152 protein-coding genes, 1 tRNA gene and 3 pseudogenes (1 of these 156 only partly in view) are annotated in these 167546 nt (G+C 40.3%); 79 read left to right on the forward strand and 77 right to left on the reverse strand.

Annotation, left to right across the window (positions count from 1 at the left end; genetic code table 11):
• The 6 genes from dppA to glyQ all read right to left on the reverse strand — a co-directional run.
• Positions 1-860, reverse strand: partial view of a dipeptide ABC transporter periplasmic-binding protein DppA gene (gene dppA, locus PR725_RS13585; protein ID WP_109912888.1) — the 5' portion only. The gene continues 748 nt to the left of window position 1, outside the view; 860 of the gene's 1608 nt are visible here — the first part of the coding sequence; its start codon is at positions 858-860; the stop codon falls past the left edge of the window.
• A 620-nt stretch (positions 861-1480) separates the two neighbouring features.
• Entirely contained in the window at positions 1481-3004 is a 1524-nt protein-coding gene (locus tag PR725_RS13590; RefSeq protein ID WP_272517704.1) for a ShlB/FhaC/HecB family hemolysin secretion/activation protein, read from the reverse strand.
• Positions 2994-3161, reverse strand: a complete 168-nt coding sequence (locus PR725_RS13595) for a hypothetical protein (protein WP_196720010.1) — start codon at positions 3159-3161, stop codon at positions 2994-2996. Before PR725_RS13595 ends, PR725_RS13590 begins: the two co-directional genes overlap by 11 nt.
• Positions 3162-3295: 134 nt before the next feature.
• Positions 3296-3372, reverse strand: a tRNA-Pro gene (locus PR725_RS13600).
• 220 nt (positions 3373-3592) lie between these two features.
• Positions 3593-5662 (reverse strand): glycine--tRNA ligase subunit beta, encoded by a 2070-nt coding sequence (gene glyS / locus PR725_RS13605; protein WP_109912886.1) that lies wholly within the window; start codon positions 5660-5662, stop codon positions 3593-3595.
• A 9-nt stretch (positions 5663-5671) separates the two neighbouring features.
• Positions 5672-6580 (reverse strand): glycine--tRNA ligase subunit alpha, encoded by a 909-nt coding sequence (gene glyQ, locus PR725_RS13610; protein ID WP_109912885.1) that lies wholly within the window; start codon positions 6578-6580, stop codon positions 5672-5674.
• A gap of 202 nt (positions 6581-6782) precedes the next feature.
• On the opposite strand from glyQ, the gene PR725_RS13615 reads away from it, so the two are divergent.
• Together PR725_RS13615 and PR725_RS13620 are read left to right on the forward strand one after the other, a co-directional pair.
• Complete coding sequence (locus tag PR725_RS13615; protein ID WP_004266059.1) at positions 6783-7346, forward strand: DNA-3-methyladenine glycosylase I; 564 nt, start codon at positions 6783-6785, stop codon at positions 7344-7346.
• A 205-nt stretch (positions 7347-7551) separates the two neighbouring features.
• Positions 7552-8808 carry a valine--pyruvate transaminase gene (locus tag PR725_RS13620; RefSeq protein WP_117162944.1) on the forward strand — a complete coding sequence of 419 codons (1257 nt, stop codon included), beginning with the start codon at positions 7552-7554 and terminating at the stop codon, positions 8806-8808.
• 319 nt (positions 8809-9127) lie between these two features.
• On the opposite strand, the gene PR725_RS13625 is transcribed toward PR725_RS13620, so the two are convergent.
• Entirely contained in the window at positions 9128-10786 is a 1659-nt protein-coding gene (locus PR725_RS13625; RefSeq protein WP_109912882.1) for a putative transporter, read from the reverse strand.
• Positions 10787-11176: 390 nt separating this feature from the next.
• On the opposite strand from PR725_RS13625, the gene PR725_RS13630 reads away from it, so the two are divergent.
• Complete coding sequence (locus PR725_RS13630; protein WP_004266066.1) at positions 11177-11491, forward strand: YceK/YidQ family lipoprotein; 315 nt, start codon at positions 11177-11179, stop codon at positions 11489-11491.
• A gap of 302 nt (positions 11492-11793) precedes the next feature.
• Here PR725_RS13630 and PR725_RS13635 read toward each other — a convergent pair whose 3' ends face one another.
• Positions 11794-13122 carry a DUF3748 domain-containing protein gene (locus tag PR725_RS13635; RefSeq protein WP_110731463.1) on the reverse strand — a complete coding sequence of 443 codons (1329 nt, stop codon included), beginning with the start codon at positions 13120-13122 and terminating at the stop codon, positions 11794-11796.
• A 122-nt stretch (positions 13123-13244) separates the two neighbouring features.
• Here PR725_RS13635 and PR725_RS13640 point away from each other — a divergent pair, with 122 nt between their 5' ends.
• Positions 13245-13859, forward strand: a complete 615-nt coding sequence (locus PR725_RS13640; RefSeq protein ID WP_004266070.1) for a trimeric intracellular cation channel family protein — start codon at positions 13245-13247, stop codon at positions 13857-13859.
• Positions 13860-13876: 17 nt separating this feature from the next.
• Here the strand turns inward: PR725_RS13640 and PR725_RS13645 are convergent, their stop codons facing one another.
• Both PR725_RS13645 and PR725_RS13650 read right to left on the reverse strand, forming a co-directional pair.
• Complete coding sequence (locus PR725_RS13645; protein WP_196720008.1) at positions 13877-14140, reverse strand: hypothetical protein; 264 nt, start codon at positions 14138-14140, stop codon at positions 13877-13879.
• Between the two features lie 243 nt (positions 14141-14383).
• A complete protein-coding gene (locus tag PR725_RS13650; protein WP_272569406.1) occupies positions 14384-15601 on the reverse strand; it encodes an NAD-dependent DNA ligase LigB in 1218 nt (405 codons plus the stop codon).
• Between the two features lie 336 nt (positions 15602-15937).
• On the opposite strand from PR725_RS13650, the gene gmk reads away from it, so the two are divergent.
• The 5 genes from gmk to recG are packed head-to-tail and all read left to right on the forward strand — an operon-like array spanning position 15938 to position 21863.
• Positions 15938-16561, forward strand: coding sequence for a guanylate kinase (gene gmk, locus PR725_RS13655; protein WP_004266082.1), 624 nt, complete (start codon positions 15938-15940; stop codon positions 16559-16561).
• A 56-nt stretch (positions 16562-16617) separates the two neighbouring features.
• A complete protein-coding gene (rpoZ, locus tag PR725_RS13660) occupies positions 16618-16893 on the forward strand; it encodes a DNA-directed RNA polymerase subunit omega (protein ID WP_004262665.1) in 276 nt (91 codons plus the stop codon).
• A gap of 19 nt (positions 16894-16912) precedes the next feature.
• Positions 16913-19030, forward strand: coding sequence for a bifunctional GTP diphosphokinase/guanosine-3',5'-bis pyrophosphate 3'-pyrophosphohydrolase (spoT, locus tag PR725_RS13665; protein ID WP_004266083.1), 2118 nt, complete (start codon positions 16913-16915; stop codon positions 19028-19030).
• A gap of 22 nt (positions 19031-19052) precedes the next feature.
• Positions 19053-19766 (forward strand): tRNA (guanosine(18)-2'-O)-methyltransferase TrmH, encoded by a 714-nt coding sequence (gene trmH / locus PR725_RS13670; protein ID WP_109912877.1) that lies wholly within the window; start codon positions 19053-19055, stop codon positions 19764-19766.
• A 15-nt stretch (positions 19767-19781) separates the two neighbouring features.
• Positions 19782-21863, forward strand: a complete 2082-nt coding sequence (recG, locus tag PR725_RS13675; protein ID WP_004266086.1) for an ATP-dependent DNA helicase RecG — start codon at positions 19782-19784, stop codon at positions 21861-21863.
• 97 nt (positions 21864-21960) lie between these two features.
• Here recG and gltS read toward each other — a convergent pair whose 3' ends face one another.
• Positions 21961-23175, reverse strand: a complete 1215-nt coding sequence (gltS, locus tag PR725_RS13680; protein ID WP_004266088.1) for a sodium/glutamate symporter — start codon at positions 23173-23175, stop codon at positions 21961-21963.
• Between the two features lie 235 nt (positions 23176-23410).
• Here gltS and PR725_RS13685 point away from each other — a divergent pair, with 235 nt between their 5' ends.
• Positions 23411-24799 (forward strand): uracil-xanthine permease family protein, encoded by a 1389-nt coding sequence (locus PR725_RS13685; protein WP_004266089.1) that lies wholly within the window; start codon positions 23411-23413, stop codon positions 24797-24799.
• 126 nt (positions 24800-24925) lie between these two features.
• Entirely contained in the window at positions 24926-26680 is a 1755-nt protein-coding gene (locus PR725_RS13690) for an AsmA family protein (protein ID WP_123382634.1), read from the forward strand.
• 79 nt (positions 26681-26759) lie between these two features.
• Here the strand turns inward: PR725_RS13690 and fabY are convergent, their stop codons facing one another.
• The 3 genes from fabY to yihX all read right to left on the reverse strand — a co-directional run bounded on the left by fabY (position 26760) and on the right by yihX (position 28811).
• Positions 26760-27674 carry a fatty acid biosynthesis protein FabY gene (fabY, locus tag PR725_RS13695; protein WP_196718851.1) on the reverse strand — a complete coding sequence of 305 codons (915 nt, stop codon included), beginning with the start codon at positions 27672-27674 and terminating at the stop codon, positions 26760-26762.
• Positions 27675-27697: 23 nt separating this feature from the next.
• A complete protein-coding gene (dtd, locus tag PR725_RS13700) occupies positions 27698-28135 on the reverse strand; it encodes a D-aminoacyl-tRNA deacylase (protein WP_004266092.1) in 438 nt (145 codons plus the stop codon).
• A 61-nt stretch (positions 28136-28196) separates the two neighbouring features.
• A complete protein-coding gene (gene yihX, locus PR725_RS13705) occupies positions 28197-28811 on the reverse strand; it encodes a glucose-1-phosphatase (RefSeq protein WP_004266093.1) in 615 nt (204 codons plus the stop codon).
• A 350-nt stretch (positions 28812-29161) separates the two neighbouring features.
• Between yihX and PR725_RS13710 the strand changes: the two genes are divergently transcribed.
• Positions 29162-29764, forward strand: coding sequence for a hypothetical protein (locus PR725_RS13710; RefSeq protein ID WP_004266094.1), 603 nt, complete (start codon positions 29162-29164; stop codon positions 29762-29764).
• A 76-nt stretch (positions 29765-29840) separates the two neighbouring features.
• Here the strand turns inward: PR725_RS13710 and typA are convergent, their stop codons facing one another.
• Positions 29841-31664: a ribosome-dependent GTPase TypA gene (gene typA, locus PR725_RS13715; RefSeq protein ID WP_004262702.1), complete on the reverse strand. Its 1824-nt coding sequence runs from the start codon at positions 31662-31664 to the stop codon at positions 29841-29843.
• A 433-nt stretch (positions 31665-32097) separates the two neighbouring features.
• Between typA and PR725_RS13720 the strand changes: the two genes are divergently transcribed.
• The 14 genes from PR725_RS13720 (at position 32098) to PR725_RS13785 (ending at position 46302) form a co-directional block, all read left to right on the forward strand.
• On the forward strand, positions 32098-32994 hold the full coding sequence (locus PR725_RS13720) for a PadR family transcriptional regulator (protein ID WP_231136653.1): 897 nt from the start codon (positions 32098-32100) through the stop codon (positions 32992-32994).
• 359 nt (positions 32995-33353) lie between these two features.
• Complete coding sequence (glnA, locus tag PR725_RS13725; RefSeq protein ID WP_004266097.1) at positions 33354-34763, forward strand: glutamate--ammonia ligase; 1410 nt, start codon at positions 33354-33356, stop codon at positions 34761-34763.
• A gap of 156 nt (positions 34764-34919) precedes the next feature.
• A complete protein-coding gene (gene glnL / locus PR725_RS13730) occupies positions 34920-35969 on the forward strand; it encodes a nitrogen regulation protein NR(II) (protein ID WP_004266098.1) in 1050 nt (349 codons plus the stop codon).
• Between the two features lie 9 nt (positions 35970-35978).
• A complete protein-coding gene (glnG, locus tag PR725_RS13735; protein WP_109912873.1) occupies positions 35979-37451 on the forward strand; it encodes a nitrogen regulation protein NR(I) in 1473 nt (490 codons plus the stop codon).
• A 902-nt stretch (positions 37452-38353) separates the two neighbouring features.
• Complete coding sequence (locus PR725_RS13740; protein ID WP_109912401.1) at positions 38354-38878, forward strand: fimbrial protein; 525 nt, start codon at positions 38354-38356, stop codon at positions 38876-38878.
• Positions 38879-38937: 59 nt separating this feature from the next.
• Positions 38938-39606 carry a fimbrial biogenesis chaperone gene (locus PR725_RS13745; protein ID WP_272569418.1) on the forward strand — a complete coding sequence of 223 codons (669 nt, stop codon included), beginning with the start codon at positions 38938-38940 and terminating at the stop codon, positions 39604-39606.
• Between the two features lie 26 nt (positions 39607-39632).
• Complete coding sequence (locus PR725_RS13750; RefSeq protein ID WP_196718852.1) at positions 39633-42143, forward strand: fimbria/pilus outer membrane usher protein; 2511 nt, start codon at positions 39633-39635, stop codon at positions 42141-42143.
• A gap of 13 nt (positions 42144-42156) precedes the next feature.
• Positions 42157-43143 carry a fimbrial protein gene (locus tag PR725_RS13755; RefSeq protein WP_196718853.1) on the forward strand — a complete coding sequence of 329 codons (987 nt, stop codon included), beginning with the start codon at positions 42157-42159 and terminating at the stop codon, positions 43141-43143.
• 9 nt (positions 43144-43152) lie between these two features.
• Positions 43153-43668 carry a fimbrial protein gene (locus PR725_RS13760; protein ID WP_123382638.1) on the forward strand — a complete coding sequence of 172 codons (516 nt, stop codon included), beginning with the start codon at positions 43153-43155 and terminating at the stop codon, positions 43666-43668.
• A 13-nt stretch (positions 43669-43681) separates the two neighbouring features.
• The gene (locus PR725_RS13765; protein ID WP_227024232.1) at positions 43682-44179 is read left to right on the forward strand and encodes a fimbrial protein; all 498 of its coding nucleotides are present in this window, start codon (positions 43682-43684) and stop codon (positions 44177-44179) included.
• A gap of 44 nt (positions 44180-44223) precedes the next feature.
• A complete protein-coding gene (locus PR725_RS13770) occupies positions 44224-44508 on the forward strand; it encodes a helix-turn-helix domain-containing protein (protein ID WP_004266107.1) in 285 nt (94 codons plus the stop codon).
• Positions 44509-44517: 9 nt separating this feature from the next.
• Positions 44518-45504, forward strand: coding sequence for a fimbrial protein (locus tag PR725_RS13775; RefSeq protein WP_109912397.1), 987 nt, complete (start codon positions 44518-44520; stop codon positions 45502-45504).
• Between the two features lie 190 nt (positions 45505-45694).
• Positions 45695-45916, forward strand: coding sequence for a helix-turn-helix domain-containing protein (locus tag PR725_RS13780; RefSeq protein ID WP_004266109.1), 222 nt, complete (start codon positions 45695-45697; stop codon positions 45914-45916).
• Between the two features lie 98 nt (positions 45917-46014).
• The gene (locus tag PR725_RS13785; protein ID WP_042851462.1) at positions 46015-46302 is read left to right on the forward strand and encodes a helix-turn-helix domain-containing protein; all 288 of its coding nucleotides are present in this window, start codon (positions 46015-46017) and stop codon (positions 46300-46302) included.
• 75 nt (positions 46303-46377) lie between these two features.
• Here PR725_RS13785 and PR725_RS13790 read toward each other — a convergent pair whose 3' ends face one another.
• Complete coding sequence (locus tag PR725_RS13790; RefSeq protein ID WP_164528271.1) at positions 46378-47262, reverse strand: LysR family transcriptional regulator; 885 nt, start codon at positions 47260-47262, stop codon at positions 46378-46380.
• Positions 47263-47445: 183 nt separating this feature from the next.
• Between PR725_RS13790 and ampC the strand changes: the two genes are divergently transcribed.
• Positions 47446-48588 carry a class C beta-lactamase gene (gene ampC, locus PR725_RS13795; RefSeq protein ID WP_110731467.1) on the forward strand — a complete coding sequence of 381 codons (1143 nt, stop codon included), beginning with the start codon at positions 47446-47448 and terminating at the stop codon, positions 48586-48588.
• A gap of 145 nt (positions 48589-48733) precedes the next feature.
• Here ampC and hemN read toward each other — a convergent pair whose 3' ends face one another.
• From hemN to greB, 14 genes are all read right to left on the reverse strand, one after another.
• Positions 48734-50107, reverse strand: a complete 1374-nt coding sequence (gene hemN / locus PR725_RS13800) for an oxygen-independent coproporphyrinogen III oxidase (RefSeq protein ID WP_123382640.1) — start codon at positions 50105-50107, stop codon at positions 48734-48736.
• A 333-nt stretch (positions 50108-50440) separates the two neighbouring features.
• Positions 50441-50956: a Der GTPase-activating protein YihI gene (gene yihI, locus PR725_RS13805; RefSeq protein ID WP_109912393.1), complete on the reverse strand. Its 516-nt coding sequence runs from the start codon at positions 50954-50956 to the stop codon at positions 50441-50443.
• Positions 50957-51467: 511 nt separating this feature from the next.
• Positions 51468-52802: an NCS2 family permease gene (locus PR725_RS13810; protein WP_004266114.1), complete on the reverse strand. Its 1335-nt coding sequence runs from the start codon at positions 52800-52802 to the stop codon at positions 51468-51470.
• Positions 52803-52988: 186 nt separating this feature from the next.
• Complete coding sequence (locus tag PR725_RS13815; RefSeq protein WP_004266115.1) at positions 52989-53741, reverse strand: amino acid ABC transporter permease; 753 nt, start codon at positions 53739-53741, stop codon at positions 52989-52991.
• A 1-nt stretch (position 53742) separates the two neighbouring features.
• Positions 53743-54495 carry an amino acid ABC transporter permease gene (locus PR725_RS13820; protein ID WP_196719983.1) on the reverse strand — a complete coding sequence of 251 codons (753 nt, stop codon included), beginning with the start codon at positions 54493-54495 and terminating at the stop codon, positions 53743-53745.
• Between the two features lie 110 nt (positions 54496-54605).
• On the reverse strand, positions 54606-55445 hold the full coding sequence (locus PR725_RS13825; RefSeq protein WP_004266117.1) for an ABC transporter substrate-binding protein: 840 nt from the start codon (positions 55443-55445) through the stop codon (positions 54606-54608).
• A gap of 371 nt (positions 55446-55816) precedes the next feature.
• A complete protein-coding gene (phoU, locus tag PR725_RS13830) occupies positions 55817-56530 on the reverse strand; it encodes a phosphate signaling complex protein PhoU (RefSeq protein WP_036958602.1) in 714 nt (237 codons plus the stop codon).
• A gap of 13 nt (positions 56531-56543) precedes the next feature.
• Positions 56544-57320 (reverse strand): phosphate ABC transporter ATP-binding protein PstB, encoded by a 777-nt coding sequence (pstB, locus tag PR725_RS13835; protein ID WP_004262838.1) that lies wholly within the window; start codon positions 57318-57320, stop codon positions 56544-56546.
• A 38-nt stretch (positions 57321-57358) separates the two neighbouring features.
• Positions 57359-58240: a phosphate ABC transporter permease PstA gene (gene pstA, locus PR725_RS13840; protein WP_004266119.1), complete on the reverse strand. Its 882-nt coding sequence runs from the start codon at positions 58238-58240 to the stop codon at positions 57359-57361.
• Between the two features lies 1 nt (position 58241).
• Complete coding sequence (pstC, locus tag PR725_RS13845) at positions 58242-59198, reverse strand: phosphate ABC transporter permease PstC (protein ID WP_004262847.1); 957 nt, start codon at positions 59196-59198, stop codon at positions 58242-58244.
• Positions 59199-59328: 130 nt separating this feature from the next.
• Positions 59329-60372: a phosphate ABC transporter substrate-binding protein PstS gene (gene pstS, locus PR725_RS13850; RefSeq protein WP_004266120.1), complete on the reverse strand. Its 1044-nt coding sequence runs from the start codon at positions 60370-60372 to the stop codon at positions 59329-59331.
• 611 nt (positions 60373-60983) lie between these two features.
• Positions 60984-62315, reverse strand: a complete 1332-nt coding sequence (envZ, locus tag PR725_RS13855; protein WP_004266121.1) for a two-component system sensor histidine kinase EnvZ — start codon at positions 62313-62315, stop codon at positions 60984-60986.
• Entirely contained in the window at positions 62312-63031 is a 720-nt protein-coding gene (ompR, locus tag PR725_RS13860; RefSeq protein ID WP_004266122.1) for an osmolarity response regulator transcription factor OmpR, read from the reverse strand. Before ompR ends, envZ begins: the two co-directional genes overlap by 4 nt.
• Positions 63032-63147: 116 nt before the next feature.
• On the reverse strand, positions 63148-63633 hold the full coding sequence (greB, locus tag PR725_RS13865; RefSeq protein ID WP_109912392.1) for a transcription elongation factor GreB: 486 nt from the start codon (positions 63631-63633) through the stop codon (positions 63148-63150).
• Positions 63634-63801: 168 nt separating this feature from the next.
• Between greB and PR725_RS13870 the strand changes: the two genes are divergently transcribed.
• The 4 genes from PR725_RS13870 to PR725_RS13885 all read left to right on the forward strand — a co-directional run bounded on the left by PR725_RS13870 (position 63802) and on the right by PR725_RS13885 (position 69297).
• A complete protein-coding gene (locus PR725_RS13870; RefSeq protein WP_117162934.1) occupies positions 63802-66132 on the forward strand; it encodes a Tex family protein in 2331 nt (776 codons plus the stop codon).
• Positions 66133-66473: 341 nt separating this feature from the next.
• Entirely contained in the window at positions 66474-66704 is a 231-nt protein-coding gene (feoA, locus tag PR725_RS13875; protein WP_004266125.1) for a ferrous iron transporter A, read from the forward strand.
• A gap of 29 nt (positions 66705-66733) precedes the next feature.
• Positions 66734-69052 (forward strand): Fe(2+) transporter permease subunit FeoB, encoded by a 2319-nt coding sequence (feoB, locus tag PR725_RS13880; RefSeq protein ID WP_272569432.1) that lies wholly within the window; start codon positions 66734-66736, stop codon positions 69050-69052.
• A gap of 11 nt (positions 69053-69063) precedes the next feature.
• Positions 69064-69297: a FeoC-like transcriptional regulator gene (locus PR725_RS13885; protein ID WP_004266127.1), complete on the forward strand. Its 234-nt coding sequence runs from the start codon at positions 69064-69066 to the stop codon at positions 69295-69297.
• A 48-nt stretch (positions 69298-69345) separates the two neighbouring features.
• On the opposite strand, the gene bioH is transcribed toward PR725_RS13885, so the two are convergent.
• On the reverse strand, positions 69346-70125 hold the full coding sequence (bioH, locus tag PR725_RS13890; RefSeq protein WP_004266128.1) for a pimeloyl-ACP methyl ester esterase BioH: 780 nt from the start codon (positions 70123-70125) through the stop codon (positions 69346-69348).
• Positions 70126-70179: 54 nt separating this feature from the next.
• Here bioH and PR725_RS13895 point away from each other — a divergent pair, with 54 nt between their 5' ends.
• From PR725_RS13895 to PR725_RS13925, 7 genes are all read left to right on the forward strand, one after another.
• Complete coding sequence (locus tag PR725_RS13895) at positions 70180-70863, forward strand: DNA utilization protein GntX (RefSeq protein ID WP_272569435.1); 684 nt, start codon at positions 70180-70182, stop codon at positions 70861-70863.
• 63 nt (positions 70864-70926) lie between these two features.
• A complete protein-coding gene (nfuA, locus tag PR725_RS13900) occupies positions 70927-71505 on the forward strand; it encodes a Fe-S biogenesis protein NfuA (protein WP_004266130.1) in 579 nt (192 codons plus the stop codon).
• A gap of 89 nt (positions 71506-71594) precedes the next feature.
• On the forward strand, positions 71595-71918 hold the full coding sequence (glpE, locus tag PR725_RS13905; RefSeq protein WP_110731471.1) for a thiosulfate sulfurtransferase GlpE: 324 nt from the start codon (positions 71595-71597) through the stop codon (positions 71916-71918).
• 16 nt (positions 71919-71934) lie between these two features.
• Positions 71935-72780: a rhomboid family intramembrane serine protease GlpG gene (glpG, locus tag PR725_RS13910; RefSeq protein ID WP_004266132.1), complete on the forward strand. Its 846-nt coding sequence runs from the start codon at positions 71935-71937 to the stop codon at positions 72778-72780.
• 28 nt (positions 72781-72808) lie between these two features.
• Positions 72809-73567 (forward strand): DeoR/GlpR family transcriptional regulator, encoded by a 759-nt coding sequence (locus tag PR725_RS13915; protein WP_004262881.1) that lies wholly within the window; start codon positions 72809-72811, stop codon positions 73565-73567.
• Between the two features lie 295 nt (positions 73568-73862).
• Positions 73863-75353, forward strand: coding sequence for a glycerol-3-phosphate dehydrogenase (glpD, locus tag PR725_RS13920; RefSeq protein WP_117162932.1), 1491 nt, complete (start codon positions 73863-73865; stop codon positions 75351-75353).
• A 337-nt stretch (positions 75354-75690) separates the two neighbouring features.
• Positions 75691-77262 (forward strand): ATP-binding cassette domain-containing protein, encoded by a 1572-nt coding sequence (locus tag PR725_RS13925; protein WP_123382642.1) that lies wholly within the window; start codon positions 75691-75693, stop codon positions 77260-77262.
• 41 nt (positions 77263-77303) lie between these two features.
• Here the strand turns inward: PR725_RS13925 and PR725_RS13930 are convergent, their stop codons facing one another.
• From PR725_RS13930 to PR725_RS13940, 3 genes are read right to left on the reverse strand one after another with little or no spacing between them, the layout of a single operon-like run.
• On the reverse strand, positions 77304-77828 hold the full coding sequence (locus tag PR725_RS13930; RefSeq protein ID WP_004266135.1) for a DUF2569 family protein: 525 nt from the start codon (positions 77826-77828) through the stop codon (positions 77304-77306).
• Between the two features lie 11 nt (positions 77829-77839).
• Complete coding sequence (locus PR725_RS13935; protein ID WP_042851696.1) at positions 77840-78199, reverse strand: DUF488 domain-containing protein; 360 nt, start codon at positions 78197-78199, stop codon at positions 77840-77842.
• A gap of 39 nt (positions 78200-78238) precedes the next feature.
• Positions 78239-78751 carry a DUF2569 domain-containing protein gene (locus PR725_RS13940; protein ID WP_004266137.1) on the reverse strand — a complete coding sequence of 171 codons (513 nt, stop codon included), beginning with the start codon at positions 78749-78751 and terminating at the stop codon, positions 78239-78241.
• Positions 78752-78902: 151 nt separating this feature from the next.
• Between PR725_RS13940 and PR725_RS13945 the strand changes: the two genes are divergently transcribed.
• Complete coding sequence (locus PR725_RS13945) at positions 78903-79802, forward strand: DNA-3-methyladenine glycosylase family protein (RefSeq protein WP_272517697.1); 900 nt, start codon at positions 78903-78905, stop codon at positions 79800-79802.
• A gap of 57 nt (positions 79803-79859) precedes the next feature.
• On the opposite strand, the gene poxB is transcribed toward PR725_RS13945, so the two are convergent.
• Complete coding sequence (gene poxB, locus PR725_RS13950; RefSeq protein ID WP_109912383.1) at positions 79860-81584, reverse strand: ubiquinone-dependent pyruvate dehydrogenase; 1725 nt, start codon at positions 81582-81584, stop codon at positions 79860-79862.
• An 822-nt stretch (positions 81585-82406) separates the two neighbouring features.
• Between poxB and proP the strand changes: the two genes are divergently transcribed.
• From proP to PR725_RS13965, 3 genes are all read left to right on the forward strand, one after another.
• A complete protein-coding gene (gene proP, locus PR725_RS13955; RefSeq protein WP_004262894.1) occupies positions 82407-83909 on the forward strand; it encodes a glycine betaine/L-proline transporter ProP in 1503 nt (500 codons plus the stop codon).
• A gap of 169 nt (positions 83910-84078) precedes the next feature.
• Entirely contained in the window at positions 84079-85521 is a 1443-nt protein-coding gene (gene phrB, locus PR725_RS13960) for a deoxyribodipyrimidine photo-lyase (RefSeq protein ID WP_272569441.1), read from the forward strand.
• Between the two features lie 79 nt (positions 85522-85600).
• The gene (locus PR725_RS13965; RefSeq protein ID WP_272569443.1) at positions 85601-85927 is read left to right on the forward strand and encodes a monooxygenase; all 327 of its coding nucleotides are present in this window, start codon (positions 85601-85603) and stop codon (positions 85925-85927) included.
• A gap of 4 nt (positions 85928-85931) precedes the next feature.
• Here the strand turns inward: PR725_RS13965 and PR725_RS13970 are convergent.
• Both PR725_RS13970 and paaZ read right to left on the reverse strand, forming a co-directional pair.
• A pseudogene (locus tag PR725_RS13970) lies at positions 85932-86702 on the reverse strand (class I SAM-dependent methyltransferase); the annotation flags it as partial.
• A gap of 89 nt (positions 86703-86791) precedes the next feature.
• On the reverse strand, positions 86792-88855 hold the full coding sequence (gene paaZ / locus PR725_RS13975; RefSeq protein WP_110731477.1) for a phenylacetic acid degradation bifunctional protein PaaZ: 2064 nt from the start codon (positions 88853-88855) through the stop codon (positions 86792-86794).
• A 322-nt stretch (positions 88856-89177) separates the two neighbouring features.
• Here paaZ and paaA point away from each other — a divergent pair, with 322 nt between their 5' ends.
• The 13 genes from paaA (at position 89178) to paaY (ending at position 100688) form a co-directional block, all read left to right on the forward strand.
• Positions 89178-90116 (forward strand): 1,2-phenylacetyl-CoA epoxidase subunit PaaA, encoded by a 939-nt coding sequence (gene paaA, locus PR725_RS13980; protein ID WP_004266144.1) that lies wholly within the window; start codon positions 89178-89180, stop codon positions 90114-90116.
• A 31-nt stretch (positions 90117-90147) separates the two neighbouring features.
• Positions 90148-90435 (forward strand): 1,2-phenylacetyl-CoA epoxidase subunit PaaB, encoded by a 288-nt coding sequence (paaB, locus tag PR725_RS13985; RefSeq protein WP_004262911.1) that lies wholly within the window; start codon positions 90148-90150, stop codon positions 90433-90435.
• A 10-nt stretch (positions 90436-90445) separates the two neighbouring features.
• Positions 90446-91204 (forward strand): 1,2-phenylacetyl-CoA epoxidase subunit PaaC, encoded by a 759-nt coding sequence (gene paaC / locus PR725_RS13990; RefSeq protein WP_272569446.1) that lies wholly within the window; start codon positions 90446-90448, stop codon positions 91202-91204.
• Positions 91205-91208: 4 nt separating this feature from the next.
• Positions 91209-91718, forward strand: coding sequence for a 1,2-phenylacetyl-CoA epoxidase subunit PaaD (gene paaD, locus PR725_RS13995; protein WP_109912376.1), 510 nt, complete (start codon positions 91209-91211; stop codon positions 91716-91718).
• 10 nt (positions 91719-91728) lie between these two features.
• The gene (paaE, locus tag PR725_RS14000) at positions 91729-92787 is read left to right on the forward strand and encodes a 1,2-phenylacetyl-CoA epoxidase subunit PaaE (protein ID WP_109912375.1); all 1059 of its coding nucleotides are present in this window, start codon (positions 91729-91731) and stop codon (positions 92785-92787) included.
• Positions 92788-92795: 8 nt separating this feature from the next.
• Positions 92796-93569 carry a 2,3-dehydroadipyl-CoA hydratase PaaF gene (gene paaF / locus PR725_RS14005; protein ID WP_117162926.1) on the forward strand — a complete coding sequence of 258 codons (774 nt, stop codon included), beginning with the start codon at positions 92796-92798 and terminating at the stop codon, positions 93567-93569.
• 2 nt (positions 93570-93571) lie between these two features.
• Positions 93572-94366, forward strand: a complete 795-nt coding sequence (gene paaG, locus PR725_RS14010) for a 2-(1,2-epoxy-1,2-dihydrophenyl)acetyl-CoA isomerase PaaG (RefSeq protein WP_272569451.1) — start codon at positions 93572-93574, stop codon at positions 94364-94366.
• A 2-nt stretch (positions 94367-94368) separates the two neighbouring features.
• Entirely contained in the window at positions 94369-95919 is a 1551-nt protein-coding gene (locus tag PR725_RS14015) for a 3-hydroxyacyl-CoA dehydrogenase (RefSeq protein ID WP_109912370.1), read from the forward strand.
• A complete protein-coding gene (gene paaI, locus PR725_RS14020; protein WP_004266152.1) occupies positions 95916-96356 on the forward strand; it encodes a hydroxyphenylacetyl-CoA thioesterase PaaI in 441 nt (146 codons plus the stop codon). The genes PR725_RS14015 and paaI overlap by 4 nt, the downstream gene beginning before the upstream one ends.
• Complete coding sequence (pcaF, locus tag PR725_RS14025) at positions 96353-97555, forward strand: 3-oxoadipyl-CoA thiolase (protein WP_109912368.1); 1203 nt, start codon at positions 96353-96355, stop codon at positions 97553-97555. The genes paaI and pcaF overlap by 4 nt, the downstream gene beginning before the upstream one ends.
• Positions 97556-97673: 118 nt before the next feature.
• Positions 97674-98984, forward strand: coding sequence for a phenylacetate--CoA ligase PaaK (gene paaK / locus PR725_RS14030; protein ID WP_109912365.1), 1311 nt, complete (start codon positions 97674-97676; stop codon positions 98982-98984).
• Between the two features lie 150 nt (positions 98985-99134).
• On the forward strand, positions 99135-100073 hold the full coding sequence (gene paaX / locus PR725_RS14035) for a phenylacetic acid degradation operon negative regulatory protein PaaX (protein WP_109912363.1): 939 nt from the start codon (positions 99135-99137) through the stop codon (positions 100071-100073).
• Between the two features lie 21 nt (positions 100074-100094).
• On the forward strand, positions 100095-100688 hold the full coding sequence (paaY, locus tag PR725_RS14040; RefSeq protein WP_004266156.1) for a phenylacetic acid degradation protein PaaY: 594 nt from the start codon (positions 100095-100097) through the stop codon (positions 100686-100688).
• A gap of 33 nt (positions 100689-100721) precedes the next feature.
• Here paaY and PR725_RS14045 read toward each other — a convergent pair whose 3' ends face one another.
• Both PR725_RS14045 and emrA read right to left on the reverse strand, forming a co-directional pair.
• A complete protein-coding gene (locus PR725_RS14045) occupies positions 100722-102245 on the reverse strand; it encodes a DHA2 family efflux MFS transporter permease subunit (protein WP_272569456.1) in 1524 nt (507 codons plus the stop codon).
• Between the two features lie 16 nt (positions 102246-102261).
• Positions 102262-103434, reverse strand: coding sequence for a multidrug efflux MFS transporter periplasmic adaptor subunit EmrA (gene emrA / locus PR725_RS14050; protein ID WP_109912360.1), 1173 nt, complete (start codon positions 103432-103434; stop codon positions 102262-102264).
• A gap of 847 nt (positions 103435-104281) precedes the next feature.
• Here emrA and PR725_RS14055 point away from each other — a divergent pair.
• A complete protein-coding gene (locus tag PR725_RS14055; protein ID WP_004266158.1) occupies positions 104282-106336 on the forward strand; it encodes a TonB-dependent receptor domain-containing protein in 2055 nt (684 codons plus the stop codon).
• A gap of 61 nt (positions 106337-106397) precedes the next feature.
• Positions 106398-107255: an alpha/beta hydrolase gene (locus tag PR725_RS14060; RefSeq protein ID WP_042851465.1), complete on the forward strand. Its 858-nt coding sequence runs from the start codon at positions 106398-106400 to the stop codon at positions 107253-107255.
• A 2-nt stretch (positions 107256-107257) separates the two neighbouring features.
• Here the strand turns inward: PR725_RS14060 and PR725_RS14065 are convergent, their stop codons facing one another.
• Entirely contained in the window at positions 107258-108190 is a 933-nt protein-coding gene (locus PR725_RS14065) for a LysR substrate-binding domain-containing protein (protein WP_109912354.1), read from the reverse strand.
• 601 nt (positions 108191-108791) lie between these two features.
• Between PR725_RS14065 and PR725_RS14070 the strand changes: the two genes are divergently transcribed.
• From PR725_RS14070 to PR725_RS14100, 7 genes are all read left to right on the forward strand, one after another.
• Positions 108792-109397: an ankyrin repeat domain-containing protein gene (locus PR725_RS14070; RefSeq protein ID WP_004266162.1), complete on the forward strand. Its 606-nt coding sequence runs from the start codon at positions 108792-108794 to the stop codon at positions 109395-109397.
• 35 nt (positions 109398-109432) lie between these two features.
• Entirely contained in the window at positions 109433-110356 is a 924-nt protein-coding gene (locus PR725_RS14075; RefSeq protein ID WP_123382648.1) for a DUF2877 domain-containing protein, read from the forward strand.
• Positions 110346-111896, forward strand: a complete 1551-nt coding sequence (fdrA, locus tag PR725_RS14080; RefSeq protein WP_109912346.1) for an acyl-CoA synthetase FdrA — start codon at positions 110346-110348, stop codon at positions 111894-111896. Before PR725_RS14075 ends, fdrA begins: the two co-directional genes overlap by 11 nt.
• A complete protein-coding gene (locus PR725_RS14085; RefSeq protein ID WP_109912345.1) occupies positions 111896-113311 on the forward strand; it encodes a DUF1116 domain-containing protein in 1416 nt (471 codons plus the stop codon). Before fdrA ends, PR725_RS14085 begins: the two co-directional genes overlap by 1 nt.
• A gap of 251 nt (positions 113312-113562) precedes the next feature.
• Positions 113563-115125, forward strand: a complete 1563-nt coding sequence (locus tag PR725_RS14090) for a xanthine permease (protein ID WP_272569467.1) — start codon at positions 113563-113565, stop codon at positions 115123-115125.
• Between the two features lie 75 nt (positions 115126-115200).
• Positions 115201-116151, forward strand: a complete 951-nt coding sequence (locus tag PR725_RS14095; RefSeq protein ID WP_272569469.1) for a carbamate kinase family protein — start codon at positions 115201-115203, stop codon at positions 116149-116151.
• Positions 116152-116292: 141 nt separating this feature from the next.
• Positions 116293-117681, forward strand: coding sequence for an amidohydrolase family protein (locus tag PR725_RS14100; RefSeq protein ID WP_109912342.1), 1389 nt, complete (start codon positions 116293-116295; stop codon positions 117679-117681).
• 40 nt (positions 117682-117721) lie between these two features.
• Here PR725_RS14100 and PR725_RS14105 read toward each other — a convergent pair whose 3' ends face one another.
• The 22 genes from PR725_RS14105 to PR725_RS14210 all read right to left on the reverse strand — a co-directional run bounded on the left by PR725_RS14105 (position 117722) and on the right by PR725_RS14210 (position 141669).
• Positions 117722-118696, reverse strand: coding sequence for a nucleoside hydrolase (locus tag PR725_RS14105; RefSeq protein WP_110731487.1), 975 nt, complete (start codon positions 118694-118696; stop codon positions 117722-117724).
• A 24-nt stretch (positions 118697-118720) separates the two neighbouring features.
• The gene (locus tag PR725_RS14110; RefSeq protein WP_109912339.1) at positions 118721-119722 is read right to left on the reverse strand and encodes a LacI family DNA-binding transcriptional regulator; all 1002 of its coding nucleotides are present in this window, start codon (positions 119720-119722) and stop codon (positions 118721-118723) included.
• Between the two features lie 76 nt (positions 119723-119798).
• Positions 119799-121184, reverse strand: coding sequence for an MFS transporter (locus tag PR725_RS14115; RefSeq protein WP_272569473.1), 1386 nt, complete (start codon positions 121182-121184; stop codon positions 119799-119801).
• A 321-nt stretch (positions 121185-121505) separates the two neighbouring features.
• Positions 121506-121757, reverse strand: coding sequence for an acyl carrier protein (locus PR725_RS14120; RefSeq protein ID WP_004266172.1), 252 nt, complete (start codon positions 121755-121757; stop codon positions 121506-121508).
• Between the two features lie 10 nt (positions 121758-121767).
• Positions 121768-123357, reverse strand: coding sequence for a hypothetical protein (locus PR725_RS14125; protein ID WP_272569476.1), 1590 nt, complete (start codon positions 123355-123357; stop codon positions 121768-121770).
• Positions 123358-123401: 44 nt separating this feature from the next.
• Entirely contained in the window at positions 123402-124505 is a 1104-nt protein-coding gene (locus PR725_RS14130; RefSeq protein ID WP_272569479.1) for an IpaD/SipD/SspD family type III secretion system needle tip protein, read from the reverse strand.
• Between the two features lie 2 nt (positions 124506-124507).
• Positions 124508-125668, reverse strand: coding sequence for a hypothetical protein (locus PR725_RS14135; RefSeq protein ID WP_272569481.1), 1161 nt, complete (start codon positions 125666-125668; stop codon positions 124508-124510).
• 18 nt (positions 125669-125686) lie between these two features.
• Positions 125687-127642 carry a type III secretion system translocon subunit SctE gene (gene sctE / locus PR725_RS14140; protein WP_211889015.1) on the reverse strand — a complete coding sequence of 652 codons (1956 nt, stop codon included), beginning with the start codon at positions 127640-127642 and terminating at the stop codon, positions 125687-125689.
• 12 nt (positions 127643-127654) lie between these two features.
• The gene (gene sicA / locus PR725_RS14145; RefSeq protein ID WP_416143295.1) at positions 127655-128170 is read right to left on the reverse strand and encodes a type III secretion system translocator chaperone SicA; all 516 of its coding nucleotides are present in this window, start codon (positions 128168-128170) and stop codon (positions 127655-127657) included.
• A 115-nt stretch (positions 128171-128285) separates the two neighbouring features.
• On the reverse strand, positions 128286-129389 hold the full coding sequence (locus PR725_RS14150; protein ID WP_110731494.1) for an EscU/YscU/HrcU family type III secretion system export apparatus switch protein: 1104 nt from the start codon (positions 129387-129389) through the stop codon (positions 128286-128288).
• A gap of 21 nt (positions 129390-129410) precedes the next feature.
• The gene (sctT, locus tag PR725_RS14155) at positions 129411-130205 is read right to left on the reverse strand and encodes a type III secretion system export apparatus subunit SctT (RefSeq protein WP_042851467.1); all 795 of its coding nucleotides are present in this window, start codon (positions 130203-130205) and stop codon (positions 129411-129413) included.
• Complete coding sequence (gene sctS / locus PR725_RS14160) at positions 130202-130474, reverse strand: type III secretion system export apparatus subunit SctS (RefSeq protein ID WP_004266181.1); 273 nt, start codon at positions 130472-130474, stop codon at positions 130202-130204. Before sctS ends, sctT begins: the two co-directional genes overlap by 4 nt.
• A gap of 13 nt (positions 130475-130487) precedes the next feature.
• Complete coding sequence (locus PR725_RS14165) at positions 130488-131144, reverse strand: EscR/YscR/HrcR family type III secretion system export apparatus protein (protein WP_272513474.1); 657 nt, start codon at positions 131142-131144, stop codon at positions 130488-130490.
• A gap of 10 nt (positions 131145-131154) precedes the next feature.
• Positions 131155-132087: a FliM/FliN family flagellar motor switch protein gene (locus tag PR725_RS14170; RefSeq protein WP_110731495.1), complete on the reverse strand. Its 933-nt coding sequence runs from the start codon at positions 132085-132087 to the stop codon at positions 131155-131157.
• Between the two features lie 2 nt (positions 132088-132089).
• Positions 132090-133793: a SpaN/EivJ family type III secretion system needle length determinant gene (locus tag PR725_RS14175; RefSeq protein WP_211889017.1), complete on the reverse strand. Its 1704-nt coding sequence runs from the start codon at positions 133791-133793 to the stop codon at positions 132090-132092.
• Complete coding sequence (locus PR725_RS14180; RefSeq protein ID WP_004266186.1) at positions 133765-134220, reverse strand: hypothetical protein; 456 nt, start codon at positions 134218-134220, stop codon at positions 133765-133767. The genes PR725_RS14175 and PR725_RS14180 overlap by 29 nt, the downstream gene beginning before the upstream one ends.
• Positions 134220-135512, reverse strand: a complete 1293-nt coding sequence (sctN, locus tag PR725_RS14185) for a type III secretion system ATPase SctN (protein WP_109912323.1) — start codon at positions 135510-135512, stop codon at positions 134220-134222. The genes PR725_RS14180 and sctN overlap by 1 nt, the downstream gene beginning before the upstream one ends.
• A 6-nt stretch (positions 135513-135518) precedes the next feature.
• The gene (locus PR725_RS14190; protein WP_004266188.1) at positions 135519-135923 is read right to left on the reverse strand and encodes a type III secretion system protein; all 405 of its coding nucleotides are present in this window, start codon (positions 135921-135923) and stop codon (positions 135519-135521) included.
• Between the two features lie 95 nt (positions 135924-136018).
• Positions 136019-138085, reverse strand: a complete 2067-nt coding sequence (locus tag PR725_RS14195) for an EscV/YscV/HrcV family type III secretion system export apparatus protein (RefSeq protein WP_272569488.1) — start codon at positions 138083-138085, stop codon at positions 136019-136021.
• Positions 138086-138105: 20 nt separating this feature from the next.
• Positions 138106-139206 (reverse strand): type III secretion system gatekeeper subunit SctW, encoded by a 1101-nt coding sequence (gene sctW / locus PR725_RS14200; protein ID WP_117162908.1) that lies wholly within the window; start codon positions 139204-139206, stop codon positions 138106-138108.
• Positions 139197-140900, reverse strand: coding sequence for a type III secretion system outer membrane ring subunit SctC (gene sctC, locus PR725_RS14205; protein ID WP_004266191.1), 1704 nt, complete (start codon positions 140898-140900; stop codon positions 139197-139199). Before sctC ends, sctW begins: the two co-directional genes overlap by 10 nt.
• Entirely contained in the window at positions 140890-141669 is a 780-nt protein-coding gene (locus PR725_RS14210) for a helix-turn-helix domain-containing protein (RefSeq protein WP_109912320.1), read from the reverse strand. Before PR725_RS14210 ends, sctC begins: the two co-directional genes overlap by 11 nt.
• Positions 141670-141897: 228 nt before the next feature.
• Between PR725_RS14210 and PR725_RS14215 the strand changes: the two genes are divergently transcribed.
• The 9 genes from PR725_RS14215 (at position 141898) to PR725_RS14255 (ending at position 147402) form a co-directional block, all read left to right on the forward strand.
• Entirely contained in the window at positions 141898-143106 is a 1209-nt protein-coding gene (locus PR725_RS14215) for a PrgH/EprH family type III secretion apparatus protein (protein ID WP_004266193.1), read from the forward strand.
• Between the two features lie 51 nt (positions 143107-143157).
• Entirely contained in the window at positions 143158-143466 is a 309-nt protein-coding gene (locus tag PR725_RS14220; RefSeq protein WP_004266194.1) for an EscF/YscF/HrpA family type III secretion system needle major subunit, read from the forward strand.
• Positions 143467-143521: 55 nt separating this feature from the next.
• Positions 143522-143818, forward strand: a complete 297-nt coding sequence (gene sctI / locus PR725_RS14225) for a type III secretion system inner rod subunit SctI (protein ID WP_110731501.1) — start codon at positions 143522-143524, stop codon at positions 143816-143818.
• Between the two features lie 3 nt (positions 143819-143821).
• On the forward strand, positions 143822-144571 hold the full coding sequence (sctJ, locus tag PR725_RS14230) for a type III secretion system inner membrane ring lipoprotein SctJ (protein ID WP_110731502.1): 750 nt from the start codon (positions 143822-143824) through the stop codon (positions 144569-144571).
• Complete coding sequence (locus PR725_RS14235; protein WP_004266197.1) at positions 144555-145112, forward strand: hypothetical protein; 558 nt, start codon at positions 144555-144557, stop codon at positions 145110-145112. The genes sctJ and PR725_RS14235 overlap by 17 nt, the downstream gene beginning before the upstream one ends.
• Positions 145084-145746 (forward strand): hypothetical protein, encoded by a 663-nt coding sequence (locus PR725_RS14240; protein ID WP_004266198.1) that lies wholly within the window; start codon positions 145084-145086, stop codon positions 145744-145746. The genes PR725_RS14235 and PR725_RS14240 overlap by 29 nt, the downstream gene beginning before the upstream one ends.
• Entirely contained in the window at positions 145724-146182 is a 459-nt protein-coding gene (locus tag PR725_RS14245) for a hypothetical protein (protein WP_164528250.1), read from the forward strand. The genes PR725_RS14240 and PR725_RS14245 overlap by 23 nt, the downstream gene beginning before the upstream one ends.
• Before the next feature lie 318 nt (positions 146183-146500).
• Entirely contained in the window at positions 146501-146920 is a 420-nt protein-coding gene (locus PR725_RS14250; RefSeq protein ID WP_042851701.1) for a winged helix-turn-helix domain-containing protein, read from the forward strand.
• A gap of 131 nt (positions 146921-147051) precedes the next feature.
• A complete protein-coding gene (locus tag PR725_RS14255; protein WP_162617353.1) occupies positions 147052-147402 on the forward strand; it encodes a YbaY family lipoprotein in 351 nt (116 codons plus the stop codon).
• A 62-nt stretch (positions 147403-147464) separates the two neighbouring features.
• Here the strand turns inward: PR725_RS14255 and PR725_RS14260 are convergent, their stop codons facing one another.
• Positions 147465-147932: a MarR family winged helix-turn-helix transcriptional regulator gene (locus PR725_RS14260; protein ID WP_272569500.1), complete on the reverse strand. Its 468-nt coding sequence runs from the start codon at positions 147930-147932 to the stop codon at positions 147465-147467.
• Between the two features lie 65 nt (positions 147933-147997).
• On the opposite strand from PR725_RS14260, the gene PR725_RS14265 reads away from it, so the two are divergent.
• The 3 genes and pseudogenes from PR725_RS14265 to PR725_RS14275 all read left to right on the forward strand — a co-directional run.
• Complete coding sequence (locus tag PR725_RS14265) at positions 147998-148744, forward strand: FUSC family protein (RefSeq protein WP_272569501.1); 747 nt, start codon at positions 147998-148000, stop codon at positions 148742-148744.
• Positions 148714-149823, forward strand: coding sequence for an FUSC family protein (locus PR725_RS14270; protein WP_272569503.1), 1110 nt, complete (start codon positions 148714-148716; stop codon positions 149821-149823). Before PR725_RS14265 ends, PR725_RS14270 begins: the two co-directional genes overlap by 31 nt.
• 36 nt (positions 149824-149859) lie before the next feature.
• Positions 149860-149967: pseudogene (locus PR725_RS14275) on the forward strand (TetR/AcrR family transcriptional regulator C-terminal domain-containing protein); the annotation flags it as partial.
• Positions 149968-150002: 35 nt separating this feature from the next.
• On the opposite strand, the gene norR reads toward PR725_RS14275, so the two are convergent.
• The gene (gene norR, locus PR725_RS14280; protein ID WP_109912307.1) at positions 150003-151517 is read right to left on the reverse strand and encodes a nitric oxide reductase transcriptional regulator NorR; all 1515 of its coding nucleotides are present in this window, start codon (positions 151515-151517) and stop codon (positions 150003-150005) included.
• A gap of 181 nt (positions 151518-151698) precedes the next feature.
• Here norR and norV point away from each other — a divergent pair.
• Positions 151699-152892, forward strand: a pseudogene (norV, locus tag PR725_RS14285) (anaerobic nitric oxide reductase flavorubredoxin); the annotation flags it as partial.
• A 62-nt stretch (positions 152893-152954) separates the two neighbouring features.
• Positions 152955-153617, forward strand: a complete 663-nt coding sequence (ytfE, locus tag PR725_RS14290; RefSeq protein WP_004266206.1) for an iron-sulfur cluster repair protein YtfE — start codon at positions 152955-152957, stop codon at positions 153615-153617.
• Between the two features lie 72 nt (positions 153618-153689).
• Here the strand turns inward: ytfE and PR725_RS14295 are convergent, their stop codons facing one another.
• The 4 genes from PR725_RS14295 to PR725_RS14310 all read right to left on the reverse strand — a co-directional run bounded on the left by PR725_RS14295 (position 153690) and on the right by PR725_RS14310 (position 158413).
• The gene (locus PR725_RS14295) at positions 153690-155060 is read right to left on the reverse strand and encodes a class-II fumarase/aspartase family protein (protein WP_004266207.1); all 1371 of its coding nucleotides are present in this window, start codon (positions 155058-155060) and stop codon (positions 153690-153692) included.
• 14 nt (positions 155061-155074) lie between these two features.
• The gene (locus tag PR725_RS14300) at positions 155075-156631 is read right to left on the reverse strand and encodes a PTS transporter subunit EIIC (RefSeq protein ID WP_004266208.1); all 1557 of its coding nucleotides are present in this window, start codon (positions 156629-156631) and stop codon (positions 155075-155077) included.
• Between the two features lie 194 nt (positions 156632-156825).
• Positions 156826-157566 carry a MurR/RpiR family transcriptional regulator gene (locus PR725_RS14305; protein WP_109912305.1) on the reverse strand — a complete coding sequence of 247 codons (741 nt, stop codon included), beginning with the start codon at positions 157564-157566 and terminating at the stop codon, positions 156826-156828.
• 370 nt (positions 157567-157936) lie between these two features.
• Positions 157937-158413: a cold-shock protein gene (locus PR725_RS14310; protein ID WP_042851702.1), complete on the reverse strand. Its 477-nt coding sequence runs from the start codon at positions 158411-158413 to the stop codon at positions 157937-157939.
• Positions 158414-158602: 189 nt separating this feature from the next.
• Here PR725_RS14310 and PR725_RS14315 point away from each other — a divergent pair, with 189 nt between their 5' ends.
• Positions 158603-159292: an RluA family pseudouridine synthase gene (locus PR725_RS14315; protein ID WP_004266211.1), complete on the forward strand. Its 690-nt coding sequence runs from the start codon at positions 158603-158605 to the stop codon at positions 159290-159292.
• Positions 159293-159394: 102 nt separating this feature from the next.
• On the opposite strand, the gene PR725_RS14320 is transcribed toward PR725_RS14315, so the two are convergent.
• From PR725_RS14320 to PR725_RS14360, 9 genes are all read right to left on the reverse strand, one after another.
• Positions 159395-159934 carry a DUF2058 domain-containing protein gene (locus PR725_RS14320; protein ID WP_004266212.1) on the reverse strand — a complete coding sequence of 180 codons (540 nt, stop codon included), beginning with the start codon at positions 159932-159934 and terminating at the stop codon, positions 159395-159397.
• A gap of 294 nt (positions 159935-160228) precedes the next feature.
• Positions 160229-161230: a fimbrial protein gene (locus tag PR725_RS14325; protein ID WP_004266213.1), complete on the reverse strand. Its 1002-nt coding sequence runs from the start codon at positions 161228-161230 to the stop codon at positions 160229-160231.
• A gap of 13 nt (positions 161231-161243) precedes the next feature.
• Positions 161244-161810, reverse strand: a complete 567-nt coding sequence (locus PR725_RS14330) for a fimbrial protein (protein ID WP_123382670.1) — start codon at positions 161808-161810, stop codon at positions 161244-161246.
• Between the two features lie 39 nt (positions 161811-161849).
• On the reverse strand, positions 161850-162467 hold the full coding sequence (locus tag PR725_RS14335) for a fimbrial protein (protein WP_210845132.1): 618 nt from the start codon (positions 162465-162467) through the stop codon (positions 161850-161852).
• Positions 162468-162475: 8 nt separating this feature from the next.
• Complete coding sequence (locus tag PR725_RS14340) at positions 162476-163225, reverse strand: fimbria/pilus periplasmic chaperone (RefSeq protein ID WP_109912302.1); 750 nt, start codon at positions 163223-163225, stop codon at positions 162476-162478.
• Between the two features lie 13 nt (positions 163226-163238).
• Positions 163239-165770 carry an outer membrane usher protein gene (locus PR725_RS14345; RefSeq protein WP_042851471.1) on the reverse strand — a complete coding sequence of 844 codons (2532 nt, stop codon included), beginning with the start codon at positions 165768-165770 and terminating at the stop codon, positions 163239-163241.
• 29 nt (positions 165771-165799) lie between these two features.
• Positions 165800-166345, reverse strand: coding sequence for a fimbrial protein (locus PR725_RS14350; RefSeq protein ID WP_238562716.1), 546 nt, complete (start codon positions 166343-166345; stop codon positions 165800-165802).
• Between the two features lie 66 nt (positions 166346-166411).
• Positions 166412-166975 carry a fimbrial protein gene (locus PR725_RS14355; RefSeq protein WP_004266219.1) on the reverse strand — a complete coding sequence of 188 codons (564 nt, stop codon included), beginning with the start codon at positions 166973-166975 and terminating at the stop codon, positions 166412-166414.
• 82 nt (positions 166976-167057) lie between these two features.
• Positions 167058-167447, reverse strand: coding sequence for a helix-turn-helix domain-containing protein (locus PR725_RS14360; RefSeq protein WP_004263121.1), 390 nt, complete (start codon positions 167445-167447; stop codon positions 167058-167060).
• Positions 167448-167546 lie beyond the last annotated feature (99 nt).

Here is a 167546-nt window from a genome sequence, read left to right on the forward strand (position 1 = left end):
GGTTGCTCCATTAACGTAATGTCTTTATCTTGCTTCATGCGCTCTAAATCAGCCGGGTTTGGATATGGCATAACTTGGCATTCATTTTTTTGCAATTTTGCATAACGAACGGAAGCATCTGGTGTGATAGAGAAGACTAAGCGGTCAAGTTTAGGTTTCGTGCCCCAGTATTGATCATTGGCTTTATAAAGAATACGAGAGTCTTTTTGATACTGTTGCAGAACAAATGGGCCCGTTCCAATTGGGTTTAAGTCTACTTTTTCTGGCGTGCCCGCTTTCAGCATCTGGTCTGCATATTCAGCAGAAAGAATTGATGCGAAGTCCATTGCCATATCAGCTAAGAATGGAGATTCAGGGCGAGTTAAGGTAATTTTTACCGTATTATCATCAACTTTCTCTACTTTATCGATGATTTTATCCATATCCATTCCCATAAAGTATTCATAGCTACCACCTGAAACTTTATGATATGGGTGGTTAGCATCTTTTTGACGCATAAATGTATAGATTACATCGTCTGCGTTCAAATCACGGCTTGGTTTAAATTCTTTATTCGAGTGCCATTTGACACCTTTACGCAGATGGAAAGTGTACTCTTTACCATCATCGCTCACTTCCCAGCTTTCAGCCAAACCGGGTTCAATTTCAGTTGTTCCTAATTTGAACTCAACTAAACGGTTATACAGTGGGATAGAGCTTGCATCATAAGTCGTTCCTGATGTGAACAACTGTGGGTTAAAGCCCTCAGGGGAGCCCTCTGAACAATAAACTAATGTTTTTGCCTGTACTGATGCGGATACCGCTAATGCTGCCAATGTAAGCCCTACTGTCAGTAGGCCGGTCTTTTTAATAGAGCGCATCTGTATGCTCCTATGGTGTTCATGTTGTTTTGCTTGATGTCTAAATCCGTCATAAAAGCGACAGATGTAGTATCTGTATTTTTTGTTATTCATTGTGCAATTAATCAACTGTCACTCGCTTCGTCAATAGCCACATTTACGACCCACCTTCAATTCATGTAACATATTAGAAACAATTAACACTGCAATTTAGCTTAAAATTTCATAATAAAGAATGAGACGCAGGCGTTATAACCATATAATTAGTAATGAATAGGGTTTTATATCGAGGTTATTTATTTTTATATTTGTGATTAAGTGCTGAATTACTGAACGAATATAGTGCTTTTATTGGTGCGATACGAAATAAAACACTAAAGAGAATCGATGTGGAAATTATTTTAGTATGTAATTATTTAGTTTGTTTTTTATGCAAATAAAAAACATTCAACTGCCTATGCTAAACATAATTTTAACTATTTGATAACTTAAAGAATAAAATAATACTCGCCGTATTATTTCAGTCGATTTATTGGCGTACAGAAAATGCTCTAATACATACGATAAAAACTACAATTAGCTAATTTGTATAAAAAACACCACTTAGATGACGCGACAAACAATACAATCTACTGATTTTATTAATAATAATATGCAACATGAAGGCCCGAACTGACATCATGCATAACAGATTGGTTTCCTTGCCAAAAAGGCATTTCCGCAAATAAGTGATATGATAAACGCCCTAATTGGCCTTTTGCTCCTATCCTTCCACCTAGTAATACGTTTTCCTTCCAAAATGTTGCTTTATCATTTGCCGTTGCTCCCATACCCAATGAAGTATATAGAGCCACTTGCTGCCAAGGAGTATTCCATAACAGTTCATTTTCCAACCTTAAGCTATTATCCCCCATATCAGTATATTGCGGTCCGCCAGTAAAACCGCTAATACCACCAGCTCCAACTAATGATTCTTGGTCTAGTAACACATCTAACTTGTCACGGCTCAGCTGCACCTCAAATTGGCCTTGATATTGAAAAGGAAGCACTTCTCTATACGTTGAAAGTGATATTTTCAAAATTTGAGGCTTACGCAATCCCGTTATTTGCTGTGCATTAGCACCAAACCAGTCAGTTCCTTGCTTATATTTTAATTTTAGTAAGGTATTGCCTTGTGAAAAATTAGTTTGATGAGAAAATTCACCAATAATGTAATTAGCATAGCGCTGTTGTGTTTGTAAGTATAAATCAGACAAAAAAGTGTCACTTTTTTGGGTTTGAGACCCTATGCTTATTGAGGTAACCGAATGTTCAGTTCGCTTTAATAAGTATTCTGCATTTAGTAAGAGGAACCAGTGGTACTGTTGTAGTGGTAAAGCCATATCATAGCCGGTAAGAACGGATTTATTTTCCTGATACCCACCAGATACAGAAAAAAGCCAATAATGATATGGAAGGGAATAGAACAATGCTGCTGATGTTATTTCAGTGTCTTCCGAACCGCTTAGCTGACGACTGACTTCCGAATATAAAAAATCACTGCGTAGCAAAGGATTAGCGGCTATAAAAGTATGGCTGACTGTATTACCTACCTGCCGAGCAATTGAGCGTGACTCAAAAGATAGAATCCCTTGAAATTCACGTCGGTGTTGACCAATCACCAATATTTGCGTGCCGTTTTCATTGGTTTCATCTGGAATTAATTTAATTTGAAAGGGAAGCAAAGAAGTGTTTTGTAAATTGTATAAGCCTTGCTCAAGATGCCAAAGGTTAAGCGCTTCCCCTGGCTTAAAAGGAAATACATGTGGCAGTAAGTTGTCTTCCCTCGGTTCATTTTGATAAACCACCGAAGAAACGGTTCCTACTATTATTTTTGCTTGCAGGATACCAAACAGAAAAGTTTGCTCTGGATAATATAAATAAGAGGTCAGGTAGCCAGCTTTAATAAGCTCAGCCCTAATATAGTCTGCATAGTCGAGCAAACCTTGCTCGCTAATACACTTACCTTCTAGCTTTTTTCGCCATCCATCAATATGCCTAGATGAAACTTCAGTTAGCTGCTGAGCATCGATTAAATAAACTTGGTTAATTATGATACATGTAGGTAATGTTTGAGTAATGGCAGTAACAGGCGTTATAGCATGGCTATAAGCTTTATTGGGCATGAACGCCCAAAAAAAGAAATAAAGGTATATTGATAAAACGTTGTTGGCTTTCATTAACGAGTCCTTGTAATGAAAAAGCTTTTTTACTGGAAACAACATAAAAATGAATAATGATATTCATAAATAATGAGCTATCTGCGAACAATAAATAACTCATCAGTTCAACCATGAACTGGTTATATATCAACAGAAATAGGCTATGGAGAGCAAGGCAAGTTAGTCTGAAATTATAGATAGAAAAAGGAAGATAAAAACGAAAAAACCCACCTCAATGAGGTGGGTCTTAGAATTTGGTCGGCGAGAGAGGATTCGAACCTCCGACCCACTGGTCCCAAACCAGTTGCGCTACCAAGCTGCGCTACTCGCCGAAAACGGTGTGAATAATACTGCCAAGAACGGAGATCGTCAACCCATTTTTCGCCAATTCGGTTCGTTTGCTGATAAAACCACCAAAATGGTAAGGTTTATAAGCTAATCACCTTATTTAAAGTAAAAAATAAGCACTAGAGTATTTTAGTGCTTATTTATCAAACAGGTTAGCATTTATAAAAATAGCGTTAACAATAAGCTAAAAACCTAATTTAAAGCCTATTGCAGCAAAGAAATATCTGCTACTTTCAAGAACAACTCACGTAACTGGCTTAATAGCGTCAAACGGTTAATACGCACCGCTTGGTCTTCATCCATTACCATAACATTTGCAAAGAATTCATCCACGATATCGCGTAAAGAAGCTAATTCAACTAAAGCCTCTTGATAATTTCTTTCTGCAAACATTGGCGCAAGCTTATCTTGTAGCACCACAACATGAGTCGCTAACTTGACTTCTTCAGGCGTTTTTAAAACAGATGCTAAAACGTTGTCAGCCAGTTTTTCTTCTGATTTACTCAGAATATTGGAAACACGTTTATTTGCCGCTGCAAGTGCCTGTGCTTCTTCTAATGAACGGAAGTGAGTAACTGCTTTCACTCGTGCATCAAAGTCAGCAGGTTGTGTTGGACGACGAGCTAATACCGCTTGAATGGTATCAATGCTATAGCCTAATTCTTGATACCAAGAACGGAAACGACCAAGCATAAACTCTACAACGTCATTAACTACATTTTCATTGGTTAATTTATCGCCATATAAACGAGCCGCTTCTTCTGTCATTTCAACGAGATCAAGCTGGTAGCCTTTTTCAACGATAATGCGTAGGACGCCTAGTGCAGCACGGCGCAGAGCGAATGGATCTTTATCACCTTTAGGATGTTGGCCGATACCAAAAATACCAGCAAGCGTATCCATTTTTTCAGCCAATGCTAATGCAGCTGACACATCTGTCGATGGAAGTGCATCTCCTGAAAAACGTGGCTGATACTGCTCTTTTAAAGCTAATGCAACGTCTTCTGACTCACCGTCATGGCGTGCGTAGTGCATTCCCATAACACCTTGAGTGTCTGTAAACTCAAACACCATGTTAGTCATTAAGTCACATTTGGCTAATAAGCCAGCTCGTGTTGCATGATTGACATCTGCACCAATTTTACTCGCAATCCAGCCCGCTAGGGCTTCTAAACGATCTGTTTTATCACGCAGCGTACCTAATTGTTTTTGGAACAATACAGTTTCTAAACGTGGTAAGTTATCTTCCAAACGTTGTTTACGGTCAGTTTTAAAGAAAAATTCGGCATCAGCTAAACGCGGACGTACAACTTTTTCGTTACCTGAAATGATTTGTTGAGGATCAGAAGACTCAATATTTGCCACAAAGATAAAGTTAGGCATTAACTTGCCAGCCTTATCATAAACTGGGAAATATTTTTGGTCCCCTTTCATGGTGTAAACTAGCGCTTCGGAAGGAACATCTAAGAATTTCTCTTCAAATTTAGCCGTTAAAACGACCGGCCATTCAACCAATGAAGTCACTTCTTCAAGTAAGCTATCCGTTAAGTCAGCTTGGCCACCAAGAGCCTGAGCCGCTTTTTCCGCATCCGCTTTAATAACCGCTTTACGTTCTGCGTAATCCGCCATGACTTTACCGCGTTCACGTAAAATGGCTGGATATTGTTCAGCGTTATCAATAGTAAATTCAGCTTCACCCATAAAACGGTGACCACGAATTGTGCGCCCGCTCTTAATACCTAAAATTTCACCCTCGATAACATCACTACCTAACAGTAATGTGACTGTATGAACAGGGCGAACGAATTGAGTGTCTTTATCTGCCCAGCGCATTAATTTAGGGATTGGTAATTTTGCTAGCGCACGGCTAGTCATATCAACCAATAATTCGCTGACAGCCTGCCCTTTCATTTGGGCACGGTATAGTAACCATTCGCCTTTATCTGTGGTCAAACGCTCAGCTTGGTCAACGGTAATACCACAACCACGAGCCCAGCCTTCAGCAGCTTTAGTTGGTTGGCCATCCGGACCAAATGCCTGAGAGATAGCAGGACCGCGTTTTTCAACTTCACGGTCTGGCTGTGAAGCCGCTAAATCAGCTACTTTAAGTGCTAAACGACGAGGGGCAGCAAACCACGTTACTGCACCATGGGCAATATCAGCGCCATCAAGTTCAGCCGTAAAATTTGCAGCAAATGATTCAGCTAATGAACGAAGAGCCTTCGGCGGTAACTCTTCGGTGCCGATTTCCACAAGGAAAGTCTGTTGAGTCATGACAGCCTCTTAGTTCTTATGACACATAGGGAATCCAAGCGCTTCACGAGAAGCATAATACGCTTCTGCAACCCCTTTAGTTAGGGTACGAATACGTAAAATATAGCGTTGGCGTTCAGTAACAGAAATGGCTTTACGTGCATCTAGTAGGTTGAAAGTGTGAGCCGCTTTCAAGATACGTTCGTATGCAGGTAGTGGAAGTGGCGTTTCCAAAGCCAGCAAGTGTTGAGCTTCTTTTTCATACTCTTCAAAACATTTGAAAAGAAAATCAACATTTGCGTATTCGAAGTTATAGGTTGACTGCTCCACTTCGTTTTGATGATAAATATCACCATAAGTGGTTTTACCCAATGGGCCATCACACCAGACAAGGTCATATACGCTGTCCACGCCTTGAATATACATCGCTAAGCGTTCTAGGCCGTATGTAATTTCACCTGTTACGGGTTTACATTCAAGACCACCGACCTGCTGGAAGTAAGTAAACTGAGTCACTTCCATCCCGTTAAGCCACACTTCCCAGCCTAATCCCCAAGCACCCAATGTTGGGTTTTCCCAGTTATCTTCAACAAAACGAATGTCGTGAACTGTTGGGTCAATACCTAATTCTTTTAAAGAACCAAGATATAATTCTTGGATGTTGTCTGGTGATGGTTTGATGATCACCTGAAACTGATAATAATGTTGTAGACGGTTTGGGTTCTCACCATAGCGACCATCAGTTGGTCGGCGAGATGGTTGAACATAAGCCGCAGCAATAGGCTCAGGGCCTAATGCACGCAAACACGTCATTGGGTGAGAGGTTCCTGCGCCGACTTCCATGTCCAATGGTTGAACAATGGTACAGCCTTGACGCGCCCAGTAGTCCTGTAATGTCAGGATAAGACCTTGGAAGGTTTTGGTATCAAACTTTTGCATGTTAGATCCGCACGCGATACGTAAAATTTAATGAAAGTACGCCAGTATACCCTTTGACCGCAAGATATACAGCATTGAATATGCCTGTATTTATTCTAAAAATAAAAAAAAATACTTTCACCCCTTTAAAGCTGGTTATTTATACAGTATAAATGGTTTGTTTTTTGAAACAAGGTTATCGAAACTGTAAAAAGGATGAAAAATGGATACTCCCCTGACACGCTGCCATTGGGTCAATCAAGATCCTGAATATATCGCTTATCACGACCATGAATGGGGTAAACCCACTTATGACAACTTAGCATTATTTGAAATGATCTGTCTTGAAGGCCAACAAGCCGGGCTCTCTTGGTACACTATTTTAAAAAAACGCCAAGGATATCGTGATTTATTTCATCATTTCGATCCCGAAAAAATTGCATTAATGGATGAAGACGATATTGAGCGACTTATGCAAGATACTCGCATCATCCGTAACCGATTAAAAATTAATGGGATTATTGCGAATGCAAAAGCCTATTTAACCATGAAAGAAAATGGTGAAGATTTTTCCAGTTTTATTTGGCAATTTGTAAATGGTCAACCCATTGTCAATGGTTGGGAAAAACCATCGCAAGTCCCTGCGGAAACTGAAATTTCTAAGCTTCTTTCCAAGGCGCTCAAAAAACGTGGGTTTAAATTTGTCGGTTCGATCACTTGTTATGCCTTTATGCAGGCAACTGGCATGATAAATGACCATTTAGTGAATTGTTGCCAATTTAAATAAATTAGTTTTTATCGGTATAACTCATCGAGTAAAAAGAAAAATAAACTACCAAAGCATTAACATTACGATATTTTAGACCATTAAATAGATTTAATTTGATATTTTAACTTAAAAAAAGATAGAAATGAGTGGTTGAACTCTGAGATGCAGCGGAGTATGTTTTAAATTCCATTAACAATCTAATAAACATATGTGAATAAATGCGATGATATTTTCTAAATTTGGTAATAAATTTGCTCAAAATTCAGGTATTTCATTATTAATGAAAGACTTGAATGAAGGCATAAGAACCCCTGGCTCCATTATGTTAGGGGGAGGAAATCCTGCTCATATCCCTGAAATGGATAAGTATTTTCAAGATCTATTAGCTGAGATGTGTGCTAATGGCCAATTGACAGACACTTTATGTAATTATGATGGTCCTCAAGGTAAAGATGCCATGTTGAAAGCGCTTGCAGCAACGCTAAAAGCAAAACTAGGTTGGAATATTAGCGCGAAAAATATTGCCCTATCTAACGGCAGTCAGAGTGCTTTTTTCTATCTATTTAACTTGCTAGCCGGTCGCTTTGAAGATGGTATCACCCGTAAAGTGCTATTTCCTCTTGCCCCTGAATATGTTGGTTATGCAGACTCAGGTCTTGATGATGGCTTATTCGTTGCTAATAAGCCACAAATTGAATTTTTACCTAATGGTCAATTTAAATACCGAGTAGACTTCAACACATTAGAGGTTACTGATGATATTGGTGTGATTTGTGTGTCTCGCCCAACAAATCCGACTGGTAATGTCATTACTGATGAAGAAGTTGAGCATTTAGACCAACTAGCTAAACAACATAATATCCCACTATTAATAGATAATGCTTATGGTGTTCCTTTCCCTGGCATTATCTTCAGCGAAGCTACGCCATTTTGGAACGAAAATGTCATTCTTTGTATGAGTTTATCTAAACTTGGTTTACCTGGAACTCGATGCGGCATTATCATCGCTAACGAAGAAATCATTGAAGCTGTTAGTAACATGAATGGTATCATCAGCCTTGCCCCTGGTGGCATAGGCCCTGCACTTGCCTTAGAAATGCTTAAAAAAGATGACATTATCTCGTTATCTAAGAATGTAATTGGTCCTTTTTATAAGCAGCGTGTAGAAGAAGCCATCGAAATTATTCGCCGCTATATCCCAGAAGATAAGTGTTTAATTCATAAGCCAGAAGGTGCCATTTTCCTCTGGTTATGGTTTAAAGACCTACCAATTAATTGCTTAGAATTATACCAACGCTTAAAAAAACGTGGTGTATTGATGGTTCCCGGACATTACTTTTTCCCTGGTATTGAACAGGATTGGCCACATGCGCATCAATGTATGCGTATGAACTATGTCCCTGAGCCAGAAAAAATCGAACAGGGGATCAAAATATTAGCTGAAGAGCTTGAAAAAGCTTATCAAGAAGTAACCTGTTAGATTATGAAATAACAAGGGTTTTAACCCTGTTATTACAATAGTTAGGTAAAAAAAAAGCCCTTTCATGTAGAAAGGGCTAAAAATTAGCGAGAACTCCGTAATTGAAATCAAATTAACTTTTCAATACGAATATCATTCAAAACTATTAGAACATCTTTTCTATTTGGTCATTGCTTGAACAAAAGCACTTTTTGCCCCTATATATCGTGATACCTTTCATTACTCGCTTATACTCCAATTATCGAAACTCACTTATCACATTGAAAAAATTATAATTTTTAAAATTTCAATAAAATTTTGGTTGATCATCATATGGGTACTAAACAGCCCAAAATAAAATAGCCAGCAATTGAGGTGAAATAATTCTTAAAAACATCGCTAATGGATAAACCGTTGCATAAGATAATGCCGGAGCACCGCTGGTCGAATGTATATTATTTGCGAATGCTAATGCAGGAGGGTCTGTCATGGAACCCGCTAGCACTCCACAAAGGCTTAAATAGTTCATTTTGCCAAAAATTCGAGCTACTACACCTGTAATAAACAACGGTACAAACGTAATCAATAACCCATAGCCAATCCAAGTCAACCCATCACCTTTAATTAAAGTATCAATGAAGCCACCACCAGAATTGAGCCCTACCACTGCAAGGAACATGACAATCCCTAGCTCCCTTAACGCAAGGTTAGCACTCGGAGGCATAAACCAATATAAGCGCCCAATAGTCCCTATACGACCAAGAATTAATGCAACAACTAGTGGGCCTCCTGCTAGTCCAAGTTTCAACGCTGCTGGGAAACCAGGAACAAAAACGGGTATTGAGCCCAGCACAACCCCTAGCCCGATTCCAAGGAACACAGGTAACATTTGAACTTGCTGTAGTTTTTGTTTTGCATTACCTAATAAAGCGGTGACTGCTTCAATTGATTCAGGCCGACCAACAATATTTAAAATATCGCCAAATTGTAAAACTGAATTGTTATTAGCAACTAAATCAATACCCGTACGGTTTAATCGTGTCACAACAACGTCATATTTTTGTTTTAAATTTAAGTCCTTAAGCCTTTTACTTAGTACAGCATCATTCGTCACAACCACACGAACGGAATGTAAAATAGAGCTTGATGTAGACAGAGATGCATCAACTTCTTCGCCTAATATTAAGCGAACTTTATTTAAATCATCTTTTAAACCAACAACGTGCAATAAGTCACCTAAATGTATTTCTGTTGTGGGTTGAGGAACAACGAGCATATCTCCGCGTTTTAATCTTGAACAAACAATCGCTTCGCTACCAAGTAGTGGGATGTCTTGCATAATTAAGCCATCAAGATTGGCGTTACGAATGGCAATATTCATAGTCTGCAGAGAGTCGCGCTGTTGAAAAGAGGAATTATTAAATGCAGAAGCTTCTTTTTCTACTGAAATTCTAAAGATGATGCGTACTAACCACATCACCAGTAAGATGCCACAAATTCCCATAGGGTAAGCCATGGCGTAGCCCATTCCCATTTGGCCAATTAGATTAGGGTCAGAGCCTAAGTCAGTTAAAATTTGCTGACCAGCACCTAAAGATGGCGTATTCGTTACTGCCCCTGAAAAAATACCTAAGATAATCGGCAATGGAATATTTGCGACTTTATATATGATTGCTGTTACCACCGCACCTAAGACAACAACCATCAACGCGAAACCATTTAGTTTGAGACCAGAAACACGTAGAGAGGAGAAAAATCCAGGTCCAACCTGAATACCAATCGTGTATACAAACAGTATCAAGCCAAATTCTTGAATAAAATGCAGCATGTCTTTATTCAGTTGTAAGCCGTAACTTTGAGCAAAATGCCCAACGATGATCCCCCCAAATAGGACACCACCAATTCCCAGCCCAACACTACGGATCTTCCAATTACCAATCCATAGCCCTAAAGCAGCAGCTAACGCCAACAAACTTACAGTAAGAGCTAATTCACTCATAGACCGCATCCTTTTGACGACAAGTTACCCGTTAAACACACCCAAATAGGTGATAAAACATACTACTGAATCGATTATGCCAAATAGCATAAGGGTAATATGTGCCATAGAGCACAGTTCAGAATGAATAAATGATCTATTTTTTTAGAATTTTCAAACTGATAACAAATATAAAATAGTATGTCTTTATTTCTTAACGTTATTTATTATTCATCTAATAGATACTGAAGACAAACATTTTTAGTTAATAGATACAAGTAAACTATTAACTAAAAAAATACATACGGTTAAATAAAATAATAATATGATACTATTATTGTGAATTTCTTGTTTTTCGTTATTATAAGTCAATATTAGGAATAACAAGCTAAATACAGGTTAACAACGTCTATGCCGAGTTTAATTTCAATACGATTATGTTTCCTTATCGCACCGCTTATTTTGAGTGGTTGCTCGAGTATTATGACTCATGCAGGCCCATCAGAAGGTTATTACCCTGGTTCGAAAAATAGTATTAAAATGATTAAAGATGATGAAACTGGCTGGGTTGTTAAGCCTTTGCTTGCTATTGATTTACCTTTCTCTGTTGTTATGGATACTCTTTTAATTCCTTTAGATTACGCGAAATCGGGTAATGATGATAAAGCTGATTCACCAAAAAAACGCCTAGAAGAACTTGAAAAGAAAGATAAAACTAAAAAATAATTTAGGTTAAATCAAACGTTTGTAATTAAAATTTTACTGTGTAATAAATGTATTTACTAATACATTATTTTTAATCTAAGATCTGAGTAATCATTTATATAATACTTCTTTAATTATTATCTTATTTTGATAAGAACCATTTTTAACTAAATATTTTATTTATAAGTTTCTTTGTACTCAACATATGAATAATTAGCAATTAAGTGTTCTAAATACCAATTAGAGCCAAATCAAAACAATTACGAATAGAAAAGTTAACCAGAATTTTTGTACCCGTAATTGTAATAATCTAATTATTGCATTTACCGATTTAAACCGGTTTCTACTGTATAAATTTGCCTAAATCCATCAATATCACGCATAAATGCGATCAACTCATCATTAGGTGAAAATACAACTGCATCAACAACAGGGGCAAGCTCAGTCCGTTGCGTTAATTTTTGTATGGCTCCGGTCTCGACATGACAATACATGACACTATTGTCACGAATAAAGCAAATGTTCTGACCTTTACTATCCCAGCTAAAAGCAGACTGAATGGGTGAAGAAGCATGCGTTATTTGCCTTTGTATTCCAGTTAGCGTATCAACTAACCATAACTGAGCATTACCGCTATCATCATTCATTAAACAAGCGATCGATTTACCATCTGGCGAAGTTCTAAGCCAATGCCTAGGGGTTTTTGATAAACCAGGAAATTTTCTATTGTACGTATAGGTTAAGCGCCTTTGCTGTATACCTTTTGGTGGAGAAGGCATACTGGATTCTGTTCCTTGGATAGGTAATTCCCCCGCAACCATGTAATCCTCCGGCTGTGAAGGCAGATCGACAATGTAGATCTCAGGAATAATTTCTCCATCTGTAGAATGAGTATCGCCAATAAACACCAGCGCTCTTTCCTGCCACTTTCCATTCTCTTTTTGATAGCCTTTTTGGCCAACCCAACCCTCTTCATATGCACGGCTTATTTCATCGCTGCTTGGTTTAGGTTGTTGCGTTGTTCGCGTCACAACACAACAAAAGTAATCGCCATTATATTCTCGAAAATGTTTTTTAGGGCTCACATTAACGGGCCCAATAGGCACTGCAATTGCAACATTTCGTTGGTCTAATTGCACATCTAATTCATGCATTACGTGGTCGTTATAGGTAAAACTCAGCCACTTTCCGTCTGGACTATAAACATGGACATGAGTGCCTCCACGTAATGCACCCACTAAATAAGGAGGGGTAATACACATTGCATCAATTGGGTGAGCTACGTTTAATTGCTCTTCTTTGACATACACCCCTCTTCGATGGTGAAAGTCATATTGCCACTGTTCATCTGGATGCTCAGGACCATGGATAAAAGCATATTGAATTGGTGGTTGAGGACTTACCGTTACCACCCCAACGTGAGCCCCATGGCTTGCGTGATAAATTTCAACGGTCTGTAATGTTTTTACATGAATTTTTTCTATAGATAAACCAGTAAAAGAACTACCGTTTGGTCGTATATCATAAGCTAACCATTCGCTATCTGGAGTCCAAACATTAATGTTCGTTAGTTGATGGCTTCGCTCATCGTATGTTAAACGTGTTTCTTTATAGGGCAATTTATTATTCAATCTGTTATCCTTTGACATCATTTAATATCGCTATCGGATTATTTTAACTAATCTAGTTTAGTCAATACTAGAAAATCTCAGTCGAGAAATTTCACAAGTAATATTACCCTTTAGCAATAACCTTAGTCTTGAACAAAACTACCATGTTATTAAGTGTACTTTATATTATTGGTATCACCGCAGAAGCCATGACTGGAGCACTTGCAGCTGGCAGGCGAAAAATGGATGTCTTTGGCGTCATCATTATTGCATCTGCGACGGCAATCGGTGGTGGTTCCGTCCGTGATATCTTACTTGGCCATTACCCCTTAGGTTGGGTGGAACACCCTGAGTATATCCTGACTGTTGCAGGCGCCGCTATTGTGACAATTTGGATAGCGCCTATGATGAAACATTTACGCCGATTATTCCTCATATTAGATGCTATCGGGCTCATTGTATTTTCTATACTCGGTGCCCAAATAGCCCTCGATATGAACTATAGCCCGATCATCGCTGCCATCGCAGCAGTGATTACAGGTGTTTTTGGTGGCGTGCTAAGAGACATGCTGTGCAACACAATCCCTTTAGTTTTCCAAAAAGAGGTCTATGCTGGTGTCTCTTTCGCCGCCGCTTGGATCTATATCGGACTATTACAAACCCCTCTACCTAAAGATATTGTGGTAATTATCACACTCGTTGTTGGCTTAAGTGCAAGGCTAATAGCCATTCGTTATCGTCTTGGTTTACCTATCTTTAATTACGAAAATCAAGATTAGCCTCACTGTTTCAGCCATTAATCGTTTGCTATTGATGGCTGAGTAGCTTGCATATCTGACAAAATTCGCAAAATAGATTGAATTTCCGGTTCCGCTAACCATTTAGCTAATTTTTTCTTTTGCAGCTCAGTCAAATTTATACTGTTAACCCATGAAGAGTCATACAGCATACCTATATCATTCACCCTTTCTATTTGTAATTTAGGTAGTGGAATCGCTAGGCCTTTTAACCACAGCGAAATAGGTTGAGCCTTTGCCATTTTCAGTTGCTTTACTAACATTTGGTGCTTTTTACCTTTAGGTAAATCGTTTTGCCATTGTTCTGACAACCAAGTTGTTAGTTGAGTAAGATTATGCCTCTCTGCCCACTGGCGCCATGTAGCTTCATTTATGCCTCGAATACTGAGTTGTTTACCTAGCCATGTTAACCTTGCGACAAATTGCTGTGAGCAAGACTCCGTATAAGCCAGGCAACTGAGTGCATGAAATTGCTTGAATGTTGATACATTTGGATATTCGCGCTTCTATCGCCGCCAAACAACTTCTTCAATCTTTGGACTTCCAAGCCCTGAAAGAGAGACAAGTATTTTATCTCCAACAATTAAATCTCGTTTTTCCCATGATAATAACGAGCCAGCATTTACCTTTGAAATAGTTTTTGAGTCAATATTGATGGGGGTTATCTCGGTAACGACACTAACCCTTCCTGTTCTACCTATATTAAATTTGAGTTTAGTGACCTCTGATAACACACTACGTAATGGATATTTCCAGGCAATTGCCCAACTATTTTGTTTTGATTGCCAAGCTGATGCCGCTGGCGCTGGAAAATTTTTAAGTACTACACCATCAGTAGCAAATGGTAGTTGACCTTGATAATAGTATTCCCTCAGTTGCTTAGCTTGGGTTTTATTTTCAACTTTATGGCTATATTGCTCAGCTAACGGAAAACCTATCTCAGAAAGTAGTGTTAACTGTGTTTTTGGATTAGCATCTCCCGCAGGCCATGCCCAAATAAAAATACCAATATTTTCTTCGGGAACGGTTGGGGTATTTTTTCGCATTAACCACCCCGCAATTTTATTACGAGCGTTTACTCCCCCACTTTTAGCTTGAATATGCCCATTCATACGCCAAAATAGTTCACCTTGAAGGACTAACATCCCTGAATATTTAATTTGTTTAGGTATCGCAGGAATAAAGTCTGCTTTTGCTCGCCACTCTATTCCTTCAATGCTATTTCCTCGGCTAATCATAGAAACAAGCTTCCCATTCTTATAAACCAACGTTACCGCTACACCATCAACTTTAGGTTGCAACCAAATATTTTTACGTGTTTTTATCCAGTTATAAACCTCTAATTCATTGAGTTTCTTCAACCCTGTATGAGGAATAGGGTGTGTAGCTAACTTTGATTTTTCAGGTAGTTGTACGTCTGGTAACACTTCAGGGAGTTGCTGGCATCGCTGTAAAGAACGCCACAAATTAAAGAGCTGATCATAAGCTTCGTCACTAATGGAACTGCTACCAGCCAAACGGTAAGTTTGGTTCCACTGCTGTAATTGTTTACCTAGCCGATAACTCTCCTGCCTTATTATTTTACTATTTTGTTCTGCACACTGTTCATTAATAGCACCTTGCAGCGATGCTTGGGCAATATTAATACATACCATTACCCCAACGATTAACCCACCTAACCTATAAGCTGACGCTAACCAATAACCATACAAAATATAAATCATAACTATTCCTTGTTATAACTATTCCCAGTTATTACTAATCCATTGGGATGCCATTCCTTTAAAGTATTTTGCCCTCATTCGCTAAGCATGAAACAACTTCCCTTACTCTGCCTCCGTAAAATGAATTATTTGTAAAAAGCTTCGCAAAACGAATGTTGCTTTCATGAGTAATAAGTTAATTTCTCGAGTCTGTTCACAATTTAGTTACTAATCAAATTCATTTAATTAAAATTCATGATTTATTGATATCGCTGCATGTTGATGCAAGTCCGTGTATACTATGTCGGGTTTATCGCCATCTTTTATGTTTAATCCTCGACTATTCAAGAAATCATCATGATACAAGGCACGTTATATATTGTTTCTGCCCCTAGTGGTGCAGGGAAATCAAGTCTGATTCAGGCTTTATTAAAAACACAACCACTGTATGACACTCAGGTTTCCGTTTCTCATACAACTCGAGCTGCACGACCAGGAGAAGTTCACGGCGAGCACTATTTTTTTGTATCTGAAACTGATTTTTTACAAATGGTCGACAAAGGTGAATTCCTAGAACATGCATGCGTTTTTGGGAATTATTATGGGACGTCAAAACCCATCATTGAAGATGTATTAAACAGCGGTGTTGATGTTTTTCTTGATATCGATTGGCAGGGAGCGCAGCAAATTAGGGCTACAATGCCTGAAGCACGCAGCATTTTTATTCTCCCACCATCAAAAGATGAACTTTATCGTCGCCTAAGAGGGCGCGGACAAGACAGCGATGACGTTATTGAAAAACGTATGTCACAAGCAGTAGGTGAAATTGAACATTTCAACGAGTATGATTACCTTATTGTTAATGATGATTTCAATACCGCGCTGAGCGATTTACAATCTATCATCCGTACTGAGCGTTTAAAGTTAGAGCGTCAAGTTCAGCGACATGATGCTTTAATCAGCAAATTACTAGCAGACTGAGCATAGTTTCAGTATCATATCAGGTCATTTTTTTATTTCTTTGGAGTAGCACACTTATGGCACGCGTAACTGTTCAAGACGCAGTAGAGAAAATTGGTAACCGTTTTGACCTCGTATTGGTTGCGGCACGTAGAGCTCGTCAGTTACAAACGGGTGGAAAAGACCCTTTAGTTCCTGAAGAAAATGATAAATATACTGTTATCGCATTACGTGAAGTAGAAGAAGGTTTAATCAACGGTCACATTTTAGATGTGCGTGAACGCCAAGAACAGCAAGAGCAAGAAGCGGCTGAAATGCAAGCAGTTTCTGCAATCGCTGAAGGTCGTCGCTAATCACTAAGGTGGGTCTGCCTTGTATCTGTTTGAAAGCCTTAATTTAGTCATTCAAAAGTATCTTCCTAAAGAACAAGTTGAATTACTAAGAAAAGCCTATGTTGTTGCACGGGATGCCCATGAAGGACAGACCCGTTCGAGTGGTGAGCCCTATATTACTCACCCAGTTGCTGTTGCTTGTATTCTTGCTGAGATGCGTTTGGACCATGAAACACTTATGGCAGCGCTACTTCATGATGTGATTGAAGATACTCCAGCGACATTTCAAGATATAGAAGAATTGTTTGGTACCACCGTCGCCGGTCTCGTTGAAGGTGTATCCAAACTAGACAAGCTCAACTTTCGCGACAAAAAAGAAGCTCAAGCAGAAAACTTCCGCAAAATGATCATGGCAATGGTAAAAGATATCCGTGTCATTTTGATAAAACTGGCAGACCGCACTCACAACATGCGCACGTTAGGGTCACTTAGGCCCGATAAGCGTCGACGCATTGCACGTGAAACCCTTGAAATATATAGCCCGTTAGCCCATAGGCTAGGCATACACCACATTAAAACAGAGCTTGAAGAGCTTGGTTTTGAAGCGTTATATCCCAACCGTTATCGTGTTATTAAGGAAGTCGTCAAGGCTGCTCGCGGTAACCGAAAAGAGATGATCCAAAAAATTCTTTCGGAAATTGACGGTAGGCTAACCGAGGCAGGTGTTCCTTGTCGCGTAAGTGGCAGAGAAAAACATCTTTATTCCATCTATCGCAAAATGCACCAAAAAGAGCAACGCTTCCATTCCATTATGGATATCTATGCTTTTAGGGTAATTGTGAAAGATGTGGATACTTGCTACCGCGTTTTGGGTCAAATGCATAGCTTATACAAACCGCGCCCGGGGCGTATCAAAGACTATATTGCCATCCCTAAAGCCAACGGCTATCAATCGCTACATACATCTCTCATTGGGCCACATGGTGTGCCTGTCGAAGTGCAAATTCGCACAGAAGACATGGACCAAATGGCTGAGATGGGCGTTGCTGCGCATTGGGCCTATAAAGAGCAGGGAGAACAAGGTACTACTGCACAAGTTAGAGCTCAACGTTGGATGCAAAGCCTACTTGAGTTACAACAAAGTGCAGGTAGCTCATTTGAATTTATTGAAAGCGTTAAATCGGATCTATTTCCAGATGAAATCTACGTTTTCACCCCTGAAGGCCGCATTGTGGAGTTACCTACTGGTGCCACACCTGTTGACTTTGCCTACGCGGTGCACACAGATATTGGTCATGCTTGCGTGGGCGCACGCGTTGATCGCCAGCCTTACCCGCTTTCGCAATCCCTGACTAGCGGCCAAACTGTCGAAATTATTACCGCACCTGGCGCACGTCCAAATGCGGCATGGCTCAATTTTGTTGTCAGCTCAAAAGCACGAGCTAAAATTCGCCAGTTATTGAAAAACTTAAAACGTGAAGACTCTATTAATTTAGGTCGTCGTTTACTCAACCATGCCCTAGGGGCAGGAAATAAACTCACTGATATCCCTCAAGCCAATATTGATGCAGAATTAGCCCGTATGAAGTTGCATTCTATCGATGATTTGCTTGCTGAAATTGGGTTGGGTAATGCCATGAGTGTGGTTGTTGCACGTAATTTACAAAACAACCCACAAAATACACCGGAAGAACAGGCCGTTGTCGAAAGCCGCAATAAACTATCCATTAAAGGAGCTGATGGCGTTCTTATTACTTTCGCAAAATGTTGCCGTCCAATTCCCGGTGACCCAATTGTTGCGCATATTAGCCCTGGAAAAGGTCTGGTTATCCATCATGAGTCTTGCCGTAACATCCGTGGTTACCAAAAAGAACCCGATAAATTTATGGCCGTAGAGTGGGATAACGACACAGATACTGATTTCATTGCTGAAATTAAAGTCGATATGATTAACCATCAAGGTGCTTTAGCGAATTTAACTGCCGCTATTAATGATGCCAATTCAAGTATTCAGAGTATGAATACAGAAGAAAAAGATGGCCGTGTATATTGTGCCTTTATTCGCCTTACGACTAAAAACCGTGTTCAATTGGCAAACGTAATGCGGAAAATCCGTATTATGCCTGACGTTCTACGTGTTAGCCGAAACCGTAATTAACGACCATACCTAATTAATAACTATGAATGAACGCCGCTATCGCCGCATTTGCCAAATGATGGCGATGCGGCAGCCCGACCTAACTCTCTGCCTCGAAGAAATTCATAAACCGCATAATGTTTCTGCCATTGTACGCAGTGCCGATGCCGTAGGGATCCATCAAATTCATGCTATTTGGCCTGACCAACAAGTCAAACTGTCCGTTTCTTCTGCTGCAGGGAGTAATAGCTGGGTTAAAATTATTTCACACACATCCACCGAAGAAGCAATTTCCCAAATAAAATCACAAAACATGCAGGTTTTGGCAACTAACTTGTCGGAACATGCCGTTGATTTTCGTGAAATTGATTATACTTTGCCAACTTGTATTATGATGGGACAAGAGAAAACCGGGATTTCACAACAAGCCCTCGCATTGGCTGATAAACACATTATCATTCCAATGGCTGGCATGGTGCAATCTTTGAATGTTTCCGTCGCTTCTGCGTTGATTTTATATGAAGCCCAAAGGCAACGGCAGCAAGCGGGTATGTACGAGCGTGAACATTGTCTACTCTCACCTGATGAGCAACAAACCTGGTTATTTGAAGGCGGTTATCCTGTACTGGCTGAAGTTGCTAAACGTAAGGGACTTCCTCGCCCATTTATCAATAACCAAGGGCAAATTGAAGCTGATGACACGTGGTGGGCGCAAATGCAATTAACCGAAAAAATGAAAAGACAGCAGTTTGGTTAAATAAAAGGAAATAATATGAATAATGGGCTACTTGATACCATTTCACTGACTTCATTGCACGGAATTGGAGCAAGCCAGTCAGAAAAAATGCGTAAAATCGGTTTGAACACCGTTCAAGACCTTCTTCTCCATTTTCCTTTGCGCTATGAAGACCACACCCGTCTATATCAAATAAAAGATCTCCTACCCGGCACGACTGCAACGATTACTGGTGAAATACTGCAAACTAAAGTCGTATTTGGCCGCAAAAGAATGATGACCTGCTTAATTTCCGATGGCACAGGCAACCTCACTTTACGTTTTTTTAATTTTTCAGCGGCAATGAAAAATAACTTAGCGGAAGGAAAACAGGTCACTGCCTATGGGGAGGTTCGCAGAGGAAATACAGGGCCAGAAATCATTCACCCTGAATATAAAGTTTCGCAAGATACTAGCAATATCAGCTTGCAAGAGAACTTAACACCCGTTTATCCAACCACTGAAGGTGTTCGCCAAGTGACTTTACGTAAAGTCATGGAGCAAGCGCTAGGATTACTCGATAGTGGGAACATAAAGGAGTTATTACCGGAAGAACTTAGCCGGGGCATGATAAGCTTACCAGATGCCATTCGCTTATTACACAACCCTCCCCCGAATGTTGCTTTGAGTGAACTTGAAAAAGGACACCACCCAGCTCAAAAACGGTTAATCCTCGAAGAGCTACTCGCTCACCATCTCAGCATGCTAGCCATCCGTGCAGGCAACGAACGCCTATATGCTGAACCTTTAGTGACAAGTGGTCAGTTAAAATCTCAGTTACTCGCGCAATTACCGTTTTCACCAACAAATGCACAAAACCGTGTTGTTGGCGAAATTGAAGCAGACCTCGCTAAAGACGCCCCTATGATGCGCTTGATTCAAGGGGATGTGGGATCAGGGAAAACTCTCGTTGCAGCCTTAGCGGCCGTTTGTGCCATCGAGAATGGCAAACAAGTGGCTTTGATGGCTCCTACCGAAATTCTTGCAGAGCAACATGCCAATACGTTCAAACAATGGTTAGAACCTTTAGACATTAAAGTCGGTTGGCTCGCAGGTAAACAAAAGGGTAAGGCACGTCAGGCACAGCAAGATGCTATCGCAAATGGAGAAGTTGCGATGATAGTGGGAACACACGCTATTTTCCAAGAGCAAGTGAGCTTTAAAGCTCTGGGGCTTGTTATAATTGATGAGCAACATCGCTTTGGCGTTCATCAGAGGCTCGCTCTGCGTGAAAAAGGTGAACAACAAGGGTATCACCCTCATCAATTGATCATGACCGCTACGCCAATCCCACGTACATTGGCGATGACAGCTTATGCAGACCTAGATACCTCCGTTATCGATGAACTTCCTCCAGGTCGAACGCCTGTCACCACTGTCGCCATACCAGACACTCGCCGTAACGATATTATTGAACGCGTTCGTCAAGCCTGTATTGAAGAAGGCCGCCAAGCCTATTGGGTCTGTACGCTCATTGAAGACTCGGAATTATTAGAAGCACAAGCGGCTCAAGTGACCTGCGAAGAGCTCACACTGGCATTACCTGAATTGAAAGTAGGGTTAGTTCATGGTCGGATGAAACCTGCTGAAAAACAAAGTATTATGGCAGCCTTTAAAAGAAATGAAATTCAGCTGCTTGTCGCTACAACGGTCATTGAAGTCGGCGTTGATGTCCCTAATGCAAGTTTAATGATTATAGATAACCCTGAGCGCCTTGGCTTAGCTCAGTTGCACCAACTAAGAGGGCGAGTCGGCCGAGGAGCTATCGCATCTCACTGCGTATTACTGTACAAAACCCCGCTAACCCATACCGCGAAACAAAGACTACAAGTGTTGCGAGACAGCAATGACGGCTTTGTTATCGCACAAAAAGATCTCGAAATTCGTGGGCCTGGGGAATTATTGGGTACTAGGCAAACAGGAAATGCAGAATTTAAAGTTGCTGATTTATTACGTGACCAATATATGTTGCCAGAAGTGCAACGCCTTGCACGCCATATTCAACAAAATTACCCCGAGAATGCGCAACAGCTTATTGAGCGTTGGTTACCTGAGCGAGAACAATACAGTCACGCTTAAATCTTATATCTTCTTTTTATCCGTTCCTTAAAATGAAAATTGCCGTGAATATTTTCACGGCAATACCTGCTTTACTTGATTTATTATTAAATAAAAACTACCCAGCAATCGTTGGGAATATTGGCAACATTAAATACAATTTAATGACTATCGCATTAACAATATCAATAAAGAAAGCCCCAACCATTGGTACCACAAGGAACGCAAGATGGGATGGACCCAACCTATCCGTTACTGCTTGCATATTCGCAATTGCTGTTGGTGTAGCCCCAAGACCAAAGCCACAGTGACCTGCGGCTAAAATAGCAGCATCATAGTTCTTGCCCATCACACGGAAAGTGACAAAAATAGCGTATCCCGCCATCACACAGGCTTGTACTGCAAGAATGACAATCATTGGAATTGCTAATGACGCCAATTCCCATAACTTCAAGCTCATCAAAGCCATCGCTAAGAATAACGATAGGCTGACGTTCCCCATAACAGAAACTGCGCGGTCAAACACGCGATAGAAGCCAAGGATAGAAAGGCTGTTACTTAAAATCACCCCAACAAATAATACACACACAAATTTAGGTAACGCGAACACCGTGTCAGCGAGCTGACCTGCAATAAAGCTCCCCACCAATAGGCAAATAGCGATCAATGCAATAGTTTCAATTAAAACCATTGAAGTGATCATGCGGCCGGATTGTGGCTTTTCAAATGCAGTTGGAACGTCTTTATCATCTTCAGCCGTTCCAGGCGTTGGGATATTACGCGTTAGAAAACGTGCAACAGGTCCACCGATTAAACCACCAAGAACTAACCCAAATGTAGCACAAGCCATTGCAACTTCTGTTGCACTTTGGAAACCATAATTTTCAGTGAAAATTTTCCCCCATGCCGCACCAGTTCCATGACCACCGGATAAGGTAATTGAGCCAGCTAACAGCCCCATGAGAGGGTCTAATCCCAATAATTCAGCAAGAGCAATCCCTACTGTATTTTGGACAAGTAATAAACCGACAACTACAAAAATGAAGATAAACAATGCCTTACCGCCAGCCTTCAAGCTTGCAAGGTTGGCATTAAGACCAATTGTGGCAAAAAATGCCAGCATCATAGGTTCTTGCAGTGATAAGTCAAAAGAAAGGCTCCAGTCAAATAATTGTTTAAGCAATAAAAGACTAAAAGCAACTAACAACCCACCCGCAACGGGTTCAGGGATTGTATATTTTTCAAGAAAAGGGACTGATTTGACCAGTTTACGCCCAAGCAATAATACTAAGGTAGCTGCTACCAGTGTACCGTAGACATCGAGATGATACATTCACGTACCTCGTCTGTTGTTAAAATTATCAAAAACTAGTAAGACGTTAATTTCTTCCTTAAAACGCCAAAAGCAGGTTATAGGATTAGAAAAAAAAACTGTTATAAATACAAGTTAAAAGATATAAAAATGTGACAGCCTTATTTAACATTGATCAATATTTTTTACGCGCAAACGATTGCTTTTTAAATTCCTCGCATTACAATGCGTTTTTTGTTGGCGAGAAATGAAGGCAATGAATACTGCGACGTCTGAAAAACAAACTACTGAAGCGACCACACAAACGCAAAGCGAACTCATCTACAAATTAGAAGACCGCCCACCGCTGCCGCAAGCCTTGTTTGCTGCCGGGCAACACCTTCTTGCGATGTTTGTCGCAGTTATTACCCCTGCAATGCTGATTTGCCAAGCTTTGGGGCTACCAGCCCACGACACTCAGCGCATCATCAGTATGTCTTTATTTGCCTCCGGTATTGCCTCTTTAATTCAAATTCGCGCGTGGGGCCCTATTGGCTCAGGCCTGCTTTCGATTCAAGGAACCAGTTTTAACTTTGTTGCACCTTTAATTATGGGAGGTGTTGCACTCAAGCAAGGTGGTGCTGATATCCCATCCATGATGGCAGCTTTGTTTGGTACTTTACTCGTCGCCGCACTCACTGAAGTCATTCTTTCACGCTTCTTACATTTAGCACGTCGCGTTATCACACCATTGGTCTCTGGCGTGGTCGTGATGATTATTGGATTGTCCTTAATTCAAGTGGGATTAACGTCCATTGGTGGTGGCTATGGTGCTATTAGTGACAATACTTTTGGTTCCCCTGATTACTTGATTTTAGCGGGGATTGTATTAGCCGTTATTATCCTCTTGAATCGCCAGAAAAACCCTTACTTGCGCGTTGCTTCTCTCGTCATCGCGATGGCGGTTGGCTACCTTGCCGCTTGGTGGATGGATATGTTGCCAAATGCGCAACCCGTGGAAGCCAATCAGCCAATTATTACTGTCCCTGAGCCTTTTTATTATGGCTTATCATTCGACTGGAACCTGTTGATCCCATTAATTCTTATTTTTATGGTGACTTCCTTAGAAACGATAGGTGATATTACCGCCACTTCTGACGTATCAGAACAACCGGTTCGTGGCCCTTTATACATGAAACGAATTAAAGGTGGCGTACTCGCCAATGGTTTGAATTCAATGGTTTCTGCGGTATTTAATACTTTCCCTAACTCTTGCTTTGGGCAGAACAACGGTGTTATCCAATTAACTGGGGTGGCAAGCCGCTATGTCGGCTACATTGTCGCTTTAATGTTGGTGTTATTAGGGTTGTTCCCTGCCGTTGCAGGCTTCGTGCAACAAATTCCCGAACCTGTGCTGGGCGGAGCAACCATTGTGATGTTTGGTACCATCGCCGCTTCAGGTGTAAGGATAGTCTCTCGCGAGCCACTCAATCGCCGTGCAATTATGATTATCGCCCTTTCTCTCGCAGTGGGTATGGGCGTTTCACAACAACCTTTGATTTTACAATTCGCACCTGACTGGCTAAAAACATTATTTTCTTCGGGGATTGCTGCGGGTGGTTTAACTGCAATTGTTCTGAATTTAGTCTTCCCTCTCGAAAAATAATCTTTCATTCTAGCCGCCAGTGTTGAACATTCTGGCGGTTTTTCTGTATGCTATCCTTAAATTGTCGCTATATTAGACGGTTTCTTTTTGTGTCTATTCGTCCACAAACCAAAGGAGCAGTAAACTGTGAAATGGTTAATCAAATTTACTACCTATGCACTTTTGTTACTGCTGCTATTGTTTATTTTTACTTATATCGGGCTACAAACCCGTTGGGGTGCATCCTACTCCAGTCAATTTTTAAGTAAATTTACTGACTACGATATTGATGTAGGAATTATGGGACATGAGTTTTCTAACCCCGGTGAATTCATTTTCCAAGATGTTAAATTAACGTCTAAAAACAGCGATCTCTCTTTAGATTCACGACAAGTCGTAATTGATATTAATTGGCGAAACCTATTTAGCGGTACGGCTATCAAACGTTTAGTTATCACTCAAGGAACATTATCGACAACCGTCTTACCAAATACGGTGCTGTTCCCTATTTCTGCAAATATTTTGCAATTTGAAAATAGCCAAATTACGCTTAAAAAAGACAACGATACTGTGCAATTCACTGGCTTCACGGGAGGAATTACCCCTTGGAAACCAGCCGAAAAATCCCCTTTTGGTTACGGTGATTTTCGATTTACCTCTAACCAATTAAAATTCAATGGCCTTTCCTTCAAGAATGTTGCCATTACTGGTAAATTGCAGCAGCAAGGAACAGAAATAAGCCAAGCAAGTGCCTACTTAAATAATGGCTATATTGCGGGTGCTGGGAAGGTACTTAGCGATGGCTCTATCATGGTTGACTCCCTCACCATGAATAAAGTCGGCTGGGAAAATAATGTTGATTTCGATTCACTATTTGATGCAATAACGAGTGAAAAATCGCTGCAGGTCAAACAGGTAGAATTAACCAACGTTGATATCCAAGGAAGGGATTGGGCACTTTCTGGCTTAAATACCGAAATTGACCAACTCAGCTTCTTAAGAGGAAGCTGGACTAATCCCAAAGGCAATATTAGCTTTAATGTCGACCAATTCGTCGTAAAAGACCAGCAACTGAGTACCTTAATTGGTGAGCTAAGTATCAATGGCGACAGCCTTAATATCAATAAGTTATCGGGTTACTATAATAAAGGTGTCTTTAATCTCAGTGGGTCTTGGCAACGTAATGATCAAATACTAACCATTGACGAAGGTAAACTCGCGGGTATCTTATATACCTTACCTGAAAATTGGTTGTCCTTCTTCGCAGAACCAACCCCAACGTGGTTATCTGGTTTAAACATCAAAAAGTTCACCCTTTCTCAATCACTTTTGATGAATATCCAGGCACAATTTCCTTTCGAATTGACCGCTCTAAGCGGCAATATCGAAAATGTCGATTTGATTAAACAAAAACAGTGGGGAATTTGGAGCGGTAAAGCGACATTTACTGCAGATAGCGGCACAATCAACCAAGTTCTCGTACGCCGGCCATTTATTGAAGTACGTCAAAGTGGTAAATCCTCAGCGGCGGTGAGCTTAACGGTCAGTACCGATAAAGGCATCAGTAAAATTGGCTTGCTGGTAAAGCAAGAACCGAAAAAAGTTCCCTTTTTACTGAGAGCATCAGGTTCTAATATTGACCTCGTTGATTTAAATCAATGGGGTTGGGCAGGCTTCCCCGCTCAAGTCATCGGTGACTTTGATGCAACATTACAAGGTGATTTGCTCGCCCCATCAGTGGAAAAAAGTTTGAATGGGGAATTGATGGCCATACCATTGCAAGGTAAACGTCTATTCCGTACTGTTGTGAACGGGGTTGTCACCTCTTCAGTAGAGTCCGAAACCGATTTGCAGCCTACTGAGCCTTCTTTGGCAGAACCGCTCCCCGCACTTAGCAATTAATAAAAACTGTCAATTCATAGAAATACAAAAGGCAGGTCAATCGAACCTGCCTTTCTTTTTTAATATTCAATGGGTAACTTTACTTGACTGTTTCTACAGGTAACACCATATAAACACCGCTGAATACAGCGCCTACTTTACCATCAGGGTTACTAACCTCAACGTTCAGTTTTACTCGCGCCTTGCTACCTCGCGCTAAGCGGTCAAGGTCACCGCTCATATTGGCTAAGTCCGCAGTTGCTGTCGGCCTACCGCTTACTGGCTTACCATAACGAATACTGGCATCGACCAACACAATATCACCACCAAGCTGGTGTTCTTGCATTAATAGCCAAATCAGCCCCCACCCTGTTAGGGTAGCTAATGAAAATTGGCTCCCTGCAAATATGGTTTCATGAGGGTTTTGGTTGCCCGCTTCTGGCATAGTGGTAATAAAACGAGTTCCTGTGTATTGGTCGATTCGGACACCCATTTTTTCACTCAATGGAATATACTTATACCAGGCTTGTTGTAACTCGCCACACCAGTCTGGGCGATGCAGAATTTGGTCTAATGTCTCAATGGGTTTGATCATCAAGTAATGGCGCACTGGCGTTTTTAGCTGCCCTGCTACTTGCCCTCGATTTTCAAACCCCATTTTATTGAAAAATGGAACTGCTTCTTCACGAACGCTTGATACAATGCGTTTTACCCCTTCTTGCCGAGCAACAGATTCCAGCGCCATGATAATCAACTTACCAAGCCCTTTTCCCTGCATTGCCGGATTAACGGCTAAGAAACGAATAGCGCCTTCGTTGTCAGCATTAATATACAAACGACCAATGGCAAGAATACGGTTTTTATCATCGACGACCATTTGATGGTGTGCCGTTAAGTCATAGCCATCTTTTTCAGAACCTAGGGGTTGATTAAACGGTTTTCGCAACATTTCCCAGCGAAAATGGTAATAAGTTGCAAATTCAATATCGTCTTTCGGTGTACGTAAATGGTACATCGCTTCCCCCTTTAAAAATGGACTCACACTTGTAGCCAGAAAGTGACAGGGCCATCATTGGTTAAATTCACTTGCATGTCAGCGGCAAATTCACCCGTTTGTGTTTCAACCCCTTGTTGGCGACTTTGTTCAACAAAGTATTGATACAAAGTATCTGCCCTTTCAGGTTCTGCCCCCCCTGAAAAACTAGGCCGCATACCTTTTTTGGTATCAGCTGCTAAAGTAAATTGAGAAACCACCAGCAAGCTACCACCTGCTTGTTGAACATTGAGATTCATTTTCCCTTGTTCATCACTAAAAATACGGTAGCCTAATACTTTTTCACACAAACGTTTGGCTTTCTGTTCATCATCATCTTTTTCAACACCAAGCAAAACCAGCAGCCCAGCATTTATTTGTCCTACTATTTTCTGATCAACAACTACACTCGCATGAGTGACTCTCTGGATTAATGCAATCATGATGACTCTTTACAAAAAGATGGAGCAACGTTAGCCGTTGCCCCACTATAAAATCAGGATATTATTCAACTTCTGCACTAAAATCGTAAGTGCGGAAATATTCAGGAATGGTGTCTTTATTCACAACATGAATACTGCGAATACCAAGGGCTTCTGCGGCTTTTATATTTTCTTCGACATCATCAAAGAAAATAGCATCTGCAGCATCAAACTCTTCGGATTGCAGTACATATTTGTAAATTTCAGGATCAGGCTTACGCATGCCTAAATCTTGGGATAAATATAAGAAATCGGAGGAAGCTGCAATTTCTGGGTAGTGTGCTGGCCAGTAGTCGAGATGTAGGCGATTAGTATTCGATAAAACGACCACTCGGTGCCCTTGTTCACGCAGGCGTTCCATAATATCAATAACTTCAGGTCGTAACGAAATAAAAATAGCGTGCCAGCCTTCAGCAAAGTCTTCAAAGCTTAGTGTAATGTCCATTTCTTCACAAAGCAGCTCAGCAAACTCGATGTCTGAAATTTTTCCACACTCATGTAATTGAAAGATATTACCAAAAGTAAAACGTGATTTGATTTCTTCACTTGGTGTGCCGCTGAGTTCAGACCATTTATCAAATACACGATTAAAGTCGATATCAATAATCACATTACCCATATCGAAGATATACAGCATAAATTTTCCTCATTGTTATTCACTAAATTTACTTTAATCATTATTCGGGCAACTGAACAGCCCTAATTAGTGATAATTCAAGTTATTTTGTCAATTTATCGATTAAGCAATCCACACTTAGCGCAATTAATGAGCAGAAAACCAGCCGATTTATTCTGTTACCGAGAAAACGTTTTTTATCCCAAAGGTGCTATTTCACACCACACTCTCGGTTTTTGATACTAAATGTTAAGTCCCACTATCGGCTTTTTGCATAATGGCTTGTATGTAGCAAGTTACACATAAGCAATGTGAGCTGATATCAATGCATTATCAGTAATAAATAAATCTTAAAATATAAAAGCCAGACTATGAAAATAGATAAAACAATCTCTTGGCCGATTGCTATTCTATGGGGAAGTTTATTTTTAATTCCATTATTTAATTATTTCCCTCTGAATTTCAATATCGACCTTACAACAAAAGTTATTGAACATTTTCAATCCGCCACTCTAATTTTTTGTGTCTTTTTCACTTGGTTTTATATGAGACCATTACAGCAAAAAAGTCAGGGAATGAAATTATTTTGGTTATGGGCAACTATCTGGTGGGTAACATTATTTGGCAGAGGAACAAATTGGGGGCGAGAATTTTTCCCTAATCTGGATCACACTTATTTCAGGCTAATTTCTATTACCTTGATTAGCAGTTTAGTTTTGATGCTATGTGCTTCACCATTAAGAAAAAGTATTGTTTTTCACCTAAAAAACACAGCTATTCCACTTTGGAGCCTACTACTAACCCTGTGTGCTTTTTTAATTTCAGACAGTGTTGAACACCATAGGTTTCTCAGTTCAGTTTTTCTATATCATTCTGAACTTCAAAGCCTTATCGAAGAATTGTACGAAATCCCTTTAATTTTCGGACTATTTATTTCATCACTGTATTTTATGAAAAAAGATAAGCCTTTATAAATAAGTAAGGCGCCGAAAGGCGCCTTACTACACTCATAACTACAATAAAGTAATAAACAACATTACATCATGGTAATTAGTCTTCTTTAGAACGGTTTGCACGGCGGCGATCGTTCTCAGTCAAATGACGTTTACGCAGACGAATAGACTGCGGAGTCACTTCAACTAATTCGTCATCATCAATGAACTCAAGAGCTTGTTCCAGAGTCATTTTAATTGGTGGTGACAGAGTTGTCGCTTCATCAGTACCTGACGCACGCATGTTAGTCAGTTTTTTACCAGTTAAGCAGTTAACAGTTAAGTCGTTAGAACGTGAGTGAATACCAATGATTTGGCCTTCATACACTTCAGCACCGTGACCCAAGAACAGCTTACCACGGTCTTGCAGGCTGTACAGTGCATAAGCAACCGCTTTACCTTGTCCGTTAGAGATCAGAACACCGTTTTGACGGCCACCGATTTCGCCTGGGCGAACATCATCGTAATGGCTGAACGTTGAGTACAGTAAACCAGTACCTGATGTCATTGTCATGAACTCAGTACGGAAGCCAATCAGACCACGGCTTGGAATGACGTAATCAAGACGTACACGGCCTTTACCGTCTGGCATCATGTCACGCAGGTCGCCTTTACGCTCACCTAATGCTTTCATGATGTCGCCTTGATGCTGTTCTTCAACGTCTAACGTCACTTGTTCGAACGGCTCTTGTTTACGACCATCGATTTCACGAATGATAACTTTTGGACGAGATACGGCTAATTCGAAACCTTCACGACGCATGTTTTCAATCAGAACAGATAAGTGAAGCTCACCACGACCAGAAACGCGGAATGCATCTGGGTCTTGAGTTTCTTCAACGCGTAGTGCAACGTTGTGAACCAATTCTTTATTCAAACGGTCAAGGATCTGACGTGAAGTCACGAATTTACCTTCTTTACCACAGAATGGTGAGGTGTTAACACAGTAGAACATGCTAACTGTTGGCTCATCAACCGCTAATGCAGGCAGTGCTTCAACGCTACCGACTTGGCAAATGGTGTCAGAGATATTCAGTTCACCCAAACCGGTCAGAGCAACAATGTCACCCGCTTCCGCTTGTTGTGAGTCAATACGCTCTAAACCTAAGTGAGTCAGAACTTTACCAATTTTACCGTTACGAGTTTTACCTTCGCTATCGATAACCGTTACTTGTTGGTTAGGCTTAACAACACCGCGTTTGATACGACCAATACCGATAACACCTAAATAGCTGTTGTAATCCAATTGCGAAACTTGCATTTGGAATGGACCATCGATATCTACCGCTGGTGGCGCAACGTGTTCCACGATAGCTTCGTACAGTGGAGTCATGTCTTCAGCCATGTTTTCGTGGTCAAGACCAGCAATACCGTTTAATGCAGATGCATAAACGATAGGGAAATCGAGTTGCTCATCCGTTGCACCTAAGTTCACGAATAAGTCGAATACTTGGTCAACAACCCAATCAGGACGTGCGCCTGGGCGGTCAACTTTATTGATAACAACAATAGGACGTAAACCGTGGTCGAACGCTTTTTGCGTTACGAAGCGAGTTTGTGGCATTGGGCCATCCATCGCATCAACAACCAGCAGTACACAGTCAACCATAGACATAACGCGCTCAACCTCACCACCGAAATCGGCGTGACCTGGGGTGTCTACGATATTGATATGATAACCATTCCATTGGATAGCGGTATTTTTAGCAAGGATAGTAATACCACGCTCTTTCTCCAAGTCATTGGAGTCCATAACACGCTCATCAACAGTTTCACGTTCACCGAACGTGCCTGATTGCTGCAATAATTTACCAACCAGTGTGGTCTTGCCATGGTCAACGTGAGCGATGATGGCGATGTTTCTTAAATTTTGAATTGACAAGGATTTTTACCGTTTAATTGACAGGAAAGGAATATGCTTACTGAGCCGTTATTCACACCCAAAACATACTTTCTACGTTAATTTGCTGTTATTTTACACGTTTTTCCGCACAAGTGGAATAAATGTGAAACCCATCACTGTATAAAAAGTTTTTAGCGAAAAAACATTCAGTTGCGTAACAGTGCCAGATTCCCTCACAAAATAATGAGCATCATCTCTGCGAAACCACGAAGTGACAGAATAATACGCTAAAAACTTAATATTAGCAGCCCAAAAAAAGAACAAAAAATAGACTTTCTTTCTTAACTACCAGTTTAAATATCTTTTTGCGTTATTTAGATATATCTAAATTGACTAATTAGATATATCTAAATATAGTAAAACCAGAAAACAAATTCGATATATCTAAAGTTACAAACTAAGGAGTAACTATATGCTAATTAAATCTTGTCGTCATGTATATTATGCACGCCATGATGAAAATCAACATGGCCATCGCGGTGGATGTTGCCACAATGAAGGCCGTCATAGTCACGAACATTGCAACCACGGAGATGACTATTATGGTGATGACCGCCATGGGCACGGTGAACACTGCCACGGTGAAGGCCGTCATGGTCGTGGACACGGTGAACGCTGCCACGGTGAAGGCCGTCATGGTCGTGGACACGGTGAACGCTGCCACGGCGAAGGCCGTCATGGACATGGACATGGTGAACGCTGCCACGGCGAAGACCGTCATGGTCGTGGACATGGTGAACGCTGCCACGGCGAAGGCCGTCATGGTCGTGGACATGGTGATGACCGCCAAAGAGGTCGTGGAAGAGGTAAAGGCCTACGTCGTTTATTCGACCATGGCGACCTTCATATTATGGTACTTTCGTTAGTCGCTAAAAAACCAAGCTATGGCTACGAAATTATCAAGGATATTCAAGAAGCCTCAAATGGCTTGTATGTGCCAAGCCCGGGTGTTATTTATCCCACTCTAACCCTGTTAGAAGAACAAGGCTTCTTGGAGTCTCAGATTGTTGAACGTAATCGAAAAAGTTTTACGATTACGCCGGAAGGCTCTGATCATTTAGCTCAAAATAAAGAAATTGAAGCGGTTATTGCTCGCAAACTGGCTAAAGCACGTGATATGCAACAAGGCAGTAATTTAGCAGAAGACATTGAAATGGCAGTCAGTCGTTTTAAAGCTTTATTACGTCACAAAATGGTTTTAAAACAACTAAACGAAGAGCAGACGCGCCAAATTGCCTCCATCATCAATGATGCAGTAAAACAAATTGAAGAAGTGAATACATTATTAACTAATAGCGATGAAGATTAATGTAGCTGTCTGGCATTAAACCACCTCATTTCTTTTTTATCCGGCCAACCTTATGCTTTAACAGAGCGCAATGTTGGCTTTTTTATTTGAGCTCCACTCGCAAACGCACTAGAACAGTGCAAAATAGTCATTTCATGCACTAATATAGTGCAATACGACCAATGCAGCATGATGAAAATCCCTCGTCCTCACGTAACAATCAGTATTTGCTATAATTAAAAAGTTGGCACGCTTTTCGCTTATCTATTTATAGAGCGCGTACTAACCACTTTTATATGACTAGCACGCCAGACAAACAACAAACACACCCTCAAAAATAGCTTGTGATTTGTTGATTAGACCCGACCAGGAGAGCCGAGATGTCCGCTGAACATGTTTTATCGTTAATTAAAGAGCACAATGTTAGATTTATTGATCTGCGTTTTACCGACACTAAAGGTAAAGAGCAACACATCACTATCCCTGCTCACCAAGTTGACGAAGACTTCTTTGAAGAAGGCCAGATGTTTGATGGTTCATCTATTGGTGGCTGGAAAGGCATCAATGAGTCAGACATGGTATTAATGCCTGACGCGTCTACCGCGATGTTAGACCCGTTCTTTGCCGATATCACATTGATTATACGCTGCGATATTTTAGAGCCGGGCACAATGCAAGGTTATGACAGAGACCCACGTTCAATTTCAAAACGCGCAGAAGATTTCCTGCGCTCCAGCGGGATTGCTGATATCGTTCTCTTTGGACCAGAGCCTGAATTTTTCGTTTTTGATGACATTCGTTTTGGCAACAACATGCACGGTAGCTACTACCATATCGATGATATCGAAGCTGCATGGAATACAGGAACCAAATACGAAGGTGGCAATAAAGGCCATCGCCCTGCAGTAAAAGGCGGTTACTTCCCCGTTCCACCGGTTGATTCATCACAAGACTTGCGTTCAGCCATGTGTACCACAATGGAAGAGATGGGCTTAGTTGTTGAAGCTCACCACCATGAAGTAGCGACCGCAGGCCAAAACGAAGTGGCTACCCGCTTTAATACCATGACCAAAAAAGCGGATGAAACTCAGATTTATAAATATGTCGTTCACAATGTTGCCCATGCATACGGCAAAACAGCGACCTTTATGCCAAAACCTTTAGTGGGTGATAATGGTTCTGGTATGCACTGCCATATGTCTTTATCTAAAGGTGGTGTGAACCTGTTCGCAGGTGACAAATACGGCGGTTTATCAGAAATGGCGCTGTACTACATCGGCGGTATTATTAAGCATGCACGTGCGCTGAACGCATTTACTAACCCAACCACTAACTCATACAAACGTTTAGTTCCGGGCTTTGAAGCGCCAGTCATGTTGGCATACTCTGCACGTAACCGCTCTGCTTCGATTCGTATTCCAGTGGTTGCGAGTACAAAAGCACGCCGTATTGAAGTTCGCTTCCCAGACCCTGCAGCTAACCCATATTTAGCGTTTGCAGCCCAGCTAATGGCGGGTCTTGATGGCATCATCAATAAAATCCACCCTGGCGATGCGATGGACAAAAACTTATACGACTTACCACCGGAAGAAGCCAAAGAAATCCCAACAGTTTCAGGTTCTTTAGATGAAGCGTTAGCCGAATTAGATAAAGACCGTGAATTCTTAACCCGTGGTGGTGTATTCACTAATGATGCTATCGATGCGTATATCGAATTAACCCGTGCCGACATACAACGTGTTCGTATGGCACCACACCCTCTCGAATTTGAAATGTACTACAGTGTGTAACACGCCGTTCCACTGTTAGTCTTTGTTGCCGTGAAGCACTTGCCCCATCTTTCGATGGGGCCTTTTATCTCTAAGGTACTTACGCAACAAAAATCAAATATCGGTTGTTTGGTCTATCAGGTATAATGCACCAAAATAGTGCAGGAGCAACATTACATGAAAACCGAACACTTGCCAGCACCGGAACATATTCTCGACTCTCTCATTAATAGCGTGCTAATTTTGGATTACGACTTGGTTATCCATTACGCCAACCATGCTGCACTCCAGATCTTAACCCAAAGCCAGCGCAAGCTATATGGTACGCCTCTCCCCCTGTTATTCAGCTATTGTTCACTCAATGATGAACTGATGCTCAATAGCTTAAAAGAAGGCCATAGCTTTACCGAAAATGAAGTCACTTTAGTGTTTAACAACCATTCTCATGTGATGTCGTGCAGCGCCCAGCCTTTTTCAGAACAATTTATTTTAGTTGAGCTTTCACAATTAGATAGCCAGCGACGTTTGAGCCAAGAACTCGCACAAAATGCCCAGCAGCTCGCTGCCCGTGAACTGATCCGTGGGCTTGCTCACGAGATTAAAAACCCACTCGGGGGTTTGCGAGGCGCTGCGCAACTGCTCTCTAAAGCGCTGCCTGACCCACAATTAAATGAATATACTCAAGTGATTATCGAACAGGCCGACCGCCTGCGAGCACTGGTTGATAGGCTACTTGGGCCACAATACCCGGGGCCGAAAACGCAACAAAGTATTCATCATATTATGGAAAACGTAACGCGGTTAGTGTCATTAGAAAAACCCGATAATGTAACACTAACTCGTGATTATGACCCAAGTTTGCCTGAATTAGAGTATTACCCGGACCAAATCGAGCAAGTGCTTCTAAATATCACCCGAAACGCCTTACAAGCCCTCGCCGAAACGGGAGGTTATATCACTTTGCGTACACGAACAGCTTTTCAAGTCACATTGCAAGGTGAACGTTATAGATTAGCTGCACGTATTGATATTGAAGATAACGGTCCCGGTATTCCATTGGCAATTCAGGATACGTTGTTCTATCCCATGGTCAGCGGACGACCTGATGGCACAGGGCTTGGCCTGTCGATTGCTCGCAGTTTAGTTGACCAACACGCAGGAAAAATCGAATTTACCAGTTGGCCGGGCCACACTGAGTTTTCCATTTATCTACCAATTAAGAAATAGGAGATAACCATGACGCAGGGAAAAATTTGGGTGGTTGATGATGATAGCTCCATCCGTTGGGTACTTGAACGCGCATTAAATAATGCTAATTTTGCTTGTACCTGCTTTGATAGTGCGAATGCAGTGCTCAGCGCATTAGAAAACTCACTCCCTGATGTGTTGTTATCAGATATCCGTATGCCAGGTAAAAATGGTATTGAGCTACTAAATACAATTAAACAATCGCACCCCCTTTTACCGATTATTATCATGACCGCACACTCTGACCTTGATGCTGCCGTGAATGCCTACCAATCAGGTGCTTTTGATTACTTGCCAAAACCTTTCGATATTGATGAAACCGTTGCCTTGGTCGAACGCGCTTTAAATCATAGTCGTGAACAAAACCATGCAGGCCGTGAAGCTAAACCAGCCACCCCCGTTGTTTCTTCGACGATGATCGGTGAAGCACCAGCAATGCAAGAGGTCTATCGCATTATTGGCCGTTTATCACGTTCATCAATTAGTGTGCTTATTAATGGTGAATCAGGCACTGGGAAAGAGCTGGTTGCCCACGCGTTACATCAGCACAGCCCTCGCGCCGATGCCCCTTTTATTGCATTAAATATGGCCGCCATCCCCAAAGACTTAATTGAATCTGAGCTATTTGGTCACGAAAAAGGCGCTTTCACCGGCGCGAGCCAAGTACGTCAAGGCCGATTCGAACAAGCTAACCATGGCTCTTTATTTTTAGATGAAATAGGCGATATGCCCCTTGATGTCCAAACTCGCTTGTTACGTGTTCTGGCGGAAGGCCAATTCTACCGTATTGGCGGTTATACCCCAGTCAATGTGGATGTGCGGATTATTGCAGCAACCCACCAAGACCTCGAAAAGCGGGTTAAAGAAGGTTTATTTCGCGAAGACTTATTTCATCGGTTAAATGTCATTCGAGTGCAATTACCGCCATTACGTGAACGCATTGAGGATATCCCGCGTCTCGCCGATTATTTTTTACAAAATACGGCAAAAGAACTCGGTGTCGAGGCTAAGGTTCTCCACCCCGACAGCGAAAAAATTCTTCAGCGCTATTATTGGTCAGGTAATGTTCGCCAATTGGAGAATGTCTGCCGTTGGCTAACCGTGATGGCGGCAAGCCAAGAAATTTTACCGCAAGATTTGCCCGATGATTTGCTTGAAGAACATCCACAACAAAATGCCGTGATAAAATCATCGCAAACCGATGCCGTGCCAACACAATCATTGTCATCGCACAATCCGAGTTCTGCCGCTCAGTGGTTTGAATTACTTGAAGAGTGGACCGATAACGCATTAATAGAGGGCAAAGAAGATCTCTTTGCACAGACCATTCCCTTACTCGAACGTACAATGTTAAAGTGCGCGTTGAAATACACCAATGGACACAAACAAGAAGCCGCCCGTTTATTAGGCTGGGGGAGAAATACCCTAACCCGTAAATTAAAAGAGCTAGGAATTGAATAACTTCAAATGTTCACTATCATATTAAGATAATGTACGAAGTAATTTATTACTTCATACTTATCTTAATATTAAATAATTAGACCTTGATATTCAGGAATTAATTATTGATTTTACTATTCCAACACCAATTAACACAATGAATAATAAACAAAATAAAAAAAAGATATTGCAAGCAGAAAGCTTATTATCACCTGAACAGAATTTCAATTTATACAAGTAGCATTAATACAAAAATAACGTCGTTTATAGGAAATTTATAACAATGAACACTGTAGCTTAAACGTATCTATAAATAAGAAACTTCTTATGTAGCCTTAGCATAATTAATTAAAATTAAGGCTACTCAATTGAATTTAATCGAAGATATTCAAAGGGTAATTTAATGTTTTCTGAAAACCGAGATTAATCACCCTGCAATTTTCATTCATATCCTGAATGGTAATACCCTTTATTTATTCAAAAAATGAAATAAGTAGCACTTTTAGACCTACGAAATTCGATAGTTATACTATTATTTCGTTTTACGATAGTACAAATAAAACATTCTTCAAATGTGGTCTGATGTGCCAGGGCCTTATAAACCCAAATAATCACCATATGAGAGACAAATTAAATTTATCTCCCACGTTATAATTATTCTTAGTTTTATATCGTTATTTCACTTTAGTAAAAAACTCATCTAAAAATATATTTACCTTAAGATAAAATAGAACTTCAATTGCTCTCCCATAAGGTGTTAACTTAATTAAAAAAATTAAATACTTTAAAATTTAATTATATTTTACCAAATTTTACAAAACTTGTTTATTTTAAAAAATAGTTTCAAAATACTCTCCAATTGAGTAATTGGTAATTCCACCTACTCAATGAAAAATAAATAATTATCTTTTGGAGAAAAACAAATGAAAAAAAACTTACTTGCATCATTAATTGCTGCAACCTCAATCTTTGCTGTTAATAATGCATTAGCTGCAGATGGTACTATCGACTTTACCGGTGAAATCATTGACCAAGCATGTGAATTAGCTGCGGGCTCTGACGCATTAAAAGTAAACTTAGGCCAAGTATCTAAAAAGGCATTACCAACTGCAGGAAGTACTGCTGCTGCAACTAAATTTACTATTAAATTAATTAACTGCCCAGCTACAGTGACAACGGCTTCAGTTAAATTCGATGCTGACTCTTATATTGGTGACGATGAAGTTATTAAATTAAAAGAAGAAACCGGAGTTGCAACAGGTGTAGGCATTCAAATTACTGACGATACTAATAAAGTCGTTCCACTATTTACCGCATCTAAAGCATACCCATTGAAAGAAAATGTAGAAAATAATTTAGATTTCAGAGCGCGTTATATTGCCAAAACTGACTCTGTAACACCGGGTCCAGCGAACGGTACGGCAACTTTCACAATCAATTATAACTAAGTAACAAATAAGGTTTAAATGGAATTGAACCTTATCTAATAACATTCAATGGTGGTATTATGAGATCTATTATCTATATTTTTATTTCTTTATTTCTGCTAATAAATACTGCAAATGCAGGCGTTATTATTGGTGGAACTCGTGTTATTTATAATGAGGGAAACAAAGATGTTAGTATCAGTGTAGAAAACCCAGATAAGATCCCTTATTTAATTCAATCCTGGATAGATAATATAGATGAAAAAAAACAGTCAGATTTCACTATAACACCACCATTATTTAGGCTTAATGCTGAAAAAATAAATGCACTTAGAATATTTTTAACCGAAAATAAACTACCGAATGATAGAGAATCATTATTCTGGCTAAATATAAAAACGATCCCAGCAACAGAAAGAACAGAAAATTCATTACAAATTGCCTTTAAAACACAGATGAAACTCATTTATCGTCCTAAAGCTTTAAAGGATGTCAATTTTATTGAAGAGCAAAAAAAATTAGTATGGTCTAAATCTGGGAATAAAATTACAGTTAATAACCCAACACCTTATTTTATGAATTTTCAGAGCATCAGCTTTAACGGAACAAAAGCTAATGATGTTTCTTATGCTGCACCTTTCTCAAACGCAACTTTCGAGATTAATAACTCAAATACCAATGGAACAATTAAATGGGAAGTTATTAATGATTATGGCGCCGCGCCAGAAGCACTCGAAACGAAAATATAAAACTATAAAATAAGTTGGGCTTTATCATGAAAATAAATAAAATATCTCTAGGCCTACTATTATATTTAGGCTATACCGCATCGTTATATGCTGAAGAAAAAACAGAAAACAATGTCTACTTTGATCCCGATTTCTTAGAATTGCCGAATAAAGACTCAGTTGATTTATCACAATTTGAGAATAACGAACAATTAGCTGGTGACTACTATGTTGATATTTATGTCAATACTAATTTAATTGGTGCTAAAAATCTTAAATTCGAAAAAAATAGCCAGAACCAATTAATTCCGTGTTTATCACTTGCTGACATTAAAGAATTTGGTATTAAAACAGCGGAATACCCTGAATTGCAAACAGCAGGAAGTCACTGTGTCAATCTCGCCGCGATCCCTGATGCCACCAGTAACTTTGAGTTTGATTCTCAACGTTTATATTTAAGTATTCCTCAAATCGCATTAGACAGAAACCCAAGGGGTTACGTTGACCTAGCTAATATTGATAATGGGATCAATGCACTGTTATTAAATTATAGCTATAACGGGTCGAAAAATTATGATCGTAAAAAAAATGGCTCAGATAATACATCCCATTATGTGAATTTAAGACCCGGTTTAAATATTGGAGCTTGGCGGTTACGGAATTACACCACATGGTCAAGCAATACTGACCAATCTGGTAAATGGGACACCATTTATACCTATGCATCACGTGGCATAAATAGTATCAAAAGTCAGTTAACCTTGGGGGATAGTGTCTCACCTTCAATGGTTTTTGATAGCGTGCCATTTCGCGGAGCTCAGCTTGCGACAGATGATGATATGTCCCCTGAAAGTTTGCGCGGCTATGCACCCGTTGTACGCGGGATAGCGCGTAGCAATGCACAAGTAACGATCCGCCAAAATGGCTACATTATCTACCAAACTGAAGTGGCAGCGGGCCCTTTTGAAATCACAGACTTATACCCAACAGGGGGAAGTGGAGATTTACATGTCACCATCAAAGAATCCAATGGGAGCGAGCAATATCAAATCGTTCCTTTTGCTTCATTACCCGTATTACAGCGTGAGGGGTATTTTTCTTATAGCGTAACAGGCGGGGAATACCGCGCTTATGACAGTAGCATTGATAAAACTAAATTTGGTCAGTTTACCTTAATCTATGGTTTACCTTATGGTATTACCGCTTATGGTGGTAGCCAAGTCAGTGAGCACTACCAATCTTATTCTATTGGTACGGGTCAAAACCTTGGACGGTTTGGTGCATTATCTATTGATGTTACTCATGCAAATTCAACGCTAAGTAATGATGTTACGGAAAAAGGTCAGTCATACCGTTTTCGCTATAACAAAAATATCAACGACATTGGTACTAATATTGCTTTGGCAGGTTACCGTTATTCCACTAAAGGGTTCTACAGTTTAGCGGAAGTCTTTGATGGTTATAGAAATACAAACTATGCACCAGAAATTGAACGCCGCCGTAATCGCGGTGAGATCACTCTCAGTCAAAATTTAGGAGATAGCTTTGGTTCAATTTCAGTCGGTTATATCAATGAGGACTACTGGAATAGTGACCGCAAAACACAATCTGCCACCGTGGGTTACAACAATAGTTGGCAAGGCATCAGTTATAGCTTGAATTATACCTATAACAAAAATACCAATAGTTACTCCTATAGCTCCGGAAGCCGCACGAAAAGTGAAGATGATCATCAACTTGCTTTCTCTGTCAGTGTACCGTTTAGCGTGTTTGATAATACTTTCTACTACAACTTTAACAGTAACAGCAGCAGTAATGGTCCAAGCACAGGCAGTATCGGGCTTTCCGCCTCTCAGCTCAATAACCGCTTAAATTGGAGTATGCAACAAGGCTTTACCACTCGAGAACAAGGCACTAGCGGTAATATGAATGCCTCTTATAAAGGGCAATATGGTGAAGTTTCAGGTGGAACTGGCTATAGCAAAGACAACTATAACCTCTATTACGGGGTTAATGGTAGCTTAGTGGCTCACTCTGGCGGACTAGTTCTTGGCCAGCAATTAGGCGAAACCGCGGCTATTGTAGAAATCCCTGACGCGGGTGATGTTCCTATTTTAAACCAAGCTGGGGTTGTCACCAATAACCAAGGTTATGCGCTAGTACCTTATGTCACGGCTTATCGCAAAAATGTGATTGATATCGATACCTCGGGGTTGCCTGAAAATACCGAAATGGAATTAACCAGCCAAAGTGTTGCTCCAAGTCGTGGTGCACTGGTGAAAGCCAATTTTGCAGCGAATGTCGGGTACCGTGCCATCATGATATTAAGTTTTGCTGATGGTAAACCCGTGCCTTTCGGTGCTCAGGCCATATTTAAAGATAATCCACAGCTAAATAATATAGTAGGCAATGATGGTGAAATTTATTTATCTGGCTTAGCTGAAAACGGCAGTTTTATTATTCAATACAACGATAAACAGCAATGCCAAGTAAATTATAACTTAGCGGGTATATCGAATTATATGGGGTTATATAAAACAGCAGCGGTTTGCCGATAATTGGGAGTCTATCATGAAAATAACACTATATAAATTACCCTTATTATTTGGATGCTTATTTTTTTATTCATATGCATCTTATGCTGAATGTCTTAAAGGCACCTACACTGCTCATCATAATATTCCTGATAGAACAATTTATGTACAATATGATAATTTGCATGCCAACAATTATGTATTAGCAAGTCATAGTATTAGAGCATTCACCGCTGATTATATTTTTGCCATGCCATATGAAAATGATTGTGGTGGATATTTAGATACCTACTATGTAAATGGTTGGTCAGCCAATTCAAGTAAAATTGCACCAACCAATATTCCTGGCGTGGGTGTCAGAATCAAATTTACCAACAATGTCTTACCTGGTTATATCCCAACAAGATCAGTGACAATAGATAAGTCATATACGCTTACAAGTACTAATGGGTATAATAACTGGGAAGTTGAAATATTAAAAACAGGAACAATTACCACTTCGGGTGTGATTAGAAGTGGGCATATTGCAAATCTTACACAATATAACACTAAGGTTGGTACGCGATTTTTAGGCGCTACACTTGGTTTTGGAAGTAATTATCGTATTTCTGTTGTGAGTTGCTCATTAAAGAATAATCAGTCTACATATAATATTAATATGAAAGATTGGTATGATACGCAATTTCCCAATATAGGCTCAACCAGCACACCGGTTGACATTCCAATTACATTAACTTGTGCAGCTGGCACCAATATTAAAGCGACAGTGACAAGTTCTAAATATGAAGATACCGCAACCGGAAAATTAGGGCTAATAGGAGCTAATAGTGCTACTGGTGTCGCAATACAATTATTGGATAAAAATAATAATCCAATCAAGCTGAATACCAAGAACAGCCTGCAAAATAATGTCCCAGCTGGTGATTACATGTTTAATTGGAAGGCACGCTATATAAAAACAGCAGATAATATTACGTCAGGTACAGCAAATGCGTCTGCAACTGTCAATATCCGCTATGAGTAGGAATAAAAAATGAAAATAATATCTAAAAATTTACTTTTACTTAGTAGCTTAATATTCAGTGGGAATTCATTCGCTGCTAGCACTGTCACGTTGAATTTCACCGGTAATATTAGAGCGGCAACTTGCAATATTACCGGTGGTAATAATATTGATATTGACCTGAAAAATATTTCTGCTGATGTATTTCGCAATGCGAGCTCGGGTTCTAACTGGAACACATTTAATATCAGCCTAAATAATTGTTCATCTTTTATTAACCAAGTAAAACTGACGTTTACAGGGACGGCAGATACCGCGGATGTAGCAAGTTTATACAAAAATCAAGGCACAGCTAAAAACCTAGCCGTACAACTACAAAATGGTAATGGAACAACTGCATTAGGTAACCAAAAAGTATTACAAGTTCCGACAAATGGGCAAGCGAATATTAATATTCCATTACGTACACGTGCCTTTAGCTCATTAGGTAATGCCACACCAGGAACCATTTCCGCCAATATTACGGCAACAATTACCTATTTATAAAAGAGAAAATAATATGAGACATTTTATCCTATTACTATCACTAATGAGCTGTTCTTTAACTGCATTTGGGCTAACTGCAAATATTAAAGTACATGGTGTCGTTATTGCTGCTCCTTGTGAAGTCGAAAAAAATAATTATTTAATTGATTTGAAAAAAATTAATATTTGGAATATCAAAGATACGCAGAAATCTCCGTGGGTTAATTTTTCCGTGAAGCTAAAAAATTGCCCTGTCGGTACCACTATAGCTGTAATGAAAATATCTGGCACTCCGGATGCAACAGTCACGGAACATTTTATTAATAATGGTACGGCGAAAAATGTGGCATTAAATTTAGCCAATACTACCAATAAAACAACAATAAAAAATGGTGATACGATTACTGCGAATGTTAATACACAAACACGAAATGTTGAAATTCCATTATCGGCAAGAGTATCCGGTTATGGCAATGGAATGATTGCAGGTTCTTTTAAAAGCCACTTAGAATTCACATTTACATATCAATAGTTAAATTTATTTCTATTATATTAGTTTTAATAGGAGAAAGCAGTATGCCTAATTACTATCCTATATCAAGAATAATTGGCAATAAAATTACCTATTACCGAAAAATGAAAGGCATGACATTAGAGAGTTTATCTAAAATAATAGGCGTTAGTGAACAACAACAATCACGCTATGAGCGTGGTATTAATCGAATTAATATTGATAGGCTTTATCATTACTCTAAGATATTTGAAATTGATATTATAGCTTTTTTTATTTTCAATTCTAGGGAGATCAATGAGATTGAGCATGCAAAAGAAAAATATTTAAATAAAAAAAGTAAATTTTAAGGATGTTTTATGACTAAAAAGAAAATATTATTGATAATAATAGGTTCAGTTTTTGCTTATTCTGCGTATACACAAGCGGCCTGTATTCAAAACCCGAACTTACGAAATGTTGTGGTTAATGTACCTACGAAAACCTATTCATTACAATATGACGATACAGGAGCACGAGACCTCGATACTATTCGAGTCAATTTTAAAGGCTCACAAGTCAATACATTTTCAGGCCCAAAAAGTAATGGCCAATGCGGTGATGCCTATTTACATGCTGATTATGTGAATGGTTGGGTACCAAACGGTAATAAAATTGCAGCCAGTAATATACCGGGCATCAGCATTCAAGTAAAAGCAACGGAAATTGGTTTCTTGAACACACGTTATGGACCACCAACATTAGCTAACCCAGCTGCTTGGGGTATTCCTAACCCATATTGGACTATTACTATCAAAAAAACAGGACAAGTCACACAGGGCGGAAATTTAAAGGCAGGGCATGTGGGAAGACTAACACAGCGTAACCCTGCACCACATAACAGTACGTGGAATTTAACATCGTTGAATATTCCAGCAGGTGCAATCAAAATTAATGTATTAAAGTGTTCGACAAAAGCGAATAGTTATACGGTTAATTTGGGAACTTGGTACGATACTCAATTTAAAGCAATTGGTACGACTAGCAATAGTGTCAATATACCCATTACATTAAGCTGTGCTGCAGGCACTAATCTAAAAGTGACAGTGACAAGTAGTGCTGGGTATGTTGATACTAATACAGGGAAAATTAAACTGTCAGGACAAGGGCAAGCGACCGGAATCGCCATTCAATTATTAGATAGAAACAGCAACCCAATAAAGCTTAATTCAAAGTTTACTTTGCAAAATAATGTTGCAGGTGGCGACTATATTTTTAATTGGAAAGCTCGATATATTAAAACTGCTAATAATATAACCGCAGGAGCCGCAAATTCAACAGCGTCAGTTAATATAAGATATGAATAAATAACACTCAACATCAATCATAAAAAGAGGTTAATTTACCTACAATTTGATTTTTATTGCTAACATCGAAAAATATCATCGAACAATTGATAAATAGCAAATTTACTATTTAATAAAAATGGTTAATATAGATATATAATCTTTACATAGTGTCTAGTTAGCAATAAAAAATATAATTTTAGGAGTCTATATGTCTTATTCAACATCTCACCTAATTGGTAAAAAAATACTTTTTTATCGAAAAACGAATGGGCTTTCAATTAATGAACTATCAGAGGTTATTGGCATCAGCCCACAACAGCAATCACGATATGAAAGAGGTATAAATAGAATAACGTTAGATAGACTGTTCCAGTATGCAACATATTTTGAGATTGATATTCAATCATTTTTTCAATCTATTGATATTTAATAAATTAAGTAATAATACATAACACTAGAAAAACAAATTACATTAATAATATTTAATTATATTCACATTACAATATTAAATAAGTTAGAGAGAACATTATGAAACGAAAAATATCTAAATCTGTCGGTTTAAAAATAAGGTCATTAAGAGAAAGTCACGGAATGAGTGGTAAAGAATTAAGCATGTTATTAGGTATTAGCCAACAACATCAATCACGCTATGAAAATGGTGAGGTTAATATTCATGTCGATACCATTTACCAATTGGCACAAATATTTAATGTTTCACCAACCTATTTCTTTACTACAGCCGTCACAGAGATTAATAGTACAGAGCTCCCTATTAGCAAAAAGAATTATTTCTCGGCTGAAGCTCTGGTATTTTAACTTCTAAATATGAGCATTATATTATGCTAGTAAATTAAATCTCGGTGCTATTTCTATTTATAGTATAGCACCGACTTATTGTTCTTTTTTAGATTCATCCACCAACCAATTATGAAATATCGCCATCGCCGGTGTCATAGCTCTCGATTTTAAACGACTTAGCCAATATCCCCCCAGAGTTACGGATATATCAAAAGGTTGAACTAACACCCCTGCACTTAATTCATGGTTGAACATGCAACTTGGCACCAACGCTACACCGTCGGTTAATAGCGCAGCTTCAATCATCAAACGCGATGAATCAAATACAGGCCCTTTGACACGCCAAGGTTCCACTTCTGCGGCTAAAAACCATTTCTCCCATTCGTCTTTACGATATGAACGCATTAACTGGTGAGATTTTAAATCTAATGGATGTTTCAGCTGATTTGCAACTTTCTCTGAACAAAGCACAGTATGCGCAGTTGAAAACAGTGGTGTATTCTCTACTAGTGGCCATAATCCTTCACCAAAACGAATAGCAAAATCAACGCCTTCAGCAGCTAAATTTACTACATTGTTATGGGTCATAATGCGTAAATCAATATAAGGATATCGTTCAGAGAATTGCGTTAGCCTTGGTAATAACCAACCCACCGCAAATGTACCGACCACTGAAATACTTAAAGCTTCCCGATAATGACCATCCTCAAATTGCAGTAATAGTGACTCGATTTGGTCAAAAGAGCGGCTCAATACGGGCAGCAAGGCAAAGCCTTCTTCGGTTAATGCCAACCCTCTAGGTAAGCGAATGAACAGTTCAAGTCCCAGTTGCTCCTCTAACAGCCTAACTTGTTGACTGACAGCGGCCTGAGTGACATTCAATTCTATTCCGGCTCGCGTAAAGCTTAAATGCCGTGCGGAAGCTTCAAATGCCCTAAGTGCATTGAGGGGTAGCCGATGACGATAATTTTCTGCCATAAGATTTTCTTTTACCTCATCGAATTTTATATCGTTTTAAATAATGCTTGAAAGCATGCATACTATTTTTCAACCACGGGCTACCCGCTGAAAACCGTATATTAAAGCACTTTACACTTGCTATGAAGTGCTTTCCTGTTCCTGTCAGGAATAACTTAAACTTGTACTTATTGGAATAACTCTATGAAAAATCTTTTTCGTCAGGGGCGAATTTTTGTCGCTCTCAGTGTGGCATTAACGACACTATCCACCCATGCATTCACACAAAAAGATGTCGATAATATAATTAAACCTCTAATGGAACAAAAGCAGATCCCCGGAATGTCTGTAGCCATTTCTGTTGATGGAAAACACTATATTTATCACTATGGTGTGCAGTCTAAGCAAAGTTCAGTCCCTGTCAGTGATGAGACTTTATTTGAGATTGGCTCTTTATCTAAAACCTTTACTGCTACACTCGCAGCCTATGCACAAAACCAAGGAAAACTCGATTTTTCGCAAAAGGTAAGCCACTATCTTCCTGAATTAAAAGGGTCTGCTTTCGACCAAGTGACAGTAATGAACTTGGCTACACACACTTCGGGTTTATCGTTATTTGTGCCTGATAGTATTACGAATTCAGCGGAATTAATCCGTTATTACCAGCAGTGGAAACCGACCAAAGCCATTGGGCAATATCGCTCTTATTCAAATCTTGGTGTGGGATTACTCGGTATCGTTACAGCAAAACAACTCAAAATGCCATTTGAACAAGCGATGGAAAAATTGATGTTGCCTGCACTTGGATTAAAACATACTTATATTCATGTGCCTAAAAACCAACAGAAAAATTATGCCCAAGGTTATAATAAGAACGATCAACCCGTTCGTGTGACACCACAAATTTTAGATGCTGAATCTTATGGTTTAAAATCTAATGCTAAAGATCTAATTCGCTTCTTAGATATTAATATGCAAACGAAGAAAGTAGCAAAACCGTGGCAGGAAGCCGTAGAGAACACACATACGGGGTTCTACATGACCGATTCATTTATGCAAGATATGATGTGGGAAAGCTATTCATGGCCAGTATCTCTTGCTCAATTACAGCAAGGTAATCGAGATGAAATGGCGCTCACACCGCAAAAAGTTGAAGCTATCCATCCTGTAATGCCACCTGAAACTCAGGCTTTTTACAATAAAACAGGTTCAACCAATGGTTTTGCAGCCTATGCGGCATTTATTCCTGAAGACCGAATCGCGGTGGTGATTTTGTCCAACAAATGGTATCCAATCCCTGACCGCATTACCGCGACTTATCAATTAATTGAAAAAATTAATGAATAGATTTCTGACTAAGATAAGATGCTCTAAATAGTTCGTTCTGTCGCTAGGCGTCGAAATGAAGACAGCGCGGGGAGCATACACTAAGTATGTGACCCGTGTGGCTGAATGAAGACAACAACGCGACAGGACGAAATATGAAGAGCATTTAGATGACGCGGGAAAACTGCCGCTGCCTCATCTGATTACGCAAATACACATCAAAACACATGCAAATATTACGAATAAGTAAACGTCCTTGTGGTGTCACTTTAATACCTTTATCTGTTATTTCAACCAGCCCATCTTCAGCCATTGGTTTCAGCAGTTCTAAATCTTCCTTAAAGTAAGATTTAAAATCTATCGGATATAACTCTTCGATTTGCGCGAAACTCAATTGGAAGTTACAGATTAAGGTTTTGATGACATCGCGGCGTAGACAATCATCATCAGTTAAGGCGAGTCCACGCCACAGCGCGTGACCTTGCTCTTCAACTTGCGCATAATAGGTTTTCAAATCTTTCTGATTTTGTGCGTAGTTATCACCTAACATACTGATCGCAGAAACCCCTAACCCCAGTAAATCACAATCTCCTTGGGTGGTGTAACCTTGAAAATTACGGTGCAGAATGCCTTCCCGTTGTGCCACGGCAAGTTCATCCTCAGGGCGTGCAAAGTGATCCATACCAATAAATTGATAACCATCTCTGGTGAGAGTCGCAATTGTGTCTTGCAGAATATCGAGTTTTTGCTCCGCACTTGGTAAATCAGCGTCTTTAATTTTACGCTGCGCCGCAAATAAATTAGGTAAGTGCGCATAATTGAACACACTTAAACGATCTGGTGATAATTCAGCCACTTTCTTTAGGGTAAATGCAAAGCTTTCAGGTGTTTGTTTAGGTAAACCATAAATCAAATCAATACTTGTCGAGGTAAAGCCCATCTCTTTGGCCCGTTTAATTAGGGCAAAAATAAAATCTTCGTCCTGTTCTCGGTTAACCAGTACCTGAACTTCTTTATTAAAATCTTGCACGCCCATGCTTAGGCGATTAAACCCTTCATGGCGTAAGTGGTCTATCATATCCAGTTCAATTTCACGCGGGTCGACTTCAATCGACATTTCCACATCATCCGCAAAATTAAAGTGTTTTTTCAATAAACCAACCAAATGGCTGACTTGAGCTTTATCGAGATAAGTTGGAGTACCACCGCCCCAATGCATTTGTGTCACGATGCGGTTTTTTAATAACGCTGCGCGCTGAATAATTTCTTTTTCAATTACTTGAAGATATTCATCGGCTTTATGTTTTTGGCGTGTCACTAATTTATTACAGCCACAGAAATAACAAAGTTTATGGCAAAAAGGAATATGAACATAGAGCGATAAGGGGCGATCAGGATAACGCTGCGTTGCTTGAACAAACGCATTCTCATCGTACTCTTGATTAAATTCCAAGGCGGTGGGGTACGAAGTATAACGTGGCCCTGAATAATTGTATTTTTGAATGAGAGAAAGATCCCAAACAATATTTTGCTCTGACATAACATTCCTCAATTGACCAAAAGCTCAAACTATAACGATGACTTCACTCTATTTAATTTGTTATTCGATGAGAGTGAAAATTTTATAACCTGCATAAGCATTATAGACTCTAAATATTTCGAGTTGCAGCTAGGCGACAAGTGAATGAGTCGCTAGGAGTATACATAAGTATATGACTAGTGCGAATGAACATAGTCAACAACGCTGCAGCTTTAAAATATGACGAGTATAAATATGTTAGAGAAAAGAGACTTGATGCAACATCAAAGAAAAGTGAGTTAGCAGAAAAAATAGCCAAATCCCCCGCTAGCGCGAGGGATCTTTTAAACGAAATTATTTACTTTTTAAGATGCGCATAATGTCATCAAGTTTTTCTTCGTCTTCTTCCTCTTCTTCTTCGCTATATTCAATACCGAGAATATTCATCAGCTCATCGATACGGTCTAAACAAGTATCAACATATTCTTGTTCTTGCGCCGTGATGGTTTCGCCATCTTCTAGGCGTGCCAAAATGCTATCTAAACGGTCATCGCTTTCCAGCATTTCCAGCTCTTTTTCTGGTGTCAGTTTTTCTTTAACAGCTGGCTGTTTTTTCTCAACCGCAGGTTTCGTGACCTGTTTTTCATCCACAATTAAAGGCACTGGCTTTTTGCTACCTAAACGTGGGTCGGTTGAAGTATTTTGCCCACCATTTTGCTTATTAGAAGCCTGTTCTACATAACGGCTGCCAGACTTATGACCGCGATGTTTTTTCTCACGCTTACGCTCACGGCCTTCCGCATTTATCTCTTCTTTAGTTTTACGGTATTTTTTCTTTGGCTTCGCAGCCGCTTTTTTTGGTGCATTCATGGTCTGATACCTTGATAAAGTCAGTTTCTGCTGCGAAATCTAGCAGGATCCCATAAAGGGGGAAAGCACTAGTTTGCAATTTCAGCGGATTTTTTACTCCACCCTGCCTTCGCAATAGTACTTTAATGATTATACCTTAAATAATTTGTGTTGCATGTACACTCATGCAACACAAATTATTTAGAGCATGGAGGTTCAAATAACAAAAAGAGAAATGATTAACTCATTAAATAATTCTAAATAATTCAAGTTGTGGCTAGGCGTCAATCGAGGTTATCTCGGGGAGCATACATAAGTATGTGACCCGAGTAGCCGAGAGAAGACAACAACATCACAGCTTGAAGTATAACGAATATTAATGCGCTATCTTGAGCAATATTCTAAATAATTCAAGTTGTAGTTAGGCGCCAAACGAGGTTATCTCGGGGAGCATACACAAGTATGTGACCCGAGTAACCAAGTGTAGGCAACAACGTCACAGCTTGAAGTATGACGAATTATGAAGCGCATTTTAGGCGTCGACTAGGATCATTTTTAACAAAAACATCGCCGCGACTAAAATCACACACAAACCCAGATCACGCCAGCGACCAGTACCAATTTTCATTGCACAGTAAGCAATAAAGCCCAACGCAATACCTTCAGTAATCGAGAAACTAAATGGCATCATCACTGCAGTAATAAATGCGGGTACAGACTCAGTTAAGTCATCCCATTTCACGCGAGTTAGGCTTGATGTCATCAGCACGCCCACGTAAATCAAGGCTCCCGCAGTTGCATAAGCTGGAACCATACCTGCAAGAGGTGAGATAAACATAGTCAATAGGAATAAAACACCAACGACGATCGCGGTTAAACCTGTACGCCCACCAACAGAAACACCTGAAGAACTTTCAATATATGCAGTGACTGAAGATGTTCCCATCGCTGAACCTGCGACAGAACTCAAGCTGTCTACATATAAAGCTTGTTTCATTCGAGGGAAAGTCCCGCGTTCATTGGTGATACCCGCTTTGTCAGTCACCCCAATCATGGTACCTGATGAGTCAAACAAATTGACTAGCATAAAGGCAAAAATCACACCGGATAACGCTAAATCTAAAGAACCAGAGAAATCAACCTGCCCCACGACACTCGTGATACTTGGCGGCATTGAGAATATCCCAGAATATTTTACATCTCCCAGAGCCAGACCAATCAAAGTGGTCACCGCAATAGAAACTAATACCGCGGCATGAATATTACGTGCCGCTAAGATGGCAATAATAAAGAACCCGAGAGCTCCCAGCCAAACATTATGGTGAGTCAAGTTACCGATAGAAACTAACGTATCCGGGTTAGCCACAATAATGCCGGAGTTTTTCAGCCCCATCATCGCAATAAATAGGCCGATACCACTGGTGATCCCGACGCGAAGACTCAAAGGAATGTTAGCGATAATCCAATAACGTATGCGGAATAGTGTCAGAATAAATAAGCCGACAGCCCCCCAAAATACGGCGCCCATAGCAACTTCCCATGAATACCCCATCGCCCCTACAACAACAAAAGCAAAAAAGGCATTCAAGCCCATCGCGGGTGCAACAGCAATCGGTAAATTTGCCAGTAGCCCCATTAAAATGCTACCAATTGCCGCAATTAAACAGGTGGTCACAAACACGGCTTTGATGTCCATGCCTGCAACTGAGAGTATTTGAGGGTTAACAAAGACGATATATACCATCGTCAGGAAGGTGGTGAAGCCTGCAACAACTTCTGTCCGTGCTGTCGTGCCGTGCTCTTGCAATTTAAAAACACGCTGAAACAAGCCCTGCGGTTGTGCCGAGCTAGAAGATTGATTACTCATTAGATATTGCGCCCAAAAAAAGTTTTTTTCGCCCTATACTACAATTAAAAACCACAAAAAAAAACGATTGCGTAAACTGCAAGGAGCCAAAATGTCCTAACTAACTGATACGCCAAGATGAAATAATAAAAATAACCCAAAATAGTGGAGTGAAAAAATGGTGGGTATTTCACCACCACTTTTGATTTAGGAAAGTGCTAACAATTTTTGTCGACGCCAAAACAATAAACGATGTTTCGCAGCCAGTTTTTGGGGTTGATGCTGTGCACTGAGCTTTTTCGCCACTCTATTCGCAATAATTTCTACCGCAAAGCACATCACAAAATAAATAAATGCAACGAATAAGAAAACTTCGAGAGGATAAACCATTTCACGGTTGTTCACTTGGGTTGCTAAGAAAGAAAGCTCCGCAACACCAACAACATAGGCTAATGAGGTGTCTTTAATTAATGCTACCCACTGGTTAATAAATGACGGTACCATCATGCGTAAGGCTTGTGGTAACACGATATTCCATAATACCTGCCAGCGGCTAAACCCCAAGGATAAACCTGCCTGCCACTGCCCTGCCCCTATTGCTAAAATGCCCGCTTTCACAGCATGAGCCAAATATGCGGAGGTAATCAATGCCAATGCGCATACTACCGTTGCAATACCCGGAATTTCCATACCCAATAAGATTGGCAACAGGAAATAGGTCCAAAAAATCAACATAATGACGGGAATTGCACGAAAAAAGCCTAAAACTGCGGCGAACAGGTTAACCCAGAAGCCTCGTAGCATGGCTAAGGCTATTCCGCCCAATGTCCCTAATACAATGGAGGCCGCACCGGCAAGTAAGCTAATGACTAGCGTCAGCGCTGCGCCTTCAAGTGGTCCATCAGGGAAAGTACCGAATAATAAATATTGCCAGTTCTGCTCAATAACTGAAAAATCCATTTTATACCCCCTGAGCCAAATTACGCTGCTGGCGCCACTGGCCCCACCCCTCCATTACTGCAATAATAGCAATGTACAATACTGTCGCTACCCCAAAGGCAGTAAAGGTTTGCAGTGTCTGGCTATCAACCTGACGAGAGACATAAGACAGTTCTGCGACACCGATGGCCATCGTTAACGATGAGTTTTTCACCACATTCATATATTGGCCCAGTAGCGGAGGCATGGCGATTTTAACGGCTTGCGGTAATACCACTAATTTCATGGCCTGCCATGACGTTAATCCTAAAGCAAACGCGGCATATTTTTGCCCTTGGCGAACACCACGGATCCCAGCGCGAATTTCTTCGGCAATAAAAGGGACGGTATACAAGGTCAAACCAATAAAACCCGCTAAGAATTCAAATGACGGCCAACCCACGGTTATTCCAAATAAATGGATTTCATGGGGAGTATTTAGCCATTCCATTGCGGCAGAGGATAAAATTTCACCGGAAGCAAAGTACCAAAAGAATAACTGCACCAACAAAGGCGTATTTCTAAAAATAGAGATGTAGATACTCACGGCCCAACGCACAGGAGCAATTTGACTATCCTTTGCTGATGCAACTATAAAACCCAATGCAGTGGCTGCAACAATGGTACAAATCGAGATCCAAACGGTGATCAAAAAACCGTAGCCAAACCATTCTAGATACTCGGGGGCCAATAAATGGGCAGACCAAAAATCACCACTCAAAAATTTTTCAAACATTGTTCACGACCTATTGCCTTCACAGCCTGTGATTAAAAACGCATCCCTTATAACCAAGAACCCCGCACAGAGTGCAGGGCTTCATATCACTGAATATTTACCGCTACCCGTTAAGACTGAGGTTGTTGCTCACTCAGTGGCGCAAATTTAAAGTCCCCACGTGGCTGTGCAGCTTTAGTATCTGGCCCAAACCAACGGTTATAAATTACCTCGGCTTTACCGTCTTTCTCCAGTTTCAACAATGTTTCGTTGACGTTTTCAACCAAACGGGTTTCACCTTTGCTTGCTGCCAATGCTTGGTATTCTTTCGTCAGGCTAAATGGGGAAATTTCAAAATCTGCTTTCACTTTTTCAGGTAAATTACCTAATAAACCAACCAGTTTCGCATCATCTTGTGTGATAGCTTGGACGTTGCCATTACGCAGTGCAGCGAATGCTTGCGGCGTATCATCGTACGAAATTACCTTTGTATCAGGGAAACGTTCACGTAAAGTCACTTCCTGCACAGTGCCTTTATCTGCACCAATACGTAGTGGTTTGATATCGTCAGGGGTTTTTAATACGCCTTTACGGGCAATAAATTTTTGGCCTGTCGCAAAATCAGGAATAGAAAAATCAACTTGCTTTGCGCGCTCATCAGTAATGGTGAAATTAGCGCCAATCAGATCAACTTTGCCCGAAGTCAGAAGTGGGATACGGTTTGCTGGGTTAGTGGGACGAAGCTCAAGTTTTACCCCTAAGCTATCTGCAATTTCTTGTGCGATATCCACATCATAGCCCGCTAATTTTTTAGTTTGTGGGTCAATAAAGCCAAATGGTGGATTGCTATCAAACACAGAAATGCGGATCACACCCGCTTGTTTGATATCATCTAATTTATCTGCGCTAGCGACATTCGCTGTCAGCGCTAAACCTGTAAGTAAAACAGTCGTTAGAATACGAGCTTTCATTGAACACCCCTGACGGTAAATTTTTGTAAATCGACCATCACACGCTATCAACTATTACTTAGCACTTGAAATAATATTAAATAATATATTTATAACCAAATGGAATATTAATGGAGACAAAAAAAAGCCACCTTAATAACAAGGTGCCCCAGACATGGTTAAACCATCAATAGACTCTTATCGAGCAAGAAGAAAGTCGGTAGAAGAGATTGAGACAAATGATTGGAGTTGTAGCTTAATACTCTAAATAGTTCGTGTTGTGGCTAGGCGGCAAGCAAGGATATATCGGGGAGCATACATCAGTATGTGACCCGAGTAGCCGAGCGAAGCCAACACCGCCACAGCACGAAATATGACGAGTATTCGAGTAATTATTTATTCGTTAACATCTTCTCAAGACTATCCCCACCCACATGACGGAAATCCTGCCCCTTCACATAGTAGAAAATAAACTCACAGATATTTTGGCAACGGTCACCGATGCGCTCAATTGAACGAGCACAGAATAGTGCTGTTAATACACTTGGGATCGTTCGTGGGTCTTCCATCATGTAGGTCATCAATTGACGTACGATGCCCTCATACTCTTGGTCAACTTTCTCATCTTCACGGTAGATACGAATCGCTTCTTCAAGATCCATTCGAGCGAACGCATCTAATACATCATGTAGCATTTGTACTGTATGACGGCCTAATGATTCCAAACTCACTAACAAGGGCTGGTGTTGATGAGAAAATTTTTCCAATGCGGTTTGACAGATTTTGTCCGCAACATCACCGATTCTTTCCAGCTCAGCAATCGTTTTTGAAATCGCCATAATCAGGCGCAAATCACTCGCCGTTGGTTGGCGTTTCGCGATGATTTTAACGCATTCTTCATCAATGGCCACTTCCATCATATTGACTTTATGGTCATTTTCGATAACTTCACGTGCTAGGGCTTCATCCTGATTATGCATGGCCGTAATGGCTTTGGTAAGCTGCTCTTCGACCAGTCCTCCCATCGTCATTAATTCAGTATGGATATGTTCCAGTTCAGCATTGAACTGCCCCGATATATGTTTGTTGTGATTCAGCGTATCCATCGTCGGCTCCATATCAACCGTAGCGGCCAGTAATATAATCTTCAGTTTGCTTCATTTCTGGGGTAGTAAACATTTTGTCAGTATGGTTAAACTCGACTAACTCCCCTAAATACATGAAAGCCGTATAGTCAGAACAGCGTGCTGCTTGTTGCATATTGTGGGTAACAATCACCACGGTGTATTCTGATTTTAATTCACTAATCAGTTCTTCAATTCGACCAGTTGAAATAGGGTCTAGAGCGGAACAGGGTTCATCTAGCAATAAAACCTCAGGGCGAATAGCAATACCACGAGCAATACAGAGACGCTGTTGCTGGCCACCCGACAAGCTATAACCACTTTGGTGTAACTTATCTTTGGTTTCATTCCATAATGCCGCCTTTGTTAACGCCCACTGCACGCGCTCATCCATTTCCACACGGGATAACTTCTCAAATAAACGCACACCAAATGCAATGTTGTCATAAATAGACATCGGGAATGGTGTTGGTTTTTGGAAAACCATTCCGACTTTTGCGCGCAATAACGCAATATCTTGTTTATCAGTCAGGATGTTTTGGCCATCCAGTAAAATTTCACCTTCTGCTCGCTGCTCGCCATACAATTCATACATTTTATTGAAGGTGCGTAATAACGTCGATTTACCACAGCCTGATGGGCCGATAAATGCAGTCACTTTATTTTTTTCAATGTCTAAAGAGATATTTTTCAGTGCGTGAAACTTGCCATAATAGAAGTTGAGGTCACGTACTTTAATTTTACTATTTGCAATATCGTTTGCATTAATCATGGTTTGCTTTTCTCTCTAAATCTTTATTTATCTGGCGCTTAGTGTTTTTTCTGTGCGAAAACAACACGTGCAATGATGTTAATCAGCAGGACACATAAGGTAATTAACAGAACCCCAGCCCATGCAAGCTCTTGCCATTCAGAGAATGGGCTCATTGCAAATTTGAAGATTGTCACTGGTAAGTTGGCAATTGGCTCGCTCATATCTGTACTCCAGAACTGATTTGACAGTGAAGTAAACAGAAGCGGTGCGGTTTCCCCAGCAATACGTGCAATTGCAAGCAAGATCCCAGTGATAATCCCTGACACAGACGCTTTTAGCGTAATAGATAAAATCATTTTCCATTTTGGTGTGCCAAGTGCATAAGCGGCTTCACGCAAGCTATCCGGAACTAATTTCAACATATTTTCAGTAGTTCGAATAACAATTGGAATTTGCAGCAATGCAAGCGCCACGACCCCAGCCCAACCCGAGAAGTGCTGCATTTGAGCAACCACAATGGTGTACACAAACAACCCTACAACGATAGATGGAGCTGATAATAAAATGTCATTAATAAAGCGGGTGACTGAAGCTAACCATGACTTACGCCCATATTCAGCTAAATAAATTCCCGCTAAAATCCCTAAAGGCGTACCGATAACTGTCGCCCATAAGATTAATAAGCCACTACCTACGATGGCATTTGCCAACCCGCCACCTTCCGTATTAGGTGGTGGAGTCATTTCAGTAAACAGATTGAGGGACATGCCATCAATCCCTTTAGTGACTGTAGAAAATAAAATCCACACTAACCAGAACAAGCCGAAAGCCATAGTTAACATCGAGACAAGTAGTGCCATTCTGTTAACTTGGCGACGCCACGCTTGACGACGAGCTCGTTCTTTTTCATTCACTGCGATAGGTTGAGATATCGACATTTTAACGGCCCTCATTTTTCGCAAGACGCATGACCATTAACTTGGAAATCGCTAACACAATAAAAGTGATAACAAACAGGATCAGTCCAAGTTCCATCAAGGCCGAGGTATGTAAGCCGCTCTCAGCTTCCGCAAATTCATTTGCCAGTGCTGAGGTAATACTGTTTCCAGGCATAAACAGTGATGCGCTATCAAGTTGGTAAGTATTACCAATCACGAAAGTAACCGCCATGGTTTCACCCAGTGCACGGCCAAGACCTAACATCACTCCACCGATTACCCCATTGCGGGTATACGGCAGCACGATATTCCAAATCACTTCCCATGTTGTACAGCCAATCCCGTAGGCTGACTCTTTCATCATCACAGGAGTTTGTTCAAATACATCGCGCATCACTGACGCAATATACGGAATAATCATAATCGCGAGGATAATCCCCGCTGCTAAAATACCGATTCCGAATGCAGGCCCTGAAAATAGTTCACCGACAATCGGCACACTCGACATCACATTACCAACTGGTTCTTGGAAATACTCTGCAAACAAAGGTGCAAAGACAAATAACCCCCACATCCCATAAACGATACTTGGGATAGCAGCAAGGAGTTCAATCGCGATACCAAGCGGACGTTTTAGCCAATTGGGAGCCAGCTCGGTTAGGAATAGTGCTATACCAAAACTAACGGGTACTGCGATAATCAGAGCAATTAACGATGTAACGATAGTGCCATAAATAGGCACAAGAGCACCGAATTCTTCCGCCGGAGCATCCCACTCTTTGGTCCACAAAAACGAAAACCCAAACTTCTGCATACTTGGCCAAGATGCAAAAATAAGGGAAATAATAATGCCTCCGAGCATTAACAAAGTGATGAGCGCGGCAATCTTTACCAGTGCACTAAAAATCACATCACCTGATTTGCTGGGAGCTCTAAATGCCGTTGTTTTCTCGGCCATGCGCTTTGTTCTCATTTCATTCCTGCTCTTTTCTACAGGATTGCGTTACAACGATGAGCGGGTAAGCTCTGTTCCTCAGCACTTACCCGCCATTTCCAACCCTAAGTGCACTTAGAAAACCTAAGTTCACCTAGAATAATGCTTTACCTTGGCTATCTTTAACTTCTGTTTTCCATGCTGCACGTACTGCGGTCACGACTTCTTGAGGTAAAATTGCGTAATCTAGTGCTTCCGCTTGTTTACCACCTTTATCATAAGCCCAGTTGAAGAAATCAAGAACCGCTTTGCCTTTTTCCGCATTCTCTTGCTGCTTGTGAACTAAGATGAATGTGGTTGAGGTTATCGGCCATGCATTCGCACCATCACGGTTTGTTAAATCTTGAGCAAAAGATTTAGACCAGTCCACTTTCTTCGCTGCTGCGCTGAAGCTTTCACCCGTTGGTGAAACCGCTTCGCCATCAGCGGAGATTAATTTAGTATACGCAAGGTTGTTCTGTTTTGCGTATGCATATTCAACATAACCGATAGAACCTGGTAGACGCTGTACGAAAGCTGCAACGCCATCATTCCCTTTACCACCTACGCTATTTTTCGGCCAGTTAACGGTAGAGCCCGCACCAACGTCTGATTTCCAGCTTGCGCTTACTTTAGCAAGGTAGCTCGTGAATACGAACGTAGTACCCGAACCGTCAGAACGTCTAACGACTGCGATAGCTTGGTCTGGTAAACTCACATTTGGATTCAATTTAGCGATTGCTGGGTCATTCCATTTAGTGATTTTACCTAAATAGATATCACCTAATGTGTTGCCATCTAAAGTCAATTGTCCAGACTCAATGCCTTTTACATTTACAGCCAGTACCACACCACCGATAACCGTAGGGAACTGGAATAAGCCATCTTCTTTGAGTTTTTCATCAGTTAATGGGGCGTCAGAAGCTCCGAAATCAACTGTTTTTGCATTAATTTGTTTGACACCACCAGAAGAACCAATCCCCTGATAGTTTACTTTATTACCTGTTTCTTTCTGATAAGAATCTGCCCACTTCGCATAAACAGGAGCAGGAAAGGTCGCGCCAGCTCCGGTCAGGCTGGTAGCAGCAAAAGAAGACATTGCAGTCAGAGATAAAGTTGCTGCCATTACGCTTGCTAAGGTGGTACGCGTCATTTTCATAATCCCTCCGGGGATGTATAGAAACAATCAAGTATAAAATTGTTGGGTGTATGTCACGGTAGGAAAAATAGGACAATTTAGTTACGACAACATGTCGTTTTTATGACAGTTTTATGACAATTGCTGATTTTTTCACTGGCGAGAAAACAAAAACGAAGAAAAATACAATTTTACAACTTAAAATTCAATTAGTTATAAAAACAAAATTTCAAAACTAATATCAAAAAGAAAAATGACAGACTGTCATAAAAGCGAAAAATATTTTTATCCTGCAACTATAAAGTAATACTCAAAACAATTTGTGTTGCAGCTAGGCGGCAAGCGAGGATATCTCGGGGGAGCATACACAAGTATGTGACCCGAGTAGCCGAACGCAGCCAACAACGCTGCGGCGTAAAGTGTGAAGAGTAGAAGGATAGCTCTAAATAGTTCAAGCTGTAGGTAGGCGCCAAAACAGATAGCCTCTTTTCCTACTTGATACAAATAATACTCAAAACAATTTGTGTTGCAGCTAGGCGGCAAGCGAGGATATCTCGGGGAGCATACACAAGTATGTGACCCGAGTAGCCGAACGCAGCCAACAACGCTGCGGCGTAAAGTGTGAAGAGTATTTAGTCTTCTTTCTCTTTAAGAGGAAGCAAAGCCCTAATAGCAAACCCGCCACGCTCACTTTTATGAATCTCAATGCTCCCTTCGTGAGCATCAACAATTCGACGAATAATCGCTAGACCTAACCCTGTTCCTTTGTTGCTACGGGCTTTTTCACCTTGCACAAATGGCTGGAACAGGCGGTGAATATCTTCTTCTTTGATACCTGCGCCATCGTCTTCAACTTGGAACCAAACTGAGTCTTCCGTTTTACCACTACTGACCTTGATCCAGCCATTACCATAGCGGTATGCATTAACTATCATGTTCGTAATAGCGCGTTTGATCGCTAATGGGTTACCATTAACAATCATTGAGCCGGGCTCAAGTGCGGTTTCAATTTCACCGATGACATTGCTTTCTGAGTTCACCGCGTCCATTAAAATAGCGTTAAGGTCACAGAATTCCATATCCATTTCTTGACCTGTTTTCAGGTAGGACATGAATTGACCGATAATCGCATCACACTCTTCAATATCTTTATTAATTGATTCCGCCAGATAGCTATCTTCTGGGCTCATCATCTCTGTTGCTAAACGAATACGGGTTAAAGGTGTTCTTAGGTCATGGCTTACCCCTGCCATTAAGACAGTTCGATCATTTTCTAAGGTTTTAATCCCTGCTGCCATGTGGTTAAAAGAACGGATGGCGGCCCTAACCTCGGTGGCGCCTTTTTCTTGCATTGGGGGCAAAATTACCCCTTTACCAACTTCACCTGCATGATACTCCAATTCAAGCAACGGCTTGTTTTGGTAGCGTATATACAACCATACCCCGGCAAAAATGGTGAGAAAAATCGTTAAGGTATAGCGAAAAACCAGGGAAAACTGATTTTGACCAATTTCAGTCAGAGGAACTCGCACCCAGATATCAGGTGCGAGATAAGACGTTAGCCATAGAATGGGATACTCTCGGCCTAGTTCGAGATGAACACTCGCCTTGCCACCAATATATTCGGACATATGTTCGCTTAGAAAATCATACTCTTTTGCCCAGTTCAGCCCTTCTTCCATTGCCGCTGAATGTGCATAAAAGGTAATCCCTAATTCATTGTAGATTTTCTTACGCAACGCGGGAGATACCCGCACTGAGGTTCCATCTTGTAGAACCATTTTCTCTGTCATTAATGTTCTTACTTCGTATGCCAATACCTTATTGAATTGTTGTAAGCTAGGCATCACAACAAAATTCAACACGACCATATAACTGGTTACGAGGCTCGCAAACAGTAAGGCTACAAATAAAAATAACGAGCGAGAAAATGTACTACGCCTTGAAAACCTCAGTCGCTTCATGCTTTACTTCCATCCGGAACAAACACATAGCCCAAGCCCCAAACCGTCTGAATATAACGAGGATGTGCTGGGTCTTCTTCAACCATACGACGCAAACGTGAGATTTGAACATCAATAGAACGTTCCATCGCACTGTATTCACGGCCTCGCGCTAAGCTCATTAACTTATCACGAGACAACGGTTCCCTTGGATAAGAAACCAACACTTTTAACACCGCGAATTCGCCGCTGGTTAATGGCATATTTTCATCACCTTGGAACATTTCTCGTGTTCCAAGATTTAATTTAAATTTACCGAAAGTAATTATTGCATCATCTTGAGATGGCGCACCCGGTAATTCGTTAGCTTGACGACGTAATACCGCACGGATACGAGCTAGCAATTCCCGTGGATTAAAAGGTTTTGGAATATAGTCATCTGCACCGATTTCTAAGCCAACGATACGATCAACTTCTTCACCTTTCGCTGTCACCATAATAATAGGAATTGGGTTATTTTGACTACGTAAGCGGCGGCAAATCGATAGGCCATCTTCACCCGGTAGCATTAAATCTAAGACGATCAAATGAATAGATTCCCTTGTCAGGATTCTGTCCATCTGTTCAGCGTTTGCAGCACTCCTTACCTGAAAACCCTGCTCAGTGAGGTAACGTTCCAGCAGTGCACGTAAACGCATATCATCATCGACGACAAGAACCTTATAACTTTCCTGCATTTTGTAGCCCTCAAGATGTGCATCTTTCAAATTATTTTTTTAATGAATGTAAGTAAAACAATATTAATGCTCACTAATTTACCACTAACGTAGGATTTAATGAATCATTTTACTCTTCAGGTAGTTAGTGGGTGGTAGCTTATTTCTAACACAAAATAAGTCACCTGCCCTCCTGGCGTATTTACTGTTATTTCATCATCAACCTGTTTGCCTATCAAGGCTCGTGCTACCGGAGAGTCTATTGAAATCCATTGTTTTGTAGGGTTGAACTCATCAGCACCGACGATACGGAATATTCTGATATTTTCATTTTCATCTTCTAGTTTAACCCATGCGCCAAAAAAGACACGGCCTTCTTGGCGGGGATCAGGCTCGATAATCCTTAATTGATCCAATCTTTTGGATAAAAAACGGATGCGCCTATCAATCTCACGCAACCTTTTTTTACCATAAATATATTCTGCATTTTCTGAGCGATCCCCTTGAGCAGCGGCCTCTGAAACAGATTGAGTAACCCGAGGGCGTTCTTCCTTCCACAGGTACTTCAGCTCTTTATCTAATGCATCCCAACCTTCACGTGTAATTAAAAGACTTTTAGTCATAACCTTCAGATTTTAGCCAGTGGAGCCATAATTATAATATTTTATAGAACATAATCTGAGACTTTCCTACCAATAGGCTCAAATTCAGTCTGGAAATTCTCTTTCTCACCAAGTATAACAGTGCAGTAAATTTTTTAACTGTTCTTTCAGTAGGTATTTAAATTCGACATGAATGAAACTCTAAGCCAAATTATTGCAGCGGAACTGCAAGCCCAGCCGAAACAGGTTTTTTCTGCCATCACGCTGTTAGATGAAGGAAATACTGTCCCGTTTATTGCGCGTTATCGTAAAGAAGTTACCGGTGGGTTGGACGATACTCAGCTTCGCCAGCTAGAAAGCCGTTTAGGGTACTTGCGCGAATTAAATGACCGTAAACAGACCATTCTTAAATCGATAGAAGAGCAAGGTAAATTGACACCTGAGCTTGCCTCCGCTATTGACACTACGCTCAATAAAACCGAACTTGAAGACCTGTATCTTCCGTATAAACCGAAACGTCGCACCCGTGGGCAAATTGCCATCGAAGCAGGACTTGAGCCTTTAGCTGACACCCTGTGGAATGACCCTAACCAGTCACCTGATGAACTCGCAAAAACCTATATCGATGCAGACAAAGGTGTTGCTGATGTCAAAGCCGCTTTAGATGGCGCTCGCTATATCCTTATGGAACGCTTCGCCGAAGATGCGGCTCTTTTAGCGAAAGTTCGCGACTATATTTGGAAAAATGCCCATCTTGTTTCTGTTGTTGCAGAAGGTAAGCAAGAAGAAGGGGTAAAATTTAGCGACTATTTTGAACATCACGAACCTGTTGCTCAGGTTCCTTCTCATCGAGCTCTTGCGATGTTCCGTGGTCGTAACGAAGGAATTCTACAGCTTTCATTAAACTGTGATCCTCAGTTCGATGAACCACCAAAAGAAAGTTACTGCGAAGAAATTATCACCCGCCACTTAGATATTCGTTTAAACAATGCTCCGGCTGACCAATGGCGTAAAGCGGTGATCAGTTGGACATGGCGTGTCAAAGTATTACTGCACTTGGAAACAGAAGTGATGAGCTCACTGCGTGAAAAGGCCGAAGAAGAAGCCATTAACGTATTTGCTCGTAACCTCAGTGATTTACTGATGGCAGCACCTGCAGGAATGCGTGCCACCATGGGCTTAGACCCAGGCCTGCGGACTGGCGTGAAAGTCGCTGTCGTGGATGCGACAGGAAAATTAATTGCGACCGATACGATTTATCCGCATACCGGGCAAGCTGCCAAAGCGGCAACCATCGTCGCAGCACTTTGCCAAAAACACAATGTCGAATTAGTAGCGATAGGTAACGGGACCGCTTCTCGCGAAACGGAACGTTTCTTTGCTGAAGTACAAAAACAGTACCCAGAAGTAAAGGCACAGAAAGTGATTGTTAGCGAAGCTGGCGCTTCTGTTTATTCCGCTTCTGAACTTGCAGCGCTGGAATTTCCAAGCTTAGATGTGTCTTTACGTGGTGCCGTATCAATTGCCCGCCGCCTACAAGACCCGTTGGCTGAATTGGTGAAAATTGACCCTAAATCCATTGGGGTTGGCCAATATCAGCATGATGTCAGCCAGACGCAATTAGCGCGTAAGCTCGATGCGGTCGTCGAAGACTGTGTAAACTCCGTTGGTGTTGACTTAAATACCGCTTCTGTTGCCTTACTGACTCGGGTTGCCGGTTTAAGCAAAATGATTGCGCAAAACGTGGTGGACTGGCGCGACCAAAATGGCCAGTTTAGCGATAGAAAACAGTTACTCAAAGTTGCGCGTCTTGGGCCAAAAGCTTTTGAACAATGTGCAGGCTTCTTACGTATCACCAATGGTGAAAACCCATTAGATGCCTCTACTGTTCACCCTGAAGCTTATCCAATTGTCGAAAAAATTCTTGAGTCTGTCCGCCAGCCGCTCAAAGAAATTATGGGTAATTCACAGGTACTTAATGCCTTGAGCCCACGCGACTTCACCACGGAACAATTTGGGGTTCCAACCGTCACTGACATCATTAAAGAGCTGGAAAAACCGGGCCGTGACCCACGTCCTGAGTTTAAAACAGCGACCTTCGCGGAAGGCGTAGAAACCATGAAGGACCTGACTCCTGGCATGATTTTAGAAGGTGCGGTTACCAATGTGACTAACTTCGGTGCCTTTGTAGATATTGGTGTTCACCAAGACGGTTTAGTTCATATTTCTTCACTTTCAAATAGTTATGTCGAAGACCCACACAAAGTGGTAAAAGCCGGTGACATTGTAAAAGTCAAAGTGTTAGATGTGGATATTGCGCGCAAACGTATTGCGTTAACGATGCGTTTAGATGAACAAGCCGGTGATGCGAACAGTGCACCTCGCCGTGCAGCCCCTGAGCAGGACAAAAATACACGTAAGGCTCCTCAATCAAGAGGTAATTCACGCCAAAACAACGCATCTTCTGGTAATAGTGCCATGAGTGATGCCCTTGCTGCTGCATTTGGCAAAAAGCGCTAACTTTTTAATAGGCATCGCAATGTACTTATTGTGATGCCTATATCAAAAAATAATCGCTGTAATTAATTATCCCAACCAATATATTGAACATTATTCCACCCTCTCCCCCGCGTTTACTCCGCCATTACTTTTGCTAACGAAACACCGCAAACTCAATGCTTCGTTGATCCACATCAAGTCAAACTGACGAAAAAAGAGGCTAAATATAACAAAAGGTGGATGATTATGATTCTCATTGTTAATTAGATTTATTTTTGTTTGGCAGTCTTATTACCTGAGCAATTGTAATCTTTAACAATTGTCATCGATATCATTATGAATTAAATGATTAGGAAGACACTATGGCAATACTTCCTCAATGCAGTTACAAAATACTTGGTTTCTCTCCAGAAATCAGTCCTGCATACCGACAAAAACTACTCTCACTCGGTTTACTTCCGGGTTCTGTCTTTAAAGTGGTGCGCTTGGCGCCTTTTGGTGATCCTGTACAAATAGAAACTCACCGTGTCAGCTTAGTGCTGCGTAAAAAGGATCTTGCCCTACTCAATCTAGATGAAGCGACCACCGTTTAAGTATTTCTTTTTTATTATTGGCAAACACTATGAAACGATTAACTATCGGCTTAATTGGTAACCCCAATGCAGGCAAAACGACCCTATTTAACCAACTTACAGGGTCAAGGCAGCGGGTCGGTAACTGGGCAGGGGTCACTGTTGAACGAAAAGTGGGTCGCTTCCATACCGATGACCATAAAATCGAGCTTGTTGACCTACCCGGCACTTACTCTTTGACCACCATTTCTGAACAAACCTCTCTCGACGAACAAATCGCCTGCTACTTTATTTTAAGTGGTGAGGCCGACATGCTCATTAATGTTGTCGATGCATCCAATTTAGAGCGTAACCTCTATCTGACATTACAATTAGTTGAGTTAGGCGTTCCATGTATTGTTGCCTTGAATATGTTGGATATCGCTCAAAGCCAACATATTGATATTAATATTACTGAATTAGAAAAACAGCTCGGTTGCCCTGTGATCCCAATGGTTTCAACTCGAGCAACTGGTATCGATAAACTGAAAAAAGCCATTGATACACATCCACAAAATAGCCAACAAGCCCTTGTGGAATATCCACCCCAGTTATTGCAGGCAGTGGATTCGTTATCTGAACAAATTTCAACACAACAATTTAGCCATCAGCAACGCCGCTGGTTAGCATTACAAATTCTCGAAGGAGATATTTATAGCCGCCAACGCGCAGAAATATCTGAAGGGCAATTACTGGCGATACGCCAAACACTGAAAGAAGGCTTAAACGAAGAGCCTGAACTACTCATCGCTAACGCACGTTATCAATCTATTGCCACAATTTGTCATGCCGCGATTAACAATAGCGCCGCTGAACCAAATCGACTAACACAATCACTGGATAGATTTATTCTGAGCCGTTGGCTCGGTGTCCCTATTTTCTTATTTGTGATGTACCTGATGTTTGTCTTAGCCATTAACATTGGAGGGGCATTGCAGCCTTTCTTTGAAGGTGCTTCTGAGGCGGTATTTATTCATGGTATTCAATGGGTTGGTGCCTATTTCAGCTTCCCTGATTGGCTCACTATTTTCCTTGCCCAAGGTGTCGGCGGTGGTATTAATACAGTATTACCGTTAGTACCACAAATCGGGATGATGTACCTGTTTCTTTCAATACTGGAAGACTCGGGTTATATGGCACGAGCCGCTTTCGTGATGGACCGCCTCATGCAGGCGCTAGGTTTACCAGGTAAATCCTTCGTACCGTTGATTGTCGGCTTTGGCTGTAACGTACCATCAATTATGGGTGCACGCACGCTAGATGCACCACGTGAAAGGCTCATTACTGTACTAATGGCACCGTTTATGTCTTGTGGTGCAAGGCTGGCCATTTTCGCTGTTTTTGCTGCCGCTTTCTTTGGCAAAAATGGGGCTAGTGTGGTCTTTTCTCTCTATATTTTAGGGATTGTTGTCGCCATTTTGACAGGGTTATTACTAAAACATACCCTTATGCGTGGCGAGGCCTCTCCGTTTATTATGGAGCTTCCGGTTTACCATGTACCGCACATCAAAACATTGCTGATTCAAACATGGCAACGCCTAAAAGGCTTTGTGGTACGAGCGGGTAAAGTTATCGTCGTTGCCAGTATCTTTATTGGTGCATTAAATAGTTTCTCTTTCTCTGGTAAGCCTGTTGATAATATTAATGACTCTGCACTCGCTTCTGTCAGTAAAGTCATTACCCCTGCGTTACAGCCGATTGGTGTGCATGCAGATAATTGGCAAGCGACCGTGGGGTTAATTACCGGGGCGATGGCTAAAGAAGTCGTCGTGGGGACTTTAAATACTCTGTATACCGCTGAAGCCATTACTTCTGAGCCATTCGATGCAGAATCATTCAATTTATGGGAAGAACTGGGAGATGCGGTTTCTGAAACTTGGGACAGCTTAAAAGAAACTTTTACCTTAAGTGCGCTATCAAACCCTATCGAAGCCAGTAAAGGTGATGGAGAGATGGAGTCCGGTTCAATGGGCACTATGGCAGCGAAATTTGGTTCAGGCATTGCTGCCTATAGCTACCTAATCTTCGTCTTACTGTATGTGCCTTGCGTCTCGGTGATGGGTGCTATCGCACGTGAAACCAATAAAAGTTGGATGAGTTTCTCCATTCTGTGGGGCTTGAATGTGGCTTATAGCCTCGCGGCTCTGTTTTACCAAGTTGCCACATTCAGCGAGCACCCACAAAGCAGTTTGATTACCATTGCTGCGGTTGTCCTGTTCAACCTTGCCTTGTTCATATTCTTACGCCGCATGCGTAGCCGCGTAACCCTGAACATCAAAAGCAAAACTGCAGAGCAATGTTCTGGCTGTTCAAGTGATGCTTGCCACTAAGGAATAAAACGATGACTAGCTTGCTGCAAATAAGAGATTTAATCGCCTTATATGGGCAAGCTGACATCTCGCTACTCAGTGAGCAGCTAAATACACCGGTTCCATTAATTCAAGCGATGGTTGAGAAACTCATCAGCTTAGAAAAAATTGAACAAGTCGATATCAACGCTTGTTTAACGGGCAGTAGTTGTAAAGGCTGCCCAGAAAGCACTGATTGCGCTCATTTTGTGTATAAAATCAAATAATAGGCACACCATAAAAAAATCAGCCATGAGTTAGGCTGATTTTTTTATTTATTCCTCGATACGACTTTGAAAATCCAACAGGTATTCGCAAAACTCATCAGGATGGGAAATAAAGGGTGCATGGGCACTATTGCGCATAATGACAGATGGGGAATTAGGGTAAAGCTCATCTAAAATGGGCACTATTTTGCGCGGTACCAAGCCATCGAGATAACCATAAATGCGCAAGAAAGGAATGGGTAACTGTTTTAATTCATCGCGCAAATCTTCGGTACGCAATGATTCAAGCCCGGCATTTAACGTTTCAACCGTTGGGATAGGTTGTTCAAGTACCACGGACTTCAAGGTTCTAGCATCATTTCTTGCGCTTTCTGTCCCTAATGTCTGCAATGCTAAAAAACGCTCAACGGTACGATGAAAATCAGCCGAAAGTTGCTGTTCGAAACCTAATAAAACTTCCGGTCGGATCCCCGCCCAACCGTTTTCTTCTGCTTTAAAGCATGGAGAAGAAGCAACGGTAATTAACCCTTTGACTTCATAAGGATGGTCAAGCGCAACACGACTTGCAACTAGCCCACCAAGTGACCAACCGAGCCAAATCGCGTTTTTAGGCGCTTGTTCCCACAAAATATTTGCCATTGATTGAATATTCATAGGAAGGAAACCTTGGCTACGCCCATAACCTGGCAGGTCAACTAAATGAACCCGAAAGTGCGAAGCGATTCGCGGAATAATTGTTTGCCAGACTTGTGCGTTCAGTCCCCATCCGTGCAGCAACACAAGATCTTGTTTACCTTCACCAACGGTCTGCCAATATAACTTTGCCATCGTTACACTCTCTTCATTCATTTATTTGTCAATTCGTTTTAACGGGACGCTACTATGCTAACAATGGAGGGGGGCTGCTGGCTATGTCACCAATCACTAAAATTAACTCATCAGGGTATTTGTCATTTTTGCCTCAAAGGACTACCTAAAATGCCAACCTGCTGTTTACGCTGCGCTTTACCCTGTGAGCAGCCTACCATGGAGTGCGGACGTTGCCTAAAAAACCCTCCCGCATGGCAGAGAATTATCACAGTAACCCCGTACCAAGGCGCTTTACGCTTGTTAATCCATCGTTTTAAATTTCAAAAACAATCTCAACTTGCTTTTACTCTAGCACGAATTTTTGCGTTATTTTGGCTCACGGGTTACCGCCAACAAAAATGGCAAAAACCGGACTTAATCATCACCATTCCACTGCATCGCCGCCGTCTGTGGTGGAGAGGATTTGACCATATGGCATTAATAGGCGAAAATTTATCCAGATGGTTAAATATCCCCTATTCGCAAAATTCATTATCACGTAGTCGTGCTACACTGGCACAGATTACACTAAAACGTGAGTATCGCCGAAATAACCTAAAGGGAGCATTTACCTTAAACAACTCGGTTTCAAACCTACATGTTGCTGTTCTTGATGATGTTATTACAACAGGTTCCACCATGAATACCGCAGCACAATTGTTGATTTGTGCGGGTGTACATACTGTTGATGCATGGTCACTGTGTCGCACCTTGTAGGAAAGGGGTAAATGGGCGTATTATAACCAACTAAAGCAGTCAACTATTATTGAGCAAATGATTATGATTAATATTACTGAAGCAGCACAGGCTCATTTTGCCAAATTGTTGGAAAATCAAGAGCCAGGAACTCAAATCCGTGTTTTTGTTATCAACCCAGGCACACCAACCGCAGAGTGCGGTGTGTCATACTGCCCTCCGGGTGCCGTTGAAGCAACAGATAAAGAACTAAAGTTCGAGAAATTATCTGCTTATGTTGATGAAATTAGCGCGCCATTCTTAGATGATGCCGAGATTGACTTCGTTACCGACCAACTGGGCTCACAACTGACGTTAAAAGCACCAAACGCCAAAATGCGTAAGGTCTCTGATGACGCACCATTAATTGAACGTGTTGAGTATGTTTTACAGTCACAAATTAACCCACAACTTGCCAGCCACGGTGGCCGTGTTTCCCTGATGGAAATCACCGATGAAGGCTTTGCAATTCTGCAATTTGGTGGCGGCTGTAACGGTTGTTCAATGGTTGATGTCACTCTTAAAGAAGGTATCGAAAAAGAACTTCTCAAAATGTTTGAAGGTGAGCTAAAAGGCGTTAAAGACCTAACTGAACACCAACGTGGCGAGCACTCTTTCTACTAATCAATACCACGAGTATTTGGCACTTGGTTTTTTACGGGTGCCTCTCATTTAACCTTTTATCGGTTGTTACCTACTGTATTTGGTATTTTATGGACCATTTTGAAACACTAACACCAGAGCAAGCTTACCAACATTGGGTGGACGGTACTGCCATACTGGTAGATGTACGAGACCCACAAAGTTTCCGCGCAGGCCATGCTAATGGGGCCTATCACCTCACCAATGAGTCACTAAGCCAATTTCTAGAACAAACGGATTACGAACAACCAGTTATGGTGATGTGTTACCATGGGCACAGTAGCCAAGGCGCTGCACAATATCTGATCAACATTGGCTTTGAATCTGTATACAGCATCAATGGTGGATTTGAAGCATGGTTAAGGGAATATCCACAAGCCGTTACGGCTCTCTAGATGAGAAAACGCATTCATGATCCACATCACCTCTTTTGCTAATCCTAGAATGGCACAAGCCTTTGTTGACTATATGGCTAGCAAAAATATCCACTTAATAATAAAGCCATCACAGGAACAAGCCGTCTTTGAGCTTTGGCTAGAAGATGAGCAATTTCAATCTCAAACCCAGAAAGAATTAGATATTTTTTTACAAGATCCAAATCACCCCCGCTACCTAGAAGCCAGTTGGCACACGGGAAGCGCAGATACCCAGTTTCAATATCGTAACTACCTGACCTGGGGCTACCTTAAAGAACAATCTGGCCCTTTAACTATCGCTGTTATTTTATTGTCGATTGTTGTATATCTTTGGGTAGAAATGACCGATGCCCGAGAAGTTCTACGCTATTTAGCATGGCCTATTGGCGACCAACAAACGGAACTTTGGCGTTGGTTTAGCCCTGCATTGGTGCACTTTTCGCTATCACATATTGGTTTCAACCTTGCGCTATGGTGGTTTCTGGCTGGGCAAGTTGAGCGAAAGCTCGGAACGGGTAAATTATTCACTATCTTACTAGTCTCTGCACTGTTTAGTAACTGGGGGCAGTCGCTGTTTAGTGAAAACAACTTTGGCGGCTTATCTGGTGTCGTCTATGCCCTTGTCAGCTATGTGTGGTTAACGGGTGAACGTCGGCCTGAAAGTGGCATCAGCGTCCCTCGTGGGTTAATGATATTCTCTATTATCTGGCTTTTTTTCGGTTACTTCGATGTTTTAGGTATGCATATTGCGAATGCCGCACATACTTCAGGGTTAATTATCGGCTTATTGATGGGAGTATGGGATAATAGGCACAGTTTTAAACACCAGAGCTCCAGATAAAACATTTTAATAATTAGAGGCTAACGCTGTGAAACAAACCCAGAGACATGATGCAATAGTTGAGCTTGTGCGTCTTCAGGGATATGTCAGTACTGAAGAACTCGTCGAACACTTTGAGGTAAGCCCTCAAACAATCCGTCGGGACCTCAATGACCTCGCTGAACAAAATAAAATTCAGCGGCACCACGGTGGTGCAGCACTGCCTTCAAGTTCCGTGAATGCGGCTTATAATGACCGTAAAATCATGTGGTCAGATGAAAAAGCGCGTATCGCACAACATGTTGCGAGCCAAATTCCTGACGGTGCAACATTGTTTATAGATATTGGTACCACTCCCGAAGCCGTTGCTCACGCATTGGTTAATCACAAAAACCTACGCGTGGTGACCAATAACCTTAATGTCGCCACATTACTGATGCCAAAAGAAGACTTCCGCCTAATTTTAGCGGGGGGTGAAGTTCGCTCAAGAGATGGCGGTATTGTCGGTGAAGCGACCCTCGATTTTATTTCTCAATTTAGGTTAGATTACGGTATTTTGGGTATCAGTGGTATTGATATGGATGGCTCATTACTTGAGTTCGATTACCATGAAGTTCGTACCAAACGCGCGATTATTGAAAACTCACGCTGTGTCATGCTCGTCACCGACCATTCTAAATTTGGTCGTAACGCGATGGTTAATTTGGGCAATATGAACCTGATTGACTACTTATTTACGGATAAACAGCCACCTGACAGCATTCTCAAAGTCATTGAGCAACATAATGTTCAATTAGAGCTTTGTTAATCAAATAATTATCTTAATGATGGTAGCGCCCGCTGCCATCATACTTCTTAGTCTCCTTTCCTATTTTAGTCTCCCCCGCCTTGCCATTGTTTTTTTCTTTTTCGCGCGAAACTCTCTTTTTTTCATTGTAAATAACAATATTTTATGTGTGGGTATTGAAAAAAAATTGTTACCAATATCACGCAGTTGTTATTTTTTTCATTAATAATAGTTGGCATCACTATCTATTTTGACTACAATCAAATGAGCGAAAACGAACATTATTGAAAGTGTTTCGAACATCTCAGGGGGATGCATGGAAACTAAAGACTTGATTGTCATCGGCGGCGGGATCAACGGCGCTGGTATTGCAGCAGATGCTGCAGGTCGTGGATTATCGGTATTACTGCTCGAAGCTCAAGACTTGGCAAGTGCGACTTCATCTGCGAGTTCTAAACTCATTCACGGTGGCTTACGTTATTTAGAGCATTATGAATTTAGATTAGTGAGCGAAGCATTGGCTGAACGTGAAGTGCTATTACGATTAGCACCACATATAGCCTTCCCAATGCGCTTCCGCTTACCTCATCAGCCTCATTTACGTCCAGCTTGGATGATCCGTATTGGCTTATTTTTATATGACCATTTAGGCAAACGTGTCAGCTTACCAAGCAGTAAAGGTCTGAAATTCAACCAAAACTCTGTACTCAAACCTGAATTAACGAAAGGTTTTGAATATTCCGATTGTTGGGTTGATGATGCGCGTTTAGTTGTGTTAAACGCTCAAGAAGTGGTACGTAAGAATGGTGAGGTTCGTACTCGCACAAAAGTGACTCGCGCCTACCGTGAAAACGGCTTATGGGTTGTTGAAGCTCAAGACTTACGTACGGGGGAAACTCATACATGGAAAGCGAAAGGGCTGGTTAATGCCACAGGGCCTTGGGTAAAAGAGTTCTTTGATGATGGCCTGAAATTAAAATCACCTTATGGTATTCGCCTAATCAAAGGTAGCCACATTGTCGTTCCACGCGCACATGATGAACCACAAGCGTACATCTTACAAAATGAAGATAACCGTATTGTATTTGTTATCCCGTGGATGGATGAGTTTTCTATCATCGGTACGACTGACGTAGAATATAAAGGCGACCCGAAAGACGTCAAAATTGATGAAAACGAAGTTAACTATTTACTGAAAGTGTATAACGACCACTTCAAAAAGCAGTTAACCGTGAGTGATATTGTTTGGGATTATTCAGGTGTTCGCCCACTGTGCGACGATGAATCAGACTCACCACAAGCCATTACTCGTGATTACACATTGGATATTCACGATGAACAAGGCCAAGCGCCATTGTTGTCTGTATTTGGTGGTAAATTAACGACTTATCGTAAGTTAGCGGAAGCCGCTGTGAATAAATTAGCGACTTACTATCCAAATGCAGGTAGCCCATGGACCAAAAATGGCCAATTACCGGGTGGTGATATCGAAGGTTGTGACCGTGATGGTTATGCACGCGTGTTGCGTCAACATTATCAATGGCTTCCTGAAGGCTTAGCGCTACGTTTTGCCAGAACCTACGGTAGCAACAGTAAATTAATCCTTGAAGGCGCGAATTCACTCAGCGACCTTGGTGAAGCATTCTCTGCGAATGTCTATGAAGCGGAATTACGTTACTTAGTCAAACATGAATGGGTAACAGAGTTGGATGATGCTATTTGGCGTCGCACTAAATTGGGTATGTGGCTGAATGAAGAAGAAAAGCAGCGCATTGCTCAATGGTTGTCAGAGAATACCTCTGCATAATCGTAAAAATCTCGTTGTTATAAAATCTCGTTGTTAATGGAAAAAGCCAGTCGCTATTATTGACTGGTTTTTTCTATTATTAAATCGTTAGCACGACTTTCAGAAAAAACCCAATCACGATAAGTTGCGTAAATCAATTTAACCTGTTTATAATGTGTGCGAATTTATCGCTCACCCAACTTCGCAGGTACGCCTCACGATGAACTAAGCACTGCCAGAAAATATTTTCCAATACCCTTTTGGTATTCATTTTTCTGTTCCTGGCAGGCAACCGCTTTCATCGACGCTTCTTGATAAGTCAACGACGTTGTCTGTCCTCATTATTTTGGAGGTGCATATGACGATTGCTTGTCACTTTTCACAGCTCAATATTGAATTTAACCAAACCGCCCTTTTTCCTCCGTTAAGCGGGACGCTGTCATGCCAAAAAAATGCCCTAATTGGTCATAATGGCAAAGGAAAATCTGTCTTGATGCGTATTCTTGCTGACCAATTATCCCCTACGCAAGGGAATGTACATTGGAACCTTCCCTTTATCTATGTCGAGCAATTAACGCGACTAACGGGCGAAACACTCGTCGATGCCTTAGGCATGAATGAACTTTATCACGCATTTTCACGCATTGAGGCAGGGAATGGTTCTTTGGCAGATTTTGAACTAACGGAAGATAAATGGCATTTACCTTCCCAATGGCAAAGTTTATTGGATTCAGCAGGACTCGCTATCTCAATGGAAGCCCCCATTGCCCATTTAAGTGGGGGGGAACGTACTCGCCTAGCCCTTTGTCGTGCATTTCTTCATCAAAACCACTTTTTGCTACTTGATGAACCAGATAACCATTTAGATACACAAAGTCGGCAATGGCTCAATCAAAAGCTTACTGAGCATCGAGCTGGTTGTCTCATTATTTCTCACAACAGAACCCTATTAGAAGAAATGGATACCATTTTTGAGTTAACGGAAAAAGGCTTACATGAATATGGGGGAAATTATACGTTATACGATACCCAAAAAAACTTGGAAATCGCTGCAATTGACGCACAAGGTGAACGCTTAGAAAAACGCATTCACCAAGAGAAAAAACAACAGCAAGCCACATTACAAAAAGCCGCTCAACGCAAAAAACAAGGTGAAAAAATTCGCTATGGTGGGTCGCAATCCTTACTGCTGCTTGATATGCAGAAAAATCGTGCGGAGAAAAAGCAATCAAATGTCGCAGAGCGGCACCAACGAGTGATGGATAATCTACAAAACCAGCAACAGGAAAACCAAGAAAGAGCTCGCCATATCAAGCCGCAAAAAATGACGATTAACTATCAAAATGAAGGAAATAAAGTCACAATTTTCGCTTCTGACTTGCGTTTGCTTTACGGTTATTCGTCACCACTCTCATTCACTGTATACAGTGGAGAGCACTGGCATATTCAAGGAGTTAATGGTTGCGGTAAATCAACGCTACTTAAAGTGCTTGCAGGCCTGTTGCCATCATCTTCAGGAGAGTACCGCCTAAGCGGTGAGTTTTGCTATTTAGATCAACACCTCAATTTACTCGATAAAACATTGCCTGTCGCTGAAGCGCTTTATCAATACCAACCTGTATTTACTGTAGAACAGTGGCGCACGCAATTAGGCATGTTGCGGATACGAGGAGATAAGTCATTGTTACCACTACAGCAGCTCAGTGGTGGTGAGCAGCTAAAAGCAACGCTATTGGCACTCACACATAGCCCGAGTCCACCCGCTATTTTATTACTCGACGAGCCCGATAATCATTTAGACTTAGATTCAAAACAACTACTTGAAGCGCTATTGCAGGACTACCAAGGAACACTATTACTGGTTTCCCACGATGACGCGTTTATTGCAAACTGCAATATAACCCACACTCTAAATCTTTCTGATAAATAACCGTATGTTAGGCCACTACTAATATGGAGTGGCCAGATACTTTAATGGATAAACGTATTTTTGACGCGATGTGAAACTAAAAAGTAGGGGATCCATAACACACAATAGAAGCTGCCATTTATGGCTGTAATAATATTTGAGTGATTAATTTCCAATCCAAATATATATGGGAATACAAAACGGGCAACCAATACCATTAAAGTAAATAACACCATGGTGATGATAAATAGCCACTTCGCTTGTTTTTTCCATTTAACTGCGGCGATAAATGTCCAAAGAAACAGTGCAATCAAAACACCATAACCTAGTTGCAAGAGATAGAAACCTGTCGCAAAACCTGGAATATAAAAATCAGAATCCGCTTGAGTTGCCAATGGCCATGCGGTTTGAACTTGTGAAATTTCTTGCAATAACATCATGACTGTTTTGTACAGCATATAAAACAGTCCGATAATTGGTAAAATTAACCAGCCACTAATCCCGTGTAACGGCTTTTTAACCGCTGGTTGAGCCACCGATGATATTATTGCTGGCTCTGTTTGTGTGGTTGATTGCTGAATATCCATTCCGATAACCTTTATTTACTTTTACTTTGCATTTTATCTTCAAGAAATGCTTTGAGTACAATTGCTTGATTATGTTCTGTATTTTTAGCACTGTATAACAGTGTTAAATCACCTTGTTTTGCCTGAGAAACCAACGCCTGCCAAGCCGTTGTGTTATTAAGTTCCTGCTGATATCGTTCGATAAACTGTGCAAACTGATCTGTGTTCTGATGAAACCATTTACGTAGTTCATTAGAAGGTGCAACGTCTTTATTCCAAGAGTCGTGTTGTAAATCTGTTTTTTTTATTCCTCTTGGCCACAGTCTATCAATAAGCACACGGTAGCCATCGTTATCGTCAACAGGGTCATAAACTCGTTTGCATTTAATCATCATTTACCTACCCAATAAAAAATCACAAAATTTCATTTGTTAATTTACAAAGGTATTTTTAACTCGCCTTGAAACTAAAAAATACGGTATCCAAATTGCACAAGCAATTAGTGCCCGAAAAATATCTTTGATATCCGAGGATTCAACTTCTAAATCCAATAAAATACTTGCGAGTATGATATCCGTAACCGTCAAAACTAACGAAAAGATCTGGAAAAAAATATAAATTTTAATTGTGAGTTTTTTCTTTGTAAAAAAGACATAACTTAGAAAAAGCAAGGTCGCGTATAAAATAACGTTACCTAAAACCTCAAAGTAGATGAGCTCTTTAAATAATGGAATAAATGAGCTTGATTGTGGGTCTGTTAATTCAATCCAATATTCAATCACTTGAACATTTTGCTCATAAATAGAAAAAGGCAAAATAATCAAAGACAAAACTATCCCTAACATGGGTAAAATAAGCCATCCACCAATGCCTGTTAATTCTTGCCTTGGTTGTGATGATGGTACCGAAGTGCCATGAGATGAACTGTGACCCTCAGTTTTCATTTACACTTCCTTATTAAATGGATAAATAATATCAGTACAAAATAAATAGCTCTGTACAAGATAACATATCTGCTCTGTAAAAAATGAGTAACTAAATGCGCTAATTCACAATAATATTGTGAATAAAGAAAAATCTGACAAGGCCATCATTATGCAAATATTTACCGCACAGCTAACTCTCCCTACCAATTACCTTTATGGTGATTTTTTTGCCTTTCATCTGAGAGATCAACACAATGTCGCGGAAATAGTGGAAGAAAACACATTACACAAGGGCATAATATGGCAACAACATGCAACAAAAATGACATTGGAGCTTCAAAAGCAACACGCAACGATTTCATTAGCAATTGACTCCCCATCTATCATTATCAATGAACCAGACCTATTAACGCTGGCACAGCATGTACTCGGCTTAAAACAGAATATTGATGAGTTCGAAAAACACCACCTTGAAACTCCAGTACTTGGTCAGCTCATTGGAAAGCAAAGAGGATTAAGGATTTATCAATCTGCCAGCGCATTTGAAGCGTTAGTTTGGGCTATTATAGGCCAACAAATTAGTGTTCATGCGGCTATCGCCATTCGTCGGCGCTTTATTCAAGCTGTGGGAATTCAGCACACTTCAGGTATTTGGTGTTTCCCCAACACTCCACAAATCAAGTTAGTTGATGACGAAACCCTGCGACAAACGGGCTTTTCAAACGGTAAAATTATCGCCCTCAGAGCCCTTTGTGAAGCCATCGAAAATCAACAAATTGATTTATCACAGCAGGTTACTCACTCCAATGCGAATCAAATAACTGAGCAATTATTACAAATCAAAGGTATTGGCCCTTGGACTGTAAGCTATGCTTTACTACGAGGATTCAATTACTTAGATGGCTCATTACATGGGGATGTAGCGGTAAGACGTAATCTACAAACATTGCTCGCGAAATCAGAACAGCCTACCGCCAAAGAAACGGAAAAATGGTTGGAGCAATTCTCCCCATGGCGCGCACTGGTTGCCGCCCATTTGTGGCGTAGTCAGTCAGCCGCAGGATATTGATAAATAAAAAAGCCCAATCCATCTGAATTGGGCTTTCCCGCTATTCACAATAATGACTTAACGTAGCCAGTTTGTTTTCACTAATTGAACGACTTCATCACCGCGACCACTCATAATCGCTTTTAACATATATAGGCTAAAGCCTTTTGCTTCTTGTGCTGCGATTTCTGGCGGCATAGACAGCTCTTGTTTGGCAGTCAAGACATCAACCACCACTGGCCCATCATGGGCAAAAGCTTCTTTTAATGCACCGTCTAGATCTTCACTTTTTTCAACACGAATGCCTTTGATACCCGCGGCATTCGCAATCGCTGCAAAGTTAGGGTTCTGTAAATCCGTTCCCGCTGTCAAGAAACCTGCCACTTTCATTTCCATGGCCACAAAACCAAGTACGCCATTGTTATGAATGATGATTTTTACTGGTAATTGCATTTGGGAAAGAGAGATAAAATCTCCCATTAACATACTGAAACCACCATCGCCACACATTGCAACCACTTGGCGTTTTTTATCAACGGCTTGTGCACCAATAGCCTGTGGCATCGCATTCGCCATTGACCCATGGTTAAAGGAGCCGATTAAGCGGCGCTTACCGTTCATTTTCAAGTAACGGGCTGCCCATACTGTCGGGGTTCCCACGTCACAAGTGAAAATCGCGTCATCGGCGGCTAATTCACTAATTTTTGTTGCAAGATACTGTGGATGTATTAATCCCTCATGACCCGGTTTAGCGAGGTCATCTAACCCTTTTCTAGCCTCTGCATAATGTTTTAAAGCGCCATCAAGGTGTTTTGTATCCTGTTTAGCCTCTAAATGTGGCTGTAATGCATCTAATGTTGCTTTGATATCACCAATCAGGCCCATATCTATATGGCAATGAGAACCCAAACTACCTGCATTAATATCAACCTGAATAATTTTAGCTTCGCTTGGATAGAAAGGACGGTATGGAAATTGTGTTCCTAACAAAACAACTGTATCTGCGTTCATCATCGCGTGGTAACCCGATGAAAATCCTATCAAGCCTGTCATTCCAACACTGTATGGGTTATTCCATTCAATATGTTCTTTACCACGTAACGCATGTACTACCGGTGCTTTTAGTGTTTCTGCTAGCTTAACCACTTCATCGTGAGCGCCTGCGCAGCCATTTCCACAGAATAACGTGATATTCTTAGATTGATTCAGCAGTTCGGCGAGTTTTTCAATTTCACTCCGCTGAGGCATAATAAGTGGCGCTTGTGGCTGATACCATGTTTCTTTCGCTGATTCTGGTGCATCTTTTAGCGCAATATCCCCCGGTATTACGACCACTGATACCCCTTTATTCAAAATTGCTTTACGCATAGCGATGCCAAGGACCTGTGGAATTTGCTCTGGGTTAGAGACCATTTCACAGTAATGGCTGCATTCACGGAATAATTCAGTTGGGTGAGTTTCTTGGAAATAATTACTACCAATTTCGCTGGATGGGATATGAGCAGCAATCGCCAATACGGGTACGCGATTACGGTGGCAATCATACAACCCATTAATAAGATGCATATTTCCTGGCCCGCAAGAGCCTGCACATACGGCTAAATTACCGGTTAGCTGAGCTTCTGAACCCGCAGCAAAGGCAGCCACTTCCTCATGACGAGTTCCTAGCCACTCAATAGCGCCTTGACGACGCAAGCTGTCGGTTAAGCCATTTAACGAGTCTCCTGTAACGCCCCAAATACGTTTAACACCTGCATTATCAAGTACTTTTGCAATATAGGATGCAACACTCTGTTTTTTCATAATGGCACTCTTTTAAGTCGGATGTGATACCCTTGATATCTTGCAGTACAAAATATGAAGGGTATTTTTAGATGCATAACAACATTCAAAATAGAATTTTGTCATACTCGCTTATATCAAACCCAATATCGACAATAGATTGATTGTAACTAAGTAAATTCCTCATTCCTACTCATCAAATTAAATATAAAATAGAACAGCATAATCCACCGTTATTATCAAAAGAAGAGGATAGCAACAAGATAAATAAATAGACGAGTTATTAATAGCTTAAGCAAAACAAGAGCATCGTAAAAGGATGGGGTTATCTTCATATATTCTTCATCGCAACAATACCATTATTTCGACCATATTAAATTGCTAACCTTATATATTTATGACAGGCTAAAACTCACCTATCAAAATGTATTAAATTGATTTTAAACAATTTATTTTTACCCACTCCTTTACTGAGTATCTATTTTTTCAATTATTCAGTTCAATCGTTATATTACTAACACAAAATCCTATCAAAGCATATGTATTAGTATAAAACACCTATATTTTACATTTGTTCGATATTAATGTAGTATTAGTACTGTATTTTTTAACTCAAGGTGGCTTTTTTGCTGTATTTACAACACAAACACTCTCATTATTCTACCCACGACGTACCTATTTTAGCCTGGTATTTCAGCGCGACATAAAAACACTAAAAACTTATCTATTACGTAAACAACGTCTATTCTAAATAATAAGGTTTGATATTTTACCGATGTATGAAAACCCACATCTTAAATGCTGTTGTTTCGGTTATTGAAATTAAAATAAGAGGATGGTTTCATGAGATTCAAGAAGAAAAAAGAAAAACCGTTAAATATTAGTGATATTACTATTATTGATGACGGTAAACTCAAAAAAGCAATTACCGCGGCTTCGCTGGGTAATGCGATGGAATGGTTTGATTTTGGGGTATATGGTTTCTTAGCCTATGTTCTCGGTCAGGTTTTCTTTCCGGACGCATCACCGAGCGTACAGATGATTGCCGCATTAGCCACTTTCTCCGTGCCTTTCTTAGTTAGGCCATTAGGGGGGGTCGTTTTTGGTATCTTAGGTGACAAATACGGCCGTCAAAAAGTCCTTTCGATGACGATTATCATCATGGCAGTCAGTACCTTCTGTATTGGTTTGATTCCATCCTATGAGAGCATCGGTATCTGGGCCCCCATTCTGTTATTAATTGCTAAGTTAGCTCAAGGTTTCTCGGTAGGTGGTGAATATTCTGGTGCAGCAATCTTTGTTGCTGAATACTCACCAGACCGTAAACGTGGCTTTATGGGAAGTTGGTTAGACTTTGGCTCTATCGCCGGTTTTGTCTTAGGTGCGGGTGTCGTAGTACTAATTTCCAGTATCGTTGGGGAAGCTAACTTCCATGATTGGGGCTGGAGAATTCCGTTCTTCTTAGCGTTACCGTTAGGGATCATCGGGTTATATCTACGTCATTCACTGGAAGAAACTCCTGCGTTCCAACAACATGTTGAATCGTTAGAAAAACAAGATAAAGCCAATATTCAAAATCCACCAAAAATCTCAGTACGTGAAGTGGCGACTAAGTATTGGAAAAGCTTGATGATTTGTGTTGGCTTGGTTATCGCAACCAACGTGACTTACTATATGTTGCTGACCTACATGCCAAGTTACTTATCACACAACCTGAATTACTCTACTGACCATGGTGTGCTAATTATTATTGCAATTATGATTGGTATGTTATTTGTTCAACCGATTATCGGTTTAACCAGTGATAAAATTGGTCGTCGCCCATTTGTCATTACCGGTAGCGTAGGGCTGATTTTATTGGCATACCCTGCGTTTATGTTAATCAACAGTGGTTCTGTTGGCTTAATTTTCCTGGGTTTATTGATTTTAGCGGTGCTGTTGAACTGTTTTACAGGGGTTATGGCATCTATTTTACCCGCGATTTTCCCAACTCATATTCGTTACAGTGCGTTAGCTATTGCCTTTAATATTTCAGTATTAATTGCCGGTGCGACACCGACTGTTGCGGCATGGTTGGTCGAATCAACTACTGACTTATACATGCCAGCGTATTACTTAATCGTGATTGCTTTAATTGGTTTATATACGGGTATCAGAATGCCAGAAACGGCGAATAAACCATTACGCGGGGCAACACCTGCTGCATCAGATAAAGCCGAGGCAAAAGAAATTCTTAGCGAGCACTTTGACAATATTGAGCAGAAAGTTGAAGATATTGACCAACAAATTGCTGAGCTTGAGAAAAAACGCCAATCCTTAATCAATCAGCATCCTAAATTAGATTAAATATGAAAGGGCCGTTTACCGGCCCTTTCAGGTTGTTGACAAAGCGGGATAAAAGCGTGGTTTTTCCCGCTTTGTGTTATCAGCCGAAATTCAATAAATTGATTTTCCTAGTTTATTTTCAAAACCTATTGTTTTGATTCCAACAAAACATCAACCAAGGAGGGAGGTAATGGCAGCCAAACACGTTTGTCATCTTATCTGGTTTCGCAATGATCTGCGGGTCACCGATAACAAAGCGCTTTCCTCCGCCTGTGCAGACCCAGATGCGAAAGTCATTGCCCTTTTTACTGCAACCCCTAAGCAGTGGCAACAACATGATATGGCTGAGCGACAAATCTCATTCATTCACCAAAACCTTGCTGAACTGCAAAATTCACTCGCTGAGCTTGGTATTCCACTGGTTTGTCAAACTGTGGCTAATTTTGCCGACGCAGCACAATGGGTACTCGATTACGCAAAGACACAGCAAGCGGATGCCTTGTTTTTTAATCGGCAATATGAGTGGAACGAAAAACAACGAGACGAGTGGTTAATCAATCAACCTCATGGGTTGCATATCCATGCTTTCGATGACTATTTATTACTACCACCCGGCTCCGTGGCGACTCAAAAAGGGGAGATGTATCAAGTTTATACTCCCTTTCGCCGAGCCTTCCTCACCCAACTTACCGTGACAGATTGCCGTTCACTACGAGCCCCAGAAAAACGAGCTGCCCCTATCAACATTGATAGGGCTTCACCGTTATTTCCGCATCAGCCAATTGAAGACTTCCAGCAATTTCCTGCCGGTGAAAAATCGGCTTTAACGCGACTCAGGCAGTTTTGTTCCCAGAAAGTCGGCGATTATCAAAATGATAGAGATATTCCCTCTATTGATGGTACCAGCCAATTATCACCTTACCTCGCGGTGGGGGTCCTATCCCCTCGCCAATGCTTCAACCGATTACAAGCAGAGAACCCCCAAGTGTTAGATCACCCTGATAGTGGGGCGTTCACGTGGTTAAATGAGTTAGTCTGGCGTGAATTTTATTCACATCTTTTAGTCGCATTTCCACGCCTAAGCCGCCACCAACCATTTATTGAATGGACACAACATATTCACTGGAATGATTCTTCGACCGATTTTGCAGCATGGAAAACAGGACAAACGGGTTATCCTATTGTGGACGCGGCTATGCGCCAACTGAATACAACGGGCTGGATGCATAACCGTCTACGAATGATTGTGGCCAGTTTTTTAGTCAAAGACTTACTGATTGATTGGCGCAAAGGTGAAAAATACTTTATGAGCCAACTGCTTGATGGCAGCTTAGCCGCGAACAACGGCGGTTGGCAGTGGTCAGCCTCAACAGGCGTTGATGCCTCTCCTTGGTTTCGTATCTTTAACCCAACCACTCAAGGGAAGAAGTTTGACGCACAAGGGACTTTTATTCGCCATTGGCTGCCCGAATTGCAGCAAGTGCCCGACAAATATATTCATACGCCATATGAATGGGCTGTAATCAGCAATACAGCGCTTAATTACCCAGAACCCATTGTTGACCATAAACAAGCTCGGTTAGCGACTTTAGCTGCATTTGAGACGGGTAAACGTAATAGTTTGAAGCAATAAGTCGTTTGAAATACGATGAATAGCAAAGTTATTATTTGCTTTAAGGGTTACTATAACGCCTCAATCATAAGGAGCAGATATGAGCGTTATTTTACAAGTTGATTTTCCGTATCAGGGGCCATGGGGTGATGAAATGATATCCGCAATGAATGATTTGGCGGAATCAATTAACCAAGAGCCGGGCTTTATTTGGAAGATTTGGACTGAAAACCCACAAACGCAAATGGCAGGTGGTGTGTATCTGTTTGCTTCAGAAACTGATGCACAAACTTATCTCACCAAGCACAGTGCACGATTAAAATCCTTTGGTATTCCTGATGTTCGCGGTGCGATTTTTGCAGTAAATAACGCGCTTAGCCAATTGAACCAAGCGCAGTTTTTAGCACAACAATTTTTAGCACAATAAATAGTTATTGGCACTGAAATTCAAACAACATCACATCTGAGGTAAATGAGCCATCGGCTTGTACTGCAAAGTGGCTTTTTACCTCATCACTTAATGTTCCTTGGTAGTGGCGGATAGCCTCGACGAATGGCTGTGGTGTCCGCATCCGTTCAACCCAACTGGTAAATTCCAATGCTAAACGGAAACTTTGCACCCGACGAACAAATAGCCCCGCACTATTAAACATACCAGACCATTCTCCAGCAGAATAATCACGAATGTGTGAGGTATCCCGGAGCACTTCGACCGTTTGTAAGTAAATATCCAATAATGGATGTCCCGGTGATACCACATCAATAAAGATGCCTTTTCCACCCGGTTTGAGCACTCGGCGCACCTCACGTAGCGCTTGTTCCACATCGTGCCAATGGTGTGCTGAGTAACGGCTAATCACTCGGTCAAAACAATGATCACCAAACGGTAGAGACTCCGCAGTACCTTTGCAGGTAGTGATATTATTTAATTCACGTTCTTGTGCATTGTTAGCCACAACATTGAGCATTGAGTCGGACAAATCATAAGCCGTCACTGACTTCACTAACGGTGCTGCATGAAAGCTGACATGCCCTGCACCACAGCCAAGGTCAAGCACGTCTTCATCCTGACAACCTTGTAGCAATTGTTGCAAAACAAGTAGGTCTTCACCTTGTGCATGAACTTGGCTGGTTAAATACGAATTGGCTTGCTGGTCAAATTGTTGATAAACCGCTTGGTGGTGCGTTTTCATCTTTGTTTCCCTACATTCTGTTGCTGGTCACTCATCACAACAGAAAATGATTGAAAAAGCACCTATTAGCTCAATAATTAATTCACTCCGTATAATGATTAATGAAAATCACCAACACGACGCTCCACCAGCGTTAAAATACTGTACAACGCCACAACGGTGTCATCCTGATTAAACACTTGCACGTCCCATTCAACAACGCCATTTGGCTTATCTTCAGCGAGTTTTTGCGTTTTTTTGATCTTTTTCTTGCACGTTAGGCGAACTTGTATGGTGTCACCGATTTTCACAGGTTCAATAAAACGCAAACTTTCCATACCATAATTGGCGATCACGGGCCCAACCCCTGCATCAACAAATAGCCCCGCTGCGGCTGAAACGACAAAATAGCCGTGCGCAATTCGTTCACCAAATAACGACTGTGCCGCACCAATTTTATCAACGTGAACATAAAAATTATCGCCGCTGAGACAGGCAAAATTAGCAATATCTGCTTCTGTAACGGTACGCCTTGCGGTCAGTAACGTGTCGCCAATTGCTAAGTCTTCAAAATGTTTGCGGAATGGATGAACCACATCAGCGATGGTATCTGCACCGCGGATCCATTGCTTAGTAATTGCCGTTAGCATAGAAGGGCTACCTTGAATAGCCGTACGCTGCATATAGTGTTTGACTGCTCTCAACCCGCCGAGCTCTTCGCCACCACCTGCTCGGCCTGGACCGCCGTGTACCAGTAACGGAAGCGGTGAACCATGGCCTGTGGACTCCGCGGCTGATGCTTCATTTAAAATCAACATTCGCCCATGTGCCCGCGCACTGGCACGAATGACCGCTTGTGCGACTTGTGCGTCAGCAGTGACTAACGTCCCCGCAAGGCTTCCTCCACCTAAAATCGCTAACTGCACCGCTTGTTCGATATCGTCATAGCTCATTAATGTGGCGACGGGACCAAAAGCTTCAATTTCGTGTACCGCTGTAGATTTAAAAGGCTCTGCACAATACAACAGCGTTGGCGGATAGAACGCCCCGTGTTGGCTATCTCCCCCAATAACATCCAGCTTTTCAAATTGCCCACCACATAGGACATCACAGCCATGATCACATAAATAATTCACTTTCTCTTGTACATCTTGGCGCTGCTCTAAGTTAATCAATGCCCCCATTCTGACCCCTTCAATTGCAGGGTCACCCACTGTTGTAGCGGATAAGCGTTTCAATAATGCCTGCTTTACATTTTCGAGCTGTTTCTTCGGCACGATAATACGACGGATCGCTGTACATTTTTGGCCCGCTTTCGCGGTCATTTCTCGAGTGACTTCTTTAATAAATAAAGCAAATTCAGGCTGATCTGGCTGGACGTCATCACCTAAAATGGCACAGTTTAATGAGTCCGCTTCCATCGTGAAAGGGACTGATTTAGCCGTGATACGTGGATGCGATTTCAGCTTTTGCCCTGTACTCGCCGACCCCGTAAAAGTCACAACATCTTCAAAATCAAGGTGTTCAAACATATCGCCAACACCACCGCAAACCAGTTGTATTGCGCCATCAGGCACTAAACCGCTATCAACCATTAGCTTCACCATCGCCTGTGTTAACTGTGCTGAGGCGGTTGCGGGTTTGATAATAGCAGGCATGCCAGCAAGCCATGTGGGTGCCAATTTTTCTAACATTCCCCAACAAGGGAAGTTAAATGCATTAATGTGCAGGGCAACGCCACGGCGAGATGTTAAAATATGATGGCCAATAAATTGCCCTTGCTTTGATAACGGGATCATTTCATCTTCTGGCCAAATAGTGTCATCCGGTAGCTCACGGTTAGCGAGCCCCGAATAAGAAAATAGTGTGGCAATTCCCCCTTCGATATCCACCCAGCTATCCGCTTTAGTTGCACCAGTTTGTGCCGAAATCGCATATAACTGGGCTTTATGTTCCAGTAGGTATTTTGCGAGTGCCTTGAGCATCTGCCCACGTTGCTGGAATGTCATCGCCGACAATATTTCGCCTCCTACTTGGCGACCATACTGCAAGCTTTCTGCTAGCGGCAACCCTTCTGTCGTCACTGTATATAAAGTTTCATTCGTTAGCGCATGGTGAATTTTTCGCCCTTCGCCCTCACCTTGTACCCATTTGCCCATAATGTAACTTGTTAAATGCTGCATATTCCTCTCCAGAAATAAAAACACCAATTCAAATTAGATAACAAATATGTATCATAAAAATAAGCATAGAAGCTAATTTAAATTTAACAAATTAAGAACAATTTTATATGAAATGCCTATTTCCATTAAAACCACACAAAAAACAATAATTTTAATTAATTGTTTTTATTGTAATTTACTTTATTGATTGTGAAGCCACTCGCAAAAAAAGGTTAATAAACATTGATCTTTTTGTTAACACTTCCTAGCATTAATGTTAAATATATATGATTCATTATTTTCATATAAATAAACATTAGCGAATCATTTAATGGAAAAATCAATGAGCGAGCAAAATCAGGCTAACTTCGAAGCCAAAATCGAAGCCGATATTTCCATCGAGCCCAAGGATTGGATGCCCGATGCGTATCGGCAAAACCTTATCCGCCAAATTGGTCAACATGCCCATTCAGAAGTCGTCGGCATGCTACCAGAAGCGAATTGGCTTACACGAGCACCGACATTGCGTCGTAAAGCAATTTTACTGGCCAAAATTCAAGATGAAGCAGGCCATGGTTTATACCTGTATAGCGCAGCCGAAACTCTCGGTTGCTCTCGTCAAGATATCTACCAAAAGTTACTTGATGAAAAAATGAAATATTCCTCCATTTTTAACTACCCGACATTAAGTTGGGCAGATGTAGGCGTGGTTGGATGGCTTGTCGATGGTGCGGCAATTGTGAACCAAGTAGCACTGTGCCGTGCCTCATATGGTCCCTATGCCAGAGCGATGGTGAAAATCTGTAAAGAAGAAAGTTTTCACCAACGCCAGGGTTATGAAGCTGTGATGGCGCTTGCACAAGGCTCCGATGAGCAAAAAGCCATGCTGCAAGATGCGATAAACCGCTTTTGGTGGCCCGTTCTCACGATGTTCGGTCCAAATGATTCGGACTCCCCGCACAGCGCTCAAAGCATGGCTTGGAAAATTAAGCGCTTCAGTAATGATGAGCTGCGGCAAAAATTTGTTGATAACACCGTTCCGCAAGTGGAAGCGTTAGGTATGACGATCCCTGACCCTGATCTGGTTTGGGATGAAGACCTTGGCCATTACCGTTTTGGCGAAATCGACTGGGAAGAGTTTTATCAGGTGATTAAAGGCAATGGCATTTGTAATCACGAACGCCTTAGTGCAAAGCGCAAAGGGTGGGAAGACGGCGCATGGGTACGTGAAGGTGCAATGGCACATAGTCGCAAGCAAAAATCCGTTAAAACAGCGGCTTAATCACTGACCATTTTACAAAAAGGAAAACACCATGAGCAATCAAGATTGGCCTTTATATGAAGTTTTTGTCCGTAGTAAGCAAGGGCTTGCGCATCGCCATGTTGGCAGTTTACATGCTGCTGATGACCAAATGGCGCTGGAAAATGCCCGCGATGCGTATACAAGGCGCAGTGAAGGCTGCTCAATTTGGGTGGTGAAGGCCGCACATTTAATTGCCTCACAGCCTGAAGATAAAAGTACGTTCTTCGACCCTGCGGATACCAAGGTCTATCGTCACCCAACCTTCTATACCATCCCTGATGGTATCAAGAATATGTAAGGAGCTTGCCATGAACCAACAACAACAGCTCCACGATTACACATTACGACTTGGCGATACCCCCTTAATTTTAGCGCAGCGCCTGTGCGAATGGTGCGGCCATGCCCCTGAGCTCGAAATTGACCTTGCGTTATCCAATATCGGCTTAGATTTGCTAGGGCAAGCGCGTAACTTTTTAAACTATGCCGCGCAATTAAAAGGGCCTGAATGCGATGAAGACACCCTAGCCTTCTTGCGCGATGAACGAGAGTTCAGCAATTTATTATTGGTTGAACAACCCAACAATGGCTTTGATGACACTTTAGTGCGCCAATTTTTTATGGATGCATATCATGTTCCATTATATGAAGCGCTAATTCATAGCCGTGATGAACAACTGTCTGCCATTGCTGAGAAGTCCCTCAAAGAAGCCGTTTATCACTTGCGTTTTAGCCGTGGCTGGATGGTCCGTTTAGGGGATGGCAGTGAAGAAAGCCATCAACGAATCCAACGTTCAGTCAATGAGTTATGGCGTTTTACTGGCGAACTTTTCCATGCTGATGACGTTGAAATCGCACTTAGCGAATTAGGCATCGCTGTTGACCCACGTTCTTTACAAGCCGCATGGTTAAACACCATTAACGAAACATTCACTGAAGCGACCCTCACTGTGCCAGAGAAAAAAGCGTATCGCTTAGGCGGCAAGCAAGGCAGCCATACTCAGCACTTGGGCTTGTTATTAACGCAATTGCAGTTTGTGCAACGTGCTTATCCGAACTGCCAGTGGTGATGTTATGGAACAGAGACTGCAACATCGCGAGCTTCAATCGCCCCAGGTTCACCAGATCTGGCAGCAGCTCCACCAAATACCCGATCCTGAACTACCCGCACTCTCTATTACTGATCTTGGCATGATCCGCAACGTGCTGCCGGCAGCTCAGGGCTGGAAAGTTATTTTTACACCTACCTATTCAGGTTGCCCAGCAACTGAATTTTTAATCAATGAAATCAAAACTGTTCTCGGTAATGCCGGTTTTCCAAATATCGACATCGAAATTCTGTTAACACCCGCTTGGACAACGGATTGGATGAACCAAGATGCGAAAAGACGCTTGCGTGAATTTGGTATCGCACCTCCGCAAGGTACGTCCTGCGAGCACCCAGAACACAAAGGCGCGGTTCGTTGCCCACGTTGTGACAGCGAACAGACCGAAAAAATTAGTGAATTTGGTTCCACTGCATGTAAGGCATTGTATCGATGCACTGAATGCTTAGAACCGTTTGATTACTTTAAATGTATTTAGGGGCACCCATATGACTGTATTTCATCGTTTAAGTATCGCTGCCATTGAACGTGACACCCCTGATGCTGTCGCCATTACTTTTAATGTACCCGATACATTACGAGAGCAATATCATTACCGCCCAGGGCAACACCTGACATTAAAAGCCTCTATCAATGGCGAAAACCTACGCCGCTGTTATTCCATTTGCAGCTCACCGGATGAAAACACGCTAAAAATTGGAGTAAAAGCGATTTACGAAGGGCGTTTCTCTAATTTCGTTAACCAAGAGTTACGAGTTGGCGATAGCCTTGATGTGATGGTTCCACAGGGGCAATTTGGTTACCAACCCGTAGCAGATACCCATGCACATTACCTTGCCGTCGCTGCTGGCTCTGGGATCACGCCATTGCTCTCCATCATTAAAGCCACATTACAAACTGAGCCAAAAAGCAGTTTTGTACTGATTTATGGTAATCGAAATAGCCGCTCAGTGATGTTTAAAGAGAGCATTTCAGACCTAAAAAATCGTTTTGCAACACGCTTCCAAGTTCTCTACCTGTTCAGCCAAGAACAGCAAGATAGCGAGCTACTCAGCGGTAGAATTAACCAACAACAACTCAGAGCCTTAAATAACACCTTATTGAATTTTAAGCAATTTGACCGAGCATTTATTTGTGGGCCCGACAGCATGATGAATGAGGTTCACGACACTTTAGTCGGTTATGGCATGCCTAAAGAATATGTTCACACCGAGCGCTTCAATACTTCAGGCACTAAATTCAAGCCCGTAACCGCCATGACTAGCGAAACACGCAAAGTCAGTATTCACCTCGATGGTAGAACCATGGACATCGCCATGGATAGCCAAGACGACAGTATTTTGGATGCCGCACTGCGCCAAGGCGCGGATTTACCCTATGCCTGTAAAGGCGGCGTTTGCGCAACCTGCAAATGTAAATTGCGCTCTGGTGAAGTGGAAATGGGGGTTAATTACAGCCTTGAGCCCGACCAAATCGCGGCTGGGTACATTCTTAGTTGCCAAGCGTGGCCAAAAGGCGATGGTGTTGTTTTAGACTTTGACGTGTAGGAACTGTAATGGAAAACCATTGGATTTTATCACAACAACATAACCGGGTTTTGACTCTGACGTTAAACCGCCCAGAAGTACGTAATGCCCTGAGCACCGCCTGTTTAGAATTGCTGGTTCAGCACCTCGAGCAAGCACAAATCAATGATGAGATTGGTGCGATCGTGATCACCGGAAATCCGCGTTTTTTCGCTGCAGGAGCCGATCTTAAAGAACTACAGCAACAAACTGTTGCTAATACGATCACCGATAAACGCCCCCAAGTTTGGCGCAGGTTATCCGCGATATCAAAACCCATTATTAGTGCTGCGAATGGTTATGCACTGGGTGCAGGTTTTGAATTATTACTCGCCAGCGACATCATTATTGCTGGTGAATCAGCTCGTTTCGGTTTACCCGAAATTACTCTGGGTTTAATGCCCGGAGCCGGGGGGACACAGCGTTTAATTCGTGCCGTGGGCAAATCCCTCGCCATGCAAATGGTACTAACAGGTGAACCAATCAGTGCTAAACATGCGTTGCAAGCAGGGTTAATCAGTGAAATTTGTGTGGATGAATTGGTGCTAGAACGCGCCCAAAAGCTGGCAGAGCACATCGCAATGCATGCGCCTTTAGCCGTACAAGCCGCAAAAGCATCACTGGTGCATTCTCAAGAAAACCATCTTACCGAGGGGTTACAACTTGAGCGCCAATATTTTGTGACTTTAGCGGGTACCAACGATCGACGTGAAGGGATCGAGGCATTCTTCGAAAAACGAAAACCTCAATTTACAGGACAATAATCATGAATAATGAAGCAATGATCCTCACTACGTTAGAAAATGGGGTTCTCACCATCACTCTCAACCGCCCTGATAGGCTGAATAGCTTTAATGATGAGATGCATCGCCAACTCAGTGAGGCTATCAAAATAGCGGAACGCGATGAAACCGTACGCTGTTTAGTGATCACCGGTGCAGGCCGTGGATTTTGTGCCGGACAAGATCTAAATGATCGCAATGTGAGCGTGGGCAGTGACGCTCCTGATCTCGGATTCTCCGTTGAAACTTACTATAACCCCTTGATCCGCCGCCTAACCGCATTACCGAAACCGATTATTTGCGCGGTCAATGGTGTGGCCGCAGGTGCAGGCGCCGCCATTGCACTCGCAGGCGATATTGTCATTGCCGCAAAAAATGCCAGTTTTATTCAATCTTTTTGCCGCCTTGGCTTGGTTCCTGACTCAGGAGGAAGCTGGTTTTTACCTCAATTAGCAGGCCATGCACGGGCAATGGGGATGGCATTATTAGGCGATAAAATAAGTGCGGAGCAAGCATTACAGTGGGGAATGATTTGGCAGGTCACTGAAAATGAAGAACTCATTAATACCACTCAACAGCTCGCACAACACCTTGCAACCCAACCGACTTATGGTTTAGGGCTTATCAAAAAGGCCATTTATGCCGCGGCAACCAATACTCTCGATGAGCAACTCAACCTTGAGCGTGACTTACAACGCCTTGGCGGTCGAAGTGAGGATTATCGCGAAGCGGTCAATGCTTTTTTAAATAAACGTGAACCCCAGTTCAAAGGATGCTAACCATGACATTACCTTTGAATCATACTATCAACACCATCGCGGTAATTGGCGCTGGAACCATGGGGATTGGCATTGCACAAGTGGCAGCAACAGCGGGGTTATCCGTCTTACTGTTTGATGTGAACCAAGATGTGTTAAGCCGTAGTTTATCAACGATGACCCAACGTTTACGCAAACGTGTTGAGCAAGGGAAAGCAAAACTAGAGGTCACGGAGGCGATTATCGCAAAAATCGCAGTGGTAAAAAGCCTCTCGGCACTGTCGGATGCACAATTAGTCATTGAAGCCGTTGCTGAAAATCTGGAAATAAAACAGGCAATTTTTAGTGAATTAGAAGCGATTTGCAGCAAAAATACGCTATTTGCCAGTAATACATCTTCATTATCGATTACCGCCATTGGGCGGCAGCTAACACACCCCGAGCGTCTTGCAGGCCTGCACTTTTTTAACCCCGCCCCCGTGATGAAATTAGTTGAAATCGTTCGAGGGCTAGAAACATCTAACACCGTCATTGAACAGTTAAAAGCCCTAACTTTATCATTTGGAAAAATCCCCGTAATTTGCCGTTCCACCCCCGGTTTTATTGTCAACCGAGTGGCTCGGCCTTTCTACGCCGAAACAATGCGTGCCCTTGAAGAACAAATTGCGTCTCCTGCCACATTAGACAGCGCAATACGTGACGCTGGGGGTTTTGCCATGGGCCCACTACAACTAACTGATTTAATTGGCCATGATGTAAACTATGCGGTGACTGAATCAGTATTTCAGGCCTTCGGTTATGACCCACGCTTTCAAACCTCATTAATGCAATTGGAATTAGTCCAAGCAGGCCATTTAGGCCGTAAATCGAAGCAAGGGTTTTATCATTATGATGATAATAAACCTCAACCTTTACCTTCAATTGCAGAAAAAATTCACCTTGAGCAGCCCCAAAATATAAAAGCGCATGGCAACTGGCAGATATTTCCTGAGTTCGCGCGGCTTTTAACTGAAAATGGGATCTCTCTCGAAGGATTAACACAACATTCTGATCAATCCCCGACACTTATTGTTAATGGCGTTATTATTATGTTAACAAATGGTGAATTGGCATCGTCACATGCGCAAACACAAAAACAAGCCGTCGTGCATTTTGACTTATCGGTAAATTACCTTACCGCAACAACCATCACGTTAAGCTGTGCATCGCAAAATAATGCGCAACAAAACCAGCAAGCTATCGCGTTTTTTCAATCATTAGGTAAACACGTAATTGTATTACCAGACTACCCAGCGCTGTTAACCATGAGGACAGTCGCGATGCTATGCAATGAAGCGTTAGATATCGTCAATAAAGGAATTGCAACGGCATTAGATACCGATAATGCCATGTGTTTTGGCGTGAATTACCCTAAAGGCCCACTCGCTTGGGGTAGGCAGCTAGGCTGGCAACGTGTGCTGTCAGTACTTGAAAATTTGACTCAGTTTTATGGAGACAGTCGTTATCGGCCAAACCCACTTTTAAGGCAATTAGCCGCAGGTTATCAATCTTTAACTTTCAAGGAGCTACCATGATTTCATTGCCAAACATTACGCTGGCTCAGCAATCAGCTCACATTATGTACCGTGATGATGCATGCGCAAAAGCGATGGGTATGTCCATTGAAAAAGTCGAGGAAGGTTTTGCGCAATTGAAAATGCCGATCACAGCACAGATGCTTAATGGCCATAAAACCTGCCACGGAGGGCAATTATTTAGCCTTGCCGACACCGCGTTTGCCTACGCCTGTAATAGCCAAGGGCATGCTGCCGTTGCTTCCATGTGCTCCATTGATTTTATTCGTCCCGGTTTTGAAGGTGACCTGCTTACCGCGACCGCCACGATGAAACACCAAGGTAAACGTAACGGTTTATATGAAGTCGAGATAACTAACCAAGATGGTAAAACGCTTGCGCTGTTCCACGGTCGTTCTCATCGGTTAGGCCATCGTTTAACAGGAGAACAATCATGATAGATGCGTTTATTTGTGATGGTGTCCGCACTCCCATTGGCCGCTACGGTGGTGCTTTATCATCATTACGCCCTGATGACCTTGCCACTGTTCCATTAAAAGCCTTAATGGAAAGGCACCCGCAACTTGATTGGTCATTAACTGACGACATCATTTTAGGTTGCGCAAATCAAGCAGGGGAAGACAACCGTAATGTAGCACGTATGGCGGGGCTGTTATCTGGGCTACCTGTTTCTGTTTCTGGTACCACCATTAACCGCCTATGTGGTTCTGGGCTAGACGCTATAGCATTAGCGGCAAGAAGTATCAAAGCTGGTGAGTCTGGGCTCATGATTGCCGGAGGCGTCGAATCCATGAGCCGAGCGCCGTTTGTGATGGGTAAACCAGAATCTGCATTCTCTCGTCAAGCGCAAGTATTTGATACCACTATTGGCTGGCGCTTTATCAACCCGTTGATGGAACAACAGTTTTCCACAGATTCGATGCCAGAAACTGCGGAAAATGTGGCAGAAACTTACCAAATTAGCCGTGAAGACCAAGATGCTTTTGCATTACGTAGCCAACAACGCACTGAAACTGCCAAAGTTAACGGTATTTTTGCGAAAGAAATCATCCCTGTAACGGTTAAACAACGTAAAAATGAATACGTCGTCAGTGAAGACGAGCATCCAAGAGCAGAAACGACATTTGAACAATTACAAAAACTAAAAACCCCATTTCGCGATAACGGGACTGTAACGGCTGGTAATGCTTCCGGTGTTAATGACGGAGCCGCCGCACTGATTATCGCATCCGACACTATCGCCAAACAACAAGGGTTAACACCGCGGGCTCGTATCATCGCTACAGCCACTTGCGGCGTTGAGCCAAGATTGATGGGGATCGGTCCACTCCCTGCCTCGCAAAAAGTATTAAAAATGGCAGGGCTCACCATCGAACAAATGGATGTTATTGAACTAAACGAAGCCTTTGCCGCGCAAGCACTCGCCGTTTTAAGGGGGCTTGGTTTACCTGATGATGCCTCACACGTTAACCCAAACGGAGGGGCAATTTCACTAGGCCATCCACTTGGAATGAGTGGAGCAAGGCTTGTTATTGCCGCTATCAATGAACTACACCGCAGACAAGGTCGTTATGCATTATGCACCATGTGTATCGGGGTTGGCCAAGGGATCGCAATGATTATTGAACGAGTCTGAACAACGTCTTAATACAAATAAAAACAGCCTGAAAACCCGACACCTGCTCAGGCAAATACCAGAAACGTCATGCATTAGCGTGAACTGGTAACCATAATAATTATGAGGACAGGCAATTATGAGCAATATACAAGATAGCATCGACCCAATTGAATTTGCATCGCGAGATGAGATCGAGTCTTTACAGTACTCTCGAATGAAGTGGACACTCACTCACGCCTATGAAAATGTCCCGATGTATCGCAAGAAATTCGATGATGCAGGGGTTCACCCTGACGATTTCAAACAACTCAGCGATATCGAAAAATTTCCTTACACGACCAAACAGGATTTACGTGAAAACTACCCATTTAGCACCTTTGCTGTGCCAATGGACCAAATCATCCGTATTCATGCCTCTTCAGGAACGACTGGGCGCCCAACTGTGGTCGGTTACACCCAGCGAGATATCGATAACTGGGCTGACCTGATTGCGCGTAGTTTACGTTCTGCTGGCACTGTCCGAGGCGATAAAGTCCACGTTGCTTACGGCTATGGTTTATTCACCGGAGGGCTAGGCGCTCACTATGGTGCAGAACGCCTAGGAGCCGCAGTCATTCCTATGTCAGGTGGGCAAACTGAAAAACAAGCACAACTGATCGCTGATTTCAAACCCGATGTGATAATGGTAACGCCCTCTTACTGCTTGAGTATTATTGATGAGCTTGAAAAAATCATGGGTGGAGATGCTAGTAAGTGCTCACTTAGATTAGGTGTCTTTGGTGCTGAACCTTGGACTGAATCCCTCAGAACAGAAATTGAAACCCGTCTTGGTATCAAAGCATTAGACATTTACGGTTTATCTGAAGTGATGGGGCCTGGCGTTGCTATGGAGTGCGCAGACTCAGGAGAGAGTGGCCCCACTATCTGGGAAGACCATTTTTATCCAGAAATTATTTCCCCCAATACCTTAAAACCATTAGGGGCGGGTGAGCATGGTGAGTTAGTGTTTACTACCCTGACAAAAGAAGCCATGCCTGTTATTCGTTACCGAACACGTGACCTTACCCACCTGATGCAGGGGGTCAATCGTAACATGCGTCGAATTGGTAAAATTACCGGACGTTCCGATGACATGATGATTATTCGTGGCGTGAATGTATTCCCTTCTCAAATTGAAGAACAAATCATGCAATTTAAGGAGCTTTCCCCTCATTACCAATTAGAAATTGGTCGCCAAGGCAATATGGACAACTTATCTGTTCGTGTTGAGCTCAAACACCCTGAACAGCTCACTTATGATGAACGCTGTAATATCTGCCACCATTTAAAGCATCGAATCAAATCGATGGTAGGTATTAGCACCCGTATTAGTATTGTAAATTGCGGTGATATTCCACGCTCTCAAGGCAAAGCTGAACGGGTAATTGATACTAGAATTGCGATTTAATTCAAATTATTAAGGCATATTGGAATGAACTACTCTGATATGCCTTAATCTCTGAGAAAGTGTTAAAACAGGTAATGGAAGACAACCTTTAAATTTATGTCTACTATTTAGTAAGCCTTCTGATACATAAATTTTATAGATAAAATATAAATGGAAAATAAACTTAACCAATTCATACAACATGCAATAGCAAGCCAACCCATTAGTGGGACGTCTCTAATTAGCTCACTCTATGGTGATGCTTTGCATCATCGTGGTGGTGAAGTGTGGTTAGGAAGCTTGACTAAGCTGTTAGAACCCATGGGCTTTACTGACCGCTTTGTCCGAACTTCCGTTTTTCGCTTACAAAAAGAAGGTTGGCTTGATGTCGAAAAAATTGGCCGTCGCAGCTATTACCGTATTTCTGAGCGCGGGCAAAGTCGCTTTCGCCGTGCAGAAAATAAAATTTATCTAGCCGGGCAGCCTGATTGGGATGGAAAATGGGATTTACTCCTCCTTGAAACGGCGGATAAAGACGAAAAGATCAGATTAAAAAAGGAACTGAGTTGGCTCGGTTTCGGGCAATTTAATACATCACTCATGGCAGCACCCAGTTGTGCCCAAAGTGATGTACCGACACTACTCAATGAACTCAATGCCACTGAAAATGCCATCTATTTTCACGCGGATTACCCCTATAGCCGCTCAGAAAAAAATCTCAAAGAACTGGTTTCTCATGCTTGGTCTTTGCAAGATATTTCAGAACATTATCATCAGTTTATTTCCTTATTTAGGCCACTTGCATTACTCCTTAAAGAAAATACTGACACACAGATTTCCCCTGAACACTGCTTTCAGCTACGTTTACTGCTGATCCATTTCTACCGCCGTGTCACGCTTAAAGACCCGTTATTACCAGATGAACTCCTTCCTGCACAATGGGAAGGCCATATTGCACGCCATCTTTGTACCAACATTTATCAACGCATTGATCAAGCGGCAACCCAATATGTTTCTGAACAGTGCGAAACCACTGTCGGGGAGCTTCCTCAACCATCCAGCGCTTATTATCGCCGCTTTGGTGGAGTGCTCAGAGATATAGCCGCCTAAATACACATTACAGGAGCCTGTATGCCCTTTTATCAAATCGATGGTATTACGCCCGTCGTCAGTCCTGAAAGTTTTGTGCACCCTACTGCTGTGGTGATTGGTGATGTTATTATTGGCAAAAATGTTTACATTGGCCCAAACGCCAGCTTACGTGGGGACTTTGGTCGCTTAATCATTAAAGATGGCGCCAATGTGCAAGATAACTGTGTGATGCATGGTTTTCCTCAGTATGAAACCATCGTGGAAGAAGATGGGCACATCGGCCATGGGGCGATTTTGCATGGTTGCCATATCAAGCGTAATGCCTTAGTCGGAATGAACAGTGTGATTATGGACGGGGCCGTTATTGGCGAGAACTCTATCGTCGGTGCTTGTGCCTTCATCAAAGCCGAGGCAATTTTCGCCGATAATAGTCTTATCGTGGGTACACCTGCAAAAGTCCTTCGCACCTTATCAGAAAAGGAAATTGCATGGAAAACCAGCGGAACCAAAGATTATCAAGACTTAGTCACGCGCTGCTTAAACACCTTTAAAGAAGTCGAGCCCCTCAAAGAAGTCGAAACGAACCGGCCTGTCTTGAGTTTTGAGAATGTTATTCCTAAATCCCAGCTATAAGCTAGATGGGGCTAAAATACTTAGCCCCATCCATTATTTCGCTTTGCTACCAAATGGCGGTTTAGCAAACCAAACAGTAATAATCAGCGCAATAAATACCCAACCGTATAACCAGAAAATTTCATTTGCAGCAATAATTAATCCTTGGCTCGTAATTTGCTGAGCAATAAAACCAGAAGTCTGTTCGGTACTCAATCCATGGGCTGCCATTTCTTTATACATCCCTAAGGATTCAGGGTTATAATCGGTAATAAATTCCGTTAATTGACTATGGTGAACGGCTTCTCTATCACTCCACAGCGTTGTGGTAATAGAAGTCCCTATTGAACCCGCTAAGGTACGGAAAAAGTTAGCCAAACTCGATGCCGAAGCGAGTTTTTCAGGCGGTAAATCTGAAAGGGTTAATGTGGTCAGTGGCATAAAGAAGCAAGCTACCGCCATTCCTTGCACCAATTGCGGCCAAACAACAGCAGAAAAGCCCATGCTCGGTTCAAAAGTATATGCACGCCAGAAGAAACAAATCGCATAAAATACAAAGCTAAAGGTCACTATCCAGCGGATATCAAGAAAATCGGATAATTTTGCTACTGGAGCCGAAAACAACACAGGCAATAAGCCTATAGGCGCCAATGCGAGCCCAGCCCATGTTGCCGTATAGCCATAAACTTCCTGTAAAAGTTGCGGCAACAAGACAATAGCGCCGAAATAGGCCATATACGCTAAACTGACAGAAATCGTTCCGATGGTAAAATTGCGCGATTTAAATAACGATAATTCGACAATTGGGTTTTTATCTGTGAGTTCCCAAATAACGAGGAATACCAACGCAATAGCTGAAACAACGGCTAAGATGACAATTTCATTAGATGCCAACCATCCCAGTTCCTTACCTTTGTCGAGCAAAACTTGTAAGCAACCCACTCCCACAGAAAGCAGCGCCAAGCCAATCACATTGAATGGCACTTTCACGACCTTCGACTCCATCCCTTTGAAGATAATAGAGCCAACTATAATGACAAAAATTCCCAAAGGCACATTCATAAAGAATATCCAGCCCCAATGGAAATTATCACTAATATAACCACCAAAAATAGGACCGAATACAGGGGCTAAAATAATGGTCATAGACCAAAATGCTAACGCCATATTTTGCATTTTTGGAGGATAGCAGCGCATGATAAGGCTTTGAGAAAGTGGGATCACCGGCCCTGCAACGGCACCTTGCAATACGCGGTATAAAATTAGCATACCAAGGCTATCGGAAAAGCCACAAAGTAATGAAAATAAGGTGAAAAGCGCCGTTGCCCATAAGAAAACACGAATTTCACCAAAGCGCTTCGCCAAGTAACCTGAAATAGCGATAGAAATTGCATTCGATACGCCAAACGAGGTAATTACCCATGTCCCTTGAGACATAGAAACCCCAAGGTCACCTGCAATCGTCGGGATAGCCACGTTAGCAATCGTGGAATCAAGCACCTGCATGAAGGTCGCAAGGGACAACGCAATGGTTGCCCATACCAGTTTTGCACCCTTAAGTGGTTGAATATCTGCCACAACGGCTCCTTTCAAGCTAGTCTGCGTTATCGCTGATAATAGTGTCGATGATGTGGTCGACATCACTTAAGTTTAAGACCAACACATCACTTTCAAATGCAGGTACTGTACGCTGTACTTCCGCTAAAACAGGGCCATTTTGATCTTTAATATCGATGGTGACATTCATAGATAACCCAATGCGTAACGGGTGTTTTGCCACCTGCTCTGGGTCTAATTCAACACGTACAGGCAAACGCTGTACGACTTTAATCCAGTTCCCTGTCGCATTTTGGGCAGGCAATAATGAGAAAGCACTACCAGTTCCCATATCAAGCCCAACCACGGTACCGTTATAAACAATATCTGCCCCGTAAAAATCACTGTTGATGGTCACGGGTTGCCCAATACGGACTTTTTCTAATTGGGTTTCTTTGAAGTTCGCATCAACCCAAACAGGCTGAACAGGCACGATCGCCATTAAAGAACTTTGCGGACTGACTTGAGAGCCGACTTGAACATTACGCCGTGAAACATATCCCGTCATTGGGCTTTTAATTTCAGTACGTTGTAAGTTTATCCACGCACTGCGTACGCTATCAGCTGCTTGCTGAATTGCAGGTTGTTTTTTGAGCTCCGTATTACGCAACAATGCGCGGTTGGCATTATATTGTTGAATAGAAATATCCAGAGCCGCCTGCGCAAGTTGTACAGCTTCTTGGGCGTGCTGCAGGTCTTCCTTCGAAATGGTACCACTGCGGCCTAAAGCTACACGACGTTGATAATCTTTTTGCGCTTGCGCAAGTGTCACACGATTTTTTTGAATTTGCGCTTGATACTCATCACCATTGATATACAGTTCTTTGGTTTTGCGTACGGTGGTCGCTAAATCATGTTTGGCTTGTTCAAATGCCAATTGCGCATTCGTTTTATCCAATACAACCAGTACATCCCCCGCCTTTACCAAGTCAGTATTTTCAAAGTTAACTTGAGTGACATTACCTGTTGTTTGCGCAATTATCGGGATCTGTAAGCCAGATACATAAGCATCATCGGTATATTCTTGAAAGCGTAAAACTAAAAACCAATAAACACCGTAGGCGACAAATAATAGAATGATAATTATTGTGGCTATCACTATCCATATTGTTCTACGTTTTTCATTAGTCGTTTTTTGATTATGTGTTTCTGAATGGGTTTCTTGACTCATAATAACTCTCAAGGTCTGAAATCAATATTAATTCTCCCTCTATATTTACGAAGTATATGTAATAAAGCAATAGTTAATAATTTACAATTAAATTAATTCCAACAAAAAAATTAATTCATTGATATAAAACAAATAATTAAAGGGAATCAGAGTTCAACATTAGATTAATGTTTATTATCAAAACAATGAAATTCATTCTTAATTAGATTAACGATAAAAATTAATGAAATAGTTCAAATGATATTTATTATGATAAAAATTCCGTCACTCAATTATTGATATTCTTTTTTTGATTGAATATTTCTATTTATTAGACCATATTTATGATTTTTTAACTTGGAGTTTTCATTTTTTATCGCGGGCTGCCGCTTGCTTTTTAATACCACTGATTGTCTCGATTTTCATTTTTGTCCTCATCAATACAACATTAATAAACTCAATACGGTGCTTAATAGAGTAACGAAGTACGTTGGTAATTGCTGGCCTTTCGGGCAGCTTTTATCTCTTTACCAGTACTTAATATTATTCATTAGGTTAACGAGGTTATCCCCAAGGATACAGGCTAATTTTGAATGTATGTTTCATATAACTCAAATTTCCCTAGTAGATGCTAGCGCTAGAGTAAATTCACGCACAACCAAACACCATAAACCAGAGTTAAACCTTAATTTTTCGTTAAGCTTGACAAAAATCGTAAAAGGGGAAAACACCGTAGGTGAAAATTCTTAGCTGAGATCAAATATTGCTCATAAATTAGCTAGCTCATTATTTATTTTTGATATGTTTTAGTGATAATATTCGCAAACAATATAATTATCATTCTCATTTATATTTACTAGGGATAACTATGACTTCGCAATATCACTACACCCTGATTGCCGCCGGTGTTTGTGCGGCTTTATCTTCATTTAGCGCTACAGCAGCAGACAATAAAACAGATACCATGGTCGTCAGTGCATCAGGCTTCTCGCAACAACTGCGTGATGCTCCTGCTAGCGTGACCGTGATCAGTGCAGACCAATTACAAAATAAACCTGTCCGTGACCTCGCCGACGCCGTTAAAGACGTGGAAGGGGTAAGTGTCGTTGGTGCTGCAAACAAACAAGATATTAATATCCGTGGCTTACCCGGCGAATACACGCTGATATTGGTCGATGGGCGCCGTCAAAACAGCCGTGAATCACGTCCTAATGGGAGCGGTGGCTTTGAAGCAGGCTTTATGCCACCTGTCGAAGCGATTGAACGCATCGAAGTGATCCGTGGACCTATGTCCTCCCTGTATGGTTCCGATGCAATGGGTGGTGTTATCAATATCATCACTAAAAAAGTGACTAATGAATGGCATGGCAGCGTCACCACTGGGGCTATTATCCAAGAAAACAGTGATAGCGGTAACTCGACTGACGGTAACTTCTATCTGTCTGGCCCATTAATTCAAGATAAACTTGGTCTGCAATTGTATGGTGGTGGTAACTACCGTCAGGAAGATAAAATCTTAGAAGGTCATCATCAGCGTGATAACCGCAGCTTAACAGCTAAATTAACCTTTACACCACAAGAGAACCAAACCTTCTTACTAGAAGCAGGTCGTAGTACTCAAGAGAAAACATCGACACCAGGTAAATCTGGTGCTGAATATGAAATTCGTGGTGGAGACAAGCAATATAACTCTAAAGAAGAGTGGCATAACGACCGTAACCATGCAGCTCTGACTTATAAAGGTGAGTGGGATTCTTTTAATACTGAGCTAAGTGTTTACCAAGAAAAAACCAAACGTAAAATAAAATCCCAAGACCGTAATCAAACTACAGGCCATTGGGAAGGCGGCTATGAGGCTCGCGTACCAGAAATCACCAACACCGTTGTTGATGGAAAAGTGGTGGCTTTCCTGCCGGACAATATCCTAACCGTTGGTGGGCAATACCAGTACTCTAAATTGAAAGACAGCTCTTTGGTTTCAAAAGGCGTAATGGAAAAAACCAGTATGTCAGTCGATCAATCAGCACTGTTTGTGGAAAATGAGTTTACCGCAACAGATGATCTGATCTTAACGGGTGGCCTACGTTTAGATCACCACGAAACCTATGGTAACCATTGGAACCCAAGGGGTTATGCTGTTTACTACCTAACCGATGAAATCACCATTAAAGGGGGCGTTTCTTCAGCTTTCCGCGCACCTACATTACGTGAAATCAGTAAAGGCTATGGCACCTCTACCCAAGGTGGTAACGGGATTATCTACGGTAATCCAGACCTCAAACCGGAAAAAAGTGTTAGTGAAGAAATCAGTATTGCCTATAACCATGAATCTGGCTTTAATGCGAGCTTAACCTTCTTTAATACCGACTTCAAAAACAAGCTAACTAGCTACTCACTTAATCAAGCCGATCCTAACCACCCTAATCTCACGTTATATACCTACGACAATGTGGGTAAAGCGAACATCAAAGGTGTTGAAGTTGCAACGGGCATTCCTATCGCACAGGATTGGAACCTCAACCTAAATTACACATACACCGATTCAGAACGTAAAAGTGATGATGAGAAATTAGGCAATGGTCTTTCCTTAAAAGGCTATCCATTGGATAAAACACCAAAACATATCGCTAATGCGAAATTGGATTGGAACTTCAATGAAGACCTAACCTTATACACACGTGCGCATTATGAAGGAAAACAGGTGTGGGCAGCACAACGTAATGGCTCAAAAGTACCTCGCTATCGTAGTGGCTATACCACCATGGATGTGGGTGCAACCTACCAATTATTTAAAAACACCAAACTGAACTTTGCAGTGCTAAATATTGGTAATGAAAAAGGACCTAAAATTGATAAAGTTGATGGAAACTGGGATGTTGAAGACGGACGCCGTTATTGGGCGAACGTTAACGTTAGCTTCTAATTAACTCTGAGGGTGTGCCTGTTTCAGGTATACCCTCAAAACCCTTAAATAGACTCAATAAATGAATAAAATCATATTAAGTGGCATATTGCTGTGTATGACCAGTTCCGCATTTTCCCGCCCAAGCCAGACTATCCCGAGTATGGACGAGCAAGTCAGCCAATTTTATGATATCCAACAAACGGATATGACTTACGGTGACCGTGCGCTGCGCATTTACAGTGCAGTGCCCTATAATGTCACCGCACAACGCCCTATCCTGTATATGCTTGATGGTAATGGTTTATACCCCAAAGCGGTTAATCGCGCAGTTGAAAAGCTGCCAGCGGATAAACTACCGATTATTATTGGGATTGGTTACCCCATTGACGAAGCCTTTCCAAAAGCATGGCGAACCTACGACTATACTCCCCCTGTTGCAGGTGACGAATTTAAACAAGGGGGCGGTTCCCCTGCGCTATACCAATTTTTAACTGACACTATTCGCCCATGGGCAGAAAAACAGTTTCCTATTGATAAAAGCAAACAAACCCTATTTGGCCATTCATTTGGTGGATTATTTACCTTGATGGCGTACCAACAACAACCGGATGATTTTCAGTTTTATGTTTCTGCCAGCCCGTCATTATGGTGGGGTAAAGGAAGTATGGTAGATTTAGCGAAACTGACAGCGAAACAAGCGGCTTCCCCCCTATTTGTGACTTTAGGCGGTTTAGAAGAGAGCCCTGATTTATCCAAACTGAGCGCTGAACAAGTGCAAAATTACCAAGCGCGCAAAAGTTGGATTAGCACACGCCAAGTTTGCACTGAGATTGCAAACCACCAAAGGCACTGTGAATTTAGGTTATTCGACGGCAAAAACCACGGTTCAGTGATCCCCGATGCTATCGATAAAGCCCTTGATGTCGCTAGCCAATAAGACTAATTGATGGGTTTTAGGAGATCGCTGTAGAGCTCTGCTAGAACCCCCTTTTCGCCAAATTCTTTACGGATCCACTGCGTCACAAGCCCAGTAGCTGAATGTTGTGTGGCTAATAGCATATGGGAATCTTGTCGTGGGTTCTGAATTTGTTTTGTTACCAACAAACCATGTTTAACATGGTCTTTGATCATATAATCGGGTAAAAACCCAATCCCTTCACCTAATATCTGACACTGGCATTTAGTATTAAAATCAGGCACTTGAATTGCTTCTTGCCCATGTAACAACCAACCCACCCGCTTATTAATGGTATGCGCGGTATCTTCCACCATAATATTGGGATAAAGGCGTAGCTGGCTCTCAGCGATGGGCTCTGGCATCAGTGCCAATGGGTGAGTTGCTGCGATAGCAAATTGCCAGTGAATCGCACCGATTTCAGTGTAGTCAATTCCACCGCCATCCATCAACGTACCCGGAGCACCAATCGCAATATCTGCATGGTTATTAATAATGGCATCCCAAACCCCATTATACACCTCGGTTGTCACAGTGATGTGGCAGGTAGCAAACTGTTTTTTTAATATTTGTAATAACTTAGCGGTATGATACGGCGTATATAATAACTGATTAATACAAATACGTACCCGCGCTTCAATCCCCTGCTCAATAGAATAAATACTTTTTTGAATGGAATGGAAATTATTGAGCAAGTCGGTTGCTTTACGATAAAAATAATACCCTGCTTCTGTGAGTTCAATATTACGGGTATTACGAATAAATAACGCGACATCTAAATAGGTTTCAATACGTTTGATGGTATAACTCACCGCAGAGGTGGTCACGCCTAACTCTTCCGCTGCTTTACTAAAACTCGCAAACTTCGCTGCTGTTGTGTAAGTCAGTAAGTTTTCTTCCGTAAAAATTGAGTTCATACCCACCGCCAAAAATGTTTAAAATTTAGACAAATCATGTTTTTATGTGAATAAAATTCAATAACGTAAAAATCAGATTATTTTTCGAGCATATTTTTATAGCTTAACAGAATTATTAACAACTGGAATAGATTAAATTTGATATGCATTTTCCCCAAGTAAAAACCCTACCTTTAAAGTCACTATTAATATTCGAAATACCTAATATTATTGAATTAAATAGGCAAACCAAGTATTAACATTCTATACAGACACGATCAATAAAATTACAAATTTAACAAATTAAAAACTTCCAATTTGATGTCTATCACAGAACTGAGTAAATCATGATTTTCGATTTTAATTAACAAAAAAAATCACACAATTTGGACCACAAAATAGCCATAAATCATCAAAAAACGCTAAAAAAGAATGCTCGCACGCACAAAAAAGCCAGATTATTGAATTAAATTCAATAATTAAATGCCCCATTGATGAATTAAATTTAAATGGATTCTTTTTATTAATGACAATTGCTATGCTCTAACCATCATATATTCGATGTAATCTTTAAATTGTCTTTATCTATGTTGGTAATAAAAACCAACCTAAGGGGAAAATGATGACCGCTAGTACTCTCGCTCACGATTTTTTAACCGCAGCTGAACAAGGACAATTAGAAATATTAAAAAGTTGCCTTGAAAAAGGTGTGGATATTAATACCACCAACCGTCAAGGTCGCACTGCTATCGTCAATGCTAGCCTGAATAAACATTATGAATGTGTTTCTTTTCTGATTAATGCTGGGGCAGATATTAATAAACAAGACCAAACCTGTTTTAACCCTTTTTTATTAAGCTGTCTTAATAACGACCTAACCTTATTACGTATTGTCTTACCTGCAAAACCCAATTTAGACTTATTAACCCGTTTTGGTGGTGTGGGAATTACACCGGCCAGTGAAAAAGGCCACGTGGAAATTGTTCGCGAACTACTTGAAAAAACCGATATTAATGTCAATCACACCAACTTTGTTGGTTGGACCCCTCTATTAGAAGCTATCGTACTCAACGATGGGGGCGAAAAACAGCAGCAAATCGTTAAATTACTATTAGACCACGGTGCGAACCCTCATATGACGGATAAATATGGTAAAAAACCATTAGAGTTAGCACATGAAAAAGGCTACAGCGAGATTGCTGAGTTACTGATTGCAGCAGGAGCATAGCGAAATCATAGACTCTAAATAAGATAAGGAGGCATGTGAACGCATCCATATCTCATCGGCAAAGGTTATACGGGCTAACGGCTGATACACAATTTCTCAATCTGTTGCATCAGCCCTCACCCCAAGGAACGATAGAACAAGTATTTAATAAAGCCATTAACTTTTCTATTGATAATGCACTTTATACATTGCTTTGTTCTCAATTAGATAATGCTCCAAATAGTTGCCGATTAATAAATAAAAATTTTTCTCTTTTCAATATTAAAAAAGGAGAGTCCATTAATTTATTAAATAAAGAAATATTGATTGGTGATAATTATTTATTATCATTTTCTTTATGTAAAGAATGGCGGCAACCTGTTATCAACTTTAGCGATAACAAACTGAAAAATTCAAATTATTTATTATATATCGAAAAGCAAATAAATCGTTTGGATTTAATCTTAACTGAAAATAAAAGCTCTCTATTTAAATATCAGGGGGATAACTTTTTTTATCTCTCTATGACGAAGCAATTGGTTCAATTACGCTCTGAATTGATTGAATCAATAATTAAGAAAAATAAAGAAAATATTGTTTATGTGATCCGCCAGTTTGTTGGATTGGGTATCGGGCTAACTCCTTCAGGAGATGATTACTTAGTTGGGTTAATGGCATTTTTATTATTAATCGGTCATCCGGTTGCCACTTTTTACCCTGAATTTTTTAAGGGAATAACCCAAAGCTTAGGCCAGACGACACCAATCAGTGCCATCACATTAGAAAAAGCGTTAAACCGAGAATATCGCGAAAATATGCAGCAATTAATTCAATCATTAGTTGATGCGAAAGAAACCAATATTTATCCGCAATTTTTAGAGATTTTAAATATCGGGTCGAGTTCTGGCAGCGACATGCTATTTGGCTTGCGAGATGCCCTGTATATCACCCATTATTTCGGAGAAAACTATGTCGACTAAAGTTGTCATAAAAAAGAATACCTATTTTGATTCCGTATCACTGATGTCTATTTCGACAAAAGCCAATCAACTCGACAATGTCGAACAAGCGTTTGTCGCGATGGCAACAGAGATGAACAAAGGCGTTTTACGTAATTTAGGGTTACTAACACCTGAATTAGAAGAAGCCAAAAATGGCGATTTAATGATTGTCATTAAAGGCCCAAGCGATGATGCCAACGAAGCCACATTAATTGCTATCGAAGAGTTATTTAATAAGAAAAACCAAGGTGGCGGGCAGCATGAAGCTAAATACGCCACTATTAATTCAGCGAAAACACATATCCCAGATGCCAACCTTGCCGTCATTTCAGTAAACGGTCAATTTGCTGCCCGTGAAGCGCGCATTGCCTTAGAAAATGACCTCAACGTTATGTTGTTTTCCGATAACGTCTCCATTGAAGATGAACTCGCGCTCAAACAGCTGGCTAGCAAGAAAGGCTTGCTGATGATGGGCCCAGACTGCGGAACTGCCATTATCAACGGAACTGCGCTGTGCTTTGGTAACGATGTACGCCGTGGCAGCATTGGTATCATCGGTGCATCCGGTACGGGTAGCCAAGAGCTCAGCGTCCGTATTCACGAATTTGGCGCAGGCGTTTCTCAATTAATTGGTACTGGTGGTCGCGATTTAAGCGAAAAAATTGGCGGTATCATGATGATTGATGCCCTAAAAATGCTCGATGCCGATGATGAAACCCAAGTTATCGCTCTGATTTCTAAGCCACCAGCCCCTAGCGTAGCCAAAAAAGTGCTAGAGCAAGCGGAAAAATGCCATAAACCTGTTGTTGTGTGTTTCTTAGGTAGCCAACCACTACCAGAAGACAAACCGGGTTTAACCTTCGCCCAAAGCACCAAAGAAGCAGCACTGAAAGCTGTTCTATTAACCGGTATTCGCAAAGAAGATTTAGATTTACACCCGCTCAATTTACCGCTAATTGATGAAGTCAGAGCAAAACTGAAGCCTGAGCAGAAATACATTCGAGGCTTATTCTGTGGTGGAACGCTATGTGACGAAGCCATGTTTGCCGCGCTGGAAAAATACGATGATGTTTACAGCAATATTCAGCCAAACTCTGACTATCGCTTAAAAGACCTCAATAAAAGTATTGCACACACCTTCCTCGATTTTGGTGATGACGACTTTACCAACGGTAAACCACACCCAATGATCGACCCAACTAACCGTATTGAACGTTTACTGCAAGAAGCTCGCGACCCTGAAGTGGGCGTCATTATGATGGACTTCGTTTTAGGCTTTGGTTCTCATGAAGACCCTGTGGGCGTGATGATTGACGCGATTAAAGAAGCGAAGAACATCGCCAAACAAGATGGTCGTGAATTAGAAATTTTAGGCTATGTGCTGGGCACTGACCAAGACACCCCATCGATGGATGCGCAAGTCAAAATGCTAACAGATGCCGGAGTCATCTGGGCAAGTAGCAGCACCAATACCGGTTTATTAGGGCGTGAGTTTGTATGGAAAGGGGAGAAAGCATAATGACTTCATTATTTAAGCAGCCATTAAATGTCATCAACGTTGGCATCGAAATGTTCAGTGATGACCTGAAAAAACAACATGTTCCGGTCACGCATTTAAACTGGACACCTCCAGGACAAGGCAACGTTGCGGTTATTCGCGCCCTTGACCAAATTGAAGGTAATGCCGCATTACAAGAAAAAATTGCGGCGGCTAACGCCCAAGCCCTTGAGCGTATTATTCAATCTCAACCTGTGTTAATCGGTTACGACCAAGCGATTAATGTGGTTCCAGGTATGACCAAAAACACCATCTTACATGCGGGCCCACCTGTAGCATGGAAAGACATGTGTGGTGCCATGAAAGGTGCGGTCACCGGTGCGCTGGTTTTTGAAGGTTTAGCAAAAGATTTAGCGGATGCCGAACGTGTTGCGGCCTCCGGTGAAATCATCTTCTCACCTTGCCATGAACATGATTGCGTCGGTTCGATGGCAGGTGTGACTTCAGCTTCAATGTTTATGCACATTGTTGAGAACAAAACCTATGGTAACCGTGCGTTCACTAACCTCAGCGAACAAATGGCGAAAATCTTACGCATGGGTGCCAATGACCAAAGCGTCATCGACCGTTTAAATTGGATGCGTGATGTTTTAGGCCCAATGCTACGCGACGCAATGAAAATCGTTGGTGAAATCGACCTACGTTTGATGCTTGCGCAAGCACTGCATATGGGCGATGAGTGTCATAACCGTAACAATGCAGGAACAACCTTACTTATCCAAGCGCTTACAACAGGGATCATTCAAACTGATTTCTCTGTTGCACAACAAAAGGAAGTGTTTGATTTTGTTGCAAGCAGCGATTACTTCTCCGGCCCAACGTGGATGGCGATGTGTAAAGCATCAATGGATGCGGCTCACGGCATCGAATACAGCACCGTTGTTACGACCATGGCGCGTAATGGCTATGAATTTGGTTTACGCATCAGTGGGTTACCAGGTCAATGGTTCACAGGTCCTTCTCAGCAAGTTATTGGCCCAATGTTTGCGGGCTACAAACCAGAAGACTCTGGTTTAGATATCGGTGACTCCGCTATCACAGAAACCTACGGTATTGGCGGATTTGCGATGGCAACCGCACCGGCTATCGTAGCGCTGGTTGGCGGTACAGTTGAAGAAGCGGTCGATTTCTCTCGCCAAATGCGTGAAATCACCTTAGGTGAAAACCCGAATGTCACTATTCCATTATTGGGCTTTATGGGTATCCCTACCGCCATTGATATTACTAAAGTTTCTGCCAGCGGCATTCTACCGGTTATCAACACCGCGATTGCCCATAAAGATGCAGGTATCGGTATGATTGGCGCAGGTATTGTTCACCCGCCGTTTGATTGCTTTGAAAAGGCCATGCTGTCTTACGCACAGAAATATGCTTAGTTTTCAGCCATAAAAAAAGACGCCCAACTCCGGTTGGGCAATAAAAATAAAACGAATACCCTGATTGATTTTATTTGAAAAACAGTGCTGTAACTCAAAATATAGGAACATACCCTAAATAATTTGAATTGCAGCTAGGCGGCAAGTAAACGAGACCCTAGGAGCATACATAAGTATGTGACTAGGGCGAGTGAATGCAGCCAACAACGCTGCGGTTCAAAGTATGACGGGTATACAGGGGAATACTTAAAATGAGTATATTCAAAATCAAGTGGAAACGTGGGGATTTGGCCGCCTACTTCGGCTTAATGACCAACAACCTAACCAACCTACTCACCATGATGGGCCTGTTAATTTTCGTTGTCGGCATCCCATCTGAAATTGTTTACGGTCGTATCGCTCCCGCCTTTGGTTTCGCTGTTTTACTTGCCAGTGTGAGCTATGCTTACTTTGGTCAGCAAATGATCAAGCAAACCGGGCGCAATGACGTCACCGCTTTACCATCAGGGCCGAGTGCGCCTTCTATCTTTACAGTGACGTTCTTAGTTATCATGCCGGTCTACCAAACTACACAGAATGCGGAATTTGCGATCCAAATCGCGCTGGTTTGGTGTTTTGTTGAGTCGATGATCCTCGTGGGTGGTTCTTTCTTAGGTGAAACCATCCGTAAGATGATCCCACGCACCGTACTGTTATCCTGTTTGTCCGGTTTAGGGTTACTGTTACTGGCGATGAACCCAATGCTGCAAGCGTTTGAAGCCCCAACGGTTTCATTCATTGTGCTGTTATTAATTTTCATTAACTGGTTTGGTAAAAAACCGATTTTTGCTCGCATCCCAACTGGCTTATTGCTGCTAATTGCCGGTACAGTATTGGCATGGGTTTCTGGCTTGCAAAGTGCGGAAGCAATCAAAGACTCAATGGCATCATTTGGTTTCAACCCACCGGGTATTCATATTGATAGTTTCTTCCAAGGCCTGCCACACGCTCTGCCTTACTTAGCATCAGCGGTACCACTTGGTTTAGCAAACTATATCTTCGACCTGGAAAATATCGAAAGTGCGCATACTGCAGGTGATGAATACAATACGCGTAAAGTCATGTTAGCTAACGGTTTATCATCGACAGTTGGCTGTTTTATGGGTAACCCATTCCCTGTCACTGTTTACGTAGGTCACGCAGGTTGGAAAGCCATGGGAGCAAGCGTGGGTTATACATTAGCATCCGGTATCACCATGTTTATCGTACCACTATTCGGTATCGGTGCCTTCATGTTAGCTATCATTCCAATGACCGCTATCGTACCGATATTGGTATTCATCGGGGTCGTCACCGCCAACCAAGTTGTGCGAGAAACACCAAAAATTGAAGTTCCCGTTATCTTTATCTGTCTATTCCCATGGATTGCTAACTGGGCATTGACGATGGTTAATAGTGTTATGGGCGCAGCAGGCACCTCTGCGAGTGCGATTGGGGTTGAAACCTTGCTACACAAAGGGGTTTATTACCAAGGTCTGGTTCATTTAGGTAACGGAGCACCTTTAGCCAGTATGCTGTGGGGCTGTATTGCTATCTTTGCTATCCTCAATCAACCACTGCGTGGAGCCATTGCTGCTGCCGCGGGAGCAATATTAGTATTCTTCGGAATTATTCACTCCCCAGCGGTCGGAATTGCTACTGGTTCAACCTTGATGTTTGTTTACGCATACCTCATGATGGCAGCTTTATTTGTACTCAAACACTTTTTAGACAGCCGGAAATCGGTGGAAGAACAACAAGCTGAAAAATCTGAGAAACTCAGTAAGTCAGTGTAACCAAGCCAACCTTTATAGTAGGTGTGCGCTGTACACCTACTATCAGCTAAATCTCTGTCTCAGGAAACATTAACAATGAAAGAACTCGTGGTTGTTGCCATCGGGGGCAACAGTATTATCAAAGATAACAACAGCCAGTCTATCGAAGCTCAAGAAAAAGCCGTTCAAGAAGTTGCACACCACATTAGTGACATGCTTGAAGGTAATTACAACATTGTTTTGACCCATGGAAATGGACCTCAAGTTGGATTAGATTTGCGCCGAGCTGAGATTGCTCATGAAACCGAAGGTTTACCTTTAACACCGCTGGCTAACTGTGTGGCAGATACTCAAGGTGGAATTGGCTATTTAGTTCAACAAGCTTTGACTAACGTCCTAGCAAAACGCCATAACCGCCAAGCCATTACCGTAGTGACTCAAGTTGAAGTGGATAAAAATGACCCAAACTTTAGCGCGCCAACCAAGCCGATTGGGGCATTTTTTACTGGGCAACAGACTCAGCAATTACAGCAAGAAAACCCAAACTGGCATTTTGTTGAAGACTCAGGCCGCGGCTATCGCCGTGTGGTGGCTTCCCCCGAACCAAAACGTGTCGTTGAATCACAAGCGATCCGCACCTTAACAGAACACAATTATGTGGTGGTTGCCGCAGGTGGCGGCGGTATTCCAGTCATTGATAACGGCAATGGTGGCTACAAAAGTGTTGATGCGGTGATTGATAAAGACCTATCAACAACCTTGTTGGCGAAAGAGCTCAATGCCGATATTTTAATTATCACCACAGGTGTCGAAAAAGTATGCATTCACTTCGGCAAACCTGAACAAAAAGCACTTGGCGAAACTACCACCAGCGACATGCAACGCTACATGGAAGAAGGCCATTTCCCAGCAGGTAGCATGTTACCGAAGATTGAAGCCAGCCTATCGTTTATTGCCAACGGTGGTAAACGAGTGATCATCACCACCCCTGAAAAACTACCAGAAGCTTTACGCGGTGAAACCGGAACCCATATTGTTCAAGGGTAAGTTTCTATAATCTGGATCATGCGAATTTTTTGTTCGTCGCAAACTGCAGTATCCCTCAGATCGTTTGATGACGATCTGGGTGGATAAGTATCGCTTAAAAACAGGAAATTCGGCAGTAAATGGATATCACTAGGAGTTTCTATGAAAGCAGAAAAATCATCCGGCAGAAGAGAGTTCCTTTCCACCAGTGCTAAAGTGGCAGCCGCTTGCACTTTATTTGGTGCGGTATCGGGCTTTGCCTCCGCCCAGAGCCAAGCTAGCCAAACAGCAGGCCAATCCAGTATCACGGATAAACATTATTACCTTGATGACGTGTTACTCGAAACGGGTTTTAATTACCATGATTCGACGGTCGTCGGCACCCAAACCGCCTTACATACCGTAGAAATTCGTGACGGTATAATTGCAGCCGTTTTACCCAATAAACAACATGCAGATGGCACATTGAATGCCTATAGTGCGCAAGGCAAACTCATGCTACCGGCCTTTCGCGACATGCATATCCACCTCGATAAAACCTTCTATGGTGGGCCATGGCAGGCGCCACAGTCACGTGAAGGTAAAACGATTATGGATATGATCGCGTTAGAGCAAAAATTGCTACCTGAATTACAGCCTTTCACGGAAGAAAGAGCAAATGCATTGATCGCGCTGATCCAATCCCAAGGATCAACGATTGCTCGTAGCCATTGTAATATCGAACCCGTTTCCGGTTTGAAAAATTTAGAAGCCTTACAAAAAGTGCTTGGAGAACACCAACAAGACCTAACTTGCGAAATCGTCGCCTTTCCACAACATGGTTTACTACATTCCAAGTCAGAAGGTTTAATGCGTGAAGCCATGCAAGCAGGCGCTCATTACGTTGGTGGTTTAGACCCAACCAATGTGGATAGCGCGATGGAAAAGTCTCTCGATTCGATGTTCCAAATTGCGTTGGACTACAACAAAGGCGTGGATATTCATCTACATGAAACAAGTCCCGCAGGCGTTGCCGCTATCGATTATATGATTAAAACGGTAGATGAAAACCGCAGTTTGCGCGGTAAAGTGACCATCAGCCACGCCTTTGCATTGGCAACATTAAACCCTGAACAAGCAGAGAAAACAGCGAAACAATTGGCTGAGCAGCAAATCACCATTGCTTCAACTGTTCCGATTGGCACACTGCATATGCCACTGAAAACCCTAAATAAAAATGGGGTATTTGTGATGACCGGAACGGATAGCGTGATTGACCATTGGTCGCCCTTTGGCCTAGGTGACATGCTAGAAAAAGCTAATTTGTACGCGCAGCTCTACACTCGCCCTGATGAGTTATCGCTGTCCCGTTCACTGGCCATCGCAACAGGCAATATTTTGCCACTAGATGAAAAAGGCCAACAAGTGTGGCCAGCTAAAGGGGATGACGCCAGCTTTGTGCTACTTGATGCATCTTGTTCTGCTGAGGCAGTCGCACGGATTTCCCCAAGGTTCGCGACTTTTCATAAAGGCCATTTAGCCCACGGAATGATGCCGAAGTCTGCTTCATAGTGATAAAAGAATAGCGCCTATAGGCGCTATTCTTGCCACGTTATTTTTTCAGTTTGAGCGTATTAAAGATTAAATCTAATAAACCTGAGTTATCTACGGATTGCAGTACAGTAATTGGCTTTGTTTTTGGTTCAGGAACTCCGACCCGTAGACGCAGTGCGTCATAGCAGAAGCTTTTGCCGCGCAGCGCTCCCTGTAGCTCAATACCTACATGCTTTTTATCATAAGTCACCAAACTCTTATCCAATAGCCATGCAACGGTTAACACATCATGTATCCAACACCCTGCTAAATGACGTGTCGCACGTGAATAGTCCATCCACGGTCGCATTGTTGCCACAAGAAAATGGCTCAGTGGCGTATCAATTTGTGCAAGCTTATCGAGATCCTCATGCACCATTTGCGTTTGTACCGTAACATCCATCGGTACTAAAGTCAGGTTTGCCCCACTATTAAGCACCGCATAGGCTGCTTCAGGGTCGACACCAAAATTAGTGTCTTTCAAATACCCCGGTACGTTAAAAACCGCCCCCATAACCACTATCTCCGCCACGTTTTGAGCCATGTCAGGAAACAGCTGAATTGCTATTGCGATATTAGTTAATGGGCCAATGGCAATAATCGTGATTTGTTTCGGGTTTTGGCAAACTAATTCACCAATACGTAACGCGGCTTCTGGGATAGACTTCGGTAAACTGGGTATGGGTGGAAGACCGTCCCATAGGTGCGTAAGTTGCGCTCGTTCAGCGCCGTTATCGAGTAGTTCACGCCATGGCGCGCTAGTTTCAACCAAGGCTGACGATGCACCACGATAAACAGGAATATTTTCACCCAGTGAATGAACTAAATGGCTGGCAACGTCAAAGCCAATTTCGCTAGGTGTATTACCCGAAACAGTGGTGATCATTTCCAATTTGATTTCAGGTGCAGCGATAGCCAGCGCAAGTGCCAGACCATCATCAACATTCGCACCAACGACCCCATTACCGGGGTCGCAATCTATAATCACTCGCATAAATTTCCCTGAAACAATAAATAATCAGCACCCGCATGAGTGCCCGATTTGTAATTCAAATTCCACTTCACAGATGGCTTCTTTAGATGGCCAATTTTGTAAAATTTGTATCGCTCTTTGCGCTATTTTATCAACAGGCTGGCGAACAGTTGTGAGAGTTGGAACGGTATATTCTGATTGCACTGTACCGTTAAAACACACCAGTGCAATGTCTTCCGGTACGCGTAATTTTAATTCTGCTAAGGCTTTTAAACAGCCAAAAGCTTGCAATTCATTCGTGGCAAAAATAGCTTCAGGGAACCCCTCTTCCCGCATCTGATAGATAGCCTGGTAGCCCCAAACGCGGGTATATTCCCCTGATAAAATCCATTTTTGTTGTATCGTTAAGTCAGCTTCTGTGAGTGCAGCTTTCCAACCATTTAAGCGGTCTTGGGTATTGAGCATCTCATTTGGGCCGCAAATAATGCCAATATTTTGATAGCCATGCTTAATGAGATGACGAGTAATTTTATAGGCTGCGAGCTTCTCATTCACTTGAATGGTACTGATCCCTTCTGTGGCTTCAATCCTATCAAGCATCACACAAGGCGTGCCTGATGACTGAATTAAATCAACATAGGGATGCCGGTCAACACTGGTATAAATGAGGCCTTCAACTTGCCTTAACAACAGGTTATTAATCAGCTCTTTTTCACGAACTCGTGAATCTCCCGCATCACCCAGCAACAAAACATGCCCATATTTAAACGCTTCTCGCTGCAAGGCATGCGCAATAGAGGCTAAAAACGGGTTAGAGATATCGGGGATCACTAGCCCATAGGTTTGAGTGCTACCCGACGCTAGCGCTTTTGCAATACCATTTGGCCGATACCCCGTTTTTTTGATTGCTGCTAACACCTTTTGCCGTGTTGCCTCTGCAACAGGACGAGGGCCATTGTTAATTACATAACTGACTACCGCAACCGAGGTTCCGGCTTCGCGGGCAACATCTACCCGCGTCACTTTACGGTCATTCGTATCAGACACTCAGCAGTTCCTTTTTCCAACATGACGTTGCCAAAGAATAGCAGCCACTCTGATTTTTATATACAACCATGCTCACTTATATCGCATCTTCAGGCAGGTTTAAGTCACGACCTCGGGTTTCTGGTGCAAAGAATGTGGTCACCAAACCAATGCCAGCCATTCCAATAAAATAGACGGCAATTGGCCACCACTGACCTGTCCAAGACAACAGTGCAGATGCCACTAATGGAGCTGTACCTCCGGATAAAATAGAGCCGAGTTCTTTAGCAAAGGCCATTTTAGTATAGCGATTACGCACGCCAAATAATTCTACGCCCCAAGCCGCTTGTACCCCGAAAATGCCCAGTGATGCTAACCCCATTCCAACCACTATCGTCGGGATAACGATCATCGGTTCGCGAGAGTCTAATAACATAAACGCGGGTACGGCATACAGCATCAATAGGAAACAGAACCAACGATAAACAATACGGCGCCCAAATTTATCTGATAACCACCCTGCAAATGGAATGATGGCAAAACCAAGGATTGAAGCAATTAAAACCGCCGTTGTTGGCACAGATTTATCCACCAACAATATTTTGGTGACATAACCGATGATAAAGCCTTGGGCGAGATAAGATGGGCCGTTTTCGCCGATACGTAACCCGACCATGGTCCAAAACGCACGCGTTTTTTGCCAAAATGAACGGTTATCAACAGGATGAGCCACGGTATCAGATTCCAATGCAAGGCGACGTTCTTCAGCAAGCTGCTCTTTTTGCCTTTCAAAAACAGGTGTTTCTCGCATATGCTGACGAATAAATAACGCGGCTAAAGCAATTAAAATACTGCCAAGGAAGGGAATACGCCATCCCCACGACATCAGGCTTTCTTTGTCCATTTGTAACACTATCAGCCAAATCATTGAGGCCAGTAATGTTCCACTGTTGGAGCCTAATGCAATGATTGATGAAACTAAACCGCGACGTTTTACGGGGGCGTATTCGCCTAGCATCACAGTTCCACCGGATAGCTCAGCTCCCGCACCTAAGCCTTGGGCAAACCGTAGGATCACCAAACAAACGGGCGCCCAAACACCAATCTGTGCGTGGCTGGGTATCGCACCAATAAGGGTGGTCGATAACCCCATCAATGCAATCGTGATCACCATGACCATTTTTCGGCCATGTTTATCACCTAACCAACCAAAAAATAATGCACCAATTGGACGGGCGATAAACCCAACGGAATAGGCGGTAAAACTGGATAACAGCGCCATAATAGGCGTTGCATCAGGGAAGAAAACATCACCGAAAATAATACCTGCCGCTAAACCATAGAGAGCAAAATCCGCATATTCCATGGTTGTACCTAACCAACAAGAGAAAATCGCCCGCCGGAAATCTTTTTTTCCTTCCGGCGTACTTAACCGCTCTTGCGCGGCTTGTTGATTCGCCTCGATATTTAATTGTGTAGCCATAGTTATAAACCCTTGGTGTTGGCGCAAAGCCTATTAATCAAAAAATCTAACTGGCGTTTTTTATTTACTTAAAGGATAGTCTACGCGCGTAGAATTAAGCAAACGAGGGTATGCTATTTTGTGAGCGTTATCACTTGATGACAAAAATATGAATTTTATGTGACTGAAATAACACGATAAAAAATAAATAAAAAAGAATAGAAAGTAGCGATTAGAGATCTGCTGCTCTAAAAAAATAATCTCGCTTAACTGAAATAATCATTTTAAATGATGCCCTAAAAATAAAAGCCACGTTCGAATAAATACCGTGGCTTTATCTGTTTATTTGACACTCAATAGATACTCGACAATATCACTCAACTTATACCATTTCATCCAAACTTCATCGTTAATTGGTTGCCCTGTATACTGTTCGATAGCCGCTATCAATTCCAACATTTCTAAAGAATCAATATGTACATCTGCGATTAATGTCGAATCAAGCGTAAAATCATTTGTAATACCAGAATAGGTTCGAATCTGCTGAATTTGCTCAAATAACCACTGCCAATGAATTTCTGTCGATGAGTTCATTTTATTCACCTTAAGACTGCTTAGCATAATCTAATTTTTCATTTAAATTACGTGTCATTAACCCTTCTGCAGACAATACAACTTTAGCATTGCCATCAATATAAGATGTTCTATAGTGAGAGGCATTTTTAATGGCCAAAAACGATTCTGTCTCTGCCGGTTTGGTTGATTTCTCCTGCACAAGTTCTCTGTTATTAGTCAGTTTCACACCCTCAGGGACTTTTTTATCTATTAAGTAACTGCCGTAATGGCTACCAAACTTAGGTTTAATATCCATTGGTTGGTTACTTTTACTGGCTAATTTAACCGAGGATTTAAACCGCTCTTCAATCGATTTCATGGCGTCTTCTTCCTCAACAGATAAAGGCTCCCCGTTAAGACTTTCTAGATGAACATTCGATTTAATTATTTCAACCTTTTGGTCATTCTGAGTGTCGCTATTAGAGGAATCGTAATCTGGCACAGGCTCTGTTTCTCTTGTATTCAATCCCCTTTGTGGTGATGTTACGTTTCTATGTAATAAAGGTTCATTAACATCAAATGGCTTATCATTTTCATGTGTATTTGATGAAGGGAGCTCTTGTTCTGTACTAACATCAGCTCCTTGATAAGAAACCTGCTCAGCATTCTTACTCAATGGTGAGCTAGCGTAATTATTTATTATAGTTGTTGTATTATAACTATTTGCAACCGTTCTAGACGGGTTCGCTACTAATTGACGAGTTAAACCATCAACCTCATCACTTGGTAATTTATTGTCAGAGCTTTCCTGTTTCACAGATTCCGTTAAATTCATTTTGACTTTTAACGGCATAATGATGCCTATTTTTTTCTCTATGCTACGAAATATATTATTTAATTGCTGATACTTATCGCCATACTGATTAGCAGGAACTTTATTATATTCCATTATTAATTTAGAAATATCACTGTCTAGCTGTTCATTTGCTTCTGTGACTAAAAACTTATCTACTGAGTAGCTTTGAACTTCATTATCAGGGAAATATGCAGTTAATTGCTGTTTAATTGCCGGGGAAACATACTTCTCTTGGTAACGTGTTACCAAGTCATTATTCCCTTTAGTTAATAAAAAATTAGCAAGTTGCGTATCTACCTTTTCCTGTTGACTATTTAAAATATCTTTAACATTTTTATCTTTACTTAAATTTTTTGTACTTATACTTTTAACTAACTCTGTCGCTGCAGAAAGTAATGCTCGTGGTATTTCTTGAGGCTCAAATAACGTCAATACTACCAATGCACTTTCAGGTCTATGGTTTATCTCCTGCTGTAAAGTACAGCCATGCCCCCCAGCATTTAATGCCTTCTCGACCATCTCATAAGTAATATAACGATCAGAAGAACTAAGTAGTTGTGTAATTTCTTCTATTTGTTGTTGATGGTTACTTGCATGTAATTCATTAACATCGCCAGAGATATTAATTTCATTTTTAATATTATTCTTAGGTAATAAACTTTCTGTTCCCGATGGGATAATTTTATTTAGTTGATTAGAAAACCCACTGCTAATTTTTTGATTATGGTTAATATTATTAATGCTAGTCTTACATGGGCTGTGAATGGATGATATTGACATCATAAGTTATCCTTATAATAAACGATTATTAATTTCTTTTATACATGTTAAATATTAACTAAACCGCTATTATATTGGTTTAGTTCTTGAATTAATTTTATCAATAACTGAGTTAATGTATCAAAGTGACTATTATCTTGGCGAAAAGTCTCTAATAATCGAGAAACAGAACTATTAACTGCATTTTTTTGAGCATCAATTGCTGTTTGCAGGCTTTGCACAGTCTGAGCCATTAATTCCACGCCTGCAGTTTTCCAGCCGTTTGTCGTATCCTCAACATCATAAATCGCCGTCATAATTTCCTTGAGTGGCGTAATGTCTGGGTAAATACGAATAACTCTCTGACCGTATTCTCCTCTTATGCCTACACGAAAACCTTGGCCATCAAGCTTTTTTTTCCAAAAATTAAATGCTGAATCACTATAATCCATTTCATATATTTTTTCAGCACTACTGTCAGATTCAGACCAATTCTTGTAGTAATCTCTATTATCATCATCAGCATCTGTCGTCAGAGGTTTATCTTTTTTTAGCTCATTTAGTCTTACTTCTTTATGATCTGTATATTTGTTAAAAAGTTCATCGAGTCTATCTAATAACTTGACGCGCTGAAATTTTATTTTTCCATCATCCCCTGCTTTAATATATTCGGATATTTTACCGAGAGCGGTATTAACATCCTGCATATATTTTGTGGATGATTTTATTATGTTTCCAAAATCTTTTTGATAGCCACTATTAATATTTTTTATTATTTTTTCAACCTGACCAATATGGCTTCGTCCATCTTCAATCGACCGCGACCGTGATGAATAAGCTGCCGCACCATCGGGTAATGTCGCGAACTCGTCAGATAACTTTATTAATACTCTAGAGGTGTTGTCCCCTGATATTTTCAATTCTCGGATTAAAGCATTTGCCTGTTCAGAAATATCGTTTAGCTGCTCAAAAACAATATTAGTTCGTTCTATAGGCTTGGCTATTTCATCACATAATTGCTCATAATAACTGACAACTTGTTGATAGATATCCAAATTAGGATCAATCGCAACACCTTCCCCTATAGGGGAAGGATTATTATCAATTAAACCGACATTATTTACGCGCGAAAGCTGAATATTTGCCAACAGGTTCAATGATGTTGTACTCATTATTACCCTCGTATTGCAGATTGGAATGTACGCGTTTTAGAATCACGAATATCCCTTAAAGCTTCATCCATTTTCTTCAACAATTCCGTACTTTCACTCATTGTTTTCTCTGCATTTTCAGAGACTTTACGTGCTGCTGATGAAGTTTCCTGTTCTATCATCGCGCTAGCACTTTCCGCTTTAGCTCCAGCTTGTGATGCCGATCCTGCCATATTTCCTGCACTATCGGATAAACGAGCCCCTTGCTCTGCTACACCACGTTTCACACTCTCTTTAGTGACAATATTGTTATGATCATTAAGCTGATTTTGGCCATGAGCTTTCGTGCTATCTGCTGCATTTTGCATATTTTTCGCAACTAACGTTTTCTGCCCTGCTGTTGCTTGGTCAACCATCTCAATAGTACTACCGTCCTTACCTCTAAGTACGGTACTTCCGTTATTTTTTCCAGTTAGTTCAGTAACTTGACCGTGAAGCTTATTACCCGAATTAGTATTATTCACACCCGCTTTTAAGTTAGCGTTTATCGATTTATTTTGCGTATGCAACGATTTCGCTTGGAATGCAGCACCTAAACCACTGATACCTAAGGAGACGCCAAAATTAATCATGGCGCTCTCCATCATCTTTTTTCCTTCTTTAATGGTGGATGCGGCGGCTGCCTCCACCATTTTGCCACTTAAGATGTTAAATGCGGCATTCAATTGGCGGTCTGAGATTTTAATTTCGGATGCAACTTTGCGGATAAGTTTTGATATTTCAACAATGATCTCACTGCTCATAATACCAATATATTCACTTGTCTTTGCAGAGCCAATGCTCTCAATCACTTTTTGTTCTGCATTTTCAAAAATATGATGTAACTCATTAGTGAGTTTAGGAGGACATGCACTTAACAGTATTGCCGCCTTTTCTATTTCGTCTGAATCAAGTTTTGATAGGGCACCCATTAATTGTTCTGGCATTATTTCACCACTCGATGGTGACTTTAATACCGGCTTATCTGAAAATTCTGCGAATGTTAATTGTGGCAAACTTGCTAAATTAATTTCTTGTCGAGCTGCTGGATGAGTTGAAACAAATATCTCTTTTTTATTTCCTAGTGCTTCAGCACTAAAAATAGCTTTATTGGCTATTACGGGTTGTGTCGTAATGGCTGTCATTTAAAATTACTCCTTAGTTTACGCAAAGCGTGCGGTATTCATCATATCGACTTTACTTTGGCTCGATTTTTGAAGACCATTAAGCATTGATACGAACATTTCATCAAACTGCTCATAGTTTTTCGACATAGCTTGAATTAATTGGTTAAGTAACTCGGTAATCGCTTCGATAGCAGCGTTATTTAGCATCATACCGGCGAGCATCTCTTTCATTTTTTCTCCCATTGATGCTGCATACACATTTAATCCCCCTGTTGTTGCTGCACTTGCAACTGTAAGCCCTGCATTCATACCTCTTGCAGAAACTTCTAATTTGGCCATAGCGACACTTGGATTTTTGGTGTTTTTTGCCGTTTCACCAACTTGCTTAATGGCTTTAGTGCCATCAGCTACCGAATCACTTGCTTTTGTCGTTTTGGTTGCAACGTTACCCAATGCATTCATTAAGCTTTTTGGCATTGATTTGACGGTGTTTTTCAGTATGCTTCCAGCATTTTTCAGCAAGAGTTGGGCCGCACTTTTAACGGTATTAGCAATATTTTTAACCATTGACCCCATAGAAAGTAACGAGAAAGCTAAGAATGCTATCGCAGCAACAATCATTCCCACAATGCTACCAATCTGCTTCGCTTTATCTTCATCGACACCAAAGCTGATCAACACATCCGTTACTGCTGAAGAAATTTCATTGGCAAGCATCTGCATTAAGCTCCCGTGCCCTGTTTCTTCCAATACAATATCTGCAACCGCCATCGAAATACCAATAGCAGCTATTGCGAGTGTTAACGGTGCTGCCGTTCCAAAAGAAGCGACGGTGGCGATCACTGAAACAGCTAAAAGTACATAACTAAAAACTTTACTGGCACAAGATGCCGCTTTATTGGCTTCAGCCGCTTTGCGCTCAGATTCCGCAGCCTCTTTTGCTTTTTTATCCGAATTTTTCCGAGAAGCTTCATTGATTTCCGTCATCACTGCTTCTTGCTCCTTCATATTACGAATAGAGTCTTCATTCATGACTTTTTTAAGCTGAGCCGTCAGCATCGTTAAAAGCGATAATGTGTTCTCCCATTTATCACCATCAACCTCAACAGGCCTGGGGGCTGTTTCGATAAATGCATCCAGTTTTTGGCTCGCATTACTAGAAATTTTTAAAAACTCATACTCTTTATCTATTAGAGCTTCATAATTATTTTGAAGTTTATCGACATTTTCAGTTAGTGTTTTAACCTTAGCCTTCAATAAACCTGTTGTACCTTCTAAACCATCTCGTTTATTTTTTAACTCATCGAGCTTGTTGGTAAGTACTTCCACTTGCTTTTTAATATTACCTTCTTCGTTATAAATTTCTTCCGTAATAGACTTATCAAACGTATTTATTAGCTCTAGTCGTTGTTCACACTCACTTAATTTTTTCTGTGTATTCGTAATTTCTTTTATGTTACGTTCTACAGGAGATTGATGTTCCTTTAGTGAATCTAGGGCATTTGCCAATTTAGTTTTACCTAAATCTAATTGGTCTTTAGCTTCGCCCCGTTGATTTTTAATATTGGCTGCTTCTTCTGTAGAATTTGCAAAAGAATCAAGTAACGCCTGCCCTTGTTTTCGTAAAGCGGTTGACTCAAGGTTTAAAAGCTGTAATCGATTATTTAATTCACCAATATTGCCTTCATGTAACAACCGACGTATTGTCGCAAATGTTTCAACCAATAAAGCCGTTGCATTAAATGTTTGGCCTTGTGGAGATGACTGAGTACTTAACCTAGCCTTTGCCATCACAGGTTTACCCAAGCGAGGTGAGCCTTCTATCTGAATTCGTTTTGCTTGTTCACCCGACACTAACTCTCTACTCACATCCTCTAACGCTAAAACTGATTTTGTAATATCTTCACTTAGCTTTAATGGGTTATTACCTTGTAAAAAGGTATGAATATTCTTTATTCGCTCACTATTGCCAAGATTTGTAATATCAACCATACGATAACCTCGTTATATATTAGAGTCTGTTAAATCAGGACTTATTTCAGAGTCCTTCTTTAATGCACTTAAATAGATTTGCGATTTGTTTTGCAAGTCCACATCAGAACTACTTTCTAAAACACTTTCAAAACAGTGAATCGCTGCACTACTTTTTTTCATCATTAAATTACATTGCCCTGCATGAAAAAGTGGGCGGTAATCATTTTTAGCCAATACAAATGCTAAGGCATATAATTCTGTTGCTTTCGCATATCGCTTCGTTAATTGATAGACGGCAGCAAGGCCCATGACATAATCTGTATTATAGAAATCATAAATACTTAAAAATCGAAAAAAAGTTTCTGCTTCTTTTAATTTACCTTGTTGATAGAATTCGTATGCATAAGAATAAATGCCATCCATCGTACTCTGTGGAATACCGTGTATATCTTTATAAGTGGCACCATCCATTAATGCAGTAGTAATATTGTCAAGTAATTCTTCCATATCCATTTGTTGAAAATTGTTTGTTTCCGCATTATTCATATATTTACCTTATTGTTGATATGCAATGCATAACACATACTTTATGTTTGCATCATAATTAACCGGCTTGGTTCTTTCTTTAAAAAAACGATTCAAGTAACAAATAAATCATTAATTAATGATTGTTATTTTTTTGTGAATGTGATTCATTCCCCCCTATTTTTTCCAATGCGCTATCAATATCAACTCCCATTTTTACTAATTCGATACGGAATAACCAAGATATTATTTGCATAACATCCTCTAATCCTCTTTCATCGATAAAACTGTCATTTTTATATGAACGCCATATTTGCCTTGCTAGGACTATGTCTCTAATAACAGGAATACCTTGTTGTTCCGCGTATTTAACAATTGCTTTTGCTTGCGAACCTTTACTTTTAGAGAATAAAAAGGGTAATGGTGCAATATCCGAATCATAATAAATAAGTAATGCAATATGCGTTGGGTTTGCCATTACGAATGTTGAATTACGAACGTTTGACTTAACCTCTTCCGACAGTAATTCCTGATGCATCCCTCGGCGTGCACTTTTGATATGAGGGTCACCCTCATTATCTTTATATTCCTTTTTGACCTCTTGCTTTTCCATTTTTAAGTTTTTAATATACAAAAAGAATTCAGCTATTGCGTCAACCAATATAATTATTAGAGCGACAGCAAGAAAAACAACAATAAATGTTATACACAGACTAACCCATTGACTAATCATTCCATTTATCATCGTTCTGTAGAGCATAAAAATATCTTTGCGCCAAACAATAAAAAAGACTAATGTTGATACAATAAAGACAATTAAATACAAGACAGCCTTAATTAATTCCTTCAATGAATTCAATGAAAATATTTTTTTAAACCCTGCAATTGGATTTAATTTTGCAAAGTCGAGTTTAATAGCTTCGCTAGCTAATCTAAAACGACTTTGTAATAAAGAAATTATCGCACCAGATAAAAAACAAGCAAATAACACCGGTAAAACAACGCTTAAAAAGATAGTGAAAAATTGCCAAAGTAATGCATCAATTTTTATCTCCGTTGGATGTAAAAATATTTTACGCATTAACCCACCGAGCTCATATAAACTAGAGAGCCCTTCTATCACAAATGCACTAACTACTAGCACAATTGCAGCAACACTATCTTTACTTTTAAAACTTTGTCCTTTCTTTGCTGAGTCTTTGATTTTTTTATCGGTAGGCTTCTCTGTTTTTTCAGCCATAACTATTTATACTCATAGCAATTAAGAGGAAATAAATACATCTCGTAGTGGTGAAATTGAAATCATATTCACTAATATGTCAGGAACTTCATTATGGAAATAAAGCAGAAATACACAAAATGCGATGATTGATTTTATTGCCAAAGATAACGAAAATGCATTTAGTTGAGGGCAAAAACGGGAATATAACCCTAGAGCGACCTCTGTAATAAATAATGTCACTAATATTGGAGCTGTCAAAACAACACCATTAACAACCATTTTATTTAACCACTCCCCTAAGGGGAGGCTATTAAATGAAGTAAATCCATGAGCAAAGGGTAATAATTGATAACTTTGTGCAAATATATTAGCGAGTTGATACATGCCTCCCTGAGCTAAAAACACCATACAAGTAATATGACTCAATAAAACTGCCAGCTCTGATGCTTCTGAACCACTCGCCGGGTCGACAATACTGCTAATCGTTTCACCACGCTGTGCATCGATTAACTCACCAATAACATTAGCTATCATAAAAGGTAAAGCTAATATCAATGCTAATACGAGCCCAATCGAAATTTCATAAATAAAGACATCAACGAAGTTAATTTCATCCCATTGTATGGCATGAGAAGAAAAAAAAGGCCATAAACCTAACGCAATATACGCCACCACACAGTTTTTAATAATTCCACCATTGAGCAGTTTATTACTTAAAAAAGGAAGTAAAAACATCACTGGTGCAATTCTCAGCCAAGCTAACGCTATTTTTATCAACCCCTCTTGAAAGACAAAATAGAGTGAGGACATCAGCGATAGCATTTCCTGGTTCATCCGAATAGCCCAATAGCAGGGATCGCTGCACTTAAAGTTTCTAATGCAAAATTCATCACTTTATCGGCTAACCAACCTGAGATCATAAAGAGCGAACCAAAAACCGCTAATAGTTTTATGCCAAAAGGTAATGTTTGTTCTTGAAGCTGCGTGACGGTTTGCAGTAACCCTACCAATAACCCCACAGTAGTAGCTACTATCACGGGTATTGCTGATAATAAAACGATTAATAGCATCGTTTTATTACTTAAATAAACGATTTGATCCATAGTATTATTCGCTTTAATGCTGTGCTAATTCAATGTATTGCATTACCAATCCTTTAGAAATCAGCGACCACCCATCGATTGCAACAAATAGAATTAATTTAACTGGGATCGAAATTGTCACTGGGCTCATCATCATCATACCCAGCGCCAATAAAATGCTGGAAATAACCAAATCAACCACAACAAACGGCAAGTAAATATAAAAACCAATTTCAAAAGCCGATTTAATTTCGCTTAATGCATATGCGGGTAACAAAGAAAATAATGTAGCTTCACCCTCATCAGCCGCCACTTCCTCTTCGCTTCGGCCTTGTTGTATTGATTCAAAGAAAGTGACTAACTGCGGGTCTGAATATTTTTTCAAATAAGCTCTGTATCCCCCTAGTCCATTCTCAACAAAATTATCGATTGATTGAGCATTACTAAAATCAACCGGCTCTTGCCGCATATGATTATTCACATCCTGTAATACTGGCATCATCACGAAAATAGAAAGTAGCAACGCGATACCATTTAATACCATAGTAGAAGGAACTTGTTGAACCCCCATCGCATTACGTACCATAATTAATACAATCGAGATTTTTAAATAACAAGTGCCCGCAGCAATAATAAATGGCAATAATGTTGAAAAGGCGATAATTACTAATAATGGAATTCCTTCTGGTATTGTTGGCATATTAAACTCTTTTATCACCTAAACTCACAATATGTGTGATTTCTAACCCTAGCTCATCACTATTGCCAATATAAATAAGTTCCCCTTCGGCTATAAGTTGTTTGTTGGCATAAACTTTAACTTCACGTTCTTTATTTTCACCAATAGAATAAATATAACCAGGCTCCATCTTTGAAAGCTCATCAACAGTAATATCGGTATGGCCTAAAACAAAGGTTAATTTAATATTCATATCTTTTACATTAAAGGGACGTACAGCTTCTTGCACTTCATCTTCTTCAGGAAGTACACATTCACTTTCATCTTTTGGCGCCACTAATTCTTCAATCATAAATAGTCCTTCTTCTTGCTTTTGATATCGTGCTAATGTCTGTCCTGTAACAGACATATTTAACTGTAATTGTTGGATACTCAGCACATCTCGTAATTCTATGGTTTGCAAAAGTTTGGCGCTAATATAGCTATATCCCAATATCCAATCAGCTTGCAATTTTAAATGGCCAACTATCTGATTCGTTTGTTGTTTTTTTTCTAAACCTTCAATTGGCTCTGCTAATAATACTTCCCCAAGGTGAGTCTCCTTGACGATTAACCAAGGCTGGTAGTTAATACGCATATCATCAACTATCTCGACAGATTCACAACGGAAATCCTGGGAGAAAAATGTAATTCCGATATATTCAGAGGCAAATAATTCGCATAACTGATTGGTTGATAATAAATTCCATGCATAATGAACGAGTTTAGGCCAACGATAATGACACCAACTTTCAACTGCAACTAATGCGTTTATTTTCTGTGTTTCACTCACAAGCGATAATTTGAAATAAGGAATACTGCGGTTAGCTTGCTTTATTTGTGCATTAACTAGGTAACATTGCTGCCAAATTTTAAGTTGTTTTTCTTGAGAACTGATCCGTCGAATCTTCAACATAATTAATCTTCTTCTTGCTGTTGGTCATGCTGCTGTCTGTTTCGCTGCTGCTGGCGTTCATCTTCACGTCGGATCTGCACGCTGCTTTCATGGTTCAATAAATGTTTATTTTCATTCAATGCCAACTGGACGTCTCGGCTCGCTGTCGAAGCAATGAACTCCCCTTTAGATGCCAATTCAAATGTCACTGAGGGGCTACTTTGCCACTGATTAAAGGTATAAGTGAGACTACGCCCCATCGATTTTGGCTGTTTGTCTTCACCTAAAAGTGGATTATTTTCCATGAGTTCTGGCGCTTTATGCACCTCTTGCTTCTGTTGCACAACCTGTAGTGGTACAGACGGTCGCATTGCCTCATTTAATGTTGTTGCCATGATATTGGTAGAAGGATCTATTTCTTCTACAGATGAAATTTGTGAAGATGTCGCCGCCGCTTGCGCTTCATTAGAGAAATGGTGTGTAGGTTTTTCAGATAATGAAATCTGCTTATTATTATCTAAAGCGGTGATCCTCTGTGATGCTGCCGGCAGCATAAAGGGCTCCTTTTCTGCAATAACGAACTCAAGCTGTGCGTCAACATGATGAGCGCTATTATCTTTAATACCTTGCTTAATACCCTGTTGATCATCCACCTGATGGAATACTAACTGCTGCCCCAGAAGGGAAGAATTATTTTTTAATGCCCCATCTTTCAATCGGTTATTTGTTCGAGGGAACATATTTAATGAAGTGGTATCAGATGAACTAATTGGTCGATGATGAATTGGCTTTAATAGCTCTTGACCAATTTCCTGTGGATTTACGGATTTAATTACGGTTTTTTCTGCATGTTCAATATGTGGTTGTTCAGTTTTTATCTGTGGTTTTAACTGTTTTAATGTCGGCCTTAAAGTATTCTTAGACGCTAACTCCGCCAACGAACTTTCTACATTGAGCTGAGTCTTTTCACTTAATTGAAATTTATTTTTTTCGTATTGAACTGAATTATCGCTAACTTTTCCCTTTGCTCGCTGCGGGATATTCTGTAATGGAAAACCAACCATCATAGTGTTATATAATGGAGTCTCATCTTCGTCAGTAATATTCTGTTCAGCTGAAATGTTCGGCGTCATCGGCAAGTTATTATCAACGGTAGGTGTGCTAGTAATGAGATTAGTATCAAAGTTATTATCAGCTACTAGGTTATAAGAAATTTCAACTTGGTCCTCAGTAAGTGAATTACTCTGTAATTTAATATTCGCATTATTATCTACGATTAATGCACCTACATTTTCGGCTTGGTCCATAGTCGTCAAATGAGGCAATGGGTTAATATCTAAATTATTGTGCTCCGTAAATAGATAGTGATTTATTAACGGCTCGGTCTCTTTAATATTTAATTCTTTGTTTTGTTCTACCGTTTGGTTGCCTTCACCAATATATGCGCTTTCTTTCCAGGTAATCAGTTCTTTCGCTAAGTCGCTAAATTGCGATATTTGTTGCATAGAAGAAAGAGCTACCGGTAGAAAAATAGATATATCCTTTTGTTGATTTTGACTTTTATGATTGAACAACTTCATCATATTTTTGTCACTCACTAGCTTCGCCATTTTTTTTGTTATATTTTGATGGCTAAATTCAGTGGTATTATATGTTGATGACATTGCTTTTCCCTCGATAACTACATGAGGTACTTTGTCATTTGAGCTCGCTTTTATTACTGACATGTACGAATAACTCCTCAATTTCATTTTGTTGCTGAAGTTCTGATTTTAACCTTCTTGCTATACGTTGCTGCTTGAGATAATTTCGGAATTTCTCGCACTTATTGCGTAAAATAAATGCTCGTTTAGCAATTTCAGACTGCAGTATTTTATTTTTTGATATTTCAACGGCTAAGGTTTCTATTTGAAATTCAAATTGAGCAATTTCGGATAGAACCACAGCCTTCAATCGCTGCCGTTCCCAAAAAGCGATTCGGCTTAATTCTTCTGATTTTTCATAAGATGTGGTCTGTGTCGCCAGAACTAAAATACGCTGGCGAATATCCATACATTGTTGTTGCTGTTGCTTTATTATTGAATTTAATTGCGATTGTTCTTGTAATGTCCGGTCAAAACGTCGCTCAGTTAAAGCCAATAAATTAGAAATCATTAAGACGCCAATTCATTGAGAATGTTTAACATATTGTCGAAATTCATTGGCTCATCCATGGCTTGTTTTAAGAAACCTTCAATTTGCTCTTTTTTATCTAAAGCGCGGTCATTTTCATGGCTTTCTCCACGTTGATATTCACCTAACTCAAGGTAAAGCTGAATTTGCTCAAGCCTTGAGATCATGTCACGCAAATCAATTGCACACCGACGATGTTCCGGTGTAGTCACTTTTTGGAATACGCGGCTGATACTGTGTAAGATATCAATCGCTGGATAATGTCCACGTCCGGCCAATTTGTGACTCAAGTAAATATGGCCGTCCAGAATTGAGCGAATTTCATCACCAATCGGGTCAGCTTCTTCTTCACTTTCTAATAACACCGTATAAAAAGCGGTAATCGAGCCATGTTTTAGTTGCCCTGGGCGTTCCAACAACATAGGAAGCTGTTCAAAAACAGAAGCAGGATAACCACGCCTAGCAGGTAGTTCTCCGGTAGCCAAAGCTACGTCTCGCAACGCACGCGCATATCGAGTCATAGAATCAACGTACAGCAATACATTACGACCACAGTCACGAAAATATTCAGCAATCGTAGTCGCAAGTAACGCGGCATTACATCGCTCAATTGGTGGGCTATCTGAAGTCGCATAAATTAAAATGGTCTGTGCTGCATGAGGTGACTCTTTTAATTCTTCAATAAATTCAATAACCTCTCGACCTCGCTCACCAATTAAAGCAACGACATGAATATCCGCATGAGCATGGTTGATGATCATGTTCATTAATGAAGTTTTACCGCTACCTGCAGCGGCGAAAATACCAATTCGCTGACCTAAGCCACATGTCAGTAAGCTATCAATGGCACGCACCCCTGTTACCATCGGTTCAGCAACAGGCCGCCTTTGTGTAACACTCACTGGAGGGCTATCAATGCGCAGTAATTTCGTATTGAGTAACATTGGCTCAGAAAAGTTTTCACTCAACGTACCAACTTGTTCACCTGCCGCATTAAAAATTTTACCTGCTAAATGTTCACCCACTTCAAATACAAACGGATAACCGCTCGGGCGAATAACCACTTCTCGTGTTAAACCTTGAGCACGACCGATTAGACTCAGTACCGTGAGCCCTTCTTTAAAACCAACAACCTGTGCTTTGGCAATAACATTTGGCTGCGCAAGAGAATGCTCAATAAAACAAATCTCACCAATAAATACGCCTTGTAGTGGGGCTTCAATTAGGCACCCATGAATGCGCGCAGGATGCGCGCAGAGATCAAATAACTTCATAATAGATTAAGAAATTAGGCTGTTAAGTTCATTTGCACGCTCAAAGAATTCTTCAAAACTATCTGCAAATAATTGAATATTATTTAAAGCTGATTCTTTTAAAACGGCAGAAAGGACATATGCATCATCCACAATATTCAATGCCGGTTGGCCTGGATAAAAATTATTTGGCGGGTATTCTAATAATGATTTTAATAAGGAAGCACTAACCGCATCTAAATGGCTATAGTTACAATTATCTAAACTACACCAAATGATAATGTCGTCTGTAGATAGGTCAATATTAATTTCAGCAAAACCATGCATTTCAAACTGAATATTAGAATGACAATCTAATTGAGAGTTAACTAGATCACTACGTCCCATAGAATTTAAATATTCATTTAGCATTTCTATAAATCTATATTTCATTGGTATTCCTTATATTTTAGGATATTTTAATTATTCAATACTGATAGTTATATTGAATTCGGTTGCTTTATTTGTTAATAAAGCCGATTTTTTGATTATATGGTTTTGACCACATTGACTTTGACCATTTCAGAAACTTCATTAAAAGAAAGTACTTCTAACTCAGGAAAACGGCCTTCTAAGATTTTTTTGACAAAACGACGAATATCAACAGGCACTAAAATGTTCACATCCCTAACTGATAAATAACTATTTTCTAAAGCAAACTCTGCTGCCTGTATCAACTCATTAGTTTTTTCTGGCTCAAGATGTAAGTATACTCCACCGGAAGCCTGCCTAATCCCTTGACGTATAGTGTCTTCTAGCTCTGAGTTAATCATGAGAACATTCAAACGCCCATCTACAGAAAAACGAGATGAAATGTAGCGTGCCATTGCACTTCTTACGTGCTCGACTAACATTAAGCTATCTTTTTCTTTTGGCACCCACTGCACTAAGGTTTCTATAATCAATTTCATATTACGAACTGATATTTTTTCTATTAATAAGCGTTGAAAAACTTCGGTTACTTTTTGTACTGTGGCATGGCGATAGCACTCTTTCAGTAATTCTGGGTATTTTCTTTCAAGATCATCAAGTAAGTTTTTCGTTTCTTGAATACCGAAAAATTCATTAATAAATCTCAACAACAAACTACTTACACAATCAATGGCTTCTGTCACATCGTCTCGAGCCATTAGACCCAGCTGCTCAATGTTGGGTAGGTCTTTTTGTTCAAACCAAGTACTCACCGAACCATATTCATCCGTAAACTTAGTCAATGACATACCAAGGTATTCAGGTTCGTCATTGATAGTCAGTAAACGATACCCATGGAAATAGATATCATATTCTCCTGCTTTAATTTCATTAATGAGTATCACCATTTTATTTTCAGGTAGAATAGGTGAATAGTTAACGGCAATATCAGGAATCCTATACCCATAACGAATAAAAATATCCTTTTTCATTCTGGATAAAAATTTATTATCTTCTAAATGTTTTTTATATTTTTGATTAACAGAAATGATAATCGGTAATGTTTCCGGGATATATTCATCTTCAACATCACTATTTTCTCTTTGAGTTTCACCTTCCGTCACATCTGAATTAATAATTTCAGCTTCACTATTCGCTGTTTTTTGCTTATTTTTTTGTTTTTTTAAATACCTGAAAGTAAATAACCCAATAAGAACCCCGGATAATAGTAAAAATATCATAGTTGGAAAACCAGGCAAAAAACCCATAGAGAGTACAATAAATGCCGTAATTAATATCGTAAAGTCATTTGCAAATAACTCTGAAACAATATTTTCACCTAAGTTCTTATCATTACCACCTACTCGAGTCACAATAAAACCAGCACTGATAGAAATGAGTAGTGCAGGGATTTGAGCGACTAAACCATCACCGATAGTTAATAAGGAAAAAGTATTTAGTGCAGTTGAAACATCCATGCCCTGCTGAGCTGTACCAACAGATATCCCTCCAATTAAGTTAACAAAAATGATGATAATGCCCGCGATCGCATCCCCTTTAATGAATTTCATCGCACCATCGAAAGAACCAAACAATTGGCTCTCTTTTTCAAGGTCGCCACGCTTCTCTTTAACTGTCGCCTCATCAATCACACCAGCCCGTAAATCCGCATCAATACTCATTTGTTTACCTGGCATTGCATCGAGAGAGAAACGGGCTGCCACTTCAGCAATACGTTCAGAACCTTTCGTAATAACAATGAACTGTACAATGGTGACAATGGCAAATACCACCATTCCAACCACTAAATTGTCTTGAATAACAAATTCACCAAAAGTAGCAATAATATCCCCAGCATCTGCTTCTAGTAAAATTAAGCGGCTGGTACTAATTGATAAAGCTAATCGAAATAATGTACTTATTAATAAAATAGAAGGAAATGATTGAAAGTTTAATACCCGAGTTATATAAAAAGAGCTCATAAAAATGAGTACAGATATCATAATGTTTAAGCCAATTAATAAATCGACTAATATAGTTGGCAATGGAATGATCAACATCGCAATAACCATTACCATGATAACTAATACCATCAATTCTGGACGATTACGGATTTGTAATAAAAATCCGGTGATACTTTTCATGGGATAATTTTCCTATCGCACTATGGCTTTCGGTGTAATATTCTCTCTTGCACCATAATTTGGTCCATGAGTTCTTTTAATTTTTCAATAAGTTGGTCTCTTGCTTCCGTTGACTGAAAGACAGTGATAGGAATAACTGCAAAAGCCAGTAATAATAGTTGTAAAAACCTGCCACACATATCCGAAGTCATGGCTTTCAGTTTTTCAGAAATAAAATCGATAACCACTGTTTCAAAATCAATCTGACTACGAATGCCACGGGTAAATAATTGACTGAGCTCTTTTTCAATTTTTGATTTGTTTGATTTTTCATTGAGCCGAAAAAAACCAGATTGAAAGAATTGCTGGCAGAATACATAATCTAAAGATTGCAGTTCTCGTAACCGACCAACACGATTAAAAAAACTTCCAAACTCACTAATATTTAAGTCACCTAATGGTAACGCTTGCAAATCACAAGCTAGTGCTCGCCCAAGATAACGCATCATATTTTCGCGCTCTTGAATTTCCATTTCCTCAACCCATTGTTCATATAAATAAACAACAGGCCCGTCATAAGTGATAAACTCACGGTACACCGAACGTAAATTCCCAGCACTAAAATGTAATTTTTCAGCAAATGCTTTTGCGATTAATGCAACGTTAATTCCTGCTTGTGTATGACGCTTAGTATCTTCTGCTTGCAATAATTGTTCTAAAGCTTCAATATTTTCAATTTGTTCTTTTTTTAATTTTTTACGATTAATTAATGCAGCAAGTACCATTAGTAAATCACTAGGATCAGTAAAAAACTGCAATAAAAATGCCCGTAATTGCTTTGGTGTCATCAGTTGCTTATTAAGCAGGCCTTCTATATGCAATACTTTGTCATCTGCATCTTTATCCAAAATGCGTTCGGCAAATTGCATCCATTCTTCTTCGCTGCCCTTCTTAGAACTTCCTCGGCGTACATGGCTTGCCGCTAACATCGACATCGATGCATATTCACTAGAGCTATCAATGACACCAGCACCACGTGCTACTTCATCGGAGTCATCACTACTGCTACTCACAGGTGCACGACTTTTGTTTTGAGTATTAACTGAAAAACGGTTATTAAAACTCAGTGGTGTTATTGCCATGACTCACTCATGTATTGTTGAAGAAATTGGACCGTACCGTGCAACTGGCTATCATGGGTGGTGATCCGCGTCTTTTCAGAAAATTGTCGCCCATCCCATCCTTCATTTTCATCCAATAAACGCGGCTGGATTAAAAATAAACGAACCATCTTCTGTTGATTAGTCGATGAATGACTAAATAACCCTCCCACATAAGGAAGATCGCCTAAAAAAGGAATTTTGCTTTCATTTTCAACATATTGCTCACGTGTATAGCCACCGATAAGCAAACTACTGTCTTTTGCAATACGCGCAACTGTGTTAATACTGGTTCTGTTAACGGCAGGTAACCCTTCTACACTGGAGGTTTTCCCTGTGCTATCGCGGTTTTCAGCACCATCTTCAATATTGACTTCCATTTCTACGTTATTACCCACGGAAATACGCGGCATTACACTCACCATGGTCCCATATGTGACCTGCTCAAGAGTCGCAATACGCTCCCCTTGTAATTTGGCGTAAAAACTGGTGTTGTTATCAAATAAAGCAGGAATGTTTTCTTGGGTTAATAACACGGGGCGAGAAACAATGTGCCCGTTACCCGTTTTACTTAATGCATCAATCTGCAATAAAAATTGTTGGCTGTTTGATAGCGTGCTTCGGTTAAATGAGATCGATCCAGTACCTGTACTAAAAGTACCAATTTCCCAGTTCACGCCAAGATTATCGAGCTCTGAGCGAGTAATATCTATAATCCACAAAGATAACTCTACCTGCCGGCGGCGCATATCTAATGTATTAACTAATTGGCGAACATAACGAATTTGCTCTTGGCTACCTTTAACGATCAAGCTATTGCTATCAGGGTGTGCTACCAAAGAAAAAGCGCTGTTAGACGGTTTTTTTGTTACCATCATCGGCTTATTCCCTGAAGATGGTGAGTCACCAATTGGTGTATCCATTAATTCGTCTATCGAATCTCCTGTTGGATTAATCGGTGTTGGTGGTGGTTGAATATGTAATATTTCATCTGGTGAAGCTCCCTGTTTAAACAAAGAATTAATGACTGTTAATAAACCAGGGATCGTAATATTTTGGCCACGTAATGAATAACTTCTATCCGTTACCGATGCGTGTTTTAATGGAATAATAGCCACTTCACCGCTAGATAACTCCTCTTTCCTAATCTGTTCTGCAAGATATAAAGATGCGGCTTTAATTAGTTCAATATACAGTGGCGGACCCGAAACAAATAATAACCGTTCACCTTCTTGTGAACGTACAGGAAACCGCGAGTCATAAATTCCATTTCGTTGAATATAATTAAGCAACTGGTTACTACTGACATTATTTGTTGGAATAATTGCGCTACGCATTTCACTATTATCATAAATATAAATACTCGCACCATCGTCATACCACACTAATGCAATTCGCCGAGTTAGTGCTTTGAACATTTCATCTGCATTAGCTAAATTAAAATTACCAGTCACTTTTTTTTGAGCTGCTAATTTGCTGAGAATAATTGGCTTATTTAAACGTTCAGCAACGGCATCGAATACCTTACCTACTGCAATATTATTTGCGACAAAGGTATCGTGGTTTTTTGACTGTGTAACTGGTTCTGCCACAATAATTTCAGCTTGGGCCGAATAGAAACTCATACTCAGTAAAAACAGTGTTAAGCCTAACACTCGATTTTTTTTACTGCTCATATAATGTTGCTCCAATATGCCTAATTTCTGATGGTGTTAGGCCTAACTCTTTTTTAATATCATTAGTAAAATGAGATGCTGAACAATAACCCGCTTCAAGCCCTACATCTAATATTGAATCATCACTTTCAATTAGCTGTAGAATTGCATTAGCCATACGAACACTCATAATTTTCCGCTTTGCCGTTTTATTAAAGTTTTCTCGATAAAGCTGTCTAAAATAAGAAGCTGATATACCATAACGTGCACATAACTGATTAATATTGGCGTTTTTATTCTCTTGAGCTGAAGAGAGAATAAATCGCATCATTCCATAGGCTTCGTACCGCCTGAGTATTTCACACCAGCTATCAAATACAGGATGATTTCTAATAATTAAATCAATCACTACATTTTTTATTGATACCATTAATGAAAAGTCTTCAATTAATTCGATATATTCATTATTGTTATTTTCATCAGCTTCCAGCTTTTTCTTTTTCGCAAGAAATGCTTGCCCCATTGCGGTATCAATAACTGCTAAAATTTCGACTAATTCTGATAAATCCATTGAGTATAACTTCCAATTTGACTTATCTAGTGCATTCCATTCATTTTCTTGGCAAATAAATATAGCCTGACGTTCTATCAAAATATTTAAATTTGAATATATAGATTTATAAATAAAAGGCGTTGTGACTCTTTTCGGTATAGCCAAGACCAATTTGTCTTGTAATGAAAAATCACAGCCTCTACTTTCTAATAATGTTGCAATATCTTTATTTGACATTATATATAGGCCTTATCCACGTAATGTTGTGTACACAGAGTGAGCGATAAGAAAAAAAGCCTCAAGGGAATACTCAGGAATCATTCATACTTTCTATTACAAGCTAAAGGTGTGAATGAATAAGATCAATTCAACTGACAATAAAAACATTTATTGATTTACTTGCCACCAATAACGAGAACCAGCCAATCCATAATAAAATGAATTTAATTCCATGAGATTATCTTTATGAGTGATACAAATAGCCGCACATGTATAGTAAAAATTGCTAGCGGCCCAATGACCGGCCAAGAATTAATGGTTAATACAGATAGCAATCTGATTATCATTGATAACGGCTTAGATTATAAAACTGACATCAATGATGATGGTTTCACAACCTACTCCATTCCAAGCGATGGCACTGCCTGCGAATTTTCAATTATTACTGCAAGTCAACACTCTGAAAGTGGTCTAGCCATTCAACTAAATGATAATGGATTAAGTACCGAGATCCCTATTGTTTTTCAGCAGCTGCTTTTAGCGGATATTTTTCCTATTGTGATCAAAATGCAGGATACCGAGTGGCAAAGCCCTCAAATACCTGAAACCTTACAGACTTCAGAGGCTGAAAATCCATTACCTATCGTTAAAACTAAAGTAAAAAAACCAGCTAAGCAAAAATCAAGCCTTTTTAATAAACAAACTATGTTGGTCTTTTTCTTGACTCTATTTTCAATATTTGTTGTTTACACTATATTTCAATATATTCCAGCACAAAGCACCGAGAAAAAAGTAAAAGCATTAGAACAAATACTTCAAGGTAGTCAGTCTCCCATTATCGTAACCCAAGGTACTAGTAATGAAAGCCTTATCCTAGTAAAAACACAGCGAGATTCTGATTGGAGCATGCAGCGCCTGGTTAAAGCTAAATACAATGAAAAATTCTCAATTAAAATAGTAAATAAGCTTGAGCAAGAAATTGAAAATAAACTTATTGAAATAGTACCAGACACATTAAAAGTAGAGCTTACAAATCCATGCAACCCAATAATCGTGACTATAGATAACAACAATTTAATTAATAAAGAAAAAAATATTGATAAGTTACTTTCTAGCTATTTTAGTTGCTATATAAAAAGTGAAATAAAAAAAATCAGCTTTGGTGAATTATTACAAAAAGCAGAGTTGGGATTAACAGAAAGTAATGTTCAATGGCGTAAAATAACTAAAGAAAATAAAGTTATCTTTATCATAAAAGACAGTTTAAATGACAATCAAACTGCTTCTTTAATTAACTTCACAAATTCATTTTATAAGCAATGGGGAGATAATCATATTCAATTCTCAATCTCCCTTGCCAATAATGAGCTTGTAGGTAAATCATTTGTCACCAATGCTAACGGCTATATTTTATTAGGCAATAACCATTGGTTTTTTAATTCAATCAGTTTTTAACTTAACAAATCATTATTTAATATAACTTCAAAAATAAAGAGGAAGCAAAAAATGGCAGATATGATCCCAGGTTTAAATCCCGAAGGAAAATGGGAGACATCCGATCTAGAAATTTCAGGAACTGGCAAAAATAATATGGGTATGATCTATCGTACATCGGCCAGTATTAGTAGCAAAGCGAAACAATTCGGAGATGAGTTAAATACAATTCTTGCTGATAAAACATTAGAAGTCGATAACCCACTAGTGCTGGCGAAAATCACCGCCATGAGTGGTAATTATAATATGGCGCGTCAATTACAAAGTAACTTTATGAAATCCATTAAAGATACTGACCAAGCTCTTATTCGTAACGTTTAATATTCAATAGAGCATCATTCACGATGATGCTCTACCTTCACTTAGGAAATACATTATGTCGCCTATTACTTCAAATTTATCGATGATAAATTCCACAGAGATAGCCTCAGAGATACCGTCATCAATCCCCATTGCCGATAAAGTTAAAGAGTTTTTTGCTGAATACAGCGCATCGACGAACCAAGAAAGAACTGCATTAATGAATAGTGTCAATACCATTGACCCAAGTAACCCAGTTCAATTACTGCAATTTCAAAATCGTGTCGGTAAATACAGCCTTGCTATGAATATGATTAGCACACTAACACATAAAAGTGTTTCTGCGATTGATACCGTTTTAAAAGCTCAATAAGCCATGAATATTTTAAAAAAATTTATCTTAATTAGTTTTATTGGCTTATTAATGGGGTGTGATAACCAATTATTACTCAGTCATTTAAGCCAAAGACAAAGTAACGAAGTATTAGCCATACTCCAAGAGCATGGTGTTGAGGCTACGCGTAAACAAGATAATAAAAACGGAGATTCCATTCGTGTTCAACCAAGTGACTTTGTTATTGCGGTAGATTTACTGCGCCAATATAACCTGCCCTCAAAAGAACCAGTGGAAATTATCCAAGCATTTCCTGGTGACTCTTTAGTGGCCTCACCACAGGCAGAACGTACCCGCTTGCTTTCTTTAATTGAACAGCGCCTTGAGCAATCGCTACTTACCATCCCTGATATTATTAACGCACGTGTGCATGTTAGTTATCCATTAAATGGCAATAATCCGACTAAGCAAATGCAAAATGTTTCCAGCTTGGTGACCTATTCTGGGAGTGAAGATTCTCAAATGATGATGCATAAGATCAAACTGTTTCTAACGAACAGTTTTGCTGAAGCAAATTACGATAATGTCTCAGTCGTGGTCGTCAATCGCCCGCCGTTGCAATATCAAGTTAAGTCTGAGCCTGAACATACATTTAACCCAGTCATAATCGGCTCAATTATTGCTGCAATGATCATTCTTTTGACTATTTTACTGTTACTGTGGCGCCAGCTAAGTAACAAAAAATCAGTAACTAATCTGATAGGGAAACCTGTTGATGACAGTGCTGAATAATCTACTCATTACACAAGGAAATATTTTCCTCGCTCCGGGATGTTATTTTCATAGTGAATTTAATGGGGTTGGATATAAAGACTTTCCTCCTATACTGCAACGTAAACATAACCAGCAATTGATTCAGCAATACGCATTGCCTTTACCTAACGAGAAAACGCCCTTGTTACCCAAAGTATTATCTGAACATTGGGCTTTATTACCAGAGGTAGCGTTAGGTTTAGGGATTTTATTACATGCTGAACCGCTTCCTTGGTGGGTTGAACTTTCCAAATATCGTGTCTTACATACACGCTTGAGCCGCCCACTTTGGCAATCAGAAAATCAACCTACAACTTCACCACAGGTATTAACTGCCCTTGGGGCACAACAATTATTGATGTGTTTAGCCCCCTTTGGCACCGCTTACACCCTTCGAGCTAAATATATGTTTAGTCTTGAAACTCAGCAACTTATACCGTCATCAGTAAAAACGATGCTACCTTGGAATACTATTGAAGAGACATGCCGTTATGTCAGAGAAAATACCCCAGAATGTTAAACAGACAATGTCTGAAAAAGTCTTGATCAAATATCAAGCATTAAGTGCCGATAGATACCACAAAACTATGACTCAACAAGCTCAAAAAAAGGCAAGTGAGTATTACCAACAAGCGAAACAACAGCAAGAAACTATCTATCAAAGTGCTTATCAGCAAGGTTATTACGACGGCATTAAACAACTATTAACTGACTTTATTCACGTATTAGAAACCAGTGAAATTCAGTACCAAGAAAATACCAGTCAAAGCAAAGAACAGCTGATGAAAATATTGAATGACATTTTTGGTAATAATGAGCTACAAGAGGTGGTTGCTGTTTATTTTGAAAAGCAATATGCAAAAGTGACAAATACCACATTACATCTACCAGCAAAAATGCAAACTCGTATTGCCCAAAGCGGCTCTGATATGAAATTTTCAACCGCTGCTGATAATACAATCGCCTTAGAGGTTGATAATAAAATTACCTATTTTTCCCCTATTACCGCCTCTAAAAATATTTTTCCTCATGTATTTTCTGTTCCAACACAATGCCAAATTTTAAAAATGCATAAAAAGACCTATCAAAACTTAATAACCACAATAAATTCAATACAGGAAGAACACAAAGATGCTGGTCAATTTACAAGCTAAGGCTATCAGTCCTCAACATAGCAGATCTCAAATTCACACTGAAAACATTCAAAATAAAATGACTTCATTATGGCAGAAGAAAAATATGGATAGTAAAAAAATAGATTTTTCCCCTAAAGAAAAAAATAAAATTAACAAGTTTATTGATGAACTTAAGTCAAAAGAAGATAGAAAAGTATTTTTTTCTCACGTATTTAAGACGATGATTACATTAGGTAGAGATGAAAAACAAAACTTTATTACCGGTGTTAGTCAAATATTACAATCATCAAGTGACCCTGAGCTAGTTTCATTAAATAAAAAATTTAATCGCTCGCTCAGCCATTATATGGCTATCAGTTTGATGAGTGCTCCTCTTAGCAACCAACTTCGTCATAATATGACTAACATTAATTTAGAGGGTAACGATAATGAGGAAGACGAACTACTAATCTAACATTAAATTTCTCTCCCCCCTTATCATTTACTTATTTCCCATCGACTAATATTTATAGGTTTGGTATGTTTTTTTAATATGCTAAGCCTATTTATTTGACAAAAACAAATAAATATAAAAAATATAAATAAAAATTGATATATACAACCCATGAATATAGTTTAAATTCTCCCCATCAAAACACATGAACCCAATATCAAAAAACGATTTTATTTTCTAAATATTCTGACTAGCCTCGTTTTTTTATATTGGAATACATTTCATCAACAGTTAGTATAGGTATAGATTATGACCGATTTATCAACAATAGATAATTTTATGGATAACATTGACTATAGTGAAAAAGAATCAATGATTCTCTTGTCTGGGCATGTAGTATATGACCCACTCAAGCGAACACTTTCGCGTGAAAAAAAAGTCGTTAACCTTTCTGAAAATGAATCATGCCTTCTTAAATTATTACTAATAAAAACAAATAGTAAAAGAGAAGTTATGTACGAGATTTGGGAAAAAAGAGGCACTATCGTGACTGAAAGTAGCTATTACAAGCTAGTCAGGCAATTGCGACAATCCTTTAAAAAAATTGATCTAGATGAAAATTTAATTATGACTTTACCTCGCATTGGTATTTTATACACAGGGGAAAAATCAGAAATGCCGATGCTTTCTAAATACGATGCCAAGAAAAGTATTTACACCTATATGCGATATTTTTTTCAGAAGATTTTTATTCGTTAATCACTATAATTAGATTTCGCCAAAGAGAACATTTAATGTTAAATATTAACCCCAACTTTTCAAAAAAACACATTTTTTCAATATTCATATTTTTTATAACTTTCATGCTATCCGCTTGTAGTAATAATTTAATGAGTTATTTTACTCAAACTCCCACTTATCATATCAATGGTAATATTTATTCACATTCTTACGATATTCCTGAAAATGCCACAATCACACTGTCGTTGACGTCAATACTACAGAATGAAAACAATGCAAAGTCTAATCTTGATTACAGTTTCAAATCACAAAGTGCAGGACGTAGTATCGCATTTACCGTCGCTCTTCCTGAAGAATTTCAATCCAAACGATATACCTTAGGAATGAGTGCAAGAATTGAAAAAGATGGTGAATTAATCATGATGAGTAATAAATTGAGCCCAATACCTGAGAACTTATCTGAAATAGTACTACTTCCGGTGGCTGCCATTCAGCAATAGTAACACTCATTTCATCAAGACCAATTAAAAATATTCTATCCCCTCTTAATGGGGAATTATATTTACCGGCACTCATTGAGTTCTTCTAATAAACGCGGAAAATCTGCCACCGAGCTTTCAATGGCTCGTTTTGCCAAACTTTCTAGTGCGCTAAATAGCTGTTCAGCCTCTTGTTCTGGCAAGTCCGCTGCTAAATAATCATTCCACTTATTTAGTTTGTAATTTAACTCATTCACAATCGTTTTGCCGCGTGATGTCAACGAAACATGATAAACCCGTTTATCAACTAAACTATTCGTTTTAGCAACCCACCCCTTAGCTAAAAATTTGCTCACTCCTCGAGTCGTTAATGATTTATCCACAACCATGGCTTTTGTAATCTGCTCTAGGGTTGACTCATCATACTGATCAATATGCAAAATCATCAAACACTCAATGGCATTGATACCATAAGGCTCCCCCATCCACTTCATATAATGATGAGCAGCTCGGCTTATCACCCCAAACACTCTGGCTTGCTCTGTACGCATAATGCCTCTTTAGTTGATATTATCAACTAATAAACCATTTAACACGCCAAATTTACTCATACTCAATGCTACAAAACATCACTTTTTTGCACCGTTTAGGGTTTAATCCTATACGCTTTCGTTTTGCGGTGATTACGGCTTGTGCCTCAATTGCTGCTCTATTTATTGCTCAATATTTGCAGCTTGTTCACCCACAGTGGGCAGCCATGACCGTCTGGGCCTCTGCACAACCTTGGCGCGAAAACTTACTGGAAAAAAGTTGGTGGCGTTTCGCGGGAACAGTCATTGGCGTGCTAGTTGGCGTAATATTAATTCAACTACACATTATCAACCCGCTATTATTTATCGTAGGGCTGGCATTATGGTTAGGAGCATGTAGCGGTATTGGTCAACTGCAAAAAGGCTTTGTGGCCTATGGTACCTTTTTAGCGGGTTATTCCGCGGTCATGGTCAGCATGCTAAGTGTCCACATGACAGATAACCTGTTTATGGTCGCTTGGGATCGGCTATGGACTATCCTTGTTGGCGTTCTTTCCGCAGTAGTTTTCAATGTTTTATTTACACCAAAACGTGAACAAGAACCCGTTATTACACTTAAAAACCAAGTTGATATACTATTTTATCAAATTTTGCATCGCACACTTGAGAAAAAAAAACCAATAAAGTTACAGGAAATTGACCAACTCTGGCAAGTGATGACAAGTTATGAGGAAATTCTAGAAACAAATCGCATCGGCTGGCTTACCACCGTAAACAAGTTGCTAAAGCACGTCAAAAACTTATGTTTCAAAGCCAAATATTATTACACCTAGATAAATATCAATCCATTGCACCCTTTTATTTTCCTGCACAAGAGCCAACGAATACGCAATGGAAACATATTTTATCATTGTGCCCTAATGGGGTACTTAAAACGCTATTAGTCCCGCTTTACTATGCTACTTTTGGTACGTCAATCAAGCGGATAAATAAAATCGACAAATTAAAACTGCATCAAAATAAAATCTCAGCATGGCAGGCTTTTGCTCGTTCTTTTGTTACAATAGGCGCCGTCGGTGTTTTATGGTTCTGGACACAATGGCAAATGTTGGCTTACCTCATTCTCGGCCTTTCCGTGATGTTGGCTCTATTCGCTTCCCTTGATCACCCCGCAAGATTCATGAAAAATATTTTTACAGGACAATTGTTTGGTGCCATTGCCGCATTAATCTGCACATGGTACTTGTGGCCTTTTGCCTCTTCATCATGGCAGATGACCCTTTTCATTATTCCAGTGATTATTAGCGGTGTTGTCATTTTTTCTCATAATCGCCTGATTTTAATTGCTTTTGATTACATTATGGTCTCTTTAATTTTGCTGCAACCAAGCTATCCTTTTACGCTTTCACTCACTCAAAGCATCGGTAATGCCATTGCGATTGTTTCCGGCCCATTAGTTGCAATGGCCGCTTTCGCATGGATTTATCCCACCAGCCCTAAAAAACGTTACCAGCAATTAATTTATCTTTCAGAACAGCAATTTAAACAGGGAATTACAGCTCTAATCCAAAGCCATAAACCATCTACAACTCAGTTTATCCACCGCTTATTTAGTGAATTATTACTAGCAAAAAAAGCAAATTTCTCGCCCTCACCTATATTCGATTTTTTTATCACTCGGCAAAGCATTTGGCTGTACCTACTTATTTTACAAAAGCAATTTGCACATCATGCATCAAAGAAAAGAGCCCTTATTGCACTTGAAAAACGTATTCAACAAAACCGGTTTGATTTGAAGAAAATCTCCACACTATTTCGGCATTTACAACGTAACGAAAGTGATAATGAAGAGCTTGAGCAACTCGAGAAATATGTGAAACTCTATATGAAAAAGGAATATTGCCAAAAATAAGGCAAGAAATAATCTGAATTTAACCAATTATCTAAAGATAAATATCCCTATACATGGAAAGCCAAAGAAATGTTGTTTGCTAATAACTACGATTTGAAATTTGCTGACGGGCTACAGCTTATTATTAATGGATTAGAAAATTAAGATTCTAAGGGCAGCATTACGATGCCCTTAATACTTTATTTCAGGCCTAGTCGTTTAGCTAGTCGATGTAAGTTAGCAATATCTAAAGATAATTCTCTAGCACATGCAGACCAATTATGATGGTTTTGTTCCAGTACTTGTGTAATGACTTTACGCTGAAAGTCATCTGTTGCTTCACGTAAGTTTTTAGTTAATGGTATTGCTTTCTTTGAGGTTTCCGTAAACTCATACTCATTGTTATCAAAGATAAAATATTGAGGCTGTAAGATAATATCGCCAGTGTCAATTGAGGCACGAGCAAGAACAACAGCACGATGAATCGCATGTTCCAATTCACGTACATTGCCAGGCCATGAATAGTTGAGTAAATACCGTTGTAATGAAGAACTCAGTACCACACTAGATAAACCAAAACGCTGACGATATTGCTCACAAAAATATCCGGCTAATAAAATAATATCTTCACCACGTTCCTTTAATGGGGGAACAAGTAGAGGAAATACGCTTAAACGATGGAATAAATCTGCCCTAAACCGCCCCTCTAATACTTCTTCACGTAGATCACGATTAGTTGCCGCTAATACACGGACATTAACGCGTAAACTGCGGTCATCACCAACACGTTGAATATCACCATATTGCAATACTCGCAGTAATTTTGCCTGTAATGCTAATGATAACTCTCCAATTTCATCTAAAAATAAAGTGCCATTATCCGCCATTTCAAATTTACCACTACGGTGACTAATTGCTCCCGTAAAAGCCCCTTTAACATGGCCGAATAATTCACTTTCTGCCACGCTCTCAGGTAATGCCGCACAGTTTAAATAAATAAGAGGATACTCTGCTCGAAGGGATTTTTCATGAATGGATTTAACAACTAATTCTTTTCCTGTTCCCGTTTCTCCGCTAACCAGAACATTTAATTCTGACGCAGCAACAATATCGATTTCCTTTTTTAATTGTTGCATACGAAGAGATAAACCGATGATTTCGGTTTCTCCTGAAGGTTTAAATCGTATAGGTTTACCCGACAATATATTTTGGTTTTCAAGCTGTTCAATAAGTAATGCATTATTTAATGCCCCAGCAGCTAATGCAGCAATTAACCTAAGTGACTCATTGCTAAATGCATTGAATTGATCAGGTTCCATGCCATCTAATGTTAATGCACCAATAAGATTTTGCCCCGCATACAAAGGTAAGCCGACACAAGCATGGACTTTTAGATGCTGATGATGAGGAATTAACCCATCGTATGGATCAGGGAGCTGGCTATCCGCAGGAAAACGTACTACATCGCCAGCTCTTGCAATTGCTTCAAGCCGAGGGTGTCCCGCCAAAAAGAATCGGCGGCCTAAAACATCAGCCATTAATCCATCAATTGCTAAGGGAATAAATTGACCTGGTTCATAGCGCAATAACGCACAAGCATCGCACCCTAATGATTGCCTTAATGTGGTAATCAAACGCTGAAACCGATCTGCATGTTCCATACCATCTTGTAACTCTATTGCGATCTTTGCTAATGCTTCAACAGAAAAACCCATGATCTACTCCCCATAGTCAATTTGACAACAAGTATAGTCATAATGACGATTATTGATACAGTCATTATGACTATAAATTAAAAATATTTATTTAAATTTATCTAAAAATCAATTGGTTAAATATTGGCATGAATATTGATTATATCTTCCTATACTTTAAAAAATACAGGATAAAATTAATATGGCGATTCATGTAAAAAATAATATTCATTGGGTGGGTCAACGTGATTGGGAAGTACGTGACTTTCATGGAACCGAATATAAAACATTAAAGGGAAGTAGTTATAATAGTTATTTAATCCGCGAAGAAAAAAATGTCCTTATTGATACTGTCGATCATAAGTTTAGTCGTGAATTTGTTGAAAACTTACGTTCACAAATTGATTTAAATGATATTGACTATATCGTGATTAACCACGCAGAAGAAGATCATGCCGGTGCATTAACTGAATTAATGCGCTTTATTCCTAATACCCCGATCTATTGCACCGCCAATGCTATTGATTCAATAAATGGTCACCACCACCATCCCGAGTGGAATTTTAAGATCGTTAAAACAGGCGATACGCTCAATATAGGTAATAATAAGCAATTGATTTTCATTGAAACTCCAATGCTACATTGGCCTGACAGTATGATGACTTATTTTACTAAAGATGCAGTGCTTTTTAGTAATGATGCTTTCGGGCAGCACTATTGTGATGAGCGATTATTTAATGATGAGGTCGACCAAAATGAATTATTTGAGCAATGCCAGCGCTACTATGCCAATATTCTTACACCATTTAGCCGCTTAGTAACGCCAAAAATAAATGAAATTTTAGGCTTTAACCTACCTGTCGATATGATAGCCACGTCACACGGGGTAGTATGGCGTAATAACCCAAATCAAATCATTGAATTATATTTGAAGTGGGCAGCCGATTACCAAGAAGATCGCATCACTATTTTCTACGATACCATGTCAAATAATACCCGTTTAATGGCGGATGCAATCGCTCAAGGCATCAATGAAGCCGACCCTAACGTCGCCGTTAAAATATTTAACGTTGCACGCAGTGATAAAAACGACATTATTACTCATGTTTTCCGCTCCAAGGCGGCACTGGTCGGTACCTCAACCATGAATAATGTCATGATGCCCAAAATAGCAGGTATGCTTGAAGAAATTACTGGCTTACGTTTTTTAAATAAAAAAGCCGCTGCTTTTGGGAGTTTTGGCTGGAATGGTGGCGCTGTTGATCGTGTTCAAACACGTTTGATGGATGCCGGTTTTGATACCGCATTATCTTTAAAAGCAAAATGGAAACCAGACACAAAAACATTAGATGACTGCCGTGAGTATGGACGTAATATTGCTCGCCAATGGGCATTACCTGCATAAATTAACTAACAAAGTAGCATCAGAATTTTATGATTTTTTAGAGGATACCTCATATGCAATTTAGAGATAAAACACTTGGACAGCTCGCATTATCTATTCCTAGAGCCTCTTCTTTATTCCGCCAATATAATATGGATTACTGTTGTGGTGGAAAACAGACTCTCAGCCGTAGTGCAGAAAAATTAAATTTAGATATAGACCTATTAGAAAGCCAATTAGCTAAATTAGCCACAGAAACGTTAGAAAAAGACTGGCGTAAAGCACCGCTCGGTGAAATTATCGATTTTATCATTGTTCGCTATCATGATAGGCATAGAGAACAATTACCTGAGCTTATTTTACAAGCACAAAAAGTTGAACGCGTTCATGCAAATAAGCCAAGCGTGCCAAAAGGTTTATCAAAATACTTAGAAGCATTACTGGAAGAATTAACTAGCCATATGATGAAAGAGGAACGCGTTTTATTCCCTTTGATAAAAAACGGAATGGGTCGAAATGCAGCAGCGCCAATTAGCGTGATGGAACAAGAACATGATGATGCTGGTGATATCTTAGAGGCTATTAAAGGCATTACCGATAATGTCACACCGCCACCAGAAGCCTGTACTACCTGGCGTGTATTGTATAATGGTATCAATGAATTGATTGATGACTTAATGAATCATATTAACCTAGAAAATAATTTATTATTCCCAAGAGCACTCGCTGGCGAATAAACACATAACGGCCTATTTATATAATAGATAGGCCGTTATTTTAAATATTTTTATATAATATACTAAAAATACCTATTGATATTGTTGCTTAATTTCTTGGGCAATTGCTAATCCACGTTTTGCTTCTTTTTCAGCAATTTCGACAGATAACCCAATATAAGACCTTGGGTCGAGCATGGCTTTAATTTCTTCATTACTGAACGCTGCTGATATCACACTGTTTTTGGTTAAATTAGTGTAGAAATCCTCCCCATCCGCTGCCGTTTTAATAGCTTCTTCATACAGAAGGGAATGAGCTTTATCTTTACCTAATTTTTCCGCCATCTTCATCATGACATATTCAGTATTATCAAGACCTTTATTTCTCAATACATTATGAAGCATTCTCTCTTCATGTGGCACAATCGTCCTCGAAAGCTCCTCTGTTCTTAATAAAATTTCTGTGGTTAATTCCAAAGCTTCTTCGATTAACCCATCAAATAACATATAAGAACTACTATCTCCTTCATAAGGCCTTACCGCGGAATACATACCAACACTTGGTAAGGAATATAATTTCTGCGAGTTAGCAATAATTCCCTTTGCCAGTTTTGGGTTTATTTTATGTGGCATAGTACTACTGCCTACTGTTCCTTTGGTAAACCCTTCAGAAACTTCTGCAATTTCTTCTAACGTTGTGCTATAGACCTCTTCGCCGATTTTATGGCAAATATTCGCCATTAGCGCTAAATTTGCCATATATTCAAGTTTATGGGTGCTCAAATTTCTGGATGGTACTTCCATGGCTTCCATCCCCACCAGTTCAGCGACACGTTTTTGTACCGCCATTCCAACCTCAGGCATCGAGTTAAAAGCGCCAACTGCACCGCCCATCATAATAGTGAACACGCGCTTTTCACACTCTTTCATTCGCTGATAACAGTCAATAAAGTCACTGATCCACACTGAAACCTTATAGCCATAGGTTATCGGAATTGCATGACGCCCATGGGTTCTTCCCGGCATCACCATATGTTTGGTTTTTTCAGCCAGATTCGACAAGTTTTCGATGATTTCACCCAATAACAACATAAATTTATGGTGTACGGTTTTCATCATATACAGCTGTGAACTTTGCTGAATATTTTGTGTGGTAATACCATAATGGATATATTTACCGCTTTCCTCAGAGCAAGCATTCACTAAAACCTTTAAGAAAGGTACGAAACCATGGCCTATTTTTTGGTAAATACGGCTCATTTCTTCAAAATCGATATTTTCGATTACGGCCTTTTCTTTAATTTCATTTGCCGCTGATTGAGGAATAAATCCCAGTTCAGCTTGAGCTTGGGCCAACATGGATTCAAACATTAACCAAGTAGAATATTTTGCTTCATCAGACAATAAGTCTTTAATTCCACGGTCATCAATAGTTTTACTTTTAGAATCGTATAATGCTCTCATTTCGTATCCTTTCTTTATTTCTTCATTGCTTCATCAACAGCATTGCGAACGAACTCAACCTTTGGTCCATATACAACATGGACGTGGTTTGCCGATGGAAAGAAGAATGCGGTACATCCTGATTCCAACATTAAATCTTTATCAATTTGGTTAACTTCTCCAACATCAATACGCATACGAGTAATACAGTTATCTACGTTACGAATATTTTGTTTTCCACCTAATGCTTGGATTAAAATTTCTGCGATTTCGCCGTAGCGTTTTTCTTTAATTAAAGTATTTTTCAGATTACTAGATTCTTCACGACCAGGAGTTTTAATATCAAATTTAATAATTGCCCAGTAGAAAATAAAGTAAGTGACGACGGCTAAACAGCTACCGATAATAACAAGGAAGATCCAGTTAGTGTGTTCGTACAGCAGACCAAAGATAGTAAAATCAAAGACGGTTCCACGAATATAGCCGATACCAACCTCAGCCAATGAAAGTAACACCGCACCAATACCGACAATAATGGCATAAATTAAATACAGTAATGGCGCAATGAATACGAAGGTAAATTCGAGTGGCTCTGTGACGTTACCAAGCATTGCCGTTAATACCATGGTGACAAGCATGGATTTCACTTCTGCGCGGTTTTCTTTCTTCGATGTTTTATATATAGCAAGAGCAATCGCAGGGAAGAGGAACAATGTAACCAACATTTGTTGCTGCGCCATAAAGCGAGTCAAACTTGGCATCATCGCCCAATATTCGCTATCCGGGCCTTGGTTAAATAGCACTTCAGTTAATGCAGGGACAACACCAACAAAGGTTTGGCCATCAATAATATAAGTACCACCCGCTTCAGTGAATCTAAACAAAACGTTCCATACATGGTGTAAACCAAATGGAATAAATAAACGTTCGCCTCCAGCCGTAAAAAATGGCCCCACTGGACTTAAAAATACCGCAGAGAGTTTCATTAAACCTTGAACTAATACTTCCCAAATAAACGGTAATAACGCTCCCACCCCAATCATTAAGCCTATCATAATAATAGAAACGGATTTTTTACCGGAAAAGAAAGCGAATGCGGTCGGTAACTCAAGGTTATAAAACTTATCGGTGGCCCAAGCGGCAATCAAACCAGTAATAATCCCTCCGGCAGCACTGATATTTAAAGTTTGTATGCCAAGAACTTTAATTTGTCCCACTTGACCCATCATTGCAGGGTCTGCAAGTTTGCCGGTAAGGACTAACCAAATATTCATGGTGATGATCAGCGATAAGTAACCGACTACCGAGGCAAAGACGGCAATTCCCTTATCTCGATGGCTCATCCCATAGGCCACACCCATTGCAAAGAGCAAGGGAATATTATCAAAAATAACACCTGCGATTGAACGAATACTGACAAGTAATGCATTAACCGTTTCATTTCCAAGAAAAGGAAAACGTGCAATCATATAAGTCTGCACTAATGCACCACTGATACCCAATATCATACCGATAGGCGCTAATACACCTATCGGAAGGAGTAATGTTCTCCCAAAGCGTTGAATAGATTCACCAAACTTTTTTCTGGCCATACTGTTTCCTTATGACTTCTATTATTAGAATTAAAGGCATACTAGCTTGGGGGGGTTATAAAAGAAATGATGTCACGGTTTTAAAAATTATCTTAGGTCATAATTAATGACCTAGGTCATTTTAATACAAAACTCATTGCCAAAAATAAAAATGAAAGACAGGTGAAATTTTTTTAGGAAGTAAAAAAGGAAGTTTAAAGTAGGTTTTCTAATTCATTGATAAGTAAATCAACTAAAATAAAAAAGCCAATTCTGGATTTGGTATCATCCCTTTTAGTATCAAAATTATCGGCAAAACAAAACAGAGTATTATCAGTATAAGTGGTTAATTCATTGGTATTAAAAGCGGTCATGCTAATAATATTCGCCCCTTTTAATTGCACAATTTTTGCTGTTTCAATAATTTTTTTTGTTCCACCAGATAGCGAGATAAAAATGACAGTGTCATCTTTGCTAACTAATCGAGTGAAAGAGTCAGATAAATTGTAGTCATTAATGAAAAAACAGTGTAGTCCTAACGCAAATAGCAAATGCTCAAGGTAATAACCAACCGCTTTGCTTGTTCCTCTTGCAACAATAAAAATATTTCTCGATTTATGTAGTATTTTAGCACAATCACTAATTTGCTCTTCATTAATTAACGTAAAGCTTTTATTAATATTTTTTTCGAGTTGTTTTTTATAAGATGACGGGATAATTTTTTCAGTCTTATTTTTTGTTAAAATATAATTATTAATCTGAAATTTAAGCTCTTTAAACCCACTAAACCCTAATTTTTGCGATAAATTAATGATAACTGTTTTAGAAACAAAGGTTTTAGCAACCAGCTCATTAATATTTAAGTAAGGGATATCCGTAATGTTATCAGTCAGGTATTTTAAAACTTTTTTTTCGCTAATGGTTAAATTATCGTAATTTTTTAAGAAATCCAACATATCCCCCCCTTAATCAGCCTAATTAACCCAGAAGTCATTCTTTTTATGATAATAAAGTCAATATAGGCAACCAATCGATTGATTATACGTTAAATGAGCAACCGATGTTGAATTTAAGAAGTGATTTTTGTGAAATGCGACAGTAATCGAGGAAAAATTGGTATCACAATAGGTTGTTTCCTTTGTGATACCTTTTATACAAATAATTCAGCTACTTCATCAGCACCATTACAAACACGGTACATTGAGTGTTCTCACTAGGGAGCTCGTCGTCAATCTGATGCTTTCTAGTACTGAATAGTAGAAGAAAGAATAACATGATAAACAAGCAAATAGCGCTTCCCTTGAGCGCTATTTGCCTTACAAAAAATCACTTAAATTTGAGTTGCTTCACAGCTTCATCAATATCAATTTCATCTTCCGAAAATGTTAAAGCAGTACCATGTAATGTGCTAATTTCTAATTTTTTCAAGGAGCGCATTTGGTCCGGTTTATCTGATTTAGGTTTAATGCTGTTCATCAATGCACCAATAGATAACACAGTATTTTCTTTATCAATACGTGTATCGGCAGGCACGTCCACCGAATAAACGCGATAAGATTTTATAGATGTAATCTTAATGCGCTCACCCGCAATATAAATATATTTGCTTTCAGGTATGACTTTGACTGCAAATGCAGACAACCCTTTATTATTTGTCGTCGGTTCGAAAGTGACTACAGCATTTTTTTTAATCAACTCAGGGTTGGCAACTTTAACCACATGAAAATAACGGTTATCGCCATTCTCATCTTTGATAAATCCAAAACCTTTATCTTCGAACCATGTTGTGATCGTTCCATTCATCGCCATTACCGCCTAATTAATCTTTTATTGATTCAGTTTTTACAACGCGCAGTATAGAGCACAATGCGTGTGCAGACTACGGCTTTACTTTTAGTCTGAGTGATAAATTTACGTGATGCAAGTAGCAAGCATTCGCCTGCATACTAAAAATTGGTTATTATCAACCGCTATTCTTTGTTGGAAAGGCTAATGACTGAAATCATCGACACCTTTATTGCGCCGCCCTGCCACGGTAAGATAGAAATTATCTACCAGGATGAACATCTTGCTCTTATTAATAAGCCGAGTGGCCTACTAAGCCTTTCTGGAAAAAACCCACAAAACTTAGATTCAGTGCATTACCGATTAGTACAAATCTTCCCTGAATGTACTCTTGTTCACCGACTCGATTTTGGCACTTCAGGATTAATGGTGATTGCACGTAATAAAGCAGTGAATGCCGCTCTGAGCCAACAATTTAGCCAGCGAACGGTAATTAAAGTATATCAAGCTCTACTTTGTGGTCACTTAACTGATGATGAGGGTATCATTGATGCTGCAATAGCAAGAGACCCAGCACTGTTTCCTCGCATGTCTCTTTGCGAAATTAATGGCAAACCTGCCCGCTCCCACTATCACGTGATTGAACGTCTGTATCACCCACTAGATAATGGCACATTGCTTCCAGTAACCCGAGTCCAATTAATTCCAGAAACGGGTCGAACGCATCAGCTTCGTATCCATTGCCAACAATTAGGCCACCCTATATTAGGCTGTGACCTATATGGGGGCCAAATACCAGAGCATGCATCTCGGCTCATGTTGCACGCCAGCGAACTGCATTTTGTTCATCCCATTAGCCAAGAAAGCGTTAATACTCGCTGTGCGAGCCCGTTTTAACGCCCAAGTAACCACTGTCTCATTTTATGACTGGTAAAATAAATTGCTCTGCCCTGTAAGTGCACATCGCTAGCCGTACTTCAATTTAAGTTATGACGAATATTACCACATCAGGTCGTCAGGGATCTTAAAGTCCGCGTACGGGTCATCTTCATCTTGTTCTTCTTGGCTGAGCGCATTATTGAGTACGATACTATCCGCATCCCTTTGGGTTATTTTATCCGCTACACTTGCAGGGATAATCACATACTCATTGTTATCACTATTCTCAATCGCTAAACGGGCAATCGCCAGACGACCGCTGATCAATTGTGTTTGTGTTATTTTATCTACAACAACTTGCTTGATCACATTGTTATCGGTGAAATTAAAACTAATATCTCCCTTTGAAATATCAACTTTATTCATCTCAATAAGTTGTTTAACTTGCGCTTTAAACTCTTTGGATTGCACCATTTGCTTATGCTGTTCGCTTAATTGCTTATCACGTTCAAGCTGTGCTTTTTTATTCTCTTCTACGGCTTCCCTTGCTTCACGCGCTTGAACGCGTGATTTTTTAGCCGTTCTTTGCACTTTAGCCATCTTCTTACTGGTGACTAATCCTGCTTTTAGCATTTGCTCTTGTAAGGTGAGTTTTGCCATCTTCGCCTCTAAATCTATCAGATAATTATGTGATTATACCTTTAGCCGCTGAGACCTGATAGGCTTTGAGCTTCATTGATAGAGAAATTATGTGATGTTATTTAAGAAAATATGCTAACGAGGATAATTCAAAATTCGGCGTGTTTAACTTATTTTGTCTAATCTAAAATGTGTTTATAAAAAACCATCAATATATTGTGATTTTTTATAGGCACGATTTACTCAGTAACCATAGAGAGCTGATGAGAAAAAATAGAGGCTTTCATCCACATAAAAACCTCTCTATTTCAATAACTACGGAGTGGACATAATAATGGTAGCTGCTGAACTAAACTGGCCTTCTATCAATTCATTTGGCGATAAATTAGGTTTTTTAACTAGCGTAAACATTAGTGTGTCTCTACCATGCCCATTTTCTATTTTTGAATCGAAATGCCCATTCATAGGGGAAACTCTTTGCCCTTGATGATAAATCTCAACACCTAATCCCGGCATAATAGGACCTTGACTACCAATATCTCCAGTTCTAACAAGTAAAGCGTCAGATGAAAAAGTCGAAGTTTCTCCGCTAATAATCATCTTTATTGGCGCTGTCAGATTATTATCTTCACAACTATAAGTGATTTCTGCGTTACGTTGAAAACGGCTTGCACTTCCCACTGTTGAAATACCCGATGCATTTACTGTTTCAAAATCAACAATGATGATTTGGTTATCATTGATATCACACGTACCCGTTCCAACAACTACATCATTACCTGCGTAGAAATTCCATTTAAAATAAGCATGGTCAATATGCTGATTACTATTTACAAATGTCGCATATTTATGGAGATCTAACGTCATCAGCAAATCGCCTTTTCTTACCAAAACTGATGGCGTTGGTTTAACATTTACCTGTAAATATAATTTAATTTGTAAAGGTTCACTTGCTGTGGTTAAACGAAATACTTGAATTTCTTTACCGCTAAATGGTGCTAAATAGTAAGCACCACGCACGACCACTCCCGCTTTTAATTCTGGGTTATTCTTAAATGTGGGACCAAGGTCAGCACCAGTCACATTTAAATAATCAACATAAGCACTAGGGGCTTCATTACGGCAGGTCATAAAATCACTCACATCCGCAAATTCATTTATACGATTAGGTACAGCAAAAATATCATTATCTAGAGGAACATCATAAATACTTTGTGTTCCCCCACCAACTTCTTGTCCTCCATTAGTTTTACACTGGAAAGCAAAAATAGTCGGGGAAAATAATAAGGTTGCGAGAAGTAATATTAACATCTTCATTGTTACTGATACCTTAATCATAAATTAAACTAAAAATAGCGGTTGCAGTAAAATGGCCAAACGCAATACTTTTATTTTTTATTGCATCAGGTTCCCCTTGCACATTCGCATTAAAACTTAAAATATTCGTGCCATTCTCTAAATTGTATGCAGGCGTCGTACTATTAATAGGAATTTTTTTACCACTAAATTCTAAGATTTCAATTCCGATACCCGAAGCCATGCTGCCAGAATCTAATGCAAGAAGGCCTGGTAAATGGGTATTTTCGCTTCCTGTAAACTTAACGGTCACCGTTCTAAAGATACTATTATCACAGTCATCTAAATGAATATTAAAATTTTCAAGTGGTGTTTTTTGGTTAATATAGAGGTATTTATTAACAATAGTACCAAAGTCCACAATGATATTTTCATCACCAGGTCTTACTGTACAAGCTTCTGCGACAAGTTGTCCTCGTATCTTAACTTCACCGATTTGACCATTTTTTGCCTGACTCGGTAACGGAAAAAATAACAAACTTAATAGCATCGAGAGTATTATTTTTTTAAATTTATAAAAATTGAAATTTAAGTTATTCATATAAATACCTTCAATGCTATATCAGAAAATCTATTAAGATTATTCATACGTTATTTGAAAAGAAATAACACTTCGATAAGCTCCAGCCTGTAATTTTTCTGCGATTCTTACGGGAGTTACATAATAAGTTAAAATATTTTGCCCCGGAGAAATAAGCTCAGGTTCACTGTACTCACCAAAAGCAATTTCTTTTCCTTTAGGATTAGTTATCTGTAATCCAAGCCCATTCACACCTTCAACTCTCGCTATGTTCGGCCTAAAAGGGACAACTGGCGTGATAAACCTAATTTTCATACCTGGCTGAGAAAGACTCCATGTGACATTACCGGATTTATTGTTTCTCAAAACCGTTGGGGTTTCGATACAATCCAATAACTCGATGTTTACCGGCGTCTTGTGGCCTTGGGCGCCAATTGTTTTTAATGATGCAGTTTCAATATTTCCTAAATCAACGGATTGAAATGCAGAATCCATCGATAAATGGCATGCACTCTCCGTTAATGAGCCATAAACGAAAATTTTACCATTTGCACCTTCAACATCCCAATTACCTGTTGTGTTATAAAAGGCATTATTTGAGGCCGCATATATCACAGCTGAATGAAATATGAGAGATAATCCAAAGAGTAAGGAAAAGCTTTTTTGATTAATCATCATTTTCCTCTCTATTTACTTTCAGGAACAACCTGACATGTATTTGCTTGACATTTAAATTGAAGTTTTGGCCGGCCACCATAGTCATTTATATAGGTCAATACCGGATTTGCCCCCACAGTAGAACTTGGAACTCCTAATTTTTCTTCACTAAATGGTGCAACCATAACTGCCTTAAAATTCTGATTTACCGGTGAATTTTTTCGCTCAGCCGCACCAATAATCGTGATATAAAAGGGAGTTGGGTTTTTAATGATATATTGGTCACCTTGCTTAATAAGCTGTGTTTTTTCTTGCCAAGGGTTATTCAGCATTTCTGTTTCGCTTAGCATGATACTTTTAGGACGATAAAATAATTTAATTTTGCTCTGTAACGCTAATTGCAAAACATTCGGTTTATCACTTTTTGGCGGGATCTCCCTTAAATTAAAGTAATAAACACTTTCTCTATCCTGCGGTAACTGACTAATTTCAGGAAGCGCCTCAATACGGACTTGGCTTGATTTTTCGGGTTCAACTCGCTGTACCGGCGGTAATACAGCAAACGGTGAATTGATTTTTACCCCTTGAATATTTTCAATCCACCCTTGAGCCAAATAAGGTAGCTGGTTATTTTTATTAGTAATAGTAATTGAAACGCTTTTTTGATCGCCATTAAAAATAACTCGGGTTCTATCTAAAGCAATTGCCGAGAATGCGCTTCCGCTAACTAAACTGCTTAATAAAATAGTACTGATATATAAATTAGTTAATTTTTTCATAGCAATCACTCATTTACAGATTATTATCTGCTTCATTACGTTTATTTGATAATGGTTTACAAGGAATAAATAATCCTTGGTTAATTGTTTCTAAATTTTCAGGAAAATTAATTTCACATTGTGCTTCACCACCCCAATGAATAATCATGACTTCATTTGGGTTGATACCACTAACATAGGCATATCCATTATCAGTGACTATTCCCGTTTCTTTTCCTTTCAAATTCGTGATCTGAGCGCCAAATGGCGGTGCAGAACCGTCAGACATACGCATTGAAAGCATCATCTTTTCACCAGACAACACATTAAATTTGCGATAGCCAATCGCGCCTTCTGTTAATGTCGCTTGAACAATAGAATCCGTTACCTCGGCATTATTCGGTAATGCATTTAAATCGACTTTAACTTTACTGCGGTAGTAGCTATTTAAATCAGGGACAACCACTTTACCAAATGCATTTGATGCAATAGGTATCCCTCGGTCTGATACGGGAATTTTAGCCACACCATCAGTGTCAATGAGCAAACGAGTTCCGCCAATATTTGAGACTCGATGAGCATCCGCACCATTTAAAGTCATGGTAAATCCGCCTTGTGCCCCTACCCCAAATGATGTGTAATTATTATGAATATAGCTGGCATTCGCAGTTAACTTAGTATTATCACCATAATGGGTAATATAGGTGCTTGCGGTTCCACCTTTGTTGGTCGAACCTGCACTGACTTGATAATTGGTTCTATCTGACAATTTGTCATAATAGGTTGCTCGATTAACAGTATCATCCCGTGTTGCTTGTAATGAATAACCAATATTTGCACCATTTCCCCAAGGCATTGAAGCTGAGATATACAGGCCATCATCATTTGTTTCGTTATATTTATTACGATAGGCCGATAACGAAATATTAATATTCTTCAGGCTTCCCCAATCTAAGGTTTTTGTCACCATTAAATTGTAGCGATTACTTTCTGGCTTATCCCAATAGGTTTGGTGCGAGTAGTTTAAATAAGCTGTAATTCTCGATTCTCTAAAGTTTTTATTTAAAGAGATCACATACATTTCTTTATTACTACCTTGACGCTCACCTGAATCTTTAGCCGTTAAAAAATCGGTTACAGTCATAAAACTGCGTTCTGAGAATCGGTAACCTGCGAACTGAACTTGGCTATCATAGTCATCAAAACGTTTTGAATAGTTTATTCGATAAGAATTACCTGTGAGTTTTTTATCATTAGGAATATTTGCAATAGAATGCGTAATATCGAAAGATAAGGCACCAAATGCCAATAAGTCACGACCGACACCCACGTTGAATGCATTATAGTCTTGGCTATTTAATGAACCAGCAAGCAATGACCAACCATTAGTGACACCCCACGACATTTCACCACTCGCAAATGTATCTCCATTGACATGATGATCCATATCCGTTGGGCGACCCATCGCTAGTTTATATCGAATACTACCTGGTCGAGTTAAATAAGGGATATTGGCTGTTTCAACCTGATATTCTTGAACCGAACCATCCTGCTCTTCGATTCGAACATCCAGTTTTCCCGTCGTCGCATCACTTAAATTTTGAATACGGAAAGGACCCGCGGCGACTTGTTCTTGATAAATAATTCGCCCTTGTTGGCTAACAATCACCGTCGCATTTGTCGTAGCAACACCTGTTATTTCAGGTGCATACCCACGTAAATTAGGTGGTAACATTAAGATATCAGAGCGTAAGCCAACACCTGTAAATCGAAAACTATCGAATAAATCGGTGTTAAAATAGTCCTCACCCAAGGTCAATTTCGCTTTAATACTGGTTAACGCTTTATAGGCGTATAGTCGGCTCCATTGAAAGTCATGCTCATTTTTACTATTCGAGCCAGTTTCTCGTTGAGCACGCCCCTGCCAATCTCCCCTAAAGCGCCATGCACCAAGGTTCACACCTGCGACACCATTTGCTGTCACATTATAGTTGCTATTGTTATCATGAGGCTTATTCGCTCTTGCGTTTATATTGTAGTCTAAAATAGCCCCTGAAATTCCTTCATCCCACAAAGAAGGCGGATCCCAGTTAGCTGTTCTATATTCAAGGTAGGCTTGAGGTATACTCAGATACAACGTAGAGTCAGATAAATCCCCTCGAGCTTGAAAGCCAGGCAAACTGCGTAAATCAAGACACTCATTATTATGCCACCACGTAATTTGCTTCAACGAACTAGCTGTTAATCCTAGCTGCTGGACTTGTTCTGGTGTGATACAAACGAGGCTATCTTCAGGGTCGTTTTCTGGCGCATAGAATGAAAACCGTTGCTCAGGTAAAGTTTCTTTATTTACTTGTACTTTGAGGGGATAAATACCAGGCATAATATAGCCTGCACGTGAGAATTGCTTAATATCAATGTTTTTTTTGTCTTCTAAATCAAATAATGCCGTATTAAATTGTATGGTATCGGCAGCATATAACTGAGCGGATAATGATCCAAATGTAATCATTATCGTTGTCGTTATTATATTTATTTTGTGTTGTTTAAAAAACATAAAAAACATCCCTAAAACACCAATATAATTTCTTAGAATTAATAATAATCGACCTTGAACCTTAATAAGGTTTGGTAATTACCCGCTTTAACAGGATGATAATTGGTGACTAATTGCATTTGATATTTCAGGATCATTGTCCCTGGCGTAATTCCTAATGCGGGTAATGGCTTTCCTGGTGTAATGGAATATCCCGATATATCATGCAATGCCAATTGCACTCCTTTTGCTTCACCCGAGAGTGTGAAAAAATCACCTTCTGATGGACCATCAAAAGTGACTTCGAGTGAATTCCATTCGTTATTATCTTTCGAATATTTTTCCCAACGACAATCAATGAGCTTAATATTGAATTCTTTTATGGGGCCTTTCCCAACTTCACGAATATAGCTTGTTGGAAGCACCCCCATATTAATGGTCTGATCCCTAGACCCAATATCTATTGCGCAGGCAGTATCGACTATTTCGCCATTCATCGTGACTTTTCCCCATCCATGAGATGATGCAGCCATTTGTGGCGAAAGAAATAATGTTAGAAGAAATAGAGAAGATACTTTTCTTCGCAAATAGATAAATCCTTTCACTTTAACCTCTGACTTAATTTGGTGATTAGTAGAGGAACACAAAGGTATTCCTCTTAAACTAATCAATTAGTTATAAGTTAAGGTAAAGTTAGTTACGCCTTCGAATTTACCTAATGGAATTTTATCAACCGCAACGTTTGCACCTTGTACATAAGCGCTATAACGCAATGTATTATCACCCGCTTGTAATTGGTGTTCTTGAGCTGTTGCAACTCCCATATTTAACGCTGCACCATTAGTATCCGTTAATTGAATACCCACGTTGCCAGCAATAGTTGGGTCTGTTGCATCTAAGCCTGTTACACCGAGTAATTTAGAGTTGAAAGCAGCGCTAGCACCAGAGAATGTGATACTCACTTTATCGTTGTACACTTTATCATCTGCATCTTTCGGGAATACACAGTCTTCCAATTCAATATTGAATTGCTTCGCGCTAGAAGTACCACCATTCGCTAAAACAGAGTTAGCGATTTGGCCTAACCATACTGTTTGGTCAATAGAATCTGAACTAATTGAGCAAGGTGCATCAATGATTTCACCTTTAAATGTGACTTTACCATGCCCTTGATCAGCAAGTGCTGGAGATGCAATAGCGGCAGAAACTAGCGCGGCTAAAAATACTTTTTTCATTTGAACCTCATTTATATATAACAACGTGATGATTACCCAACATGATGTAGGGCATAGTTAGAATTTATTATTTTTAAAATAACTATTTGCTGTATAAAGAATTTAAAATAATTTCTGTTTGTCGATTAAAAATATAATGGTAGTTATCCTTTTCATCGGATAAGCATTCACTATTATGAATAAATGAATTAGCACTAGGATTTTTTTCATTTATTTTCAATGATACACTTTCAAAAAATGCACTCGGGCTAATTTCTAGATAAAATAAAATTGAAAATAGCATTCCACAATTAATGCTACATATTCCTCTTTCATAACGAGATATTTGTTGTTGTGATATCTTTAATTTTTTAGCTAGATCACTACCACTAAGCCCTTTCTCTTTTCTAAGATGCGATAATTCCATGCCAATTTGTTCAGTTAGTATTTTCTGAAAGCTATCTATACTGGTCTTTAATTTATTACTTTTCATATCTCACCAATTAAAGCCTTGTGTAATGTGGCAAAACAATCAGAACCGCTTATAAAGTGAACAATTTATTTTTTGAAATGCAAAAAAAACGCAACAAAA

This window comes from Providencia sp. PROV255 (assembly GCF_028478065.1).
GTDB classification, from domain to species: domain Bacteria; phylum Pseudomonadota; class Gammaproteobacteria; order Enterobacterales; family Enterobacteriaceae; genus Providencia; species Providencia rettgeri.

Excerpts from the sequence above, each read along its gene's own strand:
- PR725_RS14320 (WP_004266212.1), bottom strand. The coding sequence starts at position 159,934 with ATGGCAAAACTCACCTTACAAGAGCAAATGCTAAAAGCAGGATTAGTC.
- PR725_RS14195 (WP_272569488.1), bottom strand. The coding sequence starts at position 138,085 with ATGAAAAGTATCACCGGATTTTTATTACAAATCCGTAATCGTCCAGAA.
- PR725_RS13710 (WP_004266094.1), top strand. The coding sequence starts at position 29,162 with ATGAAAATAGATAAAACAATCTCTTGGCCGATTGCTATTCTATGGGGA.
- glpD (WP_117162932.1), top strand. The coding sequence starts at position 73,863 with ATGGAAACTAAAGACTTGATTGTCATCGGCGGCGGGATCAACGGCGCT.
- glyQ (WP_109912885.1), bottom strand. The coding sequence starts at position 6,580 with ATGCAAAAGTTTGATACCAAAACCTTCCAAGGTCTTATCCTGACATTA.
- yihI (WP_109912393.1), bottom strand. The coding sequence starts at position 50,956 with ATGAATGCACCAAAAAAAGCGGCTGCGAAGCCAAAGAAAAAATACCGT.
- paaK (WP_109912365.1), top strand. The coding sequence starts at position 97,674 with ATGAGCAATATACAAGATAGCATCGACCCAATTGAATTTGCATCGCGA.
- PR725_RS13620 (WP_117162944.1), top strand. The coding sequence starts at position 7,552 with ATGATATTTTCTAAATTTGGTAATAAATTTGCTCAAAATTCAGGTATT.
- PR725_RS14355 (WP_004266219.1), bottom strand. The coding sequence starts at position 166,975 with ATGAAAAAAGTATTTTTAGCCGCGCTAGTTTCTGCCGCTATTGCATCT.
- sicA (WP_416143295.1), bottom strand. The coding sequence starts at position 128,170 with ATGAATAATGCGGAAACAAACAATTTTCAACAAATGGATATGGAAGAA.
- bioH (WP_004266128.1), bottom strand. The coding sequence starts at position 70,125 with ATGGCAAAGTTATATTGGCAGACCGTTGGTGAAGGTAAACAAGATCTT.
- PR725_RS13630 (WP_004266066.1), top strand. The coding sequence starts at position 11,177 with ATGCCGAGTTTAATTTCAATACGATTATGTTTCCTTATCGCACCGCTT.
- PR725_RS13885 (WP_004266127.1), top strand. The coding sequence starts at position 69,064 with ATGACTAGCTTGCTGCAAATAAGAGATTTAATCGCCTTATATGGGCAA.
- PR725_RS13965 (WP_272569443.1), top strand. The coding sequence starts at position 85,601 with ATGAGCGTTATTTTACAAGTTGATTTTCCGTATCAGGGGCCATGGGGT.
- PR725_RS14305 (WP_109912305.1), bottom strand. The coding sequence starts at position 157,566 with ATGTTGGATTTCTTAAAAAATTACGATAATTTAACCATTAGCGAAAAA.
- PR725_RS14235 (WP_004266197.1), top strand. The coding sequence starts at position 144,555 with ATGACAGTGCTGAATAATCTACTCATTACACAAGGAAATATTTTCCTC.
- PR725_RS14270 (WP_272569503.1), top strand. The coding sequence starts at position 148,714 with ATGTTTCAAAGCCAAATATTATTACACCTAGATAAATATCAATCCATT.
- paaE (WP_109912375.1), top strand. The coding sequence starts at position 91,729 with ATGACTGTATTTCATCGTTTAAGTATCGCTGCCATTGAACGTGACACC.
- PR725_RS14250 (WP_042851701.1), top strand. The coding sequence starts at position 146,501 with ATGGATAACATTGACTATAGTGAAAAAGAATCAATGATTCTCTTGTCT.
- PR725_RS14125 (WP_272569476.1), bottom strand. The coding sequence starts at position 123,357 with ATGATGTCAATATCATCCATTCACAGCCCATGTAAGACTAGCATTAAT.
- phoU (WP_036958602.1), bottom strand. The coding sequence starts at position 56,530 with ATGGATACGCTGAATCACAACAAACATATATCGGGGCAGTTCAATGCT.
- PR725_RS14190 (WP_004266188.1), bottom strand. The coding sequence starts at position 135,923 with ATGAAATATAGATTTATAGAAATGCTAAATGAATATTTAAATTCTATG.
- emrA (WP_109912360.1), bottom strand. The coding sequence starts at position 103,434 with ATGAGTCAAGAAACCCATTCAGAAACACATAATCAAAAAACGACTAAT.
- PR725_RS14325 (WP_004266213.1), bottom strand. The coding sequence starts at position 161,230 with ATGAAGATGTTAATATTACTTCTCGCAACCTTATTATTTTCCCCGACT.
- fabY (WP_196718851.1), bottom strand. The coding sequence starts at position 27,674 with ATGTACCATTTACGTACACCGAAAGACGATATTGAATTTGCAACTTAT.
- PR725_RS14070 (WP_004266162.1), top strand. The coding sequence starts at position 108,792 with ATGACCGCTAGTACTCTCGCTCACGATTTTTTAACCGCAGCTGAACAA.
- PR725_RS14260 (WP_272569500.1), bottom strand. The coding sequence starts at position 147,932 with ATGCGTACAGAGCAAGCCAGAGTGTTTGGGGTGATAAGCCGAGCTGCT.
- feoB (WP_272569432.1), top strand. The coding sequence starts at position 66,734 with ATGAAACGATTAACTATCGGCTTAATTGGTAACCCCAATGCAGGCAAA.
- PR725_RS13625 (WP_109912882.1), bottom strand. The coding sequence starts at position 10,786 with ATGAGTGAATTAGCTCTTACTGTAAGTTTGTTGGCGTTAGCTGCTGCT.
- PR725_RS13810 (WP_004266114.1), bottom strand. The coding sequence starts at position 52,802 with ATGAGTAATCAATCTTCTAGCTCGGCACAACCGCAGGGCTTGTTTCAG.
- ampC (WP_110731467.1), top strand. The coding sequence starts at position 47,446 with ATGAAAAATCTTTTTCGTCAGGGGCGAATTTTTGTCGCTCTCAGTGTG.
- sctN (WP_109912323.1), bottom strand. The coding sequence starts at position 135,512 with ATGAAGTTATTTGATCTCTGCGCGCATCCTGCGCGCATTCATGGGTGC.
- PR725_RS14300 (WP_004266208.1), bottom strand. The coding sequence starts at position 156,631 with ATGGCCAGAAAAAAGTTTGGTGAATCTATTCAACGCTTTGGGAGAACA.
- pstC (WP_004262847.1), bottom strand. The coding sequence starts at position 59,198 with ATGGCCGAGAAAACAACGGCATTTAGAGCTCCCAGCAAATCAGGTGAT.
- glnL (WP_004266098.1), top strand. The coding sequence starts at position 34,920 with ATGAAAACCGAACACTTGCCAGCACCGGAACATATTCTCGACTCTCTC.
- PR725_RS13755 (WP_196718853.1), top strand. The coding sequence starts at position 42,157 with ATGAAAATAACACTATATAAATTACCCTTATTATTTGGATGCTTATTT.
- PR725_RS13590 (WP_272517704.1), bottom strand. The coding sequence starts at position 3,004 with ATGCCCAATAAAGCTTATAGCCATGCTATAACGCCTGTTACTGCCATT.
- PR725_RS13930 (WP_004266135.1), bottom strand. The coding sequence starts at position 77,828 with ATGGATATTCAGCAATCAACCACACAAACAGAGCCAGCAATAATATCA.
- PR725_RS14095 (WP_272569469.1), top strand. The coding sequence starts at position 115,201 with ATGAAAGAACTCGTGGTTGTTGCCATCGGGGGCAACAGTATTATCAAA.
- PR725_RS14295 (WP_004266207.1), bottom strand. The coding sequence starts at position 155,060 with ATGAGAGCATTATACGATTCTAAAAGTAAAACTATTGATGACCGTGGA.
- nfuA (WP_004266130.1), top strand. The coding sequence starts at position 70,927 with ATGATTAATATTACTGAAGCAGCACAGGCTCATTTTGCCAAATTGTTG.
- PR725_RS14210 (WP_109912320.1), bottom strand. The coding sequence starts at position 141,669 with ATGTCAAATAAAGATATTGCAACATTATTAGAAAGTAGAGGCTGTGAT.
- PR725_RS14170 (WP_110731495.1), bottom strand. The coding sequence starts at position 132,087 with ATGTTGAAGATTCGACGGATCAGTTCTCAAGAAAAACAACTTAAAATT.
- paaY (WP_004266156.1), top strand. The coding sequence starts at position 100,095 with ATGCCCTTTTATCAAATCGATGGTATTACGCCCGTCGTCAGTCCTGAA.
- PR725_RS13775 (WP_109912397.1), top strand. The coding sequence starts at position 44,518 with ATGACTAAAAAGAAAATATTATTGATAATAATAGGTTCAGTTTTTGCT.
- PR725_RS13790 (WP_164528271.1), bottom strand. The coding sequence starts at position 47,262 with ATGGCAGAAAATTATCGTCATCGGCTACCCCTCAATGCACTTAGGGCA.
- PR725_RS14130 (WP_272569479.1), bottom strand. The coding sequence starts at position 124,505 with ATGAGTACAACATCATTGAACCTGTTGGCAAATATTCAGCTTTCGCGC.
- PR725_RS14015 (WP_109912370.1), top strand. The coding sequence starts at position 94,369 with ATGACATTACCTTTGAATCATACTATCAACACCATCGCGGTAATTGGC.
- PR725_RS14100 (WP_109912342.1), top strand. The coding sequence starts at position 116,293 with ATGAAAGCAGAAAAATCATCCGGCAGAAGAGAGTTCCTTTCCACCAGT.
- PR725_RS13780 (WP_004266109.1), top strand. The coding sequence starts at position 45,695 with ATGTCTTATTCAACATCTCACCTAATTGGTAAAAAAATACTTTTTTAT.
- PR725_RS13895 (WP_272569435.1), top strand. The coding sequence starts at position 70,180 with ATGCTAACAATGGAGGGGGGCTGCTGGCTATGTCACCAATCACTAAAA.
- proP (WP_004262894.1), top strand. The coding sequence starts at position 82,407 with ATGAGATTCAAGAAGAAAAAAGAAAAACCGTTAAATATTAGTGATATT.
- PR725_RS14315 (WP_004266211.1), top strand. The coding sequence starts at position 158,603 with ATGACTGAAATCATCGACACCTTTATTGCGCCGCCCTGCCACGGTAAG.
- paaA (WP_004266144.1), top strand. The coding sequence starts at position 89,178 with ATGAGCGAGCAAAATCAGGCTAACTTCGAAGCCAAAATCGAAGCCGAT.
- envZ (WP_004266121.1), bottom strand. The coding sequence starts at position 62,315 with ATGAAGCGACTGAGGTTTTCAAGGCGTAGTACATTTTCTCGCTCGTTA.
- PR725_RS14135 (WP_272569481.1), bottom strand. The coding sequence starts at position 125,668 with ATGACAGCCATTACGACACAACCCGTAATAGCCAATAAAGCTATTTTT.
- glyS (WP_109912886.1), bottom strand. The coding sequence starts at position 5,662 with ATGACTCAACAGACTTTCCTTGTGGAAATCGGCACCGAAGAGTTACCG.
- PR725_RS14240 (WP_004266198.1), top strand. The coding sequence starts at position 145,084 with ATGTCAGAGAAAATACCCCAGAATGTTAAACAGACAATGTCTGAAAAA.
- PR725_RS14065 (WP_109912354.1), bottom strand. The coding sequence starts at position 108,190 with ATGAACTCAATTTTTACGGAAGAAAACTTACTGACTTACACAACAGCA.
- pstB (WP_004262838.1), bottom strand. The coding sequence starts at position 57,320 with ATGATTAATGCAAACGATATTGCAAATAGTAAAATTAAAGTACGTGAC.
- pstA (WP_004266119.1), bottom strand. The coding sequence starts at position 58,240 with ATGTCGATATCTCAACCTATCGCAGTGAATGAAAAAGAACGAGCTCGT.
- glnA (WP_004266097.1), top strand. The coding sequence starts at position 33,354 with ATGTCCGCTGAACATGTTTTATCGTTAATTAAAGAGCACAATGTTAGA.
- norR (WP_109912307.1), bottom strand. The coding sequence starts at position 151,517 with ATGGGTTTTTCTGTTGAAGCATTAGCAAAGATCGCAATAGAGTTACAA.
- paaG (WP_272569451.1), top strand. The coding sequence starts at position 93,572 with ATGAATAATGAAGCAATGATCCTCACTACGTTAGAAAATGGGGTTCTC.
- PR725_RS14330 (WP_123382670.1), bottom strand. The coding sequence starts at position 161,810 with ATGAATAACTTAAATTTCAATTTTTATAAATTTAAAAAAATAATACTC.
- sctI (WP_110731501.1), top strand. The coding sequence starts at position 143,522 with ATGTCGCCTATTACTTCAAATTTATCGATGATAAATTCCACAGAGATA.
- PR725_RS13640 (WP_004266070.1), top strand. The coding sequence starts at position 13,245 with ATGTTATTAAGTGTACTTTATATTATTGGTATCACCGCAGAAGCCATG.
- PR725_RS13940 (WP_004266137.1), bottom strand. The coding sequence starts at position 78,751 with ATGAAAACTGAGGGTCACAGTTCATCTCATGGCACTTCGGTACCATCA.
- PR725_RS13820 (WP_196719983.1), bottom strand. The coding sequence starts at position 54,495 with ATGTTTGAAAAATTTTTGAGTGGTGATTTTTGGTCTGCCCATTTATTG.
- glnG (WP_109912873.1), top strand. The coding sequence starts at position 35,979 with ATGACGCAGGGAAAAATTTGGGTGGTTGATGATGATAGCTCCATCCGT.
- yihX (WP_004266093.1), bottom strand. The coding sequence starts at position 28,811 with ATGCTGTATATCTTCGATATGGGTAATGTGATTATTGATATCGACTTT.
- PR725_RS14310 (WP_042851702.1), bottom strand. The coding sequence starts at position 158,413 with ATGAATGGAACGATCACAACATGGTTCGAAGATAAAGGTTTTGGATTT.
- paaZ (WP_110731477.1), bottom strand. The coding sequence starts at position 88,855 with ATGCAGCATTTAACAAGTTACATTATGGGCAAATGGGTACAAGGTGAG.
- phrB (WP_272569441.1), top strand. The coding sequence starts at position 84,079 with ATGGCAGCCAAACACGTTTGTCATCTTATCTGGTTTCGCAATGATCTG.
- PR725_RS13645 (WP_196720008.1), bottom strand. The coding sequence starts at position 14,140 with ATGTTAGTAAAGCAACTGAAAATGGCAAAGGCTCAACCTATTTCGCTG.
- sctW (WP_117162908.1), bottom strand. The coding sequence starts at position 139,206 with ATGGCAATAACACCACTGAGTTTTAATAACCGTTTTTCAGTTAATACT.
- PR725_RS13925 (WP_123382642.1), top strand. The coding sequence starts at position 75,691 with ATGACGATTGCTTGTCACTTTTCACAGCTCAATATTGAATTTAACCAA.
- sctJ (WP_110731502.1), top strand. The coding sequence starts at position 143,822 with ATGAATATTTTAAAAAAATTTATCTTAATTAGTTTTATTGGCTTATTA.
- PR725_RS13615 (WP_004266059.1), top strand. The coding sequence starts at position 6,783 with ATGGATACTCCCCTGACACGCTGCCATTGGGTCAATCAAGATCCTGAA.
- PR725_RS13785 (WP_042851462.1), top strand. The coding sequence starts at position 46,015 with ATGAAACGAAAAATATCTAAATCTGTCGGTTTAAAAATAAGGTCATTA.
- PR725_RS13770 (WP_004266107.1), top strand. The coding sequence starts at position 44,224 with ATGCCTAATTACTATCCTATATCAAGAATAATTGGCAATAAAATTACC.
- sctS (WP_004266181.1), bottom strand. The coding sequence starts at position 130,474 with ATGGATCAAATCGTTTATTTAAGTAATAAAACGATGCTATTAATCGTT.
- paaC (WP_272569446.1), top strand. The coding sequence starts at position 90,446 with ATGAACCAACAACAACAGCTCCACGATTACACATTACGACTTGGCGAT.
- sctE (WP_211889015.1), bottom strand. The coding sequence starts at position 127,642 with ATGGTTGATATTACAAATCTTGGCAATAGTGAGCGAATAAAGAATATT.
- PR725_RS13750 (WP_196718852.1), top strand. The coding sequence starts at position 39,633 with ATGAAAATAAATAAAATATCTCTAGGCCTACTATTATATTTAGGCTAT.
- pstS (WP_004266120.1), bottom strand. The coding sequence starts at position 60,372 with ATGAAAATGACGCGTACCACCTTAGCAAGCGTAATGGCAGCAACTTTA.
- paaF (WP_117162926.1), top strand. The coding sequence starts at position 92,796 with ATGGAAAACCATTGGATTTTATCACAACAACATAACCGGGTTTTGACT.
- PR725_RS14055 (WP_004266158.1), top strand. The coding sequence starts at position 104,282 with ATGACTTCGCAATATCACTACACCCTGATTGCCGCCGGTGTTTGTGCG.
- glpG (WP_004266132.1), top strand. The coding sequence starts at position 71,935 with ATGATCCACATCACCTCTTTTGCTAATCCTAGAATGGCACAAGCCTTT.
- PR725_RS14255 (WP_162617353.1), top strand. The coding sequence starts at position 147,052 with ATGAGTTATTTTACTCAAACTCCCACTTATCATATCAATGGTAATATT.
- PR725_RS13945 (WP_272517697.1), top strand. The coding sequence starts at position 78,903 with ATGCAAATATTTACCGCACAGCTAACTCTCCCTACCAATTACCTTTAT.
- glpE (WP_110731471.1), top strand. The coding sequence starts at position 71,595 with ATGGACCATTTTGAAACACTAACACCAGAGCAAGCTTACCAACATTGG.
- PR725_RS14340 (WP_109912302.1), bottom strand. The coding sequence starts at position 163,225 with ATGAAAAAATTAACTAATTTATATATCAGTACTATTTTATTAAGCAGT.
- pcaF (WP_109912368.1), top strand. The coding sequence starts at position 96,353 with ATGATAGATGCGTTTATTTGTGATGGTGTCCGCACTCCCATTGGCCGC.
- greB (WP_109912392.1), bottom strand. The coding sequence starts at position 63,633 with ATGACTAAAAGTCTTTTAATTACACGTGAAGGTTGGGATGCATTAGAT.
- PR725_RS13740 (WP_109912401.1), top strand. The coding sequence starts at position 38,354 with ATGAAAAAAAACTTACTTGCATCATTAATTGCTGCAACCTCAATCTTT.
- ompR (WP_004266122.1), bottom strand. The coding sequence starts at position 63,031 with ATGCAGGAAAGTTATAAGGTTCTTGTCGTCGATGATGATATGCGTTTA.
- feoA (WP_004266125.1), top strand. The coding sequence starts at position 66,474 with ATGGCAATACTTCCTCAATGCAGTTACAAAATACTTGGTTTCTCTCCA.
- ytfE (WP_004266206.1), top strand. The coding sequence starts at position 152,955 with ATGCAATTTAGAGATAAAACACTTGGACAGCTCGCATTATCTATTCCT.
- PR725_RS13650 (WP_272569406.1), bottom strand. The coding sequence starts at position 15,601 with ATGATTTATATTTTGTATGGTTATTGGTTAGCGTCAGCTTATAGGTTA.
- PR725_RS14090 (WP_272569467.1), top strand. The coding sequence starts at position 113,563 with ATGAGTATATTCAAAATCAAGTGGAAACGTGGGGATTTGGCCGCCTAC.
- sctT (WP_042851467.1), bottom strand. The coding sequence starts at position 130,205 with ATGAACCAGGAAATGCTATCGCTGATGTCCTCACTCTATTTTGTCTTT.
- PR725_RS13635 (WP_110731463.1), bottom strand. The coding sequence starts at position 13,122 with ATGATGTCAAAGGATAACAGATTGAATAATAAATTGCCCTATAAAGAA.
- PR725_RS14245 (WP_164528250.1), top strand. The coding sequence starts at position 145,724 with ATGCTGGTCAATTTACAAGCTAAGGCTATCAGTCCTCAACATAGCAGA.
- rpoZ (WP_004262665.1), top strand. The coding sequence starts at position 16,618 with ATGGCACGCGTAACTGTTCAAGACGCAGTAGAGAAAATTGGTAACCGT.
- PR725_RS13765 (WP_227024232.1), top strand. The coding sequence starts at position 43,682 with ATGAGACATTTTATCCTATTACTATCACTAATGAGCTGTTCTTTAACT.
- recG (WP_004266086.1), top strand. The coding sequence starts at position 19,782 with ATGAATAATGGGCTACTTGATACCATTTCACTGACTTCATTGCACGGA.
- PR725_RS14345 (WP_042851471.1), bottom strand. The coding sequence starts at position 165,770 with ATGTTTTTTATGTTTTTTAAACAACACAAAATAAATATAATAACGACA.
- paaX (WP_109912363.1), top strand. The coding sequence starts at position 99,135 with ATGGAAAATAAACTTAACCAATTCATACAACATGCAATAGCAAGCCAA.
- paaD (WP_109912376.1), top strand. The coding sequence starts at position 91,209 with ATGGAACAGAGACTGCAACATCGCGAGCTTCAATCGCCCCAGGTTCAC.
- PR725_RS14180 (WP_004266186.1), bottom strand. The coding sequence starts at position 134,220 with ATGATTTCTAATTTATTGGCTTTAACTGAGCGACGTTTTGACCGGACA.
- fdrA (WP_109912346.1), top strand. The coding sequence starts at position 110,346 with ATGTCGACTAAAGTTGTCATAAAAAAGAATACCTATTTTGATTCCGTA.
- PR725_RS14220 (WP_004266194.1), top strand. The coding sequence starts at position 143,158 with ATGGCAGATATGATCCCAGGTTTAAATCCCGAAGGAAAATGGGAGACA.
- PR725_RS14215 (WP_004266193.1), top strand. The coding sequence starts at position 141,898 with ATGAGTGATACAAATAGCCGCACATGTATAGTAAAAATTGCTAGCGGC.
- PR725_RS13935 (WP_042851696.1), bottom strand. The coding sequence starts at position 78,199 with ATGATTAAATGCAAACGAGTTTATGACCCTGTTGACGATAACGATGGC.
- sctC (WP_004266191.1), bottom strand. The coding sequence starts at position 140,900 with ATGAGCAGTAAAAAAAATCGAGTGTTAGGCTTAACACTGTTTTTACTG.
- gmk (WP_004266082.1), top strand. The coding sequence starts at position 15,938 with ATGATACAAGGCACGTTATATATTGTTTCTGCCCCTAGTGGTGCAGGG.
- PR725_RS13720 (WP_231136653.1), top strand. The coding sequence starts at position 32,098 with ATGCTAATTAAATCTTGTCGTCATGTATATTATGCACGCCATGATGAA.
- PR725_RS13595 (WP_196720010.1), bottom strand. The coding sequence starts at position 3,161 with ATGAGTTATTTATTGTTCGCAGATAGCTCATTATTTATGAATATCATT.
- PR725_RS13745 (WP_272569418.1), top strand. The coding sequence starts at position 38,938 with ATGAGATCTATTATCTATATTTTTATTTCTTTATTTCTGCTAATAAAT.
- PR725_RS14150 (WP_110731494.1), bottom strand. The coding sequence starts at position 129,389 with ATGGCTGAAAAAACAGAGAAGCCTACCGATAAAAAAATCAAAGACTCA.
- hemN (WP_123382640.1), bottom strand. The coding sequence starts at position 50,107 with ATGTCAGAGCAAAATATTGTTTGGGATCTTTCTCTCATTCAAAAATAC.
- PR725_RS14105 (WP_110731487.1), bottom strand. The coding sequence starts at position 118,696 with ATGCGAGTGATTATAGATTGCGACCCCGGTAATGGGGTCGTTGGTGCG.
- trmH (WP_109912877.1), top strand. The coding sequence starts at position 19,053 with ATGAATGAACGCCGCTATCGCCGCATTTGCCAAATGATGGCGATGCGG.
- PR725_RS14360 (WP_004263121.1), bottom strand. The coding sequence starts at position 167,447 with ATGAAAAGTAATAAATTAAAGACCAGTATAGATAGCTTTCAGAAAATA.
- PR725_RS13825 (WP_004266117.1), bottom strand. The coding sequence starts at position 55,445 with ATGAAAGCTCGTATTCTAACGACTGTTTTACTTACAGGTTTAGCGCTG.
- gltS (WP_004266088.1), bottom strand. The coding sequence starts at position 23,175 with ATGTATCATCTCGATGTCTACGGTACACTGGTAGCAGCTACCTTAGTA.
- paaI (WP_004266152.1), top strand. The coding sequence starts at position 95,916 with ATGATTTCATTGCCAAACATTACGCTGGCTCAGCAATCAGCTCACATT.
- PR725_RS13815 (WP_004266115.1), bottom strand. The coding sequence starts at position 53,741 with ATGGATTTTTCAGTTATTGAGCAGAACTGGCAATATTTATTATTCGGT.
- paaB (WP_004262911.1), top strand. The coding sequence starts at position 90,148 with ATGAGCAATCAAGATTGGCCTTTATATGAAGTTTTTGTCCGTAGTAAG.
- PR725_RS13760 (WP_123382638.1), top strand. The coding sequence starts at position 43,153 with ATGAAAATAATATCTAAAAATTTACTTTTACTTAGTAGCTTAATATTC.
- PR725_RS14085 (WP_109912345.1), top strand. The coding sequence starts at position 111,896 with ATGACTTCATTATTTAAGCAGCCATTAAATGTCATCAACGTTGGCATC.
- PR725_RS13685 (WP_004266089.1), top strand. The coding sequence starts at position 23,411 with ATGAATACTGCGACGTCTGAAAAACAAACTACTGAAGCGACCACACAA.
- PR725_RS14115 (WP_272569473.1), bottom strand. The coding sequence starts at position 121,184 with ATGGCTACACAATTAAATATCGAGGCGAATCAACAAGCCGCGCAAGAG.
- poxB (WP_109912383.1), bottom strand. The coding sequence starts at position 81,584 with ATGAAAAAACAGAGTGTTGCATCCTATATTGCAAAAGTACTTGATAAT.
- PR725_RS14335 (WP_210845132.1), bottom strand. The coding sequence starts at position 162,467 with ATGATGATTAATCAAAAAAGCTTTTCCTTACTCTTTGGATTATCTCTC.
- PR725_RS13870 (WP_117162934.1), top strand. The coding sequence starts at position 63,802 with ATGAATGAAACTCTAAGCCAAATTATTGCAGCGGAACTGCAAGCCCAG.
- PR725_RS14120 (WP_004266172.1), bottom strand. The coding sequence starts at position 121,757 with ATGAACTCATCGACAGAAATTCATTGGCAGTGGTTATTTGAGCAAATT.
- PR725_RS14060 (WP_042851465.1), top strand. The coding sequence starts at position 106,398 with ATGAATAAAATCATATTAAGTGGCATATTGCTGTGTATGACCAGTTCC.
- PR725_RS14175 (WP_211889017.1), bottom strand. The coding sequence starts at position 133,793 with ATGTCAGTAATAAAAGCGAGCTCAAATGACAAAGTACCTCATGTAGTT.
- dtd (WP_004266092.1), bottom strand. The coding sequence starts at position 28,135 with ATGATTGCATTAATCCAGAGAGTCACTCATGCGAGTGTAGTTGTTGAT.
- PR725_RS14265 (WP_272569501.1), top strand. The coding sequence starts at position 147,998 with ATGCTACAAAACATCACTTTTTTGCACCGTTTAGGGTTTAATCCTATA.